Raw genomic sequence first — 230,686 nt, 5'->3', positions numbered from 1 at the left:
GCTGGTGGACCGTTTTGGCGCGCAGCGCATGACTGTGTTCGGGCTCTCCACCATGGCGCTCGGCGCTGGGGCGTTGTCGATCATGCCGGCGGGTTTCGGTATTCCCGGCTATATCGCGCCTATCGCGGTGATCACCGCCAGTTATGCGTTGTTTCTGGCGGCCAACAACACCTTGATCATGACGGGCGTCAGCGCGGATCAGCGGGGTGTGATCGCCGGGTTGCTCAGCCTGTCGCGCAATCTGGGGTTGATCACCGGCGCCTCGGCGATGGGCGCGGTGTTTGCCGGCAATGGCATGCGGGTCACGTTTTTGGTTGCCGCCGGGCTGATCGTCCTGGCGTTGGCCATCGCGTTACGTGCCCAAAAACGCCAGCCCGCCGCCGTCCCTTGTAGGAGCTGGCTTGCCAGCGAAAGCGGTGGATCAGTCGATATAAATGTTGACTGACATGCCGCTTTCGCTGGCAAGCCAGCTCCTACAGGGGACTATGCGGTGAGTCAGTCTTCGTCATCCTTATGCTCAATCGGCCGCAGTTTGAACCGGCAGACATTGCCGCCCCGGACCATGCATTCCGTATGGTCGACCTCACCACCGCCCAAGGCGCCAATCAAGGCCAGGTCCAGCTCGCACACCACTGGATGAGCGGCGGCGAGGCGGTGGAACACGCAATTGTGCGCGACGATTTCCTTGTCGCCCGAGCTGCGAAAGATCACTTCGGCTTCGTACCCGGCCTGATTCATGTGCTGCACGATTTTGGCTTCGTCCACCACTTGTTGCTCACGGTCCAGCGCCAGTTTGCGACCCATGCTGCGCATCAGCGACGCGAGCGCCTCGGGGCCGATGATGTCGGCCACTTCGTCGATCAGGACGCTAGCCAGCAGTTGATACTGACGGGGGAACAGTTCCTTCGCATGTTCGGTGAGCCGATACAGCTGCTCCGGACGCCGACCTGTCGGGCGCGTGTCCCCGCGCAGGACCAGACCGGAACCCTCCAGCGCCGCCAAGTGCTGGCGAATCGCGGTGCGGGTGACGGCCAATTGCTCCGCCAGCTCGTCAATGCTCATGCCGTTCGCATGGTGCAGCAGCGCATTGAGCAAGTCCTGTTGGGTGCGGCCCAGTCCTTCAAGCATGACGTGTCCTCGCTCGGTTTCAGAATTTGTCCGGGAACTGTTTGACCAGTGCCGCCGTCAGTGCGTCGGCCAACGCCTGTATATGAACGCGCATCATGTGCCAGGTGCTGGCTTCGCCAGCATAGTCATGCGCGGCGATTTGATCGATCTGACTGACATGGTGTCCGCCGTGGGCCGACAGCATGGTGACCAATGTGCTTTCAGGCAAGTTGGGGTTGGCTTTGGCCAGGAAAGCCGCGATGGCCTTGGCATTGCTGGTCAATTCGGCAACGGCGGCCTGCTTGCCTTTCGCATCTTTGGCGACGGTGGCGTCGCTGTAGTGTTTCACCGCGGCCCAGTGACCGGCCAGCAGTTTAAGCAGCTGATCGGCGGCAGGCTGGCCGTAAAGCGGGGCGATGCTGTTGGCGATTTTGGTGGCGTTGTCGACGACCTGCTCAGCGGCGATTTTGGCTTGTGCCTTGTCGCCCGCCTGGTTGGCAATCACGTAGTCTCTGATCCAGAAAATATGTTCGACCCACAGGTCGCGCAGCGCGAGGCGAGTGGTGAGGGCCGCGCTGTCGGCGGCGGGTGGTGTGGCGGGGGGAGTCTGGCTCCAGACGGGTTGAGCGCACAGAGCCAACAGCAATAAAGCCAAGGTTTTGATATTCATCACGGCACCCTCTGTTCGTGGGATTGTTCGACAATATCAATTAAAGCATCAAAATATGTTTTTATTGAGCAGAAGTAAAACTTGCGGATCAACGGTCACGCCATCGATGTACCAGCGCAGCAGATGTGAAATCACCTCAACACAAAGTCCACCGGCGCCAGCACTGGAGGTAGCTGCGTTTCTCCCATCGCGGTCAAGATCTCCCGCTCGATGGTGCGCACGATCGCATCGAGCGGCAGATCGTTTTCGTCACGACCAAAAGGGTCCTCCAGATCATCGCCAATCGCATCCAGGCCAAAAAAGGTGTAGCTGACAATCGCGGTGAAGATCGGTGTCATCCAGCCCAGGGGTTCGGCCATGGCGAAGGGCAGCAAGAAGCAGAAAAGGTAACTGGTGCGGTGCAACAACAACGTGTAGGCAAACGGCAGCGGTGTGTGTTTGATCCGTTCGCAGGCGGCCTGTGCCTGGGTCAGGTGGGCCAGATGATTGGCCATGATCGTGTAACGCCATTCGTTGATCACTCCCGACTCGCTGAGCGCCGAACACTGCTGCCCGACCTGCAACAAAATGCTCCCGCTGAAGTCAGGCGCGTTGTCATTGGGGATCGGGTCGAGCCAGCGGCCACTCGCCGCCCGTTCGTTTTCCTGGCGCAGCTTGGCTTTGAGCGCATGGGCGAATCCGCACAAGTCACTCAAGATGGCGTTTCGCGTGTCGGTGTCCTTGATGATCGCGGTTTCGCGAATCATCGAACGAATCGCAACCATCACGTCGCCCCAGGCTTTGCGGCCTTCGTACCAGCGGTCGTAGCAGGCGTTGTTACGAAAACTCATGAAGATCGACAGCGACAACCCCAGCAGCGTGAACGGCGTTGCGCTGACTTTGGAAAAGTAGCTGGGGTGCATCGTTTCGATGAGCACGATAACCGAAGCCAGCAGCATGACCATCAGGCTGCGCAAGGCAATCCGTTTGGCAATCGAGCCCTTGATCGCGCTGAGGATATTGATGAAGTTCGGTTTGGGTCTGACGATCATGGAGTTCTGCCTTCAGGTATTTCGCGTCGCGCGCAGGCTAAGAGCATGTGGGCGTTGAGTCCAATCACTCTCTGTTACCGCATGATCGATGCCGTCTATGAAGGAGCTCATGATCATAATCCGTCGCCCAGTAACTTGAGGTATTCGGGGTTGTCGGAAAGGGAGTTATGACCCGCGTCCGGTATCACCTTCAGCGTGGCCACGCCGGGGGCGAAATGGGTGTAGAGCTGCTGCGTACTCGAACGCGGTATGACATCGTCATGCCCGGCGGCGATCAACAACGTCGGCACCGTGATGTGTGCCGCGTATCGCCACGATTCGTACCGATCCTGTAACAGCCACTTCACTGGAAACAACGGGAAGCGCTGTTTGGCCAGGCTTTCCAGGCTGTTGTAAGGCGTGATCAGAATCAGCCGCGAGGTGGGGCGTTGGCTGGCCAGGCGCACGGCAACGCCCGAACCCAGGCTGCGACCGACCACTGCAATATTCGGATGGCTGTTGTAGACCGTGTCAAACAAGGTCAGGGCATCGCGCGCAATCGCCTCTTCGGACGGCGAGCCGGTACTGCCGCCGTACCCTCGGTAGTGCATTAAGTACAGCGCATGCTCGGGAAACGCCTGGGAAAAATCGGCCAGGTTGCGAGAGACATCCTCAGCATTACCACCAAAGTAGATAAGCGCGTTCGGGCCGTCATGTGGCCTGACTGAAACCTGCACCTGCGCGTCCTCGACAGTCAGCGTCAGCAGCGAAGCGGGTGTTGCGATGGCACTGGGTTGCGGGAAGTAGATCAAGGCGCGCTGAAACACGAACAACGCCGCACACAGCGCCAGGTACAACGCGGCAATGATGACGATGGAAAACGCCAGGGTTCTGAACATTCGACTAACTTTAGTGGGCGACATTGACCGCTCTGGAGTTGAGGACCGCTAACACGTAATCAGTGCCAGAGTTTAGTTCAACGGTAGCGAGGCACGCCGGGTTGGGCCACGCAGGCAAATACGATGAGCCACACTGACGGATACACGCGTCGACAACTACTCATGCTGGCTGCCGGTGCTTCGGCGGTTTTCACCTTCGATCGGGCGTTGGCAACCTCTGCGCCGTCGACGGAAACAGGAGGCAAGACCATGCTGACCCGCGCCATTCCCTCCAGCAACGAGCCATTGCCCATCGTCGGGTTGGGCACGTATCGCGGTTTTGATGTCGAGCCTTCCAGCCCCGCCTACAAACAATTGCCGGAGGTGCTCAGCGCCTTGTTCAAGAAGGGCGGGACGGTCATCGACTGCTCGCCCATGTATGGCCGCGCCGAACAGACCACCGGTGAATTGCTGTCGATCCATGAGCCGCGCTCGCCAGCCTTTCTCGCCACCAAGGTGTGGACCCGTGGCCGCGAGGAAGGCATCGCGCAGATGGAGCAGTCCTTCAGCCTGCTGCAAACCGACCGCATCGACCTGATGCAGATCCACAACCTGCTGGACTGGCAAACCCATTTGCCGACGTTGCGCCATTGGAAGGAACAAGGACGCATTCGCTATATCGGCATCACCCATTACACGGCGTCGGCCTACGAGGAAGTGGAAGCGCTGCTCAAGGCCGAACCCGTGGATTTTTTGCAGATCAACTATGCCCTCGATGATCGTGGCGTCGAGAAACGCATCCTGCCGCTGTGCCGCGAACGCGGTGTGGCGGTGATCTGCAATCGGCCCTTCGGTGGCGGTGGTTTGCTCGAACGATTGAAGGGCAAGCCACTGCCCGGGTGGGCCGCGCAAGTGGGGGTCAACAGCTGGGCGCAACTGGCGTTGAAGTTCCTGCTGTCCCATTCGGCGGTGACCTGCGTGATCCCCGGCACCGGCAATCCGCGTTACATGGCGGACAATGCCGGAGCCGGTTTCGGGCCGATGCTCACGGGGGCGCAGCGCGAGCAGTTGATCGATATCGTGGGTTAGGCTGGCGGGTAAAACCGTTGCGGGATGTCCTGTGCAAACGGATAGAGTGAAAAGTAAGGCTGTGCTTCGTCGATCACCCGCTGTACCGACGGCCTGTTCATCAGCCTGTCGAAATAGGCGTTCAAGTGGCCATGCTCTTCAGGAATTCGCTCAAGGGTACTGGCATAGAAAAGTGCCGGGGCCGCTGCGCAATCGGCCAGGCTGAAATCCGCGCTGGCCAGCCAGGTGCCGTTCGCCAGTTGGCGGTCGAGCATGCCGTAGACGGTCTGTAGCGTGGAGCGTTGCTGGGTCAGATTGCCGTTCGCACCGATGATGCGATCCAGGACAATTTGTTGCAGTGGGGTCTGAAGATAGTTGTCGCAGATCCGGTCCCACAGACGGACCTCCAACGCAGTGTCCCAATCGCCCGGAATCAACCGTTTTTGCCCGGCAAAATAGCGATCCAGGTATTCAATGATGATCGTGGACTCCGCCACGTCGAACTGACCGGTGTGATCGCGAATGACCGGGAATTTGCCGATCGGCCACAGCGCCTGCAACTCTGCTTTCTGCGCAGCGTCGCCCAGATCAATGATCCGTTTTTCGAAGTCGGTAGCGTGTTCATAGAGCGCGATCAGCACTTTGTGGCAGTACGACGACAGCGGATGGTAATAAAGCGTCAATGACATTTTTCAGCTCCTGCGGGGAAGTGGCCTCCATCAGCATAGTCACCGTCCGCGAGGGTTAGATGGCGGTGCTAGACTTTTCAGGTTAGACCGATCAGCCCTCACCGGTGGTGTGAGGACGAGAAAGCTGGAGGTATGTCATGACTGCTCAATCGCTGGACAGGGAGCACATCAGCGTTGTCATTCGCAATTACGTAGAAGGGATGGTGTTCGCCGACGAAGTGCTGCTGCGGCACGCGTTTCATCCCGCTTGTCGCATCATTGGTCACTACCATGGCGAGCTGGAATGGTTATCGCTGGATGATTTTATCAGCGCGATCAAGGAAGAAGGGCCGGCGCCCAAAGAGGTCAAGCCGTTCTGGGAAACGATCAGCGTCGATATCACCGGGGATGCCGCCGCCGCCAAAGTGATGGATGACTATGCTGGCATGAGCTTCACGGATTATTTGTCGTTACTGAAAATCAACGAGCGCTGGATGATTGTTAACAAGCTCTATTACTTACACGAATAAAACCGCTGCCTGGGAGCCAAGCTCCCAGGCACCGTCAAGCAATCAGCGACGGTCCAGCCACACGGTCTGCGCATTGCAGAACTCGCGGACCCCGAAGTGTGACAGCTCGCGGCCGAAGCCGCTTTTCTTCACGCCACCGAAGGTCACGCGCGGGTCGGAAGCGCTGTAGCCATTGATGAACACACCGCCGGTTTCCAGTTCGCCGGCCATCTGTTGGGCGAGCGCGACATTGCCCGTAAAAATGGTTGCAGCCAGGCCGAACTCACTGTCATTGGCCAGCTCCAGCGCATGTGCGGCGTCCCGCGCCGTGATGATCGACGCGACGGGGCCAAACAATTCCTGTTTGAACGACGTCATCTGATCGGTGACATCGGCAAACACGGTCGGCTCATAGTAGTTACCGGGGCCTTCAGCCTTCTTGCCGCCCATCAACAACATTGCGCCTTCTTCCAGGGTGTCACGCACTTGTTGATCCAGTTCGTCACGCAGGTCAAAACGGGCCATCGGGCCGATGTACGTGTTGGCGGCCAGTGGATCACCGACCACCAGTTTGCCCGTGGCTTCGACGAACTTGCGCGTGAATGCTTCGACAATACCTTGCTCGACGATCAAGCGCTTGGCCGCCGCGCAGACTTGCCCGGTGTTCTGGTAGCGGCCGATGACGGCGGCTTTGACCGCTTCATCGAGGTCGGCATCGTTGAGCACGATAAAGGGGTCGGAACCGCCCAGTTCCAGCACGCATTTCTTCAGCGCCGCACCGGCCTGAGCGCCGATGGCCATGCCGGCGCGCACGCTACCGGTGAGGGTCACTGCCGCGATACGAGGGTCGGCAATCGCCGTGGAAACGCCTTCCGGCGTGACGTTCAGCACTTCAAAAACACCTTGAGGGAAATCGGCGTTCTTGAAGGCTTCCAGCAGCAGATAAGCACTACCCATCACGTTGGGTGCATGTTTGAGCACGTAGGTATTGCCAGCGATCAACGCTGGAACAGCACCACGCAGCACTTGCCAGATCGGGAAGTTCCACGGCATCACCGCCAGAATCGGCCCGAGCGGGCGGTATTCAATGCGCGCCTTGCCGCCTTCAACCAGCGTCGGTTCGGCGTTTAACATGGCTGGGCCGTGTTCGGCGTACCACTCGCAGAGCTGCGCACACTTTTCGATTTCGCCGCGGGCCTGGGTGATCGGCTTGCCCATTTCCAGGGTGATCATGGTGGCCATTTTGTCGGCACTGTCGCGCAGTGCCCGAGCCAGGGCGGTCAGCAATTGCGAGCGTTGCTCGACGGCTGTTTTACGCCAGACGCGAAATCCGCCAGCGGCCCGCGACAGGGCGGCTTGCAGAGCCGATTCGGACTCGAAAGGGTAATGGCCGATCTGCTCGCCGGTGGCCGGGTTGATCGAAATCGCATGGGTAAGGCTGGAAACGCTGGTCATGGCACCGTCCTGCTGGGTGGGAATATGCTCAGGTTACGGTGGTGTTAATTTTCTGGAAACTGAATAATACTGAGCATAACGTTCACGTTTGGAGAATGACTTGGATCTGGTTCAGCTGGAAATTTTCAAGGCGGTTGCCGAACACGGCAGCATCAGCGTCGCCGCGCAGCACATCCACCGGGTGCCCTCCAACCTGACGACGCGGATCAAGCAGCTGGAACTGGATCTGGGCGTGGACCTGTTTATCCGCGAGAAAAGCCGCCTGCGTTTGTCGCCGGCCGGCTGGAGTTTTCTCGACTATGCCCGGCGTATTCTCGACCTGGTTCAGGAAGCCCGCGCCACCGTGGCAGGGGAAGAGCCGCAAGGCTCGTTTCCTTTGGGTTCACTGGAGAGTACGGCGGCGGTGCGTATTCCCGAGCTGCTGGCCGCCTACAACCAGAAACACGCCAAGGTTGAACTGGACCTGTCCACCGGCCCTTCGGGGACCATGATCGACGGCGTGTTGTCTGGCCGCCTGGCCGCCGCGTTTGTAGACGGACCGGTGCTGCACCCGGCACTGGAAGGTGTGCCGGCGTTTGAGGAAGAGATGGTGCTGATCGCACCGCTCAACCACTCGCCGATCCATCGCGCGCAGGATGTGAACGGCGAAAACATCTACGCCTTCCGCTCCAATTGCTCGTACCGGCACCACTTCGAGAGCTGGTTTACCAAGGACGCCGCGGTGCCTGGCAAGATCTTCGAAATGGAGTCCTATCACGGCATGCTGGCCTGCGTCAGCGCCGGTGCCGGCCTGGCGTTGATGCCGCGCAGCATGCTGGAGAGCATGCCGGGGTGCACCACGGTGAGTATCTGGCCGTTATCGGAGTCTTTCCGTTATTTGCGCACCTGGCTGGTGTGGCGCCGAGGCACGGTGTCCCAGAGCCTGACCATGTTTGTGCGCTTGCTGGAAGAGCGAGGCGTGGTGCAACCACAACCCTGAGCTCACCCCATAACCCTGTAGGAGCTGGCTTGCCAGCGAAAGCGGTGGGTCAGTCACATCGATGCTGGATGTGCCGCCGTCTTCGCTGGCAAGCCAGCTCCTACAGGGGACCGTGTTGGTCATGGGGTCGCCATCCCCTCAGCCTGGCCGGCAAACCATTGCATGATCAGCGCGCACGCCGGATGAGACGCGGCCGAGGGTTGCAGGTTCAGCGAATAGCGACCTTGGGTCTTCAAGGGATGACCAAACGGGACGATGAGCACACCACGCTCGATCGATTCCTCAGCCAGGGTCATGTCCGTCATCGCCACCCCCAGACCGCGCGCGGCGGCATCCAGCGCCAACTCATCGAGGTTGAAGGGGATGTGGCGGTAGTCCTCCAGCGACTGGCCACCATTGGCTGCCAGCCAGTCGATCCACGCTTGCTTGTCCGCCGAACGATGCAGCAGCGCGAAGCCGCTCAGGTCCTCCACCGAGACCAGTGGCCGGGTCGGACTGCCGAGACCGGGGGCGCACACCGGAATCAGCGCTTCCTCGAACAAGGTCAGGCACGCAGGATCACTGGACGGCTCAGGCAGATAGAGGATGTACGCGTCACTGTCGCTGGCCGGCTCGACAATCTCGGTGGCCACGGTCTCGATCGACAGGGAAATGTCCGGATGATGACGATAGAAGTCGCTCAGCTTCGGCAGCAACCAGCGAACCGCCAGCGACACATGCATGCGTATGCGGAAGGGGCGTTTTTGCGGGGACAACCGATCTTCGAGGGTTTTCAATTGCTCAAGGATAGTGCGCGCACTGCCCAGCACCAACTCACCCTCCGGTGTCAGGCGAAGGCTGCGACTGCTGCGCACAAACAGCGGCACGCCAAAGTGGCTTTCCAATTGCTGGATTTGCCGGCTGACGGCACTTTGGGTCAGGCACAGCGTATGCGCCGCTTGCGTGAAGCTGCCGGCTTCAGCGACTTCCACCAGCGCCTGCAAGGCCTGGAGATTAGGAACGTGGCGAATTTTATCCATGCGTTTTCAGAATGGCTCAATGATTTTATAACGTTGGTTGTATCACCGAAGACCTAATAGATTCTAGCCCTGACGGCCACCATCAATCATCGTCTATGCGATTTCTGCATGCGAAGGCCGGAACGACAGTCAAGGCAGGTGATGCATGAAAAATGAATGTGGCTGGATCGCGCAAACCGAAAGTGTACCGGCGCGTGATCGTCTGAGCGGTTCGCAAAAAGCCGATTGGCTGGTGATCGGTGCCGGCATCACCGGCCTGAGTGCCGCCCATGCCCTCGCACAATTGCACCCTCAGGCGCGCATCGTGGTGGTCGACCGCCAGCGTGCGGCGCAAGGCGCCTCCGCGCGCAATTCCGGCTTTGTAGTGGCCCACGAACACCCAGGCAACGATGAATTGATCGGCAGCGCCGGGTTCGTCGAGTTTGAAGTGGACACCACGATTTCACGCACCGCCAGCGCGGAAGTCCGCACGATGATTGCGCGTCACGGCATTGAGTGCGATTTCAAGGACTCCGGCTATTTCTTCGCCGTCAGCGATCCCGGCAAATTGACCCACGTCGAGGCCAAGCTGCAAACGCTGCGGGCACTCGGGGCTTCTGCGCAGTTTCTGGAAGGTGAACAACTGGCTCAAAAACTCGGCACCCGGCATTACCGCGCGGCCATCTGGTGCGGCAATGGCAACGCGCTGCTGCAACCGGCGAAGTACGTGAAAGGCTTGCTCGATGCGCTGCCCCAGACGGTCACGGTTTACGAAAACACCGACATCACCGGCCTCGAACGTCTGGGTAAAGGAGGTCTGCGGGCCAACGGTGTCGAGGGCAGCATCGAGGCGAAACGGGTGTTGGTCTGCCTGAACGCCTTTGTGCCTCGTGCAGGCATCCAGGACAGCGGCACGTTTGCCATGGAACTCAGCGCCAGTCTCACGCGGCCGTTGAGTGACGCCGAGTTTCGCGAGATGGGCAATGTCGAACCTTGGGGCGTGCTGTCCACCCGTCCCTTGGGCGCCACAGTACGGCTGACCCCGGATCGTCGGGTGATGATCCGCAACACGGCGGAATACCGTTCGCGGGATTTGTCTGCCAGTGAGCTGTCGATCCGCCGCCAACACCATGTGCTCGGCTTGCAACGACGTTTCCCCTGGCTGGGCGAGCAAGACATCCAATACACCTGGACCGGACACCTGAGCGCCTCGCGCTCCGGGCAACCGTATTTTTCACAGGTGCAAGAGGGCGTATTTGCCGTCGCCGGTTGCAATGGTTCCGGCGTGGCGCGCGGCACCCTGTGGGGGCGGTTGCTCGCCGAACTGGCGTCGGGCGTTGACTCGCCGATGCTCGATTCGGTGATGCGCAGGGCCCAACCCGGCTGGCTGCCGCCGCGCCCCTTGCTCGACATCGGTGCCATGCTGCGGATGCGCGTAGAGGCCATCCGGGCAAAGTCAGAAATCTAGAAAACCGGTTACCACAAAAGAACAAAAAGGTGATTGAACATGCGCGTTAACACTATGCCCCTGATGGTTCTGCTCACGACGTTTTCGGCAGCCACGTATGCCGACGAGCAGGTCAATATTTCCAACTGGAACGGCTATATCGCCGACGACACCCTGGTCAACTTCACCAAGGAAACCGGGATCAAGGCCACTTACGATATTCACGACAGCAACGAAGTGCTGGAGTCCAAGTTGATGACCGGTAACACCGGTTATGACGTGGTCAGCCCGTCGAACCATTTCCTGTCCCGACTGATCAAGGCCGGGGCGATTCAGAAGCTCGACAAAAGCCAACTGCCCAACTGGAAAAACCTGGACCCGGCGTTGATGAAAAAACTCGAGGTCAATGACCCCGGCAACCAATATGGCTATCCGTACATGTGGGGCACTGCCGGTATTGGCTACAACGTCGAGAAAATCAAAGCGATCTTCGGAAATACCGATGTCACCCGCTCGTGGAGCCTGTTTTTTGATGAAAACAACATTAAGAAGTTGAGTGAATGCGGGGTGGCGATTATCGATAACCCGACACAGATCCTGCCGATCACCCTCAATTACCTCGGTCTGCCGCCTCACAGTCACGACCCGGCTGATTACAAGAAAGCCGAGCAGGCGCTACTCAAGATCAGGCCTTACGTGCAGTATTTTCATGCCTCCAAGTACATCAGCGACCTGGCGAACGGCAATGTCTGCGCGGTGATCGGTTTCAACGGCGATGTGGTGCAGGCCGCTGCCAGCGCCAAGGAAGCCAACAACGGTATCAACATCGCCTATTCGATTCCTGACGAAGGCTCGACGCTGTGGTTCGACATGGTGGTCCTGCCCAAGAGCGCACCCCACGAGAAGAATGGCTACACCTACATGAACTACCTGCTGAAGCCGCAAGTGATTGCCAACATCAGCAACAGCATTCATTACGCCAACCCCAACAGTGCCGCGGATGAGTACGTGGTGCCCGCCGTGAAACAGGACCTGGCGATCTACCCGCCAAACAGTGTGCTGGATAAGTTGTTCACCGTAGAGGAACTGCCGGCGGCCATCGCACGGTTGAGTACCCGGTTGTGGACCAAGTTGAAGACCAATACCTGATGAACGTTGGGTCCCGTTGCCGGGACCCAAGGCTTTACTTCAGAGCGCGCGTTTCGGCAGTTTCCAATTCGGCCGGACGAAATGGCAGGTGTAGCCATTGGGCACTTTTTCGAGGTAGTCCTGATGCTCCGGCTCTGCCTGCCAGAACGGGCCGGCGGGAACGATTTCCGTCACCACCTTGCCAGGCCAAAGACCGGACGCATCGACGTCCGCCGCAGTGTCCTCGGCTACGTCGCGCTGTTCTTCGTTGAGATAGAAGATCGCCGAGCGGTAGCTGGCGCCAATGTCGTTGCCCTGACGATTGGCGGTCGAAGGGTCGTGAATCTGGAAGAAGAACTCCAGGATCTGGCGATAGCTGATCACCGCCGGATTGAAGATGATCTCGATGGCTTCCGCGTGGGTGCCATGGTTGCGGTAAGTGGCGTTGGGCACATCACCGCCCGAGTAACCGACCTGGGTAGACAGCACGCCGGGGATTTGTCTGATCAAATCCTGCATGCCCCAGAAGCAGCCACCGGCCAGGATCGCGGTTTCGGTTTGCGTGGTCATAGCTTTCACTCCTCAGTATTCATTGATTTGATCAGGTTGTTTCGCAGCTTCACGATTGCTTTCTGCATCTGCGTGAACTCGTCCGCCGTCAGGCCAGTTGCGCCGGCGAGGCCCGTTTCTGGGCGACCTTCGCGCAAGGCTTTGCCTTCTTTGGTCAGGTTGATGCGCACCTGACGCTCGTCCTCGGGATCGCGCTGGCGTTGCAGGTAGCCCATTGCTTCGAGCTTTTTCAGGATCGGCGTGAGCGTATTCGACTCAAGAAACAGCTTTTCGCCCAGGCTGCCGACGGTCTGATTATCTTCCTCCCACAACGCTACGATGGTGATGTATTGCGTGTAGGTCAGGCCGAGCTTTTCGAGGATCGGCTTGTACGCCTTGCCGAAGGCGAGGTTGGTGGAATAGACCGCAAAACACAGGAAGTCAGAGAGCTTGTGGCTCGCGGGTGCCGCTGGGTCGGTGGGTTTCATCTGTCACCTCATTCGTCAAAGACTGCTGTCGCGCAGGGCTGAAATATACCTCGTGTGCGATGGTGTCGTAAGAGCGATAAATCCAGAGTTGATCAGCGGCAGGTGGCGGGCTCGTCGAACAGCTCGAACCCGCCGCGCCGGACATCACGCTGTGAGCACGTTCAAGTCCACGTCGATGTTGCCTCGCGTTGCTTTCGAGTACGGGCAGATTTGGTCAGCGGTGTGGGCCAGCGTTCTCGCGATGTCGTCCGCCAGGCCTGGCACGCGCAGCGTCAATCGTGCCTGGAGGAAGTAATCCTGACCGGTCTGACCGACATCGACTTCGATGTCGACGGACAAATCCGCCGGCAGCACCACGTTCATGTCATTGGCCACCAGCCCGACGGCGGCGGTGTAGCAGGCCGACCAGGCACCGGCGAACAGTTGCTCGGCAGTCGGGTGCGGCTGGGTCGCGGCGAACACATGCGCAGGCGTGGCGTTGCCGGGCGACGAGAGCGCGATATCAAGGCTGCCGTTATGGCCGGTGCTGCTGGCGGTGGTGTGGGTTTTGCCGGTGGCCAGGACTTTTTCAATCTTGCTCATGATGATTCCTTAAGAATTCGGTAATTTGTGTTTCGCATGCGCTTACATCGCATGCGATATATATGGGGTTTTTAGAAGCCAATGACTGGCTCGGTTACACGGTTCTTCAAGCCGTGAGGACGTTAATGGCCACGTCGATATTGCCGCGTGTCGCTTTCGAGTACGGGCAGATCTGGTCAGCGTCGTGTGCCAGTTTTGTCGCGACTTCGTGCGACAGGCCAGGTGCGCGCAGCGTCAATCGAGCCTGAAGGAAGTAGGCCTCACCGGTCTGGCCCAGATCGACTTCGATGTCCACGGCCACATCAGAGGGCAGTTCGACGTTCATTTGCTTGGCGGCGAGGCCGACGGCGGCGATGTAGCAGGCCGACCAGGCACCGGCGAACAATTGCTCGGCTTTAGGGTGTGGCTGGGTGGCTTCGAATACATGCGCAGGAGCCGCGCTGCCAGGTGAAGAAAGCTGAATGTCGACGGTGCCATTATGGCCGCGCGAAGTGACGCCAGCGGCGCTCATTTTGGTGTGGGTCTTGCCGGAGGCCAGGACTTTTTCGATCTTGCTCATGGGATGAATCCTCAACGTTGCAGTAGGTTTGATTTTCGTATCGCATACGTTTGTATCGCATGCGATTGAATAATATTCCCGCAGACCCCCATCGGTGTCAAGGGGGAGCAGGGCGCCTTCGCGACGAGTGGTCAGAAACGAAAAAGCCCGCTTTACGCGGGCTTCGGATTTCGAGTAGGTGGCCAGTGCTGGTTTCTGGCTTACAAGGTTTATCAGGACTCTGACAGAACAGTGTTATGTACTTCTGCTTCACACGGCGTAAGGGCTGGATCTCAGCGCGGAGATCTTTCTAACCGTGTACCCTTCGGGACGTGCCCCACGTCTCCTTGCTATCCGCTTGCGCATCAGTCTGCGTCTTCACCTACACCTTGATAATAGCAAAGCGAGCGCGGTGTAAACCGTGCTTTTTAGACCGATTTGATCCTGGCAAAAAAGCCGCAGGACGGAAAAACGCTATCGGTACAGCCTGCCCCAAAAGACAGGCTGTCACACGGGTGCGGATCAAATCAGATTGATCACGACATCGATGTTGCCGCGGGTCGCTTTGGAGTAAGGGCAGGTTTGGTGGGCGGCGTCCACGACGGCCCGGGCGATCACCGAATCCAGGCCCGGAAGGCTGATATTGAGGCGTGCCTGGAGGAAAAAAGCGTTGTCCGTCTTGCCCAGGTCGATTTCGGTATCCACGGCAACGTCGCTCGGCAGAGTCACCTTCAACGCAACCGCCGCTTTGCCCATTGCGCCGATAAAACAGGCCGACCAACCCGCCGCCAGCAGCTGTTCCGGATTGGTGCCGTTGCCAGACGAACCGGGTGGGGACAGCTTGATGTCCAGACGTCCATCCGAACTTTTCGACTGACCGTCACGGCCGCCAGTGGTGTGGGTTTTCCCGGTGTACAGCACAGTATCGATTTGATTGATCATGGCAGGTTCCTGCTAAGGGTAGGAGGCTTCATCATTCAAGTCGCTGGGTTCTGGGAAGCCCTTGCGACGAAGCCCACTTTTGCACCCTCATGTCGTGCGTGTGTGTCTTGAACCGGCCGTTGTGTAACGCTGTGTAAGATCCGCGCCGAACATACAGTTCGATACAAATCTGCGCGTCGTCAGCGCATCTGATAGCGAGCGGGAGAAGTGATTGATGACGTGGAACGAAATCAATCAAGCAAACAAACGATTACCGGGAAAGCGAGTTCTTTTTCATTAAGATCAAGAACGTCTTTCCCGGTAATCCGTGAAGCGTTTTTTTATGAGTGAGTCAGGTTTGACGTCACGTCATTAGTAGAACCGATCAATCACCCGAACTTCGTTCTGGTTCTGCAGCGATGCCCACGCCTGTTTCAGCGTTTGCAGAACATTACCGATGAAGTCCTTGTCGGCCGCAGCTTTCTTGCCGACATAGCCCTGGCCGCGACGGTACATCTTCAGTCGGGCGAGCAGGTTCTGGTTGTTCTGGTCGAACTCCGCTTCATGAGCGTGAGGCGACAGGCAGTCGATATGAACCTGGCCCGATTTGCTGATCCACAGAATGTGGCTGTCGAGGCTGTCTTTTTGCGCCGCGAACATACGAGCCAGTTCATCGATAGTAGGTTGATTGTTCAGATTCATAATATGCCCCTTGACCATTTGGTAATTTTTTTAAGTTGAGTCGCTAATACAAGTAGCCCATCGGTTAGTTGATCCCTGGCACCGAAACCAGGACGTCAGCGGTCGGCCGTCGAATTCAACGGGGTCCCGCGTCTGTTGCATGTAGTCGTGTTGAATAACTGCTACGCGTTAGCGTCACAACGAAGAGAAGCAGCGAATACCTGGAGGCCACTGCCGACTTTTGAGGGTCGGCCACAAGCTTCATGAGGATTGATCGCCAGCGCTTCTCGTCCTTGTACTGGACGTTCGGGCCAGGTCAGCTTCTTCAATCTGCCTTGTGGGCAGCGTGTATCCGGGAAAAACAGCTCGGCGGTCAGACGAGCTTGCTCAAACATGTTGCGGTACTCCCGATCGGGGAGATGTCTGCATCATGCAAGGGCAAATCGGAGGCGTCAACCGTTATGTAGTGATTTTTTTAAGTCACTACATATTGTCTGACAAAACGGATTGGAATGAAAAACTCAAGCCTGGACGCGTCCGTCAGGGCGACGGCGGCGGGCAGTGGAAGCGGTAGAAGGTGCAGGGATAACCGTCTACTGGCCGCTGATGCAGGGTGAATAGGCCGCCTGCGAGATCAGGTATCACTTTGGCCCAGAACCGTCGTGCGGGCGGGTTCGCATCGATGTGGAAAATCTGCCATTGACCGGGGAATTGGCTCAAGAGGGTGGAAACGACAAACTTCGCGACACCTTGGCCACGGAAGCGCCGAGTGACAAAAAAGTAGCCGATGTTGAACTCGGCACCCTCAATGTGGGTGTCATCATCCACGCTCACGAAACCGGCAAGCTCACCGTCCACCCTGATCAGAAACGGCCGGGTCGCAGGGTTACGCCAGTACTCCGGTTTGGGCTGGATACTGAAAAAACCATGTTCACCCAATTTCAGTGGCAGCCATTCGCTGAAGTCGTACACGTAGAACTGCATCAGGTTTTCGAGGGTGTCGAGGTCGTCGCGCTGTGCGGCGTGCAGTTCTATCGAAGGCATTTAGGGGCGCTCCAGATTGCGCAGGGCCATCCGTGGCCCTGTCAGGATCACTCAGTGCGGCGCGAAGTCGTACTTCCCGCCTTTCTTCAATGCGGCGATGTAAGCCGGGCGCGCCTGGAAGCGATCGATCCAGGCCGCTACATGAGGGTAGTTGCCCAGCTTGCCCTGGACTCTGGCGATCTCGCCAATGAAGCTCATCTGGATATCGGCGGCGCTGAAGTCATCACCGAGCAGAAAATCGGACTGGCTCAGTGCGGTGTCGAGGTAGCCAAGGTAATTGGCCACTTCCGAGTTGATGCGCGGATGCAGCGGTCCACCGGCTTCACCCAGAAGTCCGACATACAGATTCAACATCAGCGGCAACATGGCCGAGCCTTCGGCGAAGTGCAGCCACTGGATGTATTCGTCGTAGGCGGGTGTGGACGGATCGGGTTGCAGACGACCCTGGCCATGTCGGCGAATCAAGTAGTCGATGATCGCTGCGGACTCGATCAGCGTCTGCGTACCGTCTTCGATGACCGGCGATTTTCCCAACGCATTGATCGCTTTCAGTTCCGGCGGCGCGAGATTGGTTTTCGGATCGCGTTGATACCGTTTCAGCTCGTAAGGAATAGATAGCTCTTCCAACAGCCAGAGAATGCGCTGGGAGCGGGAGTTGTTCAGGTGATGCACGATAATCATAAATAAGATTCCTGTAGCAGCTTTCGAGTGAAACGAGGCTGCGATATCTGTTCAAAAACAGGCGGTCGCCGGACTTGAAGAACACTAGACCATCACGGTCCGTTCGAAGTGCCCTCAAGCCTTGCTTGCCGGCTTCGCTGTGCGTTTGCTGCCCGTCGAAGGTTTGCGTGTCGCCGCTTTGCGTTTTTTCTTCCACGGTGCTGCGCCACGTCCGGCGGGACTGGCCGGCCCGCTGATGGTCAGGTTCAGACCGGCGCAACGGGCGACTTGCTTGCTCATCCACGCCGCCTGTTTGGTGACGAATTCTTCCAGGCTCATTTCGCCGCTCTGGACCATGTCCAGCGCCTGTTCCCAGATCGCGGTGGTGCCGGGGTCGGCAATCGCGCGCGGCACCGCATCGATCAGGCTGAAGGCCGCCGGGGTGGCGGCCAGGGCTTTGCCGTTCTTGATCAGATAACCACGGTCGAGCAGGCCCTGGATGATCGAGGCGCGTGTCGCCTCGGTGCCAATACCGGTGGTGTCCTTGAGCTTCTGCTTGAGCAGCGGATCTTCCACCAGTTTGGCCACGTTCTTCATGGCCTTGATCAGGTCGCCTTCGGTGAACGGTTTGGGTGGCTGCGTCCACAGGTCCTTGAGCTTCACGTCGGCCACTGCGCAATCGAGCCCTTCGGCCAATGCCGGCAGAGTTTGTGGCGCCGGCGCCTCGCGGCCCTTGGGGGGGGCCAGGGCTTCCGGCAGGGCACGTTTCCAGCCGGGCTCGACGATTTGTTTGCCGACGGCGCGCAAGGCTTCACCGGCGCAGTTGAAATCGGCCTGGGTGCGGTCGTATTCGTGATTGGGCAGGAATTGCGCCAGATAACGGGCGCGGATCAGCGTGTAGACCGCCCGCTGTTTGCCCACCAGCCGATCCAGATTCTTCGCCGCTGCCGTCGGGATGATGCCGTGGTGAGCGGTGACCTTGGCATCGTTCCAGGCCCGTGAGCGCCGTTGCGGTTCCAGGTAATCGTTCAGCGCGTTCAGGGACGGATCGGCCTGGCGCAGTGCGGCGAGAATCCCCGGGGCTTCGCTGTGCTGACTCAATGGCAGAAAACCGCAATCGCTGCGCGGGTAGGTGATGACCTTATGGGTTTCGTAGAGCGCCTGGGCGATATCAAGGGTTTCCTGGGCGCCGAGCCCGAGCTTCTTCGAGCAGACTTCCTGCAAGGTGCCCAGATCGAACGGCAAAGGCGCCACTTCACGCATTCGCTCGGTGCGCAGCTTGATCACGCGTGCACTCGCAGCGTTACCAATTGCTCGGGCAGCGTCTTGCGCGAAGGATTGATTCAGGCAGCGATCCTGATCGTCGCAAGCATCGGATGCCGCGCGCCACTGTGCGGTGAACGCCGTGCTGTCGTGCAGCAGTTGCACATCGATGGCCCAATAGGCCACGGGGACGAAATCGGCAATGCTGCGATCACGATCCACCACCAGCCGCAACGTTGGTGTCTGCACCCGGCCCACCGGCAACACGCCCTGATAACCGGACTGACGCCCCAATAACGTAAACAACCGGCTCATGTTCATCCCGATCAGCCAGTCAGCCCGGGAGCGGCCCAATGCCGAATGATAAAGGCTGAAGGTTTCGGCCCCCGGCTTGAGCGCGGCCAGTGCCTTGCGGATCGACGCGTCGTCCAGCGCTGACAGCCACAACCGGTGGATCGGCCCGCGATAGCGGCAGTGCTCGACCAGTTCGCGGGCGATCATCTCGCCCTCACGGTCCGCGTCGGTGGCGATTACCAGCTCATCGGCCTCGCCGAGCAAGCGTTTGACGGCTTTGTACTGGCTGGCCGTGCGCGGCTTGACGGTCATCTTCCATTTCTCGGGAATGATCGGCAGGTCTGCCAGTACCCAGCGTTTGTAGCGCGCGTCGTAGGCGTCCGGCGGTGCTGTTTCCAGCAAATGGCCGATGCACCAGGTCACCGTGACGTCTGTTCCCAGCCAGCAGCCATCGCCCCGACGCTTGGCGCCGAGCACGGCCGCAATGTCTTTGGCCTGGGAAGGTTTTTCACAGAGGTACAGCCGCATAACCACCATCGTTCTTCAAGTGTGCAAGAGGCGCACAGAATGGCCGGAGATGAGCAATCGATCAATCTTTATCTGTATGGATGTACAGCAAAGCTGTTGCGTTTGGTTGCTATCGTCGAAACGGCCCGTTCGGCTGCGAGGCCGTAGCGATGACGAATTTTGGGTTATACCTGACAGATGTGGTCTCGGGTTTTGGGGCCGCTGCGCGACCCATCGCGGGCAAGCCGGATCGCCGCACCGCACGCTCCCACAGGTTTATCACCGTCATGAGGAACGTATTCCATGAAAAGCTCCGCTCCTAGTCCTGTCATTACCATCGCCGAGCAGCCGGGCTGCCTGCTGGTGAAGTTTCATGGCATTCAGGTGGCCGCGTCCGCGCGCGCACTGGTGCTGTTGGAGGCCAATTACCCGCCGGTGTACTACGTGCCGCGAGAGGACATCGACGAAAAGTATTACGCCCGCACCGACCACACCAGCTATTGCCCCTACAAGGGCGATGCCAGCTATTTCAGTTTGCAAGTCCCGGGGCATGAAGCTGCCAATGCAGTTTGGAGTTATGAAGACCCCAAGGTGTCCGTTGAGCAGATACGCGAATATGTGGCGTTCTACCCGGATCAGGTGAAGTTCGAGTTACTCGACGCCGAGGTCTGAGGGACGTTTTACTGAAGATAAAAAAGCCAAGTGTGGCGAGGGAGTCCCTCGCCACAAAGGCCCGTCAGTTTTTATCGAGATCCACGTTCTTGGTCTCACGCAAACAGATCATCCCCACCACCAGGCTCACCGCGGTAATCACCACCGGGTACCAGAGCCCGTAAAAGATGTCGCCGGTGTAGACCACCAAGGCAAACGACACGGTCGGCAGGAACCCGCCAAACCAGCCATTGCCGATGTGATAGGGCAGTGACATCGAGGTGTAGCGGATGCGCGTCGGGAACAGCTCGACCATCAACGCTGCCAGCGGGCCGTAGCACATGGCCGAGATGATGATCAGGATCACGATCAGCGCGACGATCATCGGTTTGTTGATTTGCTGCATGTCAGCCTTTGACGGATAGCCGGCGAGGGTCACCGCGCCACGCAGGGCAGCTTCATCGAAGCCTTCCAGCGTCACGTCACCGACACTGACCTGCACGCCACTGCCAGCAGGTGCGGCGGCGCTGGCGTAAGGCAGGCCTTGCTTGACCAGAAAGGTTTTGACCTTGTCGCACGGGCTATCAAATTTCGCCTTGCCCACCGGGTCGAACTGGAACGTGCAAGTCGCCGGGTCGGCCAATACGGTGATCGGCGCCTGACGGCTGGCCTGGTCAATGGCCGGGTTGGCGTAATGCGCCAGGGATTTGAAGATCGGGAAATACAGAGCAGTGGCCAGCAGCAGGCCAATCATCAGCACCGGCTTGCGCCCGACCTTGTCCGACAGCCAGCCAAAGAAGATGAAGAACGGTGCGCCGATGATCACGCTGACGATCAGCAGGCCGTTGGCCAAGGCCGGGTCCATCTTCAGGAACTGGGTGAGGAAAAACAGCACGTAAAACTGCGCGGCGTAAAAGGTCACCGCTTGCCCGGCGTTGATGCTGAACAGGGCAATCAGTACAACTTTGAGGTTTTCCCACTTACCGAAGGACTCGCGCAGCGGCGACTTGCAGAGTTTGCCTTCGGCTTTCATTTTCACGAAGGCCGGCGATTCGTGCAGGCTCAGGCGAATCCAGGTCGAGATGCCCAGCAGAACGATCGAAAACAGGAACGGAATGCGCCAGCCCCAGACTTCGAACTGGTCACCGGTGAAGTAACGGCAGCCGAGCACCACCAACAGCGACAGCAACAAGCCGAGGGTCGCCGTGGACTGAATCCAGCTGGTGTGGAAACCGCGTTTGCCCATCGGTGCGTGCTCCGCGACATACGTCGCAGCGCCGCCGTATTCACCGCCCAGGGCCAGGCCCTGAAGCATGCGCAGCACCACCAGGATGATCGGCGCGGCGATGCCGATGCTCGCGTAGGTCGGCAGCAAGCCGACGCAGAAGGTCGCCAGACCCATGAGTACGATGGTTGCGAGGAACGTGTATTTACGTCCGATCATGTCCCCCAGTCGGCCGAAGACCAGGGCACCGAAGGGCCTCACCACGAAGCCCGCCGCGAAGGCCATCAGCGCAAAAATGAACGCCGTGGTGTCGTTGACCCCGGCGAAAAACTGTTTGCTGATCACCGCCGCGAGAGCGCCATAGAGGAAAAAGTCGTACCACTCGAAGACCGTTCCGAGCGACGAGGCGAAGATGACTTTGCGGGTGTCGTGGCTGATCGTCTCGACCGGCACGGTTTCCAGAGACTGAACATGTTCTGACATATCGGTATCCCTTACAGTGATTGTTTTTGTTGTTCCACTGGTGTTGCGTGTTCCTTGTAGAAGTAGTCCTCAATGCCCGCGAGCCAACTGCAATCCTGTAGGAACGGGCTTACCCGCGAAGGCGTCGTGTCAATCAACATCAATGTTGCAGATCCACCGCTTTCGCGAGCAAGCTCGCTCCTACAGGGGGCGCGGTGGTTTCGAGTATTAGCTGCGCCGCTTTTTCGGCGATCATCAGCGTCGGCGAACAGGTGTTGCCCGAGGTGATACGCGGCATGATCGAGGCGTCGGCAATGCGCAAGCCAGGAATGCCGTGGACCCGCAACTCGGCATCCACCACCGCGTCCGCGTCGTTGCCCATTCGGCAGGTGCCGACCGGATGGAAAATGGTGGTGCCGATCCGCGCGGTGGCTTCGTGCAATTCCTCTTCGGTCTGCAAGCGCGCACCGGGCAAGTACTCGACCGGATTGAAGGCGCGCAGCGCTGGTGCGGCGACGATGCGGCGGGTCAGGCGAATGGCATCGGCCGCGACGCGCAAATCCTCCGGGTGGCTCAGATAGTTAGGCTGTATCAGTGGCGCGTCCTGCGGGTTGGCGGAACAAATGTCCACCCGGCCACGGCTTTGCGGCCGTAGATCGCAGACCGACGCGGTAAAGGCAGGGAAGGGGTGCAGCGGCTCGCCGAAGCGCTCCAGCGACAACGGTTGCACGTGGTATTCGAGATTGGCCGAGGTCTGTTCCGGCCCCGAGCGGGCGAAGGCCCCCAGTTGACTCGGCGCCATGGACAGCGGGCCGCTGCGGTCATAAAGGTAGCGCAGGCCCATGCCCATTTTGCCCCACACGCTACCGGCGATCTGGTTCAGCGTCCGCGCGTTTTCCAGTTTGTAGATCAGCCGCAGTTGCAGGTGATCCTGCAGATTGCCGCCCACCCCCGGCAGTTCATGCACCACGCCGATTCCGATTTTTTGCAGCAGCGGGCGAGGGCCGATTCCGGAGCGCTGGAGGATGCCCGGTGAGCCGACAGAGCCGGCACACAATACGATTTCCTTGCGCGCCTTGAAGGTTTTCGCCTGACCTTGCCAGTGTGTAATGACTGCCGATACGCGGCCGTTGTCCAGCAGCACGCGGTCGACTTCGACGTCGGTCAGCACCGTGAGATTGGCGCGGTGGTGGACCGGTTTGAGAAACGCCTTGGCTGCGTTCCAGCGGATCCCAGCCTTCTGATTGACTTGGAAGTAGCCGCAGCCTTCGTTATCGCCCTGGTTGAAATCATCGATGCTGGCGATGCCGCTTTGCTCGGCGGCGCTGCGGAAGGCATCGAGAATCGGCCACGACAGCCGCTGACGCTCGACCCGCCATTCGCCGCTGGCACCGTGAAATTCGGAGTCGCCGGCAAAATGGTTTTCACTCTTTTTGAACAGCGGCAACACGTCGTTCCAGCTCCAGCCCGAATTGCCGTCCGCGGCCCAGCTGTCGTAGTCGCCCGCCTGGCCACGCATATAGATCATGCCGTTGATCGAGGAGCAGCCACCGAGCACTTTGCCGCGCGGGTAACTCAGGGTACGACCTTGCAAACCGGGTTGCGCCTGGGTCTTGAAGCACCAGTCGGTGCGCGGGTTGCCGATGCAGAACAGGTAACCCACGGGGATGTGAATCCACGCGTAATTATCGCGGCCGCCGGCTTCGAGTAGCAGCACCCGGTGTTGCGGGTTGGCCGACAGTCGATTGGCCAGCAAACAGCCGGCCGGGCCGGCGCCGACCACGATGTAGTCGAATTCATCAAGGGAAGTCTGCATCCCTGACCTCGTATTGTTGTTCTTGTTGTCAGTCATCCTAGTTGTTAGCTTTCGGCAAAAGAATGTTAGTTTTTGCGCAGCCGCTGTGCGTTTTTAAACAGCCTTGCCTCAAGGACGGATCATGTTCGACTGGAATGACCTGCGGTTTTTTCTCGAGTTGCAGCGCAGCGGGCGTTTGCTCACCGCTGCCCGCCGTTTGAACACCACCCACGCCACGGTCGCCCGGCACATCGAGGCCATCGAAAAAAGCCTGGGCACGGCGCTGTTCGTTCAGCATGCCCAGGGTTATGAAATGACCCCGGCCGGCGAAGCCCTGCTCAAACACGCCGAAGCGATGGAAAACGTAGCGCTGCTGGCCCAGGAAGAAATCACCCAGTCCAGCGCGCCACTGGGCAAGATTCGCGTCGGGGTGACGGAAGGGCTGGGCATCATGTTCCTCGCCAGCCGCATGAACGGTTTGTTCGAACGCTATCCGGGGCTGGAAGTGGAACTGGTGGCGGTGCCGCGCTTCGTCAGCATCCTCAACCGCGAAGCCGAAATCAGCATCCACCTCGAACGCCCGGCCGCCGACATGCTGGTCACCCGCAAACTCACCGACTACCGCCTGGGGCTCTACGCCAGCCAGGCGTATCTTGACCGTTCCCCACCGTTGCACACTCGCGAAGACCTCGGTCGCCACGCCTGGATCGGCTATGTCGACGACTTGCTGTTCAGCCAGGAATTGATGTTCCTCAACAGCTACTGCCGCAACCCGCGAGTGGTGTTCCACAGCACCAGCGTCATCGCTCAACAACAGGCCGCGCGTTCCGGGTTGGGCATCGCCGTGTTGCCGTGCTACATGGCCAGCGCCGATGCGGATTTGGTGCCGTTGCTGCCGGATGAAAGCATCCAGCGCAGTTACTGGATCAGCACACGGCGCGAGCTGCACAAATCGGTGCGACTGCGGGTGGTCTGGGATTATGTGGTGGGGTTGTGTGAAGCGGAGCAGGGGTTGTTGCTGGGATAGCGTTTGGCGTCCAATCTATTGGAGACGACAAGGAGCGTTATCCGACACTCCGTCGCGCTTAAGGGAGCTTGCAGCATGAGCGAAGAGACAAAAGTAAAAGGGCCAGCGTCGTACTTCCCTTCAATTGAAAAAAAGTACGGTCAGCCCATCAGCCACTGGCTGAATCTGCTTGGAACAGTGAGCGGCAAGAAGCACATGGAAATGGTGGCCTGGCTGAAGGCTGAACACGGTCTGGGGCATGGCCATGCCAATGCTTTAGTTGCGTATTATTTGGCAGCCAACAAGAAGTGACTGAACAGGGCGGGCAGAGCATGTTCATGCCCTCCCAATACCCCCAGATAAAACACCAAACCCTGTAGGAGCAGGCTCGCTCCCACATGGATTACGTTTGACCGACGCAGTGAGTAATTTCCCTCTGTTTACCGACGCTTAAACAACAAAAATCCTGCCTGTTTAAACGAAGCCCCCTGTTACCACTCAAAGGCTACAACGCCTTGCGCCATCGCCTACGGGTAAGACAGAATCCGCCGGCTTGTGCGTCCAGGTGCCCGCCAGTAACTTGATTCCTGTCACTGCTCAACAGTGATCGGGTCTGCAAGCCCGCCGGAATACCAGTCGCATAGCCCTGCCAAAGGACGCTCGTTTATGTCCGCGAAATGGCGGCTTTGTGCGGGAGACTTCGGTCTGCCGGGTTCCTGGTTTCCCGGTCTTGCAGACCCGCACATAGCTGCCACCCATCATCTGCAAGTGATGCGGGTAGCTCCTAATGAACAATCAGGAGTTTCGCCATGATCAAACCAACACCAAACCCATCGGAAACCGATCCGGCATCGCCCTACGAATCCCTCGATTCCAAAAAATTCCACGAAGCGGCCGAACGTGCCCTCGACCACTACCTCAACCCGGCTGCCCAAATCATGGCCAGTACCCACGAACCTGAACCTATGTTCCTTGCCAATCCTAAGTACAACACCGAATCCCTGCTGGCCAACGCCAGCGAATCACTGGGCTCGGCCACCACCATGTTCAGCAATTTTGCGGCGTTACTGGAAAACTCACACCGCAAGACCCTACTGGGGATTACGCAAGTGGTGATGTTGGGGGAATTGGCGGTGAATCAGGCGTTGGATCACGTTGAGCTGAAGGAATAAACATGACCCTCTGTGGCGGGGGGAGGGTAGCTCCTCGCCACAGAGGGATATGTAGTAAGTCTGCATGGGCGTGCATGATTTCTAAGCTTTCGGGAAAAATCGTGTCTGTTCTGGCTGATATCGGCCAATAGCGGTCTTCGCAGATAAACGACATCGGACACATCTGCGTTCCCAAAGCGCCGGCAAGCTGCAACCCTTGCGCGCGGACAGTCTCCTTGCTAATCCAGAAAAAAGGGGGCCCATTCCCGCTGTTGGCTTCACTTCATTTTTTATTTTTGACCAAGTGCATGTTCGCGTCGCCCGACCAGGCTGCTGCATTTACACACAGTCCGAGTGGGAGGCAGCCGGTCACCAATGCATCGCCTGTATACAATTGAAACCAACAATATTCATGAGTGAGGACAAGCATACTTTTTAGCGGATGAGATCCAATGAAGCTTCGAGCACCTCACGCGGCAATGGCACGTCGCTAGTCAAGACCTGTTTGCCCTGAGCATATCGGAACAAAAACACCAGAAGAATACCCTCTAACCTAACTTCCTCGATGTATGGAAGCGGCTATTAGGGTGGAGCATAGTCTCTATGGACCATTTAAAAAAAAGCGCATCCTTGCTAAAAGCAGCGTATTCAATATTATGTATTTTTTGGATGCAATTAATGCGCACGACTCGTGTATTCGATGATTCGGCCCAAGGACTGAGGGGCGGCGCAGAACGGCCGCGAGGTGTCAGGCGCTGGCTCATGGGCGCTACGCTCTTTTGCTCGCCATGTATCAGATGATCGCCAACGTGGCCAATGTGCCAGTTTCAGGAATGATAGCGAGCTAATATGCCCTCCAAAAAATCATCTTTAAGAATGGGCGGGCCTGGAGAAATTAGTACAAGCCCATTCCGTAGGTTCCCGGAAGTAGTTGACGCAATAGGGGGTTCCTCGAGAGGCGTTTTCAAAGACGCTGGTATCAGCCTTGAGCAATTTGCAAATGAAGACAACCATCTCGCCTACATGGACGTTGCTCGTCTGTTCAACACGGCATTCGAACACACTCAGTGCCCCCATATTGGCCTGTTGATCGGTGAGCGCTTTTCGCTGGATAATTTGGGGCCGGTAGGTCAGCTTATGCGTCTCGCGACTACACCAGGCGACGCATTGAACGACCTGGTCGGGCATGCCTGTCTCTATGATCGTGGCGCGACCCCACTCCTTCTTCCCTTGGCGGGCCAACACAGCTTGTTGGGATATGTCATTTATCGCCACGACCTGCCCAATCAATCATTACTGGTTGACACTGCCGTCATGGTTGGCCTCCAAATGCTGCGGATCTTATTAGGCGCTAACTGGACGCCAGTTCGCGTGCAGTTTTCATATCGCAAGCCATCAGACATCACCCCGTACGTCAGAAGATTTCGCTGTAACATTCAGTTCAATGCAAGCATCTCCGGACTTGTAATAAACAATCAGCAACTCCGACAAATTCAATCTACGGCGAATCCACGCTTACACCATCTGCTTAAACTGGCTATTTCGACCGCCACGTCACATTTGACGATTTCAGAAAAAATAAAGAGCCAGACATACGCTCTATTATTGAAAGGCCAGGCAAACTCCAAGCACATCGCCAGTCAATTCTCATTGAATGAAAGAACGCTGCGACGCCGACTGGATGCGGAAGGTTCTCACCTGAGAGAACTCATCGCCGATTCCAGAAGCAACTTCGCGCGGCAGCTCTTGAAAGATACGGATTTGCCGATATCCATAATCTCTCAGACCCTTCAATACCAGGATCCAAACGCCTTCTCCCGTGCGTTCAAAACGTGGACAAATACGTCACCACAACATTGGAGAGATGAACTGGGGTAGCCTCCATTGAGGGTTGATTCAACAATTTCCATACACCCATATACCGCGCGTCGGTGTCCGAAAATGCAAGATGCCTTTCTGATGATTGCCGTAAAGTGAACGCAACAACAGGCTGGCTGCAAAGCTGATCTTCGGTTTTTTGTGCTGTTCATGAGGCTGGCGATTAGTTGCACCTGCGGTCGGAGTTCCGCGCAGATACTCAAGAAAGCCGCACGAGTAAAAGACGGCGCCCCGGCCTTGGGGCGATCTAAGCGATATCGATTGAGTGATCTGAAGAGAGGGATTTCATGCCATTAAATAAAAGTGTGTTGTCGATTACTGTTCTTGGTGTGCTGACACTCTTTACCAGTGGCCACAGTGTTGCAGGTGGCCTGATGTTGTACGAAATCGCCACCGACAACGTCGGACTGGCCAATGCCGGTGCAGCGGCCCGGGCACAAGGCCCTTCGACCATCGCCAGCAACCCCGCAGGCTTGAGTTACCTCAGCGGAACACAGATCTCCGCTGGCGCTCAGGTTCTTTTTGGTGACTTATCGTTTGATCGGGACAGTGAAACCAATGTGCCGGGCACTGGCAGCGGTAACGCGCTCAATCCCATACCGGGCGGCAGTTTCTTCATCAGCCATCAACTGGATGATCGGTGGTCCGTCGGCTTCGGCTCCTATGGCGATTTCGGCCTCGCTGAAAACTACGACAACGACTGGTCCGGCCGTTATTTCGTGCAGAACGCGAGCATTGCGGGACTGTCACTGGTACCCAGTGTCGCCTATCGCTTCAACGATCAATGGTCCGTCGGCGTCGGACTGAAAGCCATGTACGGGACGCTGAAGAGCGAAGCCGCCATCGATCAGGCTCCGCTCGGACTGACACAACGGGGTGACGGCCAATACAAATACCGGGACAGCACATGGGGTTACGGGGCCAACGCAGGCGTGATTTATGCCCCAAAGCCAGGCACTCGGATTGGTCTGGCTTACACCAGTCAGGTTGACCTCGACTTCGAGGATCGCCTGGATGTGAAGAGCAGTGCTCCGTTGGTGAACCGCCTCAACAGCCTCAATACCAAGATCGACCTGAAAGTACCGCAAACGGCGACCCTCAGCCTGTACCAGCAACTGGATACGCAATGGGCTTTTCTGGCCTCGGTCAATTGGCAGGATTGGTCGAAATTCGGCGACATCGGCATTGACGTAGACACTTCCAGAACCGGTTCCCGGGCCGCTTCAATCGATGCGCATTACAAAGACACGTATCAATTGGCGCTTGGCGCTCAATACCAAATGAACCAGGACTGGATCTGGGATTTCGGTATTGCCTATGACACGTCCGCTGTGTCCGATGGTGATCGTACGCCCACCGTACCCATGGGCGCCGCTTGGCGCTTCGCCACAGGCTTTACTTATTCGCTGAATAAAGAGACAGACGTGAATTTCAGTTGGGTCACGGTGTGGATGGGGGACATGCCAGTCGATCAGCAAAAATCTCTGTCTGGCAATCGTGTATCAGGCGAATTCGACAACGCCTGGATTCAAGCCCTGACCGCCAACATGACTTGGCGCTATTGAAAAAATCGGCGAGGGTTTCAGGTCTTCAGATTACTTAACCGTGGACATGAATACTCACGACGCCAGCTTGCAGAAAACTAACGAGGTGGAAATGAACAGGAAGTCTCACAGTAGCTGGACAATGGCTGCGGCAGTCGTCGTAGTGGGTTCAACGCTTTTCGCGGGGTGTGCGGGCAAGAACGATCCGATCGCGCAGGCAGACAAGGCGGATGCGGCCAAGGGCGTTTCCGCGCCGAGTCTGGAGCAAACCAAGGCGATCGCCGAGGAAGGCTTTATCTACGGCTTGCCGCTGGTCATGAACTACGCCGTGATGAACGAATTCGCGGTGGACTCCAAGTCCAGCCAGTTCAAGGCCCCCTTCAACCAGCTGCACAACGATCATAAGGTCGCGACACCGGCTGACACGGCCATCATTACACCCAACAGCGACACGCCGTACTCCTTTCTCTGGGCCGACCTGCGTGCAGAGCCGCTCGTAATCACCGTGCCGGCCGTCTCCAAAAAGCGCTACTACTCGGTGCAGCTGATCGACGGCAACACCTATAATTACGGCTACATCGGGAGCCGGGCAACTGCCAGCGCACCCGGGAGCTATATGATTGCAGGCCCCGACTGGAAGGGGGCGACACCCCCTGGCATCGAGAAAGTGTTCAGCTCCACGACCCCTTTCGCACTGACGTTGATCCGGACCCAGTTGTTCAATCCGGCCGACATGCCAAATGTCGAGAAGCTGCAGGCGGGTTACAAGGCCCAGCCGCTGTCCGCCTTCCTCCATCAACCCGCGCTGCCCGCCGCGCCGAAGATTGATTTCGTGCCGGCTACCACGGAGGGCATCAAAGCCAACTTCTTCGAGTACCTGTCGGCGGCGCTGCAGTATGTGCCGCCATCAGCGGAGGACAAGGAGATCCGTGCCAGACTGGCGAGCATCGGCGTAGGCCCCGGTCGGAACTTCGAATTCAAAGACCTCTCGCTTGAGCACAAGGCCGTGGTCCTGCTCGGGATGAAGGCCGGTGACGAGAAGGTCGACAAGTTCCTCTCGAGCGGAATGAAGAATATCAACGGCTGGAGCGTCGGCGCGTTCTTCGGCGACCAGGCGTTCTACAAAGGCGACTGGCTGATGCGTGCTGGCGCCGCGAAGGCTGGTCTGTACGGCAATGACGCTGCCGAGGCGATGTACCCCATTACGCGTACCGATGGCAACGGCCAGACGTTGAATACCGGCAAGCACAACTACACGCTCACCTTCCCCGCCGGCAAACTGCCGCCAGTCAATGCCTTCTGGTCGGTAACCATGTACGACGGCAAGAGCCAACTGCTAATCAAGAATCCGATCAACCGCTACCTGATCAATTCGCCGATGCTGTCGGCCATGAAGAAGAACGCGGATGGCTCACTGACGCTGTACATCCAGAAGGATTCGCCGGGCAAGACCAAGGAGTCCAACTGGTTGCCGGCGCCTGACGACTCGGCCTATCTGGTGATGCGCCTCTATTGGCCGAAGGCCACGCCGCCTTCAATTCTTCCCGCTGGCGCGGGCAGCTGGCAGCCGCCGGCAGTGGTGGCATCGAAGTAACGCGACGCTTGCGACTGCTTGCAGTTGGCAAGCAGTCGTTCGATTGCTCAGGCTGAGATCCAGTGGCCCTATTGCCGAAAGGGCTGAGGCCACAAGGTCTGACCTTGAATAAAGTACATTCAGGAACACATCCCTCAAGGAGTACCGTTATATGAGCCTCTCGCACAAATGGATAACGGGTGCCGCACTGAGCAGCTTGTTATTGACCGGCTGCGTATCGAAAGTCACTGAAACCGAGCAATACTCGGGCTACCTGTCCAACTACAACAATTTGCAGCAAGTCGAAACGCCGAGCGGCGGCACAGCCATGCGTTGGGTCAGTCCGTCGTGGAACCCGAATGCCTATGACACCGTGGTATTCAACAAACTGGAGCTCTATCCCGCGCCCAAGCCCGATGAGCGGGTCAGCCAGCAAACGCTGACGGATATCCAGAGCTACATGACCAGTAAGGCCAAAAGCACTTTGGGTCAGAAATACCGCGAGGTGACTAACACCAGTGCTGCGCCGGCGGGCTCCAAACCCCTGCTGATGCGTGCGGCGATCACCGGGGTGAATGCCGAAAACCAAGGGATGAAATGGTATGAAGTGGTGCCGGTCGCCGCCGTGATCGGGGCAACACAGGCCGCCACCGGCCACCGCGATCAGGACAGCACTTTGTTCATTGAGGCCGAGATAATCGATGCGAGAACCAACCAGACCGTAGCCAAAGTCGTGCGCAAAGTGTTCGGCACTACCCTGGAAAATGAAAGCCAGAAGATCACCGCTCAGGACTTCAAGGTAGCGATCGACAGGTTGAACGCCGATCTGTGGGCATTCATTCGCAGTTGAGCCTTGATTGAACTACCAACAGACCTTGGCTCAATACACTTCCAGCAGAGGATGCTGACATGTCTCCCTCTTCATCGCTTCGATTCTCAAGATTGAAGCGGCCGTTGCTCGTCGCGGCTCTCGTTGCCAGTGCGCTTGCGTTAAGTGCCTGCGCATCGGATGACGCCCAGACAACCGCTTACGTTGGGGTCGAGCATCCCGCGTCGACCTTGCCCAGCAAAGTCCAGGTGTTACGCTCAGAACCGACAAGACCCTATATGCGGTTGGGCGAAATACTGATTGATGCCACGGTCGACCCGGCACCGGCGATCACCCAAGTCGAACAAAAACTGCGTGAAGAGGGCGCCAAACTTGGCGCAAACGCCGTCGTTGTCGTCTACGACCGCATTCAACCCGTCGCCGCCTATATCACAGGCCCTCTGTGGAGCCGGGACATCGAAACGATTCAGGGGCGCAGCTGAAAGGCTTTGCCATCAAATACCAATAACGAGGTGCACCGCAATGAAAGCAATTCTGACCTGGCTGTCAGTCACGTTGATGACTGTGCTGATAAGTGCCTGTTCCGCCGTCGGGTCAACCGATGGCGGCGCCGGTGAAATCGAGATTCGCTCAGGGAAGATCGAGCAGATATCGCTGACGCAGATGCAGACCAACCACGACAGTGGCGTCGGCGCCGTACTCGGTGGCCTTGGCGGTCTGGCGGTTGGCAGCTTGATCGGGGGTGGCACCGGGCGTGACGTCGCCATGGTTGCTGGCGCACTCGCCGGTGCGGCTGGAGGTAACTACGCCGAGAAGAAAAAGTATGACCAACCGGTCGAGGCACAACAGATCATCGTGCGGGTCAGCAGTGGCGTGCTGGTGTCGGTGACCCAACCGATCAATCCGTCCCTGGCTAAAGGCTCGAAGGTGTATATCCAGGGCTCAGGCAATGATGCCCGCGTTGTGCCGCAAGGCAGTTAAGGCTGACTGTTCAGATTCGTAAACACTGTACCTGCTTCCTGTACGAATTTTGTGGAAGCGAGCTTGCTCGCTTCTACAAAACCTCCCACCGGCTAAAAAACCTTGAGTCGGCAAAAAAAGCAAAACTGCCATGTGCTCCCCTCGTTCTTTCATCAGATGAACATGGCAAAACTCCCCATGCATCGTGATTTGGCATACTTTGACTTCAGCACCTCCAGCGCAGACGCCCGCTTGGCTAGCGGGACACCGCTGCTAAGCTTATCCACAATTGCTGATGCAAAAAATCAGCAAGCCGCCCTGGATGGCCTTGCTGTTGTCTTTTCGGAAGTTGGCGATGGTCTTGAGGTCAGGCATCAAACGCCCGGTCAACCACATCAGTTCGGCGTTGCGCTGAGCTTGACGCTCCAAACATCGACTTGACTGGATGCGGTTGAGATAGCCGTAGAAGTAGATCTTCAGCAGGATCGCGGGGTGGTAAGCAGGTCGATCAGAACCGGCTGGAATGACGCCTTAAAAACCCAGCTTGCCCAGGTCGACTTCATCAGCGAAGGCGTCGACTACGCGCACCGGATTGGTATCGCTGATGTAGTCGTCGAGGCTCTCGGGAAGTAAGGTGTTTAGGACTCGATGTTCGCTTTGGATGAAGCGCTTCATGGGCAATCCTTGCAATGAAATCCTCAGAAATCATAGCAACGTCTCGCAGACTTGCCTTGCGCCACTGCGCCCGGAACGCATTCGGCATAAGACAGATATCTGTGCGCCACTCGCCATAATTTTCAAAGCTATGAAGGTGATGAATGGTGATAGTAAAACCAATGCCCCTAATGCACAGACCAAACCAAACCCGTAGGTACTTTTTCCACTGAGGCGCTCGGGCTTGATGTCGAACTGCGCTTCGACACGGTCAATCATCGTCTTGATGCTCTCGACCTCGGCCGTTCGATGAGCCAGTGTGGGTTCCACATCTACGATGACACTCGGCACGCCACGCTGCCAACGCGCATCCGCTTTGATGGTGTTGGCGTCCACGGCGTAGCCTTCGCCCTTGACCAGGCCCGCATCCATGCAGCGACGCAGCACCTCATTGAACAACCAGCGAAACAGTTCGCTGTCCCGAAAGTGGCCGTGTCGGTTCTTGGAAGCCGTCGAGTGATTCGGTACTTAATCTTCGAGACTCAACTGGCAGAACCAGCGATACGCCAAGTTCAAATGGGCCTCTTCGCACAACCGCCGTTCGGAGCAAATACCGTAGTAATAACCCACGATCAGCATGCGGATCATCAGCTCAGGATCAATCGATGGACGCCCAATCGGACGATAGAAGTCGATGAGGTAATGGCGCAGATCGCTCAGATCGAGACACGGATCAATGCTGTGCAGAAGGTGATTGGCGGGGATGTGATCTTCAAGGTTGAACGAGTAAAGCAGCCGTTCCTGGCCACTCGACAACTGTTCCATCTTGCTGCGTGCTTCCCTGCTGGCCAATACAGAAATTTTGCCGGGAGCTACGTTTCAACACAATCAGCCTATTGTAGCCCGTGATACCTGGCAGTAATCGGTCAATAGCAAAGAAGAGTTTTGACCCTCATACGTTCGACGCCAAATCTTTTCGCGGTTCATCGAGAGAGTTCAGGTGCTTGGCAGCCGCATCAATTTAACAGGGAATTGGTGTCCGTTTTTGTAGGGTTCAATCCACACTGCCGCTGCTATGCTTGAACTCTTTCGAAAGGAGTTGGAAAACGAATACTCGATGGAGGGGATGACACGGATCGTAAAGAGACATCATGTCGCGAGCATCCGCGACATTGTTTATCGCCTAATTAGTAGCTAGCCAACACTCAGACAATTCAAAAAATGGAGTTTCAGGTTCATGATAACCACACTACCGAGAACATTTGGCTGTGCGATGGTATTGCTCTCGTCCTTTGGATTTACGCTCGCCCAAGCAGCGGACATCACTCCCGCCGAAACGAAAGCCATCGCCGAGGAAGGCTACATCTACGGCCTGCCCATCGTGATGAACTACGCAACCATGTACGACTATGCCGTGGACAAGAACTCCGGCCAGTACAAGGCGCCGTTCAACCACATCCACAGCATGCACAATGTCTTTACCTACAAAGACACAGCCATCGTCTCGCCGAACAGCGACACACCGTATTCCTTGATGTTCATGGATGTGCGCCGCGAGCCTATCGTGATTTCGGTACCGGCGGTGGAGAAGCAACGGTACTACTCGGTGCAGCTCATCGATAACAACACCTACAACTTCGGTTACATCGGCAGCCGCACCACCGGCAACGAAGCCGGCGATTACTTGGTGGTCGGTCCCGACTGGAAAGGCGTGACCCCGCCGGGAATCAAGAAGGTGTTTCATTCCCGCACGCAACTCCCCTTCGTGATCTTTCGCACCCAGCTCTTAAACTCGGCGGACATGCCGAATGTCGAAAAGATCCAGTCCAGCTACGCAGCACAGCCGCTATCGGCTTTTCTCAAGCAACCCGCGCCGCCTGCCGCGCCGGTGATCGACTTCCCGAAGATCGACAAGGATCTGGTGAAGACCGATTTCTTCAAATATCTGGGCGTTGTGATGCAGCTTGCCCCGGCCACACCGGAGGAAGCATCGATCCGCGCGAAGCTGGCCCGTTTGGGCATTGGCGCCGGCAAGGATTTTAACTTCCAGGCGCTCTCTACCGAACAAAAGGCCGCCATTGTTGAGGGCATGCAGGCTGGGCATGCGAAGGTCGAAGATGCAGTCAATCATCTCGGTACGCAGGTCAATGGCTGGAACATCGTGAGCTCCGGCGGTGACGCCGCCTTCTACAATGGCGATTGGCTAAAGCGTGCCGCCATCGCACAAGCGGGCATCTACGCCAACGACGCTGAAGAGGCGACGTACCCGATGGCCAAGGCACTGATCGATGGTAAGCCGCTCGACGGCAGCAAGCACAACTACACCATCACCTTTCCCGCCGGACAGCTCCCGCCAGTGAATGCCTTCTGGTCGGTGACCATGTACGACGGCAAGTCGCAACTGTTGATCAAGAATCCGATCAATCGCTACCTCATCAACTCGCCGATGCTGCCCAATATGAAGAAGAATCCAGACGGCTCGCTCACGCTGTACATCCAGAAGGATTCACCCGGCACGGACAAGGAAAGCAACTGGTTGCCCGCACCGAATGATCTGATCTACTTGGTGATGCGCCTCTATTGGCCGAAGACGGTAGCGCCTTCCATCTTGCCTGCTGGCAAAGGAACGTGGAGCCCACCCCAACTCGTCAAGGCTACGTGACCCACTGATAACCGGTTACAGCGGACGGCGCTGGTGCGCTGCCACTGTACCTGGGCATTAGAGTATCGCGGCTGATCGATAACTTACCCAGTAACAGCTTTTGTTCTGGGTAATAACTAACCTAGTCGTTTTACTGCCCCTCTACTGGACGAAGGCGACATAGCCTTCGATTCTTCACGCGGGAGCGGCAGTTGGCAGCCACCGGTGCTGGCGGTATTGAAGTGGCGCGATCTCGCGACTACTTGCTGTTGGCACGCATTCGTACGATTGCTCAGGTAATCGTCACCGCAACGGTAAAACTTTACGACTCCTCGTGCCTAGTCTCTACAAGACTTGGTTACGGGGGACGTTGAACTTGTGAAGTACGTAACCTCAGTATGAAGCAGGTATGCCCACAACAGATCGGGCGCCTTTATCTTTTTGGGTCAGTTAATCACGGCCCACTGAGATCGAGGTGTTCCAGTAACTTCTGCTTGTCGTTAGCAGGCTTCCGTTGATCATTGAGGAGCCAGCGGCGATCCGCATCCAAGGAATTCGACATGAACAAGCACATTGAACGACTTTTGCTATCACCTTTGGTTTTCGGTATTTCCGTTTCCAGTCAGGCCGATGATCAGGCGGAGTTGGCTAAACAGTCATTGAATCCAGTCGCGGCACTGTATAGCTTACCCATCCAATACAACTGGAATCAGAAAATGGGGCCCTCTGGTAATGGAATCCAAAGCGTCACTAATATCCAGCCGGTTTTACCCTTCACACTCAATGAAGATTGGAATCTGATCTCTCGCACGATTCTCCCGATCATTGATCAACACGGATTGGCACCGAGGGGTATCGCCGATAAAAGCGGAGTAGGCGACACCTCGCAAAGCTTCTTTTTCTCGCCCAAAAAGCCGACCGAGGACGGCTGGATCTGGGGCGCAGGCCCCGCGTTGTTGTTGCCGACCGGTAGTGATGAGCTATTGAGTAGTGAACAATGGGGGATTGGACCTACAGCGGTGGCGTTGAAGCAGGCCAATGGTTGGACGAACGGTATTCTGGCGAACCACATCTGGTCGCTGGACAACAACCCGGCCAATGACAAGGAGAAGGTCAATCAGACGTATCTGCAACCATTTCTGGTCTATACCACAGCGTCGTACACAAGTTTTGGCATTAATACAGAATCCACTTACGACTGGGAAGCCAGGGAGTGGAATGTGCCGATCAACCTGTTCGTGACGCAATTGTTCAAAGTTGGCAAGCAGCCCATGAGCCTTCAGGTGGGGCCGCGATACTGGGCGGACAGTCCTGAAGATGGTGCACACGGTTGGGGCTTTCGGGTGGCGTACACGCTACTCTTTCCTAAGTGAAACTATCCGTAAGATTTACTTTTAGCGATCGAATGGTTGATCGCCTGCGATTCGGTGAAAATCGAGAAATTGCTCCCCTTGATGAGGATAGATATGAATCAAGATCATCAGGATTCCTGTCTTTGAGGGCACATCAGTGTTAACTGAAATCGCTGCCTACGAGATGCGCAGTCCGGGCAGGTGAGGAAAGACACGACCAAGTGTTGTCCAGCTTCCGCGAGTAACGGCGCGTTTGAGCATGGCTTCGAGTTGCGGACATCCTGCCCCGAAGCCAACCGTACACAGCTTCGGGAAGGGGCTGGTCAGCCAGACCTGGGCTCGGGATCTATAGTGACGTTGACGACACTGGAGGTATTTAGGGCTGCCCAGCGTCCGCAATGGGTCGTTTTCAGCCCTTCGCGACAGGCAGCAATTGGCCGGCAGGAGTCATCCAATCATGACCGCTCGGTGGGGAAATCGACTTCTAATCAGAGGAAGTAAGCCCCCAAAATACCCGCAGCAACAAACCAAACTAATACAACGATAACTGCAGCAAATCTGTTCACTGGCCGCTTCATATGACTTTTCTCCCACTCACTCGCTTTGAGCTGACAGTGCTCGAGCACCTGTGCAGGCATCAGCCGAATAGCGAGCAGAATTCCAAGCGGCAAAATAATCACGTCGTCCAGGTATCCAAGCAGAGGAATGAAATCAGGAATCAGGTCGATTGGACTCAGAGCATACGCCACGACAAAAACCGAAATCCATTTGGGTAACCAGGGTGTTTGCGGATGCTGATAGCAAAACCAGAGAACCATGGTTTGCCGTTTTAGTTTTCTGGCCCAGCCACGTAAACGATCAAGTATGCGTTTCATGTCGTAATTGTCATTACCTGAAGGAACGTGCCTGCGAGCGTAGCGCCTTGGGTGATTGACTGCTATGGGTCGTTTGCTGCCCTACGCGACATTCAGCAGTCGGCCAAAAGCAGGCGCTCGGGAGCGCCTGCTCGTGATGGCAGTAGCAAATTCAATATGGATGTTGGCTTATACACCGCCTTCGCAAGCAAGCTCGCTCCTACAAGGACTCCGTTTAACTGGAGCAGCGAGAGATTTGACTCAATCGTTGGGCGGCAGCTCGTCTCTATTGCGCGGTAAAGAAACGCGTGTCTGGCTATCAGGAATAGTCAACGTCGCACGCAACCCGCCTTCCGGTCGGTTGTCCAGCGTGATGCGTCCGCCCAGCCGAGTCGCGATGGTGTTGACGATGGTCAGCCCGAGTCCCGCGCCCTGAACATTTCCGCGACTGTAAAAACGTTCGAACAACCGATCGCGATCTGCTTCGTCGATGCCTGGGCCCTGATCCTCGACGCTCAGCCAATAGACCCCGTCCGCCTGACCTAACTGCACGGTGATAACGCCCTGTTCGGGTGAAAAATTTGCCGCGTTACTGATCAGATTGTTCAGCGCAATGTCGATGGCCGCAGCATCGGCGACCACTTTATAGGGGCGGTCCTGGACGTCGAAGGCCAACTCAAGGTTTTTACTCAGTATCCAGGGCGTGAGCTGTGCCAGGCTGTCGCGCACGATTTCGGCCAGATCGATGCTGTGCAACACCGGCGCCATGGCTTTGGGCTCCAGGCGGGCCATGGTCAGCAATTGATTGACCAGTCGGCTGGTGCGGTCGACGCCCGCGATCAGAAACTCCAGAGAGTCACGGCGCTCTTCTTCGGTGCCGGCCTCCAGCAGGTTTTGTGCATGCACGCGCAGCACCGCCAAGGGCGTGCGCATTTCGTGGGCGGCATCAGCGATGAAGCGGCGTTCGCGGCCCAGCACTTCTTGAATCTGCGCCAGCATGCGATTGAGCGCCGCTTGCATCGGCTCCAGTTCACTGGGCAGCGGGGTCAGTTGCAACGGCTCCAGCGAGCCGCTGTGCCGCGCCCGCAAGGTCGCCGCCATGTTTTCCAGTGGTTTGAGGCCCCAGCCGATAGCGATCCAGATCATCGCCGCCAAAATCAAGCTGCCCAGTACATTGGGCCATAAGGTATGGCGCACGATCCGATCCACCAGATCCGAACGCACGTCGTCCCGTTCGCCCACCCAGATTCTCAGATCATTTTGTTTGTCTTCGAGCATGAACGCGCGCCAGTGGCGGTTGGTCAAGTCGACCACATCACTGAAACCGGGTGTCGCTGGTGGCGTGCTGAAGGAGGGCGCGCTGACCGTGTGTACCAGCACTTCACCGCGGCGATTCCAGACCTGAAAAGCCAGTTTGGTTTCATAAGGATGGCCGTCGCCCTTGGGCGCTGCTTCACCCAAGGCTTTATTGAATGCCTGGTACAGGTCGGCGTGATCCTTACTGCCCATGGGCATGCGCATCACACCTTGCAACAGCCGGGCGTTTCGAACCAGTTGGGCATCATAGACTTCGGCGATTTCGTGATTGCTGTCGTGCAGATTGAACAGGCTGATCACTGCCACGCCTACCAACATCAGGCCAATGATCAGCGTGAGGCTGCGACGCCGGATCGACGTCATCGACGCTCCTCCACCAGATAACCGACACCGCGAATGGTACGGATCAGGTCGGTGGAGAATTTTTTGCGCAAATGGTGGATGTGCACTTCCAGGGTGTTGCTTTCGGCTTCCTCGTTCCAGCCATAGAGCAACTGCATCAGGTGATCGCGGGTCATGACCCGGCCCGGCGGCGAGAGCAATTCGTGGAGCAACTGATACTCCTTGGGCGTCAGTGCTACCGGCTCGCCTTGATAGCTGACTTGCTGGGTACCGGGGTTCAGGCTGATCCCGGCGTGTTCGATCAGCATTTGAGCGCGCCCGACGCTTCGCCGCAGCAAGGCTCGCAGGCGAGCCTTGAGTTCGGCCAGGTCAAAGGGCTTGATCAGGTAATCGTCCGCCCCGGCATCCAGCCCGGCAATGCGGTCTTCGGTCGCGTCCCGCGCGGTGAGGATCAGCACGGGCAGGTTGGAACCGCTGTTGCGCAAGCGACGCAGCACTTCAAGCCCGTCCATGCGCGGCAGGCCGAGGTCGAGCACTGCCAGGTCAAACGTTTCGCTCAGCAGCGAGTGCAAGGCGCTGGCGCCATCCTGTACCCAATCGACGGTGTAACCTTCGCGGCCTAAGGCTTGATGGATGCCCTCGCCAAGGGCAACGTCGTCCTCGATCAGTAATAAGCGCACACGAGCTCCTGTCAGTCGAGTTTCTTGTTCACGTCCACCAGCAACGCTTCGACCTCTTTGCGTCGCCCTGCGTCGGCGGTTTTGGGGCTGCTTGCAGGGCTTTTTGCAGCGCGCTTCTGGCTTCGCTGTAACGCTTTTGACGGTAGAGGTGATCGCCCCAGAAGTACAGACTATCGATGCCGTCCGGGTTGAGTTGCAAGGCCTGCTTGAGTAGCTGTTCGGCCTTGTCCGAGTCACCAAAACCGATGGGCCAGCCCGGTACGCGGTCATAGAGCGCGCCCAGACTGAATTTTTTCATGGTTTTAAATGCTCGTTGTCGGGTTTTTCGCTCAGGCGACGGATCAGCGGCAATTGCTTGCGCAAGCCTCGGTCCACCAGATTGGGCAGCAGGCTGTTCAGACGAACGAAAAAACGCTCCGGCCAGCCCAGGTACACGTCGCGGTGATCACCCGCTATCGCATGAATCACCGCGGCCGCGACCGTTTGCGGATCATCGACGTTTGCCTTCAGCGCATCGTTCAAGGCCTGTGCCGCCGGGCTGTTCATGCGGGTGCGGGTGGCGCGCGGGGCGACATAGAGCACGCTGACACGGGTGTCCGCCAGTTCCCGACGCAGGGCCTCGGAAAACCCGCGCAAGGCAAACTTGGTGGCGCAATAGCTGGCGTAACCGGGGTAGCCGATGGAACCGTAGGTTGAGCCGACGTTCACCACCATCGCGCTCTCGGCTTGTTTGAGCAGCGGCAGCAGTCGTTTGGTCAAGCAGATCGGCGCGCTGATGTTCACCGCCAGCATGGCGTCGATGTCACTGTCCTCCAGCTGTTCGAGCATGGCGAATTGGTTGACCCCGGCGGCATTGATTAGCAGGTTGATTCCACCCATGATTTCGGCAGCGCTCAGCACCCGACGCCTGTCGGCGAGATCGGTCACGTCCGCGCCGATCCAGCAAAGGTGTTGCGGATAGCGCATCAACAACGACGCCAACGGTTCCTTTTGCCGAGACACCGCCAGCACCCGGGCACCACTGGCGCACAGGGCGGTTGCGATCGCCAGGCCGATACCACCGCTGGCACCGGTGAGTACCACACGAGCTTCAGACAGGCGCATGCAAGTTCTCCCCGTCGCGCGGCAAGCCACGGAACATGTCGGTGTAGAGCGTGTACACCACTTTGGAGGCGTGAATCACGGCGGCCTGGTCGGCGTGGTCGTCGAGTGCATTCATCAGCCGCCGATAGGTTTGCATGTGTTCGATGTCCAGAGAGCCATGGGAGCTGAGGTAGCTGAAGGCGCTTTCCGGCAAGTCCAGCCGCTCGCGAATGCTGCCGGCCGCGTGGGTGGCCAGGGCGATGCTGGTGCCTTCCAGCACGTTGACCATCCCGAACAGACCAACCGGGTTGTCACGGGCAATCAGGTCGTAGAGAAAGCTGACCATCAATTCGATCGGCATGCACGGACGACCGTTGCGCACCGTGTCCCTGTCGCCACCGCAGGCTTCGATGTCATTGAGTACCCATTGTTCGTGGCCATATTCATCCTCGATGTACTCGCAGACGGCTTTGCGCAGCCATTCCAGGCGCATCGGCAGACGCGCACCGCAGGCCATCATCAAGGGCACGGTGTGGCGCACGTGGTAATAGGCTTGCGCCAGGAAAGCCCGGTAGCTTTCCAGGCTGACCTTGCCCTCAAGGGCATCGAGAATGATCGGCAGATTGAACAACACATGGCGTTCTTGTTGCGTGGCTTCTTGCAGCTGGTCGAAAAAGCTCATGATGCGGATTCCTCGGGAAATGCAGATTCAGACAGTTGCGCCCGGTAACGCTCGACGATGGCGTCACGGCGCAGTCGGCCATTGGCGGTGAGCAGGCCATTGGCGGGGGTGAAGGGGTGATCCAGTCGAGTCCAGTGATGGACCTGGGCGTAATCGGGCAAGGCCTCGTTGGTTTCGGCGACGGCGGCGGCCAGTTCTTCGTCGGTGCATGCCGGGCGATGGGGCCAGAGCAGTGCATGGTTGTGTGGCATGGCTTCGCCGTAGACGAAGGCCTGGGCGATGTGGCGGCGCTGGGTCAATTCGGCCTCGACCCATTCCGGGTTTACGTTGCGCCCGAAACTGGTGACGAATTGATGCTTCTTGCGCCCTTTGAGGTAGAGAAAACCGTCGGGGTCGAACTCGCCGAGATCGCCGCTCGGCCACCATCCATTGGTGGACGGCGCCTCGCCCAGATAACCAAGCAAGGTCGAGCCCTTGATCAGCACTTCGCTGTCCTCTGCCAGGCAAACCTCTACGTGGGGCAGGGGCTGGCCCACACTGCCGGGACGGTGCGCTCCGGGCCGATTGAGGCACACCACCGAGGCGCACTCCGACAGTCCATAGCCTTCGTAAACCGGCAGGCCGATACGTCGCGCGCGGTCCAGCAATTCATCGGAAACCCGCGCGCCACCCACTGCGGCAAAACGCAACGTGCCGGGGTTGAAGGCGTTCTGCTCGGCGGCGCTGACCAGCATCAGTAACAGCTGCGGCACCAGGATCAGGCTCGCGGGGGCACGGGTGGCCAGGCAGCCGAGCAGCCGTGGCACATCAACGCCGCTGGCACCCTGAATACCCAGGGTTCTCTGGCTGGGCACGCTCAAGGTTGCACCGGCATACAAGGCGGCATAGCAACCGAGGTTTTCCAGCAGGATCGCCAAAGGCAACAGCGCCAGGTGATGCTGCGGGTTAGTGGGTTTGCTGGCCTGATCCAGTTCGCGTGCGACAGTTAAAATGCTCTCAGCGCTCAGACACACGCCTTTGGGCGTACCCGTGGTGCCGGAGGTGAAGGTCAGTTTGGCGGTCCCTTCGGGCATGCGATGCGGGTCATCGAAGGTGCGGCACCAGAACTCACCGGTTTTTTCGTACCCGGCCAATTGCAGTTCTGCGTCCAGTTGCGGATCGGCAATCACCCGTTCGGCGTGGCTCTGTTCCAGGCAATGGATGCGTTGAGCCGGGCTGAAAAATGGAGGCAAGGTCAGGCAGGTCAGGCCTTCAAACAGCGCAGCCAGGTCCCAGAGCATCGCTTCCACGCCATTATCCAGCGCCAGAGCAAGCACCTTGATGTGTTCATTGCGCAGACGCTGCTGGCAAGTCAGCACTTCGGCGTACAGCGTGGCGTAGTCCACTTTCAGTTGATCGCCCCACAAAGCAGTGGCGCCGGGCATGCGTTCAGCATGGTCGCGCAAGATCTGTTTGAAACGTTCGGTTTCAGGCGACATGGCTCGATTCCTCGTTGGACGTTGGCAACCCCAGGCGATCGAATATCCCGCTGTTGTGCAAATGGATGAAGCCGGCGCGGATGTTGCCCACGTGCACCCAGGGTTTGCTTTCGTAATAGCTGCCCCAGTGGTGGCGTTCATCACCCAGCCGCTCGGGATCGGCAGCGCAGAGCGTCACGGGTTTCAAACCCAGGCGATGAAAGCTGTTGACCAGGCCGACGTTGCCGGTAAATGCCACCCATTCCAGGCCGCCCATGGCCAACAGGTAAGTGATAGCGATGATGCTCATTCGCGCGCTGCCGGTGTCGCTGGCGGCCAGGTTGCCGACTTCGACGATGCCTGCGCGGCCCACGGGGCAACCGGCAGCAGCGCTGATCAACGGGTCGATTGAATCGTCCAGGTAACGCTCCAGAAACAATTGGCCGAGACTCGCCATGCGAATGCCAGCCACCGCACAGAGCTCGCCCGACGCGTTACTCATGCCGAACAGCTCGGGCATGAAATGACGGATGTCGGCACCGTGGGTCTTGCGGAAACGTTGCTGGATAAAGTCCTCAAACAGGCGACGGCGGGGCTCGTCCGGCAGGGCTCTGTCCAAACTCATCTGTTCGGTTTCGGTTTGGCCGAAACGCAGGGGAAGCGCAATGTTCCAGTCAAAATCGGGCATTGGAAGACGCCTCCACGGGTCAGTTCGGGAGGAGTATCAAAGGCATTGCTTAAGAGAGTCTGAAGGTAGCAAAAATGGGGGAGGGGAGTTGTCTTCAGAGGGGCTTGAGACTTGGCGGGGAGGGTTAGCCAATCTGTTGCATCGACCGGTTGAATCCACAGCCAAAAGCAGTCAAAGGAAGGAGCAATATCAAATGAGTAGCTATGCTTGGTCTGTTGCCAGTCTCTGGTAGCAACATCATGAATGGAGGTGTTTGAGATGCAACTCTCCACGTTGAAAATCGATAAGCCGGATGAAACGAACTTCATTTTGGGTCAGACGCACTTCATCAAGTCCGTCGAGGACATCCACGAAGCGTTGGTAAATGCCGTGCCAGGGATCCAGTTTGGCGTGGCCTTTTGTGAAGCCTCTGGCAAATGCCTGGTGCGATGGTCTGGCACTGATACCTCTATGATTGAACTTGCACAGAAAAATGCGAAAGCCATCGCCGCAGGCCATAGCTTCATCATTTTCCTGGGCGACGGTTTCTATCCGCTGAACGTGTTAAACACCATCAAAATGGTTCCAGAGGTATGCCGTATTTTTTGTGCAACAGCCAATCCAACTGAAGTGATTCTCGCTGAGACGGAACAAGGGCGAGCAATCCTGGGCGTAGTGGATGGCTTCTGTGCCAATGACATTGAAGGCGACGAAGACATCCTGTGGCGCAAGAACTTCTTGCGGCAGATCGGCTACAAGCTGTGAATTGCAGAGAGTCATTTAATAGCGAATCCATTCACTGATCCGCAGATCCCGTAACGGCGAAAATGTTGCAGGGCACTTGATACAGAACATGCTCCGTCGTACTGCCCACCCATTTGCCCAGACCCTTGCGATGCGCATTTCCCATGACGATCACATCGGCGCGGTGATGCGCTGCAAAGTCGGCCAGCGCTTTGCCAGGCGGCCCCTCAACGAAGTGTTGTCGCTCAGTGGGCACGCCGTAGTGGGCGGCCAATGCGATAAATGACTTTTTCAATGACTTGCGCACATCGCTGCTGAAGCCCGGCATCGTCACTGCACCAGCGCCTGCGTCGGAAATATGTGTCTGCGAAAGATCGTAGGCATGCAGCAGATGCAGCTCCGCGTTGCATTGCATCGACAATCCGTTCGCTGCCTGGATGATGCGGTCGTTTATGCCAGTGATCTGAGTCTCGGGATGTGACGGATCGACTGCCGCCACTACCACCCGTGGAAGTGGACACCTGACTTCGCTGACCAAATGCACAGACACCGGGCATTCGCGCAACAGGTGCCAATCCAGAGGCGTAATAAAAACGCGTTTGAGCGCTGACTCGTGTTGCACGTCCTTGATCAACAGATCCGGCTGCATTTCTGCCACGTGCCGAAGTATTTCTTGCAACGCGGTTCGCGTAACAAGCACTTCGGTACTCACCATGACCCCGCGCCCGCGGATTAGATCGGCTTCATCCTTCAGCCACCTTTCGTTCTCTTGCTGACAGGCCTCACGAAAACGCGCACCGGCGCTCATCAACCCCATAAGGTTGGAGTCTTCGATAAACACCGTGATGTGCAGCGCTGCACCAGTGGCTTCGGCAATGGCAGCAGCTCGCTCCAACGCCGGGGTGTGACGCATGGCTGGACCGGCTATCAGTAAGAGTCGTTGATATTGGCTCATGTAACACCTCCAAACGTTCCGGGATATCTAGCTCCCCCAACGCTCTCGCCTGTCACACCACGACGATTTGCTATCGCCTCAACTATCTGGATCAACACTATCAATATACGCCTGGATTCCATCAATTCCCCACTTGGCCGGATCGACTATTTTCAACAGAATCGGACGAATGGGACCGTCGGGTATGGCTTTGCGATGCCGAGGTGAGGATAGGGGGTCGAACCCCTTCTCGTGTCTCTCAGGACCGCTCCAGACCAGCAAAAGAAAAAGGGGGCGGATTAATTTTTTTGAATAATAAATCCGTCCCTTTTTTTGCTCTTTTTTTGCCTTACGACCATTGGTCGCATTCACTGAACACAGGTAGCAAAAGATCAGAAATCCGCTATTACGTTAGTAGCTGTCACTTCATTCATTGCAAATCGTCACAGGAACGTCCCACGATGCGAAATCAACTTAAGCATTCGAGACTTCGTTTTTGTTTTTTATTTAGTGTTATCTCAATGGGGTTGACCGCTTGCGCCAGCGATGAAAGCATTATTACACCTACTAAAGAAGTTACTCGACCACCTATCGATGACAGCGAGACTTCGTCTGTGCGTGTAACGACTAGTTGGATACGACATTCGCTTAGCCAAACTGACTGCCTGAAGCACGCCAGAACAGCTCTTACAAAAGCGAGATACTTTGTTGAAGCAGGAGAAAGAACAGTTTATGGGTTGCGTGAAGGTATGACTTTTTCAATTCGCTGCGACTACGAAGGCGTTGCTTTTTTAGCAGTGGCTTATCGCCAAAGACCAAGTACTCAAATCCAGGATCGGATCTTGAATGAAATCACCAGGCTATTTTAAGGACTACAGGCTAGAGGTATAGGGGCACGTCCACAGCGAGATCAATGTCGGTCCTCTTTTATGAGGCAAAGACTTGGACTTAGCCCTCCCGGACGGTACTCAGGAATACATCCTCGAGGAACAAGCGGAATTGCTCGGATAGTAGGAGTTTATTATTTTTTCGAACGTTGAATACATAAACGCACTAATGATCTGTTTTGTTGTTTTTTGTCACCCTGTTTGGGGTGTGCATTTCTGATATTTTCATAGCAATTAAAAACAACAATACAATGCGCCTAAAGTTCCTTGCGTCATTTCCAGATCGGTTGAATCCACCGTCGATGCCCCCTTTACAACAGACAGAAATCGGCCAGAAACAATGGGATGGACTCCTCCTCACCGAGGCGTCTTGAGTGCCAGACTGAAGGTGCGAGCCGCAGCAATCGGCTGTGGATTCAACCGGTCGAACGCTTACGTTTCTCGATGGCTATTGCAAAGGCTGGATTGCAGCGCTCCGGGTACTGGCGAACGCACTCGTGCCAAGCCAGCGCCACAAGTTTTCTGCATCCTGCACTGCGCCGTCCACGCGCAGCTCTCGCGACTGAAGAACCTCCCTGGGTGTGCGGTCGCCAGACCACACCTCGGTCAACGCGCGCACGCTAGAGTCCACGATGAGTGTGAGTTCGCGTCCGGGGTCGTCGCGGCACAGATCTGCCACACCCTGTTCGACCACCAGCCACCACTCTTGCTCGCCGGACCGAGCGTCGTGGAACCTGAAGTGGATGACCACCGGCCGGGACGGGAACATCTCGACGCGTACAAACCGGCGCACGTCCCACATCAGCAGGCCCGCGTCGAGTTCGTTATCGCGAAGACGACTGCCTATCCAGCGTGCGCCCCAATGCCCTAACGCCATGATGATGGGGCGCAAATCCTCGCCTGCCTCGGTCAGGCTGTATTCCCAGACTTTGCCTGCGGCTGTGCGATGTACAACACCGATCTCTTCCAGGTGGCGCAGCCGCTGTGCCAGCAAGCTGGTGGACATCCGGGGTACGCCGCGGTGCAGTTCATTGAAGCGCTTACTGCCGCACAGCAGCTCGCGCACCACTAAAGGCGTCCAGCGCTCGCACAGTGCTTCAGCACCGCGCGCGACCGTGCAGAACTGACCGTAGCTTTCATCCATCGCCTGTACTCCGCAACTACAACGCTTCAGATTCTGAACTAGCCCCGTGACTTCGCCACGCGCACGCTGAAGCCCTCGATAGCCCACCGCCACAGGAGAACGTCATGATCAAGATAGCCATCATTCAGCGCCCGCCAGTGCTGCTCGATCGTAGCGCGACGATCGCCCGAGCCGTGCAATCGGTCGCTGAGGCTGCGGCGGCGGGAGCCTCGTTGATTGTTTTACCCGAATCGTACATTCCAGGTTACCCGTCGTGGATCTGGCGGCTGGCGGCGGGAAAAGACGGGGCTGTTATGGGCCAATTGCACGCGCAGCTGCTGGCCAACGCCGTTGATATCGCGAACGGTGACCTGAGCCAATTGTGCGAGGCCGCCAGTGCTCACGCCGTGACGATCGTATGCGGTATCAATGAATGCGAGCGGCGTAGTGGAGGCGGCACGCTCTACAACAGCGTAGTCGTTATCGGTACGAACGGTGAAGTGCTCAACCGACACCGCAAGCTGATGCCAACGAATCCCGAGCGCATGGTGCATGGCTTCGGTGATGCGTCCGGGTTGCGCACGGTCGATACACCCGTCGGCCGCGTGGGTACGCTCATCTGCTGGGAAAACTACATGCCATTGGCGCGCTATTCACTGTATGCCCAGGGGGTGGAAATCTACGTCGCCCCCACGTACGACACTGGCGAGGGCTGGATCAGCACGATGCGTCACATTGCACTCGAAGGCCGATGCTGGGTGCTCGGCAGTGGCACCTCGCTGCGCGGCAGCGACATTCCCGATGACTTCCCGTCTCGTGCGCAACTGTTTCCCGATCCTGACGAATGGATCAACGATGGCGACTCGGTGGTGGTCAATCCTCAAGGCCGGATCGTGGCCGGTCCATTACACCGAGAGGCAGGCATTCTGTATGCGGACATCGACGTCTCACTCGTGGCGCAAGCGAGGAGGGCGCTTGACGTCACCGGGCACTATGCGCGCCCAGACATTTTCGAACTGCAAGTTCGACGCACGCCGGCGACAGCGGTGCGCTACATTGACGGGTGAATCCACGCAGCGCTCAAGCGATCCATCCCAACGCCGGCGGTATGCGTAACAACTGGTCAAGGAGTCATTCCATGAGCATTGAAAGGTCTTACAAAGGCAGTTGTTTTTGCGGCGCAGTCGAGTTCACCGTCAGCGGTGAGCCGGCCGCAATGGGCTATTGCCATTGCGAGTCGTGTCGGCATTGGTCAGCAGGGCCGGTCAATGCCTTCACGCTGTGGAAACCCGATGCGGTGCAAATAACTCGGGGCGCTGAGAACATTGGCACCTACAACAAGACACCGCAGAGTTATCGCAAATGGTGCAAGCATTGTGGCGGGCACCTCTTCACCGAACATCCAGGGATGGGGCTCATCGACGTGTATGCCGCTGTCATCCCGGACCTCACGTTTTCGCCAGGCGTTCACGTCCACTATCAGGAGACCCTGCTGCGCATCAAAGATGGATTGCCCAAGCTGAAGGATGTCCCCAAGGAATTAGGGGGATCGGGCGTCAGCATGGACGAATAGCGCTAGCACGCTCTCACTGATCGAGGTGGCATGAACGCGAAACAAACACACCACCTCAACCCCGCTGGATCAGTTAGCCATTCGCCGCTCCCGGCCAGCCGGCCTGATGCAAGGCTTTGAGCAGCGTCTCGCAATCCAGGCCCGGCACGGCATGGCCGTTGCCTTCGGCGGTGTCGGCGGCCAGCAAGGCATTGATGATGGCTTCTTCCACCGCTTCGGTGGCGGCCAGGAACAACTCGCTGATGTGGTCGTTGTTGACCATGCTCAGGTTGTCGGTAGTCGGCGCGCGCTTACTCTCATAAGCGGCCGGCGGCACCTGATTACCGGTGGAGAAGGCGATGAAGATGTCACCGCTGTGGTCTTCATTACCACCACCGGTGCGGGCGAGGCCGAGGCTGGCACGTTGCGCCAGGCGCGTACATTGATGCGGCAGCAACGGCGCATCGGTGGCCAGGCAAACGACGATCGAGCCCATACCCGGGTGCGGCAGCGAAGCCTTGAGGAACGGCGAGTCGGCCTGTTCCATGTAGCGTCCGACCGGGTAGCCGTCGACGCGCAGTTCGTTACGAATGCCGTGGTTGGCCTGGACGATGGCGCCAACGGTCCAGCCGCCCTGAGCACTGCTCAGACGCCGTGATGCGGTGCCGATGCCGCCCTTGAATTCATGACAGATCATGCCACTACCGCCCCCGACGGAGCCTTCCGTTACCGGCCCGCTCTTGGCCGAACGCAGGGCCTCGGCCACATGCTCAATCTTCACATGGAAGCCGTTGATGTCGTTGAGCAAGCCGTCGAAGGTCTCCAGCACCACCGGCATGTTCCAGTAAAGTCGCCCGTCATCCGGCTGTTGTTCACGGTCCAGCACAACCAGCGCATCGCGCACCACACCCAGGCTGTGGGTGTTGGTGAAGGCGATGGGACTGGTCAACAGACCCGCCTCGCGAATCCACTCCAAACCTGTGGCGTCGCCGTTGCCGTTCAACACATGGACGCCAGCAAAGCACGGTTGCTGGCTGGTGGAGCCGGCACGCGGTTCGATAACAGTGACACCGGTCAAGATGTCGCGGCCGTTGGCGGTGCGTCCTCGAACATTGCTGTGGCCGACCCGTACGCCGGGCACATCGGTGATGGCATTGAGGGGGCCGGGTTGCAGTTGGCCGAACTGAATGTTCAGGTCACGGGCACGTGGTTTCATCGTCATTTTCTTGATTTCTCTTTTGTTTGATTTGTTTCATGACGGGGCTTGGCCAGTCATCAGCAGAGCCGCGTCTGCCTATCAAGCGCCGGTCTTGACCGTGTTCCACGCGCGGGTGCGCACGCGCTCCATCTTCAGCGGGAGTGGTTCAAGCGGAAATAGCGTGTCCAAGACTTGTTTGGACGGATACACACCAGGGTTGTCGCGGATTTTCTGCTCGACGAGCGCGGTGGCATCCTTGTTGGCGTTCGGATAGCTCAGGTAGTTGGATGATTCAGCGATGACTTCGGGGCGCAGCATGTAGTTGATGAAGGCTAACCCTTGCTCCGGGTTCGGCGCATCGTTGAGCTGCACCAGACTCTCCACCCACACCGGGGCACCTTCGCGAGGAATGCTGTAGACAAGGTTGCGATGGTTGCCGGCCAGCTCAGAGGCCTTTTGCGCATCGGCGACACCACCCGCCCAGCCCAGCACGACGCAGATGTTGCCATTGGCTAGATCAGAGATGAACTTGGAAGAATCGAAGTAGACGATATGGGGGCGCAGTTTCAGCAGCAGTTCCTGGGCTTTTTTGTAATCCTCCGGGTTCTGGCTGTTGTAAGGCAGTCCCAGGTAGTGCAACGCGATGGGAATGACCTCGCTAGGAGCGTCGAGCATGGCCACACCGCATTGACTCAGCTTGGCCAGATTTTCTTCCTTGAAAATCAGGTCCCAGGAATTAACTGGCGCATCTGGGCCGAGTATCGATTTAACCTTGTCCGCGTCATAGCCGATGCCAGTGGTACCCCACAGATAAGGGGCCGCATAGCTGTTTCCGGGATCGTTGCTCTGCAACTTGGCGAGGATTTCGGGGTCGAGGTGGGACCAGTTGGGCAACTTTGAACGATCCAGTTTTTTCAGCACACCCGCTTTGATCAGGTTCGGTAGCAGGTCGCCACTGGCAACCACTACGTCATAGCCGCTGCGGCCAGCCATCAGTTTGCTTTGCATGACGTCGCTGTTGTCGAACACATCGTACACAGCGCTGATGCCCGCTTCTTTCTGGAAGTCTTTCATCGTGTTCGGGGCAATGTAGTCATACCAGTTGTAGACGTGCACGCTGGATTTGGCAGGCTCGTCGGCCTTGGCGCAGGCCAGGCCGAAACTGAAAAGCGTGACCAGGACGAATGGCATGTAGCGAGTCGATTTCATTGGGATGCTCCAGAGCATTAGCGCCGGGTCCAAAGACACGAGCACTGCTCCTGCTAGTGTGTGAATTGTTGTTGTGGCAGGGTCAAAATCGAATCAAGTCGGAACAATCGCTGTGGTTCAGGGAATCAATAGTTCACGGCGACCATCACCGTGCTCAATTTGCTCACCGTTCAGGAGCAGGCGGCGGTCACGGAGGTAGTCGTAGTCGAGGCGGGCAGTGCGCAGCAGGTCAAGATTCAGCTCTACCACCTGACGGCACTCTTCGCGGCCCGCTTCGAATAGCGTGCGTCCGAAGGGATCGATCGCTGCACTTCCACCGGCAAAAACCAGGCCTTCATCGCCGTCGCCGACTCGATTCACCATCACCGCGAATGCCTGGTTTTCCTGAGCGCGAGCCATGATCGCGGTACGGTGGACAGGGCCGTAGGGATCCATGTTGCCGTTAGTGACCAGGATTAGCTCGGCGCCGAGTTGGCCGAGGGCTCGCGCACTTTCCGGCAACTCAATGTCGTAGCAAATCAGGATGCCGACACGGACTCCCTTCCAGAGCGCAGTGGCATAGCGGTCCCCCGGCTGGAACAGGCCGCGTTCCGACGGCCAAAGGTGAGTCTTGCGATAGTGCAAGGCGATCCCTTGTGGCGTTATCAGCAGGGAGGTGTTGTAGAAGATGCCGCAGTCGTTCTCAGCCATGCCAACCACCACCGCAACGTTCCGTTCGCGTACGGCGCGCTGCACGGCCTGCACACTCGGCCCGTTCAGGGGCTCGGCGACTTCCGCGAGCTGTTGCGCGCTGGCGAATCCCATCAATTGGGTCTCTGGAAATATCAGCAGATCGGTATCCACTGCGCAGGTAGCGATGGCCTGCAAGGTACGCTCTAGGTTATAAGCGGTATCGCCATCGCGACCGGTAAGTTGTACGAGTTCAATCTTCATCGGTGATCCTTTCACGTGTTGTGGGCTCGCAATCGCCAAACTAAACAGCACCCGCCAGGGCTGGATGAAGTATGGAGAGCCGTAAAACGGAAAGTAATCACATCGATGGGGTAACCCCGTATGGGTAGAGTCGTGAGCATTACATTGCAGGATATCGCCTGGCACCAGGCGATTGGCAGGCTGATAGAGGGACTTGACCGGCCTGGTTTCTGGCTGGCCCTGGTGCGCCTGCTGGATAGATACATACCGGTGGACAGTTGGGTCGTTCTGGTTTTCAGCAATGGCCGGCCGCAGGTGCTCGCAGAATGCCCAGGCAAAGAGGGTGGGCCAGACCCGCTCTTTCAGGATTACCTCAAAGGCCTGTATCTGCTCGATCCCTTTTACCTGGCCAACCGGGAAGCACCGCAGAACGGTTTGTTTTGGCTAGCCGACGTGGCGCCGGAGTGCTTCGAGCAGACCGACTACTACCAACGCTACTTCCGCCTCAATATCGTTGCCGACGAAGTCCATATCAACGTCCAGCTCGACGCAGAACGCACCCTCAGCCTGTCACTGGGAAGTGAGGCCCGTTTCAATCCAGAGCAGATCGCCTTGCTCACACTCATTCAGCCGTGGGTCGCCGCCCTGATGCGTCAGCGCATGGCATTCGAGCGGGAGGTGCTGGAGCAGAACGCGTTGCCGACGCCAAGCTGGCAGAGCTGGCTGGACACTACTGACAAGCAGCTGGATACGCCGCTCTCCGCCCGCGAACTGGAAGTCGGCCGGCTAATGCTCAGCGGCTGCTCGAATAAGGAGATCGCGCGCAAGCTGGCGATTTCCGCCGAGACTGTGAAGGTCCACCGCAAGCACATGTACAGCAAACTGGGGATTAAATCTCAGTCCGAGCTGTTCTCACTGTTTCTGAACGCGCAGAGCTGAAGTCGTCGTTTCATGATGGCGTCAGCTCCCAAGACGAATCGGCTTCGTCGCAGCCTGACAGCGATGGTCATCAATCCACGGCTAATCTTCATCACCTACTAGAAACATCGGAGGCATCATGAACTTCATTCTCTGGGTCATTCTTGGCACCAACGGCTCACAGCCCGCTACAGCGATCGATCATGCCGAGTACAAAAATATGGAGGCATGTCAGCACGCAGCCAATCAGATCAAGGAATCACTCGGAGGGGTCCAGTTCCAGATTCACACCCTCTGCACGCCCACGGAAAAGACAAAATAAAGCGCGATTATCAGGCGTCCTTGGCATTTGCGATCCACTTGCAACATGGGTCTGGAATAGCGGGGCGGATGTACTTAATGGTCAATTAGTGCCTGCTGCGAGCCGGTTCGCTCGCTCCCACACGGATTTCGTTTGACTGACTCAGCCAGAGATTTGCCTCTACTTTGCTGGCGCTTAAACAACAATAATCTTGCCTGTTTAAACGAAGCCTCCTGTTACCACCTAAAGGCTACAACGCCTTGCGTCATCGCCTACGGGTAAGACAGAATCCGCCGGCTTGTGCGTCCAGGGCACGGGTTCTATCGTGGCTGGGTCACTGAAAAACAGTGATCGGGTTTGGTAGCCCGGTTTATGCCTAGATGCATGGCGTCACCTTGCAAAGTCGTTTTTTAAGACTTTGCTTTTATGGTGGTCATGCGTGGGGCCCACTTGTGGGCGCCGGGTTCTAGTGCGACCGGTCTACCAACCTGCGTATGGCCGCCTCCTTTCGTTTGGTAGCGAGGGTGATGGCTCCTTTAAATATTCGTGCTAGAGGTTCCATCCATGATCAAACCAACACCCAATCCACCGGACACCGATCCGGCATCCCCCTACGAATCCCTCGATTCCAAAAAATTCCATGACGCGGCCGAACGCGCCCTCGACCACTACCTCAACCCGGCTGCCCAAATCATGGCCAGTACCAACGAACCCGAACCCATGTTCCTCGCCAATCCTAAGTACAACACCGAATCCCTGCTGGCCAACGCCAGCGAATCTCTGGGGTCGGCTACCACCATGCTCAGCAATTTTGCGGCGCTACTGGATAACTCACATCGCAAGACCCTGCTGGGGATTACGCAAGTGGTCATGTTGGGGGAATTGGCGGTGAATCAGGCGTTGGACCACGTTGAACTGAAGGAGTAAGCACGACCCTCTGTGGTGCAGGGCTAGCTCCTCGCCACAGAGGGAGATGTAGTACGCCGCCCCAAGAAGCTCGCCTGACCAGCCTTCCGATGTAACAAATTAACTCACGGATATTTACCTGCAGAGTGGATCCTTATAAGATGAAATTCGCATTTGCTCCTCTCCATCAGGCTTTGAGTTAGCTATGGCTATTCAGTGTATGAAAAAGCGACTTAACAGATCAGGTTTTATAATCATGCGAAATCATACGCGAATATATAAGCGACAACTGGATGCAAGTTCAATTATTTCTACATCTAAATATAATACCTTGAGTACCTAAATGATGAGCAGTGCTAACTTGTCGGCTGATAGCTCTAATGCCTTTAGCATAGTTATAGTAAATTACAAGACACCAGAAATCACCAAGATATGTTTAGACTTATTGCACCAGCATCTGGGTAGCAGTGTCCCAGTATGGGTGGTTGATAATTATTCTGCTGATGAAAGCACTGAGTATTTGAGATCGCTTGACTGGATTAATTTAATCGAACGTTCTATTTCTGAGCCGGAGGCAGGCCATATCGCGCATGGCAAAGCACTTGACCTGGTTTTGGAACGAGTTGAAACTGATTATTTGTTTCTCATGCATACTGATACATTTGTTTTCGATAAAAACGTTTTCCCGATGATGCTGAATAAATGCATTAAAAATCAAAAAACCGTAGCCGTCGGTTGTGTAGAGCAATTAAATCGTGGAGCCACGAGAACTTTTTGGCGCTTTAGTTCGCGACTGTTCAAACACCATTTCAGGCGCCTGAAAATCTCTGTGGGATTACGCTCCAGAGAACCAAAGCCATACAGGGAAGTGTACTTGAAGAGTTTCTGTACATTGTGGAACAGCAAACTTATCAAGCAGCACGGCCTGCATTTTTCGATGGACGATCGTGTTCCTGGTTATACCCTCCAAGACCGCATGACCGAGCTTGGCTATGCCGTTGAAATGTTATCGCCGCGTAAAATTTTCAGCTATCTGGATCATATTCAGTCGGGTACTGTCGCAGCGGCTGGGGGCTACGAAACGACGCACAGACGAACAAAAATGTACAATAATATCCTTAAGCGATTGAACAAGGACAACAGCAAAGCATAAGTTAAGCAGGCGTGCACGAGCAGTGCGTTTGGCTCTATTTTCAGTCATCCCACAGGTTTTTTGTATTAAGTTATTGGAGCGGTAATGGCACCCATCACTCAAACACTCCCTATCACCCTCTCCTCGGGGCTTGATTTCGACCAGGACGCCGCCAGCGCCTTTGGTCATTCATTGGCCAGCCACTATATTCAGGCTACGCCATTTCCGCACATCGTTATCGATAACTTCTTGCACGAAGACCTGATTGCAAGTATATGCTCGCACTTTCCAGTCGAGCCAACCAACAATGAAATGATCTACGAGCGCGGCTATAAAGGTCAACTAAAGCGTCAAATCAGTCCCAATGAATGCCCCCCTTTTCTCAAGACTGTTTTTAACGCTTTTAACTCGGCGCCCATGTTGCAGTTTCTTGAAAAGCTCACAGGCATCGAAGGTTTGATACCCGACCCCTACTTTAGCGGTGGCGGGCTGCATGAAACGAAGAGTGGTGGTTTCCTTGGGGTGCATTCGGACTTCAGGCTCAACAAAAAGCTTAATGTTGAGCGTAGGCTGAATGTCATCATTTATCTGAATGAAAACTGGCAAGAGGAATACGGCGGTAACCTAGAACTTTGGGATATCGGTATGAAGACCTGCCTTAAAAAAGTTCTGCCCATTTACAATCGCTGCGTCATCTTCAATACAGACAAAGACAGCAATCATGGGCACCCAGAGCCTTTAACGACTCCAGAGCACATCACGCGCAGGTCTATAGCGCTTTATTACTACACCGCAGGAACCATGGCGATCGATCCCGCACAAAGAAACAAGACCCACTACAAGCCAAGGCCCAAAGATCGTTTAAGCCTCAAGTACTACATAAGTAAACTAATCAGGAAGAAAAACTAAGCTGCGAAACGCCCGCTGAACGATTTAGCCAATCTGCTGCATCGGCCGGTTGAATCCACCGTCGATTTCGGTCTGTCGTGGCGGCCGGAAACGATGGTCATCAATCCAGGGCTAGACTCCATCGCCAACTAGAAGCGTCGCAGGCATGATGAATTTATTCTCTGGGGCATTCTTGGCACTAACGGCAAATCTCACTCCGCGCTCGGGGCTCAAGTTGCTGGTAGCGCTGTGTGCGATGAGCCTGCTTGGCTGTTCACCTGGCGACGAGGTAGGGCAATGCAAAGCTGCGCCGCAAGTGCCCGACCGGCAGGTCGTCATCATCGGTATCGACGGCCTGCGTGCCGACGCCGTTAGCCCGGCACTGACCCCCTTTCTGTTCCAGTTGGCTGAATCTCAGGGGTTGGCTTGGGGGAGAGTCGATGTCAGCAACGGCCGCACGCAACAGACTTATTCCGCACCTGGCTGGATCAGTGTGCTGACCTCTAGCTGGGCAAGCGCACATGGCATTGTTGATAACAGCAGCAAAGGTCCAATCAAAGTTCAAACCGTGTTTGAGCGCCTTCAGAGCCGCAAGGCCGATAGTCGCAGCGTTCTCATTACCTCCTGGCGGCCGCTGTACGACTTGGTCGAGGGGCGTTTGCGGGCTTTGCCCGAGATACGCCATGCGGCGTTTTTGCGTGACGACGATGCAGCGATCGAACATGAAGTGCTGACCACCTGGCGAGCATGCCAACCCGATCTGGCTTTCATTCATCTCGATGCTGTAGACCAAGCGGGCCATAACAGTTCTTTTGACCCGTCTGATCCGGGCTACGCTGCCGCCGTGCGAGTAACAGATTCCCGCATTCAGCGCCTGTGGGTGAATGCATTCGCGTCACCATCCGCCCAGGGTGAAATGCCTCAGCGTTTGGTCGTATTTGCCAGTGATCACGGTGGCACCGGCAATGGCCACGGCCGCTATTCAGAAGCCGAGCGCTGGGCGCCGCTACTGGTAATATCGCCGTCTGGACATCCCGCAGTGAACATCAGAAACCTGGTTGATATTGGTCAGGCTTCGCTGGACTTCATTCAGTGAGGGTTGACCAACGTCGGTTTCGACCGAGATCAACTCAGTCAATAGCCAAGCAGGCCCGCATCGTTAATTAGCGCGCTTCGTTTGTAGCCGCTGCCGGTTAGGCGAGGATTTCAAATGAGGTGCTGGCCAGGCGTTCGCCGTTCACCAGAATGTGCACGGCATGCAAACCCACATAGTGCTTGCGGGTGGTGAGTTCCTTGATCTGCTGACCACGACTGACCTGTTCAGTCGCCTTGCCAGGCAACGTCAATGCCTTGAGCTTGAACACCTTCGCCGACGTGCTGCCATTGGCTTTGACGTAATCAATCGCATAGTCGATCACCAGCCGCTGACTATCCGCCACCGTGGATTTCACAACAAACGACAGCGTGATTTTCTCCCCCAGACGAGTCACCGCCGGTTCGACCTTCACCCCAACAATCTCGACCTCGGCCTTGCCGCTGGCTCCAATAATCGCCAACGCTCGCTGATTGCCCTGCTTGATCAAACTGCGCAACGCATGCTTGGCAATCCACGCGGTGTGCTTGTTATCCAGCGACCATCCTTCGATCAGGTCCAGCACCCAGTCGGGATGATCCTTATGATGTCGTTGAGGTGATTGGCCACGGACTTGCGAACGTAAAGGCTTTCATCCGCCTTGAGGTTGTCGAGAATCGCCGCTGCCAGGGTCGGATCGGCCTGTACCTGCTCCAGTCGAAACGACCACGGCAAACGCGGCCGACAGCCTTCGCTGGCCAGACGCCGGACGTGTTCATTTTCATCCCGCGACCACTGCTGCATCAGCGCCAATGAGCGCTCCAAATCGCTACGCAGAAAATACCGGACCGCAAACTCCGCAGAACCAAACGCGGTGAAGTACTTGAGCGCGTCCATCGACTGCTCGAAATCATGGGCGCCATACAGCGCCACGTAATGCGGCAGCGAGATGCTGACGAAGCCGCTGTTAAGTCGAGGGGCGAGGGCGCGCAACACCTCAATGGATTCGTCATAGCCCAGCGGCAGAACCGCGTGCAAAGATTCGCTGACCCGGGCCATGCGCTGCATGATCGACAATTCGGCGAGGCCGTCGTTGGCCCTCTTCAGAAAGGCTTTGGCGTTGAACTCGGGGTAGACCGCCGTCATTTCGGTCGCGATGTGCTTGAAGCGCTCGGCGTTGAAGATTTCCTTCAGCGCCGGGGTGGGCTGTTCGGCGGCGGTCATGGGTGAGTCCAATTGAGTGGGCGGTTCAGGTTATCGGGGTACAGATGAATGCCTCAAGTGTTTCCGCTTGGGCGGTGAATTCGGCAATTCGCGGGAAGCGCTCAGCGTCGACCTGATCCGGCACTACCAAATTGGTGAAGCTCCATGCGACCGCCAGCGTAATCCCGTCCTGCGCAATCAAGGCGCCGTTGGCTAATGGATGCTTTTCCAATTCGCGTTCAAGTGATGAATAGGCGGCCGCCAATTGACCTTCGACGCGTTCTACCCACGGCTGGAATTGAATCTCGGCCGGGCGCAGGCTGCGTTCGTAATAAAGTTGCACTGACTTCTCGCACGCCGCCAGCGCCAGCCCGGTCACGCGCAAGGCGCGCAGCCGTTGCTTAAGGTCGCCGGGCATCAGGCTTTTGTCGGGACCGGCGAGGGCTTCCAGATAATCGATGATCAGCGTTGAATCGATCAGCACTTCGCCATCATCCAACACCAGCGTCGGCGCCTTGACCACCGGGTTGATCTGCTGGAACTGCTCGAAGTGCCTAAACACCGACACCGATTGGTGCTCCAGGTCGATGCCCAAGTGTTTGGCGCAAATGGCCACACGCCGTACATAAGGCGAATCCAGCATGCCGATCAGCTTCATTAATACATTCCTTCAGAGGACCATTGCGGGACGGACAACCTTAGTTCAGATTGCGCGACCTGCAACAAGCGGGGGCTTGTGTGGCCGTTTGTCTTCTATATACCGCCGTTCGATTGAATTTCTTGCTATAAACGCACTCCGATAACGGCGGCAACGGTTGCCATAGAGCACTTTGCACATCTTTTCGGACAAATTCGCTGACTTTTCAGTTGCTGGGGCCTCAAGTCGGCCTTAGACTGCCGCCCCTCGTAAATTGAGTGCCGGGTGGCGCTTGGAATAAATGGCGCCTTTCCGACGGCCGACCGAGGTCCGCCGGAACGCTCCCTAATTCGCCTTAATGCACGTTTTTTTATAGAGATATCAATGACAAAGGACAAGTTGCTGGCCATGCCGGCGGATGACTACATGAATGCTGAACAGCATGCTTTTTTCTCCGAGCTGCTGCAGAACATGAAAGTCGAAACCCATGAGCGCATCGAACAAAACCGCATCGCCATCGAGAGCCTGGACACCCCGGCCGATCCGGCAGACGCGGCTTCTGTTGAAGAAGAGCGCACCTGGCTGGTGAATGCGATCGATCGCGACCAGCGCATGCTGCCTCAGTTGGAACAGGCTCTGGAACGCATCAAAGAAGACAGCTTCGGCTGGTGCGACGACAGCGGCGAGGCCATTGGCCTGAAACGCCTGCTGATCAGCCCGACCACCAAGTACTGCATCGAAGCTCAAGAGCGTCACGAACAGATCGACAAGCACCAGCGTCAGGCCTGATTTCGTAGCGCCCCGCATCGCGGGCGAGCCTCACTCCAAAAGGAGCAAGGCTGGCCCGCGATGCTTTTTTTCGTCTGTAAAAACCCTCGCGCACCTCTGTTGATTAGCTGCAATACCCACGACTAATGGACCATAGATAATGGCCTTGTAGTGGCGTTCAATGCGCAGACAATAATCAGAAAGGCGTGGGGTGACGAAAATGACGAGAGACGGATCTCTGGCGGCGGCAGCGCCTGCGCCAGTGCAATTGCCGAAAAACCGTTGGCTGACGCCGACCCTGCAAAGTGTCGCATTGATGCTTTTGTTGTGCGGCATGGCGCTGGGTGGCTGGTCGCTTTACCTTGGCTTGCCCTTGGCTGTGTTAATTGTCTGGCTGCCGCGTCTGCGCTCCCGCGCTACGCCGGAAGACACCTGCGCGGACATCTCCAGCACCATCACCGCGTTGACCCGCGACCTTTCCTACACCACCAGCCATAACGCGCTATCCGCAGCGGGCGTGGCCTTTTCGGTCAAGCAACTGGCAGACAAACTGCAATCGCAACTCAGCGCGGCAGCGCAAATTGTCCGCAATGCCGAAGTGATGATTGCGACCGAACAAGCCACCTCCAAACTCAGCCGCGAAGCCCTCGGTGCCGCCAGTGAGGCTCATCAAAGCGGCGTTGCAGGGCGCAAGGAGCTGATGGAGTCCATCGCCCGAATGCATCAACTCAGTCAGCGCGCCAGCAACAGTCGCGAGTTGATCGAGGCCCTGAGCCTGCGCAGTGACGATATCCAGCGGGTGACGCTGGTGATCCAGTCCATCGCCAGCCAGACCAACTTGCTGGCGTTGAACGCCGCTATCGAAGCCGCGCGGGCCGGTGAACACGGTCGCGGCTTCGCGGTGGTGGCCGATGAAGTGCGGGGCCTGGCGGCGCGAACTGCGGCGGCGACCGGTGAGGTCGGCGAGATGGTTGCCGATATCCAACAACGCACCGCTCAGGTCGTCGAGCAGATCCGTCAACTCTCCAGCGACCTCGACAGCGGTGTCGAGCAAGTCGAGCACACCGGTCAGCACCTGGAAAACATCGCGCGACTGGCCGCAGGTGTCGAACGCCAGGTCGGGGATATCGCCCGCGGCGCGGATACCAATCGCGAACAACTCGACAGCCTGTTCCATGCCATTGAACAGATGCGCAGCGATCTTGCAGTCAGTGATCAACAGACCCAGCGTCTGGCCCAGGCCGCTGTGCAAATGGAAGGTCAGGCCGAATCCATCAGTGAACGCCTGGCCGAAGTCGGACTGGATGACTATCACCAACGGATTTATGACTTGGCCCGCGAGGGCGCGAGCCAGATTGCCGCGCGTTTCGAAGCGGATATCGACCAGGGCCGTGTCAGCCTTGATGACCTGTTTGACCGAAATTACCAGACGATCCCCAATACCAGCCCGTCCAGGTTTCAGACCCGCTTCGACCGCTACACCGATCAAGTCCTGCCGGCGATTCAGGAGCCGTTGTTACCGCGTCATGAAGGCCTGGTGTTTGCCATCGCCTGCACACAGCAGGGCTATGTGCCAACCCATAACAAGGCCTTTAGCCTGCCGCTAACCGGCGACACGCAGGTCGATACACTGCAAAACCGAACCAAACGTAAATTTGCTGACCGCACGGGTATCCGTTGTGGCAGCCATCAACAACCCGTGTTGTTGCAGACATACACCCGCGACACGGGTGAACTGATGCACGACCTCTCGGTGCCGATCATCCTCAAGGGACGGCATTGGGGTGGTTTGCGGTTGGGTTACAAGCCACAGAGTCCTCGCTAGAGACGGGCCATTGTTACGATTCTAGCAACGAAGCTGTGCAGGCTCGTTGCTGTTTCCTCGCGGATTAACTCATTAACATGTCGATATGGTTAGGTTGCTAATGAAATTCGAGAGGCCAGCATGCAAAGCAAAGTTAATGTCGCGGTGATGATTGGCAGTGGCGTACCCGCCAGTTTGCGCGCGATGGGGCAGAGCGTCTGTTGGGTTGTACTGCTCAACGGCGAGCGCCGGGGGACGGCGTTTGCCAGTCGCAATGAGGCCGAAGCGTGCAGGACTGCCTGGTTGGCGCAATTGAACGCCGATTCACCAGGCAGCCTGCATTGAGTGTGTGGGTTAGTGAACCTGGTGCAAGCGCAGGTTCAGGTCGTCGACCACTCGTGCCCAATCGGCGTCTTCACGTAACTGTTCTTTCAGGAAACCGGCCTGCTGCGGGCTCCAGAACTCCGCATCGATCAGTTTTTTGTTGTCGGCCAAGGGGGAATGGCTGGCAATAAAATCATCGATGGCTTTCTGGCTGGAGTCCAGGCCCAGTTGGTCGAACAAGCCTTTCAAGTCGTGTGTGGGTGAATCCATGTTCATCTCCTGGTGGTTCGCGTCGAGTGCGAGATCTGAAGGGCGACTTCATTGCATCTGAGGAGGTCGCGCTTCAGGAGTTCGATGGATGTTCCAAAGCAGGAGTGAGCATAGACGGCAATTTCGATGATCAGGCTTTCAGTGCGCCTGCATCGACTGCGGCTTTCAGGGCTTTGGCCGATTCCTGAGCGGCAATGGCGGCAACATCCGCCGTTTTGAACCAGCGATCTTTCTCGACCTGGTGATACGTCTCTGTGGTCAATTTCGGTTTGGCGCGCATGACAATCACTGCCTGGAATTCGCCGTCGATCTCTCTGGCTTCGCCCCGGATAATAAATTCGCCAATATCAAATTCCGTCACGTAGCAGCCTTCCCTTGGAAATATTTTGTTGTTTTGAGCGCCGTCCGACGTGGGAACGGGTTTCATGGGGCGGGCAGTATGGCAGTAGTTGCCCGCCGACGGCTGAGATAAGTCGGCGGTGTGACGAAACGTCTGTTGGATTGAGTTCAGCGGCGCCTCATTCGCGTGACTCAAGTGAGCGGGCAAGTGCACAGGCTTCGTTGTGGTCGCCGCGGAAACCTCTGACGCGGCCTGTGGCGGCTTCCTTGATATGGAAGAACGCGTTACCGGCCAAAACCACCTGAAACCTTGGCCAGGCGGGGTCTTCGGGGTGCAGTCGAGGTTGGTCGAACACCCCCTTAGGCCATGACGAGGCGTTGTGGGTATAAGGCGCCTGGGCGGTTGCAAAATGAGTCATAGTGCACATATGAAGTCCTTTTCATTGTTTTGCCGACGTATGTACGTCGTTTTGGCTAGTCTCTGTCAGCATCGCTGCTCTAGAATTGCCATCACCGGTTGGCGAATGGAGTACATCTAAAGCAATTTTTTGCGGGCGATATGTCAGAAAAGTGCTTTTCTTCAAGCGTTTTTTCCTTAAAGTTAGTCATCCTGTTTCCTCTGGCAGTAAGAAGGGTATTTTCCTTCAACCTCTGACGACGTTGAGGGAAGACGGCGCGAGTGATATTCCAGTACGCTCACGGACCTCGCGATGCACGAGCCCTCTGCCTGGATCAGGATTTCAACCCGGATTTTTTGCAAGACCATCGGTATGGCCGCTTTTTTCTGCTGTGCGCTTTTCCTGCGTGCGGTATCAATTTCAGATGTGGGGATGTTTCCTTGGCAGTAAGTAATCTCGATATGCATGCTTTGTTCGTGCTGGGTGATTTGCGCGCAAAGTTGGTTAAACAGTTTCAATCTCGTTTCGTCTACATCACCGAACAGAGCGCCGAAGGCATTTACATTGCCGAGATCGACACCGAAGAAGCGCTGGTGGTGGACGACAAGCCGGGGCTCAAACTCAAGGTCGGCGATCATTTCAGCGCCTCTGTTCTGCCGAGTCGCGAAGGTGGCAAGCTGGACATCAAGTTCCGCGAAATCAAACTGACCGTATATGGGTTGGGCGATTACGCGTTTGTCACCACCGCCGATGGTCAGGCGATTGTGTTCAAGGAAGGCCATAGCGTGGTGACGGTGTTCGCCGCCCACCAACAGTTGCAGGAAGGCCTGACCAAAACCCTGAAAGCCGTTACCGCCAAGGCCGCCAAGTGGCGCAAGGGCGAACTGGTGACCTTCAAGGCCAGCGAGTAATGACCCTGACCCGCGCCGATTTCCACGAACAGAACCAGGCCAGTGCACACACTGAAGCGCGGCGGCTGTTCGAGCAGAAGGCTGTTCTGCAGGGAGCCTGGCTGAATTGGGTGGCATCACAGATCTATACGCTACGCCCGGCGGCGTACGCCAGCATGGTCAGAAGAGAGCTGTCACGCTTGCAGGACGCTGGCGAAAATTAATTCCCACCCCTCGAAATCAGGATCCTCTACTACAGTCAATTGACTGAATATTTTGAGGCTTGCGGTCCTTTATCAGGCCATCCTGCTATTGCTGTGAACAGCACGAGGTGCAAAAGCATGAAAGGAATTCGACGGTTGCTGGCGGCGTCACTGGCCTGTTTCGGGTTGTTGACCTCAGCCGTTCCGGTATACGCGGCCCAGGCCCCGATCCACTTTGCCGACCTGAATTGGGAAAGCGGCAGTCTGATCACGGATATCCTGCGGATCATTGTCGAGAAGGGTTACGGGCTGCCAACCGATACTTTGCCGGGAACCACGATTACCCTGGAAACCGCATTGGCCAACAATGACATTCAGGTCATTGGTGAGGAATGGGCCGGACGCAGCCCGGTCTGGGTCAAGGCTGAGGCCGAAGGCAAGGTCGCGAGCCTGGGCGATACGGTCAAGGGCGCGACCGAAGGCTGGTGGGTCCCGGAATATGTGATCAAGGGCGACCCGGCCAAAGGCATCAAGCCACTGGCGCCGGGGCTGCGCAGTGTCAGCGACCTGCCCAAATACAAAGACGTGTTCAAGGACCCGGAAACCCCGGGCAAGGGGCGCTTCCTCAACAGCCCGATCGGCTGGACGTCGGAAGTGGTTAACAAGCAAAAACTCACCGCCTATGGCCTGAACGACAGCTATGTGAATTTTCGCAGCGGTTCCGGAGCCGCGCTGGACGCAGAAATAACGTCGTCGATTCATCGGGGTAAGCCGGTTCTGTTCTATTACTGGTCACCGACGCCCTTACTCGGGCGCTTCAAGCTGATTCAGCTGGAAGAGCCACCCTTCGACGCCGAAGCCTGGAAAACCCTGACCGACTCCGACAATCCTGATCCCAAGCCGACGCGTTCTCTGCCCTCGAAGCTGTCCATCGGTGTGTCCACGCCGTTCCAAAAACAGTACCCGCAAATTACCGAGTTTTTCAGCAAGGTCGATTTGCCGATCGGTCCACTGAACAAGGCCCTCGCCGAGATGAGCGAAAAGCACACCCCGCCACGCCAGGCGGCGGAAGCGTTCATGAAGACGCATCCGGAAATCTGGCAGGCGTGGGTGCCAAAGGAGGTGGCTGATAAGGTTTCCGCCGAATTGAAGTAACCCGGTGGCTCACATGATTGTTTTTTTCCGAGTATCGCTGTCACCGCCCGGAGCACATTCGCTCCCACTGGATGGATGCCCGAAGATGAATCTGATGGTCGCACAATGGATGGCTTCAATTTTTCTGATGATCAGCCTGGTCCACGTGTATTGGGCATCGGGCGGCAAGTGGGGCAGCGAGGCGGCGGTGCCGCGAGTGCCTGGGGAGGGCGGCGCGCAATCAAGGCCGGCGTTCAAGCCGTCGGGTTGGGTGACGTTGCTGGTGGCGGTGGGGTTGCTGATGATCGCCATGCTGGTGTGTTTTCGAGTCGGGCTGTGTCTGCCTGTGGTGCATGATCGGTGGCTGCAATGGGTGATCAGTACCATTGCGATTCTGATGTTCGCCCGGGCGATTGGCGATTCGAACCTGGTGGGGTTCTTCAAAGAGGTCAAGGATTCGACGTTTGCCCGGCTCGATACTTGGGTGTATTCGCCGTTGTGTGTGGTGTTGGGGGCCGGGTTGCTGGCAGTTGCCTGGATTTGAGCTGGTGCTGAAATAGCTTTCGTCGGAACGCCGCCCGGAGCCGGCTCGCTCCCACAGTAAATCTTCAGCGGACACAAAATTTGTGGATCATCCAGATCCTGTGGGAGCGAGCCTGCTCGCGAAGAGGCCAGTCCAGTCAACAAAGATTTCCGGACTTAACTCCCGCTCTCACTCCGCCGACTGCTCACCTCAGCCGGCACATCATCCCCGGCCATTCGCTTGCGAAACAGCGCCGCCCGAGCCAGCAGCAAGGTGGTCACCGGCACGGTGATCGCCAGCAGAATCGGAATCAGCCAGGCATGTAGCACCAGCCCCGACTTGAGCGCCGAAAAGTAAATGATCGACGCCAGCGCCACGCACCACGCGCCCAGCGTCGAGGCCAGTGCCGGCGGGTGCATGCGCTGGAAGTAATCCTTCATCCGCACCAGGCCAATGGCGCCGATCAGCGCAAACAGACTGCTGAGCAGTAGCAGAATCGCTACTGGAATCTCAACCCACAGCGACAGTTCGCCATTCATTCGATCACCTCGCCACGCAGCAGGAATTTCGCCAGGGCAAACGAGCCGACGAAACCGAACAGGGCGATTAACAGCGCCGCCTCGAAATAGGTGTCACTGGCATAGCGAATGCCCAGCGTCAGCATCATCAGCATCGCGATGATGTACAGGTAATCCAGCGCCAGTACCCGATCCTGGGCCGATGGCCCTTTGAACAGACGGATCAGGGTCAGGATCATCGCCACGGAAAACAGAAACAGGCTCAGCAGGATTGCGTTCGACAGCAATGCGCTCATTCGAAGATCTCCATCAAGGGGCGCTCATAGGTCGCCTTGAAGTGCTGGATGAACAGCGCTTCGTCATCCAGATCGAACACATGCAGCAACAGGATGCTGCGGTCCAGCGCCAGCTCCGACCAGACGGTGCCAGGGACCACGGTGCAGATTGCCGACAGCGCGGCGAGGCCGTTGGCATCGCGCAGGTCCAGCGGCACTTTGATGAAACGTGAGCGCGGCGGCCGGCGACTGGCATTGAGCACGCCCCAGGCCACGGCGAGGTTGGACACCACCACGTCTCGGCCGACCACCAAGAGCAAACGCAGGATTACCCCTGGGCGACGAATACGAATCGGCAGCGGTCGCAACCTGCGCATCATCAACGGTGCGCAGAAACCCAACAGGGCGCCAAGCAACAGGTTGCCCGGGCTCATTGACTGGTTCAGCACCAGCCACAATAGAAAGAGCGCCAGCGACAACCAGGGAGAAGGAAACAGGCGTTTCATGGTTGCACCTCCGCCATCGCCGCTTTGGCTTCCGGGCTTGGCACCGGGCGAGTGCCAAGCACGGCCATCACGTATTGCTGCGGATTGTTCAACGCGTCTGCGGCGGCCTGGGTGTAGCGCAGCAGCGGTTCGGCCTTGAACGTCAGCGCTATGCTCAGCCCAAGCAGCACAAAGATCGGCACGCACTCAAAGCGACGCAGCAACGGCGATGGACGTTCTTGCGGGGTCCAGAAACGCTGGATACCCAGGCGCGAGAACGCGATCAGCGAGGCGAGCCCCGACAGAATCAGCAGTGCCAGCAATCCCCACGCCGCGTTCGACACCGGTTCGCCTACACCATTGCCCAAGCCTAGCGGGTTGAGGAGGGCGCTGAGCAGGCTGAGTTTGCCGATAAATCCGGAGAGCGGTGGCATGCCGATAATCAACAATGCGCAGGCAATGAAGCTCAAGCCGAGGAAGGCCATGGTCCAGGGAATCACTTGGCCGACCACGGCTTTCTGATCGTCATCGAGATTGGTGCCTTTGGGCGGCTGCACGGATGGCGTCGGACGCGCAATCAAGTCGGCGTCATCGAACAGCGGCATTTCATTGACCGAACGGGAACGCTCGATCAACTCGGCAAGCAGGAACAGCGCGCTTAACGCCAGGGTCGAGCTGACCAGATAGAACAACGCCGCCGCGATCAGGTTCGGTTGAGCGAAGCCGATGGCTGACAACAGAATCCCGGCCGACACCAGAATGCTCAGGCTGGCCATGCGCTCCAGGCGTTGGGCCGCCAGAATCGCCACTGCCGCGCAGACGATCGTCGCCATGCCGCCGTAGATCAGCCAGTCGCCGCCAAAGTATGCGGACGCCCCGGCCTGGCCAGAGAACAGCAGCGTCCACAAACGCAGCAAGGTGTAGACGCCCACTTTGGTCATGATCGCGAACATGGCCGCCACCGGTGCGCTGGCCGAGGAGTAGGCCGGCACCAGCCAGAAGTTCAGTGGCCACATCCCGGCCTTGGCCAGAAACGCCACCGCGAGAATCCCCGCGCCGGCATGCAGCAAGCCGCGATCAGCTTCGGGCACCAGCGGGATTTTCAGCGCCAGGTCGGCCATGTTCAGGGTGCCGGTGACCCCGTAAATCAGTGCCGCGCCAATCAGGAACAGCGACGACGCCAACAGGTTGATCGAGATGTAATGCAGCCCCGCCGACACGCGCGGCCGGCCGGAACCGTGCAGCATCAAACCGTAGGACGCCGCCAGCAGCACTTCGAAAAACACGAACAGGTTGAACAGGTCGGCGGTCAGGAACGCACCGTACAGCCCCATCAATTGAATCTGGAACAGCGCGTGGAAACTGGAACCGGCACCGTCCCAGCGGGCCATGGCAAACAGCAAGGCGCTGACGCCAATGATCCCGGTCAACACCAGCATCAAGGCCGACAGGCGATCGACCACCAGCACCAGGCCGAACGGCACTTGCCAGTTGCCCGGCAGGTACACGCCGATGGAGCCAGGGACGCCGGTGGTTTGTGTCCATTGCAGCAACAACACGGAAATCCCCAGACCGAGCAGGCTGGAGAACAGGTTGATTTTGGCCTTCAGCGGACGGTGTTTCTCGCCGAGCATCAACATGATGGCGGCGGTCAGCAGCGGTAGCAGAATCGGTGCGGCGATCAGGTGCGTCATCGCATTCATTCTTTAGGCTCCCGGCCATCGACATGGTCGGTCCCGGTCAAGCCCCGGGAAGCGAGCAGCACCACCAGAAACAGTGCGGTCATGGCGAAGCTGATCACGATGGCTGTCAGCACCAGGGCCTGCGGCAGTGGATCGGTGTAATGCAACAAGTCCTGCGGCACACCGTCCTTGATGATCGGCTCCCGGCCGATGAACAGGCTGCCCATGCTGAAAATAAACAGATTGACGCCATAGGACAGCAGGCACAGGCCCATCACCACCTGAAAGGTCCGTGGCCGCAGGATCAGCCAGACGCCTGACGCAGCAAGAACGCCGATGGCGATTGCGATGACTTCTTCCATCAGACGGCTCCTTGCGTGGCGACGGGTTTTGGCTGGGCTGCGGTTTTGTGGCCGCGAACCGATTGGTGGGCGAGGGCGGTGAGGATCAACAGCGTCGAACCGACCACCACGGCATACACGCCGATGTCGAAAAACAGTGCGCTGGCGATGTGAATGTCACCCAGCACCGGCAGTGTGAAATGCCAGGTGTGGGTGGTCAGGAACGGATAACCGACCGCCATGGCCCCAAGCCCCGTGACCGTGGCAAATAGCAATCCGGTGCCCATCCAGCGCAGCGGTCGCAGGCTCATTTGCGCCTCGACCCACTGCGTGCCGGCGACCATGTATTGCAGGATGAACGCCACCGACATCACCAGCCCGGCGACAAACCCGCCGCCCGGTTGATTGTGCCCGCGCATGAACAAGTACAACGACACCACCAGTGCAATCGGCAACAACAGGCGCACCAGCACCGCCGGGACCATCATGAAACCCAGTGCGGTGTCGCTGGCGTGGCGCGGGTTGACCAGATCGGTGACCACGTCCGGTGCCAGCAGGCGTTGCTGGGCAGGCAGTTGCAGGCTTTCTTTGGGAGGGCGGAAGCGTCGCAGCAGGGCGAACACGGTCAGGGCCACGGCCACCAACACGGTAATTTCACCGAGGGTATCGAAGCCGCGGAAGTCCACCAGCATCACGTTGACCACGTTGCTGCCGCCGCCTTCGGGCAGGGCACGGCTGAGGTAGAACGAGGAAATGTCGTTGGGCGTCTGGCGTGTCAGCATCGCGTAGGCCAGCAAGGCCATGCCGCCACCGACCACGGTCGACAGCAGCAAGTCGCGGATACGCCGGATGCGCGCCTTGCGCAGGCTGCTTGGCAGTGGCGACACCTCTTCAATCCGTCGTGGCAGCCAGCGCAGGCCCAGCAGGATCAGCACCGTGGTCACCACTTCGACCGCCAGTTGCGTCAACGCCAGGTCAGGCGCGGAAAACCAGACGAAGGTTACGCACGTCATCAGGCCGCAGACGCTGACCATGGTCAGGGCCGCGAGCCGGTGATACTTGGCCTGCCATGCCGCGCCGAGGGCGCAGACAATCGCCAGCAACCACAGGGTCACGAACACGATCGAGCCCGGGATTTTAGGCCGGTCTCCCCAGCTCAGGCTGCTGTGGAGCATCGGGATCAACCCGGCCAACACGGCGACGAGGACCACCAGGAACAATTGGGTTTGCAGGCGATTGGTGCTGATCCGTCGCACCAGACGACGGGCCAGGCGCATCATGATCACCAGGCTGCGCTCGAACAGGCGCTTGCCGCTGAGCCGGCCAATAACCGGTGGATACTTGAAGCGCCCGCGCTTGAGCTGATTGCGCAACAGCAGATAGAGCACGATGCCGCCGGACATCGCGATCAGGCTCATGATCATCGGCGCGTTCAAGCCGTGCCAGATCGCCAGGCTGTATTCCGGCAGAGTTCCGCCCACCACCGGCAGGGCCGCGGCAGCCAATATGGAACCGACCACTTGCGCCGGGAATATCCCGACGACCAGGCAGGTGAACACCAGCAACTCCACCGGCGCACGCATCCAGCGGGGTGGTTCGTGCGGGGTGTGTGGCAGGTCGGTGGCGGTCGGGCCGAAGAACACGTCGACGGTGAAGCGCAACGAATAGGCGACGCTGAAGGTCCCGGCGATGGTTGCGACAATCGGCAGGCTCCACTCGACCCAGGCCGTGGCATTGATGAACACGGTTTCGGCAAAGAACATTTCTTTCGATAGAAAACCGTTGAGTAGCGGCACGCCGGCCATCGAGGCGCTGGCGACCATGGCCAGGGTAGCGGTGAACGGAATCAGCTTGATCAGGCCGCTGAGCTTGCGAATGTCACGGGTGCCGCTTTCGTGGTCGATGATCCCGGCGGCCATGAACAGCGAAGCCTTGAAGGTGGCGTGGTTGAGAATGTGGAACACCGCGGCCACGGCGGCCAGCGGACTGTTCAAGCCCAGCAGCAGGGTGATCAGGCCCAGATGGCTGATGGTCGAGTAGGCCAGCAAACCTTTGAGGTCGTTCTGGAACATCGCGCAGTAAGCACCCAGCAACAGGGTGCAGGCGCCGGCCCCGCTGACGATGTAGAACCATTCTTCGCTGCCGGACAGCGAAGGCCAAAGCCGTGCCAGCAGAAACACCCCGGCCTTGACCATGGTCGCCGAGTGCAGATAGGCCGAGACGGGTGTCGGCGCCGCCATCGCGTGGGGCAACCAGAAGTGGAAAGGGAATTGCGCGCTTTTGCTCAAGGCGCCGATCAGGATCAGGGGTAACAGCAGTGGGTAGAGGGCGTGTGCGCGAATCAGATCGCCAGCGGCCAGGACCTTGTCCAGGTCGTAGCTGCCGACCACATGGCCGAGGAGCATGACCCCCGCCAACAGGCACAAGCCGCCCGCGCCGGTGACCATCAGCGCCATGTAGGCACCGCGTCGTGCGTCGCTGCGGTGGTGCCAGTAACCAATCAGCAGGAACGAGAAGAGGCTTGTCAGTTCCCAAAAAAACACAATCTGGATCAGGTTGCCGGAAATCACCAGCCCGAGCATCGCGCCCATGAACGCCAGGAAAAACGCAAAAAACCGCGGCACCGGATCGTCCGGCGACATGTAGTAGCGTGCGTACAGCGAGACCAGTGTGCCGATGCCCAGCACCAGCATCGAGAACAGCCAGGCGAACCCGTCCAGGCGCAAGACGAAGTTCAGACCGAGGCTTGGCAGCCAGAAGAATTCTTCGCGGATCACGCCGCCATGGGCGATTTGCGGATACAGAAGCGCGACCTGGACCGTGCCGATCAGTGCGATCAGGCCAGCCAGCAGGGGGGCAGTATTACGCGCGTTGTGCGGCAGAACGGCTGCCAGACAGCTGCCGATAAAAGGCAGAAGCAGTAGAACTATCAGGGACATAGGCTTCTAATCTGCGGAAGTTTGTGAAGCATCATACGTGCCACTCCCCAGATCGCCAAACGCCACGCTGTCGCTGAATCCTTCACGGTAGACGCAAAAGCCTTGGCCCGCAGGGTTTCAGAGATCAGTGTTCAGCAGGTCTGGCCCCTTCGCGAGCAAGCCCGCTCCCACAAGGGAAACGCATTCCAACTGTAGGAGCGGGCTTGCTCGCGAAGGCGATCTACCATGCACCGCAGATATTACGGCCTAACCCTGTATCTCCTGCTCCAACTCCTCTTCAGGCGCGGCACCCTTACCCTTGGTCTTCAACTCACTCACAATCACCGCCGCCACGATCAACCCCGCGCCAACCAGTGCAATCGCCGGCAGCCGCTCCCCGGCTATCCGCCCGACAATCCCGGCCCACACCGGTTCTCCCGCATAAATCAACGTCGCCCGTGTCGGTGAAACACTCTTCTGCGCCCAGTTCATGGCCACCTGAATCGCCGCACTCGCCGCGCCCAGGCCCAAAGCACTGCACAACAGCAGCCAAGAGAAGTCCGGGATGCGCTCCTGAGTCGGCACCACCATCAAAAACGCCAGCACTGACGTGGTAGCCAATTGCACCACCGTTACCCGACGCACATCGACCTGGCCGGCATAGGTGCTGATCAGAATGATCTCCGCGGCAATCGCAATGGCGCTGATCAGCGTGGCAATTTCACCGGGACTGAAATTGAACGAAGCACCGGAAGGCCCCGACAGCAACATCAACCCGGTAAACGCCAGCATGATCCCGATGCTCGGCATCAACCCCGGACGTCGTCCCAGCACCAGCCATTGCAGTAACGGCACGAAAGGTACGTACAGCGCGGTGATAAACGCTGACTGGCTGCTGGGAATGCTCTGCAAGCCGACCGTCTGCAAACCATAACCGAGCATGATCGCCACACCGATAAAGGCCCCGGCCTTGAGTTCGAACAGGGTCAGTTCCCGCAGGTGGCGCCAGGAGAACAGCGCGACGAGGCTCGCGGCAGCGGCGAAGCGCAGGCCGACGAAAAACATCGGGCCGCTGACGGTCATCGCATGCTGCACCAACAAAAAGGTGCCGCCCCAGACCATGGTGATCAGCACTAGCACGCACTCGGCTTTGCTGAACCGTGAGAAACGGGGGGAAGAGTTCGCCGACGTCATGACCTTGCACGCTACCTGAGGGGGACGCACAATGCGCCGAATGTTGCGCAGTATACTGCCCAACCCTACCAAGTGAGCAATATAGTGCACAAAGATTCCACGCAACGGGCTTCGGTCCTCCAGCACGTTAGCCAAAACGTTCGGCGTTTGCGCCACGCCGCCGACATGAGCCAGACCGCGTTGGCCGAAAAGTCCGGAGTCAGCCGCCGGATGCTGGTGGCCATCGAGGCCGGCGAGAAGAACGTCAGCCTGACCACTCTCGACCGCGTGGCCGAAGCGCTGGAGGTGGCCTTCAGCGATCTGATCCAGGCCCCGGACGCCCGCGACCCGAGCCGCATCAACGAAGTGGCCTGGGCCGGAGTAATCCCCGGCAGCAAAGCCGTTTTACTGTCCAAGGCCACCGCGACTCGCGAAGTGGAACAATGGGAATGGTGCCTGCAACCGGGGGAAATTTACCCGTCGCAACCGGATGCTGAAGGCTGGAGCGAGCAGATCTACGTGTTCGAAGGCTGCCTGACCGTGATGCTGGGCGACACGCCGCAGCATATCGCTGCCGGTGAGTTCTTCATGTTCGCCAGCAACCAGCCCCATGCCTATCGCAACGATGGTCCCGTGGCGGCGCGGTTTGTGCGCAACGTGGTGATCTGACTGTTTACCGATCAACAGTGGATAGACACTTTGCCCTTCTAAAGCTTCAAGTCTTTCTTGGAAGATTCACCAAGCTATTGAAATAACAGGAAATCATATTCAGGCACGACTCCTGCAAAAGCCTCCGCTGCATTTACCAGAATCCCGGAGTCGGCCCATGACAACCTCAGCCCAACCCCCTAATATCTCCCGCGAAATTCGCCTCAACGCCTTCGACATGAACTGTGTCGGCCATCAGTCGCCGGGCTTGTGGGCGCACCCGCGCGATCGTTCGTGGCAATACAAGGACCTCGAATACTGGACCGATCTGGCGAAAATCCTTGAGCGTGGCAAGTTCGATGGCTTGTTCATTGCTGATGTGCTGGGCATCTACGACGTCTACAACGGCAACGGTGAGGCGGCGATCCGTCAGGCCGCGCAAGTACCGGTCAACGATCCGCTGCAACTGATCCCGCCGATGGCACTGGTGACCGAGCATTTGGGGTTTGGCCTGACCGCCTCGCTATCGTTTGAACATCCGTATCCGTTCGCCCGACGCCTGTCGACGCTGGATCACCTGACCAAGGGCCGTGCCGGCTGGAACATCGTCACTTCGTACCTGGAGAGTGGCGCAAAAAACATCGGCCAGAAAAACCAGACCGAACACGACACCCGTTATGACTTCGCTGAGGAATACCTGGAGGTTTGCTACAAACTCTGGGAAGGCAGTTGGGAAGAGGGCGCGATTCTGCGTGATCGCGAGCGGCGGATCTTCAGTGACCCGAGCAAAATTCACGAGATCCGCCACGTTGGCCAACACTTCCAGGTGCCGGGCATTCACCTGTGCGAACCTTCGCTGCAACGCACGCCGGTGCTTTATCAGGCCGGCGCATCGAGTCGGGGCAAGCAGTTTGCGGCCGAACATGCCGAATGCGTATTCGTCGCCGCGCCGTCGAAAGTGCTGCTGAAGAAAACCGTGGCCGACATTCGCCGACGTGCCGCCGAGGCCGGGCGCGATCCGAAGAAAATCCTGATCTTCAACCTGCAAACGGTAATCCTCGGTGAAACCGACGCGAAGGCCAAAGCCAAGTTCGAGGAATACAAAACCTGGGTCAGTTACGAAGGGGCCATGGCGTTGATTTCCGGCTGGACGGGCATCGACTTCAGTCAGTTCAAACCTGATGAACCGCTCAAGCACGTGCACACCAATGCCATTCAATCAGCGGTGGAAGCGTTTTCCACGGCGGACCCGAACAAGGTCTGGACGCCCAACGAACTGGCGGACTGGGTAGGGATTGGTGGCTTTGGGCCGTTGTTTGTCGGCGGTCCCGAGACGGTCGCCGATCTTCTGCAAGAATGGGTGGAGGAGACCGACGTGGACGGTTTCAACCTGGCATATGCGTTGACCCACGAAACCTTCATCGATGCCGTGGAATTGCTGGTGCCGGAGTTGCAGAAGCGCGGGGTGTACAAGACCGACTATGCGCCGGGAACCTTGCGCGAGAAGTTGTTTGGGGAAGGCGCGCGGTTGCCGGATATTCATCCGGGAGCGGGTTATCGGGATCTGGCGGCATTGCGGCAGCAGGAGAAGAAAGTGGTGTCTACCTAGACGCCTTCGCTACATTTGATCGCCTGTCTCACAGAAAACGAGGTCATCTGTAGGAGCAGGCTTGCCAGCGAAGGCGGTGGATCAGTCGATATACATGTTGACTGACATGCCGCTTTCGCTGGCAAGCCAGCTCCTACAGGGGGGAGGTTTGTGTGCTGGAGAGCAACACATTAAGGTGGCACGCACAGCGTTCCATTCCGGTAAACATCGACCAATGAGCAGGGCATGAACGAAATCCAAAGCGCGCAGACGATCGACGCCACCCGCCACGCAGACATTCTGATCATCGGCGGCGGCCTCAGTGGCGCGATGCTGGCGGCGCAATTGCTGCGTTTGCCTGGCCGTCGTTCAGTACTGGTGATTGAACCCCGTGCGGAGCTCGGTCGAGGCGAAGCCTACAGCGCAGTCGAGTTGGGCCATACGCTGAACGGCAACGCGGCGCGGATGAGCGTCGATCCGGACAACGCCGATGACCTGACGCAATGGTTGACTGGACACATCGCCACCGGTGGCTGGCCGGAATCGGCCGAACAACCTGTGCCGATCAGCGAATTGTTCCCGCCACGGGGTCTGTTCGGCGTGTACGTGCAGCAACGCCTGGCCGAAGCGCAAGCCGTCGGGGCACTGAATGGCTCCACGGTCGAGCATGTGCAGGCGGAAGTGATCGATCTGCAAACGGACGACGATTCGGTTCGTCTGACATTGAGTGACGGGCAACGCTTGCAGGGCGCTTATGCAGTGCTGGCGACCGGGATGTTTCCCGCGGCGCGCACGCCACTGATAGAGTCCAGCGGTTTGAACGCCGCAGCGCTGGATCCGTGGGATGTCGCCGCCATGCGCCAGCTTGATCCACAGTCGACGGTGCTGATCATTGGTTCCGGCCTGACCATGGTCGATGCCGTGGTGTCGCTGGAACAGGCCGGGCATCGCGGGCCGATCGAAGTGTTTTCCCGTCACGGATTGCTACCGCATGTGCGTCGGCAACCACCGGCCTGGGTAGATTTCCTGGCTGACGATCACAGCATTCGCACGCCACGCCAGTTGGTGCGCGAACTGCGACGACATTGTTGGGAGGCCATCGCCCAAGGCATCGACTGGCAAGCACCGCTCGATACCGTGCGTGCGCACATTGGCCGGTTGTGGAATCAGGCGACGGACCGGCAGCGTCGGCAGTTTGTGCGACATCTCCGGCCGTGGTGGGAAAGTCATCACCACCGCTCGCCACCCTTGAGTGCCGCCCTGGTGGAGCGGTTACACCGGGAAGGGCGCTTGCGGATTCAAGCGGCGTCGTTCAAAGGCCTTGAACCCGGGTCGCAGGACGGAGTCAGCATCCGCATTCGTCGTCGTGGCGAGGCCTGCACGTGTGTGGTGCGTGGCGCGGCGTTGATCAACTCCAGCGGCATCGAGTATGACTGGCGCCGGGTCGCCCGACCGCTGCCACAGCAACTGTTGGCGCGCGGATTGATCCGGCCGGGACCGTTGGCGCTGGGGATTGCAGCGGCTGTCGACGGTGCCGTACTGGACGCCGAAGGGCTGGTCGCCCGGCGCCTGTTCGCCATGGGGCCACCGTTGCGCGGCATGTGGTGGGAAAGCACGGCAGTCACCGACGTAGCCCTACAGGCTAAAGCTCTGGCGGCGCGACTCGTCGGGGATTGCGTTTAACAAAGAAAACCCAGGGTAGATCGGATCTACCCGGGGTTTCTTGTTCAAGCGGCGCAAAGCCATTAATCAATACCGCTGATACTTCGAGCCGAATTCAGGGCGGTTTTCAGCGACGTACAACGTGCTCGGCTGACTGTCTTTGTGATCGCTATCGACAGTGTTCTCATTGAGTGTGGCCGGTTGGCTGACTTTAACGGCGGCGACAATCTGGGAGGTGGCCTGCGGCGCAGCGATAGCGGATGTAGCGCCAAGAACCGACAGGGCGAAACCAAGACCGATGAGGCTTTTCATGATGTTGCTCCAGAGCGTGGGAAGAAGATGTCGCCACTCTAGTGCTGGAGCGTGGTGATGGAAAAACACCCTTGGGCATAGTCGTTATCGAGATCGTTGATCCGATGTCAGCGAGGTGTTCGCTCGACAAGGCGGCGCTGGCGGTTTTCCTATTCAGGCCTTGCCGCGCCTTTACCGGCTAATCCACAACCAGGTACATCAGAATTGATTGCACAAACGTAACCTTGCAGTCCGCTCAACTTCACCGCGCAACGATCGGCGTCTCCGGTAATGGTTGCAAGAGCCGCTGCATCCTCTGGGTATAGTTCGGCTCGCTGGGCTCTATCATCCAGGCTGGGGGGGCTGGCGGTTGCAGGCAAGTGGCTGGAGGAGCAACGCTGAACGCGGACTGACAACCGCTGATGAGAAGCGGCAAGATCAGCACTAAGACGAGCGGAATTTTGCTGTGCATCTTGTAACTCCTGATAGTGCCTTTGATCGAGCAATGTAATCTCGTTGGCCTGTTCCTTATGCCGGTCCATCTGCGCCTGTAATTGTCGTGCAGCGACTCGGCTAATTTCGGCCATGGTGTCAGCGTGAACCCGCTGTATGGTTTCAATCTCGGCGCCATATCGCCACCCCTGAATCATCCACGCGGAACCTGCCGCGATCACGGCTGCGATAATCAGCGGGATAAACCTCAGAATAAGAGCAATCACATATGTACCTCTTGGGTGCTTTTATAACCGCGCAGCAAAGAGTCGATAAAATGCACTGATCAATACATTCATCATGCTTGCTCGTTATCAAGCATCTAACCTACCGTCCGCGCTAACATAGCGAACGATTAATTTCTCAATGGTGTGTTCATGCTGTCCATATCCTGCGCCCGGCAGACTTGCCCAAATATTTGAACATTTGGTAATGGCTTCAGTTATTTTTCCAGCTTTGATGTCTTTAAGTGCTCCTTGCTCGCGAATTTGCTGGATGGCGACTCGGTCCTGATTTTCGGGAGTAAAACCACCCGCAAGTTTAAGCGAGTCTTTGTAGGAATCCCAATACCACGATAGTAATTGGTAGCGACCTGCTGCCGTGGACTTAATGCCCAACTTCGGTAAAGCGACTAGTCTTCGAGGGTGATCGACGTAACTAGTAAATAGCGCGCCGCCGACGATCACATCGTAACCATGATTGCTGGTGCACTGTTTTCCATTGTCCGTACCTTCTGACCATGCAAGCATGTCCAAAAAAGCAAGAATATTTAGTCCGCCAGCGTCTTTCTCATTGAGGTGAGCCATTTTTTTTCCAACTGGTATTTTCTATGTTGATTTTAATGTAATGGGCTTCTATGTCTGATATTAACTGGTCTAAGGTGTGTGACGCTTTTAGTAAGTCAGGTGAGGGTATTCCAGTGGTGTGCTTTAGTACGTACTTAAGCTCCACGAGAGTGTCCAGGCCAATCTGCATTCTCTGAAGTCTTTCCTCGCGTACTTCTTCATAGCGAGTTTTAGTGATTTTTGCTTCGGCATGAAAGATTAGCGCGATACTCGATGCGATGATTGCGCAGGCCACTACGAAATAACCAAAAATAAAAACTCTTCTGTCACTTTGTCTCTTGATCATGATTAACTCTCGCCTTGCGAATGTAGAGCTTCTTTAGATTGGAGCGTGCAATAGTAATGTCGGCGCGCCTGCAATAATACTGCGCGAACGACAGTTGTAGTTTAAGTAAGGAATACTTTGCAGGAGAGTCGCTTGATCTGAAAATCTACTTGTTCAAGGTTTAATGTCGGGCTGGTATTAACATTAGCGCCGATGTTGGCGAGTGACAATTTCAAGTCCGAATTCGGACTGTGCGCGCAGTTTGAAGAGTGGTGTCGTGGGGGTGGCCAGCGCTACTATCTTGCTCTTTTCGTGCTGCATCACCATGCCAAAGACTAGATGACTAGCTATTGGCATGATTTTTTTGTGGGTGAAAATTTTAAGGGTTGTTAGTCCAGTATTTGCTATTAAATACTCATTAATTAGCGTGTCGGTGGCATATTTTGAATCTTGTCATGGCGCTATCCCCAAAGTACCAATAAGGCTCACCAGGAAAAACAGCGATAACCGGGACAGCAGCGTGCGCGGCCAATGCAGGGAGCACGTCATTGAGGTGCGCCGAGCAATTCCACCGGGTAAGAGAACACATAGCCTTCGCTACGCACGGTCTTGATGTAGGTCGGCTCGCGTGAATCATCCAGCAGGCGCTGGCGCAATCGGCTTACCAGCAAATCGATGGAACGGTCGAACAGGTCGGAATCGCGGCCCTGGGTCAGGTTGAGCAACTGGTCACGGCTGAGCACCCGTTGCGGGTGATCGAGGAACACGCGCAGCAAGCGGTATTCCGCGCCACTGAGGGCAACCATGGTGCCGTCTTCATCCAGCAAGTGGCGCGCGGTGGTATCGAGGCGCCAGCGTCCGAAGCCGAGCAGTCGGCCCGTTTCGGTGATCAGCAGGTTCGGCGGCAGCATCCGCGTGCGGCGCAACACGGCGTTGATCCGCGCCAGCAACTCGCGGGCGGCGAAGGGTTTGGTCAGGTAATCGTCGGCACCCATTTCCAGGCCGAGGATGCGATCGGTTTCATCGTTGCGTGCGGTGAGCATCAGGATTGGTGTGGCTTTGTGTTTGCCTGCGCGTAATTCACGGCACAGCACCAGGCCGTCATCACCGGGCATCATGAGGTCCAGCACGATCAGGTCCACCTGATTGGTTTCCAGAAAATGGCGCATCTGCCGGCCGTCGGCAACCACGGTTGTGCGCAAGCCGTTTTTCTTCAGGTAATTGCCCACCAGCTCGCGGATCTCGCGATCGTCATCGACGATCAGGATGTGGTTCACATGCTCCATTGCTCAACCCTCTTGATTGGTGCGCATTACCGAGCGTTGCGGGATTTGTATCGCACTGTATCAGGCGTTCTGTTTGACACCTTACGCCTTAATAACTCTGTTTTGACGACACATGGCAGATACCAGCGGGCGATTAAATGGCTTCCATCGAGGCAATGCGACTTGCCTCACATCCACCGCTAAAACCACAGACAAACGACTTGTAGGGAAATCACCATGAAGATGAATGTGTTGAGCCGTAAAACCGCATCACGCCGACGCTTTATGGCGCCGACGATGCTCGCTTTCGCGCTGATGCAGTTCGGTGCCCTTGGCGCTGCCAATGCGCAAGCCGCCACTCCGACCGCAGAGCCGGCGGTGGCCAGTGCGGATTCGTATACCCCGTTCGGTCCGCTGAAGCACGTCAAGGCCGGCTTGCTAAATGTGGCTTACGCGGAGGTGGGGCCCACCGATGGCCCCGTGGTGATTCTCCTGCATGGTTGGCCCTACGACATTCACAGTTATAGCGAAGTGGCGCCGCTGCTGGCGGCCAAGGGGTACCGGGTGCTGATCCCGTATGCTCGGGGTTACGGCGACACGCATTTCCTGTCTGACAAGACCCTGCGCAACGGCCAACCCGCCGCGTTGGCCAGTGACGTCATCGACTTCATGGATGCGCTGAAGATCAAACAGGCTGTGCTCGGTGGCTACGACTGGGGCGCACGTTCGGCGGACATCGTCTCGGCGCTGTGGCCGGAACGGGTCAAGGCGCTGGTGTCGGTAAGCGGCTACTTGATCGGCAATCAGGCCGCGGGCAAAAACCCGTTGCCGCCCAAGGCGGAGTTGCAATGGTGGTATCAGTTCTATTTCGCGACCGATCGCGGCCAGGCCGGCTACGAAAAAAACCGCCACGATTTCGCCAAGTTGATCTGGCAACTGGCGTCCCCGAAATGGGCCTTTGACGACGCGACCTATGATCGCAGTGCGGCCGCTCTGGACAACCCGGACCATGTCGCTATCACGATTTTCAACTACCGCTGGCGGTTGGGCATGGTTCAGGGCGAACCCCAATACGAAGCGCTGGAACAGCGGCTGGCCAAGGCACCTTCGATTACGGTGCCGACCATTACGATGGAAGGCGACGCCAACGGCGCACCGCACCCGGCGGCCGAGGACTACGCCAAGCGCTTTACCGGCAAGTATGAGTACCGACTGATCAATGGCGGCATCGGCCATAACCTGCCACAGGAAGACCCGCAGGCGTTTGCCAAAGCCGTGATCGACGCTGATCACCTGTAACCACACTAACCCCTGTGGGAGCGAGCTTGCTCGCGATGGCGGTGTGTCATTCAACATCAATGTTGGCTGACAGGGCCTCATCGCGAGCAAGCTCGCTCCCACAGGTTTTCAGGGTGTTAGTCGGGTCGTGGGTTATGCCACGACCTGATAACACGGCACATAAGCCGCGCCACCCGGCAGTTTCATCCGGTGTTGGGCGACGAAGGCTTTGAGCAGTTGATCCAGCGGATGCATGATCGCGGCATCACCACGGATCTGGTAAGGCCCGTGCTGTTCGATCAAGCGGATGCCCTTGTCCTTGACGTTGCCGGCGACAATGCCGGAGAACGCGCGCCGCAGGTTGGCCGCCAGTTCGTGAGCGGGGAGGGCCTGGCTCAGTTTCAGGTTGGCCATGTTTTCGTGAGTCGGATCGAACGGGCGCTGGAAGCCTTCGTCGATCTTCAGCAGCCAGTTGAAGTGGAACGCGTCATTGCGCTCGCGGCGGAACTGTTTGACCGCTTTAAGCCCCTGAGTCATCTGCCGTGCGACTTCAGCCGGATCGTCGATGATGATCTCGTAATGTTTCTTCGCCGCATCGCCCAGCGTCGCGCCGACGAACGCGTCCAGTTGTTCCAGATACGGTGCGGCATGCTTGGGCCCGGTGAGGACGACCGGGAAGGGCAGGCCTTGGTTGTCCGGGTGCATCAGGATGCCGAGCAGGTACAGGAACTCTTCGGCCGTGCCCGCGCCGCCCGGGAAAATGATGATGCCGTGGCCGACACGGACGAACGCTTCCAGGCGCTTTTCGATGTCCGGCAAGATCACCAGCTCGTTGACGATCGGGTTCGGCGCTTCGGCGGCGATGATGCCCGGTTCAGTCAATCCAAGGTAGCGACCGCCGTGGATACGCTGTTTGGCGTGGGCGATGGTCGCGCCTTTCATTGGGCCTTTCATCACGCCGGGGCCGCAACCGGTGCAGATATCGAGGCTGCGCAGGCCCAGTTCGTGGCCGACTTTCTTGGTGTATTTGTATTCTTCGGTGTTGATCGAGTGGCCGCCCCAGCAGACCACGATCTTCGGCTCGACGCCGGGGCGCAGGGTGCGGGCGTTGCGCAGCAAGTGGAACACGTAGTCGCTGATGCCTTGGGAGGTACTCAGGTCGATGCGCTGGCTGTCGAGTTCGTTTTCGGTGTAGACGATGTCACGCAAGGCGCTGAACAGCATCTCACGCGTGCTGGCGATCATTTCGCCGTCGACGAAGGCGTCGGCCGGTGCGTTCAGCAGTTCCAGGCGTACGCCGCGATCTTGCTGGTGGATGCGGATTTCAAAATCTTTGTAGGCTTCAAGGATGGTTTTGGCGTTGTCGACATGGGCGCCGGTGTTGAGGATGGCCAGGGCGCATTGGCGGAAGATGTCGTAGGTGCTGCCGGAGCCGGCTTCGCTCAGTTGTTGGACTTCGCGTTGAGAAAGGGTTTCCAGGCTGCCTTTTGGGCTGACCGAGGCGTTGATTACTTGTCGTTGGGTCATTCAATGATCCTTAAAACGATGTCACTCACCGAGCCGCGCGAATGGCATCCGAATAGAGTGTATCCATGGATGAAGATGGCACGATCTGCGCTGTACCGCCATGTCCCCCGTTTGACGATGAAAAGATGAAAAGGAGCCCCAGCATAGCTAAATCCCTCGCAGAGGCGATAATGCCTGGCCTTCTTTTTTGCTCATGCCCCAAGGAACCCTGCCGCGATGTTCGAAATCCAGCCGAAGAATGCCCAAGCCTATCGACAACAGACGCGCCGCAGTACGGTGATTATTGCCCTGATTTTCCTGGTGCTGGCGATGGCGCTGTCCACGGCGGCGGTGGCGTTGTTCGGTGAGCCCGGCGGCGACAACCTGCGGTTTAACGTCGGCGGTGTGTTTGTCGCGGTGTTGCTGATGGTGGCGCTGATGCGCGGCAAGTTCTGGAACCAGCCATGGATGGCGCCCGCGGTGTACGGCTGGCAGCTCAAGCGCAGCCTGATGAGCATCACCAACATCATGCATCAGGTCACCGCAGCGGTTGAGACGGGTGATCCGGTGGCCATGAAGCTGCTGCGTTTTTACCACCTGGGCTTGAACCAGATGCACGAACTGGACGGCAACTCCAGCGACCACAGTCAGTTGATCCGCGAGATGGATCAGCACAAGGCGCGGATGGATGCGCTGGGCATCGACACCGATCAGACCCGTCTGGATCCGGCCTGGCTTGAGGCGGTGAAACAGTCGTCGAAGTAAGACTTTAGGGCGGATTCCCCACACAATCCCGTCATGAAGCTAGCAAATCGCCTATCTTGTTGCTGGTACGGCATTCAAGGGGCGAACAGGAAAAGTTGCCCTGTCATAACGAATCAGGGAACGTTATGGGGGCATTCGTCCATTAAAGATCCAACTGAAAGCGCCCGTACCACCGCGTCGTGGAAGACCGGCCAGCGTGCGTCGAGGCTCAAGGTCCGCTACGCGGTGGTTCTGCTCGTGGCGGTGTGCCTGTCGATGACGGCAATCGTGATTTGGCAAGCCTGGAATTCGCGCCAGTACCATCTGCATGACAAAGAAGTGGCGATGTCCAACCTGGCGCAGACCCTGGCGTCGCAAACGCAAGCGTCGATAAAACAGGCCGATACGCTGCTGTTTGCCCTCGTGGACCGCGTTGAAAACGAGGGTGTCGGTGCGCAGCAACTGCCCAGATTGCAACGTTTGCTCAGCGCTGAACGCAGCGAACTGAAGCAACTGCATGGTTTGTTCATCTTTGACGAAGCGGGGCGCTGGATCGCCAACTCCAATGGCGCCGAGGTGCCTGACGCGAACAATTCCGACCGTGAGTATTTCATTTTTCATCGTGACCATCCCGACCGCGGCCCGCATATCGGTCAGTCGATAAAAAGTCGTTCAAGTGGTGAATGGATCATGACCGTGTCACGCCGGATCAATCATCCGGATGGTCGATTTGCCGGTGTGGCGCTGGCAACGATCTATCTCAGTCATTTCCTTGAGCTTTACGACAGTATCGATATGGGCCGCAACGGGGTGATCAGCCTGTTTGCCGATGATGCCAGCATTGTTGTGCGGCGGCCGTTCAATGAGGCTGACATTGGCATCAGCGTGGCCAAGGCGCCGCTGTTTACTCAACTGTTGCCCAAAGGCGATTCCGGCACGGCCACCGTCAAGTCATATGTGGACGGTGTGGAACGGGTGGTGGGGTTTCGGCGGGTCAGCGGGTATCCGCTGATCATCTTTGCCGCGCTGGACAAGGAGGAAGTCCTGGCCGGCTGGCGCAAAGAGACGGCATTGAGCGCAGGTATCGTGGTTTCGCTGCTGCTGTTTCTGGGCGGGCTTGGTTACCGCCTCATTCACGTCATGAAGCAGCAACAACACGTCCAGAGTGTGTTGCTCGATGGCCCGGAAAAACTCATCGAGGTCAATCGTAGCCTTGAATTGCTGGCCCTTGAGGATGCGTTGACCGGTCTGTCCAACCGGCGTCAGTTCGACGTGTTTATCCTCGCGGAAATGGGCCGCGCACGGCGCACGCTGACTGAGCTTGCCATGTTGATGATCGATGTCGATCACTTCAAGAGCTTTAACGATCGTTATGGTCATGTGGCCGGCGATGAGTGTTTGCGCCGGATCAGCGCGATCATCAAGGACAACATCAAGCGCCCCGGCGACCTTGCCGCGCGTTATGGCGGCGAAGAGTTCTCGGTGGTGCTGCCTGGCACCGACTATGCGGGCGCTTTTCTGGTGGCCGAAAACATCCGTCACGCGGTACTGCGGGCGGACATTGCGCACTGCGAAAGTCCGGAGGGCAGGGTAACGGTCAGTATCGGTGTTTGCGCCTACAACCCGGCCTCGCAGGACCAACCCGATGATTTGGTCAGTGCGGCGGACAAGGCGCTGTATGTGGCCAAGAGCAGCGGGCGCAACATGAGTGTCACGGCCAACTGAGTTCAGACAAACCGGTCGCTACCCTGAACCAGTTGGGTGCAGAGGTACGATTGCTTGAGTTTTTCCAGCCACCAGCCCAATGCACGACCGTCATGATCGCCGCGCCAGCCGGCATACAGAATGTTCGGTTCGCGCGGGTCGGCCATCTGTTTTTCGACCAGGGTGCCGTTTTTCAATAACGAGCCCACCCGGTGCCGGGGCAGCCAGCCGACGCCCAGCCCATCGCATTGCGCCAGGACTTTTGCGCGCATGGTCGGTACCGCGAGCACCGGTTGGCCGCTAGAGACGCCGTAGGTGCTGCCCTCCGTGACCCTTGAAGAATCGGCCACGACAATCGCCCGGTGCTGCGCCACCATCGCCCGTGAAATCGGCTCTTTAGCGTTGGCCAGCGGGTGTTTGGGCGACACCGCGAACACCCACTCCATTTCCCCCAATTGCATCCAGCGCAGGGTCGGGATCGCCGGCGGCTCGTTGGTGGCGCCGATGATCAAGTCCGCGCGCCCTTCACGCAAAGCTTCCCAAACACCCTTAAGCACCTCCTGTGTGATGCGCAGCGGTACGCCGGATTCCAGTGCGTCGAATTCGTGGATCACTGGAATCAAGGCTTCGAATTCAAGCAATTCGTCGGTGACAATCCATAACCGGCTTTCCCAGCCGTTGGCCACTTGCTGCACTCGCTGGGTCAGCCGGGACACGTCCTGCATCAACCGCGCCGCTTCGTTCACCAGCAACTCGCCAGCCGGGGTGAGCTGTAAGCGGTAACGACGGCGATCGAAGAGCAACGCGTCGAAGCGCTCCTCCAGTTGCCGCGCAGCGTAGGACACGGTCGACGGCGCCTTGCCCAAGTGAGCGGCGGCCCGCGACAGGCTGCCGGTCTCGCGGATGGCCTGGAGCAGACTCAGGTCTTCAATCGACAACATGGACTCAATCCTCGGCGCTTGTTTCAGGCGGCCCGGCGCAATTTCCACAGCCTGATCAGCCGAAGATAGACCAGTACGTTGATAGCCAGCACTACGCTGCCCAGCGTCAACTGAATCGCAGGCGTCAGGCCAGCCGGGTAAATGACCGGCCACACGTAGTGTTCGATAAAGCCGCCCCCGTAGCCGTTTTGCCCGGCCGCCTGGCGCATGAGATTTTCCCACTGGGTCAGCGGGCAGGTCAGGTGCAAGACTTCAACCGTCACGCCCCACGCGGCGGCGGGCAGGTGCGCCCAGATCAGCGACCGCCATTTGAGCACCATCAGCCCGCCGAACAGCACGAACAGAATGAACAACAGATGAAACAGCACCAGCCCGTCGGCGGCGATCCGGTAAAACATGTCGCCTCCCTGACCTGTCATGCGAATCACTCCATGGTACTCGGGCGTCGGCGGCGGCTCTATGGGTTCCAGGAGTTCAACGAAAATCAGCGAACTCGGCGCGCATCCGGCCGTTGTGTTTGGCCCGATAGAGCAACTTGTCGACTTGCTCGATGAACTCCAGTGCGGTCGCTTGCAGCGGGGCGACGGTGGTGCCGACACCCATGCTCACGCTCAATAGCGGCGAAGCCGGCGAACACTCATGGAGAATGTGTTGCTGGCGAATCAGGTGCAGGCATTTGCGCGCCACCAGCCTAGCGGATTCGGCATCGGTTTCCGGGAGCAGCCAGACGAATTCTTCGCCGCCGATCCGGGCGATGAAATCACGCGGTCGATTGGCCGCCAGCGACAACGTCTGGGCCACCTGACGCAGGCATTCGTCACCTTTGGTGTGTCCATAGTGATCGTTGAATTGCTTGAAATAGTCGATGTCCATGATCAGCAACGAAAGCGGCAAGCCCGTGTGCTGAGCATGGCCCCATTCGCGCTCCATCACGGTGTCGAACATGCGCCGGTTGGCAATACCGGTGAGGCCGTCCTGGAAGGAATACTCTTCGAGTTGCTTCTGCAGCCGGCTCAAATGCTCTTCGGTTTTCTTGCGCTCGCTGATGTCGAACATGAAGCCCACCAGCGCTTCCACTTCACCGTCCTTGCGCACCACGTGCACCACGTCGCGAATCCACACGTAGTCGCCGGCTTGAGTCAGCGCCCGATAATCCGCCTCATGATCGACCCCGGCGCGCGATTGCGAGACGCAGAACTCCACCACGTAATCCCGATCGTCCGGGTGCATGCGCTCGACCCAGTCGTCGACCGTCGCCCAACTGTCTTGCTTCCAGCCCAGCAGCGCTTCGATCTGCGGGCCTATGTAGCTGAATGTCATGGTGTTCCAGTCGATCCGCCAGGGAATTGCATTGGTTGACTCAAGCAGGGTTTTATAGACATCGCTATCGGGTTCGACTGAGCTCATGCAGGGCCTGGCCTCAAGGGAAAATGCAGCGCCATCATGTTGCTACTATCGAGGCGAATCAAGCGCCCAGCCGATGAATGGAACACCTTCGCGGCCCACGCTCTCGGCGCAAGTGCGCAAGATTGTTCAAGCCTTCCGGCTCGACTGCTGGCAAAGTCTCAGGTCTTTCACTGGTCGTAGGGCGTCATGTCGAATTTACTCATGCCGCGCAGTGCCTTTCTGCGTGGCGCCGCGGCGATCATGCCGCTGTCCCTGGCCACCGCGCCATGGGGCTTGCTGGCCGGATCCATGGCCATTGAGGCCAACCTCACGCCGCTGCAAGGGCAGGGGCTGTCGAGCATCGTGTTTGCCGGCGCCGCGCAGTTGGTCGCCATCGGCATGCTCAAGGGCGGTGCCGGGATCTTTTCGATTTTGCTGACTACCGTATTGCTGACGTCACAGCATTTGCTTTATGGCATGAGCATGCGGTCGGTGATTTCGCCGTTGCCGGGGCGTTGGCGGGTGGGGCTGGGCTTTTTGCTCACCGACGAGCTGTTTGCCCTGACCAGTCAGCACGACAAACAGCAATTCAATCGCTGGTACGCGCTGGGGGTCGGGCTGACGTTTTACATCGCCTGGAACCTGTTCACGCTGGCAGGCATCGTGCTGGGCAGCAGCATTCCGGGGTTGGAGCATTTGGGGCTGGACTTCTCCATTGCCGCCACCTTCATTGCCTTGATCACGCCGGTGGTGCGCAGCGTGCCCACCGTGGTGTGTGTCGCGGTGTCGCTGTTCTGCTCGGTGTTGTTCAGTTACTGGCAATGGGGCTCGGCGCTGGTGCTGTCCGGATTGGCGGGCATGACTGCGGGCTTTATCTGCAACAAACTCTACAGGGGGCGCGCAGCATGATGGTGTGGGCGGTGATTATCGGAATGGGCGTACTGGTGTTTCTCAATCGCTACGTGTTTCTCGAACCCCGGTTGCCGGTGCGCCTGAGCAGCAATGCCCGGCAATTCCTCGGTTTCGCCGTGCCGGGCATGTTGACCGCGATCTGCGGGCCGATTGTGTTCATGCCCGACAAACAGCTGAACTTGCAGTGGGACAACCCCTACCTGATCAGTTCGCTGGTGGCGGTGGGGCTGGTGCTTTACACCCGCAACACCTTGCTCAGCATGCTGTTGAGCATGGGGTTTTTCTTCTTGCTGCGCTGGTGGCTCTGAATCGAACGCTCGAATTTGTTCTACGCTTAATAAGTCCCTTCACAGGAAGAGAGGTGCGCATGGCCAATGATCCCAAACGTCCGGACCCGGATGAAGAGATGGATGAACCCACGGAAGAAGACATCGAGCGTGAGAACCCTCCGCCCCAGACCTGGAAGCATGACGACAGTCGAGAGTTGTCGGAGCGTGATATAGAAATGCCATTAAAGCCCTGAGAGGGTAACGCATACAGAGAGCCCCGCTATCAAGCGGGGCTTTTCTTTGGGCGATTGTTAAGCTGTAACGCGATCCGTAGCCACAATATCTGCGTCAAATAAACTTATTTATCAATGCGCTGCTCTGGTTTCTGACATTTCCGACGGCTTTGTCGACCCTGTACCACTCGAATATTTCGCTGGTTTCACCCTGTAAAAGCACTATCTGTTCGGCGCGTTCTTTTGGGGTGGCCGGATCGAGCCATTCACGCGCCAGTTCCGCTGACAACACCACCGGCCTGCGGTCATGAATGTCGAGCATGCCGCCTGCACTGTCCGCCGTGATGATGACAAAACCGTCGTCGTCGCGCGGCTCGTTGCCAGCACCGGGAAACTGGCCAATGGACGCGCAGTAACTCGGTGCGCCGTCCTGTCGGCGAATCAGCCATGGCACACTCGTCGAATCGCCTGCATCGACCCATTCGAACCAGTTGTCGATCGGCACAATCGCGCGGTGTGGCCAGATCGCCCGGAAGAACGGACCATGAGCGACTTTCTCCACCCGCGCGTTGATCGGTGCCGCGCGATCTTTCGCCCAGTGCGGACGCCAGCCCCAGCGCACCGGATCGGCGTGCAACCCGTCAGGCTCAAGGTGCAACAGGGCGAGTTGGGTGGTGGGTGCCGCGTTGTAGCGAGCCAGGGGTTCATCCCCGACGTGATTGATCATCGCATCGGGAATGCTCAGCACGGCGACAAAATCGTGAATGCCACGGTACTGCGACAGTCGTCCACACATCGGCTGACCCTGCGGTAGAAAGCTGTGACGGGAATGTTCAGCTTAGCTTTCGGATCACGAGTGAGTGTCTTGGCGCAGTAAGCGAGGAGGGTGGGCGGCGGAACCAAACACTGTGTACCCTGATCCAACCTCGGCCCGCGCAACTGGCGGGCCGGCGAAGGATGAACGGGCGAAGGATTTTTGCCATTTGATGAGTTGACCGTCACGGTCTGATCCAAGGCAAAACATGAAACAGTTGTACAAAGTGTTCTGCGCACTCGCCATCGCCGTCGGGCTGGCAGGCTGCATCGCTGCACCCATCGAACTGACCCCGCAGACGGAACAACGTCTACAGGCGCAGGCACCGATTCGTTTTCTGCTGACCTACGACGACGGTCCCAGCGCTTCGAGTTTCTGGAACCCCACCGCGACCGTGCTCGACAGTCTGAAGGACAATCCTCTACAGCCGAATATCAAAGCGGTGTTTTTCGTGCAGACCGGCGCGCCAAGGGCCGGCGACAGTGATATCGGGCGCGAGCTCATGCATCGCGAACATGCAGAAGGACAGGTGCTGGGATTTCACACGGCTACCCACTGGCACACCAATCATCGCTCGCTGAGCCCGCAAGAACTGGAACAGGCGCTGAGCAAAGGCAGTGCAGACATCGCGGCCATCACCGGTGCGCCGCCGACCCTGGTTCGTCCGCCATTCTGGAACTACGACAAACGCGTCTTCGCCGCTTATCAGCAGCACGGCATGCATGTGTTGCTGACCGATTTGAGCGCCAATGACGGCAAAATCTGGGGCTTCAACGCCAGCCCCCGGCGTCGGTCTCATATGCTGCGCTCGATGTCTGAAGTGCGTGAGCGCATCGCGCTGGGCGAGTTGCCGACCGTGGATGGGGTGATTCCGGTGGTGGTGACCTTCCACGACCTCAACCGCTACACCGCCCGACACACCCGGGAATACCTGCAAATCCTGATCGACAGTGCCAAGGCCACCGGCGTGCCGCTGGCGCAAAAACCGTTTTACGACGATCACGACGCCGTGCTGCGCGCGGCGATGGCGCGCACCGTCAAGGACAGTTCACAGCCAGTGGCACTGCCGGGGTTCTGGAACTGGATCTGGGACAAGAATTCCCATTAAAACTTCGCCTGCGGTTGCAGCTCTTCGATCACCTTCAAACAATGATTCAACCCCGGTGAGACATCGCCCACGCGCCGACTGAGAATGATCGGCGAGGTGGCGTTGTCTTCCAGCAACGGGGTGAAGCCAATGTCGTCGCGGTGCAGCAGCTGCACCGAGGCCGGCACCAGCGTGACGCCGATCCCGGCCCCTACCAGACCGATTGCCGTTTGCAGTTCATTGGTCCATTGCGCCACGTGAATGCTCACGCCATAGGACTCGAACAGCGCAATCACATGGTCGGCATAGCTGGGGCGCGGGTTGCCCGGGTACAGTACAAAGGGTTCTTTGGACAGTTGGCGAAGGCTGACCGGTCCGGCCAGCAGGGGATGGCCGGCGGGCAGGGCGGCGACCAGCCGGTCTTCGGTGAGCACCGTTTGAATGATCGCCGGGTCGTCGATGCGAATTCGCCCGAAGCCGATATCAATACGCCCGGCTTTGAGTGCTTGCACTTGTTGCAGCGTGGTCATCTCCGAAAGCCCCAACTCAAGCTCCAGAGGCTCGCCGCTGCGCAGACGGCGGATCAGTTCCGGCAGCACACCGTACAGGGTCGAAGGCGCGAAGCCGATGCCCAGCCAGGTCTTTTCCCCCAGGCCGATCCGCCGCGTGTTGTCGCAGACCTTGTTCAGTTGTTCAAGCAGGGCGGTGGAGTGCTCATGGAAAAACCGCCCGGCCTCCGTCAGCTTCAGCGGCCGGCCACGCTCCAGCAAAAGCACCCCGAGTTCATCTTCCAGTTGCTGAATCTGCCGGCTCAGGGGCGGTTGAGCGATGTGCAGCAGTTCGGCGGCGCGAGTGAAATTCAGGGTTTGAGCCAACACCTGAAAATACCGCAGGTGACGCAGTTCCATGGGGCCTCCGGGTGTTTGTCGGTTGCATACCTTAAAGGTATCAAGTCAGACCAATTCTATATTGGCTTCCCGAAAAAAGCCGTACGAGAATTGGTTCCAGAACTTTAAGAACCTGACGGGTATCGACATGCGTGCAACAGCCATTGAATCGATCGAGACGATCATCGTCGATCTGCCGACCATCCGCCCGCACAAGCTGGCGATGCACACCATGCAGAATCAGACCCTGGTGATCATCCGTGTGCGCTGCGCCGACGGCATTGAAGGGATCGGTGAATCCACCACCATCGGTGGCCTGGCCTATGGCAACGAAAGCCCGGACAGCATCAAGACCAACATTGACACACACTTTGCGCCCCTGCTGATCGGCCAGGACAGCGGCAATGTGAATGCCGCCATGTTGCGTCTGGAACGCAGCATTCGCGGCAATACCTTTGCCAAATCCGGGATCGAAACCGCGTTGCTCGACGCCCAGGGCAAGCGCCTCGGCCTGCCGGTCAGCGAGTTGCTGGGCGGGCGTGTCCGTGATGCCTTGCCGGTGGCCTGGACCCTCGCCAGCGGCGACACCGAAAAGGACATCGCCGAAGCGGAAAAAATGCTCGACCTGCGCCGCCATCGCATCTTCAAACTGAAAATCGGTGCCGGTGAAGTCAACCGCGACCTGGCCCACGTCATTGCGATCAAAAAAGCCCTGGGTGATCGCGCCAGCGTGCGGGTCGATGTCAATCAGGCCTGGGACGAAGCGGTCGCGTTGCGCGCTTGCCGGATCCTCGGCACCAACGGCATCGACCTGATCGAACAGCCGATCTCGCGCAACAACCGCGCCGGCATGGCGCGTCTGAATGCGATGAGCCCGGCGCCGATCATGGCCGACGAGTCCATCGAATGCGTGGAAGATGCCTTCAATCTGGCGCGCGAAGGGGCTGCGTCGGTGTTTGCCTTGAAGATCGCCAAGAACGGCGGCCCCCGCGCCGTGTTGCGCACTGCCGCGATTGCCGAAGCAGCCGGTATCGGTCTGTATGGCGGCACCATGCTGGAAGGCGGCCTCGGCACCATGGCCTCGGCGCATGCCTTTATCACCCTGAATAAACTGGCCTGGGACACCGAACTGTTCGGCCCCTTGCTGCTGACCGAAGACATTCTCAGCGAGCCGCTGGTTTATCGCGATTTCGAGTTGCATGTCCCGCAAACACCGGGCCTGGGCTTGAGTCTGGATGAAGAACGCCTGGCGTTTTTCCGTCGCGACAAAACATCCACTTCCGTTCATCAAGCCTGAGGAGAGATCATGCTATTCCACGTAAAAATGACCGTGAATCTACCGGTCGACATGAACCCCGAAGCTGCGGCCAAACTCAAGGCTGATGAAAAAGCCCTGGCTCAACGCCTGCAAGAGCAAGGCAAGTGGCGCCACCTGTGGCGCATCGCCGGGCACTATGCCAACTACAGCGTATTCGATGTCGACAGCGTTCAAGAACTGCACGACCTGCTGATGCAATTGCCGCTGTTTCCGTACATGGCGATCGAGATCGACGCGATGTGCCGACACCCGTCTTCCATCCGCGAGGATGACCGCTGAGCCCAGTCTGCTCAGTTCGCTACGCTAATAATTACAAGATGAGGAACCCAACAAAATGAATGTCAAGATCTCCCACACTGCCGAAGTCCAGAAGTTTCTCGAAGAGGCCAGCGGCCTGCACAACGATGCCGGCAATCCGCGGGCCAAGGCCTTGATTTACCGCATCCTGCGTGATTCGGTAAACATCATCGAAGACCTCGCCGTGACCCCGGAAGAGTTCTGGAAGGCCGTTAACTACCTTAACGTACTGGGCGCGCGTCAGGAGGCTGGGCTGATAGTCGCCGGGCTTGGTCTGGAGCATTACCTCGACCTGCTGATGGACGCTGAAGACGAGCAGGCCGGCAAATCCGGCGGCACGCCACGCACCATCGAAGGCCCGTTGTACGTGGCGGGTGCGCCGCTGTCCGAAGGTGAAGCGCGACTCGATGATGGCCTCGATCCAGGTGTGACGCTGTTCATGCAAGGGCGCGTGTTCAACACTGCCGGCGAACCGTTGGCAGGTGCCGTGGTAGACGTCTGGCACGCCAACACTGGTGGCACTTACTCGTACTTCGATACTGCGCAATCGGAATTCAACCTGCGCCGCCGGATCGTGACCGATGCTGAAGGTCGCTATCGTTTCCGCAGCATCGTGCCGTCGGGTTATGGCTGCCCACCGGACGGTCCGACCCAGCAACTGCTCGATCAACTGGGCCGTCACGGCCAGCGTCCGGCGCACGTTCACTTCTTTATCTCGGCGCCGGATCATCGCCACCTGACGACCCAGATCAACCTCGATGGCGATCAATACCTGCACGACGATTTCGCCTACGCCACCCGTGATGAGTTGATCGCCAAAATCACTTTCAGCGACGATCAACAACGCGCAGCGGCGTATGGTGTCAGCGGCCGGTTTGCCGAAATCGAGTTCGATTTCACCTTGCAGTCCACGGCGCAACCTGAAGAACAGCAACGCCACGAACGGGTTCGTGCGCTGGAGGACTGATCGCACAATCCTGTGGGAGCGAGCCTGCTCGCGAAGAGGGAATCAGTTTCAACATCAACGTTGACTGACACTCCGCTTTCGCGAGCAGGCTCGCTCCCACATGGGCTTCGGTCAACTGTCCGGAAATGTCTCAGGCGCCTGACGTGCTGTTCTAGAATGGACCGACGCAACTCATAACAACAATGAGAGTGACCCGATGATGCACGCGCAACTGTTGAGTCAGCGCAGCAGAGTGTTCGACCATGCCGACCCTTATGCGGTATCGGGTTACGTCAATCAGCATGTCGGCAACCATTGCATCCTGATGCCCAAGGTCGGTCGCCCCTTGGCCAGCCTCGATCACCGCAAGTTCGCCAGCCTGGACCTGTGCCGCATCAGTTACGGCGCCAGCGTGCGGGTGACATCGGGCGCGCTCGACAGCATTTATCACCTGCAGGTGCTGCTGCGGGGCAACTGCCTTTCACGCGGAATGGGCGAGGAGCATTACTTTGCACCGGGTGAGTTGCTGCTGATCAATCCAGACGAGCCGGTCGATCTGACCTATTCCGACGATTGCGAAAAATTCATCCTCAAAGTCCCCACCCGGCTGTTTGAATCGGTGTGCGATGAACAGCGCTGGCGTTATCCGGGACAGGGCGTGCGGTTCCTGGAGAACCGTTATCAACTTGATGAGCTGGAAGGTTTTGTCAGCCTGTTGGCGATGATTTGCCAGGAAGCCGAGGCCACCGAGCAGATCCCCCGCGTGCAGGAACACTACGCGCAGATCATCGTCAGCAAGATGCTCAGCCTGATGAAAACCAACGTTATCCGCAGTAGCCTGGGTTCGCCTACGTTCGAGGTGATTGCCGATTACATCGCACGCCACCTCAAGCAAGACATCGACGGTGAAGAACTGGCGCGCCAGGCGCGGATGAGTCTGCGTTCGTTGTATGGGTTGTTCGAGCGCAACGCGGGAATGTCACCGCAAAACTACATCCGTCAGAAGAAGCTTGAACGCATCAATCTGTGCCTGAGCGACCCGACCTGCAACGTGCGCAACGTCACCGAAGTGGCCATGGATTATGGCTTCCTGCACCTTGGCCGGTTCTCCGACAGCTACCGCAAACAGTTCGGCGAACTGCCCTCCGACACCCTCAAACGCCGACATTAAAAGCAATCAGTACCCTGTGGCGAGGGGGCTTGCCCCCGTTGGGTCGCGAAGCGGCCCCGGCATTCTGGCAAACACAGCGTCGTCGCAGGAAATACGACTGCTGCGCAGCCGAACGGGGGCAAGCCCCCTCGCCACAGCTCGTTATCGCATTACCGGTTGCAGTAAACGGATACACGTCTGCACCCAACGGATAGTCCGCCTCATCCCCCCGTCCTAGCATGGCCCTGCCTGATAAAAACAATGGAGGCGGCGGCCATGTCCCTGCGACCCGAATACCTTCACTCCCTGCTTGAAGATGACAAAGAAACCGGCATCTATCGCTGCAAGCGCGAGATGTTCACCGATCCACGGTTGTTCGATCTGGAAATGAAACACCTCTTCGAAGGCAACTGGCTGTACCTGGCCCACGAAAGCCAGATCCCCAACGTCAACGATTTCTACACCACCACCATGGGGCGCCAGTCGATCTTCATCGCGCGCAACAAGGAGGGTGTGCTCAACGCCTTTATCAATGCCTGCAGCCATCGCGGCGCGACGCTGTGCCGGCACAAGACCGGCAACAAAAGCTCCTACACCTGCCCGTTCCACGGCTGGACCTTCAACAACTCCGGCAAGTTGCTCAAGGTCAAGGATCCGGCAGCAGCCGGCTACCCGGCGAGCTTCAACTGCGAAGGCTCTCACGACCTGACCAAAGTCGCGCGGTTCGAGTCCTATCGCGGTTTCCTGTTTGGCAGCCTGAACGCCGACGTGGTGCCGCTGGTTGAGCATCTCGGCGAGTCCGCCAAGATCATCGACATGATCGTCGACCAGTCCGCCGATGGCCTGGAAGTGCTGCGCGGGTCTTCGAGCTACATCTACGAAGGCAACTGGAAACTCACCGCCGAAAACGGCGCCGATGGTTACCACGTAAGCTCCGTGCACTGGAATTACGCGGCTACGCAAAACCAGCGCAAACAGCGTGATGCCGGCGACAGCAATCCGACCATGAGCGCCGGCACCTGGGCCAAGCAGGGCGGCGGTTTCTACTCCTTTGACAAGGGCCACATGCTGCTCTGGACGCGCTGGTCCAACCCCGAAGATCGTCCGTTGTATGAACGTCGCGACGAATTGGCCCAAGACTTTGGGCAGGCCCGCGCCGACTGGATGATCGAGAACTCGCGCAACCTGTGCCTGTACCCGAACGTGTACCTGATGGATCAGTTCAGCTCGCAGATCCGCATCGCCCGGCCGATCTCGGTCAACCGCACGGAAATCACCATTTACTGCATCGCCCCCAAAGGCGAAAGCGACCACGCCCGTTCCAGCCGGATTCGCCAGTACGAAGATTTTTTCAACGTCAGCGGCATGGCCACCCCGGACGATCTGGAAGAGTTTCGCTCGTGCCAGACCAGCTATCAGGGCAGCGTCACCACCTGGAATGACATGTCCCGCGGGGCCGAGCACTGGGTCGAGGGCGCCGATGAGGCGGCTAAAGAAATCGACCTGCATCCGCTGCTCAGCGGTGTGCGCACCGAGGACGAAGGCCTGTTTGTGCTGCAACACAAGTATTGGCAGCAAGCCATGCTCAAGGCGTTGGCCGCTGAACAGCCCGAATTGATTGCCGTGGAGGCCGTGCAATGACCATCACCTATGAAGCCGTGCGCGACTTTCTTTACCGCGAAGCACGCTATCTCGACGACAAGCAATGGGACGAGTGGCTGGAACTGTACGCCGTCGATGCCTCGTTCTGGATGCCGTCCTGGGACGACAACGACGAGTTGACCGAAGACCCGCAGCGGGAAATCTCGCTGATCTGGTACGGCAACCGCACGGGCCTGGAAGACCGCGTCTTCCGCATCAAGACCGAGCGTTCCAGCGCGAGCATTCCGGATACCCGAACCTCGCACAACATCAGCAACATCGAGTTGCTCGAACAGGCGGATGGCCTGTGCAAGGTGCGCTTCAACTGGCACACCCTGAGCTTTCGCTACAAGACCGTCGACAGCTATTTCGGCAGCAGTTTCTACACCCTCGATGTGCGTGGCGAGAACCCGCTGATCAAGGCCAAGAAAGTGATCCTGAAGAACGATTACGTTCGCCAGGTCATCGATGTCTACCACTTGTGAGGCTGCCGTCATGACGCATTCCATTGCATTCAATTTTGAAGACGGCGTCACCCGGTTCATCGACGCCAATGTCGGCGAAACCGTGGCCGATGCTGCGTATCGCCAGGGCATCAACATCCCGCTGGATTGCCGCGACGGCGCGTGCGGCACTTGTAAATGCTTTGCCGAGGCCGGTCGTTATGATTTGGGCGAGGAGTACATCGAAGACGCGCTCAGCGCCGAAGAAGCCGAGCAGGGGTATGTCCTGACTTGTCAGATGCGCGCCCAGAGCGATTGCGTGGTGCGAGTGCCAGCGTCCTCCGACGTTTGCCGCACACGCCAGGCCAGTTACGACGCGACAATCAGTGCTGTGCGGCAGCTGTCCGACAGTACCATCGCGCTGTCGATCAAGGGCGAAGCGCTGAACACACTGGCGTTCCTGCCGGGGCAATACGTCAACCTCGGGGTTCCCGGTAGCGAGCAGACCCGCGCCTATTCGTTCAGCTCGTTGCAGCGCGACGGCGAGGTCAGCTTCCTGATCCGCAACGTGCCTGGCGGCCTGATGAGCAGTTTCCTGACCGGCATGGCCAAGGCGGGCGACCGCATGAACCTTGCCGGACCGTTGGGCAGCTTCTATCTGCGCGACATTCGCCGTCCATTGTTGCTGCTGGCCGGCGGCACGGGGCTGGCGCCGTTCACGGCAATGCTGGAAAAAATCGCCGAACAGGGCAGCGAACATCCGCTGCATTTGATCTACGGCGTGACCAACGATTTTGATTTGGTGGAACTAGATCGGCTTGAAGCCTTCGCCGCACGCATCCCGAATTTCAGCTTCAGTGCCTGCGTGGCCAGCCCCGACAGTCAGCATCCGCTCAAGGGTTACGTGACTCAGCACATCGAACCCCGGCATTTGAACGAGGGCGACGTCGACGTCTACCTGTGCGGCCCGCCGCCGATGGTCGAGGCGGTCAGTCAGTTCATTCGCGAGCAAGGCGTGGCGCCTGCGAACTTTTACTACGAGAAATTTGCCGCCAGCGCGGCCTGAGTCGGGAGCGAGCCTGCTCGCGAAGAGAGCGGAACATTCAACGGTGATGTCGCCTGTTAGACCGCTTTCGCGAGCAGGCTCACTCCCACAGGTCAGTGTTTTTTACGAGGTGTACATGAACAGATTTCACGAAAAAGTCGCGCTGATTACCGGGGCGGCGCAAGGCATCGGGCGGCGGGTGGCTGAACGCATGGCCGCTGAAGGAGCGCAGTTGATCTTGGTCGACCGCTCCGAGCATGTGTTTGAGTTGCAGCAACAATTGGGGCAGAGCAACCAGGTGCTGGCCCTGACCGCTGATCTTGAGCAGTACAGCGAATGCAGCCGGGTAATGCGCGCCGCTGTCGAGCGTTTCGGGCGTCTCGACGTGTTGGTCAACAATGTCGGCGGCACGATCTGGACCAAGCCATTTGAGCATTATGAAGCGCAACAGATCGAAGCCGAGGTCCGCCGTTCGCTGTTCCCGACGTTGTGGTGCTGTCATGCGGCGCTGCCGATCATGCTGGAGCAGGGGAGTGGCGCCATCGTTAACGTCTCGTCCATCGCCACGCGCAGTATCAATCGCGTGCCCTATGGCGCGGCGAAGGGTGGGGTGAATGCCCTGACGGCCTGCCTGGCCTTCGAAACCGCCGGCCGCGGGGTACGGGTCAATGCGACCGCACCCGGCGGCACCGAAGCGCCGCCTCGGGTCATTGCACGCAACGATGCCGAGCAAAGCGCGGAAGAAAAGGTCTGGTATCAGCAGATCGTCGAGCAAACGCTCGACAGCAGTTTGATGAAGCGCTATGGCACGCTGGATGAGCAGGCGGGCGCTATTCTGTTTCTGGCCAGCGACGAAGCGTCGTACATCACTGGCATGATCATGCCGGTCGGCGGTGGTGATCAGGGCTGACGCTCACTGAAAACAACCCATTAGTGGTTTGAGCCGAGACAGTTTAAAGGCGACGCAGAAACGCTTTGACTATCTGGCGCGTGGCGTCGCTCGTGCTCAGGTTGTCGACTGTCTCCAGTGGATGCCAGATGCAGTCGACGATTTCATTCAATGGTCGGGCCAGATAAAGGTTCGGCGCCCACGCTTCGTAGACGTGGTGGCGGGTGCCGCCCGATTCCAGTTCCATGAGGTACAGCAGGCTGTCGGCGCCAAGGCCCGTTTCTTCCTGAAGTTCACGTAGCGCTGCGCCCTCCGTGGTTTCGCCTGGCTCGACTTTGCCGCCGGGCAAGCTCCAGCGACACCTGGGTTTACGCACCAGGAGAACATGTCGGTCCAGTTCGCAAATGACCGTTGCACGTACTTTCATTTGTTACCTGACTAACGAATGCCATGAAAAAAACATCACATTGCAATATTTGGGCCGTGGCCTCTGCTTCACGGGTTAGAGCAATGCGCTCAGCGAAAAGTGCAATTGAATGCTGGAATACTGGCGCGACGTCTGGTCGGCACTTGAGCAAAGCTGGGGTGTAAGGTAATCGGGTCAATCGTCGACTTCACTGCCAAAAAGGAGGTGACTATGAGCGTTCCGATGTTGAACAAAATGCACATGAACGGTTATGACGTACTCAGCGTAAACAATGGCCCCTGGCGGGTGTGCACCCAAGGTGATCGGTTGGGGGATTTCAGCAGCAGAGAGGAAGCACTGGCCTATGCCGCATCGCTTCCCGCCTATCGAACGAGGACGGCCCGCCCGTCAGGCCAGAAATCAACATGACAGCACATTTGAAGCCCCGGGATGCCGGGGCTTCTTCTTTGGATACCTGCAATAAGCGTGTGTACGGCTAGTGGGTCCAGCACGTCAGAATGGTCAGTAGCCTCCACCGGAGTGGGAAGGTTCCCTGGACTCCTGTTGCGCTTGACTCCACTGTGCGCAGGTCATGAAGCTTTTGTGATCGACTTTACCGTTGCCATCGAAGCTGATGTTGTACGGCTGATGCTGCTGGCCTGCCTGCGTCAACGTGTAGTCAAAACAAGTGCCAGGTTCCACCGTGCGGTCCGTTATTGAGACAGGCTTCCCGCCAATCTGCTGCACCTGGTCCTTGCTCATCCCTGTCTCGACCCTGGCGACCAGCGGCTGGGCACCGTAAATGTGTTCCTCGGTGCTGCAGCCTCCCGCCGCCAGCACGACCACCAGCGTGAACAGAGATTTGTTCATCGCAGTGCTCCTGTTAGTGAACTTTCGTTCGACTGATCACCTTGGCTTTCACTTCTTCGGCATAGCCCGCCAGTCGTCCTTCATCGCCCTGAAACAACTCGCACAACCTGAGAGCGGCTTGTGCATCCACATCATTGCCCGCCTGGCGTAACTGCTCCGCAAGGCGCAGCAACTCTACTGCCGACCATCTCAAATCCGACGCAACGCTTTGCAGGTCGCGGCGAAGTTCGTTTTCATCTTCGTTAAGCCACATGACGACCTCCTGCAATTTCTCGCAAGGAAATAGTAGTTCTATTTGGTATGACACAACGTTTGTTCGTCTGATCCCTGAGCGATAGAAGGTGCTTCCATTGGTCGGAAAGATGAGTGTGAGTGACACCGCCCGATATCGTACGAAGGTCAATGAATGTCGTCAGGGCGAGGCCACCCCAAATGAGCAATACCGATGATTTCAGATTGCATGCCCATGAGTTGATCGCTGATCTGGATGCCGCGACTTCAGAGATGATGAAGCTGATTTCAGCTCATCAACTGAGTGGCGCAGAGTGGGAACGGGTCACGCAATGGCAGCATGAAGCGTATGAACGGTGGATGGCCTATCTGAACAAAAGAACCTATCCAGACCCTCCTGAAAACAATGCTCCATTCTGAGTTGTGTTCAATAGATGGATGTCCGGACGGCGACGCGGTACATTTCGCGTTTTTACGGGATAAGGGTGCGTCATGCGGATGTTAATTGGGGGCGTAATGCTGGCCATGTTGGCAGGTTGTTCGTTGCCGGCGTCTGTGGTGCCGGGTGAGCCTAACGTCAGCAAATACAGCAACAAACCGCCGAAAGAACTGGCCGCATGCATTTTGCCAGAGTGGCAGAAAGAAGTTCCGAAGACGACTCAGGCCGGCATTTCCAATGGTTATCGAATCAACGCACCGAGCATCTTTACGGCGGACGAAATTCTGGACATCGTCAAATACAAGGACGGCAGCCGGGTTTCGCTGTATCAGGGGCCACCGTGGGCCAAGTCCGACGCGATGCGCAAGGCAGTCAAGGCGTGTTTGTAGTGATTTGAAAGTAACGAGTGTGAGTCATCCGATTCTCCAAGTGGTTGCGCTACGACATAAATGGCGTAGTGCCAGTTCCCTTGGATATCGAACTTCTGCATGCATGAGCAAAAGGTAGATTTTTAATAAGACATGCGCACGCGGGTTACTGATGTGTGTCGTGATCAGCGTTGCGCCGATCAGCGCCTGAAGGGTTGCCAAGGTTTATCAGCCGTCTTTCTACCAAAACGTTGTCGAGTGCCTGGCGCGCATCGGGGTCCAGTTGGTGTTCTCTCTCTTTGAGTTCCAGCAGGATCGGGCTCGACCAGGCGCGATAAATTTTTTCGGCGTTGCGAACGGACATCATCATCTCTCCTTGATCAGTCGCCTACGCATAAGCGGGGGACATTTGATTGCGTAGAGACCCTAGTTTAAAAATCAGGTTTTCGCCAATGCATTGCACTGCAATGGTGCGTTCAGTTCGGAAGTGAGCGGGATGTCGGGCAACTATGAACTCAAGTTGCCCTAGGGGGAACGCAGCTCGACCGGCGGCAGGTGGAAGTCAGTTGGTGACCAGCAGTTCCGGGCCGAGGTAGTTGTTGATTTGTTCGATATCGTCGTCGCCCAGACTGCCCACCGAAGAGGCCAGACGCAGGTGCGACATCAAATAGCGCAACTTGGCCTCGAACAGATCGTGGCGCGCAACGAAGAGCAGCTCTTCGGCATTGAGGACGTCCACGTTGGTGCTGGTGCCGCCCTCTTTGAAGCCCTTGCGTGTCGAAATCAGTGAGCGTTCGTTGGACTCTACGGCTCTCTCCAGCGCGTGAATACGTTTGGCGCCACTCTGTATGCCGCGAAACTCACGGGTGGTTCCGGAGATGACTTCCAGTCGTGTGGCGTCGAGTTCGTCCAGGGCCTTATCGCTATTGGCACTGGCCTGGCGTGTCAGCGCGCTGACGCCGCCTCCGCTGAACAGCGGGAAATTGACTTCCAGCCCGATTGAGCCGTAGCGGTTGCGTTGATTCAGTTCGGAGAGTGATTGGCTCTGGCCTGCGGTGTAGCCGGCAATGAAATCCAGTGTTGGCCAGTGGCCGGCCTTGGCGCGCTTCACTTCTTCTTCGGCGAGGTCGCTGCTATAACGGCGCGCGTGGATCAGCGGGCTATCGGTTTGGGCTTTGACCAACCAGTCCTGCAGGTTGCTCGGCAGCAGCGGCGGTGTATCGAAGCTCGGACGTAAGGTCGTCAGCGATTCGGGGGTTTCACCGATATATTCCTCAAGTTTGCTGCGCGCGTTGACCAGGTTGTCCTGCGCTTCGATCAGTTCGGCATCGGCGAGGTCGCGGCGAGCGACCGACTCGTCGATGTCGGTGATGGTGCCGGCCCCCAGCTCCATGCGCCGTTTCGCCGAGGCGAGTTGCTCGTCGAAGGCGCGCAGCTTGGATTTGGCCAGGACGATGGTTTCGCTGGCCAGGAGCACATCAAAATAGCTTTCCGCCAGACGCACCGCGGCGTCCTGCGTCTTGGCATCGAACACCGCGACGCTGTAGTCGGCACGCTGCTGCCCCTGGCGGTACTCGGCCATCTTCTGTTTGTTGAACAGCGGCTGGCGCAGGCGCACGTTAGCGCCCTTGGAGGTGTAGTCCAGATCATTGTCAACGCCGTTCTGGCGTTGGGAGCCATTGACCTTGTTGTCGTAGGCCGAGGCATTGATCTGCGGTAGCAGGCCGGCCGTGCCGATGGCGCGGTTTTCCGAACCGGCCTCTTTTTCATGCACGGCGGCGCGGTAGATAGGGCCCTGGAACTGCAACAGGTCCCAGGCTTGCTTGAGGTCCATGGCGCTGGCCGGTAAAGCCAGCCCTAGCAGGCAGAGGAACAGGCAATGACGTCCCATTGATTTCATTGTTCCTTGAATGAGCTGTCCACACGGTCGAGCATTGGTTTAAGAAGATAGCTCATCATGTTGCGTTCGCCAGTCTTGATGGTGACGGTAGCGGGCATGCCGGGGCGAATGTGATTGGTTCCCAGCAGGCCCATGCCATCGGGCGTGACTTCCACCTGGGCCAGATAGAACGGCTCCTTGCTTGCCTCGTCGAGCAGGCGGTCAGCGGAGATGGTCTTCACGCGGCCGGGGATGTTGGGCGTCCGGGCATGGTTGAAGGCCGGGAAGGCGATGTCCACGGCCAGGCCGGGGACCATCTTGTCGATGGCCTGCACGGGGATCATCGCGTCGACCTGCAGCGGTTCGTTGAGCGGAACGATGTCCATGATCTTGAATCCGGGTTGAATGATCCCGCCGACGGTGGCAATGCTCAGGGCCTGGACCATGCCATCGATCGGCGATCGAATCACGGTGTGGGTCACTTCATAGTCCAGCGCGCGCAAGCGGTCGGCCAGGGTGGTGTTTTCCTTGGCGGTGTCGGTCAGTTGCGATTCGACTTCCTTCAGGTAATCGTGCTGGCGCTGCAGGATGCGCAGTTTGATTTCGGTGGTCTGGCTGCGCACACGAGCGATGTTGTTGAGGTTCTCGGCCTGACCGGCGGCGAGGTCGGCATTGCTGCGTTCCAGCTCAAGCAGGCGGTTGCGCGGCACATAGCCTTCGGCCGCCAGCACGCGGGTGCCTTGTAGTTCCTGGTTGAGGAAGTTGATCTGCGAGCCGCGGGCGCTATAGACCTGCTGCAGGCCCTTGAGCTGCACCGCCGACGCCGCCAGGTTTTCTTCCAGGATGCTGATTTCGCCAGCGAGACCCGCGCGCCGGGTGTCCAGCAGGCGCTGTTGCAGATCCATGGCGGCCATCAGGCGCTGGTCACCCCTGAAGCGCTTGAGCAACTCGGGATCGAAGTTCACCACAGCGCGGTTGTCACGTTCCGCTTCCAGGCGGTTTTCCACCGTCTTGCTGACGATGTACTGGGCGCTGACCGCACCTTGTTCGGCAAGGGCACGCAAGGAGTCGAGGCGCACCACTTCCTGACCTTTTGCCACGACATCGCCTTCTTGAACGAGAATCGCCTCCACGGTCCCCCCGCTGAGATGCTGCACGGCTTTGCTTTTGCTGGTGACTTTGACCGTGGCTGTGGCTACCACGCCGGCATCCAGCGGCGCCAGCCAGGACCACAGGAGGAAACCGCCGAAGCCGGCGATCACCAGCCAAATGCCCCAGCGCGCGGGTCTATGGATGTTCAGATCCACCACGTTCTTGGGATCGATATGAATCATCTCGGTGTGTTGGCTCATTTGCATGATCGATCACTCCCGTGATTTGACGGAGGCCAGCGGAGTTGACACGCCTGCAGGCATTACAGCGGCCTTGCGCAGCGCTGCGAATACTTCGTCGCGCGTGCCGAGCATCTGCACGGCGCCGTCACGCAGCATCAGCACCTGATCGACGGCGCAGAGCACGTTGGGACGATGGGAAATCAGAATGACGGTGGCGCCACGCTCCTTGAGTTTGGCCAGCGCATCGACCAGGGCCTTTTCGCCGACGTCGTCGAGGTTGGCGTTCGGCTCATCCAGCACGATCAGATTGGGTTCGCCATACAGCGCGCGGGCCAAGGCGATGCGTTGCTTCTGACCACCGGAAAGCGGGCTGCCATCGGTGCTCAGGCGAGTGTCATAACCCTGAGGAAAACGCAGGATCATCTCGTGCACTCCAGTGGTCTTGGCGGCGCGGATGACCGCTTCGCTGTCCACTTCGCCAAAGCGCGCAATGTTGTCGGCGATGCTGCCCTCAAACAGCTCCACGTCCTGTGGCAGGTAGCCGAGCCAGGGGCCAAGTTCGCCCTTGTTCCAATTGAATATGTCCGCGCCGTCCAGGCGCACCTTGCCGGCCTGCGCCGGCCAGACGCCAACCAGCAGGCGGGCGAGGGTGGATTTGCCCGAGGCGGATGGACCGATAACGCCAAGGCTTTCGCCGGGTACAAGGCTGAAGCTCACTCCGCGCAGAATGGTGTTGTTGGTTCCGGGGGAACCGGCATACACATTCTCCACCGCCAGCATGCCCAGCGGCCGCTGCAGCGACATGCTCGGTGGCCGGCGCGGATAATCGCTCAGCATTTCGTTGAGCCGGCCCCAGGCCGAACGGCAGCCGAGCAGTTGTTTCCACGACGCGATGACTTGTTCCACCGGGCCCAGCGCGCGGCCGGTGAGGATCGAGCAGGCAATCATCATCCCTGGGGTGATCTTGCCTTCGATCGCCAGCAGCGCGCCGGCGCCGAGGATCAGCGACTGCAAAGTGATACGCACGAAGCGTCCGGTGCTGCTGATCATGGCGGCGCGGTCGGAGGCCAGGGTCTGCATTTCCAGAATGCGCAAATGGCTTTGGTACCAGCGCTTGCCGATCGACGGCAGCATGCCCATGGCCTCGATGACCTCGGCGTTGCGCAGGTTGTTGTTGGCGTAGCTGGAGGAGGAGAGTGCGGCCTGATTGGCTTCGGCCAACGGCTTCTGCGTCGCCTTCTCGGTCAGATAAGCCAGGCCCACCAGAATCAGCGAGCCGATCAGCGTGAGCAGTCCGAGCAGCGGGTGGATCAGATAGGCGACTAACAGGTAGATCGGTGTCCACGGCGCATCGAAGAACGCGAACAGGCTATTGCCGGTGAGGAATTGACGAACCTGCGCGAGGTCTTGCAGGGCCTGGGCCGGATTACCTCCGGCGCGGCTCAGGTTGCGCTCGAATGCGGCGGTGAAGATGCGCCGGTTGAGGTCCATGTCGAGGTTGTTGCCGACCCGGATCAGCATGCGAGTGCGGACCATTTCCAGCGTGGACATCAACATAAACAGGCCTATCACCAAAACGGTCAACATCGTCAATGTTGTGACGTTACGACTGACCAAGGCCCGATCATAGACCTGCAGCATGTACACGGCTGGCGTCAACATCATGACGTTGATGACGCCGCTGAAGGCTGCCAGCGCGTAAAAACTGTGGCGCAGGCGAAAGAGCGCGTCGGCCAGTTCGGAACGGGTGCTCGACTGCTTGGGCATATGGATCTCCCCTTCGAAATGCCGGTTCCTTCCAGCTCAACAGCTAACGGTAGATGTGGTTTTGTAGGCCGCTGGTCGACTCGCAGGCGGGTCGCTCTATTGGCGATTCTTGCGAAATCGCTGCGGTGCTCCCTTATGCAAGAGCGTAGGTGGCGGTGAAACAGTTAGAAATAACATTTCGCTCTATACCTGCACTCAACTGCCTATATATCTTTTAAAAAACAGCTAGTTGCGAGGCATGACACCAGTCGTCTGTTTTATCGACGTAATATTGACAAAGATTTGCTATGGAACTTTAGTCTTATGTTATCGGGGGGGGCGCCCGCCTGAAGCTTGCCATCGCTTTGGCAACGCAAGGCGCGGTGATTCTCCTGAGAGGAGCAGAATCATGTCGTTCATTTCGTGCTTTTGCAGAGGGAAAGGGCTGTCCAGGACGTTCGCCTTCACTTCCAGATTCCATGGCCCACCCACGGCTCGAATCCGCTCTGCCTGATCGCCCGGCGAGCAATTCATTTCGCGAATTCCAGGCGCATATCCCGGGTCCCGGGTAACGCCAGAGCTCTCGCAAAAAAAACACAACTAACAAACTGCGCAAGCCAGCACTTGACTGGGCGCGGGAGGATTTTCTCGTCCCGCGCCTTCACCCAGACAGATCGAGGGCAATCCAAAATGGCCAATTTCAACAAGTCGGACCTGGAGTTCATTCTCCAGCAGATTTTCATCGCGGAAGCAGACTCGGCCGGTCAGTCGCTTGTCGACCTCATACCGAGCCCGGAATTTGCTTTTGGTCTGCGCACGGTCGACGGGACGTTTAACAACCTGAGACTGGGTCAGAGCGAGTTCGGCGCAGCCGACAACATTTTCCCGCGCATGACCACTCCAGTCTTCCGCCCGGCTGAGGCGGGCACCTCTTATACCCAGACCAGCGGCCTGGTGATCGACTCGCAGCCGCGCACCATCAGCAACCTGATCGTCAACGATACCGCCACCAACCCGGCGGCGGTCGCGGCCACGTTCGATCCCGGTCTGGATGGCATCCTCGGCACGGTTGACGATGTCTTGAAGGCCGGTGCGCAGGTCGTTACTGGAACCCGTACCGACGGCACGACGTTCCAGACCTTTTTCATTCCTAACGTGGCGCCGGACGCGGGCCTGTCCGCGCCGTTCAACTCGTGGATGACCTTCTTCGGTCAGTTCTTCGACCACGGCCTCGACTTGGTGACCAAGGGCGGTAGCGGCACGGTGTTCATCCCGCTGCAGCCGGACGATCCGTTGTTTGTTCCGGGTAGCCCGACCAACTTCATGGTGTTGACGCGGGCCACCAACCTGCCCGGGCCCGATGGCATCCTTGGCACCGCCGACGACATCCACGAGGCTTCAAACACCACCACGCCGTTCGTCGACCAGAACCAGACCTACAGCTCGCATCCCTCGCACCAGGTGTTCCTGCGCGCCTATGAATTGGATGCCGCCGGCAAGCCGGTGGCGACCGGCGAACTGATCACCAATCGTGACCTGGGCGCCGATGGCCTGTTCGGCACTGCCGACGACGTCGCAATCGGCGGGATGGCCACCTGGAAAGTGGTGAAGGCGCAGGCGCGCGACATGCTTGGCATCGAGCTCGACGATCTCGACGCCCTCGACCTGCCGCTGTTGGCGACCGACGCGTACGGTAACTTCATTCGGGGGGCGAACGGCTTTGCGCAGATCGTGACCGCGACCGGCTTGGTCGAGGGCAATCCGCTGGCGCCGATCGACGCATCGCTGGCGATCCGCACCGGTCACCAGTTCCTCATCGACATCGCGCACAATGCCAGCCCGGTGGACAGCCAGACCGGTGCGCCACTGACGGCCGATGCCGACCTCGTTGCCGGCGGCCCGGTGGCCGCCGGCTTCTACGACAACGAGCTGCTCGACGCGCACTACATCGCCGGCGACGGCCGGGTCAACGAGAACATCGGCCTGACCACCGTCCACTCCATCTTCCACTCCGAGCACAACCGGCTGGTCCAGCAGACCAAGGACACGGTCCTCGCCTCAGCGGCCGCCGGCGACCTGACGTTCCTGAACCAGTGGCTGCTGACGCCCGTCACGTCTGTTCCTGCTGATCTGTCGACCTTGAACTGGAACGGTGAGCGCCTGTTCCAAGCGGCGAAATTCGGCACCGAGATGCAGTATCAGCACCTGGTGTTCGAAGAGTTCGCGCGCACCATTCAACCGCAGGTCGATGCCTTCCTTGACTTCGATGACACAGTCAATCCGTCGATCGTCGCCGAGTTCGCACACACGGTCTTTCGCTTCGGCCACTCGATGCTGACCGAGACCATTGACCGGCTGGACCCCAACTTCGTCTCCAGCGAGATCGGCCTGATTCAGGCCTTCCTCAACCCGCTGGCGTTTGCGACCAGCGGCCCGACCCCGGAGCAGGCGGCCGGCGCCATCGTCCGCGGCTTGACGCGCCAGGTCGGCAACGAGATCGATGAGTTCGTCACCGAAGCGGTGCGCAACAACTTGCTGGGCCTGCCGCTCGACCTGCCCGCCCTCAACATCGCGCGCGGCCGCGATACCGGCATCCCGTCCTTGAACGCGGCGCGCCGTGAATTCTACGCCGGCACCGGCGACAGCCAGCTGAAGCCCTACACCAGCTGGGTCGATTTGGTGCAACACCTGAAGCACCCGGAATCGCTGATCAACTTCATCGCCGCCTACGGCACGCACGCCTCCATTACCAGCGCCACCACGCTCGACGCGAAACGCGCAGCGGCCACGCTCCTGGTGTTGGGCGGCGTCGGTGAGCCGGTGGATCGCCTGGACTTCCTCAACAGCACCGGCGTCTATGCCAACCTGGCAAATGGGGCAACCATTACCGGCGTTGATGCCATCGACTTCTGGATCGGCGGCCTGGCCGAGGAAAAAATGCCGTTCGGCGGCATGCTCGGCTCGACCTTCAACTTCGTCTTCGAGGACCAGCTCGAGAAGCTGCAAAACGGCGACCGGCTCTACTACCTGCACCGCACCCAGGGACTCAACTTCCTGAGCGAGCTCGAGAACAACTCGTTCGCCAAGATGGTGATGCTCAACACCGACGCGACCCATCTCCCGGGCCTCATCTTCTCGACCCCGACCTTTACTCTCGAGGTCGACGCCACCAGGCAGTTCAACCGGAGCGTGATTGCCGGTCTGGACGGCATTGTGGGCACCGCCGACGACCTGCCTGGCAACACCGATCCCACTGGCGGCACCATGATCAACGGCGTCGAAATCACGCCGCTGGTCATCCGTGACAACCCCAACACGGTCGGGCCCGATACCAACTACCTGCAGTACACCGGCGAAGACCATGTCGTGCTCGGCGGCACCGCCGGCAATGACATTCTCGTCGCTGGCGACGGCGACGACACGCTCTGGGGCGACGCCGGTAATGATCGCCTCGAAGGCGGCTACGGCAATGACGAGATCGAGGGTGGCGATGGCGATGACATCATTACCGACATGGGCGGCGACGACGTAATCCACGGTGAGGCCGGCAACGACGTCATCCACGGCGGCAACGGCACCAATATCATCCTCGGCGGTGACGGCAACGATTTCATCGTCACCGGCGAGGACTTTTCGGAGGTCTTCGCTGGCGCTGGCAATGACTTCATGCTCGGCAGCCGGCTGAACGCACAAATGATGGGCGGCGATGGCGACGACTGGATCGAGGTCGGGACCCAGGACGGCGCCCCCGGCGACAATTTCACCGGTAACCTGCCACCGGCTTTGCTGGCAAAGTTGACCGACGGCAACGACGTCTTCAGCGGTGACGGCGGCTTCGATGAAATGATCGGTGAAGGCGGCGATGACATCTTCATCGGCAGTGAGGGCCCGGACAAGATGTTGGGCATGTCCGGTTTCGACTGGGCCACCTACAAGGATGATCATTACGGCGTGACTGTGGACATGAGCCGCATCGCCTTCGAGCAATCGGCCCTGTCGCCTTCAGTTGCAGGCGTGCATACCAAGTTCCCCCAGGTGGAAGGTCTGTCGGGGTCGGCGTTCAGCGACATGCTGACCGGCGATGATGCCGACGCGCTCGCGATCGCCGCTGCCGGTGTCCAAGGCAGCGTGCTCACCAATATTGACCTCGTCAACGGTCTGCGGGCGTTTCTTGGCGCGGCTGCAGCCGGCCCGGACGGTATCCTGGGCACGGCAGACGATCAGTTCGGCGCGGGTAACATCCTCCTCGGCGGTGGTGCCAGCGACATCATCGAAGGCCGCGGCGGTGACGACCTGATCGACGGCGACATGTGGCTGAATGTGCGCATCAGCGTGCGCCAGAACCTTGACGGAACTGGGCCGGAGATTGCCACCTTCGACAGCATGGAGCCCATGATCCCGTTCATGCTCGATGGTACCTTCAACCCCGGTCAGTTGGTCATCGTCCGCGAGATCCTGACGGAGGCCCCCGCCTTCGACACGGCCTTGTTCACTGGCAACCGGCTCGACTATACCGTCACCACTGTGGGCGGCGTGACCACCGTTGCCGACAGCGTCGTCGGGCGCGACGGCACCGACCGCCTGACCAATGTCGAGCGGCTGCAGTTCAACGATCAGTCGCTCACCCTGCCAGGCGGGGTCGGGCTCAACAACGACCCGCTGGGCTTGCTGACCATACTCGATGCTGCCAGCAACACCCCGGACGCTACGCCGACCACGGGTCAGTTGCTGAGGGTGTCGGCTGCCGACGTGACCGATGCCGACAACGCCGGCGGTGCCATCACCGGACCGATCGCCTTCTACTGGCAGTTCGAAGCAGTCCCGGGTACGGGCGTCTTTCAGGACATCACCCGTATTGCGGACGGGGGCGCAGCATTGGCGCACATAACCGGGCCGACATTCAGGGTGACCCCGGATCTCGCCGGGCTGGAATTGCGCGTCAGGGCCGTCTATAAGGATGAAAATGGCGTGCTCGAGACTGCGTTCTCTGCTCCAACCGCAGCAGTTGTAGCCGGCGTTGCTCCGCCAGCGGCAGCCCCGCTGCCGGTCGAGACTCCGGTCGCCAGCACCGGTGTGCACTATATCCGGGCCGATCTGCAGTTCATTCTCGATCAGATTCTGATCTCGGAAAGGAATGCGGCCGGTGAGGATCTCCTCAGCATGCTGCCGAATGCACGGGTGCCTTTGGGCCTGCGCACGGTCGACGGGTCGTTCAACAACCTGGTGGCGGGTCAGAACGAGTTCGGTGCAGCCGACACGGTCTTCCCGCGACTGGTCCCGGCGCAGTTCGATACGGCGGAGGCGGGCACCTCTTACGCCCAGACCAGCGGCCTGGTGACCGACTCGCAGCCTCGCACCATCAGTAATCTGATCGCCGACAACACCGCCAACAACCCGGCAGCGATCGCGGCCACGTTCGATCCCGGTCCGGATGGCATCCTCGGCACGGTTGACGATGTCTTGAAGGACGGTGCGCAGGTCGTTACTGGAACCCGTACCGACGGCACGACGTTCCAGACCTTTTTCATGCCTAACGAGGCGCCGGACGCAGGTCTGTCCGCACCGTTCAATACCTGGATGACCTTTTTCGGTCAGTTCTTCGACCACGGCCTCGACCTGGTGACCAAGGGCGGCAGCGGCACGGTGTTCATCCCGCTGCAGCCGGACGATCCGCTGTTCGTTCCGGGCAGCCCGACCAACTTCATGGTGTTGACGCGCGCCACCAACCTGCCCGGGCCCGATGGCATCCTCGGCACCGCCGACGACATCCACGAGGCTGCAAACACCACCACGCCGTTCGTCGACCAGAACCAGACCTATACCTCGCATCCCTCGCACCAGGTGTTCCTGCGCGCCTACGAGTTCAATGCCGCCGGCGATCCGGTGGCGACCGGCAAGCTGATCACCAATCGTGACCTGGGCGCCGATGGCCGGTTCGGCACTGCCGACGACGTCGAAATCGGTGGGATGGCCACCTGGAAAGTGGTAAAGGCGCAGGCGCGCGACATGCTTGGCATTAATCTTACCGATGCCGACTTCGACAACGTGCCGCTGCTCGCCACTGATGCCTACGGCAATTTCATCAAGGGCCCGAACGGCTTCCCGATGGTCATGATGAGGGGCGCGGATGGTATTGCTGATACCGCCGATGATGTTCTCGTCGAGGGTAATCCTGCTGCGCCGATCAGCCTGGTCAATGCCGTGCGCACCGGCCACCAGTTCCTCATCGATGTCGCCCATAACGCCGTTCCGGTGGACAGCCAGACCGGCGCGCCACTGACGGCCGATGCCGACCTCGTTGCCGGCGGACCGGTGGCCGCAGGCACCTACGACAACGAACTGCTTGACGCGCACTACATCGCCGGCGACGGCCGGGTCAACGAGAACATCGGCCTGACCACCGTCCACGCGATTTTCCACTCGGAGCACAACCGTCTGGTCCAGCACACCAAGGATGTGGCCATCGCCTCCAACGATGTCAACTTCCTGAACCAGTGGCTGATGCCCGATGCCCAATTGTTGGTGTTGCCAACAACCGCGGCTGAGATCGCTGCCCTGCACTGGAACGGAGAGCGCCTGTTCCAGGCGGCGAAATTTGGTACCGAGATGCAGTACCAGCACCTGGTGTTCGAAGAGTTCGCGCGTACCATTCAGCCGAACATCGATCCCTTCCTTGGCGAACACCAAAATTATCAAACCGAGATCAACCCGGCGATCGTCGCCGAGTTCGCGCACGCGGTCTACCGCCTCGGCCACTCGATGCTGACCGAGACCATCGACCGGCTGGACCCCAACTTCGTCTCGAGCGATGTCGGCCTGATTCAGGCCTTCCTCAATCCGCTGGCGTTTGCGGCCAGCGGCCCGACGCCGGAGCAGGCGGCCGGTGCCATCGTCCGCGGCGTGACGCGCCAGGTCGGCAACGAGATCGATGAGTTCGTCACCGAAGCGGTGCGCAACAACTTGCTGGGCCTGCCGCTCGACCTGCCCGCCCTCAACATCGCGCGCGGTCGTGATACCGGGCTTCCGACCCTGAACGAGGCGCGTCGTGAGTTCTACGCCGGCACCGGCGACAGCAACCTGAAGCCCTACATCAGCTGGTCCGATTTGGTGCAACACCTGAAGCACCCGGAATCGCTGATCAACTTCATCGCCGCCTATGGCACGCACGCCTCCATTACCAGCGCCACCACGCTCGACGGGAAGCGCGCGGCGGCCTCTCTCCTGGTGTTGGGCGGCGCCGGCGAGCCGGCGGACCGGCTGGACTTCCTCAATAGCACCGGCGCCTGGGCGAGTGGCCCGACCGGCGTCACCATTACCGGTCTGGACAACATCGACCTCTGGATCGGCGGCCTCGCCGAGGAAAAAATGCCGTTTGGCGGCATGCTCGGCTCGACCTTCAACTTCGTGTTCGAGAACCAGATGGAGAAGCTGCAGAACGCCGACCGCTTCTACTACCTGGAACGCAACGCGGGGCTTAACTTCGTCACCGAGTTGGAGAACAACTCGTTCGCGAGACTGGTGATGGCCAACACCGATGCGACCCACCTCCCAGCCGTCATGTTCTTGACTCCGGCCTTTACCCTCGAGGTCGACCCGACCAGGCAGTTCAACGAGAGCGTGATTGCCGGGCCGGATGGCATACTGGTCGACGATCCATTGACGCTAGTCAATGAGGCCGCCGACAACCTGCCGGGCAATGCCGACCCTGTCGGCGGCATCCTCCTCACGCCGCTGGTGATTCGGGACAACCCCGCGACGGTCGGCGCCGATACCAACTACCTGCACTACACCGGCGAAGACCATGTGGTGCTCGGTGGCTCGGCCGCCAATGACATTCTCGTCTCTGGCGACGGCGACGACACGCTCTATGGCGACGGTGGCAATGATCGCCTCGAGGGTGGCAACGGCAACGACTTCATGGTTGGGGGCGACGGCGACGACATCATCACGGACCTGGGTGGCGACGACACCATTCATGGCGGCGACGGCAACGACGTCATCCACAGTGGCAACGGCGTGAATCTGAACCTCGGCGGCTTCGGCAAGGACTTCATCGTCACCGGTGAGGACTCCTCGGAGGTCTTCGGTGGCGCGGGCGACGACTTCATCATGGGCAGTGTCGCCGACGAACAACTGATGGGCAACGAAGGCGACGACTGGATCGAGAAGGGAACCGCCGATGGTGCTCCCGGCGATAATTTCGACCCGAACGGGCTCGATCTGATACGCGGTAACGACATCTACATCGGCACCGGCGGGCCCGACAGATTCATGGCCGAAGGTGGCGACGACATCATGTTCGGCAACGGCGGCGCGGGGGACCGCTACCTGGGTGGCTCCGGTTACGACTGGGCCGGCTTCAAGGACGACCCGTTCGGCGTGTCCGTCGACCTGAGCCTCGCCGAGATCGCTATTGCGCCGCCACTGCCGGAGTTGGCCGCAACCGTGGCTCGGTTCCAACTGGTGGAAGGTCTGACGGGATCGCACTTCAGCGACATCCTGCGTGGCGATGATGCCGATGCCACCGTGATCGCGGCTGCCGGTGCTCAGGGCAGCGTGCTCACCAACTTCGACCTGGTCAGCGGCCTGCGCCCGTTCGTCGGCACCGCAGCAGCCGGCCCGGACGGCATTATAGTCACGGCAGACGATCAGTTCGGCGCCGGCAACATCATCCTCGGCGGCGGCGGCAGCGACATCATCCAAGGCCGTGGTGGCGATGACCTGATCGACGGTGACAAGTGGCTCAATGTACGTATCAGCGTGCGGCAGAACATTGATGGCACAGGTCCGGAGATCGCAACATTCGACAGCATGGTCCCGTTGGTGCCGCTCATGCTCAACGGCACTTACAACCCCGGCCAACTCGTCGCCGTCCGTGAGATCCTGACGGATGCGCCTGACCCCCTTAACCCTGGCCATTCCTTCGACACGGCCCTGTACACCGGCCTTCTGGCCGACTACACCGTCATCGAGAACGTCGACGGCACGATCTCCGTGGCCGACAGCGTCGTGGGTCGGGACGGTACTGACAGGCTCAGCAATATCGAGCGGCTGCAGTTCGCCGATCAGTCGCGGGTCCTGGTGGCGGGCTTGAACGCCGAGCCGGTGGGCTTGCTGAGGATCAGCGATGGCACGCCGGCCGTTGGACAAGTGTTAACGGTGTTGGCCGACACCGTCAGCGATGCGGACAATGTCGCTAGCGGAGGTGCGATCACCAGTCCCATCGCCTTCGTATGGCAGGTCGAAACAAACCCGGGCACAGGTATCTTCGACGACATCGGTATTGCGCTCGGAGGCGGACTAGGAACCGCGACCGGTCCGACCTTCACGGTGACCGCGGCTGAGGAGGGACTGCTGCTGCGCGTCAGGGCCGTCTATCAGGACGCCCACGGCGTGCTGGAAAGCGTGTTCTCGGCGCCGACCGCGCCAACTGCGCCGCTCGGCGGCAGCCCCGTCAACGTCCTGCCGGTTGGCACGGTGCTGATCAGCGATACGACCCCGACGGAAGGCTCGGCCTTGACCGCCACGGATGCGTTCACCGACGCCGACGGGACCGCGACCTCGGTGATTACCCGTCAGTGGCAGGCGGGGAGCGGTGTGATCTTTGCCGACATCGCCGGTGCGACGGGCACGACCTTCACGCCCGGCCAGGCGCAGGTCGGTCAACAACTGCGTGTCATCGCGAGTTACACCGATGACCTCGGTACACTTGAGCGAGTCATCTCTGCAGCAACGACAGTGGTCGGTGATCTGTTTGTCGGTACCGCCGGTGTCGACATATTCACCGGCACGGCAGGCGACGACGTGGCCAGCGGAGGTGATGGCAACGACATCCTGAACGGCTTGGGCGGCAACGACATCCTCAATGGTGACGCGGGCAATGACATTCTCATCGGGGGGGCGGGTGCCGACACGATGGCCGGCGGTGTTGGCGACGATATCTACGAAGTCACCGACCTTGGGGACGTGGTGACCGAGCTCGCGGGTGCCGGCAACGACGCGGTCTGGACCTCGCTCGGGAGCTACACCCTGAGTGCCAACGTCGAGAATCTGTTTTTCGGCGGCAGCGGCAACTTTGTGGGCATCGGCAACGAGCTCGACAACACGCTCGTGGGCGGTGCGGGTAACGACGTCCTCCTCGGTGGCGCAGGTGCCGACGCGATGGCCGGCGGTGTCGGCAACGATGTCTATGAAGTCACCGACCTTGGGGACGTGGTGAACGAGCTCGCCGGTGCCGACACTGACACGGTCTGGACCTCGCTCGCGAGCTACACCCTGGGTGCCAATGTCGAAAATCTGTTTTTCGGCGGCAGCGGCAACTTTGCGGGTATCGGCAACGAGCTCGACAATACGATCGTGGGCGGTGCGGGTAACGACTTCCTGGCCGGCGGCGCAGGTAACGACGTCATCCTCGGTGGCGCAGGTGTCGACACGATGGTCGGTGGCGTCGGCAACGATGTCTATGAAGTCAGCGAACTCGAGGACGTGGTGACCGAACTCGCCGGTGCAGACACGGATACGGTCTGGACCTCGGTCGCGAGCTACACCTTGGGTGCCAACGTCGAAAATCTGTTTTTCGGCGGCAGCGGCAACTTTGCGGGCACCGGCAACGAGCTCGACAACGCGATCGTGGGCGGTGCGGGTAACGACGTCCTCATCGGCGGCGCAGGTAACGACCTCATCATCGGTCGCGCAGGTGCCGACACGATGGTCGGTGGCGTCGGCAACGATACCTATGAAGTCACCGACCTTGGGGACGTGGTGAACGAGCTCGCCGGCGCAGACACGGATACGGTCTGGACCTCGCTCGCGAGCTACACCCTGGACGCAAACGTCGAGAATGTGTTCTTTGGCGGTACCGGCAACTTCACGGTGGTCGGTAATGCGTCAGACAACGTATTCGCGGGTGGCATTGGCAATGACACCTTCGTGTTCAGCGCAGGTTTCGGAAACGATTTGATTATCGGTTTCGAAACCAATCCCATCGGCGGCGGTCAGGATCGGCTCAATATTGCCGCATTCAACATCACGGCGGCGGACTTTGCCGGTAGCGTCAACGTCGCCGATGCCGGTGCGGATACCGTGGTCACCATCGGAAATGACACCATCCGCCTGGTAGGTGTGGCCGATGCAACAACCGTTACTGCCACGGACTTCATTCTGGCCACTTGAGGTCCTGGTCAGTACTGTCGCAGAGAGCGTGGACAGCGGAGGGGAGGGCAATGGATGCCCTCCCTTTCTCCTTCCACTCAATTGCCTCATGAATGCATTCTGTGTGGGAATTCAGGGAGGGCTGAATCGACCAGGATTTTGCAGCGATAGCGATGATCATGGCGTTGCGAGCTGCTCTCGCATAATCGGAGACGTTCTTCTATTTTTCCGGCGTGAAATAGCTCTTTTCAATAGCTTTGCGGGTCGAGGCAATGATTTCCTTGCGAGTTCGTTCTTTCTCGACTGCTCGGGACAGGACTAGCGCTCCCACACATTGAGCGATGACGGCCCATGCCGCATTAGGGCTACCGAGACGATCGGCCCAGGCTTTCTGTATTTGCTTCAGGCCTTTTTCGACGGCCACCCGTACCTCCGGTTCGGCGCGCGCAATCTCTCCACCCAAGGCTGGAAGGACACAACCTTCTTCTGGATGAAGGACATGAAAGGTACTTAGGTAGTTGCGTAAACATTGCTCCAGCTGGTCGCCTGATGCGTTTTGTCCACCAGCCAGCATTTCGCTGCTGTTTCTAATCTCATCCTCAATCACTGCCTGAAACAGCGCCTGTTTTGAGGGATTGTCACGGAAAACCCTGAGCAAACTCTGGAGTCTTGGCTCGTCGCTTATCACGATGAGGGTAAGCGCGGCCTGGGTCGAATCGAGAAGAATGACTATTTGTTTGATCCGGGCTTCTGCAACGTGGCCTCGGGCTGGGAGAAAGGCATCGTCGAAAAGAACGTCCAGGACAGCCGGCGACACATCTGGCTCGATGCTCAAGATTGCATGCTCCACACCTTTGAAGAACTGAATGTCTGGCTCGGACAACATTATCGTGCGCTCTGGAGCGAGCTGCCGCACCCGCAGTACAGCGGATTGACAGTGGCGGACGTGCTGGAACTGGAACGGGTGGAAATGATGCCAATACCGCGCGCTACGACCGGCTCCGTACCACCGATGAGGAGACGCGTAATGCGTGATCTTATGGCGGAACTCAAGGAGCTGCGTCTGCATGGCATCGCCAGCGCCTGGGAAGAACTTGCGTCCCAAGGCGAAGCCGCGACGGCGTCGTCGAAATGGCTGCTCGAACACCTGCTTCAACAGGAACATGCAGATCGCGCCGTACGCTCGGTGAATCATCAGATGAACATGGCCAAACTCCCCATGCATCGTGATTTGGCAGGCTTCGACTTCAGCCAGCGCAGACACCCGCTTGGTCAGGGATCTGTCCAGACTGGAGTTCACCGATACCGCGCAGAATGTCGTGTTCATCGGCGGGCCTGGAACCGGCAAGACCCACCTGGCCACCGCCTTGGCCGTGTCCGGGATCACGACGCATAACAAACGCGTGCGCTTCTACTCCACGGTGGATCTGGTCAATTTGCTGGAGCGCGAAAAACACGAGGGTAAGGCAGGCCGAATCGCTCAAGGGCTGCTTCGCACAGACCTGGTGATACTCGATGAACTGAGGTATTTGCCTTTTAGTCAGAGCGGTGGTGCCCTGTTATTTCACCTGCTGTCCAAGCTATACGAGCACACCAGCGTGCTCATCACCACCAACCTCAGCTTCTCGGAATGGTCGAGTGTTCGGCGACGCCAAAATGACCACGGCGTTGCTGGATCGGCTGACACACCACTGCCACATCGTCGAAACGGGCAACGAGTCCTACCGGCTGCAACACAGCAGCTTGGTCGCCCAGACAAAAATCAAATCACGTGAGCGAAAGCGCAAGGACGACGACGGTACAGAGGACGATGAACCGTTTTGATCGACACCGGGAATACCCTGCCGCATGCCTGCATGCGGTGGGATTCACCGGCGGTTGCCTGTGCGGCAACGTGCGAATTGTCGCGTCGGGGGCAGCCATTCCGGGTCGGCGTTTGCCATTGTCTCTACTGCCGCAAACACCATGGGGCGCTGTTTCACGCATCCGTGATATTCCTTCAGGATGCGGTAACGATCGACGGCGAAACACGTGACTACGCCGGGCGATATTTCTGTCCGCGCTGTGGCTCATCCGTGTTCGCGCGCACCGCGGACGAAATCGAAGTGAACCTCGGGTCCCTGGATGTCCCTGACCAACTGGTGCCCACCTATGAAAGCTGGACCGTGTGTCGCGAGTCCTGGTTGCCGCCGTTTCCCCTTACACGACGATACGAGCGTGATCGAGACTCCACGGGGCGTTTTGAGGCGTAGGGGGCGCGAGCGATGTCGAATGTCTCGATCTGATCGACGGAAATTTGACTGTTTTTTATAGGGTGGTACGCCCGCCAGCCATTGTTTCGCATAACCGGCCGGCAGGTGGATGTCAGTTGGTGACCAGCAGTTCCGGGCCGAGGTAGTTGTTGATTTGCTCGATATCGTCGTCGCCCAGACTGCCCACCGAGGAGGCCAGACGCAGGTGCGACATCAAATAGCGCAACTTGGCCTCGAACAGATCGTGGCGCGCAACGAAGAGCAGCTCTTCGGCATTGAGGACGTCCACGTTGGTGCTGGTGCCGCCCTCTTTGAAGCCCTTGCGTGTCGAAATCAGTGAGCGTTCGTTGGACTCTACGGCTCTCTCCAGCGCGTGAATACGTTTGGCGCCACTCTGTATGCCGCGAAACTCACGGGTGGTTCCGGAGATGACTTCCAGGCGTGTGGCGTCGAGTTCGTCCAGGGCCTTATCGCTATTGGCACTGGCCTGGCGTGTCAGCGCGCTGACGCCGCCTCCGCTGAACAGCGGGAAATTGACTTCCAGCCCGATTGAGCCGTAGCGGTTGCGTTGATTCAATTCGGAGAGTGATTGGCTCTGGCCCGCGGTGTAGCCGGCAATGAAATCCAGTGTTGGCCAGTGGCCGGCCTTGGCGCGCTTCACTTCTTCTTCGGCGAGGTCGCTGCTATAACGGCGCGCGTGGATCAGCGGGCTATCGGTTTGGGCTTTGACCAACCAGTCCTGCAGGTTGCTCGGCAGCAGCGGCGGTGTATCGAAGCTCGGACGTAAGGTCGTCAGCGATTCGGGGGTTTCACCGATATATTCCTCAAGTTTGCTGCGCGCGTTGACCAGGTTGTCCTGCGCTTCGATCAGTTCGGCATCGGCGAGGTCGCGGCGAGCGACCGACTCGTCGATGTCGGTGATGGTGCCGGCCCCCAGCTCCATGCGCCGTTTCGCCGAGGCGAGTTGCTCGTCGAAGGCGCGCAGCTTGGATTTGGCCAGGACGATGGTTTCGCTGGCCAGGAGCACATCAAAATAGCTTTCCGCCAGACGCACCGCGGCGTCCTGCGTCTTGGCATCGAACACCGCGACGCTGTAGTCGGCACGCTGCTGACCCTGGCGGTACTCGGCCATCTTCTGTTTGTTGAACAGCGGCTGGCGCAGGCGCACGTTAGCGCCCTTGGAGGTGTAGTCCAGATCATTGTCAACGCCGTTCTGGCGTTGGGAGCCATTGACCTTGTTGTCGTAGGCCGAGGCATTGATCTGCGGTAGCAGGCCGGCCGTGCCGATGGCGCGGTTTTCCGAACCGGCCTCTTTTTCATGCACGGCGGCGCGGTAGATAGGGCCCTGGAACTGCAACAGGTCCCAGGCTTGCTTGAGGTCCATGGCGCTGGCCGGTAAAGCCAGCCCTAGCAGGCAGAGGAACAGGCAATGACGTCCCATTGATTTCATTGTTCCTTGAATGAGCTGTCCACACGGTCGAGCATTGGTTTAAGAAGATAGCTCATCATGTTGCGTTCGCCAGTCTTGATGGTGACGGTAGCGGGCATGCCGGGGCGAATGTGATTGGTTCCCAGCAGGCCCATGCCATCGGGCGTGACTTCCACCTGGGCCAGATAGAACGGCTCCTTGCTTGCCTCGTCGAGCAGGCGGTCAGCGGAGATGGTCTTCACGCGGCCGGGGATGTTGGGCGTCCGGGCATGGTTGAAGGCCGGGAAGGCGATGTCCACGGCCAGGCCGGGGACCATCTTGTCGATGGCCTGCACGGGGATCATCGCGTCGACCTGCAGCGGTTCGTTGAGCGGAACGATGTCCATGATCTTGAAGCCGGGTTGAATGATCCCGCCGACGGTGGCAATGCTCAGGGCCTGGACCATGCCATCGATCGGCGATCGAATCACGGTGTGGGTCACTTCATAGTCCAGCGCGCGCAAGCGGTCGGCCAGGGTGGTGTTTTCCTTGGCGGTGTCGGTCAGTTGCGATTCGACTTCCTTCAGGTAATCGTGCTGGCGCTGCAGGATGCGCAGTTTGATTTCGGTGGTCTGGCTGCGCACACGAGCGATGTTGTTGAGGTTCTCGGCCTGACCGGCGGCGAGGTCGGCATTGCTGCGTTCCAGCTCAAGCAGGCGGTTGCGCGGCACATAGCCTTCGGCCGCCAGCACGCGGGTGCCTTGTAGTTCCTGGTTGAGGAAGTTGATCTGCGAGCCGCGGGCGCTATAGACCTGCTGCAGGCCCTTGAGCTGCACCGCCGACGCCGCCAGGTTTTCTTCCAGGATGCTGATTTCGCCAGCGAGACCCGCGCGCCGGGTGTCCAGCAGGCGCTGTTGCAGATCCATGGCGGCCATCAGGCGCTGGTCACCCCTGAAGCGCTTGAGCAACTCGGGATCGAAGTTCACCACAGCGCGGTTGTCACGTTCCGCTTCCAGGCGGTTTTCCACCGTCTTGCTGACGATGTACTGGGCGCTGACCGCACCTTGTTCGGCAAGGGCACGCAAGGAGTCGAGGCGCACCACTTCCTGACCTTTTGCCACGACATCGCCTTCTTGAACGAGAATCGCCTCCACGGTCCCCCCGCTGAGATGCTGCACGGCTTTGCTTTTGCTGGTGACTTTGACCGTGGCTGTGGCTACCACGCCGGCATCCAGCGGCGCCAGCCAGGACCACAGGAGGAAACCGCCGAAGCCGGCGATCACCAGCCAAATGCCCCAGCGCGCGGGTCTATGGATGTTCAGATCCACCACGTTCTTGGGATCGATATGAATCATCTCGGTGTGTTGGCTCATTTGCATGATCGATCACTCCCGTGATTTGACGGAGGCCAGCGGAGTTGACACGCCTGCAGGCATTACAGCGGCCTTGCGCAGCGCTGCGAATACTTCGTCGCGCGTGCCGAGCATCTGCACGGCGCCGTCACGCAGCATCAGCACCTGATCGACGGCGCAGAGCACGTTGGGACGATGGGAAATCAGAATGACGGTGGCGCCACGCTCCTTGAGTTTGGCCAGCGCATCGACCAGGGCCTTTTCGCCGACGTCGTCGAGGTTGGCGTTCGGCTCATCCAGCACGATCAGATTGGGTTCGCCATACAGCGCGCGGGCCAAGGCGATGCGTTGCTTCTGACCACCGGAAAGCGGGCTGCCATCGGTGCTCAGGCGAGTGTCATAACCCTGAGGAAAACGCAGGATCATCTCGTGCACTCCAGTGGTCTTGGCGGCGCGGATGACCGCTTCGCTGTCCACTTCGCCAAAGCGCGCAATGTTGTCGGCGATGCTGCCCTCAAACAGCTCCACGTCCTGTGGCAGGTAGCCGAGCCAGGGGCCAAGTTCGCCCTTGTTCCAATTGAATATGTCCGCGCCGTCCAGGCGCACCTTGCCGGCCTGCGCCGGCCAGACGCCAACCAGCAGGCGGGCGAGGGTGGATTTGCCCGAGGCGGATGGACCGATAACGCCAAGGCTTTCGCCGGGTACAAGGCTGAAGCTCACTCCGCGCAGAATGGTGTTGTTGGTTCCGGGGGAACCGGCATACACATTCTCCACCGCCAGCATGCCCAGCGGCCGCTGCAGCGACATGCTCGGTGGCCGGCGCGGATAATCGCTCAGCATTTCGTTGAGCCGGCCCCAGGCCGAACGGCAGCCGAGCAGTTGTTTCCACGACGCGATGACTTGTTCCACCGGGCCCAGCGCGCGGCCGGTGAGGATCGAGCAGGCAATCATCATCCCTGGGGTGATCTTGCCTTCGATCGCCAGCAGCGCGCCGGCGCCGAGGATCAGCGACTGCAAAGTGATACGCACGAAGCGTCCGGTGCTGCTGATCATGGCGGCGCGGTCGGAGGCCAGGGTCTGCATTTCCAGAATGCGCAAATGGCTTTGGTACCAGCGCTTGCCGATCGACGGCAGCATGCCCATGGCCTCAATGACCTCGGCGTTACGCAGGTTGTTGTTGGCGTAGCTGGAGGAGGAGAGTGCGGCCTGATTGGCTTCGGCCAACGGCTTCTGCGTCGCCTTCTCGGTCAGATAAGCCAGGCCCACCAGAATCAGCGAGCCGATCAGCGTGAGCAGTCCGAGCAGCGGGTGGATCAGATAGGCGACTAACAGGTAGATCGGTGTCCACGGCGCATCGAAGAACGCGAACAGGCTATTGCCGGTGAGGAATTGACGAACCTGCGCGAGGTCTTGCAGGGCCTGGGCCGGATTACCTCCGGCGCGGCTCAGGTTGCGCTCGAATGCGGCGGTGAAGATGCGCCGGTTGAGGTCCATGTCGAGGTTGTTGCCGACCCGGATCAGCATGCGAGTGCGGACCATTTCCAGCGTGGACATCAACATAAACAGGCCTATCACCAAAACGGTCAACATCGTCAATGTTGTGACGTTGCGACTGACCAAGGCCCGATCATAGACCTGCAGCATGTAAACGGCTGGCGTCAACATCATGACGTTGATGACGCCGCTGAAGGCTGCCAGCGCGTAAAAACTGTGGCGCAGGCGAAAGAGCGCGTCGGCCAGTTCGGAACGGGTGCTCGACTGCTTGGGCATATGGATCTCCCCTTCGAAATGCCGGTTCCCACCAGCTCAACAGCTAACGGTAGATGTGGTTTTGTAGGCCGCTGGTCGACTCGCAGGCGGGTCGCTCTATTGGCGATTCTTGCGAAATCTCTGCGGTGCTCCCGCAAGCAAAAGCGTAGGTCGTAGCACAACACTCTGAAATAACATTTTGCTCTATAGCTGCTGTGAAAATCCCATAAGTCACGCAAAAACAGTCAGTTATATGTCATATAGCCGGCTGTCTGTTTTTGCGGCGTAAAATTGACATTCTTTTGCGATGGAACTTTAGTCTTAGTTATACGGGGGGGGCGCCTGCCTGGAGCTTGCCATTACTTTGGCAACGCAAGCCGCGGTGATTTCCCTGAAGGAGCAAAACATGTCGATCATTTCGTTCTATTGCAGAGTGACGGGGCCGTTCAGGAAGTTCGCCATAACTTCCAGTTTCCATGGCCCACCCACGGCTCGGATTTGCTCTGCCTGATCTTCCGGCGAGCACTACATTCCGCGAATTTCAGGTGCATATCCCGGGGAACGGCTTTGCCTTTTCCGCGCCTGCTCTCGCCCAAAAACAAAACCAAAAAACTGCGCAAGCCAGCACCTGACTGGGCGTGGGTGGATGTTTATCGTCCCGTGCCTTTCTCCATAAAGATCGAGGGCAATCAAAATGGCTGATTTCAACAAAGCGGATCTGGAGTTCATTCTCAAACAAATCTTCATTGCAGAGGCGAATGCTGACGGCGCCAGCCTGAGTGATTTGCTACCCAATAGTCAGGTGCCATTCGGCCTGCGTACGGTGGATGGCAGCTTCAACAACCTGGTCGCCGGCCAAAGCGAGTTTGGCGCCGCGGACAATTCCTTCTTGCGACTGCTTGATCCCCAGTATCTAAACGCGGCTTACGCAGGGACTGGCACGGTGACCGACCCGCAGCCACGGATTATCAGTAACCTGATCGTCGACCAGACCGCCAATAACCCGGCAGCGGTAGCGGCGAGCGGCGGTGCGGCCCCGGTGATCAGCCCCGGTCTGGATGGCGTGTTCGGCACGGCCGACGACAAGGAAGTGTTCTTCATCCCCAACGTGTCGGCAGACGTCGGTTTGACCGCCGGTTTCAACTCGTGGATGACCTTCTTTGGTCAGTTCTTCGACCACGGTCTCGACCTGGTCACCAAGAGCAGTAGCGACTTCGTGTTTATTCCGCTGCAGCCGGACGATCCATTGTTCGTACCGGGCGGCTCGACCAACTTCATGGTGCTGCCACGTGCAGTGCGTACTGCCGGCGCGGACGGAGTGCTCGGAACTGCCGATGATGGCCAGGCCAACACCACCTCGCCGTTCGTAGATCAGAGCCAAACCTACAGCTCGCACCCCTCGCATCAGGTGTTCCTGCGTGAGTACGTTATCAACGCGGCAGGTGACCCTATTGCAACGGGGCGCTTGATTACCAACCGCGATCTGGGCGGCGATGGCAAGTTCGGCACTGCCGATGATGGCGACGGCACAGATGGCGGCATGGCGACCTGGGCAGTGGTCAAGGCCCAGGCCCGCGACATTCTCGGTATCAACCTGACCGACGCCGATGTGCACAGCGTGCCGCTGCTGGCAACCGATGCCTATGGCAACTTCATCCGGGGACCGGGCGGCATGCCGCAGGTGGTGATGAAAGGGCTTGACGGTATTGGCGGCACGACGGATGACTTCCTGCTCGAAGGCAACCGGGATGCTCCGATCAGCCTGGCCAACGCCGTAAGCGCCGGGCATGGTTTCCTCGACGACATCGCCCACAATGCCGCACCGGTCGTCGTCGGCGGGGTTCTGCAGGCCGATGCTGACACCGACATCGGCAATGCGCAGCCTGTTGGTGCAGGCGGCAACAACCTGACCTATGACAACGAACTGCTCGATGCTCACTACATCGCCGGCGATGGCCGGGCGAATGAGAACATCGGCCTGACCACCGTGCACCATGTGTTCCACTCCGAGCACAACCGCCTGGTCGAGCAATCCAAGCAAACCATCCTGACCTCCGGCGATCTGGCCTTCCTCAATGAGTGGCTGATAGACGACGTGACCGCAATACCCACTACACCCGCCGGAATCGCGGCGTTGGTGTGGGACGGCGAACGCCTGTTCCAGGCCGCCAAGTTCGGCACCGAGATGCAGTACCAGCACCTGGTGTTCGAGGAGTTTGCGCGGACCGTTCAGCCGCAGATCGACGAATTCCTTGCACCCAACGGGTATGACACCTCGATCAACCCGGCCATCCTCGCCGAGTTTGCCCACGTGGTGTACCGCTTCGGTCACTCGATGTTGACCGAGACCGTCGATCGCTTCGACCCCTTGTTCAATCCGCTCCTGACTGACCCGAACAACCCGGACTCGCAACTCGGCCTGATCGCAGCCTTCCTCAACCCGCTGGCGTTTGCCGGTAGCGGGGCGACTGCGGACGAAGCGGCAGGGGCGATCATTCGCGGTGTGACCCGTCAGCTCGGCAACGAGATTGACGAGTTCGTCACCGAAGCGTTGCGCAACAATCTGCTCGGTCTGCCGCTCGATTTGCCGGCCCTGAACCTGGCGCGTGGTCGCGACACTGGCATCCCCACGTTGAATGAGGCGCGCCGTGAGTTCTACGCTTCAACCGGCGACAGCCAACTCAAGCCGTACATCAGTTGGGCTGACTTGGCGGAAAACCTCAAGCACCCTGAGTCGTTGATCAACTTCATCGCAGCCTTCGGTACCCACGCGGCATTGACTGCGGCAGATGTGGATACGCTGGTCGAGATGCGTGCGGTCGCCTTTGCACTGGTGTTTGGCGGCAGCGCGGTGATCAATGCCGGTACTGCCAGCGAGCGTACCTTTACCGCCACTGAAGCGGATAGCCTGGCATTCCTTAACAGTACGGGTACCTACGCCATGGTCAATGGCGTCACCACCACCGGTGTGGACGACATCGACTTCTGGGTCGGTGGCCTCGCCGAGGAGAAAATGCCGTTCGGCGGCATGCTCGGCTCCACGTTCAACTTTGTGTTTGAAACCCAGCTGGAGGCGTTGCAGAACGGTGACCGCTTCTACTACCTGTCGCGTACTGCGGGCCTGAACTTCGGCACCGAGTTGGAAAACAACTCCTTTGCCAAGTTGATGATGCTCAACACCGATGTCACCCACCTGTCGAACACCGTGTTCCTGACCCCGACGTTCACCCTCGAAGTGAATCAGGCCAATCAGTTCACGGGCCTTGGCGCGGACCTCAAAGCCGATCCAACGGGCGGCATCATGATCAACGGTGTGGAAGTCGTGTCGCTGGTGATCCGCGACAACCCTGACACCCCAGGTCTGGACAGTAATTATCTGCAATACACCGGTGAAGACCATGTCGTGCTGGGCGGCACCGCTGGCGACGACATCATTATCTCCGGTGACGGCGATGACACCGTTTACGGCGACGAAGGCAATGACCGCCTCGAAGGCGGTGCCGGGAACGATGCGGTTCTTGGCGGCGCGGGCGATGACATCATCACCGACTCGTTCGGCGACAACCGTCTGGAAGGTAATGCCGGTAACGATGTGATCGTGGCCGGTAGCATGCTTGCTTTAGGTAACCTGATCCTGGGTGGCGATGGCCAGGACTTCATTGTCACCACTGAAGACATCACCACGACCTTCGGCGGTCGCGGTGACGATTTCATCCTCGGTGCCAAGACCAACCTGCCACCTACCGGCAACGAAGGTGATGACTGGATCGAGAAAGGCACCCAGGACGGTGCGCCTGGCGATAACTTCTCGCCGTTGCTCAATGACGATGTGATCGGCAACGACGTCTTTGTCGGTGGTGGTGGCTTCGACGAAATGATCGGCGAGGGTGGCGATGACATCTTTGTCGGCAGCGATGCCCAGGACAAGATGGACGGTATGTCCGGTTTCGACTGGATAACCTACAAAAATGACAAGTACGGCGTGACCGCTGACCTGTCCCTGGCCGCACTGGCGCAGCCACACGGCAACGCGCCAAACCAGAACGCCGGGATATTCAATCCGGTCGGTGCTTCGCCGGCCTCGATTCTCGACCGTTTTGCCGAGGTCGAAGGCTTATCCGGTTCGAACTTCGCCGATGTGCTCAAAGGCGATAATGTTGATGCGGATACGATCATCAATCACGGTGGTGCCACGGGCAGTGCGCTGACCAATGTGGCGTTGATCCGCGGACTGGCGCAGTTTCTGTCCGATGCCGGTTTGCCAACCACCGGCTTTGCCACTGGCAACATCATCCTCGGTGGCAACGGCAGTGACCTGATCGAAGGTCGCGGTGGCGATGATCTGATCGACGGCGACAAGTGGATCAACGTCAGAATTGCGGTTTATGCCGCCGGCGACGTCGACCATACCGGGCCTGAGATCGCCTCCTTCGACAGCATGGTCGATATGATCCCGTTCATGCTGGACCGCACCTATAACCCGGGGCAGCTCAAGGCCGTGCGCGAAATTCTGCCCGGCACCTCAACGGGCGGGGCGGCCTTCGACACCGCCATTTACTCCGGGGTTCAAAACGAGTATGTGGTGACTCATGACACCCGTGGCACGGCCACTTTGGCGGACGATGTCTGGACGGTGGCAGATACCGTAGCGGGTCGCGACGGCACCGATACTCTGCTGCATATCGAACGCTTGCAGTTTGCCGATACCCAGCAAGTGCTGGTGACGGGGCTCAATGCACAACCGGTTAACAGTCCGACCATCGCCGATGGAAATGGCGGGGCAATCACGGTGGGCGACACGCTGAGAGTCAGCGTGGCCGCGGTGCGCGATAACGACAACATCGCAGCGGGTAACCCGCAGGGTACCCTCAACAACTCCTCGGTGTCCTACTACTGGCAGTTCGAGGCAAATCCTGGCAGCGGCGTATTCGAGGACATCATCCTCTTGCCGGCCGGCGACCTGGCGTTCCAGAGTGCCGACGGCACTGCGTTCAAGGTCTCTCCGGACCTTGCCGGGTTGTCACTGCGGGTCAAGGCGATCTACCAGGATGGTCATGGCACGACTGAAATAGTGTTCTCGCAACCGACTGCCGTGGTAGCTCCCGGCGCGCCGGTTGTGCCGACGGCGCCGACACCTGTGGTCGATGCCACGGCGGGTGGCGAAGGCCTGCACATGGTCCGCTCCGACCTCAACTTCATTCTCGATCAGATCAAGATTGCCGAGGCTGAAGCGGACGGTCAGGACATTCTCTCGCTGATCCCGAATATCCGCGCGCCGCTGGGTCTGCGTGCGGTCGATGGGTCGAACAACAACCTGCTAAACCTCAATGGCAACAACAACACCCAGTTTGGTGCTGCCGATAACGTCTTTCCGCGCTTGACCGATCCGGTCTTCAATCCAGCGGAAGGTGTTCCTGCCGGCTTCTTCGGCCCCGGCTCGCCAGCCATCCCGGGTTCGTCGTATGCGCAGAACAGCGGCAATGTGTTCGACTCGCAGCCGCGCACTATCAGTAATCTGATCGTCGACCAGACGGCGAACAACCCGGCGGCCTATGCCACGGCTTACGACCCAGGTATCGACGGTGTGCTCAACTTCGGTGCGGCGGGTAACGACGACGTGCTCAAGGATGGCGTACGGATAGTCGCCAGCCCCGGCCTGGATGGTCAGTTCGGTACTACCGACGATCACGATGTGTACCTGTTCGAGAACACCGCGGCGGATGCAGGCTTGTCCGCGCCGTTTAACGCCTGGATGACCTTCTTCGGGCAGTTCTTCGATCACGGTCTGGACCTGGTCACCAAAGGCGGTTCGGGCACCATCTTCATCCCGCTGCAACCGGATGATCCGCTGTATGTGGAAGGCGGTAGCGCCAACTTCATGGTGCTGACCCGCGCGACCAACCTGCCAGGGGCGGATGGCGTTCTCGGCACGGCCGACGACATCCATGAGCAAACCAACACCACCACGCCGTTCGTGGACCAAAACCAGACCTACAGCTCGCACCCGTCGCACCAGGTGTTCCTGCGCGGTTATGTAATGACCGACGACGGCCCCATAGCGACCGGTAGGCTGATCACTAACGTTGACCTGGGGGTGGATGGTAAGTATGGCGGCGGAGATGACATCGAAATCGGTGGCATGGCGACCTGGAAAGTGGTCAAGGCGCAAGCCAACGACATCCTGGGTATCCACCTGACCGATGCCGACGTCGATAATGCACCGCTGTTGGCGACCGACGCCTATGGCAATTTCATCAAGGGGCCGAACGGCTTCCCGATGGTCGTGATGAAAGGGGGTGACGGTATTGGCGGCACGGCGGATGACGTCCTGGTCGAAGGCAATCCGAATGCCCCGATCAGCCTGATCAATGCTGTGCGCACCGGTCACCAGTTCCTCGTCGACATTAACAACAATGCAGCGCCGGTAATCGTCGGCGGGGTTCTGCTGGCGGATGCTGACTTTGATGTCGGCAATGCGCAGCCAGCTGGCCCTGGCGGCACCAACCTGACCTATGACAACGAACTGCTCGACGCTCACTACATCGCTGGCGACGGCCGGGTCAACGAGAACATCGGCCTGACCGCGGTGCATGCGATCTTCCACTCCGAGCACAATCGGCTGGTCGCCCAGACCAAGGACACCGTGCTCGATTCGGGTGACGTGGCCTTCCTCAACGAGTGGCTGCTCACTCCGGTGAGCGCGTTGCCAGCCAACCAGGCTGAGATCGATGCGCTGGTGTGGAATGGTGAGCGCTTGTTCCAGGCTGCCAAGTTCGGCACCGAGATGCAGTATCAGCACTTGGTGTTCGAGGAGTTTGCGCGGACCATCCAGCCAAGGGTCGACCTGTTCTTCGCACCGACCCAGGTCTATGACGTCGACCTCGATGCCTCGATCGTCGCCGAGTTCGCCCACACCGTGTACCGGTTTGGCCACTCGATGCTGACCGAGACCGTCGATCGCTTCAACGTCGATTTCAGCGTGGTGGGCGATCCGAACAGCGCTGATCCTAATCAACAACTGGGCTTGATCGCGGCGTTCCTCAACCCGTTGGCGTACGCTGCCAGTGGGTTGACACCAGAGGATGCGACCAGTGCGATCATCCGTGGGCTGACTCGCCAGGCCGGTAACGAAATCGACGAGTTCGTCACCGAGGCGCTGCGCAATAACCTGCTCGGCCTGCCGCTCGACCTGCCGGCGCTCAACATCGCCCGTGGCCGCGACGTCGGGATTCCTTCGCTCAATGCGATTCGCCGCGACATCTACAACCAAACCGGTGATACCCAACTCAAGCCGTACACCAGCTGGGTCGACCTGGTGCAGCACCTGAAACATCCGGAGTCGTTGATCAACTTCATCGCGGCCTATGGCACGCATGACACGATCACGGCGGCGACCACACTGGAAGGCAAACGCGCCGCGGCGATGTTGCTGGTATTCGGCGATGGTGGTGTTAATGAGCCAGCCGATCGGCTGGACTTCCTCAACAGCTCCGGTACCTGGGCCAACGTAACGCTGGCCGGCAAGGATGGGGTGGCGGGTACTGCCGACGATCTGAAGGGTGTGACGATCACGGGCGTCGATGCCATCGACCTCTGGATCGGCGGCCTGGCCGAGGAGAAAACGCCGTTCGGCGGCATGCTCGGCACGACCTTCAACTTCGTGTTCGAGAACCAGCTGGAAAAACTGCAGGACGGCGACCGCTTCTACTACCTGGAGCGTACCTCTGGCCTGTCGATGAATGCGGAACTTGAAAGCAACTCGTTCGCCAAGCTGATCATGGCCAACACCTCGGCCACCCACTTGCCGGGCCTGGTGTTCTCGGACCCAGGGTTCTATCTGGAAGTGGACCAGAGCAAGCAGTTCAACGAAGGCCTGGGCAATGTCGATCCGCTTAGCAATCTCAGCGCGCAGGTGGTGTTCCGCGATAATCCGCTGACGGCGGGGCCGGATACCAACTACATCAAATACACCGGTGTAGAGCACATCGTGCTGGGCGGCACCGACGGTGCAGACATCCTCATCTCCAGTGAAGGCGACGACACGGTCTGGGGTGATGGCGGCAATGATTTCATCGAAGGCGGTAACGGCAACGACCAACTGCGCGGTGGCGCCGGCGACGACATCATCACCGACCTTGGTGGCGACGATAACATCCAGGGTGGCGACGGCAACGACGTGCTGCACGGCGGTAATGGCGTCAACCTGATCATTGGCGGGTTCGGCAACGACTTCATCGTCACCGGTGAGGACGCTTCCGAGGCTATTGGTGGCCAGGGCAACGACTTCATCCTGGGCAGCAAAGCCAACGAGCAGGACATGGGTAACGAAGGCGACGACTGGATCGAGAAGGGCACTTCGGACGGTGCACCTGGCGACAACTTCGATCCGCTCGGCAACGATCCGGTGATCGGCCACGACGTGTTCGTCGGCGGTAACGAGAACGATAAGTTCAACGGCGAAGGCGGCGACGACATCATGGTCGGCAGTCTCGGCTTCGGTGACCGCTATATCGGCGGCTCCGGCTATGACTGGGCGACCTTCAAGGGTCTCGCTCAAGGCGTGAGCATCGATTTCACTGACCGCTTTTTCGATGTACCGCCGGTGCCTGGTTCCGGTGCCTCGGCGCTGGTGCGTTTCGACATCATGGAAGGTCTGTCGGGTTCGTCGCACGGTGACTTCCTGCGCGGCGATAACGAAGATTCCACCTCGCTACCCACCGCGGGTGCAACCGGCAGTGTGCTGACCAACATCGGCCTGATCAATGGCTTGGCGGGTCTGCTGCCAGCCGGAGCGACGTTCTTCGACGGCGGCAACATCATCCTCGGTGGTAGCGGCAGCGACCTCATCGAAGGTCGCGGTGGTGACGACATCATCGATGGTGACAAGTGGCTGAACGTACGCATCAGCGTACGGGCGAATGCTGATGGTACTGGCGCGGAAATCGCCACGTTCGACAGCATGGAACCGTTGGTGCCGTTTATGTTGAGCGGCACTTACAACCCGGGCCAGTTGGTCATCGTGCGGGAGATTCTGACCGGCACTGACAACTTCGACACCGCGGTGTACTCCGGTCTTGCGTCGGAGTACAGCGTCTCTGTCGAAGGCAACGCCGTCATCGTGACCGATCTGGTGGCGGGGCGTGATGGCGTCGATCGGTTGACGGGTGTCGAACGTCTGCAATTCTCTGACGTTTCGCAGACGTCCGGAGTTGGCACCGCCTCAAACATCGACCCAACGGGTCGTCTGGCGATCCTTGATGCGGACACCGGTGCGCGTGAGAATGCGCCGGTCGCCGGCCAGTTGCTGCGCGTCAGCGATCAGTCGCTACGCGACGCGGACAACGTAAGCCTGCTCAATCCGACCGGCGCGGTTACCGGTGGGGTGGCTTACTACTGGCAGGTCGAAAACATTGCTGGCTCGGGCGTCTATGAAGACATCACCTTTGTCGCCGCTGGCGAGGCATCGCGGGCGATGGGCACCACCTATCAGGTGGCGGACGATGTAGCGGGTCTGAGTATCCGCGTCCGGGCGGTGTATCAGGATGCCAAGGGTACGCTGGAAATCGTCGATTCGTCGGCGAACAACGCACCGACCGCAGGGCCGACCGTCACCGGGCTTTTGGTGCAGAACCAGGTGTTGACCGCTGACACGTCGACCATCATCGACATTGATGGTCTGAGCAATCCGCAGTTCACCTTCCAGTGGCAGGCGACCAACGGGGTTAGCTTTGTCGACATCGTCGGAGCCACCGGTAACACGTTCACGCTTGGTCAGGATCAGGTTGGCGATCAGGTGCGCGTGGTGGTCAATTACGTGGATGACTTCGGTGTAGCCGAAAGCGTTACGTCCGACCCTTCGGACCCGGTTGCCAACGCCAACGATGCACCGACAGGCGCGTTGCTGATCAGCGATACGACACCGAATCAAGGTCAGGTGCTGACCGCGCTGACTGCCGGGATTGCCGATGTGGATGGGCTGGGCGCATTCAGCTTCCAATGGCAGCAAGGTAGCGGTGCTACCTTCACCGACATCAACGGCGCGACCGCTGCGACCTTCACTCCTGGTGCACCGCAGCTCAATCTGCAACTGCGGGTGATCGTGCGGTACACCGATGGCTTCGGCACGCCGGAGTCGGTGACCTCTGCGGCGACGGCGGCGGTATTGATAGTGGGTGCGGTGCAGACGGGAGACGCCTTGGCGAACATCCTTATCGGTACCGCGGGTAGCGATGTGCTTCTCGGCCTGGGCGGGAACGATACGCTCAGTGGCCTGGGCGGTGTCGACCAGTTGATTGGCGGCACTGGCGACGATTCTCTCAACGGCGGGGACGGCAACGACTTCCTGGATGGTGAGGACGGCAACGACATCCTCATCGGAGGGCTCGGCGCGGATGTCATGAACGGCGGCGCCGGGAATGACGTCTTTGAGGTGACAGATGCCGGCGATGTGGTGATCGAGGGTGCCGGGGGAGGGGTTGACACCATCTGGACTTCCCTGGGCAGTTACACCTTGGGCGAAAACGTCGAGAACTTGTTCTTTGGCGGTACCGGCAACTCCATTGCGATCGGCAATCAGCTGGATAACGTGATTGCGGGGGGAGCCGGAAATGACGTCATCATGGGTGGTGCGGGTGCTGACGTGCTAATCGGCGGCGCCGGGAATGACGTCTTCGAGGTGACAGATGCCGGCGATACAGTGATCGAGGGCATCGGAGGGGGTGTTGACAGTGTCTGGACTTCCCTGAGCAGTTACACCTTGGGCGCAAACGTCGAGAACTTGTTCTTTGGCGGTACCGGCAACTTCACGGGGGTCGGCAATCAGCTGGATAACGTGATCGGAGGGGGCGCCGGGAATGACATCATCATTGGTGGTGCGGGTGCTGACGTGCTAATCGGCGGCGCCGGGAATGACATCTTCGAGGTGACAGATGCCGGCGATACAGTGATCGAGGGTGCCGGGGGAGGGGTTGACACCGTCTGGACTTCCCTAAGCAATTACACCTTGGGCGCAAACGTCGAGAACTTGTTCTTTGGCGGTACCGGCAACTCCATTGCGGTCGGCAATCAGCTGGATAACGTGATCGGAGGAGGGGCCGGGAATGACATCATCCTTGGTGGTGCGGGTGCTGACACGCTAATCGGCGGCGCCGGGAATGACGTCTTCGAGGTGACAGATGCCGGCGATACAGTGATCGAGGGTGCCGGGGGAGGGGTTGATACCGTCTGGACATCCCTGAACAGTTACACCTTGGGCGCAAACGTCGAGAATGTGTTCTTTGGCGGTACCGGCAACTTCACGGTGGCCGGCAATTCGTCAGACAACGTATTCGCGGGTGGCATTGGCAATGACACCTTCGTGTTCAGCGCAGGTTTCGGAAACGATCAGATTATCGGTTTCGAAACCAATCCCATCGGCGGCGGTCAGGATCGGCTCAATGTTGCCGCATTCAACATCACGGCGGCGGACTTTGCCGGTAGCGTCAACGTCGCCGATGTCGGTGCGGATACCTTGGTCACCATCGGAAATGACACCATCCGCTTGGTAGGTGTGGCCGACGCAACAACCGTTACTGCCACGGACTTCATTCTGGCTACTTGAGGTCCTGGTCAATACTGCCGCAGGGAGCGCGGACAACGGAGGGGAGGGCATTGGATGCCCTCCCTTTTTTTGCGTGGCCGTTCGTTCGGGGGTCAATGCATGAGGTACGAGCGTTGTTATCGGGGGAAACGCTGTTTGGGGCAAGTCTGCTTGAAGTGGGTCGCTTGATGTCAGGGGCGCTGGCAACGAAGTTTTCGCAGCCCTTGGATATAGAAGGGTGTTGTTGTGTGCGCTAAAGAGTATTCATGCTGGGCATTTATCGTCGTATACGACGTTTCGCGTGACTGAACGGTTAACCACCGACTTCTTGAGCGATATAGCGGCGCAAGAAATCGGTGGTCATTTCACACTCGTCCCGCGCCCTATTCGCCAGCGTGACTCGACGCTCTGGAAGCTGCCATTTCCGCCATGATACCGTCCAGGTTGTAGGTTTCAGGTGCTTGTAATGGTGGGAACTCTTTATACGTTGCCAGTTCTTTCATCCACAGCAACTGACCGAGGGGCAACATATTCCAGTCGTAGATATAAGCCGTGGCGGGTGCAGCAAGTGCGCCGGCGTAACCCGCGATGGATTTAGGATCGTCCAACCCACCAGCAATCTCGAAGGGATCGCGCTTGATATTGTCAACCATGGTCCAAGAGTAGCTTACAGCTCCTTTCATAGCTCCCGTAGGATCGGTTGGCACCATCGTGTAGTACATCTTCCAGTTTTTGTAACGCACTGCCGAAGGCTTCGCGCCGGTGTAGTAGAAGAAGATCTCGCGCGCGGACTTGTCACTCTTACCTGTCAAATAGTCGACTTGATTGACGCCATCGAGTGTGGTTTTGACGATGCCAGGGTACTTGCCACCTTCTATCTGTGTCTTCAGGTCATTCCCCTTTGGGCCACCGGCTATATCGACCAGGGTTGGCACCCAGTCCAGCGATGCAAACAACTGATTCCTGACGGTGCCTGGCTTGATATGTCCTGGCCAACGTACAACCATCGGTGCACGCATACCGCCTTCCCAGGTGGTCAGCTTGCCACCTTTGAAGGGTGTAACGCCGCCGTCAGGATAGGTAATGACTTCAGCACCGTTGTCGGTGGTAAACACAATAATGGTGTTTTCCAGTTGCCCCATGTCTTCAAGCTTCTTGATGACATACCCGATGTTGTCATCCATTTGCTTCATCCCGGCCTCATTGACCCCCCAATCCTTACCGCCTGGGGTGCCGACCATGTTCAGGTACTTCTCAGACAACACGGTAGTAATGTGCATGCGTGCGGGGTTGTACCAAACGAAGAACGGCTTGTTCGTCTTTTTAGGGTCGTTGCGGTCGAGGAAATCTATGACGTGCGCAGAGATTTCCTCATCGACGGTTTTTGACCGCTCAAGGGTTAACGGGCCTTCATCTTTACACTTCTGATTCTGTTGTGTGCCATCGGAGGACGCGCAGGCAAGCACCGGTCGTGGCGGTGTCAGGCAGTTTGCTGTCCTGGGGTCGACAGACCCTGGAACCTCGGGAACTCCGGGCAGAGGTTCGTTTTTGCAGGGTGGCGCAATGGCTTGTTCAGTAGGCGACTTGTTGATATCGGGAAAACTCACCCCTTGCATTGCATCCAGGTGATAGAGGTAGCCCCAAAACTCTTGAAAACCATGGGCGGTTGGCAGTGCTGCCGGGTGGTCTCCCAAGTGGTTCTTGCCGAACTCACCCGTGGTATAGCCCAAATCGTAGAGGAATTTGGCCAGCGCTGGCGTGCCGGGCCGCAGATAGGAGGGACTGCCTGGTAGTTGTGGCGGGATCATGCCTGTGCGCAGAGGATGCATGCCGGTGAAAAATGCGTTGCGTCCAGCCGTGCAACTTTGCTCGGCGAGATAGTCCATATAGATCGATCCTTCGTTAGCAATACGATCTATATTTGGTGTTTCACCGACCATCAAGCCTCGGTGGTAGGCGCTTGGCTGCATCCAGCCAATATCGTCTCCCATGATGAAAATTATATTCGGTTTGGATGTATCGGCGACGGCAGCACCGCCGAGCAGAGGTGCGATAGCAAGTGTTAAGGATAATAAGGTTGTTTTCATGGTTACTCTCCAAGTTGTACAGCAACCCCCAATGGCGGATGAGTCTAGTCCACGACTCCAAAACCGTAGTTCAGGGTGTGATTGTCGCGACTCGATGAGCGAAACCTGTAGAAGTAGGGTGTTTACTGAACGCTTAAGTGCCTGGCTCAGGTCCATCGCGTCTTTCAGCTCTTGAGCTGCCTTCTTGTAAACAGCAACCCAAACCATGTCATTCGCGTAATAGTCCCGCGGAGTCTCTTTGTTTTTACGAACGCCTTGGCAGGGATTTTGTTTGGTCGTCAGCCCCCATTCCCGAGCGATATTGAAAACATGGGAGAGGGTGGCGATCTCTAGGTTAGCCCGCACCTTGGCCGTCCGTGCATCCCGGTACCCAGCAATCGTGGCTGGGGTGATCGAGTCAATAGGTGCACTGTCGAACATCGGCCGCAGTTGCTTGATCTCCGCGAGGTTATCCTTCTGGGTGCGCGCTGCTTTCTTGGAGACGATGTCGCGGATGTATCGGTCGAAGTTGCCCTTCATGGTACGCAGATCTAGCGACATTTCCTTGGCTTCCAGTTCGGCCCATTTGATTCTGGCCAGATCAAGGTCCTTGCCTAGTGGGATCGCCTTACCGGTCACGTCCAGGTAGTAATAGGCAATCCAGTCCTTTCCGCTTTTCCGTGGCCGCGACCATTGATACATCCGGGGCGGCAAGTTACGTGTTTCGGCCTTGCAGGGTCGCATATCAGTTCACTCGAGAGAAGTCTGGCGTCCATACTGGCGCCTTGGGTGTAGGGGTTGGATCGAGAGAAGCAGGTATCACGAAGCCCAGCTTCATTCGGGCATAGTGCCGACCAACTCGTGGGCCATTGCGGTTTACCTCGAACACCCACTGGCGATTTACTAGCCATTGTTTTTGGGATGCTGGGGCCTTATAGCCGGTGAGTTCCTCCAGCTCTGCGGGCGAAAGGATTTCGGATTCCATATGATGCTCCGTGCCGCGCTTGGCGGCAGAAGGTGGTTAATCCCAGTCGTGACTGAGATTTGGATTGATTGGTGGGGTGCATTGAAGCGTGGCGAGATTCAGCAGGGTGAAGTGGCCGTCCATCCATCCGGCTGTGTCGACGTAGTGGACGTTCCCGAGTACGGCAGGCTGACGCAGCGGGGTGTGGCCGACCACCAAGGCGCGCAGACCCTCAACGCCTGAGATGTCTGCATCTTGGATTCGGCTGCGCGACCACATGCAGGTGTTCTGCACCAACCGCAGGCGCTTGTTGCTTTCAGGCGACTCCAGTTCGGCGCGCAACTGGTCCCAAGATGGGAACGGGCAGTCCGCATGCACGATGCCGATCAGGCCCTGAGCCGTCCCGACCTCGATGGCGATTGGCAGATCAGCAAACCTTGCTGCGAATTCGCGCTGCTCGTCCCATGCCAGCCCGGCAAACCACGAGCCGCCGTTGTAGACCCAGTTGTCCACGTCGCAGGTATCGAAGCGGACCACGTAGTCGTCATGGTTGCCGCGCACTGGGTGGAACCATGGCTTATCCAGCCAATCGAGGACGCTCCGGCACTCCGGCCCACGGTCGACCAGATCGCCGACACTGAAAAGGCGATCCGCCGATGGATCGAAGCCGGCAGCATCCAGCGCGGCCTGCAATCGGGTGAAGTGCCCGTGAATGTCGCCGACCGCGAAATCCCGGCCAGCCGTGTTTGCGGCGAAGCACTTCACGCGCGACACCTCAATAGTTTCGAGCATGCGAACTCCTCGCCCGCCTTTCACCGGCAGGCTGGTAGTTAAGTATTGATGATCAGATGAGGGGTGACATGCAAGCTGAGTGGGTGAACTAAGGTTTAGCGGTTCGCCTCGCCAGTTGCTGTACACAGCTCCCCTCCTGAAGTAACTGGTGAGGTGAACCCTTACTTGCGGCGCAGGAAGTCAGTGCAGCGGACGATCACGGTCTGGGCGTCCCGGGCGAGCGCCGGCATGGTGCTGAATGGAAGGTGGCTGCAATTGCGGTGGGCATGGGTGCAAGTGGCGCACATGCCACCTTTGGGAACAAATTCTTCAGGCATGCGGATTCCTAGCCGCTATAGCGGCTGACTTTGAAGGAGGGAGTTACTGCGGGGGATTGTTAGCGAGCTGGCCGCTAGCGTGATCAGCGAGAATTATCGACTTACTAGGGCTGAGGAGAGACCTCTGAAAGGAGGTCTCGGCTAATGCGTCAATTACAGCCGTATTGGTTGCAAGTGTGGTTGTAGGGGTTTCCATTGGAGTCCGTTCCGTTGTGAAAGGTCGTATTTCCGATGGTTTGGCTGGTTCCATTCCATGAATTACCGTCCGCCGACGTACCATTCTGAAAAACTGTATTGCCTATTTTTTGGCTGGTCTGATTCCAGGTGGTGCCTGATGTACTAGTTCCCTGAACGTTGGTGGTGTTTCCAAAGCGCTGAACGTTATACGTGTTGCCGCTGTTATCCGTGCATGTCTGAAAGCCCGGAGAGCCAAAACAGCCAGCGAAAGCCAAGTGTGGAGCTAGTACCAGAAGTGCTCCGATCAGCATTTTTTTCATTTTCGTCGTCCGTTTGGTTAATCGACCAATGCTAAACCGAGGTATGGCATTTTGCTATTGGTGTTGGATGGACGGATCACCTCTTTTTTATTAGGCGCGCTGGCACTTCAAGGAGATTTATTCTGTGGGCATGGGGCGTCCTATGCCGGGGCATGCCCGGGCGGTGGAGGGGTGGGAATCGTCTATAGTTAGAGGTTCAGCCAATGGAGGTAGATATGGAATGCCTAATTTGCGATGAGCCTGCTTCAGACGTCGATGTTGGTGATCATTACCAGGAAAGAGCATGCACGAAGTGCGGACGCTATCGAATTACCCATACAGCGCTTGTTTGGATGGAAACCCATGGCTGGCGATTCGACGTGAAGCTGACTCGGGCCTGGCTCGCACATCAACAGGGTTCGGGGCTGATCCCAACTATTGATTCTCAGCAGGCTAGCGTTCTGATCCAGGTTTAAGCTGCCGCCATGCTTCTATCATCTTCCGTTCTCTCCGGCTGGCGTGATTCGTTGAAGTGGGCTATTGGTTGATGATCCGGAATCAGTCCGGATCAAAGAGGGTAAAGCGATGGCTATCGATAGGGAGCCAGGGTTCTTTCACTCACATGCCAGCGGAAAGCAGGCGCTCGTACGCTTCAAGTGGGGCGACGATAACGATCCCGTGCCTGTCGGCGTGCGGGTAGTGGCACAACTAGATCCGCGAGGCGAAAGCCTGATCGCTGAGTCTGACGGTCCTTTCCAGAGCATCGACGACGCAAAACTGCGCGGTATTGAGCTGGCCAATAACTGGTATGACCGAGGGAATGCCTAAACTCCTGCGCATGGCGTGATTCGTTGGAGTGGGCGGGGTTATTCGTCGTTACAGATGCGCAGGGCTTCGCGGTTGTAGGCGAGTTCAAGTTTGCGCGATACGTTTTCGCTGATTGTGATTTTGTGTCGCGACATGTTGGCGAAGAGGGCGGATTCTTCAGCCGGCGCGGCTGCTAGATTGATCAGACACGTCGACACCGTCTCCTGCCATTCCTCAAGTTCGTGGCGCTCGCCCAGAACATTGAGGGCGTCATCCAATGCCTTCGACACAATCAGCGATCGCTTCTCGGCGTCGATCCGGTCGAGCAAGGCTTTCTCCTTGGCGCGCTTGTCCTTCTGAATATCCGCGTTGCTCTTGGCCATGGCCTGCCTCTTCAATTCCGTGGGCCGGTATATCCAGCCATGTCTGTCGTCGGCGCTGGCGCACCTGTTTGCTGAGGCGCTTCATGATTTGAACTTGAAGCCGTTTTCGCTGGCGATTAGGCGGGCGCGCTTGTGATCAATGCCGAGCGCTTCAGCCGCTTTGTTCAGTGATGAGTCGCTCTCGGCCAGGGTCTCCAGCGCCGGTGCGATTTTGTCCCGTCCTGCATGCAGCTTGTTGCTGTGGGCACTGCCGAAGCCGAGGGCTTTCTCACCGGTAACACCTGGTTCGATTTCCTGCACCGATTTACCGGTGCCGAAGTAATGCTCCAGCTGCTGGTTCAGGTTCTCGATGATCGAGTCTCGCGGGTGAGGCTTTGGTACGCCGATCATTTCCGCTCACCTGACAGAGAAATCTTGATGCCATCGGCGCGCGCCTCCAGTGCCTGGGCCAGGTTGACCGCGTCCTTCCACGTCCAGCGGAACCCCTTCACCTTGCCGGAGGAGCGCTCGACAATGTGATAGGCGTTTGTGCCCTTGTTGGTTGAGGCGTTTCGGTTGTTGTGGCGCTGCCTGAGGTGGGGAACAGCCGCGGGATGGACTGGATGAGGAATAAAAAAGCCCCGCAACGGCGGGGCTTTTTCTTGGCACGTGTCACGCCACTTTCAAGCGTTCGATATGCGGTTGCTCACGATGCTCCGCTTACGGTTCGCAAACGGGAGGTTGCATTTGCTTGTACTTGGAGGGGATCGGCAGAACGCCGGAGACAAAAAAAACCCGCACTGCCTGGGGCGGCAGGTGCGGGGAAAAATAAGGAGTTCCATCAACGACAATCTGAATTTGCACGCAATAGGTAAACAGCCTACTGCGCCTTGTAGGAGCCGCCATGAAATAGCCCCTCGCAAACCTTCTTGCCGAGGGGGATTAGAGGCTGGATCGACGAAATTGGAAAGTTAATAAATATCAAAAATATGTATTGCTGGTCGACAGAGCGGCGGAGAGGGCGCCCGAGCCAGTCATATTGCGGTGTAAGTCTTGCTGGCAACGATTGGCAAGTGGATACCTATTTTTGCAGACATAAAAGCAGCCTCGTCTTCGGACATAACCGCTTTGAAACCTTGGCCGACAAGATCATTCGTATAGATTTTGTTGTATTTAAACCAATACACGATATTGAGAATTCCGAGCGTCAGAGGACCAAGGAAGAACAGAATCATGAAATTCTTCCAGTCACCTCGAAGTAAAGCAGGGAAAAATCCAAAAAAGAAGGTTGTCCAAGAGAACCCGACTGGAACCTCTTTAAACTGACCGGTGTGTTCGTTCTTCATTTTGATTGTTGACATGTTGATATCCTTAATTTCATGCGCATGAAAGCCAGCCACATGCCGGCGCGTCTTTATGCTTCAGCGCGGAAAATAAGGGGAATCAAAAACTATCAAAAGTGAATTTCGATCCAGTCGATTTGGGCCAATTTATCGGGGAGTGACGGAGTAATGCGGGGAATGCTCGAGGCTGGACCCTTAGATTCAAAGGCCAATCCCCCGTCTATCCCCGTGTGGACGTCATAATTAAATGTCGCGTCGTTCGTGATGAAGCTGAAAACCGATGATTGATTAGGCGCCTGGTAAGCCTAGGTAGGCGGCGATTGCCTTTGCGATACCAGAAGCGACGGCCTCAATTCCGACACCGGATGCTCCCGCAATTGCTTTTGGGATTAAGTACCCGACCCACCTACTAGCTACGGTTGATTTTTCTTTTTCGTCAGATGCCGTGTTCGCTTGATCGAGCTCAGTTCGCATTCCTTCGAAATCAGCCGATTTAAGACCAAGCGCACCTAGGTTCTGCGCTAACGAGTCCCAGTTTCCAAGCTGGAGGGAGGCGGTCTGATTGAAGTTTTCGCCTGAGTTAGAAAGATTTCCCACGCTACCGGCGATATTGGTATTGAAAATCTGCGTCATTTTTTCGCTACTCAGAGGGGGTTGGCTGCCAACTGGCGTGTTGCCGGCATTTGGTGCTTCTAGCTCCAAATCGATTACATAGCCCAGGATTCGCGTTTTAACCGCATCCAATAGCCGAACCACTGCCCCAATCGGGATTTCTTGCCACGCACTTATGCATTGCATGCCGTTCGCAACCTTGGATCCATATTTGAGCGCAAGATGTAGAGGCCATTGCTCTATGACCCTACCTGTCGTGTCTCCATCTAGCAAGGCTGCGTAGGCACTAATGCTGCTGCACATATATGCATTCGCATAACGCTTTTGTAGATGCTCAGGAAGGACTGATGCCGGTATTTGCAGGTGGTTTACTCTCCTGAATCCGTCATCGAATGTTCCAAAGGAGTCGACACGAACTATCCGATAGTCCGGTAGTGAGTCGATGTCGGGATAACCATTGAGCTCACAATCTACCCATTCCTTGAGCTGCTGATGAGAAATACGGGCGGCAAGCACTTGCACATACGTAGCAGTGTGGGAACATCCGTTGTTTGCGAGATTGCCGCTGCTTGAATATCGTGAATGAGCGACATTGCTTGAGCCTATATTGACCGTGGTGGCTAGAGAGGTGAGCGTAGCATCTGGAAAAATGATATGTGATGGGTATTCGATTGGCAGGGCGCCTAGGCGGGAAGGATAGCTTGTACCAATTTTTGTACCACTGACCGTGTATAGCAGGTTAAAACCGGGTATTCCAAAGTAAGGAAGTGCCCGGTTTCATTGGGTCTGAGTACTCTGCCTTACCCCAATAGAATCGCGATGTAATTCTGTTCCAGTGCAGAAATGCAAAGCCCCGAAGGTTCGCGGCTCCGGGCTTCTATTTTCGCCTACATCCCTTAATGTCTGGCGAACGTGGCGGCGAGACTACCAGCGATGCTTTGACGGTTCTGCGAAAGGGGGGATTGTGTTCGGTCGGCAGAACGCCGGAGAGGATGTTGCTGAAATGTCGCTGAGGTCTGTATGAGCTGATTAGTTGACGCGAAAAGTTGAGAGGCTACAGTTAAAGGGGGCTCCCGACTCGACTACGGGCTTTTCCGTGTTGTCGGGGTCTTCTGCCCGCTTAGCGTGGGCGCCGTGAGCCCCAGTTTGGTGTCGTACCTAGACAGTCGGAAGCCTTATAACTTTGGCTGCGAAGGAGATTGTCATGGCCGACTCTCGCTTAGGCCTGTTCACCATTCTTGCTCGGATACGCCCCGAGATCTGGGAAATCATCGGCGGTGGCCCTTTCGGCCCCCGCTATGGCGACCGCTTTGGTCCTACTCCAGAACCATGGCGGGAGGGTCCATTTCCAGAACCGTGGCGCTCGGAGGTCAGATGGGCTTTGAGCGCTCAGCTTTCTGCGGTTGACCTTGCGCGTAGACTCACTGATGCAGCTTCTCTGGTCCACGCACAGGGTGGTGACGCAGCGGGATTTTTGCGGGCCTTGACCGAGGAAGATTGGTGCCCTTCCGGCCGGCCGCTCGTTGTGAAGTTTCCATCAGGCTGGCGCCGAGTGAAAGAGCCACCCCCCCCCACGTCCAGATGAGTTTGCACAGCTAGCCATAGTGGCAGCTGCGGGCATGTCATTCGTTGCGATAAGTGAAAGCATTGAGGACAAAGTGCTGAGCCAGGCTGTTGGAGCAGCCGGGGTCAGTGTTCTGGACATGGTTGCTGCGACCAGCACAAAGCTGAGAAGCGACGGGTAATCCGCCAGAGGACTGCATCGACATGACCGCCCGCAATGTGCAGTCGTGTTGGTGCAGACCTGATTAGTGAAGGGATTGTGTTCGGTTGGCAGAACGCCGGATTGCGGGGCCTTTCTCGTCGAAAGCCTATAGGGACTTTTGCGGGGAAACGTGAATCACGGTTAAGCACGGTACGGCATCGATTGCAGTGGGCGCCGTTCCAAAGGACTGTTCTGTATAGCTTTTTAGCACCCCTGCAAGCATGGGGTGCTAGTGCGCTACGTCGGGTTTACGAGTGATACTCCCTTGCCTGCCCCAATTATCCGGAAATCATGAAATGGCCAAAGACACACCATCAATGGCAAAAAACAAAATGCGCAGATGTTTCGCGGCGATTCTTGATCCACATCCATCGGGCGCTGAAGTTGAAGAGCTCTGGAATTACTTCCAGTCCTCTTGCGCCTACTGTGGCATTTCTCTGGCCCGTACTTCGCGTACCGGGCACCTGGACCATATCGTATCGTCCGCCATGGGTGGTTCGAACGGAATCCACAACCATCTTCTTTCCTGCAACAAGTGCAATGGCGATGAAAAAAGGGACGAGGATTGGCAAAGCTTTTTGGCGAGGAAGGTGATGGATAGCGACCTGGCATCTGAACGGCATGCTCATATTTCTGTCTGGATCGGACGCGCCTGCGATGAGCCTTTTGATCCCTCGGCTAAGGCTCAAGCTGAAATTATCATCAGTCAGGCATTGGAAAGCTTTGACGAGTCGGTAAAAAAGCTTCGAGCGCTGCGCCCCTGATCGGGACATCGGAAGTCCCCCGCCCTGCGTCAGTCACCCGCTGGAAATGAGAGTAGGGGCGGGCGGCAGAACGCTTGAAAGGCTGAAAACGGGCTGAGTTCTGGAACACTTCCAAAATAGTTATGGAACACATGCCGAGCGTTGAGATTTTCACCAAACCCCAGAAACGACAAAGCCCTGAATAATCAGGGCTTTGTCGTATAAAGATGGCGGAGGCGATGGGATTCGAACTCATGGACCTGTTACAGTCGACGGTTTTCAAGACCGTTGCCTTAAACCACTCGGCCACACCTCCGTTTGTGTTGCGGGCGCCATAATACCTGAATGAAACACACTGTCAAACTCTCTGCATAGCTTGTTACAGAGCGTCTGTTATGATCTTTGCGACTGAACGTTTCAAACCAACAGGAGTGTCGCCATGCGCGAACAGGATTACGCAGTTAATAACAGCGTGCAGGCTGAGCAGCTAGAGGTTAGCCGCGTCCTGCGCAACACTTACGGCTTACTCGCTCTCACCCTCGCATTCAGCGGCGTGATGGCGTTTGTCGCTCAGCAGATGCGCGTCGGTTACCCGAACGTGTTCGTGGTGCTGATCGGCTTCTACGGCCTTTTCTTCCTCACCAACAAACTCCGTGATTCTGCCTGGGGCCTGGTTTCTGCTTTTGCCCTGACCGGTTTCATGGGTTTCCTGCTCGGCCCGATCCTCAACCGTTATCTGGGAATGCAGGGCGGCGCTGAAGTGGTCAGTTCGGCATTCGCGATGACGGCGCTGGTGTTCGGTGGTCTGTCGGCTTATGTGCTGATTACCCGCAAGGACATGAGTTTCCTGGGCGGATTCATCACGGCAGGCTTCTTCGTGCTGCTGGGTGCGACGCTGGCGAGCTTCTTCTTCCAGATCAGCGGCCTGCAACTGGCGATCAGCGCAGGTTTCGTGCTGTTCTCCTCGGTCTGCATTCTGTACCAGACAAGCGCCATCATTCATGGCGGCGAGCGCAACTACATCATGGCGACCATCAGCCTGTATGTATCGATCTACAACCTGTTCATCAGCTTGTTGCAGCTGTTCGGCATCATGAGCCGCGATGATTAATCGAAGGCTTTAAGTAAAAAACCCGCTCAGGCGGGTTTTTTATTGCCTGACATTCAGGTCATTCAGGTCATTCAGGTCATTCAGGTCATTCAGTCTATGACTATGCTGCCATCGGCCTGCTGGCGGTAAATGGTGTAGGGCAACAACAAGGTGTCGAGCGCGCCGGACATGACCACGTCGATCAGCACAACGGCTGGAGCATCGGTGTAGTCTTGTGCATCGAGGCCTTTTTTCAGCGGCGCATTCAAACTGCAAAAATCATAGCTCACACCGCTGTAGATTCGCGGAACTGCACCGCAATAACTCTTCTGTTCCTTGAGGCTTTCCGCCGCCACTTCGTCACCGCGCACTACTGTTTGAATCGTGCCGCAGCCCGCCAGCATCAGCGCCGCCAGTAGCATTGCCTGAGTTTTCATTGACCGCCAATCCTTCGCCGGAAAACCTCAATCTACGCTATTACCGAACAAACAGCACTCATGCCATCGGTGGCAACCGGCGTTTGACCGGGGTCTTCTTGACGATCGCCGTGTTGGTTTCGGCATGGGTATTCAGACGGTCGAGGAGGGTGTCCAGTTGTTCCATGGAGCGCACGTGCAGGCGCGCGATGAAGCAGTCGTCGCCCGTGACTTTGTCGCACTCGGTGAATTCGGGGATGGCCTGAATCTGTCGCTCCACTTCCTGCAACTGGCCCGGCAGCGGGCGAATCCGCACGATGGCCTGGAGTTGGTAGCCGAAGCATTTCGGGTCGATCTCCACGGTGTAGCCCTTGAGTACGCCGCGTTCTTCGAGGCGGCGCAAACGCTCGGCGACACTGGGCGAGGACAAGCCGCTGAGGTGCGCCAGCGCCTTGAGCGAGCGCCTGGAGTCTTCCATCAAGGCGCTAATCAGCACTTGATCGATGTCGTCGGTCATGGCGAACCCCCTGTAAGGCGATTAAGTGAAACCGCCTTGATAAAAAAGGCATAAATCGAGTTTAGCCTGCTTTTTGCGCTGGAGAAGCTCCCGAGTAGATTGGCATACTTTGCGCTCAAACACAGGAGTCTGAAGATGGACAAGTCAATACGTCGCGGTTCATTTGAGATGACCGCCGCCATGCTGATCTCCGGGACCATTGGCTGGTTCGTGCTGGTGTCCGGGCAACCGGTGCTGGACGTGGTGTTCTGGCGCTGCCTGTTCGGGGCGGGCACCTTGCTGCTGATTTGTGCGGCCTTCGGCTTTTTGCGTCCTGACATTCTGACCCGTACCACGTTCCTGCTGGCAGTGTTCAGTGGCGTGGCAATTGTCGGCAACTGGGTGCTGTTGTTTGCGTCGTATTCGCGCGCCTCGATTGCCATTGGTACGGCGGTGTACAACGTTCAGCCGTTCATGTTGGTCGGCCTGGCCGCGTTGTTCCTCAACGAAAAAATCACCTTGCAGAAACTGTTCTGGCTGGGTATTTCGTTTCTCGGGATGCTGGCGATTGTCAGTGCCCATGGCGGGCAGGGCGAGAGCGGTAATGATTACCTGATGGGGATCGGCCTGGCGCTGGGCGCGGCCTTCCTTTACGCGATTGCCGCGCTGATCATCAAGCGCCTGACCGGTACGCCGCCGCATCTGATCGCATTGATTCAGGTCTGCACCGGGGTGCTGATGCTTGCGCCGTTCGCGCACTTTTCCGCCCTGCCGCAAGCGCCGAGTGCCTGGGCCAGTCTGGTGACACTGGGCATCGTCCACACCGGTGTGATGTATGTGCTGTTGTACGGCGCGATTCAAAAGCTGCCAACCGCATTGACCGGGGCGTTGTCGTTTATCTACCCGATTGCGGCTATTTTTGTCGACTGGTTTGCCTTCGGCCATCGCCTGGAACCGCTGCAATGGCTCGGCGTGGCGGCGATTCTGCTGGCTGCCGCGGGGATGCAACAGGGCTGGGGCTTCAAATCTCGGAAACTGGCGGCACAGTAAGTGTCAGATGTTCCAGCACGGGGCGGTCTTGGCCAGTCGTTGGCGCATCTCGCCGATGTTGGCGGCGAACTGACGGGTCAATAACCGATAGCCGTCTAGCGGGCTGTAGACCGGCGTCTCAAGACTTGAGGCTGGCGGCAGGTCGACAGGCCGGCTCAGCCGTTGCGACGCACCGGTTTTCAGCGCCCGCGCCATACCGATCAGTTGCACGCGGATCTGCCGATGCTCCGCGGTCATCGCCGACTGCAACTGCACCATGGCGTTGGGGTCGCTGGCATCCGGGCGGGTGTTGCCGAGGATTTCCAGGGTGCTGACGCACATCCGCAAGTTGCGCTGAATGGCATCCAGTTCAGTCATGGATATCTTCACTTCCTTGGAAACCGACGGCATCAGCGAGCGCAATTGCACCATCACTGTGTTCAGGCGCCCCATGAGCTTGAGGTGTTCATCGTCGCTGACCGGCTCACCATTGATGATGCGCCCATAGATCGTCGCGCAATCGCGCAAGGCATCGGCCAGGTTGTAGCGCCAGGAAAACACCGCGTACAGCGGCAGCGCGAATGAAAACGCCAGCGCCAGCGCGATGCCGATCAGGATGTCCACCCCGCGCCACAGGCCAGCAGTGACCGCGTTGTCGCCATGCCCCGCGACGATAAATACGGTGATGGCGGCCAGCAACGCCGTATAGCCGCCCTTGCCAATGGCGTGATAAGAGAAAAACCCGCACACCACCGACATGGCGAAATAAGTCAGCCACGGCATCCCGAGCCAGGCCTGTTGCGCGACCAGGACCAGACCGACTCCAGCCCCGATCAAGGTGCCAATGGCTCGCTCGGCGGCTTTTTTGCCGATATTGCCGTGATGCTGTAAACCACCGATCACCACCAGCATCGTCACCGACGCCCATTCGCCATGGGGCAAATGGATGCCGGTGGTCAGCAGGATTGTCGCCAGCAATCCGAGCGAGACCCGCACCGCGTGGATCAGTTTGGCGTTGCGATAGCGCCGATACGGGTCCAGCAGCGGACGCAGCAATCGGCGCAGCAGCGGTGGCAATCGTTGGCTGAAGGTGCTCAGTCGCTATATCCTCAGAAAATATAATCAGTGGTCAGGAAGCTTGAACTGCGTCCGCTGATGATCTCGCTGATGAGGTCTTTATTGGTTTCCTGGAACTTGGTGGCAACCAACGTCCGGATCGAAAACACCCGCAACGCATCATGCACCGACAACGTGCCCTCGGCCGAGTTCTTGCGGCCGTTGAACGGGAAGGTGTCCGGGCCGCGCTGGCATTGTGCGTTGAGGTTGATACGCCCGACCTGGTTGGCGAACGTGTCCACCAGTCGGCCGACCGCGACCGGGTTGGTGCCGAAAATACTCAGCTGCTGGCCGAAGTCCGATTCCAGGACGTAATCGATCACCGTGTCAAGATGGCGGTACGGCACAATCGGGATGACCGGGCCGAACTGTTCTTCCTGATAGACGCGCATTTGCGGGGTCACCGGGTACAGCACCGCCGGGTAGAAGAACGAGGCGCGGGCCTGACCGCCGTTGGGATTGACCACCTTGGCCCCCTTGCTTTCGGCGTCCGCCACCAGCGAATGCAGGTAATCGACCTTGCCTGACTCCGGCAACGGTGTCAGTGCCACGCCGCTTTCCCACGGCATGCCGGGTTTGAGGCTGGCGAGTTTGGCGTTGAATTTGTCGATGAAGGCTTCGACCACGTCTTCATGGACGAAGAGGATTTTCAGCGCGGTGCAGCGCTGGCCGTTGAACGACAACGAGCCGGTCACCGCTTCACTTACCGCGTTGTCCAGATCGACCTCCGGCAAGACGATGCCGGGGTTTTTCGCATCAAGGCCCAACGCCGCACGCAAACGGTGCGGTTTGGGGTGAAGTTTTTTCAGGTCGCTGGCGGCTTTGTTGGTGCCGATAAACGCGAAGATGTCGATTTTGCCACTGGCCATCAGCGCGCTGACCGTCTCGCGGCCGCTGCCGTAGATGACGTTGATCACCCCGGCCGGGAAGCTGTCGCGGAACGCTTCCAGCAGCGGACGAATCAACAGCACGCCGAGTTTGGCCGGTTTGAACACCACGGTGTTGCCCATGATCAGCGCCGGAATCAACGTGGTGAAGGTTTCGTTCAGCGGGTAGTTGTAGGGGCCCATGCACAGGGCTACGCCGAGCGGGACGCGACGGATCTGGCCGAGGGTGTCCTGTTCCAGTTCGAAACGGCTGGAGCGGCGGTCGAGTTCCTTCAACGCATTGATGGTGTCGACGATGTAGTCGCAGGTGCGGTCGAACTCTTTTTCCGAGTCCTTGAGGTTTTTGCCGATCTCCCACATCAGCAGCTTGACCACCGCCTCACGCTGCTCGCGCATGCGACCCAAAAAGGCTTCGACGTGCTGGATGCGTTCGGCGACCCGCATGGTCGGCCACAAGCCCTGGCCACGGTCATAAGCTCGGACAGCGGCGTCCAGGGCGGTCAGCGCGGTGTCGGCATCCAGCAAGGGGGTGCTGCCGAGGATCACTTGCTCGTCGCCATTAGCGCCGGTCAGATAAACCGGGCTTCGGACCTGGGCGAGAGGCCCGGACCAGGTTTTCAGTTCGCCATCGACCAGGTACTCACGCTGCTCGGTCTGGCCGTCGAGGCGGTACTTTTCCGGGATGTCGGCGTGGCTCGGGAACAGGTTGTCGAGAATATTGGTTGTGGTCATGTCGCTACCCCCTCTGGATTAGGTGATGTCTTGGTGAAACGTTTTAGCAGACCTCAGCCTCGCTTGTCATGACTCATCTTGGTAATTTGCGGCACAGCGTGATGGCGCGTGGATATCCCGGCACCTCAGAAGCCCCCTTGTTGGCCCCCAATGCCCTCAATCCGCCCACGCGGGGTGCCTTAGTGTTGAGCTCTCCTTGATCACAACAAAAAAAGAGCATCCGGCTGACGGGGCACCCAATGAGAGGACCACCATGCGGGAACGCCGATTCACTGAAAAGCCTAGCCTTAGTTTTGCTCTGGTGGGGGTGGGGCGTCTTCACGGCGTGTGGCGAGGAACCGAAAAGCCCGGCCACGTCCAGCGAAGCGGCTACCGTCCGACCCGATCCCCTGTAGCAGCTGACGAGCAGCGCGAGGCTGCGTTCGTCTGCGCAGCAGTCGTAATTGCTCTGTGCAAGGTGTGCCTGGTACACCGCGCTGCCTGATTTCACGACTGCTGCGCAGCCGAACGCAGCCTCGCGCTGCTCGTCAGCTGCTACAGGGCGGTGCACACAATTCACGGCTGCTGTGTCCGAACGCAGCCTCGCAGGCTCGGCAGCTGCTACAGGACGCTGCACACAAACCCTCGTGCTCCGGTTAAACTCCGTGCTCATTTTCAAGGAGTTCATATGAGCTATTACCAGCCGGGCATTCTCGCCACCCCCGTTCCGCCTCAAGCCCGCCATATGTTCTTCGCCCTCGAATCCGCCGAAGCATTGCCGGTTGCGCTCAACAACTTGATGCAACTGGTGGACGGGAAGTCGGCTGTCGTCGGTTTCGGGGCATCGCTGGTCAAGGCATTGCACGCGCAGATCGATGGCCTGCGAGCCTTTCCGGCGTTGACCGGCGTTGGTGTCGATAACCCGTCGACGCAACACGCACTGTGGTGCTGGTTGCACGGCGTCGACCGGGGTGAATTGCTCAATCGCAGCCAGGCCATCGAATCCGCTCTGGCGCCGGCCCTGCGCCTGGTGCAGATGAACGAAACCTTCCGCCACATGACCGGCCACGACCTGACCGGTTACGAAGACGGCACCGAAAACCCGCACGACGAAGCCGCTGTCGCCGCTGCGCTGTTGAGCGAAGGCACGGACGGTCTGGTCGGTGGCAGCTTTGCCGCGATCCAGCAGTGGCAGCATGACCTCAAAGGCTTCCACGCGATGCCGTCCCATGAGAAGGACAACATCATGGGCCGTCGTTTGAGCGACAACGAAGAGCTCGACGATGCTCCGGTCTCGGCTCACGTCAAACGCACCGCCCAGGAAAGCTTCGCGCCCGAGGCATTCATCGTCCGTCGTTCGATGCCATGGATCGAAGGTGATCGCGCGGGCCTGATGTTCCTGGCGTTCGGCTTTTCCCTCGACGCCTTTGAAGCGCAACTGCGGCGCATGAGCGGTCTGGAAGATGGCATCACAGACGGCTTGTACCGCATCAGCCGGCCGATCACCGGCGGCTACTACTGGTGCCCACCGCTCAAGGACGGACAGCTGGACCTGCGCGCCTTGCGCATTGGCTAACGAACAGGAGATGAACATGGACGTGGTGCGTTGGGGCATGATCGGTTGTGGCAGTGTCGCCGAGCGCAAGAGCGGGCCGGCCTTTTACAAGGCGCCCGGCTCGGCGTTGGTGGCGGTGATGGGGCGGCGTATGGACGCGGTGACGGATTACGCCACACGCCATGGCATCGCCCGGGTGTACACCGACGCACAAGCGCTGATCAATGATCCCGAGGTGGACGCGGTGTACATCGCCACGCCGCCCGAGAGTCATCACGCCTACAGCCTGTTGGTGGCCGCCGCCGGCAAACATTGCTGTGTGGAAAAACCGATGTCGCTGAATGCCGGGCAAAGCCGCGAGATGCAAAAGGTCTTTGCTGACGCCGGATTGCACCTGTTCGTTTCCTACTACCGACGCTCGCTGCCGCGCTTCCAGCAAGTGCGCCAGTGGCTGGAAGCGGGGCGGATCGGCGAGGTCCGGCACCTGACGTGGACGCTGACCAAAGCCCCGTCGCCAGTCGATCTGGGCGGCATGCACAACTGGCGCACAGACCCGGGCATTGCCGGTGGCGGTTACTTCGCTGACCTCGCCAGCCACGGGTTTGACCTGTTCCAGTACCTGCTCGGCGACATCACCGACGTCGCCGGTTTCACCGCGCGACAGGCCGGGCTGTATACCGCCGAAGATGCCGTCAGCGCCAGTTGGCGGTTTGCTTCGGGCGCAACGGGTATGGGCTGCTGGAACTTCGTGGCGGATCGTCGCGAGGACCGGGTCGAGGTAATCGGCAGCCAGGGCCGAATCAGTTTTTCGGTGTTCGATGAGCACCCGGTGCAGCTTCACGCGGATGAACATATCAGCCTGCACATCGATCATCACGAACACATCCAGTGGCATCACGTGCTGGGCATCAACGCGCATATTCGTGGGCAAACGCAGCATCCGGCGGTGGCGGCGCAAGCGTTGAAAACCGACTGGGTGATGGACCAGATCCTCAAACGCCACTAACCCCCCGATTGTCACAGGTGCCTATCTGTGGCGAGGGGGCTTGCCCCCGTTCGACTGCGCAGCAGTCGCAAATCCATGCCACTCAGTGATTCTGGAGGATTGCGCGAGGGGGGACGCTGCGCGACCCAACGGGGGCAAGCCCCCTCGCCACAGGAATCTAACCTTATGCTCAAACAGTATTTCTCAATCCTCATCGGGCCTCTCTAAGATCACGTCATAACTCGTTATAACAAGTGATCTGCCATGACCGATAACGTTCTATCCCTCAGTAGCGTCCCGTTACACACCCAACTGCGTGACGTGCTGCGCGCCCGCATCCTCGACGGTGAATACCCGCAAGACAGCCAGATGCCTTCCGAAAGCGAACTCGGCGCGCTGTTCAACGTCAGCCGGATCACCGTGCGCCAGGCTCTGGGTGATCTGCAAAAAGAAGGGCTGATCTTCAAGATTCACGGCAAAGGCACCTTCGTCGCCAAACCGAAAACCTTCCAGAACGTCAGCACCCTGCAAGGCCTGGCCGAGTCCATGACCGGTCGCGGCTATGAGGTGATCAACCGCCTGCGCAGCTTCAAATTCATCGCCGCCGACAAACTTGTCGCCGAGCGCTTGCAGGTCGCTGAAGGTGAAATCGTGGCACAGATCAAACGGTTGCGGCTGATCAACCGCGAGCCGATCTCGCTGGAAATTACCTACCTGCCCAAAACCCTCGGCGAACGGCTGGAGAAGTCTGATCTGGTCACCCGCGACATTTTCCTGATCCTCGAAAACGACTGCGGGCTGGTCCTCGGCCATGCCGATCTGGCCATCGACGCGGTCTTGGCCGACAGCGACCTGACCCACGCGCTGAACGTCGAATCGGGCTCGCCGATCATGCGCATTGAGCGGCTCACCCACGATGCCAGCGGCCAACCCGTGGACTTCGAACACCTTTACTACCGTGGCGATGCCTTCCAGTACCGCTTGCGGATCGACCGGCAAAAAGGGACGCAGGCATGACGCACAGCTCAATAACCAGAAGCACTTTGGAGCAGGAATACGACATCGTCGTGATCGGTGGCGGCACTGCGGGGCCGATGGCGGCGATCAAGGCCAAGGAACGCAACCGTGATCTGCGCGTGTTGTTGATCGACAAGGCCAACGTCAAGCGCAGCGGCGCGATCAGTATGGGCATGGACGGGCTGAACAACGCGATCATTCCCGGCCACTCGACGCCGGAGCAGTACACCAAGGAAATCACTATCGCCAACGACGGCATCGTCAATCAGGCAGCGGTGTACGCCTACGCGACTCACAGCTTTGAAACCATAGAGCAACTGGACCGATGGGGCGTGAAATTCGAGAAGGACGAGACCGGCGACTACGCGGTGAAAAAGGTCCACCACATGGGCGCTTACGTGCTGCCGATGCCGGAAGGGCATGACATCAAAAAGGTTTTGTATCGCCAGTTGAAACGGGCACGGGTCAGTATCACCAATCGCCTGGTCTGCACCCGATTACTGACCGATGAAGAGGGCGCGGTCAACGGTGTGATGGGCTTCGATTGCCGCACCGCGGACTTCCATGTGATCAAGGCCAAAGCGGTGATTCTGTGCTGCGGGGCCGCCGGGCGCCTGGGGTTGCCATCCTCGGGATACTTGATGGGCACCTACGAAAACCCGACCAATGCCGGCGACGGTTACGCCATGGCCTATCACGCCGGTGCCGAACTGGCGAACCTGGAATGCTTCCAGATCAACCCGCTGATCAAGGACTACAACGGCCCGGCCTGCGCCTACGTCACCGGTCCCTTGGGAGGCTACACCGCCAACAACAAGGGCGAACGCTTCATCGAGTGTGACTACTGGAGCGGCCAGATGATGTGGGAGTTCCACCAGGAACTCGAAAGCGGCAACGGCCCGGTGTTTCTCAAACTCGATCACCTGGCCGAGGAAACCATCCAGAACATCGAAGAGATCCTGCACAGCAACGAACGCCCGAGTCGCGGCCAGTTTCACGCCAATCGCGGGATTGACTACCGCACGCAGATGGTCGAGATGCACATCTCTGAGATCGGTTTTTGCAGTGGGCATTCGGCGTCGGGTGTGTGGGTCAACGAGCGAGCGGAAACTTCGGTCAAGGGTTTGTACTCGGCAGGTGACATGGCAGCAGTGCCTCACAACTACATGCTCGGCGCGTTCACCTATGGCTGGTTTGCCGGCACCAACGCGGCGGACTTTGTCGCCGGACGCGAGTTTTCAGCTGTTGATGCCAAACAGATCGAAACGGAAAAACAAAGGGTCTACGCGCCACTGGACCGCGAACACGGCCTGCCACCGGCTCAGGTCGAGTACAAGCTGCGGCGTTTTGTGAACGACTATCTGCAGCCGCCGAAAGTAACGAAGAAGATGCAAATCGGCCTGCAACGCTTCAGCGATATCCAGCACGACCTCGATCAGATCAAGGCCCACAACGCCCACGAACTGATGCGCGCCATGGAAGTCGGCATGATCCGCGACTGCGCCGAAATGGCCGCCCGCGCCTCACTGTTTCGCGCCGAAAGCCGCTGGGGGCTTTACCACTATCGGGTCGATCACCCGCAACGCAACGACAGCGACTGGTTCTGCCATTGCCACTTGAAGAAGGGTGACGACGGCCAGATGACCAGTTTCAAGAAAGCCGTCGAGCCTTACATTATTCCGCTGGACGCCGATGAAATGCAGGCTTACGACCGGCTGCGGGTCGGCGCCTTTGCGGCCTGAGCATCACCAAAAGAGAGACCGCCAAATGGCCTATCAACCCCAGGAAATCTTCTTTCGCTCCAATGCGCCGGTCACGGTCGACGAGGATCTTTGCATCGCCCACAAAGGCTGCACCGTGTGTGTCGACGTCTGCCCGATGGACCTGCTGGCGATCAACCCGGCCACCCAAAAAGCCTACATGGCGTTCGACGAATGCTGGTATTGCATGCCTTGTGAAAAGGACTGCCCGACCGGGGCGGTGAAGGTCGAAATACCCTACCTGTTGCGCTGACTGACAGGACGCCATCGTCGGAATGCCGCCCAGACCAAGCCCGGCTCCCACAGGTTTCTTTGGTGTCTGCAAAATTTTGGATTCAGCACAAATCACTGTGGGAGCCGGGCTTGCCCGCGATGAGGCCGCCACAGACAACAAAAAGCCATCCGGCAACCACCGGACGCTTGCTTCAAACCACCCCTCGTTTCCCACCACGCCCTGATCGTGGCGGAGACGAACATCCAACAAATGATTCGAGGGGATACACTTATGTCTTTGCCAACATTGCTGCGTGCAGCATTAGCCGGTCTGGTACTGGCCTCATTCACCCTGTCGGCCTCCGCCGAAACCATCCGCATTGCCATCGGCACCCAGGACACCACCATCAATTGCGCCGCCGGCGGATTGCTGATTCGTGAACTGGGCCTGCTCGATAAATACCTGCCTCACGACGGCCAATACAAAGACGCCAAATACGAGGTCGAGTGGAAAAACTTCACCAGTGGCGCACCGCTGACCAACGAAATGGTCGCCGGCAAACTCGACTTCGGCGCCATGGCCGATTTCCCCGGATCGTTCAACGGCGTGGCGTTTGAAACCGCCGGTAAACACAGTCTGTTCATCAGTGTGCTCTCGGGCAGCATCAAGGGCAGCGGCAACGGCATCGTGGTGCCGAGTGCTTCGGGTGTGCAGTCGTTGGCAGAGTTGAAGGGCAAAACCATTTCCGTGCCGTTCGCCTCGACGGCCCATGGCATGTTGCTGCGTGCCGTGGCGGCCCAGGGTTGGGACCCGCTCAAAGACGTCAACATCATCGCCCAACCGCCAGAAGTCGCAGGCTCTGCGTTACAGGCCGGGAAGATCGACGCTCACGCCGATTTCGTGCCGTTTGCCGAACTGTTCCCGAGCCGTGGTTTCGCTCGCAAGATTTACGACGGCGCCCAGGCCGGCGCACCGACGTTCCACGGCGCGTTGGTGGATCAGGCGTACGCGAAGAAGTACCCGGAAATCGTCGTCGCTTATCTGCGGGCGAGCCTCGAGGCCAATCAGTTGCTGGCGGAGGAGCCGGAGAAATACAGCGAACTGATCGCCAAAGTCACCGGCGTCGATGCCGAGGTCAACTACCTGTTCCATGGCCCGCTCGGCGTGCAAACCCGCGACCTGAGCTGGAAGCCGGAATACCGTCAGGCGGTGGGCACCGCGATCGATACGCTCAAGCTGTTGAAGAAGGCTGATCGCGGTCTCGATCTCAATACCTTTATCGACGATCAGTACATCCGTGCTGCGTTCAAGGCCTCGAACCTGGATTACACCGCGCAACTGGCCAACTACGGGCAGACGCCTCTGAAGGCAGTGGATGCAGCGAGCGGTAAAGCGATCACTGACTTCAGTCATGTCGCGGAAATCTGGGTGCGCGGAGAGCCGAAGGTTCGGCAGTACGCCTCGGCGCAAGCGGCGTTCACCGCATTGGCTGGTTTGAAGTCGGAAGGCAAAAACATCCGCGCGGTGTATGCCCAGGCCAGCGACAGCGGGATCAAGTTGCTGGCGGATCAAGCGTGGTTTGCCAGTGATGCGAAAGGGCAGCTCAGTGCCTTCCTGCTCAAAGGCCAGGCCCAACAATTCGCCACGGCCCAGGGCGGAAAGGTCTTCGACTTCACCGAAGCCACCACCCAAGCCGTTGCCGTCCGCTAACCCCAGAACACCGCATTCCACCCTGTAGGAGCGGGCTTGCCCGCGAATGCGGACTGTCATTCAAGATTGATGTCGACTGACCCACCGCTTTCGCGAGCAGGCTCGCTCCCACAGGGTTTTGAGTTGAGAGGAAGAATTGTGTACCTATCCTATGCACGCTGGCTCCCCCGAGCCGCCTCACTGCTGCTCTGCCTAATATTCTGGCAACTCGCCGCCAATGGTCACTGGAACCTCGGCCTGGTCACCTTCGCCAACGTCCCGACCCCACTGGCCGTCATCCAGGCCGCGTTGGGCCTCGGCGATTCCGGCAAGCTCGCCCAGCACCTGAGCAGCAGTCTCAGCCGGGTCTTCGCCGGCTACCTCGCCGCGCTGTTCATCGGCATCGCTCTGGGCGTGGCCATCGGCCGCTCGAAATGGGCCGAAGACTTGCTGCTGCCGCCATTGGAAGTCCTGCGCCCAATCCCCGCCGTCGCCTGGATTCCGCTGGCCATTCTCATGTTCCCATCTTCAGAGCTGTCGATGGTCTTCATCACCTTCACCGGCGCGCTGTTCCCTATTCTGCTCAACACCGTGCACGGCGTCGAAGGCGTCGACCCACGCCTGATCGCCTCGGCCAAAAGCCTTGGGGCAGGGCGTCGGGCGATTCTGTTGGAGGTGATTTTGCCGGGCGCCGCGCCGAGCATCATCACCGGCCTGGCCATCGGCATGGGCACTTCATGGTTCTGCCTGGTGACGGCGGAAATGATCTCCGGCCAATACGGCATCGGCTATTACACCTGGGAGTCCTACACCATCCAAAACTACGCCGACATCGTCGTTGGCATGTTGCTGATCGGTGTACTCGGGATGGGCAGCAGCCTGCTGATCAAACGTCTCGGCGGGCTGTTCACGCCGTGGCACCGACCACGAGGAAAAGCCTGATGAGCGTGATGCAAACCCCGGAAGGGCGGATTGATATTCGCCAGTTGTCCATCGTCCTCGGTGATGGGTCGCAGGCCTTCGAAGCCGTGCAAGGTCTGGATTGCCAGATTGAAGCGGGGCAGTTCGTGTGCATTCTCGGGCCGTCCGGTTGCGGTAAATCGACCTTGCTCGGCGCGCTGGCCGGGCACCTGCAACCGCGATCCGGCAGCCTCAACGTCGATGGCGCGCAGGTCTCGGGCCCATCGCCGCAACGCGGCATGGTGTTCCAGCACCACACGCTGTTTCCGTGGCGAACCGTGCGCGACAACGTCGCTTTTGGTCTGAAGATGCGCGGCATCGGCAAGGCTGAGCGCCACAAAGCCGCCGATGAAATCCTTGCACTAGTGGGGCTTGAAGGGTTCGCCGAGCGCTGGCCGGATCAGCTTTCCGGCGGCATGCAACAGCGGGTGGAAATCGCCCGGGTGCTGATCAACCGCCCGCGTCTATTGCTGATGGACGAACCCTTCGGTGCCCTCGACGCGCTGACCCGATTGAACATGCAGGAACTGCTGCTGGACATCTGGGGGCGGATTCGCACCACCGTGGTGTTCGTTACCCATGACATCGACGAAGCATTATTTCTCGCTGATCGCCTGCTGGTCATGAGTTCGCGTCCCGGCCGGATCATCGAAGACCTGCGCCTCGACTTCCCAAGGCCACGCACCACCGAACTGGTGACGAGCCATGAATTTTTCCGCTTGAAGCGCCATTGCCTCCAATTACTGCGTCACGAAGACGGTCGGCAGTTACCGCGCCTGAACCCTCTCGGACTTCCCCCTGAAAACAAACTGCCGCGATTTGCCCTATGACCTCACTATTCGATGTAACCGATAACGACGACATTCTCGCCCTGCAACCGCGCCTGACCGATGACGATCCGGGAATACGTCGCATTGCTCTGATCGAATTGGCCGACCTCGAAGAACCGGACGGCTTGTTATGGCTGGTCAACCGACTGGCGCAAGATCCGACCGAAGAAGTCCGCGCCGAAGCCGCGCGCTTGCTTGAAGCCTGGGAGGACGAACCTGTGGTCGAAGCGCTGTGCCAGGCGCTGACCGATCCCTCGTTGGCCGTGCAATCGGCCGCGGCGCAAAGCCTCAGTTTGCTCAAAAGCGAAGGCGCGGGGCGGGTGATTCTGCCGTGGACCGGGCATACCGAGGCCAGTGTGCGCATTGCCGCGTTCAGGGCGCTGCGTGAGTTGCGTTTCCCCGCTGCCGCCGCTGCCGCTTTAGCCGCGTTGAAGGATGCAGACGCCAGCGTTCGCCGCGAGGCGGTTGGCGTGCTCGGCTGGCTCAAACAGCTCGATGCGTTGCCGGCTTTGGCCAGATTGGCCAGCGCCGATCCCGACACCGAAGTCCGCCGCGCCGCCACCGGCGCCCTCGGTCTGGCCTGCGATGCTCAAGTGCTGCCAGCGCTGCGCCAGGCCTTGCAAGACGAAGCCTGGCAAGTGCGCGAAGAGGCCGCGACCACGTTGGGCAAAGTCGGCCACATTGACGCGGGTCCCGCATTGATCGAAGCCTTGAGCGACGATTACTGGCAAGTCCGCCTGCGCGCCACTCGCAGCCTCGGTCGATTGCGTTACGCCCCGGCCCTTGAAGCCTTGATCGAAACCCTCGGCCACCGCATCAGCAACCTGCGCAAGGAAGCCGCGCTGGCCCTCGGCGAATTGAACGACATGGGGGCCATCGCCCCCTTGCAGGCCGCGCAAGACGACGGCGACCCGGAAGTGCGCAAAGCCGTGCGCATCGCCTTGAGTCAACTGCTATGAACCCGGTGGCTGTGGGTAATTCCCAAGGTAAACAGCAGCTGCGCTTGAACTGGCCGGATGGGCGTGAGCAATTGCTGGGTCATGCGGAACTGAGGCGTCAATGCCCGTGCTCGCAATGTCGGGCGTTTCGGTTGCAAGGGCTGACAGTGAAGGTCGATGAGCGCATTCGAGTGATTGAACTCAACCAACAGGGCTACGGCCTGCAACTGATTTTCAGCGACGGCCACGAACGCGGCATCTACCCGTGGCCATATCTGGCACAACTCACTCCCGAACCCACCTCATAACCCCTGTGGGAGCGAGCCTGCTCGCGATAGCGGTGGGTCAGTCGACATAGATGCTGAATGTCAGTCCGCCTTCGCGGGCAAGTCGGATCGCCGCATCGCCGCTCCTACAGGGGATCTGTGTGGGTCAGAAGGATTTGCTGACACTCGCCACCACGGTCGCACTGCACACGTCGTCAAACCCCCAGTTGCTGGTGCATTGGCTTTTCGACAGGTCGGTGTCGATGTAGGCCAGGCCCAGCAGCACCCCGGTCAGTTCGTGGGTCAGTTTGACTTCCCACTCGCGGTACGAGTCCTCGGCATGGCCCGAGCTCGAGTACAGGTACGGATCCTTGAAGTCCATGTTGCCGTAGCGCAGTTTCAGGCCGGTGTCGTATGGCAATTGGGTTTCGTAACCGACATAGCTGTACAGCGAGTTCTGCTTGCTCTCGATGCCCGGCGCATCGTCGGAGTAATAGGCGCCGAGTTTCACCCCGTAGACACTGAGAATGCCGTAGACCTCGCTCTGATTGAACTGACTTTCTTTCGGGTACGTGTATCGCAGATAGCCAATGTCCAGGTTGACGTCCTCGGTGGCTTCCCAAAGCCAACCGGCGTAGTAGTCGATTTCCTGACGGGTTTTCAGGCCTCCGCCGAAGTCGACGTTCGAACTCCAGGCTCCCACGTACAAACCCGTGCTGTGGGCCAGCGTCACGCCGGCCTGCACGGCGGGATCATTCTGTGTTTGCGAAATGCCACGGGAGCGGTAATCGCTCGCCAGGGTCAGGTCCACCAGTACGGAAAAGTCGTCATTCAAGACGATGGCCTGGCTGCTCAACGGCAGCAGACTCAAGGAACCGAGGGCGAACAGGGTGAAAGCTTTCATGAGTACAGTCCCGATATTGTGATTGTTATGGGCAGTTTTTGCGGCAAAGCTGCGCCGAACCCCGGCGACGAGCGCGGGGGGGCGGGCAGCGGATCGAGCGGATTTTTATTAGAGGGTCGGTGCGTAGACTTCGCGCCCGGCGAACCAGGTTTGCAGCACTTGTGTGTCGCTCAGGGCCTTGTTGTCGACGGTGAATACGTCACGGTCCAGCACGATGAAGTCGGCTTGCTTACCTGGGCTCAGCGAACCGATTTGCTTCTCCAGACCGATGGTGCGCGCGGCATTCAGGGTGTAGGCGTAGAACATCGTTTCGCGATCCACGGCTTCTTTGATGTTCAGCACTCCCAGCGGGCCGACGCGGGTGATGGCCTGGGCCATGGCGTTCCATGGGTTGGGCGAAGACACCGGCCAGTCACTTGCCCCCGAGATGGTCGCGCCCTGTTTGAGCAGCGAATGCGCGGGGTATTGATAGCGGAAGGCGAGGGCACTGACGTAAGGCTTGATCATGTCCGTGGTGTAGTCGTCGGCCGAAGCCCACAGCAGTTGCATCGAGGCGATGACGTCCAGTGGTTTGAACCGCGCAAATTCTTTCGGGTTGACGATTTGCAGGTGGGTGATCGAGTGCGTCACGCCGCTCTGACGATCCTTGCGCGCCTGGGCGATGCCGTTCAGCGACTCACGCACCGCGCGGTCGCCGATGGCATGGATGTGTACCAGCCAACCGCGCTGGTCGATGGCGCTGACCAGTTCGCCGAAATGCTTTGGATCGATCAGCAATTCGCCCTGTTTGTGCGAGTTGTTGTAAGGGTCGATCATTGCCGCGCTCTGGGCCGGGAATTCGATCACGCCGTCGGCGAAGATCTTGACGCCAGGCAGGGTCAGGTTCGGGATGCCCTGAAATTGCTGGCGGACCTTGTCCAGCATGTCGAGATCGGCCGGTACGCTTTTTGAGTTGGCCACCAGCAAAGCCGCCACGTGCACACTCATGCCACCGGTTTCAGCCAGCGCCTTATAGGCCGGGAGCACGCCAACGGTTTTTTCCGTGGGCTTGACCGCGAACAGCGGTTCGCCGGGCGCGGCATTGGCGGCCGGGTCCATCCACGCCGTGATGCCGACGCTATTGTTGTAGCGCACGGCCGATTGGGCGGCCTTGAGCATATCGGCGGTGCTCGGCACGGGCATTTTCGAGGACACCCGGTCCCAACCGGCATCCACCAGGAAGCCGTTGGGGGTGCCATCGGCACGTTTGCCAATGGTGTCCACTTCGGCGGCGGGTAATGACTTGAGCAACGCGGCATCAATCCCGGCGCGCTTGAGCATGAAGTCGTTGGCCCAGGCTGTGTGATGGTCGCTGCCGGTGAAGACCACGGGCACGTCGGCCCATTCGCCGTTGTTGAATTTTTTGCCCAAGTCTTCGGCCTTGGCCCAGTAAACCGAACTCATGCCGGCCACGGTCAGTACGTCGCCGTGTTTGGCCTTGCCGTCGTCACGCCAGCCGCGCAGGCGTTTTTCCAGTTCGTCGAGGTCGACCACCTCGTCTTCCATGTTGGCCACGACCATTTCCAGACCGCCGAAAATCGCGTGGGAGTGGGTGTCGATCAGGCCGGGCATCAGGGTTTTACCACCCAGATCCACCACTTTTGTTTGCGGCGTGATCAAGGCTTTGATCTGTGCATCGCTGCCGACTTGCAGCACTTTGCCATCCTGTACTGCCAGCGCCTGCACCTTCGGTTGTGCACGGTCGGCGGTGAAAATCTTGCCATTGATCAGCACCAGATCGGTGGCTGCCATGGCTTCCATCGAGGCAAAACTAACAGCGGCCATCAAGAGATTCGGGATGAATCTTTTCATTGAATGTTTCCTTGTTATTGCGTCTGATGGCCAGATTAGTGGCTGCTTGTGCGCAGCAGAACGCCTTCCTCACGAAAAACGTTTTTGCCGGAATGGAAAAAGTATGGACAAGTTGGGTGCATTGAAAATGTTCGTGGTCACGGCGCAACTGGGCAGTTTCAGCCGCGCCGCCGAGCAACTGGGCAAGACCCCGTCGGCCCTGACCAAAGCGGTCAACCACCTGGAGGCCGAACTCGGCGCTCGCTTGTTCGAGCGCAGTACCCGGCGGATTCTGCTGACCGAATCCGGGCGTCTCTATCTGGAAACCGCACGCCAGGTGTTGCAGCGGCTGGAGGAGGCCGGCGAGGAAATCGAGCAGTTGCAGCATGGCCTGCGCGGCAACCTGAAAATCACCGCGCCGTTGGCCTACGGGCAGGCGTTTCTCGATCAGGTGTGTGGCGGTTTTCTGGAGCAGTACCCGCAGATCAATTTGCAGATGGACCTGTGCGATGAGTTCGTCAATCTGCTGGAAAGCGGCTACGACCTGGCCCTGCGCGAAGGCCATGACGACTTGCCAGGGTTGATCGCCCGCGTCGTCGGCAGCAATCGTCTGGCGTTGTGCGGCAGCCCGGCCTATCTGGCGCGCAAAGCATTGCCGGTCACCCCGCACACCCTCGATGACCACGAATGGCTGTTGTATCGCCATCCGTTGCTCAGCCGCGAATTCTGGTGGGTCGAGCGCGACGGGCAACGCCTGAGCCTGCCCCAGCCGCAAAATCCGCGGTTGCGCAGCGACAATTACGACCTGCTGCTGGCCAACGCACTGGCCGGGCGCGGCTTGTTGCACACACCGCTGTGGAGCGCCGCGCCGTACATCGCCGATGGCCGGCTGGTGCAGGTGATGGCTGACTACGACATCGACCCGGACAGCTTCGGCCCGCATATTCTGGCGGTGTACCCGAGCCATCGGCGGGCGACCGCGAAAGTGCTGGCGTTTATCGATTACATCGCAGGGTTTCTGGCGTCTCGTGGTTTGAGTGATGACGGCGGCAGATGACGCTGGTGTTTCGATCGTTTACACGCATGCGTCACTCTCCTCACACACCGACTCCCTGTAGGAGCTGTCGAGTGAAACGAGGCTGCGAATCTTTTGACTTTTGCTTTTTAAATTCAAGATCAAAAGATTCGCAGCCTCGTTTCACTCGACAGCTCCTACATAGCTCCTACATAGCTTCTACACGGCTCATGCGCAGATCCTACAAACCCTTGTCAGGAAAATGCCAAAAGAGTACAAATGTACCCCATGACGACTCTAACTCCCCGCCGTACCGCCATCCTGACCTTTATCCGCGACCGAATCGCGGAGCACGGCCAGTCCCCGAGCCTTGCTGAAATCAGCGAGGCGTTCGGTTTCGCCTCCCGCAGCGTGGCGCGCAAGCATGTGCTGGCGCTGACCGAAGCCGGTTTCATCGAGGTCAACCCCCATCAGGCTCGAGGCATTCGTTTGCTCGGGCAGCCGGCGCGGCCCGAGTTGTTGGACGTTCCGGTGCTCGGCCGGGTGGCAGCGGGTGCGCCAATCGGCGCCGATGCCGAAGTGCACAGCCGGTTGCTGCTGGATCCGTCGATCTTCTCGCGGGTGCCGGATTACATGCTGCGGGTTCAGGGCGATTCGATGATCGAGGACGGCATTCTCGACGGCGATCTGGTGGGCGTGCGGCGCAACCCGGAAGCGCTCAATGGCCAGATCGTGGTGGCGCGACTGGACGGCGAAGTCACCATCAAACGTTTCGAGCGGACCGGCGACACGGTTCGCCTGTTGCCGCGCAACCCGGCGTATCAGCCGATCATCGTTCAACCCGGTCAGGACCTCGCCATCGAAGGCGTGTTCTGCGGCCTGGTGAGGCAAGGGTGATGGGCGCCGTCGTTGCGCTGGATACGCTGTTCAATGGCGGCCAGGTCTGGAAGGGCCGGCCTGCGCCCCCGGCCGTCAGCCCGCAACCCACCGGGCATGCCGCGCTGGATGCGGCGTTGCCCACCGGTGGCTGGCCGGAAGCGGCGCTGACCGAAATCCTCCTGGCCGGGCAGGGCGTTGGTGAGCTGCAACTGGTGTGGCCGGCGCTGGCGCGGTTGTCGGCGGCGGGTGAGCGCATCGTGCTGGTGGCGCCGCCCTACGTGCCGTACCCGCAAGCGTGGCAGAACGCCGGGGTCGATCTGCGCCAGTTGTCGATCATTCAGGCCAGCGAGCGCGATGCCTTATGGGCCGCGGAACAATGCCTGCGTTCGGGCAGTTGCGGTGCTGTGCTGTGCTGGCCGCACAAGGCCGATGACCGGGCGTTACGCCGCTTGCAGGTGGCGGCGGAAACCGGCTCGACCCTGGCGTTCGCCTACCGCTCGATCCATGAAGCGATCAACCCTTCACCCGCCGCGCTGCGCATCGCCATCGATGCCAAACCTGCACAATTGCGCGTGCTCAAGTGTCGGGGCGGGCTAGCGCGTTCGGCGCCGATTGCCTTCTCCGTGGGGCATTGAGGTTGCCATGCGCTGGGTTTGTATTCTCTTCCCGCAATTGGCGCTGGACGCGGTACTGCGTCAGCGCCCCGATCCCGATGAGCCGCTGGCGCTGCTGACCGGCCCGGCACAACGCCGGGTGTTGCAAGCAGTCAACGCGTCGGCGCGGGCGCTGGGCTTGCGTCCGGGGCAGTCGATGACCGCCGCTCAGGCCTTGAGCAAAGGCTTTGCCACGGCCGAATACGACGCCGCCGAGATCGAGCACTGGCAGCAGTTTCTGGCGGCGTGGGCCTATCGTTTCAGCTCTCAGGTCAGCGTGCATTACCCGCGTGCCGTGGTGTTTGAAATCGAATCCAGCCTGGGCTTGTTCGGGTCGTGGCCAACGTTCGAGGCACGGTTGCGCGCCGAGCTCGGCGAGCTGGGTTTTCGCCATCGGATAGTCGCTGCGCCCAACCCGGTGGCCGCACGGGTGCTGGCCAACGTGTATGACGGGCTGGTGGTGCCGGACAACGAAGCCTTGCAGCACCATCTCGGGCAATTGCCCGTCGACCGCATCGCGTTGGAACCCGTGGTGGCCACGGCGTTATCGCGCATGGGCTTGCGCACCTTGAGTCAGGTGCAGGCGCTGCCACGACAGAGCCTGGCCCGGCGTTTCGAAGCCCAGGTGCTCAAGCATCTGGACGCGTTGACGGGCGAGCGGCGACTGGCCCTGGCGTTCTACCTGCCGCCGGATCGTTTCGACGTACGCATCGAACTCAACTTTGACGTGCAGTCGCATCAGGCGCTGCTGTTTCCGCTGCGCCGGTTGACCGGTGATCTGTCAGCCTTTCTCTGTGGTCGGGACAGCGGCGTGCAGCGTTTTGACCTGCACCTGGAACACGCCGGCCTGCCGGACTCGGTGATCAAGGTCGGCCTGCTCAGCGCCGAACGCGATCCGGCGATGCTCTTCGAACTGGCCCGGGGGCGACTGGAACAGGTTCAGGTCGAAGCCCCGGTGCGCGGTTTCCGCCTGTGTGCCGAAGACTTGCCGAGCTTTGTCCCGCAGTATCAGGAACTGTTCGATGACCGCCCGCAGCAATCCTTGCCGTGGGAGCAACTGCGCGAACGCTTGCGCGCACGGCTCGGCGATGAGGCGGTGCATGGCTTGCGCTTCCAGGCCGATCACCGGCCGGAATGCGCGTGGCAGGCACGGGTCGACAGTCAACTGTGCGCGGGGTTGCCGGGTGTGCAACGTCCGGGCTGGTTGCTGACGGAACCGCAGGCGATCCACGAAGGCTCGACGCGCATCCTCATGGGCCCGGAGCGCATTGAATCCGGCTGGTGGGACGGCGCCGACGTGCGCCGCGATTACTACCTGATCGAAACCCGTTCCGGCCAGCAGGGCTGGGCTTATCGGGCGGTGGGTGAGGGCGGTCCGCTGTGGCTGCAAGGCTGGTTCGCATGAGCATTGACTACGCCGAGTTGCACTGCCTGTCGAACTTCAGTTTCCAGCGTGGCGCCTCCAGTGCCCTCGAACTCTTTCAACGGGCAAAAAAGCACGGCTATCAAGCGCTGGCGATCACCGATGAGTGCACGCTGGCCGGCATCGTCCGCGCCTGGCAAGCGGCGAAGTCGGTGGAGTTGCCGCTGATCATCGGCAGCGAAATCCGCATCGAGAACGGCCCGAAACTGGTGCTGCTGGTGGAGAGCCTTGAGGGTTACCAGACCCTGTGCCGGCTGATTACCCAGGCACGACGCCGCACACAGAAAGGCCAGTATCAGGTCCTGCGCGAAGATTTCAGCGAGCCGATGCCGGGGCTGTTGGCGTTGTGGGTGCCGGACACTGTCGATGACTTTGAACAGGGCCTGTGGCTGCAACAGACCTTCGCCGAACGCCTGTGGCTGAGCGTCCAGCTGCATTGCGGCCAGGACGATACCCGACGCCTGGAGGCGTTGCTGAGCCTGGCGCGGGAGTTGCGGATTGCCGCCGTGGCCAGTGGCGATGTGCACATGCACACCCGTGGCCGACGGGCCTTGCAGGACACCATGACCGCGATCCGTCATCACCTGTCGGTGGCCGAGGCCGGGCTGCGGCTTCATCCCAATGGTGAGCGACATGTGCGCAGCCTGGAGGTGTTGCAATCGATCTACCCACAGGCCTTGCTCGATGAAACGTTGACCATTGCCCGGCGCTGCACCTTCGACCTTGGCCAGTTGCGTTATCAGTATCCACGGGAGTTGGTGCCGCAAGGCCACAGCGCCGATTCCTGGCTGCGCGAATTGACCGAACGCGGCATTCGCGAGCGCTGGCCCCAAGGGGCGAGCGAGAAGGTGCGTGGGCTGATCAACAAGGAACTGGGGCTGATCGCCGAGCTGGGTTACGAAAGCTATTTCCTGACCGTGCAGGACATCGTCGCCTTCGCCGGCCGCGAGAAAATCCTCTGTCAGGGTCGAGGCTCGGCGGCCAACTCGGCGGTGTGTTTTGCCTTGGGCATCACCGAGATCGACCCGGACCGGATGAACATGTTGTTCGAGCGTTTCCTTTCCAAGGAGCGCAACGAACCGCCGGATATCGACGTGGACTTCGAGCACGAACGTCGTGAAGAAGTCTTGCAGTACATCTTTCAGCGCTATGGCCGCACGCGCGCAGCGTTGACGGCGGTGGTCAGCACCTACCACGCGGCCGGCGCGGTGCGTGACGTGGCCAAGGCATTGGGTTTGCCGCCGGACCAGATCAACGCCTTGGCCGATTGCTGCGGCCACTGGAGCGATGCAACGCCGCCCGTGGAACGCCTGCTGGAAGGCGGGTTCGACCCCGAAAGCCCGGTGCTGCGCCGGGTCTTGAGCTTGACGCAGCAGCTGATCGGTTTCCCCCGGCACTTGTCCCAGCACCCCGGTGGCTTCGTGATTTCCGAGCAGCCTCTGGACAGCCTGGTGCCGGTGGAAAACGCTGCCATGGCCGAGCGCACGATCATTCAGTGGGACAAAGACGATCTGGACGCGGTCGGGTTGCTCAAAGTAGATATTCTGGCGCTGGGGATGCTCAGCGCGATCCGTCGTTGTTTCGATCTGCTGCGTCGCCACCGAGATCTTGACCTGAGCCTGGCGACGATCCCGTCCGAAGATCCGGCCACTTACGACATGATTGGCCGTGCCGATACCATCGGCGTGTTCCAGATCGAGTCCCGGGCACAAATGTCGATGCTGCCCCGGCTCAAGCCCCGCAAGTTCTATGACCTGGTGATCGAGGTGGCCATCGTTCGCCCCGGTCCTATCCAGGGCGGCATGGTTCATCCGTATCTGCGCCGCCGAAACAAGGAAGAGCTCGAAAGTTATCCCTCCGAAGAGTTGCGGGAGGTGCTCAAACGCACCCTCGGCGTGCCGCTGTTCCAGGAACAGGTGATGCAGATCGCCATCGTCGCCGCCGACTACAGCCCCGGCGAGGCCGATCAGTTGCGGCGTTCGATGGCGGCCTGGAAACGCCACGGCGGGCTGGAACCGCACAAGGATCGGCTGGCTGCAGGGATGAAGAAAAACGGCTACACGGCCGAGTTCGCCGCGCAGATCTTCGAACAGATCAAAGGCTTTGGCAGCTACGGTTTTCCCGAGTCCCACGCTGCCAGTTTCGCCTTGCTGACCTACGCCAGTTGCTGGTTGAAATGCCACGAACCGGCGGCTTTTGCCTGCGCGCTGATCAACAGCTGGCCGATGGGTTTCTACAGCCCGGACCAGATTCTCCAGGACGCGCGCCGGCATCATTTGCAGATTCGCCCGGTGGATGTGCGTGCCAGTGACTGGGATTGCAGCCTGGAGCCGATGACCGGCGCGCAACCGGCGATTCGCATGGGGTTGCGGATGATCAAGGGCTTTCGCGAGGACGATGCCCGGCGCATCGAAGCGGCGCGCTCGCGTGGGGTGTTTGTCGACATCGCCGACCTCGGCGAACGCGCGCGACTCGACGCCCGCGCCCAAGAGCAACTGGCCGATGCCGGTGCACTGCGGGGGTTGACCGGTGACCGGCATCGGGCGCGCTGGGAGGTGGCGGGGGTGCAAAAGCAACTCGGTTTGTTCGTCGGCCTGCCAAGTCAGGAAGAGGACGTCGTGTCATTGCCCAAACCCACCGTCGGCGAAGACCTGCAAGCCGATTACGCCAGTGTCGGCACCACCCTCGGTCCGCATCCGCTGGCGTTACTGCGCGGTGAACTGAAAGCCCGGCGCTGCCGCAGTTCGAAAGAACTGATGGCGGTCGAACACGGGCGCCCGGTCAGCGTCGCAGGCCTGGTGACGGGGCGGCAACGTCCGGGCACCGCCAGTGGCGTAACCTTCGTGACCCTGGAAGACGAGTTCGGCAACGTCAACGTGGTGGTCTGGCGCGACTTGGCCGAAAGGCAACGCCAGGTGCTGGTCGGTTCGCAATTGCTCAAGGTCGATGGCCGCTGGGAAATGGAAGGCGAGGTTCGCCACCTGATTGCCGGACGCTTGAGCGACCTGAGTTCATTGCTGGACGGTATCAGCGTACGCAGCCGGGATTTCCGCTGACCTGTGGCGAGGGAACGATCAAAAATCTGCCGGTTGAGAATCAGCTAACCTCTATGAAACCATTGACGTCGGCAGTGCTCGAAACAAACGGGCCCGCGCCGTCTTCACACAGTCGCGATCCCTTGAGTCAGTTCAATTACAGGGACTAAGAGCCAGTCAATGCAGTTTCTAGAGGAAAGCCACGGGTGTGCCGGCTGGGCCGGGGAAATGGCCGGGCGTATTCGCGCGTTCGACTGGTGCCAGACCGAACTTGGCAGCCTCGACACCTGGCCCGCGAGCCTGTGCAGCGCGGTGCAATTGATGCTCGCCTCGCCACTGCCGATGGTAATGCTGTGGGGCCGCGCCGGGTACATGATCTATAACGATGCCTACTCCAAATTCGCCGGCGGCCGTCATCCTTACTTGTTGGGTTCCCCGGTGGAACTGGGCTGGCCGGAAGTCGCCGAGTTCAATCGGAACGTGGTTGATACCTGCCTGGCGGGCGGCACCTTGTCCTACCGTAATAAAGAGCTGGTTCTGCTGCGCGACGGCATCCCCGAAAACGTCTGGCTGGACCTCTATTACAGCCCGGTGACTGATGATGACGGCAAGCCGGCCGGGGTCATGGCGATGGTGGTCGAGACCACGGAGCATGTTATTTCCGAACATCGCCGTCAGGCCGCGGAAGACGCCTATCGCGCCGACAACGAACGGGTTCGCCTGGCACTCAATGCCGGGGCCTTGCTCGGCTCGTTCGTCTGGGACATCAAGGCCAACAGACTCTCCGGCGACGAGCGTTTCGCCCGTACTTTCTCCTTTCCCGCTGATCAGGATCTGACCAACCTGCCCCCGGATGTCGCCGAAGCCCGGATCCATCCCGACGACCTCAGTTGGGTGCAGGAACAGGTCAATCAATCGGTAGAAACCGGCGATGCCTTTAATGCGGAGTATCGGGTGCTGCGCCCGGATGGCAGTTATTTGTGGGTGCAGGCGAGTGGCTGTTGCGAGTTTAACGAACAGGGTGAACCGTTCCGCTTTCCCGGCGTATTGATCGACATCCATGAACGCAAGACCGCCGAAGAATCCTTGCTCAGGTTCACGCGCAACCTGGAGCAGCGCGTCGCCGATGAAGTCGAAGCGCGGCTGGCTGCCGAAGAACAACTGCGCCAATCACAGAAACTCGAAGCCATCGGCGGCCTCACCGGTGGCGTGGCCCACGACTTCAATAACCTGTTGCAGGTGATCGCCGGCAACCTGCACTTGCTGGCGCGGCACGAACCGGACAACGCCAACGTGCAGCGTCGGGTCAGTGCATCCATTGCCGCCGTCGAACGTGGCGCCAAATTGTCTTCACAATTGCTCGCCTTCGCCCGCCGCCAGCCACTGTCGCCAGCCGTCTGCAATCCAAAGCAGGTCTTCGAAGGTCTGGCAGAAATTTTGCAGCGAGCGCTGGGTGAAACCCTCCAGATCAAGGTGAATGCCCCGGATGAACCCTGGCACATCTTTGTTGACCGCAATCAACTGGAAAACGCCATTCTCAACCTGGCGATCAATGCCCGAGATGCCATGAAAGGTGAGGGGACCATCGGTCTGAGTGCCGAGCACATCACCCTCGACCAGAAGTTTTGTGCCGGCAAGGGCATCGTCGCCGGCGACTACGTCTGCGTTGCGGTGGCGGACAGCGGTGTTGGCATGCCGCCCCAGGTGCTTGCGCAGGCCTTCGAACCGTTTTTCACCACCAAGGCCGACGGCCAAGGCACAGGGCTGGGGTTGAGCATGGTGTTCGGTTTCGTCAAACAGAGCGGCGGGCACATCGAGATCTCCAGCACCGAGGGACACGGTACTCGGGTGCAGTTGTACTTTCCGCGTAGCCTGCGACCGGCGCCCAGTGAAACAACACCGCAAGATGCGCAGCAGCGCGGTGGTCATGAAACCATTCTGGTGGTCGAAGACAACGAAGCGGTTCGCACCTCGGCAGTGGAATTGCTGCGTGAAGAAGGCTATCAGGTGTTGACGGCGGCCAACGGCGATCAGGCGATGCAGAGGTTGCTGGAAGGCATGGCAGTGGATCTGATTTTCACTGACGTGGTCATGCCCGGCCTGATCAAAAGCTCTGACCTGGCGGCCTGGGCCAAGGTGCAAACTCCCCCGGTGGCCGTGTTGTTCACCTCGGGCCATACCCGTGACATTATCTCGCGCAATCACCAACTCAGCCCCGACACGCATTTGCTGAGCAAACCCTACGACCCCGAAGCACTCACCCGAATGGTTCGCACAGTCCTCAATGGCTAATCCCCCTGTGGAAGATCAACAGAGACCAACTGTGGGAGATTCTATGTTGCAGGGCAACCCTGCAACTTCAGACCGGCTGGTATTCGCTCTGATTTTCCATCGGGGTGAATCCGTCCATTGGTTATTCTCCACGCAGGTTTTTGAAAGTGATCCAGTGATTGTTAATCTGTGGCGGCCTGGGTTTGGGCAAAGGCTTTATCGCATTTGCGACAGGACGACGAACGGGCACCGCTGGTCTGACAGGTGGTCGACAGAACGCTCAATCCAAGGCCATTCTGATAGTTGGTGAACGCAATCCATCGCGTTTGCTTCCGATCATCAAAACGGAGGTGTTCCATGCCGGTGCCCCATGACCTGTTTCAGGACTTGAAGGTTTCAAAGGAAGAGATCCAGCAAAAACGCACCAAGGATCCGTTACTGGATTCACTGATCAACAAATACTCCCAGGCGGACGCTGAAGTGGTGAAGGCCGAGACCGCATCATCCGATGCGCCCAGTGATGATGTGTTGAAGAAGCTCAAGGAGAAGCGCTTGCAGGTCAAGGACAAGATCGTCCAACAATTGCAGGCATCGTCCTGACGCGTCGTTTCGAGCCACCGACGACCGGTGTCGCATAATTTGGAACGAGGTGAAAACCGGCACCTCGTAAGTGAAGAGTCATCATTGATGACTCCCAGAGAGGTGCCTTATGTCTGGTCCCAGATTTCCGAGTGAAGAGCAGGGCGGGTATGACCCGATACCGACTCATCCTGAGCGGTTGAGCCCGAACCAGATCACGACCCATCCGGATCTAGAGGATGATGACCCCGAGCGGGGGCATAAGGAAACGGCTGACGACGCAGATTCCGAATAATCCACACATCCCCCCTGTAGGAGCCGGGCTTGCCCGCGATGGCGGCGGTACTGGCATCATTGATGTATCAGATGCACCGCCATCGTCGGAACGCCGCCCGGAGCAAGCCCGGCCCCTACAGGGGTGTGTATTATTTCTGGAGGGCGGTGGCGAGCGGCAACCGCGCCATGTTTTTAGCTTTCAACGAACCGAAATACAGCCAGTCCCCATACTCACGCACCGTGGTGATCGGTGAATAATTACCTGTGCTGGCGTCCTGCAAATTGGCAATCACTTTGCCGTCCAGATCCAGCCCCAAGGCAAAGGCCCGCTTCTCCACCGGTTTAGGCAGTACCGTCATCGCCCGGGCAATCATCTTGCGCACGAAAGGGTGCGGCGCCGTGCGGTCGAGCAGCCCGCTACGCGGCGCGTAGAGCGCCACCCAGAAGCGGTCGCGGCCGTTGAACGAAAGGTTGTCCGGCAGCCCCGGCAAGTTGTCGATAAACAGGTCATGCGTGCCGGCTTTCGGCCCGGTCAGCCAATAGCGGCTGATCCGGTAAGCGCCGGTTTCGTTTACCAGTACAAAGCTGTCGTCCGGCCCCAGCGTGACGCCGTTGGCGAACTCCAGCTTGTCCAGCAACACGGTGGTTTTTCCGGTCTGGAAGTCATAACGCAATAAACGGCCATCGCCGCCATGTTCGATGATCGCTTCGCCATCCTTGCCGTAGCCCCACCGGCTGGAGGCGTCACTGAAATAGGCGAAATGCCCGGACGAGTCGATGGCCACGTCATCGGTAAAACCAAAAGACACGTCGCCAGCCGTGGTGGCCAAGGGGATCAATTGGCCTTGGGCATCCAGTGAAAGCAGCCCTTTAACGGCGTCTGCGATCACCAGCAAACCGTTGGGGTGACGCGCCAGGCCCAAGGGCCTGCCGCCGGTATCGGCCAGCACTTTGGTTTCTTTGCCGTCGATGCTCGTGCGAATCAACCTGCCGTCATGCAGGCCGGTGATTAGCGTGTCGCTATCCAGCAGCAGCGCTTCCGGCCCCTCAATGTCAGCCGGTCCGACACGCTCCACGCCTTTGAGGCGCTGATTATCGGCGTAGACGCCGCTGGTGAGGGAGGGCGCCAGTGGCGGATTCCAGGCGACCGGTTGCACCTTGGTCGGGAACAGCAACAGGAAGGCGCAAAGGGCAATCAAGAGCAGTGCCAGCAGATGCCGGAACTTGATGATTTTTCTCACACGTTGGCTCCGGCGGGTGTCAGTTGTTTTTGCGCCATTTCCTGCAAGGCCAGCATCGATTCGGCGGATTCACGTTCGATGCGCCGTTTGAGCAACAGCTGATTGGCAATGCGCATCCCGACACCGGCGAACTGATATTCCAGGGTGCGGATAAATTGCGTGCCATTACCCGCGGCCGCGCATTCGTAAGTCACCACCAGCGACAACCCGTGATCACCCCTCGCCTGGGCACTCCAACGGCGTCCCGGCAGGTATTCGTTGACCTCCCAACTCAGGTGTCCGTCGCGACCGCCGGCCCTGATGTCTTCCTCAAACCGTGAGCCTGCGTGCAACGGGCCGGCCTGACCGTCAACCTTGAGGGAAGACGGATGCCACTCCGGCCAACGGGTGACGGTGCTGGCGTAGGCGAGCACGTCAATCGGGTTTCCTGCGATAGCGATCTGGTGCTGCATGCGGGTCATGGGCGTTCTCGTCAAGGGCAGGGGGCATTATCCGGCTCCCAGTAGAGGGTGCCGAACAGGTAATCCATCAGCGGAAACACGATGTTGAAATTGCGCTCCTGCATCAGCTCGCTGCGGTGATGCAGTTCATGCAGGCGGCGCATCTGACGAATCCACGGCAATCGCGTGACCGGATTGCCAGGTGGCAGGTGCTCGCAGGCATGAAACACTTCATAGGTCAGGTAACCCAGGACCAGACAGCCGCCCACCAAGCCGGCGACGTTGGCATCAAACCGGTCAAGCAGCCACCAGAGGGGCAGGGCAATGAAGCCGGTGTACACCACGATCAACCAGGCTGGAAACAAAATCACTCGCCAGTCCCGGGCGCTGTCGTAGGTCATGTGGCCGGGTGCGAAAAAGCTGTGATGGTCGCCGGCATGACGGGCGTAGAACATCCGCGCGAAGCTCTTTTTGTGATGACCCAGATGTCGATGCACCCCGTACACGCCGAAGTTGAAGAACAACAACGTGACCGGCACCGCCAGCCATTCCAGCGGCTTGACCTGATGCACGGTGCTCCAGAGTCCGCCGATGGCCAGCACCCCGAAAACCAGCACAAAAGCGCCGTGCAGCCACGGGTTGTAGAGGGGATGAATGTCGGCGCGATAGCGGCTGCGGAATGCCTGGATGGTCTGCCTCACTGCGCTCACCTCTGGTTATTGTTATAGCCAGCAGATTAGCTGATTTGCCCGCAAAGGCTTGCGCAACTAGAGGACACAAACGCCATGATCCGGTGTGTTCAGCTCAGCGGATTCCAGCGCTGTGACCAGTCCTCATCAGACTGGATCACTTCACGCAATAAATCGAACGCCCGTTGCAGGGTGACCGAGTCGCGATCGCGCGAATACACCAGGTAGGTCGGGTAATTGAATTCCGGGGCCTTGGGTACGGGTTCCAGTACACCGCTTTCCACATAACTCTGGACCACACGTGTGCGGAAGTAGCCGCTGCCGCCGTTTTCCAGGATGTACTGCAAACCGAGCGGGCCGAGGTTGAAGCTCAAAGCGGCTTTGGCTTTTTCCGGCAGAGCCGCATCGTGCTGGCGACGGAATTCCGAGCCCCAGTCGATGTATACGTATGGGTCGGGTTTGCTGGCCAACCGCACCAGCACCAGTTTTTCTTCCAGCACCTGCTCGACTTGCAGGCGCGGCCAGTACTCCGGTTGATAGACCAGCGCTGCATCCAGCACGCCCAGCTCCAGTTGCCGCAAGAGATTTTCGCCGTCGCGGATTTCCATGCGCAGGGCGTGGCTGGGAATCTTCTCGCGCAGTTCTCCGGCCCAACGGAGCATCAACGGATTGCACAGGCTGACCTCGCCGCCGATGTGCAGCACATCACGGTAACCCTCAGGCAGCGGCAAATCCCGGCGTGCCGCTTCCCAGGTCTCGACCAGTTGATTGGCGTACACCACAAAGGCCTCGCCATTGGGCGTCAGACGCGCGCCGGCGCGGTTGCGCACGAACAGCGTGCTGCCCAGATGGCTTTCAAGCTTCTGCACACGCGCGGTGATCGCGGTCTGGGTGACGTGAAGCTTCTCCGCCGCCGCGGCGAGACTGCCGTGGCGGACAATTTCAAGAAAGGTGCGAGCGAGGTCGATGTCCATGGGCAAGCCGGTGCGGGAAGTGTGGGCATTGTAAACGGATCCTGTCGGAACCGGCTGCTACAGGGTGTGTTCAGATAGGAAGCGTGCCAAAGCACTACACTGCAAACGTTCTCTAGCCCAACGGCCCCACCCATGACGGCAAAGCACGCAGCAAACATCCTCGATACCACTGAAGGCCAGCGTCTGACTGGCGCTGATGCCGAGGCATGGCGCGAATGGGGGCCTTACTTGAGCGAACGCCAATGGGGCACGGTGCGCGAAGACTACAGCGCCGACGGCGATGCATGGCGCTATTTTCCTCACGAACACGCCCGCAGCCGGGCCTATCGGTGGGGCGAGGACGGGCTTGCCGGGTTTTGCGACAAGGCTCAGCACTGGTGTCTGGGGCTGGGCTTATGGAATGAGCGTGACCCGATTCTCAAAGAGCGTCTATTTGGCTTGAACAACGCTGAAGGCAATCACGGCGAGGACGTCAAAGAGCTGTATTTCTACGTCGATGGCATGCCCAGTCATGCCTACATGCGCATGCTCTACAAGTACCCGCAGGCCGAATTTCCCTACGCGGACCTGGTGGCCGAAAATGCCCGCCGTGGCTTGGCCGATACCGAGTATGAAATCCTCGACACCGGTGTGTTTGAAGACAACCGTTATTTCGACGTGACGGTGGAATACGCCAAACAGGCGGTAGATGACGTCTTCATGCGCGTCACCGTGCACAACCGATCCGATCAGCCAGCACGGCTGCACGTGTTGCCGCAGCTCTGGGCACGTAACACCTGGAGTTGGGCGGCCGACGGGCTGCGACCGAGCCTCACTCTTAGCGGTGATGAGGTCCTGGCCCGGCACCCGCAACTCGCCGATCGGCAGGCCAGCGCCTGGGGCGAGGAAGACTGCCAATGGCTGTTCTGCAACAACGAGAGCAACTTCCCCAAACTGAATGGCGTGGCGGCGAGTGGTCCATTCAAGGACGGCATCAATGATTTTCTGGTCGCTGGCAACAACGATGCGATCCGCCATGACACTGGAACCCGGGTAGCAGCGCATTTCACCCTGACGTTCGAGGCGGGCCAAAGCCGATGCGTCTACCTGCGTTTCGCCCCGACCGGCGCCGCTCGGGTCAATGCCACAACACTGTTCGAGCGGCGTCGCGCTGAATCCGATGATTTTTACGCGGCCCTGCAAGCCGGCATCGGCGATCCGGATGCGCGCAATGTTCAGCGTCAGGCGCTGGCCGGGCTGCTCTGGTCGAAACAGCTGTATTACTTCGACGTCAATCAGTGGCTCGACGGCGATCCGGCGCAACCTTCGCCACCTCTCGGGCGGTCGCATATACGCAATACCCATTGGCGACACCTGGCGAATTTCGACATCGTCTCCATGCCAGACACGTGGGAGTATCCGTGGTACGCCTCGTGGGATCTGGGTTTTCAGGCTGTGGCTTTCGCACTGATCGATCCTGGATTCGCCAAGCATCAATTATTGCTGCTGGTCAAAGACCGCTTCATGCACCCCAACGGCCAGTTACCAGCCTACGAATGGCGTTTCGACGACGCTAACCCGCCGGTTCATGCCTGGGCTTGTTGGCGGGTGTATCAGCAGGACAAGGCGCTGACCGGCACAGGGGACATGGATTTCCTCGAGCGAATCTTCCACAAACTGCTGCTGAACTTTTCCTGGTGGGTCAATCGCAAGGATGCCGAAGGCCGCAACCTGTTCCAGGGCGGTTTTCTGGGGCTGGATAATATTGCGTTGTTCGATCGTTCGGCGTTATTGCCGCCCGGATATCAACTCGACCAGGCCGACGGTACGGCGTGGGTCGCCGCTTATGCGCTGGACTTGATGCGCATCGCGCTGGAGTTGGCCAAGCGCAACAGTGTGTACGTCGATATAGCGGTGAAGTTCTTCGAACATTTTCTCTACATCGCCGGGGCAATCAATCGGGTCGACTCCGACGCCGAAGGGCTGTGGGACGAGCAGGACCAGTTTTTCTATGACGTATTGCACCGACCTGGTGGTGTGAACGAACCGCTGCGTTTGCGCTCGATTGTCGGCCTGATGCCTCTGTTTGCCGTGCAGGTGCTGGAGCAACACGAGCATGAAGGATTACCCGGATTGCGTGAGCGTTTGCTCGGTTTTATGCGTCACCGCCCGGATCTCGCCAGCCTGGTTTCACGCTGGACCGAACCTGGCGAAGGCAACCGGATGCTACTGGCATTGTTGCGTGGCGAGCGCACCAAGGACCTGCTCAAGCGCATGCTCGATGAAAGCGAGTTTCTCTCCGGGTTCGGTATTCGCTCATTGTCCAAGGCCTTCGCCGAACAGCCTTTCGGCCTGCAAATCAATGGTGAACGGCTCTGTGCCCATTACGAGCCGGCAGAATCCGAATCACGCCTGTACGGTGGCAATTCCAACTGGCGCGGGCCGGTGTGGATGCCGATCAACTACATGCTGATCGAATCCCTGCGCGAGTTTCATCGTTATTACGATCAGAACTTTTCGGTGGAATACCCTACGGGGTCGGGGTTTCTGGCGTCACTGGAAGAGGTCGCCGACCGCTTGAGTCAACGATTGACCAGGCTTGTCCTTCGCGATGAAACGGGCAATCGGCCGTCAATGGCGGCGTATCCGCAGTTGCAGGCGGATCCCGCCAGTCGCGATCTGGTGTTGTTCCATGAGTATTTTCACGGGGAAACCGGACGCGGACTGGGGGCCAGCCATCAGACGGGATGGAGTGCGCTGATCGCGTTGTTGTTGCAGCCATGATCTTCTGCCCGGCACAGAAACCCTGTAGGAGCGAGCTTGCTCGCGAAGGCGTCCTATCATTCAACATTGATGTCGGCTGATACGATGCCTTCGCGAGCAAGCTTGCTCCTACAGGGCCGTGGCGGTGTTTGCTAGTCATTGTTCAAAACGCAAAACACGAACAGCCAAACGCGCCCCAAAATCCCTGAAAGTCACTGACTGGCGCTGACGACATCCGAGCCCGCTCATGGCTGTGCGCATGCACCGCGCAAGCGCCTGCGCATTGATGCACCTGCGCTGTCATCGGCGTCAGATGTTTCCAGTGCCCTGGCACCTTGGTGACCGGCGACCACTCAGGCACCACAGGAATCGGTGGCGGCCCGAGTTTTTCGAACTCGCTGGTGGCATGAACAATTTTGCCGTCGACAATGGTCAGCACCGACTCGATCCATTTGATCGCCTCATCGTCGATGTGGAAGTAGTCCGCCGACAGCGCAATCAAGTCCGCTAATTGCCCGACTTTGATCTGGCCTTTCTTGCCTTGCTCAGAGGAAAACCAGGCGCTGCCGTGGGTGAAGAGTTCCAGCGCCGTATCGCGACTCAGGCCTTGCGGGTACAGCTCCAGTCCGCCGACGGTGCGGCCGCTGACCAGCCAATACATCGAGGTCCAGGGGTTGTAGCTGGAAACGCGCGTGGCGTCGGTGCCGGCGCCGACCGGAAGGCCCTCGGCCAACATGCGCGCAATCGGTGGCGTATGTTCAGCCGCCTTGGCGCCATACCGGTCGACGAAGTATTCACCCTGGAACGCCATACGGTCCTGAATCGCAATGCCGCCGCCCAAGGCTTTTACCCGTTCGATGTTCTGCGGTGTAATCGTTTCGGCGTGGTCGAAAAACCATGGCAGACCATTAAACGGAATGTCGCGATTAACCTTCTCGAACACGTCGAGCATGCGGCTGATGGATTCGTTGTATGTCGCGTGCAAACGGAACGGCCAACGCTGTTCCACCAGATGCCGGACCACCGGTTCCAGTTCCTGCTCCATGGTTTGCGGCAGGTCCGGGCGCGGTTCGAGGAAGTCTTCGAAGTCCGCCGCCGAGAACACCAGCATTTCCCCGGCACCGTTGTGCCGCAGGAAATCGTCGCCCTGGCCGTAGCGAGAAGTACTGGTCCAGTTTTTGAAGTCGGTCAATTCTTCCTTGGGTTTTTGGGTGAACAGGTTGTACGCGATGCGCACCGTGAGTTGTTGGTCTTTGGCCAGTTGCTGGATGACTTGATAGTCGTCGGGATAGTTCTGATAACCGCCGCCGGCATCGATTGCGCTGGTAATGCCAAGGCGATTGAGTTCGCGCATGAACTGGCGGGTTGAGTTGACTTGGTACTCCAGCGGTAATTTGGGCCCCTTGGCCAAGGTCGAGTAGAGAATCATCGCGTTCGGCCGGGCGATCAGCATGCCGGTGGGATCGCCATTGGCATCGCGCTGGATTTCGCCGCCGGGTGGGTTCGGCGTGTCGCGGGTGTAACCGACCACCCTCAGGGCGGCGCGGTTGAGCAGGGCGCGGTCGTAGAGGTGCAGGACGAACACCGGGGTGTCCGGCGCTGCTTTATTCAGTTCATCGAGGGTCGGCATGCGTTTCTCGGCAAACTGGAACTCGTTCCAGCCCCCGACCACCCGGACCCATTGCGGTGTGGGGGTGCGATCGGCCTGGTCCTTGAGCATGCGCAAGGCATCGACCAGCGACGGCACGCCTTCCCAGCGCAGTTCAAGGTTGTAATTGAGGCCGCCCCGGATCAAATGCAGGTGCGAGTCATTGAGGCCGGGAATCACCGTGCGACCGTGCAGGTCGACGATTTGCGTACCGGGGCCTTGCAGGGCCATGGCCTGGGCATCGCTGCCGACCACCACAAAGCGCCCGTCCTTGATCGCGACAGCGCTGGCCTGGGGTTTTTTTCGATCAACGGTGTGCAAGCGTCCGTTGTACAGGATGAGGTCGGCCGGGGTATCGGGCATGGTTTACTCCCTGCGAATAGCGGGCTGATCCAGGCACCGACAGCACCTGCCGAAAGGCCTTGCAGTACACGTCGGCGGTTAAACCGTCAGGGTCGTCAGGTGGGCTCATGGCCGTGCTCCGCGTAAAATCCGTCGGGGCAAACAGCCGATCTCTGACGCATGCGGCCAGAAGGAATATAGACGCTGAATCCGCAGGTAGCCGTTTTCCCAGGTCGGAAAACGACGAATCCCGCCACAAGGGGCGGGATTCGTTGAAAGCCTGACAGGTTCCCGAAGGTCGGGAACCGTAGTCTTAGCTCGGGAACAGCTCTGACAGTTTCATCGCCAGCATCATGTCGCCTTCAGCACGCAATTTGCCGCCCATGAACGCTTGCATGCCGTCGGTCGAACCGTCAACGATGCCTTCCAGGGTTTCGCCGTCCATCACCAGAGTAACCTGGGCGTCAGGGTTTTCGCCTTCTTGCAGTTCGCAGGTGCTGTCTTTGATGATCAGCGAGAAGTTCTTGGTGTCGTCGATGCGGAAACCGAATACCAGGTCCAGACCGGCAGCAGCGGCTGGGTTGAACTTGGCTTTCATTGCTTGTACGGCATCAGCTACGGAGGTCATGGTTCGATCCTTTCTTGGGTAATTAGAGCTGGGTGATTACAGCCAGGGTCACAATAATCCGGACTCAGCGAAACGTGATGAGATCCGGGGCCTTCAGCAGTTGCAAGTGTGCATGACTGTTGAAGGAAGCCAGTGCCACCTCGCGACCACGGAACTTCAGGTGGTTGAGCGAGGTGTTGACAATTTGCCAGTTCAGCTCAAATGCCTGCCTGGCAGGCATTTGTGTAATGAGGTGGAGCAGGGCCGTGATGGTGCCGCCGGAGGTAAACACGGCGATTTTCTGGGTGTTGTCGGCGCTTTCCAGGATTCGCTGCAGGCCGCCTTGCACGCGTTCGACAAAGCCCAGCCAGCTTTCCAGGCCCGGTGTGTCATAGGTACCAGCGAGCCAGCGTTCGATGATCAGGGCAAAAATGCGCTGGAATTCAGCGCGGTTTTGCGTGGCGTTACGCAGAATGTCCAGAGCCTCGGGTTCATCGTCCAGCATGGCCGGCAGCAGCGCGCGGATCACCGCGTCGGCGTCGAACTCATTGAAGGCGCGGTCAATTTCAAGGGGCGGCACCGGCAGGCCCACGGCGGCATACTGTTCCAGCGCGCTATTGGCGGTATGTTGCTGACGGCGCAGGTCACCCGAGAGGCAGCGATCGAAGCTGATACCCAGCTCGGCCAGGTGCTGGCCAAGGATTTCTGCCTGGCGAATACCGGTCGGCGACAGGACGTCATAGTCGTCTGCACCAAAGGAGGCCTGGCCATGTCGAATCAAATAGATACTGCCCACGTCCGCGTCGTCCCGGTACGTTGAAGGTTTGGCGAGGTTATGAGGATGGCAGTGAGCTGTCAATGAAAAAACATACGCTTGTTTGAAATGGCCGCTTCAGGCCTGCTACCAGAGCTTTCACGGCTGGTCGCCGGGCTGGCGCATGGGTATGCTGAACACATCCCGCGCGTGTTTAAGCCGCGCATCGTTATGAAGGAGTCACTGTGGAGTTTTTGTCCGAGTACGCCAGCTTTCTGGCCAAGACTGTGACACTGGTGATCGCCATTCTGGTGGTCCTGGCCAGTTTTGCGGCGTTGCGCAGCAAAGGTCGACGCAAGTCGGTCGGCCAGTTGCAAGTCAACAAACTAAATGATTTCTACAAAGGGCTGCGCGAACGCCTGGAGCAAACCTTGCTCGACAAGGACCAGCTCAAGGCCTTGCGCAAGTCCCAGGCTAAATCCGAGAAAAAGCAAAAGAAAACCCACGAGACCAAACAACGCGTGTTCGTACTGGATTTCGACGGCGACATCAAAGCCTCGGCCACCGAGAACCTGCGCCACGAAATTACTGCGCTGCTGACGCTTGCCACGCCCAAGGATGAAGTGGTGCTGCGTCTGGAAAGCGGTGGCGGCATGGTTCACAGCTACGGCCTGGCGTCCTCGCAACTGGCGCGCATCCGTAATGCTGGCGTGCCATTGACCATCTGCATCGACAAGGTTGCGGCCAGCGGCGGTTACATGATGGCGTGCATCGGCGAGAAGATCATCAGCGCGCCGTTCGCGATCCTCGGCTCGATCGGTGTGGTGGCGCAACTGCCCAACGTCAACCGCTTGCTGAAAAAACACGACATCGATTTCGAAGTGCTCACGGCCGGTGAATATAAACGCACCCTGACCGTGTTTGGTGAAAACACCGAAAAGGGTCGCGAGAAGTTCCAGGAAGACCTGGACATCACTCATCAGCTGTTCAAGAACTTCGTCTCGCGTTATCGCCCGCAATTGGCCATCGATGAAGTGGCCACCGGTGAAATCTGGCTCGGTGTCGCCGCCCTCGACAAACAACTGGTCGACGAACTTAAAACCAGCGATGAGTACCTCGCCGAACGGGCAAAAAATGCCGAACTCTTTCACCTGCACTATTCCGAGCGCAAAAGCCTGCAAGAGCGTATCGGCATGGCGGCCAGCGGTTCGGTCGATCGCGTTTTGCTGACCTGGTGGAGCCGGTTGACCCAGCAACGCTTCTGGTAACCGCCAGCGCATCATCGTTTTGAAAAAAAATCGGGGCTCATGTCCCGGTTTCTTTTTTTTGGGGAGGATTGGACGCTTCAGCCCCGTTCACATTCCTTCCTCAACTAGCGAAATTTCCTAAGCTGGCTGTCGAACCGTTCCTGCATCCGATTGAATGGCGGGGGGGTAGGGTGATGTTCCAAATGCTCGCAATGGAATGCACATGACCGACCTCAATCAAGACAACGTCGCCGGCCCGCTACGTATGCCCGACGAGCTCAACTCCGCCGTGAACATCGCCCTGCCGCAAACCCCTGGTCAATTTGGCGCCCGCTTGATCAAGGAGAAGTGGGGGGCGGATATCGATCCACAGACGGCCTTGCTGGTCACACTCGATTACGACTACAAGGGCCATCCTGCACAGAATGGCATTCACCAAGGGCAAGTGGCGAGTTCGCAATCGCTGCTGCAATCGCTGCTTTCCAACTATCAAACCGTGGGTGACGGACGTTTCGCGGAAAACGCGTTTGGCCTGTACACCCCGCCGGACCTCGGGCCTTCCATTCGAATCGTGCAGCATGTCGATGAGTTCGCTGACCACGGCAGCGGCAATCACCAGACCTATGAAGGCATTTATCGCCAAACGACCCCGCAAACCTACGGGCCATCGACACAGATCACCTTAAATCCCGCGGACTTCAAGAAATGGGTCTGGGGACTGGATTTACAGGGTTTGTACAAGGCGTATCTCGATCAGGCCTGGCCGTCTGACGAGACGCTCGTTGCGCCGCCACCCTATGCGTTGAGGACGTCGGTTAAAGCGGCATTTGTCATGACCGCCTGGTTGCAGCGACATGAACAACGCCTGAGTGAAAAGGGCCTGGAGCTTGCGATGCAGGCAGCAGGATTGCCGGTGGATCAGGCATGGGAAACGTTGACGATCGAATCGCTGCAAGCACCCAGCCGTATCCCACCCACGGTCACGGCGAGCCGATTAAAGCTGTATTGCTACACCGCGACCGACATCTGGACCTTTCGTGTCGCCGCCAGCCCCAAGGTGTTGATGTACGTCCCGGGCAATTCTTCACCGCTGCACCACTTTGTCGACGTTTCGCAGTTGCACCAATGGGTGGTGAAACAAAGCAATGCCAGCGCCACGAAGCAGGCGCTGGCCGCTCACTTTGTCGAAGACGATCGACAGGACGGCACGTTCCACGCAGGCGTGTTGACGGCGTTGGACGGTATGGCGATTTACCCCCAAAAGCACTGGCTGACGAACAATGCCGGCTTCTTCAACAATGATGGTTATTGGGATCCCGCCGAGTACGTCGGTTTCGACGATCAAGCCCCTGCGACCGACCCGTTTGCGCAGTTGGTACTGACCATGAAGCAGGCGGCTTGGGAGAGCGTCAAAACCATCCGGGACGACGCGCAAGTCAATCGCGACAATTTGAGCGCGGTTGTTGAACCGCTCGTGCAATGGATAAACCAGTTTGGGCCGCTGGCCTTGTTTGTGCCGGGGGGTGAGGGCGTATTGGCGCTGGCCGGGCTCATCGACGCCGGTTATGGGCTGGACCAGGCCGTAAACGGTGAAACGTCGAGCCAGCGCAAAGCGGGCGTAACGCGCACAGTGTTTGGCTTGCTCAATGCGCTGCCGCTGGCAGGCGCTGGGGCGGATGTCAGCGCTGAAAGGGCTGAGGCCGAGGCACCTTGGCCAAGTGACCACGTCGCTATCGAAACGCCGGCAGAGGAAAGTGTGGCAGCGCCTTCCAGGCTATCGCGACTGGAGCTGATCCGCGGCATCGGCCCCTCGGTAGCGTCATTTAGCGATGAAGTCCTGGCGCAGATTGGCAAAGTCAGCGCAGTAGACGACGACATGCTGCGCTTGATGAACACCGGCCGGTCACCGACGCCGTTGCTGGCTGACACGATCAGCCGCTTCAAGCTCGATCAGGAACTGGGTCCGACCGGCCAAACCGGGTTATTCAATAGCCGTTACGCAGCGCTGCAGCAATCGGAGCATGAATGGGTCCAGCTGTTTCAGCGCCAGTACCCGGGGCTTCCCAAAAATGTCATCGAACAAATGCTCGACCGTTGCGGCGTAGACATCCGTGCGACGCCCGATGCTGGCGAGGTCAAACTGGTGTTCAAACGTCTGGACAGCAAGGCCCGTCAATACCAGCAGCATGTGCGCCTGAATCGTGCCTACGAAGGCCTTTACCTTGGGTCGGTCGCCAATGCCGAAACGGACGCGTTGGCGTTGCACTCGCTCCAGAATGTACCCGGATGGCCCAAAAATCTTCGGATAAACATTCTTGACCATTCGCCTTCCGGGCGGGTTCTGGACAGCTTCGGTCCACTCGATGCTGCTAACACTCGAAGCCTCATCAGGGCAGAAGACAGCTATCAGCCCCCAACCTTGCCATCGGACTTCTATGAGGCTGTCCTCGCCATCCTGTCCAAGGACGAACGCTCGGCGTTACACCTGACGTCTGATGATCCCGCCAATGAATTGCGACTCAAGGTCGGCGCAGTGGCATTGCCTCGTTCGCAAACCCTGCTCGGATTGCAAAGGATGGACAGCGGACTAACGTTTGAGCCTCAGGGGCTGCGCGGCGGTGGTTATCCGTCGACACCGCAAGGCGCAGCCTTGACCCACGAGATGATGAGGTTGCAGCTCAAGGATATTTATCCCGACTTCACTGCTGCGCAGGCCGATGATGTCCTGCAACGGGTGGGCAATACTGCGCAAGCTTATATCGAAGGGTTAAAACAGCAATTACAGCAGCTCAACACGGATTTGAGCGGTTGGATAGATCAGGTTCCTCATGATGTCGATGACATGGACCTTCCTTTTCTGGTTGTTGGCGATGCGGCGGCGGAGGATTTGACGCCCGCACAAATCGCGGCCTACAACGTCCAGCTGCTGATGGATGAGCTACAGGATGAACGAGCCCTGAGGACGGAGCTCGCCGAAGAACTGGTCTCCATATGGCAAAAGCGTGGCATTTCCCCATCTACCACGCTGGATATGAATTACGAAAACTATCACCGAATGCCAACGTTGAATGTGCGGTTCGACGACGTGACCGAGTTGTTGATGAAAGGCTTCCATCTGACCGAGCAGGACAGCTTGAACGGGTTTATCGAGCGTTTTCCAAACCTTGAAATACTGGATCTGGACAGCGTGGACTTGCGTCACTACTTCGTGGCCGGCGATGCTGGTCGCTCTTTGCCGTCCGCAATCGAGCAATTGACGCACCTTCGCTCGCTGCACCTGCGTGGAACACGGCTGGTTTTCAGTGAAAGTGCCGCGTCACAGCTGCGTGACCTGACCCAACTGCAATTGCTGGACTTGAGTGACAACCCGCTGGGTGTACCCCCTCTGGTGTTGGGTATGAACGATCTACGCCAGCTCAACCTGAGAAATACTCAAATCACCCGATGCCCGATCGGTATCAAGGATGAGTCCTATCTGACGTCCCTGGATTTACGGGATAACCAGATTACCCGGGTTCCACCCGCAGTGATAAATCAGGCGGTCGCAGACGATCGCGTGCTGCTGTGGGGGAATCCGCTGGCGGACGAAGACACGCTGCGCCGGATGATCAGTCATCGAGAGGCAACAGGAATCAATTTATGGCTGGGTACGCCCGGTGCCGACTATGGTTCGCCGAATGCATGGCTTCGAGACTGCGACGTAATGTTGCAACAGTCCCGGCAAGCCCTTTGGCAACGACTGGCAGGTAAACCTTCCGGCACACGGTTTTTAGCCGTCATAGACAGGCTGAGTCTGACAGCCGACTTTCAGGTCAGTTACTTGTCGCTACAAGCAAGGGTTTGGCAATTGCTGGACGAGGCGGGTACTTCGGACGAAATGTGGAATCGACTCAGTCGCAGTAGCGGGCGATTTGATCATCCGATGGCGGCTTTCAGGGCGCTGGAGGAGCGGGCCAATCTTTGACTCATTACAGGAAGGAACCTTGAACCCCGAAAGGGGTTCAAGGCTTGACCATCAGCGGCGACGGAACAGCGGCAGCGGTTCGTCGGTAGCGGCCTGATAAGTCACTGAGAAGTCCTTGAGACCCTCCAAGGCTTCGTACGGGTCTTTGTCGGCGCGTATTGCAAACGCATCGAAACCGCAGCGATGCAGATAGAACAACTGGTCGCGCAGAATATCGCCAATTGCCCGCAGTTCACCTTTGAAACCGTAACGGTCACGCAGCAGGCGTGCGTTGGAGTAGTTGCGGCCGTCGGTGAAGGCCGGGAAGTTCAGGGCGATGACCTTGAACTGATCAACGTCATCGCCGATTTCTTCAGCTTCTTCATCGGCATCCAGCCACACACCCAGGCCGCCATCGCGAGCCTTGAGCATACGGCTGTGTTCGCGCCACAGCTGCAACGGGACGATCAGGTCATCGCAGTTGCTGATCTCGTCGATGTTGAAGTCCTTGGGCAACAAGTGCCAGGTTTCGTCGACCACTTCGTTGTTCTTAATGATTCGCTGCATAGACGCGCTCCTTGAAGAGGTCGATACCGATACGCTGATAGGTGTCGATGAAGCGTTCGTCTTCGGTACGTTGTTCGATGTACACGTCGATCAGCTTTTCGATCACGTCAGGCATGGCTTCCTGGGCAAAGGACGGGCCAAGGATTTTACCCAGGCTGGCGTCACGGCTGGCGCTGCCACCGAGGGACACCTGGTAGAACTCTTCGCCCTTCTTGTCCACCCCGAGGATGCCGATGTGGCCGACGTGGTGGTGACCACAGGCGTTCATGCAGCCGGAGATGTTCAGGTCCAGTTCGCCGATGTCGAACAGGTAGTCCAGGTCATCGAAACGACGCTGGATCGATTCGGCAATCGGGATCGACTTGGCGTTGGCCAGCGAGCAGAAGTCACCGCCCGGGCAGCAGATGATGTCGGTCAGCAAGCCAATGTTCGGCGTGGCGAAACCTTGTTCGCGCAACTCGCCCCACATCGCGAACAGTCGGGATTGTTCCACGTCGGCCAGAATGATGTTCTGTTCGTGGGATGTGCGCAGTTGACCGTAGCTGTAACGATCGGCCAGGTCGGCCACGGCGTCGAGCTGCTTGTCGGTGATGTCGCCCGGTGCCACACCGGTTGGCTTCAGGGACAGGGTTACGGCCACATAGCCCGGCTTCTTGTGCGCCAGGGTATTGCGCGTGCGCCAGCGGGCGAAACCCGGGTGCTGCTGGTCGAGCTCGGCCAGTTCGGCGGTCTGGTTGTCCAGCGCCTTGTAGTCCGGGTCGACGAAGTGCTTGGCAACACGCTGCAGTTCGGCCTCGGTCAGCGTGGTCTGGCCACCACGAAGGTGTTCCATTTCCGCGTCGACCTTTTGCGCGAAGACTTCAGGCGTCAGCGCCTTGACCAGAATCTTGATTCGCGCCTTGTACTTGTTGTCGCGACGGCCATAGCGGTTGTAGACCCGCAGGATGGCGTCTAGGTAGCTCAACAGGTCTTGCCACGGCAGGAATTCATTGATGAACGCGCCCACCACCGGCGTACGGCCCAGGCCACCACCGACCAGCACACGGAAGCCCAGCTCACCGGCAGCGTTATGCACCGGCTCAAGGCCAATGTCATGAACTTCGATGGCGGCACGGTCAGACGTCGAACCGTTGACAGCGATCTTGAATTTACGCGGCAGGTAGGCGAATTCCGGGTGGAACGTGGTCCACTGACGGACGATCTCGCACCATGGGCGCGGATCGATCAATTCATCGGCGGCGACACCGGCGAACTGGTCGGTGGTGACGTTGCGCAGGCAGTTGCCGCTGGTCTGGATCGCGTGCATCTGCACGGTCGCCAGTTCAGCGAGAATGTCCGGAATGTCTTCCACGGCCGGCCAGTTGAACTGCACGTTCTGCCGGGTGCTGATATGGGCATAGCCCTTGTCATAGTCGCGGGCAATTTTGGCCATCATTCGCACTTGGCGCGAAGTCAGTTGGCCGTAAGGCACCGCCACTCGCAACATCGGCGCGAAACGCTGGATATAAAGCCCGTTTTGCAGGCGCAGGGGGCGGAATTCTTCTTCGCTCAGCTCCCCTGCCAGATAGCGTCGGGTCTGATCACGGAACTGCTTGACGCGGTCCTCGATGATCCGCTGATCGTATTCGTCGTATACGTACATATAAGTCCTGTTCTCAGGCTTGGGTCGCTCGGATACAGCTGCGTTTTTGTGCTTGCCGCAGTCCAAGAGCCTCTGCAATTCTGCGCGCACGGCCGCGCTCTCCCTACGGAGCCGGGGCAAGATACCAGTTTGCGGTTATGCGCAAAAGTGATGTTTGAGTATATGTAAAGAACCAAAGTGACTAACAAGAAACGTTATGACTAAACCCTCATTTGTGGTGCGGGCAATCGTCGTCTTTACTGTGGTCGAGTCTTTGTGCAATCACCGATAAAACCGACAAGAGGCGATGCAATGAGCAACCCTACCAAAGCTACAAAGCCTGACAGTACGGTCGATGCTTGGGCGATCTTGTTTCTGATCATCCTGGTCGTGGGCACGGCGGTATTCTGGGTCAGCCATCAATAACCGACCCCGTCCGGGTCCCGTTCCGACGATTGTCGGACAAAAACCGGAATAAACGCCGTTTTACGGAACCTCACTGGCTATAATACGCGGCGGAGTTTCTGGGGGCTCGGACGTTAATGTTGAAGTTTTTCTACACCTTCCTGTTGATGCTTTGCGCGGTTTACGGACCGGCTGCGCGTGCGGAATCGGTGCTGTTCCTGAGCCCCGGCTCCACCCAGGAAGCCTTCTGGCTCAGCTACTCGCAATTCATGCAGGCAGCTGCCAGAGATTTGGGCATCGACCTGCGGATTCTTTATTCTCAGCGCATGCCAGAACTCACGGTGGCGCAAGCCCGTCTGGCGCTGCAAGGGCCTGATCGCCCGGACTATCTGGTTTTCGTCAACGAACAGTACGTCGCCCCGCAAATCGTGCGTCTGGCCCAAGGCAGCGGTGTAAAGCTGTTCATGGTCAATGCCGCGTTGACGCCAAACCAGCAATCCCTGTTAGGTGAGCGCGCGGACCAACTGGACAGTTTGGTGCCTAACGACGAGGAGGGCGGTTACCTGATGCTCAAAGAGCTGATCCGCCAGCATCCACCGGCTTCGCGAGATCAGCCCATTGAGTTGCTGGCGTTCTCCGGTCTGAAAATCACGCCTACGGCGCAACTGCGCGAACAAGGGATGATGCGCGCCTTGGCCGAGCACCCTGAAGTGCGTTTGCGCCAATTGGTTTATAGCGGTTGGACCCGTGGCCGCGCCTATGAGCAGGCGAAAATGTTGTTCCGGCGCTATCCGAAAGTCTCGCTGATATGGTCAGCCAACGACGAAATGGCCTTCGGCGCGATGCAGGCATTTGCAGAGACCGGTGGGCAACCTGGCAAAGACGCGTTTTTCAGCGCAGTCAACGCTTCTCCCTCTGCGTTACAAGCGATAATCGACGGCCGCCTGAGTGTGCTGCTGGGCGGTCACTTCACGTTGGGGGGCTGGGCGCTGGTGCAATTGCATGACCAGGAGCGGGGCGTCGATCTCGATCAGTATGGCGGCCGCCAACGGCTGATCCCGCTGCTGCAACTGATCGACAAGGCGCAAGCCAAACAGCTGCTGGCTTTGGGGGCGTCGCCGGATTATGGCGTGAACTTCCGTCGACTTTCGGCCAAGGGGCGACCAACGTCTTATCGTTACCCGTTCAACCTGCAAACGTTGATGCGCTAAACCCCGGCAAGATGCACCACCAGTTGCACGATGCCGTACAGGATCAACGCGAACACTGCGGTGAATAAAATCCCCAGAATCACGAAATGACTCGGTTTGCCGTGAGTGAAGTCCCGGGCCCGATTCTTCCCGCTCTGCACCCCGAACGCGGCGGCCATGACGCTGTGCAGCATCTGCCAGAAGGTGGGCGGTTTGTTGTCGACTGGATCGTCCATAAATCCCTCGTCACGTGTGTGTGAGCCATAAGCATAGACCTACGGCTGACACAAACAACTGTGGGAGCGAACCATGTGGTGAGGGGGCTTGCCCCCGTTGGGTCGCGAAGCGGCCCCAGAATCATTACGACTGCTTCGCAGCCGAACGGGGGCAAGCCCCCTCACCACATGGTTCGCTCCCACAAGGGGATTACTGTTGGCCACAGTATTGTGGCCAGGTAGCTGACTTAGTTGTCGTAACCCAGGTTTGGCGCCAGCCAGCGCTCGGTCACGCTCAACTCCTGACCTTTACGCGACGTGTAGCTTTGCACCTGGTCCTTGTCGATCTTGCCCACGGCAAAGTACTGCGCTTGCGGGTGAGCGAAGTACCAGCCACTGACCGCCGCCGCCGGGAACATCGCGTAGTGTTCGGTCAGGAACACGCCGCTACGACCAGCCTTCAGCTCTTCAGCTTCCGGATCCAGCAGTTTGAACAGCGTGGACTTCTCGGTGTGATCCGGGCACGCCGGGTAGCCCGGGGCAGGGCGGATGCCGGTGTATTGCTCTTTGATCAACGCCTCGTTGTCGAGCGTCTCGTCCTTGGCGTAACCCCAGTAGTCTTTACGGACCTGCTGGTGCAGCCATTCGGCGCAAGCCTCGGCCAAGCGGTCGGCCAACGCCTTGACCATGATCGAGTTGTAATCGTCGCCAGCGTCCTGGTAAGCCTTGGCCACTTCTTCGGCACCAATGCCGGCGGTGGTGATGAAGCCGCCCACGTAGTCGGTGACTTCGCTGTCCTTCGGGGCGACGAAGTCGGCCAGGGAGAAGTTCGGCTTGCCATCGGTCTTGATAATCTGCTGGCGCAGGTGATGCAACTTGGCAATCGCCTTGCCATCATCGCCATAGACTTCAATGTCATCGTCACGCACCTGGTTGGCCGGCCAGAAGCCGAACACCGCACGGGCGCTGATGAGTTTTTCGTCGATCAGCTTGGCGAGCATTTCCTGGGCATCGGCGTACAGCGAGGTAGCGGCTTCACCGACCACTTCGTCTTCGAGAATGCGCGGGAATTTGCCGGCCAGGTCCCAGGAGATAAAGAACGGCGTCCAGTCGATGTATTCGGCCAGAACCTTGAGATCGATGTTGTCCAGCACTTTGGAGCCGGTAAACGTCGGTTTGACCGGTTCGTAGGTGCCCCAGTCGAACTGCGGCTTCTTGGCGATGGCCGCCGGGTAACTCAGGCGTTCGGTGCGTGCGCTGCGGTTGGCGGTGCGTTCGCGAACGTCGATGTATTCCAGGCGGGTTTTCTCGACGAACGCCGGTTTCAGTTCCTTGGACAGCAACTGCGTCGCCACGCCGACGGCGCGGGAGGCGTCGGTGACGTAGATCACCGCGTCGTTGCTGTACTTAGGCTCGATTTTTACTGCGGTGTGGGCCTTGGAGGTGGTCGCGCCACCGATCATCAACGGCAGGTAAAAGTCCTGACGCTGCATTTCGCGGGCGACGTGGACCATTTCATCCAGCGAAGGCGTGATCAGGCCGGACAGGCCGATGATGTCGCACTTCTGCTCTTTGGCCACTTGCAGGATTTTTTCTGCCGGGACCATCACACCGAGGTCGACGATGTCGTAACCATTACAACCGAGCACCACGCCGACAATGTTCTTGCCGATGTCGTGCACGTCGCCTTTTACCGTCGCCATCAGGATCTTGCCCTTGGCTTGCGGTTTGTCGCCTTTTTCCAGTTCGATGAACGGGATCAAGTGCGCCACAGCCTGCTTCATTACACGGGCGGATTTGACCACTTGCGGCAGGAACATTTTGCCAGCGCCGAACAGGTCGCCGACGATGTTCATGCCGGACATCAGCGGGCCTTCGATCACTTCAATCGGGCGGGCGAAGGACTGGCGCGATTCTTCGGTGTCTTCAACGATGTGCGTGGTGATGCCCTTGACCAGCGCATGCTCCAGGCGCTTGTTGACGGGCCAGCCGCGCCATTCTTCGGTCTCGGCTTCCTTGACGCTGCCGTCGCCCTTGTACTTGTCGGCGATGGCGAGGAGGGCGTCGGTGCCTTCCGGGGTGCGGTTGAGGATCACGTCTTCGACGGCGTCGCGCAGCTCTTGCGGGATCTGATCGTAGATCTCCAGCTGGCCGGCGTTGACGATGCCCATGGTCAGGCCGTTGCGGATCGCATACAGCAGGAACACTGAGTGAATCGCCTCGCGCACCGGGTTGTTGCCACGGAACGAGAACGACACGTTGGACACGCCGCCCGAGGTCAGCGCGTACGGCAGCTCGTCGCGGATGTAGGCGCAGGCGTTGATGAAGTCCACGGCGTAGTTGTTGTGTTCTTCAATGCCGGTGGCCACGGCGAAGATGTTCGGGTCGAAGATGATGTCTTCCGGCGGGAAGCCGACTTCGTTGACCAGAATGTCGTAGGAGCGTTTGCAGATTTCTTTCTTGCGCGCTTCGGTGTCGGCCTGGCCGGCCTCGTCGAACGCCATCACGACAACAGCGGCGCCGTAGCGCTTGCACAGTTTGGCGTGATGAATGAACTGCTCGACGCCTTCTTTCATGCTGATCGAGTTGACGATGCCCTTGCCCTGGATGCACTTGAGGCCGGCCTCGATCACTTCCCACTTCGAGGAGTCGATCATGATCGGCACGCGGGAGATGTCCGGCTCACCGGCAATCAGATTGAGGAAGGTCACCATGGCCTTCTTCGAATCGAGCATCCCTTCGTCCATGTTGATGTCGATCACCTGGGCACCGGCTTCGACCTGCTGCAGGGCGACTTCCAGGGCTTCGGTGTAATTGTCTTCACGGATCAAACGAGCGAACTTGGCGGAACCGGTGATGTTGGTCCGTTCGCCGACGTTGACGAACAACGAGTTGCGATCGATGGTGAACGGTTCCAGGCCCGAGAGGCGGCAGGCTTTGGGGATTTCCGGAATTTCACGCGGTGCGTAACCGGCCACGGCTTTGGCGATGGCTTCGATGTGGCCCGGCGTGGTGCCGCAGCAGCCACCGACAATGTTCAGGAAACCGCTTTGGGCGAACTCTTCGATGACCTTGGCGGTGTCCACCGGCAGCTCGTCGTACTCGCCGAACTCGTTCGGCAGACCGGCGTTAGGGTGCGCGGAAACATGGGTGCCGGCCTTGTTCGACAGCTCTTCCAGGTACGGGCGCAACTCGCTGGCACCCAGAGCGCAGTTCAAACCGACCGAGATCGGTTTTGCGTGGGCCACGGAGTTCCAGAACGCTTCGGTGGTCTGGCCGGAGAGGGTGCGGCCGGAGGCGTCGGTGATGGTGCCGGAAATCATGATCGGCAACTCGATGCCCAGCTCTTCGAACACACCTTGCACGGCGAAGATTGCCGCTTTGGCGTTCAGGGTGTCGAAGATGGTTTCGATCAGGATCAGGTCGGCGCCGCCTTCGATCAGGCCCTTGGTGGATTCGGTGTAGTTCTCCACCAATTCATCAAAGGTCACGTTGCGGTAGCCGGGATTGTTCACGTCTGGCGACAGCGAGCAGGTGCGGCTGGTCGGGCCCAGTACGCCAGCGACGAAGCGCGGCTTGTCCGGGGTTTCCAGGGTCTTGGCGTCGGCGACCTTGCGGGCCAGGCGTGCGCCTTCTACGTTTAACTCATACGCCAGGCCTTGCATGCCGTAGTCGGCCAGGGAAATCTGGGTGGCGTTGAAGGTGTTGGTTTCGAGAATGTCGGCGCCGGCATCCAGGTAGGCTTTCTCGATGCCACCAATCACATCCGGTCGCGTCAGCACCAACAGGTCATTGTTGCCTTTGACATCGCTTGGCCAGTCAGCAAAGCGTTTGCCACGGTAATCCTGTTCTTCGAGCTTGTAGCTCTGGATCATCGTGCCCATGCCGCCATCGAGAATCAGGATGCGCTCTTTGAGGGCGTGCTTGAGAGCTTGAAGGCGAACACTGCGATCGGACATTTGGACTACTCGGAAAGACCATGACGAAGGGGCGGGATCATAGCAAACCTGTGCGCTTTTAGAGCATGCCCCGGTTTTGCATGAATATCGTTCATGTTGGTACGGGCGTCCACCCGGTAGAATCGCGGCGATTTTTCATGATTGGGACCAGGGATATGCCGTATCGCGTCATCATCAGCATGTTTATGCTGCTTCTAAGCTGGGACGCCGCTGCGCAAGGTCCGGCCATTTCCACTGCCATTTCCTATAGTCGTGACATACAACCGATCTTTACCGAAAAGTGCGTTGCCTGCCATGCGTGCAACGACGCCGCCTGTCAGCTCAACCTCGGCAGTGGCGAAGGGGCAGCGCGTGGCGCGACGAAAGTCCCGGTCTATGACGGCGATCGCGTTACCGCCGCCGCACCGACCCGGCTGTTTTACGATGCCTTCGGCAAGCACGCCTGGCAGCAAAAGGGATTTTTTCCCGTGCTCGACGCCCAAGACAGTCAGGCGGCGTTGATGGCGCGGATGCTTGAACTGGGCCACAAAACCCCGCTGCAACCCAACGCTAAAATTCCGCAAGACATCGTGCTGGGGCTGAACCGGGAAAACATATGCGCCATGCCGGCGCAATTCGATGGTTACGCCCGTTCGCATCCCAAAGAGGGCATGCCGCTTGCCGTCACCGGCCTGACCGATCAGCAATACCAGACGCTGCAACGCTGGCTGGCGTCGGGTGCGCCGATTGATGAGCAGGGGCTGGTGCCGAGCGCGAAAGAAGCGTTGCAGGTTGTGCAGTGGGAAAACCTGCTCAACGCGCCTGGCTCCCGGCAGAGCCTGGTGGCGCGCTGGCTATTCGAGCACTGGTTTCTTGCGCATATTTACTTCAAGGACGGCGAGCCAGGGCACTTCTTCCAGTGGGTGCGTTCCCGTACGCCAACCGGTCAGCCGATTGACCTGATCACCACACGCCGCCCGAATGACGACCCCGGCACTCAGGTGTATTACCGCCTGTGGCCGGTACAGGGGGTGATTGTGCAGAAGACCCACATCACCTATCCGCTGAGTGCGGCGAAGATGGCTCGGGTCAATAGCCTGTTCTATAGCGGCAACTGGCAGGTCGATGCTTTGCCCGGTTACGGGCCGGAGCGGCGGGCCAATCCGTTTGCGACGTTTGAAGCGATCCCGGCGCAGGCGCGCTATCAGTTCATGCTCGACAACGCCGAATACTTCGTGCGCACCTTCATTCGCGGCCCGGTGTGTCGTGGCCAGATTGCCACCGATGTGATCCGAGATAACTTCTGGGCGCTGTTCCAGGCCCCTGAACACGACCTCTATGTTATCGACCCCAACTATCGCGGCCAGGCCACGCCGTTGCTGGCCATGCCTGGCCAAAACGATGACGTCGGCAGCGTTTTGAGCCTGTGGCATGACTACCGCGACAAACGTAACGAGTACGAAGCGCTACGCCGGGACAGCTACGCCGATGCATTGGCGCCCAGCTGGTCGACCTTGTGGGCGGGGAATGACAACGCGCTGTTGAGCATCTTCCGGCATTTCGACAGTGCTTCGGTAAACAAGGGGCTGATCGGTGATGTGCCGCAAACGATGTGGCTGTTCGACTTTCCGCTGCTGGAACGCACCTACTATCAACTGGCGGTGAACTTCGACGTGTTCGGCAATGTTTCCCATCAGGCTCAGACCCGTCTGTACTTCGACCTGATCCGTAACGGCGCCGAGCAGAACTTTCTACGCCTGATGCCGGCCGATTCGCGGGACGGCTACCTCGACGATTGGTACCAGAACAGCGGCAGGTTCAAGATGTGGCTGGACTACGAGGCCATCGATGATGACAAGCCGACAGCGCTGAAACTCGACGAGAAAGACCCCAAGCGCGACTTCGCCATGCAGTTGCTGGCCCGTTATGGCGACCTCAATGCCAAACCGGATCCGATCAACCGATGCGAAGGCGCGTATTGCTCGCGTCCGAATATCGACCCGGCCTTGCAGGGCGCCGAACAGGCCCTGAGTCGCCTGACTTCGCGCCCGGCCGCCGGATTGAAGGTCATCGACAAGTTGCCGGAAGCGACGATGTTGCGCATCGAAACCGCGAGCGGCAAACGCGCGGTCTACAGCCTGCTGCGCAATCGCGCCCACAGCAACGTGGCATTCCTGCTCGGTGAGTCGTTGCGCTATCAGCCGGGGCTCGACACGCTGACGATTTTTCCGGGCGTACTCAGCAGTTATCCGAACTTCATGTTCAACATTCCGGCCGACCAGGTGCCGGCCTTCGTCGATGCGATGGAAAGCGCCAAGGATACCGACAGCTTCGAGAAAATCGTCGAACGTTGGGGCATTCGCCGCAGTCATCCGCAGTTCTGGTTCTATTTCCACGACCTCAACCGGTACGTCCACGAGACGGACCCGGTGGAAGAGGGCGTGCTGGACATGAATCGCTACGAAAACCTTTGATTCACCGCGATCCCCTGTAGGAGCTGGCTTGCCAGCGAAGAGGCCGTCAAATTCAGCATATATGTTGATTGATCCGACGCCTTCGTCGGAACGCCGCTCGGGGCAAGCCCGCTCCTACAGGGGGAAATCACCGTTTCTTTCCCGACAAAAATACTAGGACTTTGTGCGGCGCGTTGATTGGCGTAAACTGCGCCCAAGCCTGCGAGGAGTTTCCATGACCGCTATAACCATTACCGACGCCGCCCACGATTATCTGGCTGACCTGCTCTCCAAGCAGAACACCCCGGGTATCGGCATCCGCGTCTTTATCACCCAGCCTGGCACCCAGTACGCCGAAACCTGCATTGCCTACTGCAAGCCGGGCGAAGAAAAACCTGAAGACACGGCGTTGGGGCTGAAAAGCTTCACGGCCTACATCGACTCGTTCAGCGAAGCGTTTCTGGACGATGCGGTGGTCGACTACGCCACCGACCGCATGGGCGGCCAGCTGACCATCAAGGCGCCAAACGCCAAAGTGCCGATGGTCAACGCCGACAGCCCGGTCAACGAGCGCATCAATTACTACCTGCAAACCGAGATCAACCCGGGGCTGGCGAGCCACGGCGGTCAGGTTAGCCTTATCGATGTGGTCGAAGACGGCATTGCCGTTCTGAAATTCGGTGGTGGTTGCCAAGGCTGCGGCCAGGCAGACGTGACCCTGAAGGAAGGCATCGAGCGCACCTTGCTTGAGCGAATTCCTGAATTGAAGGGTGTGCGCGATGTGACTGACCACACGCAGAAAGAAAACGCCTACTACTAAGTAAGGTGTTCGCTGCGGAATGAAAAAACGGCACCCGTGAGTGCCGTTTTTTATGGGTAACCAATTTCTTGTGGCGAGGGGGCTTGCCCCCGTTGGGCCGCGAAGCGGCCCCAGCATCTTCTCAGGAACACCCTGCTTGCAGGTTTTGCGACGGCTTCGCCGCCGAACGGGGGCAAGCCCCCTCGCCACAGGATATGCGTGAACTCAGGGTCTGTAGAGATGCGCATGTCCCGCGCGATACAGCGAAGACTCGCTAAAGTGGTCACTCCCCAACACCCGTCCCACCAGAATCAATGCCGTACGTCGAAACCCCTTGGCTTCAACCTTCCCGGCAATGTCCTCAAGCGTCCCCACCACCCAATCCTGATCCGGCCACGTCGCCCGGTGAATCACCGCAATGGGACAGTCCGCGCCGTAATGCGGCAGCAGTTCTACAAGGATTTTCTCCAGGTGATTCACGCCCAAATGAATGGCCATGGTCGCCCCGTGTTGCGCCAGACTGCCCAGTTCTTCCCCGGCCGGCATGGCAGTCTTGTCGGCGTACCGAGTCAGGATCACGCTCTGCGAAATGTCCGGAAGGGTCAGTTCCGCCCCTAAAAGCGCCGCACACGCCGCCGTCGCCGTGACACCCGGAACGATTTCAAAAGGAATATCAAGCTCGCGCAGGTAGCGAATCTGCTCGCCAATCGCGCCATACAGGCTCGGATCGCCGGAATGCACCCGCGCCACGTCCTGGCCGTTGGCGTGGGCAGTTTTGATCAGTTCGATGATCTGTTCCAAGTGTAATTCGGCGCTGTTGATCACCTGTTCGGCGCGATGGCCTTCCAGCACAGCCGCAGGCACCAGGGAGCCGGCGTAGATGATCACCGGGCAGCTGCGAATCAGCCGTTGGCCTTTGACCGTGATCAGTTCCGGGTCGCCGGGCCCTGCGCCAATGAAGTAGACGGTCATCGTCGATTCCTGTGAAAAAAGAGGCTGGGCAAGGCTTCAGATGAAGATTGCTCATGATCGAATGCGCGATTATCGGGGATTTTAAGCAGCGCAGGCCAATGCCAGGGTCGCCTGAGCGTATTTTTGTCGGGATATCAGCAGCTTCGCCGGCGCCTGGGCCAACTGTTCGGCCAGTGCCAGGGCAGCACTTTCCGCTACGCCATAACAGCCGGTGCGCTCGAAGGCGATGTCTGAATGGTGGGTGAGTTTGGGGTGATAACCGGCCAATTGTTCACTGCTGAAAAACGTCAACGGCAGCGCAAGTTGTGCGGCCAGCTCGATCAGGCCCAATTCGTCGCGCTTCAGGTCAATGCTGGCCAGGGCCTTTATCTCGTGAAGTCCGATTTGATGAGCCTGTAATGCCTGATCAAGCAATGCCCGCAGCGTGCTGGCGGGGCAGCCGCGCTGGCAGCCCAGGCCGACCACTAGCGTCGGCACAGTGCTGGCCTCTGTCATGCGTGGTATTGGCCATCGCTTTTGCGGCGGAACAACCAGGCACTGACCAGGCCCAAGGCCAGCCAGAACGCCACGTTGGTCAGCTGCGAAGCGATTTTGAACTGCGCTTCCAGCGCTTCCGGCGCGAGCATCGAATGCACTTCCGGCTGAGGTGCGCCGATGATATGCGGAGTGGCCAGAATCGCCACGCCCAGCACTTTCATCAGCCAGTGCCGGCTGAACACGATCAATGCGATCCCGACAGCGGTGGAGGCGGCGGTGCCGATCCACCACATTTGCCGTTGAGCCAGATCTGCTGCCGCAGTGCCCGGCAGTTCCGGTGGCAGGCCAAGGGTCGGCGCCAGTACGAAGGTCGCATAACCGGCCAGACCCCAGAGCAGGCCCTGAGACGTTTTGGTCGGTGCGCGCAAGGTGTACAGGCCGGCAAGCATCAGGGCAAAACCGACGGCCACCACCAGGTTGCCGCCGGTAGTCGACAGCACGCGCTGCCAGCCATCTTCCGGCTCCCAGGCCTCGGCGTCGTGGGTATGGCCGGCCATGGCGCCATCGGCGTGTTCATGGGGTTGAACCAGCGCCGGCTCGGTTTTTTCGTAGGATTCCGCCTGAAGAATCAACGGTGCGACCCAGAAGCTTTGCAGCAGCGTCAGCAACAGGGCGGCCAGCAACCCAGTGAAACCTGCGGTTTGCGCAATACGCTTAATCATTTGGGCAGGTCTCAATGGCACGGGAAAGCTGAGCTGTGACGGGTATCGTGCGCGGCGTTGTGCACCGCTTCGATGTGCGAGAAACCGGCGAAATACACAAGGCATGCGCCGAGGATCGACGCACATACGGCGGCGGTCAGGCGTTGAGTCAGGGTTGTGGTGGTGCTGGCGGTGCTCTTGTCCGTGTTGCTGCCGGTACTGCTGATAATCGACATGGCGCATCCCTCTGGTCTGTCAGCGGGTGAATAGAGCGCATGGAAAACCCCTGCGAGTCGGGCACGCAGACGTTCAAACAGCGCCCGCCCACCGCGGGTTTGTTGTTCAGTGACCATAGGGGTCACTTTGTGTTGCGGGCCGGTCTCCGGGCTCACGAGGGGCGCAGGCTTTCGCCTTGACCTGCAAGCATCACCTTCCCATGCCGAACTGCTGGCACAGTGGATTTGATGCTTCGCTCGCTTACCGTTGCGGGGGCAGCACCGGACTGACATGGCTTTGAGTAAAGCACATGATTCACCGGTTTCCCGTTTCACCCTGTGAAGGGCACCCGTAACAAAGTGCGTAGGAAAGCATGGGCGGGGGATACGCGTCAATTGGCAAGGGTTCGCAACTCTGTGGCGAGGGGGCTTGCCCCCGTTCGGCGGCGCAGCCGTCGCAAAACCAGTGAGCAGGTTTTGCCTGGAGAAAACAGGGGGTCGCTTCGCAACCCAACGGGGGCAAGCCCCCTCGCCACAGTGATCGCAAACAACTGATGAACATTGACCCACCCCTGCGCGATGCGTAGCCTTGCGCTTTCGAGGTTCTTCGGCGTTTAGCCGAAGCTAAGAAGGGAACGCGGTCAATGCCGCGGCTGCCCCCGCAACTGTGAACGGTTCAGTTTCTGCCATGCCACTGCATGCGCCAGCCATGGCGCGAGCGGGAAGGCGCAGCAACCGCCAGTCAAACGACTGGCCAGCCGTCAGCCAGGAGACCTGCCTCGACACAGATTCTCACTTTCAACCGGGCGGGGTGATCCGGTGGCGAACTCTTCAGGCATGCGCGTGCGCGTTGCCGGTTGTCGTCCCGTTTGCCCGCCACCTTGCCAAAGGGCATCCGATGAAAACACTGGCCAAACTCCCCGTCACTATCGTTACCGGCTTCCTCGGTTCGGGCAAAACCACCTTGCTGCGGCACATGCTCGACAACGCTCAGGGCCGTCGCATTGCGGTGATCGTCAACGAGTTTGGCGAGTTGGGCATCGACGGCGAAATCCTCAAGCAGTGCTCCATCGGCTGCACCGAAGAAGAAGCCAACGGCCGCGTTTATGAATTGGCCAACGGCTGCCTGTGCTGCACCGTTCAGGAAGAATTCTTCCCGGTGATGCGCGAACTGGTGGCCCGTCGCGGTGACCTCGACCATATCCTCATCGAAACCTCGGGCCTGGCCCTGCCCAAGCCGCTGGTTCAAGCCTTCCAATGGCCGGAAATCCGCAGCGCTTGCACCGTCGACGCAGTCATCACCGTGGTCGACAGCCCGGCCGTCGCCGCCGGTACCTTTGCCGCATTCCCGGATCAGGTCGACGCCCAGCGCAAACTCGATCCGAACCTGGACCACGAATCGCCGCTGCACGAACTGTTCGCCGACCAACTGGCCAGCGCCGACCTGGTGATTCTCAACAAGGCCGACTTGATCAGCCCTGAAGACCTGGCCCGCGTGCGCCTCGAAGTTGCCGAAGAACTGCCGCCAGCGGTAAAAATCATCGAAGCCAGCAGCGGCCGTCTGCCACTGGATGTTTTGATCGGCCTCGGTGCCGGCTCCGAAGAACACATCGACAGCCGTCACAGCCATCACGATCATCACCACGACGGTGATGACCATGACGACCACGATCACGATGCTTTCGACTCGATCTCCCTCGAACTGCCGCAAGCCGACGAAAGCCTGCTGCTGGATGCGCTGACCCAACTGGTGGTCCAGCATGGCATCCTGCGCGTCAAAGGCTTCGCCGCGATCCCGAACAAGCCGATGCGCTTGCTGATTCAGGGCGTGGGCACGCGATTCGACAAGCATTTCGACCGTCAGTGGGGCGCCGATGAAGCGCGCACCACTCGCCTGGTGTTGATCGGCCAGGATCTGGACGCCGCTCAACTCGAAGCGCAATTGCGCGCCGCGCTCAGCGTTTAAGCCATGCACCTGCTCAGGACCCAGCCCGGCGGTTTCGTGTCGGATGACAACATTGCCGACCTTGGACAAACCCCCGCCGAGCTGGTGATTCTGTGCAGTGGCGATTCCAGCCTGGCGCTGCTCGCGGAAGCCGCGCAGCAACTGCCCGACGACTATCCCAGCGTGCGCCTCGCCAACCCGATGCAAGTGCAGAATCACGCCTCGGTCGATCTGTATGTCGATGAAGTGTTGCGTCACGCCAAGGTGATTCTGATCTCACTGCACGGCGGCATCGCCTATTGGCGGTATGGCGTCGAGCGGTTGGTGCAATTGTCCGAACGGGGCGTGCAGCTGATTCTGGTGCCGGGCGATGATCGTCCGGACCCGGAACTCAGCGACCTCAGCACCGTGGAGGCCTGCGATCGTGACCGGCTCTGGCAGTTTTTGCGTCAGGGCGGCATGGGCAATGCTCTGGATTTTTTCCGTTGTCTGGCCACTCGCTGGTTGGGCCGCGATTACGCCTGGGCCGAGCCGCAAGTTCTGCCGCGCACGGCGATTTATCACCCGCACAAAAGCCCCGCATCACTGAGCGATTGGCAAGCCGACTGGCAGGCCGATCAACCGGTGGCAGCGGTGCTGTTTTACCGCTCGCATTTGCAGGCGGCCAATACCGGTTTTATCGATGTTTTCTGCCAGCGTTTGCAGGCGGCGGGGTTGAACCCTTTGCCGATTGCCGTGGCCAGTTTGAAAGAGCCCGGCTGCCTGACGGTGGTCGAGGATTGGCTGGATGAAGTCGAGGCAGGGGTGATTTTGAACACCACCGGTTTCGCCCAATCCAGCCCCGAAGCGCCGCACCTGCGCCCGTTTCGCCGCGACATCCCGGTGATTCAAGCTATCTGCGCCCAGGACAACGAGCCCGGTTGGCGCGCCAGCGAGCAGGGTCTCGGCCCGCGTGATCTGGCGATGCACATCGCGCTGCCGGAACTGGACGGCCGCATCATCAGCCGTCCGATCAGTTTCAAGGACCTGGCGTGGCGTAGCGAGCGCAGTCAGTCCGATGTGGTGTGTTATCGACCTCAGCCGGAACGCATGGATTTTGTCGCCGAACTGGCGCGGCGCTGGATCGATCTGGCGCGGGTACCGAACAGCGAAAAACGCATCGCCCTGATCCTTGCCAACTACCCGACCCGTGATGGACGCATCGGCAATGGCGTCGGTCTCGACACCCCGGCCGCCGCATTGAATATCCTGCGTGCGCTGCATAAAGAAGGTTATCCGTTGGCGGCCGAATTGCCGGACAGCGGCACCGCACTGATCCAGCAATTGCTCGGCGGTGTCAGCAACGACCTCGAAACCTTAGACCAGCGTCCGTGTCATCAAAGCCTCGTACTGGACGCTTACAAGCGCATGTTCGACGCCTTGCCCGAGGCGAACCGCCAAGCGGTGCTGGAACGCTGGGGCACGCCCGAAAACGATCCGATGTACCGTGGCGGGCGCATGATGATCGCCGGCCTGCGCTTCGGTCTGACCTTCGTCGGCATTCAGCCGGCGCGTGGTTATCAGGTGGACCCGAGCGCGGTGTATCACGACCCGGACCTGGTCCCGCCTCACGGCTATCTGGCGTTTTATTTCTGGCTGCGCAACACCTACGGTGCCCACGGCGTGATTCACGTCGGCAAGCACGGCAACCTCGAATGGCTGCCGGGCAAAGGCGTCGGGCTGTCGGAAAACTGCTGGCCGGATGCACTGCTCGGGCCGCTGCCGAACATTTATCCGTTTATCGTCAACGATCCGGGCGAGGGCGCACAGGCCAAGCGCCGCACCCAGGCAGTGATTATCGACCACCTGATGCCGCCGCTGACGCGTGCTGAAACCTATGGGCCACTGCGCAACCTTGAGCTGCTGGCCGATGAGTATTACGAAGCGCAACTGCTCGATCCGCGTCGCGCCCGCGAGTTACAGCGCGACATTCTGCAACTGGTGCGCGAAACCCACATCGACCGCGAACTGCAACTGGATGAAAAACTCGACAGCGATGCCGATGCGGCGATCTGGTTGCCGCGTCTGGACACGTACTTGTGCGATTTGAAGGAATCGCAGATTCGCGATGGCCTGCACATATTCGGCGAATCACCGACCGGGCGGTTGCGCATCGACACCTTGCTGGCCTTGCTGCGGATACCGCGCGGTGATGGCCGTGGTGCGCAATCCAGTTTGCTGCGGGCGTTGGCCAAGGCCTTCGAGCTTGGATTCGATCCGCTGGATTGCGCGCTGGCCGAGCCTTGGAGCGGGCCGCGTCCAATTGAACTGCAACAGATGAACGATGAACTCTGGCGTACAGCCGGTGATACCCGTGAACGCCTGGAACTGTTCGCCGCTCAACTGATCTCGCAAACTTTGAGTACCAAGCCCGAACCCTGTAGGAGCGAGCCCTTGTGGCGAGGGGGCTTGCCCTCGTTGGGTCGCGAAGCGGCCCCAAAAAATGGGACTGCTGTGCAGTCCAACGGGGGCAAGCCCCCTCACCACAAGGGCTCGCTCCCACAGGAGGCAAGTTGGTCCGAAGTGCACGCCATCATCGACAGCCTGCGTGAAGTCGTCGCCCCACGCCTTGACGCCTGCGGCCCGGCCGAAATGCGCGGCTTGCTCGACGCCTTGAACGGTCGCTTCGTCCCCGCCGGTCCGAGTGGCGCACCAAGTCGCGGTCGTCTGGACGTGCTGCCGACCGGTCGCAACTTCTACTCGGTAGACGTGCGCAACCTGCCAACCACCACCGCATGGCGCATCGGCTTCCAGTCGGCGAACCTGATTCTCGAACGGCATCTGCAAGACCACGGCGATCACCTGCGCCAGCTCGGCCTGTCCGTCTGGGGCACCGCGACCATGCGCACCGGCGGCGACGACATCGCCCAAGCCATGGCGCTGATGGGCGTTCGTCCGGTGTGGGCCACGGGCAGTCAGCGGGTCGACGATTTTGAAATTCTGCCGCTGAGCTTGCTCGATCGTCCGCGCGTGGACGTGACCTTGCGCGTCTCCGGGTTCTTCCGTGATGCCTTTGCCAACCTGATTCGTCTGTTCGATGCGGCGGTGCAAGCGGTGGCCGCGCTGGATGAGCCCGATGACCTCAACCCGCTGGCCGCCAAAGTGCGTGCCGAGCGTGAAGCGTTGATGCAATCGGGCCTGGATGCAGACGCCGCGAACCGTCAGGCCGGCTGGCGGATTTTCGGCGCCAAACCCGGTGCCTATGGCGCCGGTGTGCAGGGCGCTATCGACGGTCGGCTGTGGCAAAGCCGTGAAGACCTGGCCGAGGTTTACCTGAACTGGGGCGGCTACGCTTATGGCGGTTCCGACGAAGGCACCACCGCCCGCGATCAATTTGCCCAGCGCCTGAGCCAGGTGCAAGCGGTGCTGCAAAACCAGGACAACCGCGAGCACGATTTGCTCGATTCCAACGACTATTACCAATTCCAGGGCGGTATGCTCGCCGCCGTGGAAAGCCTCAGTGGTGAAGCTGCGGCCAGTTACCACGGTGATCACAGTCAACCGGATTTGCCGAAGATTCGCACTTTGAAAGAAGAACTGAACCGAGTGATCCGCTCCCGGGCGGCGAATCCGAAGTGGATCGACGGGGTGAAACGTCACGGCTACAAAGGCGCGTTTGAACTGGCGGCGACGGTCGACAACCTGTTTGCGTTCGACGCCACCACGCAATTGATTGACGATCACCAGTACGCGTTGCTGGCCGACGCCTATTTGCTGGACCCGGCGACTCGGGATTTTGTTCGCGAGCACAATCCGCACGCCTTGCGAGACATGACCGAACGGATGCTGGAAGCGCAGCAGCGGGGGATGTGGAAGGAACCGGGCGAGTACCGCAAGGCCCTGGAAAACTTGCTGCTGGATATAGAAGAAGACAGCTAATGCACTTACCCCTGTGGGAGCGAGCCTGCTCGCGAATGCGGTAGATCATTCGACATCGATGTTGGCTGACACATCGCCTTCGCGAGCAGGCTCGCTCCCACAGGTTCAAGGTTTGCCTGCCACCGACCATGACCGAGATTTAACAATGACCGACACCCCGCATTTCCCCTTATCCGCCGTGGTCGGCGCCGACGACTTGAAACTCGCCCTGTACCTGACCGCCATCGACCCGAAAATCGGCGGCGTGCTGATCGAAGGTCCGCGCGGCATGGCCAAATCCACTTTGGCCCGGGGGCTCGCGGACCTGTTGGCCAGCGGTCAATTCGTCACCTTGCCATTGGGCGCCACCGAAGAGCGTCTGGTCGGCACCCTCGACCTCGACGCCGCCCTGAGTGAGGGGCGTGCACAGTTTTCCCCCGGTGTATTGGCGAAGGCAGACGGCGGCGTGCTCTACGTCGATGAAGTCAATCTGCTGCCCGATCACCTCGTGGACCTGTTACTCGACGTCGCCGCCAGCGGCACCAACCTGATCGAGCGTGACGGCATTTCCCATCGGCATTCGGCGAAGTTTGTGCTGATCGGCACCATGAACCCGGAAGAGGGCGAACTGCGTCCGCAACTGCTCGACCGCTTTGGCCTGAACGTCGCGCTCAGTGGGCACACCGCACCCACTGAACGCGGCCAGATCATCCGTCGACGACTGGATTTCGACAGCGATCCGCAACGCTTCTGCGCGCAGTGGGAACATCAACAGCAGTCGCTGCGCGAACGGTGCGAGAGGGCCCGTAGCGTTCTGGCCAGCATCCCTCTCGACGATGAGGCACTGGCACACATTACCGAGCGCTGCTTTGCCGCCGGCGTCGATGGCTTGCGCGCTGACCTGGTCTGGTTACGCGCTGCGCGCGCCCATGCCGCATGGCGCGGTGCAAACATGATCACCGAGGTCGATATCGACGCCGTCGCCGAGTTCGCCTTGCGCCATCGTCGTCGTGAGCAATCACCGCCGGCACCGCAACACCGTCAGCCGCCGTCTGCGCAAAACTCCAACCCGAGCGAAGGCCAGGGCCAATGGGGTGAAATGCCCGCCCAGGCGCTGCCGGTCGGCGCACGCCGCGAAGTGCCGAGCTGGCCAAAAAAGCCCTAGGCATTCGCCCTCGATCTGATGCGGGGGCGAATGCCAGACCCCGCGCAGGACGGCTGGACAATGGCAAGCAAGGCAAACGCCACGCCGCGCGCAGCGGCTCGATCAACTGGCCCGGCACCTTGCTCAACGGCCGGCCTCGTCAGCGCAGCGATGTGCTGTTCCACCTGCGCACGCGCTCTGCCCACGAACTGTGGCTGGTGATCGTCGATGCGTCCGCCTCGACCCGACGTCACCAGGCGTTGAGCGACGCCAAAGGCCTGCTGGCGCAAGTGTTCGACGATGCCTACCGCCAGCGCGCGCGGTTGGCGTTGTTGACAGCCAGCGGTCTTGCGCCCAAGTGGCAAGTGCAAGGCTTGAAAGCGTCGTCGGGTATGCGCGACTGGCTCGATGGTCTGGGGGCGGGCGGCGGTACGCCGTTATTGGCGGCGCTGAGTGAGGCGGGGCGCTGGCTGGCGATGCGGCAAAAGCGTTTTCCGGCGGAACAGCAGCGGGTGTTGCTGGTGACGGACGGGCGGTTGAAAGAGTGGTCAAGTTTGCCGGTGCTGGACTGTCCGGGGCTGCTGATTGATATCGAGCGTGGGCCGATTCGGTTGGGGCGAGCGAAGCAGATGGCGGCGGAGTTACAAGCGGATTATTGGCACATTGATGAGCTGATTCTGGGCTGAGATTCTGGTTGGCTGTTCCGGCCCTTTCGCTGGCAAGCCAGCTCCTACAGTGGTTTTCAGCGTTCACCAGACCTGTAGGAGCTGGCTTGCCAGCGAATGGGACCAACTCGGTCTCAGATTATTTGCCCATCGCCTGACGGTACTGCCGTGTACGCCGACCAATGTATAGCCGGTCAAGAATCAGCGCCCACACCGCCGAGACCTGCGGCCGTGGTTTGCGCCCGCGGCTCAATCTATGAAGCTGAAACTTCACCACCGCCATGCTCGCCAGCGCGGCCAGCGGTTTGCGTTTCCACAGAATCGGCGGCAACTGCGGATGGCTGTTGCGGCCTTCGCGCCAGTGTTTGACCAACTGCGGCTCAACCGCCAGTGCTGTGCCGATACCGGCCATGGCGATACCGCTGTCGAGCACCTGTTCGACGACGGCCAGGCGCCGAATGCCGCCCGTCACCATCACCGGCATGCGCGCCACGCTGGCCAGTTCACCGGCCATTTCCAGGAAGTAAGCTTCACGGGCCAATGTTCGACCATCGCGGGCTTCACCTTGCATGGCCGGGGCTTCGTAGCTGCCACCGGAGAGTTCCAACAGGTCGATGTGTTGCTCGTTGAGCCACACAATCACCTGGCGGGCATCATTGGCGTCAAAACCGCCGCGCTGGAAGTCGGCGGAGTTGAGTTTCACCGCCACGCAAAACTGCGGTGAGACGGCTTGGCGAACGGCGCTGACCACGTCCAGCAGCAAACGCGCGCGATTCTCCAGCGATCCACCCCAACGGTCGGTGCGGCGATTGGTCAATGGCGAGAGGAACTGGCTGATCAAGTAACCGTGCGCCGCATGAATCTGCACGCCGGTGAAGCCAGCTTGTTCGGCGAGGGCCGCGCTGGTGGCGAAGCGCGCGATGACCTCGGCGATATCGTCTTCGGACATCGGTTTGGGCTCGGCAAACATCTTCGAAAACGCCCCCATGTCCAGCGCGACGGCGGATGGCGCCAAGGCTTGTTGGCCGAGGTTGGCCATGGTCTGGCGGCCGGGATGATTGAGCTGCATCCAGAACTGCGCGCCACCGGATCGGCCGATGGTTGCCCACTGACGAAAGCGTTGCAGATCGCGTTCGTCTTCCAGCACCACGCCACCGGGACCGGTCATCGCGCGGCGGTCGATCATGACATTGCCGGTCAGCAACAGACCGGCTTCGCCCTCGGCCCAGGCCTGATACAGCCGAAACAACGCGTCGGACGGTGCTTGCCCTGTGTCGGCGAGGTTTTCTTCCATCGCGGCTTTGGCGATACGATTACCTACGGTCTGGCCGTTGGGCAGATTCAACGCTTGGAAGGGCGACATGCTTGACTCCTCATCAGTGAAGAGCAGAGGCTAAGCTTAAAGTTAACTTTAATGTCAAGCAGGCAAATGAGGCCGTGATGAAAATTGGTGAATTGGCGCAGTTAAGCGGGCTGAACGCTTCGCGCATTCGTTTTTATGAGGCTCAGGGCTTGATTCGTCAGGTAGAGCGCTCGGCCAACGGCTACCGGCGGTATCCCGCGCAAGTGCTGCAAACGCTGATGATCATTCAGTGCGCCCAACAGGCCGGGTTCAGCCTTGAAGAGCTAAAGCAGTTGTTACCGGACACGGTGACGGGCGAGTTCAAGCGCGATGAACTGGTGGCGGGGCTTGTGCGCAAGGTCGAGCAGATCGAAGAAATGCAACTTCACCTGGCCCAGAGCAAGGCGAAGTTGCTAGTGGTGATCGAAGGCATCCAGGCGCGGCCCGAAGGGATAGCCTGTGAGGCGAATGCCGAGCGGGTGATGGCGTCGCTCAAACATCAGTTTTGATCGATGCACGAATCACCGTAAGCTAGGTAGCGCAAGACATGGGTAGTGCCCATCGTGTCGACGTAGGTCATCTCCCGTGGGCCGATTCCGCAATAGTCGCCGTTGGTGATGTTGACGACCTTGGCAATGTTCAGCGGTTTCGAATAGCTGTAATCCTCGACGTTCGAGGGGCTGGAGTTGTCGACAGCGGCGGCAGCGGTGCCGCTCAGGCCAATCAGAAACAGCGCGGACAGAAGGCTTTTCATGATGGGGCTCTCGTAGTGACTACTGAATGATTTCAGTGGCAGTACGACGAGTCCCGTTCGGGTTTATTCCAGGCTGAGGGTAATGTTTTTTGAAACGGGATGCGGTACATCGAGCAGGTCAACAGCCGTTGTACGCTGTTCATGAAACGTGAACCGATCCTTCCCTGCATGCTTTGACTCATACAACGCCTTATCGGCCTTGATCAGCGCCTGATTCAACGTATCGCCGTCCGCCACATGCGCCAGGCCGATGCTGATGGTCACCGGATGCCCGGTCGGGTGTTCGCGCACCACCCGGCACAGTTCACCTGCCAGGTACTCGACGTCTTCGCGACGTACCCCGGCCAGGTAAATCGCAAACTCCTCACCACCCAGTCGTGCGTATTCAAAATCGACCATCACCGTTTTGATGTCCTATGCAATGCGCTTGAGCACTTCATCGCCGATGTCGTGACCGTAGACGTCGTTGACCTTCTTGAAGTTGTCGATGTCGATCAACAACGGGTATGAAGGCGACGGTTCAACAGGTCGCGGGCTCTGGGGGCGGTGCGTAGGGTTCTGAGCGTTTGTCGTAACCAATGAACAGTGTGGGTGGGTTGTCGGTGCGGGAGTTTGGTTTTTGTCTTGCCAATGTGGGCGGCGAAGTCGGCTTCCAGGGTTTGCCGGGTGCCGATGCCCTTGAGCTTTTTCAGCAGTTTACAGTCCTTGTAAAACAGCACGGTCGGTGTGCCGGTCACATTTGGATGGCGGGGAGACTCGCCGGTGTTGAGCACGTAAATACTCGCCCGGTCCCGATACTGTTCGGCAACTTGACGGAAAATCGGTTCGGCGATTTCGCAGGCAGGGCAATGGGTATTGCCGAAATACAGGATCACCGGGCGCCAGGTGTTCAAGGCCTTACTGTAGGCCGGGGCTAGTGTTGGACGGGGGCGGGTCGAGCTCATTGAAATCTCCTTTTCACAACGACCATCGAGGTTTTCCGACGTTAAAGGAGGGGGGCAGGGTAGGTCTACTGTCAGAAATTACAGGTGGCTTTTTCCTGAGCTTTGAACGATGCGGCTTACCGCATCGCACGTTCAGTTTTCAATCTGCCCCAACATTCCCCCAAAACCTGTGGCACACTTTCTGCCGCCGGTTTCCGTTATTACCTACACGCGTCCGCTATAGCGGAATATGCATCAATCAGGAGAAACACTCATGAGCATTATCCGTTACGGCACCGGCAGCACCGCCGGTGGTGGCCAACCCCGTCCTTTCGCTCGCGCCGTTGAAGCCGATGGCTGGCTGCATGTGTCCGGGCAGGTGCCGGCGCTGAATGGCGAAATCATTGTCGGTGGCATCGTCGAGCAGACTCACCAGACTATGAAAAACCTGATCGCGATTCTCGAAGAGGCCGGTTATGGGCTGGAAGACGTGGTGCGCACCGGCGTATGGCTGGAAGACCCACGGGATTTCTGGAGTTTCAATAAGGTGTTTTCCGAGTACTTCAGCCCGGAACATGCACCGGCGCGCGCGTGTGTGCAGGCGAACATGATGGTTGATTGCAAGGTCGAGATTGACTGCATCGCGTACAAGAAAAAGGCCTGAACCGAGTCGCGCCCATCGCGGGCAAGCCACGCTCCTACAAGAGCGCTGCAAAATCTGTAGGAGCATGGCTTGCCAGCGATGGCGGCCTAACCCGGCCACTTTGAGTGGGAACCTGAAGACATGACCGAAGACACCATCAAGCGTCGGGCGCGCGGTCTGGACCGGGCGTTCGATATCCTTGATTTTCTCAAGGAAGTCGGCAAACCGCTGCGCCCGAATGAAATTGCCAGCGGCATCGGCAGTCCCAAATCCACGGTCTACGAACTGGTCGCGTCTCTGCTGGAACGACGCATTCTCGAACCCGCGGGCAAGGATGGTCACGTCTATCTGGGCCGTCAGTTGTACTTCCTCGGTCAGGCGCATTTGCGTCATTTCGACCTGACCCGCGAGGCCGATCACGCCTTGCAGCAGATCGTCAGCCAGACTCATGAAACCGCGCAAATGTGCCTGCTCAACGGGCGCAAATACACTGTGGCGCTGATGAAGGAGGGCGAGCGGCATTTCCGCATTTCCTCGGACATCGGCGAAAACGCGCCGATTCCCTGGACCGCGTCCGGACGCTTGTTGCTGGCGCACTTGAGTGACGAGGAAATCATCGACCTGATCGACCACGACGATTTCATCCTGCCCAACGGCGAACGCCTGCCGCTGGAGCAGTTCCTGGGTGAAATCCGTCAGGCCGCTATCGATGGGTTTTTCTCGTTCGATAGCGTCGCCGACACCTTTACCCATTGCTTCGCCGCCCCGGTCAAAGACCCCAGCGGCGTGGCCATTGCGACCCTGTGCATCGTTGCCCCACGGGCCGATGCAAAGACTCATTACAGCGACTATCGTCGGGTGCTGATTGACAGCGCCAACAACCTGGCGCGGCGTATCAACGAATAACAGCGGCTGTCTGCGGCCGCGAACGTGAGGAGTTCGACCATGTCTACTGCCCAAAACACTGCCGCCGTGGAAAAGGGCTTTGCCCATATCGGCGCCAACCTGGTCCGCGATGTCAGCCTGCCGGTGCTGGTGCTGCACCGCGAGGCGCTCGAACACAACATTCGCTGGATGCAGGCCTTTGCCTGCAACAGCGGTGCCGAGCTCGCGCCCCACGGCAAAACCAGCATGACTCCGGCCCTGTTTCGCCGCCAACTGGACGCCGGCGCCTGGGGCATCACCCTGGCCAGTGCCACGCAAACCCGTGCGGGATATGCCCATGGCGTGCGTCGGGTGCTGATGGCCAACCAATTGGTCGGCACGCCGAACATGGCGCTTATTGCCGTTCTGCTGGCAGACCCGACTTTCGATTTTCATTGCATGGTCGACCACCCGGACAATGTCGCTGACCTTGGCGCCTATTTCGCCTCGCGCGGTGTGCGCTTGAACGTGATGATCGAGTACGGCGTAGTGGGCGGTCGATGCGGTTGCCGGACTGAAGCAGAAGTCATCGCACTGGCCAAAGCCATCAACGCGCAACCGGCGCTGGCCCTGACTGGCATCGAAGGCTATGAAGGCGTGATCCATGGTGATCATGCGGTCAGCGGCATTCGTGATTTCGCTGCGTCTTTGGTGCGCCTGGTGGTGCAGCTGCAGGACAGCGGCGCGTTTGCGATTGCCAAGCCGATCATCACTGCATCAGGGTCGGCCTGGTATGACTTGATTGCCGAAGAGTTCGAAGCACAGAACGCTGGCGGGCGTTTCCTGAGTGTGCTGCGTCCTGGCAGCTACGTGGCGCACGACCATGGCATTTACAAGGAAGCGCAATGCTGCGTGCTCGACCGCCGCAGCGACCTCAACGAAGGCCTGCGACCGGCAATGGAAGTCTGGGCGCACGTGCAGTCGATGCCGGAGCCGGGTTTTGCAGTGATTGCCCTGGGCAAGCGCGACGTGGCCTACGACGCCGGTTTGCCGGTGCCGCTGCTGCGTTACAAGGCCGGCGTGGTGCCGGCGAAGGGCGATGACGTCAGCGCCTGCAAGGTGACGGCGGTAATGGATCAGCACGCGTTCATGACTGTGGCGCCGGGGGTTGAATTGCGAGTGGGCGACATCATTTCGTTCGGCACCTCGCACCCGTGCCTGACGTTCGACAAGTGGCGTACGGGGTGTCTGGTGGATGAACAGCTGAACGTCATCGAAACCATGGAAACCTGTTTCTAAGGCACCAGACCGAGGCGTGGCCATCGCGAGCAGGCTCGCTCCCACATTGGATTTTCAGTGTTCACAAAATCCCTGTGGGAGCGAGCCTGCTCGCGATGGCGTCCTGCCGGACAACAAAGAAACACCAGAGACCCCACACCATGCACACCATCAGCACCCTCGGCCCCAACACCCCGCGTATCGCCCTGATCGGCGAATGCATGATCGAGCTGCAACAACGCGCTGACGGAAGCCTGCAACAAAGCTTCGGCGGCGACACCCTGAACACCGCCGTCTACCTGTCCCGTGAGCTGGGCACGAGCGGCGCTGTCGATTACGTCACCGCCCTGGGCGACGACAGTTTCAGCGACGCCATGTGTCAGAACTGGGCTGGCGAAAACATCGGCCTCGGCATGGTTCAGCGCTTACCCGGACGTTTGCCCGGTTTGTATTGCATCCAGACCGACGCGGCCGGCGAGCGTCGTTTCCTCTACTGGCGCAACGAAGCGGCTGTACGCGATTGCTTCACCACGCCGGCCGCCGCGCCGTTTCTGGCGGCGCTGCCGGATTACGATGTGCTGTATTTCAGCGGCATCACTCTGGCGGTACTCGGTGTGCAAGGTCGGGAAAAGTTGTTGGAAACCCTGATTGAAGCCCGCCAGCGAGATGCGCGGATCGTCTTCGACAACAATTACCGGCCGCGTTTGTGGGCGACAGTTGAAGAGGCCCGCACGGCGTATCGCAGTGTGTTGCCCTTTGTGGACCTGGCGTTGCTGACCTTGGAGGACGAGCAGGCGCTGTTCCATTTTTCCGATTACGAAGCTGTGTTTGCCGCGTACGAGCAGATCGGTACGCCGGAGGTGGTGCTCAAGCGCGGTTCAGAAGCGTGCCTGATTCGCTGTGGCGGCGAGTCGTTTGAAGTACCGGCGCAGAAGGTTGAGCGCGTGGTGGATACTACGGCGGCGGGGGATTCGTTCAGCGCGGCGTACCTGGCCAGTCGGCTCAAGGGCGGGAGCGCGGTTGAAGCGGCTGAGGCGGGGCATCGGTTGGCGAGTCGGGTGATTCAGGTGCCGGGGGCGCTGATCCCGAGGTAAGCGGTGAATGGCCGTCGGCTGCGCCATCGGTTCGCGAGCAGGCTCGCTCCCACAGTGGATCTTCAGTGGACACAAAATGTGTAACCACAACCGGTCAATTGTGGGAGCGAGCCTGCTCGCGAAGGGGCCTCAAGGCAAATGCATCAATCCCGGTAAAACACCTGCACCAGGTGATACCCGAATTTGCTCTTGATCGGGCCATGCACCACACGCAGCGGTTTCTTGAAAATCACTGCATCAATGACGCCGACCATCTGCCCCGGCCGCACTTCGCCCAAGTCACCACCGCGCTTGCCAGACGGACAGGTCGAGTATTTTTTGGCCAGCACATCGAAGGCTTCGCCCTTGGCGATGCGTTGTTTGAGCTGCTCGGCTTCTTCCGAGGTTTTCACCAGAATATGGCGGGCTTGAGCTTTCATTGGGCATACCTTGCAACGGTGGTGGCTATGTTGGTGCCCGCGGGGGGCGGGCGATTATGCCTCAACTCACTCGGGTTGGCCGATCATCGTGCGAATCTTGTTGGCCAGCAGGTCGATGGAAAAGGGCTTGGCCACCATGTCCATGCCTTCTTCGAGGAAGCCCTGGCGTTCGGTGGCCTTTTCCGCGTAACCGGTCATGAACAGCACTTTGAGGTCCGGGCGATGCTGGCGGGCGATCTCGGCGAGTTGCCGTCCGTTCATGCCCGGTAGCCCGACATCGGTCACCAGCAGGTCGACGCGCAGGTCGGATTCCAGCAAGGGCAGGGCCGTCTTCGCATCTTCGGCTTCGTGTGCGTGGTAACCCAGCTCATTGAGCAAGTTGAGCACCAGCATGCGCACCGCCGGATCGTCTTCCACCAACACCACGGTTTCGCCAGCAATCGCCGCCGGTGCTTCGCCCGTCACGGGTATCAATACGTCGTCCGGTTCCATGGCGTGCAGGCGCGGCAAGTACAAGCGCACGCTGGTGCCCTTGCCCGGCAAACTGAACAGGCTGACATGCCCGCCCGATTGCTGGGCGAAGCCGTAAATCATCGACAACCCCAGGCCGGTACCCTGGCCGATGGGTTTGGTGGTGAAGAACGGATCGAACGCCTTGGCCAATATGGACGGCGTCATGCCGGTGCCGTTATCACTGACGGCAATCATTACGTATTCCCCGGCCTTGACCGGTTCCAGCGTGATGATGTCACCGCCGTCGAGGTAAACATTGGCGGTTTCAATCAGCAGTTCGCCGCCATCGGGCATTGCGTCTCGGGCGTTGATCACCAGGTTGAGCAGGGCGTTTTCCAGTTGGCTGACGTCGGTGCTGATCGGCCAGACTTCATCGGCCAGTTGCAACTTGAGTTCAATGTGTTCGCCCTTGGTCCGGCTGAGCAGGTCCTCCAGCGAGCGCACCAGCTCATTGGTGTTCAGCGGCTTGCGATCCAGAGATTGGCGGCGGGAGAACGCCAGCAGGCGATGGGTCAGCGCGGCGGCGCGGTTGGCCGAGGACACGGCGGCTTCGGTAAAACGGCCAATCTCGTCGGTGCGCCCCTCGGCGATGTAGCGTTGCATCAAGTCGAGGCTGCCGATGATCCCGGTTAGCATGTTGTTGAAGTCATGGGCGATGCCGCCAGTGAGCTGGCCGACCGCTTCCATTTTCTGTGCATGGCGCAAGGCGTCTTCGGCGCGCTCACGTTCGAACATCTCGTTTTGCAAACGCTGGTTGGCTTCAGCGAGCTGTTGAGTACGGGCAACAACGCGCTCTTCCAGGGTTTCGTTGAGATTGCGCAAGGCTTCTTCGGTCTTTTTGCGCTCGGTTTCGTCGATCACAAAAATGTAGAACCCATTCACCGCGCCATCCGCACCGTGTCGCGGCAGGTAGTTCATCAGTGCCTGGCGAAGGCTGCCATCACGGTGCGGTGTGCTGATGCTGAAACAGCAGGGTTTGCCCTTCAGCGCGTCGGCGATGTATTCGGCGCGCAAGGCATAGGCCTCATCACCCAGCACTTCACGAATGGTTTTGCCGTAAAGCTCCTGCGGCGTCAGCCCATACCAGTCCAGGTACGCGGAGTTGTTCAGGCGGAAACGCTCTTCACTGTCGACGTAGCTGATCAGGACCGGCATCGCGTTGATGATCAGTTGCAACTCGGTCTGGCTCTGGCGCAACGCCTGTTCGGTGTGTTTGCGCTCGGTCAGGTCCAGCGCCGCGCCGAGAAAACGCATCGGCCGGCCGTGGTGATCCTTGTAGCAACGCCCCCGGGCAAACACCCAGCGCAACTGGCCGTCGGGTTGCAGCAGGCGATATTCCTCTGCGTACTCGGTGCCATGGGTGATGCAGTGCTTGATGCTGCGCGCAATCATCGCCCGGTCTTGCGGATGCACGCCTTGGAGGTAGGCGCTGATCGGCAACTGCCCGGCCATCCCCGGATCGACGCCGTGCAGTTGGGCGAAATGGGCGTCGGCGAGGAAACGGTCTTCGCCGATGTCCCAGTCCCAGGTGCCAACCGCGTCGGTAGCGGCCAAGGCCAGTTGCAGGCGCTGTTCGGTGTCGCGCTGGGCCTTGAGGCTGGCAGCCGAGCGCTGTTCCAGTTCAAGGGCGATGCGGCGGCGTTCGTTGGTTTCGATGGCGGTGACCAGAATCCCGGCCACCTCGGCGTTTTCATCGCGGATCGGGCTGTAGGTCAAATCCAGCCAGAAGTCGGAATCCTCACCGTCACGTTGCAAGGTAAAGCGTTGTTCGCTGTAGGTGCGCACCTGGCCCTGCAGGACGGCGCGGTAAATCGGGTCGGTAAAGTCCTGGAGTTCTGGCCAGATCTGGTGCGTCGGCTGTCCGAACGCGTGTGGGTGTTTGCTGCCGGCGAGGAGGGCGAAGCCATCGTTGTAGATCTGTGTGAGTTGCGGTCCCCATAGCAACAGCATCGGCATCGGTGAGTGAATCACGATGTCGACGGCAGTGCGCAGGCTCTGTGGCCAGGTGGCAGCAGCGCCCAGCGGGGTGCGTGTCCAGTCCAGTCTGGCAATCAAGGCCTGGGCATCGCTGCCGGTGGGGGATGCGTTCATCAAGTTGTCCTGCGTTTAGTCGGTGAGGCGGCGTCTACTATTCTCGTAGGGCGGTAGACGCTGGATGACCCGTTTTGGGTCATTATTTTTTCATTGAATGCTTCGCGGGTGCTTTTTGCCATGGAAATCGATGCACTGTAAACACGTCTGGCCAGCCGCAATGGCTCTGATCTATACCTGTCCACGGGGGCGCCGCCCAGCGCACGGTTCGATGGCGAACTGAAACCGCCGAGTGATCAGCCGTTCAAACCCGAAGACGTCGTACGCAACTGCTGCATGACCTGGGCAATATGCGGACTCGATCAATAATTTTAAGTTGCGCTTGAAACTGTGCGGCAATAGAGCATTAGTAGTTGATTCGTCAAAAGGTAGTTGGGGGTTGGTGGGTTGGGCGTTATGTAAGTATGGCGATGGCTTAGTTAGATTATTGGACATTTTGTCTCATAGATTCTTACTGGTTAGTTCTGCGCGGAGAAGTGATGATTTGTCGGCGCTGAAATTGTCAGCAAGTTAGATTTATGGGGTTATCTTGTGAAGTCGAAATTAAAGTATAAAGCCTATCCATTGTCGGACGTGATTGCTACGGAGCAGTATCAGCTATTAAAGGCAGATGCCGCGGAGCGGGATTTGGTGTTGCGCTTGTTAAAGGATGTCTTTGAGGATCAAGCGGACGAAGGGCCTTACGACTTGCAAGGGTATGAGCTTAAGTTGGAGGCGGGATCTTCGCTTTATAAAATTCACACGCCAGGTCGAGTGTCATGGAATGAATTAGCCGACCGTACGATTGTGATGGCCGAACTCCGCCATCACCGTGTCGAGAACATGGTTTCAACGCGTATTAACGCCTCTGGCAGGCTGGAAATATTCAGAAAAGATACCGCGAAATGGGAAACGGTCGACCTGAATATCGTCCATGAATCCCGTAACTATCAGGATCTCTTGGTGATTGGGGATATTGCCAATGTGGCCGGCGGTTACGTATATACGGAGGATCTCGTCGACGTGGATCAGTGGCTAGCGTTTCATGGTCTGAATGTTCCGACTAATGCGACTGAAAACAAAAATTTGATGGCGTTTTTAGAGTTTGATCCTGGCGTAGACGAACTGGGGAACTACTGGGGGCAGCTTGTTGCGGATGATCCGTCGTTAGCCGTATTGCCCACTGAGCATTTTACAAGTGTGCGTCAGATCACGGCCAAGGTTATAGCGCCGGACAAAAAGCTGCTGGACAAACTGTACCGTGAAACGGGTCGCGTTTTTACAACGTACGATAATGCCGCTGAACGGATCGTTCAAATGGTCAACCATCCGGTTGCTCAGGCTTGCGCCAGAAAATATGTATCTGAGTTGGATTGGTTTGGCGCGCAATTTGGGCAGGACGTGTCGGCAGAGGACCTTGCGCAACTGTTGATAACCGCCATTTTGCTGGACCTGAATCCGCTCATTGGTAACGCTCAAAGTCGAAAGAGTATCGACGGGTTCGATTTGTATGCACCGGACAATGTCGAGCGATCATCGGCGGTCGTGCGCGATGATCTGCAAGCCTTTCTTTACACCAAGGGCTGGGTGGATCCTCCCGTGGCCCCGTTGGCGTCGCACTTGCTGCTGGCGGAAATCGCCCCGGAATTTCTGGTCAAGGGCGTTCCGTCATCGCTGATGATGGGCTCGATTGGCTGGGTGTCCTTTTGCCACGGAGTAGCGCTGGCGGAAGCGGTCAGTAAAGGGGCTTCTCGTGTGATGACATATGCGCAAATCATGGCGTATGCCGATCTGGAGCCTGTCAGTGACCCGTTGACCCGCCTGTGGGATCTGGCAATGATTGATCCAATCGTTGACTGGGCGCTGATAAATGGCGTGGTGACGACGAATGAACTCACTCAAGCGGAAAAGGACACCACGGAGCGGGCGCTTTCAGCTTTCCAAGAGTACGCGGATAACTTCACGCACCTCGCTCGCGCCTATTCCAGTCCCATGCCGAGCCGAGAAGATATCGCAAGGGCGGCGTTGCAGTGGGCCGCGCCAACGTGTGATTTTCTTGACGATAAAGTTCTCTATCAGCGTCCCGGCCTATATGCATCACCTACCGCCATGTCCATGGTCGACTTGCATATGTCGGGAGACCTGGTGGGTGGCCAGTGGGATCTGCGCGCTGTATTTCCCGACGAGCACATTTCCAGCACGCCCGATTTGTTGGCCGGTGTTACCAATTACAAAAGGCCTTCCCAGTACGATCCCTCCGTCGTCAGCGTTTATCGCCGCTATCCGAAGTTGTTGAGTCTGGCACCCAACAACAATGAATTTCATCGTCAATTGCGGGATTATTTCGAGAATTTTAATAGTGCGCTGGTCACCAATGTGAAGTTGGCCCTTGCACACATGCTGCCTTACGATCTGGAAGCCTTTCTAAAAGGTAAAATCACCTTTTTTACCTTCCGTCCTCCTGTGGTAGAGACTTCGTCCTTCTTTTCCTTGAGCCCGGTACCTATTAGAGACGAGTACGAAACCCAACGGGGCAAAGATGCTGTTACAGGGCGCTTTGGTATTGTGATCTGCGCTTCCCACGGCAACACGGTAACGTGTTATGAACTGTTTGCTTTGAGCGGCGAACTTCGGAAAAACAACGCACTCGGGACGCTGATAGCCACCACAGGAAAGTTGCAGGCGGCCGCCAGAATGGATTTTAATGGCAACTTGGACGCTCAAGTGTTACCGACACCCCTCGATTCGTTTCCTGTCACTCTTAAAGAATACACTGACGGTGTGTTTGAGACCTATTCAGCAGGCGGCAGGGCGATTATTGAAAAGTTGGGTGAACTTCCCGCGCCAACCATTGTGACGATGCGGCAACAGAGCATTTATAAAAATTTTGGCAATCCGCAACTTGCTCGAATTGCCGAGTTTATCGTGAATAAACATCCTCTGCGGACGTTTGACGAAACTGAAGCAATGGCCATCGTGCCGACGGCACTTGAAAGTGAGCGTAAAAATGGCGAAGAAACTGCGACGTATATTGTGAATCTGGTGGTTCCCTTTAAAAAGTGCATCGAGGATATATCTTCCGGAGAACACAATAAGGTGGTCGACGGAGTTTATGGTTGCGTTATGGATGCCATCGCATTGGGTGGGGCGTTTCTGGGGGCTGGTGTCAAAGCGCTGAGTATCTCGGCGAAAGCGATCTCTTTGTCGTCCAAAGCCGCTCGCCTGACCAGGCTCGCTTTTGTGTCGTCCGTTTCTCTTTTTAACCCCGTGGATGATGTGCCATCGGTGTTGTTCGGAGGCGTGAAACTCGTCCACAAGGGAGCGCTACGCTTCAACACGCAGGCTCGAGAGCTGCTTGGGCTGGCGAAATCCCAGTTGGGCAAACTCCATGGCCGTCATAAAACCTACGACTTGGTTCGGGCCACCGATACCGCCTATACCGGCCAGGGTACCTGGCGGCCCCGTGATGCAATCGGTGACACGCTTACCGTAGTGGCAGCGCGGAACAACTTTCAATGGTATGCCCTCAATCGATTGGGTAAACCCTGGGGCCCGAAGCTGAGTCATTTCACCTTTGTGGCGCCCGTCCGGTTGCCGCGCTCCCACAAGACATTGCCCCTCAGCTATACCCTGCAGTTCATTGAGCAGAGCTTGCCGCGGGCATGTACAAAAATCGACAACGCGATCAATGTCTTGACCCTTCGTGACTTTGCGGCGGAGCGCGATTTAGTCATCAAATTCCTGATGGGAAGCAATTCGAGCGATGCATTGAATCGCTTGTTAAACAGTCTGAGAACGGTCAGGGCTGACTTTGGGGGCGTTTCCATCAGTAACTTTTTCCTCGACCCCCTCAGGGACACTGACAACATTGCAGCTTTTGACTCGATTGCTTACCAACAATGGAAAGATGCAATCGGGCAATCCGACACGAAGTTCATCGAAATCTATACCCCCAATCTCAACAGGCATTTTATTAGTCTGGGATTCAACCATAACGTTGTGGCAGACGACCTGATTCATGAGTTGTTCCACGGGGCTGCGCAGATCGGTGATGTCGGCTATGCCCGCGACGCAGGCAGTGACGCAGGCGATGGCCAGTTGCTGGACGTGGCTGTGCTACTGAATCTTGCGTCCGGACGTCTCCCGGTCACAGATGAGGGAAGTGCCTGTCATGCGAGTTCCAAAGCCTTTGAAAATGCTGACTCATTGGCTGTGGCCACTTCGCTGCTGAGCCAGCTATACATGGACAAGGGTCGATATGATCGCAACATGGCCATCCTGCAGGGCGCGCTTGAAGCAAACCCTGATAGCGCGATTGGAGGGCCGGTTCTAATCACTCTGAACAACACTATTGTGACGGCTCCGGCGCCTGCCTATGCAAGACGCCCACTGGGTGCGTACGTTGATTGACGCACCCGCATGATCGTTTAAGTTCCGAGTTCCGGCCGATCCCGAAATTGCTCAAGCGCTTCGGGATTGGCCAAGGCATCGGTGTTTTTCACCTGCTCACCATGCACCACATTCCTCACCGCCAACTCCACAACCTTGCCGCTGATGGTCCGTGGTATGTCGGTCACCGCGACAATTTTCGCCGGCACATGCCTGGGTGTGGTGTTGGCGCGTATGACCTGGCGGATCTGTTGCTGCAAGGCTTCATCGAGTTCGACACCGTCCTGCAACCGCACAAACAGCACCACCCGCACATCATCCTGCCACTGCTGACCAATGGCCACGCTGTCCAGCACTTGCGGGACTTTTTCCACCTGACGGTAGATTTCCGCCGTGCCGATACGCACGCCGCCAGGGTTGAGCACTGCATCCGAGCGGCCATGGATCATCATCGCGCCGTGCGGCAGTTGTTCCGCGTAATCGCCTTGGGCCCAGACACCGGGGAACTGGCTGAAATACGAAGCGTGCAGCTTTTCCTGCTGCGGGTCATTCCAGAAGCCGATGGGCATCGCCGGAAAATGCCGGGTACACACCAATTCACCTTTCTCGCCGATCACCGGCTGACCATCCTCGTTCCAGACTTCGACCGCCATGCCCAGGCTCTTGCCTTGTATTTCGCCACGGCGCACCGGTTGGAAAGGGTTGCCGTTCACAAAGCACGAAACGACGTCCGTGCCACCGGACATCGAGGCCAGACACACGTCGGGTTTCAGGTCGCGGTACACATAGTCATAACTCTGGGGCGACAGCGCAGAACCGGTGCAGAGCAGGGTTTTCAGACTGCTCAGGTCATGGCTTTCCCTTGGCTTCACGCCGTTGCTTTCCAGCGTGGACAGAAATTTGGGGCTGGTGCCGAAGACGCTGATGCGCTCATCGTCGATCAGGTCGATCAAGCGTTCTGGGCCGGGATGAAAAGGCGAGCCGTCATACAGGACCACGGCGCTGCCCACGGCGAGGGCCGAGACCAGCCAGTTCCACATCATCCAGCCGCAGGTGGTGTAGTAGAACAAGCGGTCGCCAGCGCCAAGATCGCAATGCAGGCCATGTTCCTTGACGTGCTGCAGTAAAACGCCGCCAGTGCTGTGGATGATGCATTTCGGTACGCCGGTGGTGCCGCTGGAGTAGAGGATGTACAGCGGATGCGCGAAGGGCACGGGGACGAAATCCGGCTCGCCGCCAACGTCGTAGAAATCCTCCCACAGCGTCACATTGGCGCGGGTGTGGAAGTCGACGATGTGAGCCTGTGGCCTTGCATAAGGCACCACGATCAACTGCTGCAAGGACGGTAGGCGTTCAAGGATTTCGTTGATTTTGCCGGTCTGGTCGATGTCCTTGCCGGCGTAGCGGTAACCGGCGCAGGTGATCAGTACTTTCGGTTCGATCTGGCCGAAGCGGTCGATCACACCTTGAGTGCCAAAATCCGGAGACGAGCAGGACCAGATCGCCCCCAGACTGGTGGTGCCGAGCATGGCCACCAGTGTTTGCCAGGTATTGGGCATGCACGCCGCTACACGATCGCCGAGGCCGACCCCTGCGGCGATCAAGCTGTGCTGGAACCCGGCCACATGCTCCGCCAACTCAGCCCAGGTCAGGTGTTCGCGCTGGCCGTTCTCGCCAATGGCGATCACCGCGATGGCATCGTCGCGACGGCGCAGCAGGTGTTCGGCAAAGTTCAGGGTGGCGCCGGGGAACCACTGGGCGCTGGGCATTTGCGCGCCCTCGACCAGTATCGCGTCGGGTTGATCGTGGAAGCGGATGTCGAAGAAATCGACGATGGCTTGCCAGAAATCTTCGCGCTGATCGATGGACCATTGGTGCAGGGCCGGATAGTCATCGACGTGGACATGATGTCGCTGACTGATGGAGCGCCGAAAGGCCTCCATGCGCGACTTGCCGATGCGTTCGGCGCTGGGTTGCCAGAGGATATCGGACATGGTTTGGCCTCTTGTTCTAGCTTCAGATCCAATCGCGGGCAAGCCACGCTCCCACAGGAGAACGCGATCTAATGTGGGAGCGTGGCTTGCCCGCGAAGAACGATAACGCGGTCTGTTGACTGATTACTGCGCCAACCACCCACCATCAATATTCCACGCCGCGCCTCGCACCTGGCTACCGGCCTCGCTGCACAAAAACAGCACCAGTTCACCCAGCTGCGGCGGGGTGACGAACTCCAGCGACGGCTGTTTCTCAGCGAGCAAATCATGCTGGGCCTGCTGCGGATCGATCCCGGTCGCGGCGCGGTCATCGATCTGCTTCTGCACCAGCGGCGTCAACACCCAGCCCGGACAGATGGCATTGCAGGTCACGTGCGTGGTTGCAGTCTCCAGGCCCACCACTTTGGTCAAACCGATCACACCATGCTTGGCCGCCACGTACGCAGCCTTGCCCACCGAACCCACTTGACCATGCACCGAGGCGATGTTGATGATCCGCCCCCAGTTCTTGGCCCGCATGCGCGGCAGGCACAGGCGGGTACTGTGAAACACCGACGACAGGTTGATCGCGATAATCGAGTCCCAGCGCTCCACGGGAAAGTCTTCCACCGACGCCACGTGCTGGATGCCGGCGTTGTTGACCAGAATGTCGATGCCACCGAACTCACGCTCGGCGTAGTCGATCATCTCGGCGATCTGCGCCGGGTCGCTGACGTCGGCCGGGTGATGACCGACCTTGCCGCCGAACTGCTGGACCTCGGCAATTACCTTGGAGGCATCACCGAAACCATTGAGCACCACGTTGGCGCCGGCCTTGGCCAGGCTGAGCGCAATGCCCAGGCCGATGCCGCTGGTGGAGCCGGTGACCAGTGCGGTCTTGCCTGTAAGAGTCGTCATGAATACCTCACACAATGCCAGTGGCGTAGAAAGTGCCGATGACTACGAAGACCGCCAGGGTCTTGATCAGCGTAATACAGAAAATGTCTTTATAGGCTTCGCGGTGCGTCAGGCCAGTGACCGCGAGCAAGGTAATCACCGCGCCGTTGTGCGGCAGGGTGTCCATGCCGCCACTGGCCATCGCGGCCACGCGGTGCAGCACTTCCAGCGGAATGTTGGCCGCATGGGCCGCCGCAATGAAGTCGTTGGCCATGGCCGCCAGGGCGATGCTCATCCCGCCCGAGGCAGAACCGGTGATGCCTGCCAGTACCGTCACGGTAATGGCTTCGTTGACCAGTGGGTTCGGAATGCTCTTGAGCCAGTCGGCCAGCACCAGGAAGCCTGGCAACGAGGCGATCACCGCGCCAAAGCCGTATTCCGACGCCGTGTTCATCGCCGCCAGCAACGAACCGCTGACTGCACTTCGACTGCCTTCAGCCAACTTGCCGCGAATCGCCTGGAAGCCGAATACCAGCACCATGATGATGCCCACCAGCAACGCTGCCTGAACCGCCCAGATCGCCGTCAGCTTGGCGATGTCGGTGGTCACCGGCGCGGCCATGCCCGGCAGCGCGAGGGTGTGTGTTTTGCCATACCACTGCGGAATCCACTGGGTAAACAACAGGTTCGTGATGCCCACGGCCAACAGCGGCGACAGGGCGATCCATGGGTTAGGCAGTTTGATATCAAGCGCCGTTTCTGGCTCGTTGCGCAATTCGGAGCCATAACCTTCGCCAGAGCGCTGAGCCTTGTTGCGCTGGCGCTGAAGAAACAGCATGCCGGCGCAGAACACAAAGATCGCGCCGATCAAACCCAGCCACGGTGCCGCCCAAGCGGTGGTGTTGAAGAAGGTGCTGGGGATGATGTTCTGGATTTGCGGGGTGCCGGGCAGGGCGTCCATGGTGAACGAGAAGGCGCCGAGGGCGATGGTCGCCGGGATCAGACGCTTGGGGATGTTGCTTTGGCGGAACATTTCAGCGGCAAACGGATAGACCGCGAACACCACCACAAACAGCGACACGCCGCCGTAAGTGAGCAGGGCGCAGACGAGCACGATGACCAGCATCGCCTGGCGTGTGCCGAGCAGGCGAATGGCGGCGGCAACGATTGAACGGGAAAAGCCGGACAACTCGATCAGTTTGCCGAACACGGCACCGAGCAGGAACACGGGGAAATACAGTTTGATGAACCCGACCATTTTCTCCATGAACACCCCGGTGAAGGCTGGAGCGACGGCGGAAGGGTCGGTGAGCAGGACGGCGCCGAGGGCGGCGATCGGGGCGAAGAGGATAACGCTGTAGCCGCGGTAAGCAGCCAGCATCAGCAGCGTGAGGGCTGCCAAGGCAAT

The 230,686-nt window shown here is 58.8% G+C and carries 195 protein-coding genes, 1 tRNA gene, 13 pseudogenes and 2 riboswitches (2 of these 211 only partly in view); of the genes and pseudogenes, 101 read left to right on the top strand and 108 right to left on the bottom strand.

The features are described 5' to 3' along the window. On the top strand, positions 1-445 hold the end of the coding sequence (locus tag ACWGZX_RS01395; protein WP_452626976.1) for an MFS transporter. It extends 941 nt beyond the left edge of the window; 445 of the gene's 1,386 nt are visible here — the last part of the coding sequence; its start codon lies off the left edge, out of view; the stop codon is at positions 443-445. A 50-nt stretch (positions 446-495) separates the two neighbouring features. On the opposite strand, the gene ACWGZX_RS01390 is transcribed toward ACWGZX_RS01395, so the two are convergent. The 4 genes from ACWGZX_RS01390 to ACWGZX_RS01375 all read right to left on the bottom strand — a co-directional run bounded on the left by ACWGZX_RS01390 (position 496) and on the right by ACWGZX_RS01375 (position 3,710). Further along, the gene (locus tag ACWGZX_RS01390) at positions 496-1,128 is read right to left on the bottom strand and encodes a helix-turn-helix transcriptional regulator (RefSeq protein WP_452626975.1); all 633 of its coding nucleotides are present in this window, start codon (positions 1,126-1,128) and stop codon (positions 496-498) included. A gap of 19 nt (positions 1,129-1,147) precedes the next feature. Then, positions 1,148-1,777 carry a hypothetical protein gene (locus ACWGZX_RS01385; RefSeq protein ID WP_223511252.1) on the bottom strand — a complete coding sequence of 210 codons (630 nt, stop codon included), beginning with the start codon at positions 1,775-1,777 and terminating at the stop codon, positions 1,148-1,150. Between the two features lie 131 nt (positions 1,778-1,908). After that, on the bottom strand, positions 1,909-2,808 hold the full coding sequence (locus ACWGZX_RS01380) for a bestrophin family protein (RefSeq protein WP_452626974.1): 900 nt from the start codon (positions 2,806-2,808) through the stop codon (positions 1,909-1,911). A 113-nt stretch (positions 2,809-2,921) separates the two neighbouring features. Next, a complete protein-coding gene (locus tag ACWGZX_RS01375; RefSeq protein ID WP_452626973.1) occupies positions 2,922-3,710 on the bottom strand; it encodes an alpha/beta hydrolase in 789 nt (262 codons plus the stop codon). Between the two features lie 99 nt (positions 3,711-3,809). Here ACWGZX_RS01375 and ACWGZX_RS01370 point away from each other — a divergent pair, with 99 nt between their 5' ends. Beyond that, entirely contained in the window at positions 3,810-4,754 is a 945-nt protein-coding gene (locus ACWGZX_RS01370) for an aldo/keto reductase (RefSeq protein WP_452626972.1), read from the top strand. Here the strand turns inward: ACWGZX_RS01370 and ACWGZX_RS01365 are convergent. Further along, on the bottom strand, positions 4,751-5,422 hold the full coding sequence (locus ACWGZX_RS01365) for a glutathione S-transferase family protein (protein ID WP_452626971.1): 672 nt from the start codon (positions 5,420-5,422) through the stop codon (positions 4,751-4,753). The two genes, ACWGZX_RS01370 and ACWGZX_RS01365, sit on opposite strands and share 4 nt — an antisense overlap. Before the next feature lie 137 nt (positions 5,423-5,559). On the opposite strand from ACWGZX_RS01365, the gene ACWGZX_RS01360 reads away from it, so the two are divergent. Then, a complete protein-coding gene (locus ACWGZX_RS01360) occupies positions 5,560-5,931 on the top strand; it encodes a nuclear transport factor 2 family protein (protein ID WP_452626970.1) in 372 nt (123 codons plus the stop codon). A gap of 42 nt (positions 5,932-5,973) precedes the next feature. Here ACWGZX_RS01360 and ACWGZX_RS01355 read toward each other — a convergent pair whose 3' ends face one another. Further along, on the bottom strand, positions 5,974-7,365 hold the full coding sequence (locus ACWGZX_RS01355) for an aldehyde dehydrogenase family protein (RefSeq protein WP_452626969.1): 1,392 nt from the start codon (positions 7,363-7,365) through the stop codon (positions 5,974-5,976). Between the two features lie 100 nt (positions 7,366-7,465). Here ACWGZX_RS01355 and ptrR point away from each other — a divergent pair, with 100 nt between their 5' ends. After that, positions 7,466-8,344, top strand: coding sequence for a putrescine utilization regulator PtrR (gene ptrR / locus ACWGZX_RS01350; protein ID WP_452626968.1), 879 nt, complete (start codon positions 7,466-7,468; stop codon positions 8,342-8,344). A 119-nt stretch (positions 8,345-8,463) separates the two neighbouring features. On the opposite strand, the gene ACWGZX_RS01345 is transcribed toward ptrR, so the two are convergent. Next, positions 8,464-9,363: a LysR family transcriptional regulator gene (locus ACWGZX_RS01345; RefSeq protein WP_452626967.1), complete on the bottom strand. Its 900-nt coding sequence runs from the start codon at positions 9,361-9,363 to the stop codon at positions 8,464-8,466. 145 nt (positions 9,364-9,508) lie between these two features. On the opposite strand from ACWGZX_RS01345, the gene ACWGZX_RS01340 reads away from it, so the two are divergent. Beyond that, positions 9,509-10,810: an NAD(P)/FAD-dependent oxidoreductase gene (locus ACWGZX_RS01340; protein ID WP_452626966.1), complete on the top strand. Its 1,302-nt coding sequence runs from the start codon at positions 9,509-9,511 to the stop codon at positions 10,808-10,810. A 39-nt stretch (positions 10,811-10,849) separates the two neighbouring features. Beyond that, the gene (locus tag ACWGZX_RS01335) at positions 10,850-11,938 is read left to right on the top strand and encodes a polyamine ABC transporter substrate-binding protein (RefSeq protein WP_452626965.1); all 1,089 of its coding nucleotides are present in this window, start codon (positions 10,850-10,852) and stop codon (positions 11,936-11,938) included. 39 nt (positions 11,939-11,977) lie between these two features. Here ACWGZX_RS01335 and msrA read toward each other — a convergent pair whose 3' ends face one another. The 9 genes from msrA to ACWGZX_RS01290 all read right to left on the bottom strand — a co-directional run bounded on the left by msrA (position 11,978) and on the right by ACWGZX_RS01290 (position 19,465). Then, positions 11,978-12,487 (bottom strand): peptide-methionine (S)-S-oxide reductase MsrA, encoded by a 510-nt coding sequence (msrA, locus tag ACWGZX_RS01330; protein WP_452626964.1) that lies wholly within the window; start codon positions 12,485-12,487, stop codon positions 11,978-11,980. A 5-nt stretch (positions 12,488-12,492) separates the two neighbouring features. Beyond that, a complete protein-coding gene (locus ACWGZX_RS01325) occupies positions 12,493-12,954 on the bottom strand; it encodes a MarR family winged helix-turn-helix transcriptional regulator (RefSeq protein ID WP_223511237.1) in 462 nt (153 codons plus the stop codon). Between the two features lie 144 nt (positions 12,955-13,098). Next, positions 13,099-13,536, bottom strand: a complete 438-nt coding sequence (locus tag ACWGZX_RS01320; RefSeq protein ID WP_452626963.1) for an Ohr family peroxiredoxin — start codon at positions 13,534-13,536, stop codon at positions 13,099-13,101. Between the two features lie 106 nt (positions 13,537-13,642). Beyond that, positions 13,643-14,095, bottom strand: coding sequence for an Ohr family peroxiredoxin (locus tag ACWGZX_RS01315; protein WP_452626962.1), 453 nt, complete (start codon positions 14,093-14,095; stop codon positions 13,643-13,645). A 501-nt stretch (positions 14,096-14,596) separates the two neighbouring features. After that, the gene (locus tag ACWGZX_RS01310; RefSeq protein ID WP_452626961.1) at positions 14,597-15,016 is read right to left on the bottom strand and encodes an organic hydroperoxide resistance protein; all 420 of its coding nucleotides are present in this window, start codon (positions 15,014-15,016) and stop codon (positions 14,597-14,599) included. Between the two features lie 351 nt (positions 15,017-15,367). After that, positions 15,368-15,697, bottom strand: a complete 330-nt coding sequence (locus tag ACWGZX_RS01305; RefSeq protein WP_007946256.1) for a hypothetical protein — start codon at positions 15,695-15,697, stop codon at positions 15,368-15,370. 519 nt (positions 15,698-16,216) lie between these two features. Beyond that, entirely contained in the window at positions 16,217-16,720 is a 504-nt protein-coding gene (locus ACWGZX_RS01300; protein WP_452626960.1) for a GNAT family N-acetyltransferase, read from the bottom strand. Positions 16,721-16,771: 51 nt separating this feature from the next. Continuing rightward, positions 16,772-17,401: a glutathione S-transferase family protein gene (locus ACWGZX_RS01295; protein ID WP_452626959.1), complete on the bottom strand. Its 630-nt coding sequence runs from the start codon at positions 17,399-17,401 to the stop codon at positions 16,772-16,774. Between the two features lie 114 nt (positions 17,402-17,515). Further along, the gene (locus ACWGZX_RS01290) at positions 17,516-19,465 is read right to left on the bottom strand and encodes a DNA topoisomerase III (RefSeq protein WP_452626958.1); all 1,950 of its coding nucleotides are present in this window, start codon (positions 19,463-19,465) and stop codon (positions 17,516-17,518) included. A 282-nt stretch (positions 19,466-19,747) separates the two neighbouring features. Here ACWGZX_RS01290 and ACWGZX_RS01285 point away from each other — a divergent pair, with 282 nt between their 5' ends. After that, on the top strand, positions 19,748-20,116 hold the full coding sequence (locus ACWGZX_RS01285; protein ID WP_452626957.1) for a DUF427 domain-containing protein: 369 nt from the start codon (positions 19,748-19,750) through the stop codon (positions 20,114-20,116). A 64-nt stretch (positions 20,117-20,180) separates the two neighbouring features. Here the strand turns inward: ACWGZX_RS01285 and ACWGZX_RS01280 are convergent, their stop codons facing one another. After that, positions 20,181-21,803 (bottom strand): MFS transporter, encoded by a 1,623-nt coding sequence (locus tag ACWGZX_RS01280; protein WP_452626956.1) that lies wholly within the window; start codon positions 21,801-21,803, stop codon positions 20,181-20,183. A gap of 139 nt (positions 21,804-21,942) precedes the next feature. Beyond that, positions 21,943-23,598 carry a GMC family oxidoreductase gene (locus ACWGZX_RS01275; RefSeq protein WP_452626955.1) on the bottom strand — a complete coding sequence of 552 codons (1,656 nt, stop codon included), beginning with the start codon at positions 23,596-23,598 and terminating at the stop codon, positions 21,943-21,945. 121 nt (positions 23,599-23,719) lie between these two features. Between ACWGZX_RS01275 and ACWGZX_RS01270 the strand changes: the two genes are divergently transcribed. The 10 genes and pseudogenes from ACWGZX_RS01270 to ACWGZX_RS01225 all read left to right on the top strand — a co-directional run. Continuing rightward, positions 23,720-24,604, top strand: coding sequence for a LysR family transcriptional regulator (locus tag ACWGZX_RS01270; protein WP_452626954.1), 885 nt, complete (start codon positions 23,720-23,722; stop codon positions 24,602-24,604). A 75-nt stretch (positions 24,605-24,679) separates the two neighbouring features. Next, complete coding sequence (locus ACWGZX_RS01265) at positions 24,680-24,895, top strand: DUF4287 domain-containing protein (RefSeq protein ID WP_452626953.1); 216 nt, start codon at positions 24,680-24,682, stop codon at positions 24,893-24,895. 497 nt (positions 24,896-25,392) lie between these two features. Continuing rightward, entirely contained in the window at positions 25,393-25,755 is a 363-nt protein-coding gene (locus ACWGZX_RS01260) for a DUF6124 family protein (protein WP_452626952.1), read from the top strand. 828 nt (positions 25,756-26,583) lie between these two features. Beyond that, on the top strand, positions 26,584-27,612 hold the full coding sequence (locus ACWGZX_RS01255; RefSeq protein ID WP_452626951.1) for an AraC family transcriptional regulator: 1,029 nt from the start codon (positions 26,584-26,586) through the stop codon (positions 27,610-27,612). Between the two features lie 374 nt (positions 27,613-27,986). After that, positions 27,987-29,177 carry an OmpP1/FadL family transporter gene (locus tag ACWGZX_RS01250; RefSeq protein ID WP_452628945.1) on the top strand — a complete coding sequence of 397 codons (1,191 nt, stop codon included), beginning with the start codon at positions 27,987-27,989 and terminating at the stop codon, positions 29,175-29,177. 91 nt (positions 29,178-29,268) lie between these two features. Further along, positions 29,269-30,750: a DUF1254 domain-containing protein gene (locus ACWGZX_RS01245; protein WP_452628944.1), complete on the top strand. Its 1,482-nt coding sequence runs from the start codon at positions 29,269-29,271 to the stop codon at positions 30,748-30,750. A gap of 151 nt (positions 30,751-30,901) precedes the next feature. Continuing rightward, positions 30,902-31,579, top strand: coding sequence for a DUF3313 domain-containing protein (locus tag ACWGZX_RS01240; RefSeq protein WP_223511218.1), 678 nt, complete (start codon positions 30,902-30,904; stop codon positions 31,577-31,579). Between the two features lie 59 nt (positions 31,580-31,638). Then, positions 31,639-32,066: pseudogene (locus ACWGZX_RS01235) on the top strand (hypothetical protein). A 14-nt stretch (positions 32,067-32,080) separates the two neighbouring features. After that, positions 32,081-32,539, top strand: a complete 459-nt coding sequence (locus tag ACWGZX_RS01230; protein WP_452626950.1) for a glycine zipper 2TM domain-containing protein — start codon at positions 32,081-32,083, stop codon at positions 32,537-32,539. 156 nt (positions 32,540-32,695) lie between these two features. Further along, positions 32,696-32,764: pseudogene (locus tag ACWGZX_RS01225) on the top strand (hypothetical protein); the annotation flags it as partial. 69 nt (positions 32,765-32,833) lie between these two features. Here the strand turns inward: ACWGZX_RS01225 and ACWGZX_RS01220 are convergent. Both ACWGZX_RS01220 and ACWGZX_RS01215 read right to left on the bottom strand, forming a co-directional pair. Next, positions 32,834-33,193 (bottom strand): annotated as a pseudogene (locus ACWGZX_RS01220) (transposase); the annotation flags it as partial. 189 nt (positions 33,194-33,382) lie between these two features. Then, positions 33,383-33,997: pseudogene (locus tag ACWGZX_RS01215) on the bottom strand (transposase); the annotation flags it as partial. Between the two features lie 448 nt (positions 33,998-34,445). Between ACWGZX_RS01215 and ACWGZX_RS01210 the strand changes: the two are divergent. Together ACWGZX_RS01210 and ACWGZX_RS01205 are read left to right on the top strand one after the other, a co-directional pair. Beyond that, positions 34,446-35,834, top strand: coding sequence for a DUF1254 domain-containing protein (locus ACWGZX_RS01210; protein WP_452628943.1), 1,389 nt, complete (start codon positions 34,446-34,448; stop codon positions 35,832-35,834). Positions 35,835-36,373: 539 nt separating this feature from the next. After that, a complete protein-coding gene (locus ACWGZX_RS01205) occupies positions 36,374-37,186 on the top strand; it encodes a transporter (RefSeq protein ID WP_452626949.1) in 813 nt (270 codons plus the stop codon). A gap of 467 nt (positions 37,187-37,653) precedes the next feature. Here ACWGZX_RS01205 and ACWGZX_RS01200 read toward each other — a convergent pair whose 3' ends face one another. From ACWGZX_RS01200 to ACWGZX_RS01165, 8 genes and pseudogenes are all read right to left on the bottom strand, one after another. Next, on the bottom strand, positions 37,654-38,040 hold the full coding sequence (locus ACWGZX_RS01200; protein WP_223511210.1) for a YkvA family protein: 387 nt from the start codon (positions 38,038-38,040) through the stop codon (positions 37,654-37,656). Positions 38,041-38,280: 240 nt separating this feature from the next. Continuing rightward, positions 38,281-39,699, bottom strand: coding sequence for an ATP-binding protein (locus ACWGZX_RS01195; protein ID WP_452626948.1), 1,419 nt, complete (start codon positions 39,697-39,699; stop codon positions 38,281-38,283). Continuing rightward, positions 39,696-40,358 carry a response regulator gene (locus ACWGZX_RS01190; RefSeq protein ID WP_452626947.1) on the bottom strand — a complete coding sequence of 221 codons (663 nt, stop codon included), beginning with the start codon at positions 40,356-40,358 and terminating at the stop codon, positions 39,696-39,698. The genes ACWGZX_RS01195 and ACWGZX_RS01190 overlap by 4 nt, the downstream gene beginning before the upstream one ends. A gap of 11 nt (positions 40,359-40,369) precedes the next feature. After that, a pseudogene (locus ACWGZX_RS01185) lies at positions 40,370-40,722 on the bottom strand (tetratricopeptide repeat protein); the annotation flags it as partial. Further along, complete coding sequence (locus tag ACWGZX_RS01180; protein ID WP_452626946.1) at positions 40,653-41,462, bottom strand: SDR family oxidoreductase; 810 nt, start codon at positions 41,460-41,462, stop codon at positions 40,653-40,655. The gene ACWGZX_RS01180 and the pseudogene ACWGZX_RS01185, both read right to left, overlap by 70 nt. Beyond that, positions 41,449-42,123, bottom strand: coding sequence for a TenA family transcriptional regulator (locus ACWGZX_RS01175; RefSeq protein ID WP_452626945.1), 675 nt, complete (start codon positions 42,121-42,123; stop codon positions 41,449-41,451). Before ACWGZX_RS01175 ends, ACWGZX_RS01180 begins: the two co-directional genes overlap by 14 nt. Beyond that, positions 42,120-43,601: an AMP-binding protein gene (locus ACWGZX_RS01170; RefSeq protein WP_452626944.1), complete on the bottom strand. Its 1,482-nt coding sequence runs from the start codon at positions 43,599-43,601 to the stop codon at positions 42,120-42,122. The genes ACWGZX_RS01175 and ACWGZX_RS01170 overlap by 4 nt, the downstream gene beginning before the upstream one ends. Then, positions 43,591-44,268, bottom strand: coding sequence for a thermostable hemolysin (locus tag ACWGZX_RS01165; RefSeq protein WP_452626943.1), 678 nt, complete (start codon positions 44,266-44,268; stop codon positions 43,591-43,593). Before ACWGZX_RS01165 ends, ACWGZX_RS01170 begins: the two co-directional genes overlap by 11 nt. 258 nt (positions 44,269-44,526) lie before the next feature. On the opposite strand from ACWGZX_RS01165, the gene ACWGZX_RS01160 reads away from it, so the two are divergent. Further along, positions 44,527-45,012: an adenosine-specific kinase gene (locus ACWGZX_RS01160; RefSeq protein WP_452626942.1), complete on the top strand. Its 486-nt coding sequence runs from the start codon at positions 44,527-44,529 to the stop codon at positions 45,010-45,012. A gap of 31 nt (positions 45,013-45,043) precedes the next feature. Here the strand turns inward: ACWGZX_RS01160 and ACWGZX_RS01155 are convergent, their stop codons facing one another. After that, positions 45,044-45,946 carry a universal stress protein gene (locus tag ACWGZX_RS01155; RefSeq protein WP_452626941.1) on the bottom strand — a complete coding sequence of 301 codons (903 nt, stop codon included), beginning with the start codon at positions 45,944-45,946 and terminating at the stop codon, positions 45,044-45,046. 440 nt (positions 45,947-46,386) lie between these two features. Between ACWGZX_RS01155 and ACWGZX_RS01150 the strand changes: the two genes are divergently transcribed. Further along, positions 46,387-46,794, top strand: a complete 408-nt coding sequence (locus ACWGZX_RS01150) for a hypothetical protein (protein WP_452626940.1) — start codon at positions 46,387-46,389, stop codon at positions 46,792-46,794. A gap of 466 nt (positions 46,795-47,260) precedes the next feature. On the opposite strand, the gene ACWGZX_RS01145 is transcribed toward ACWGZX_RS01150, so the two are convergent. After that, complete coding sequence (locus ACWGZX_RS01145; protein WP_452626939.1) at positions 47,261-47,956, bottom strand: winged helix-turn-helix transcriptional regulator; 696 nt, start codon at positions 47,954-47,956, stop codon at positions 47,261-47,263. Positions 47,957-48,060: 104 nt separating this feature from the next. On the opposite strand from ACWGZX_RS01145, the gene ACWGZX_RS01140 reads away from it, so the two are divergent. Beyond that, positions 48,061-49,002: a carbon-nitrogen hydrolase family protein gene (locus ACWGZX_RS01140; protein WP_452626938.1), complete on the top strand. Its 942-nt coding sequence runs from the start codon at positions 48,061-48,063 to the stop codon at positions 49,000-49,002. A gap of 71 nt (positions 49,003-49,073) precedes the next feature. Beyond that, positions 49,074-49,508, top strand: coding sequence for a GFA family protein (locus ACWGZX_RS01135; protein WP_223511201.1), 435 nt, complete (start codon positions 49,074-49,076; stop codon positions 49,506-49,508). A gap of 73 nt (positions 49,509-49,581) precedes the next feature. On the opposite strand, the gene ACWGZX_RS01130 is transcribed toward ACWGZX_RS01135, so the two are convergent. The 3 genes from ACWGZX_RS01130 to ACWGZX_RS01120 all read right to left on the bottom strand — a co-directional run bounded on the left by ACWGZX_RS01130 (position 49,582) and on the right by ACWGZX_RS01120 (position 52,827). After that, positions 49,582-50,703 (bottom strand): DmpA family aminopeptidase, encoded by a 1,122-nt coding sequence (locus ACWGZX_RS01130; protein ID WP_452626937.1) that lies wholly within the window; start codon positions 50,701-50,703, stop codon positions 49,582-49,584. Between the two features lie 81 nt (positions 50,704-50,784). Then, positions 50,785-51,894, bottom strand: a complete 1,110-nt coding sequence (locus tag ACWGZX_RS01125) for a polyamine ABC transporter substrate-binding protein (protein WP_452626936.1) — start codon at positions 51,892-51,894, stop codon at positions 50,785-50,787. A 117-nt stretch (positions 51,895-52,011) separates the two neighbouring features. Further along, positions 52,012-52,827, bottom strand: coding sequence for a carbon-nitrogen hydrolase family protein (locus tag ACWGZX_RS01120; RefSeq protein WP_452626935.1), 816 nt, complete (start codon positions 52,825-52,827; stop codon positions 52,012-52,014). A gap of 15 nt (positions 52,828-52,842) precedes the next feature. Here ACWGZX_RS01120 and ACWGZX_RS01115 point away from each other — a divergent pair, with 15 nt between their 5' ends. The 7 genes from ACWGZX_RS01115 to ACWGZX_RS01085 all read left to right on the top strand — a co-directional run bounded on the left by ACWGZX_RS01115 (position 52,843) and on the right by ACWGZX_RS01085 (position 58,047). After that, positions 52,843-52,941, top strand: coding sequence for a protease modulator HflK N-terminal domain-containing protein (locus tag ACWGZX_RS01115; protein ID WP_452626934.1), 99 nt, complete (start codon positions 52,843-52,845; stop codon positions 52,939-52,941). 18 nt (positions 52,942-52,959) lie between these two features. Continuing rightward, positions 52,960-53,745, top strand: a complete 786-nt coding sequence (locus tag ACWGZX_RS01110) for a response regulator transcription factor (RefSeq protein WP_452626933.1) — start codon at positions 52,960-52,962, stop codon at positions 53,743-53,745. 118 nt (positions 53,746-53,863) lie between these two features. Next, positions 53,864-54,046: a hypothetical protein gene (locus tag ACWGZX_RS01105; RefSeq protein WP_452626932.1), complete on the top strand. Its 183-nt coding sequence runs from the start codon at positions 53,864-53,866 to the stop codon at positions 54,044-54,046. Positions 54,047-54,589: 543 nt separating this feature from the next. Then, positions 54,590-54,952: a DUF6124 family protein gene (locus tag ACWGZX_RS01100; RefSeq protein WP_452626931.1), complete on the top strand. Its 363-nt coding sequence runs from the start codon at positions 54,590-54,592 to the stop codon at positions 54,950-54,952. Between the two features lie 325 nt (positions 54,953-55,277). Next, positions 55,278-56,084 carry a glycosyltransferase family 2 protein gene (locus ACWGZX_RS01095; protein ID WP_452628942.1) on the top strand — a complete coding sequence of 269 codons (807 nt, stop codon included), beginning with the start codon at positions 55,278-55,280 and terminating at the stop codon, positions 56,082-56,084. An 84-nt stretch (positions 56,085-56,168) separates the two neighbouring features. Then, positions 56,169-56,972: a 2OG-Fe(II) oxygenase gene (locus ACWGZX_RS01090; RefSeq protein WP_223511193.1), complete on the top strand. Its 804-nt coding sequence runs from the start codon at positions 56,169-56,171 to the stop codon at positions 56,970-56,972. A gap of 145 nt (positions 56,973-57,117) precedes the next feature. Next, a complete protein-coding gene (locus tag ACWGZX_RS01085) occupies positions 57,118-58,047 on the top strand; it encodes an alkaline phosphatase family protein (RefSeq protein WP_452626930.1) in 930 nt (309 codons plus the stop codon). A gap of 97 nt (positions 58,048-58,144) precedes the next feature. Here the strand turns inward: ACWGZX_RS01085 and ACWGZX_RS01080 are convergent. Both ACWGZX_RS01080 and ACWGZX_RS01075 read right to left on the bottom strand, forming a co-directional pair. Next, a pseudogene (locus tag ACWGZX_RS01080) lies at positions 58,145-59,247 on the bottom strand (DNA alkylation repair protein). A 25-nt stretch (positions 59,248-59,272) separates the two neighbouring features. Next, complete coding sequence (locus ACWGZX_RS01075) at positions 59,273-59,884, bottom strand: glutathione S-transferase (RefSeq protein ID WP_452626929.1); 612 nt, start codon at positions 59,882-59,884, stop codon at positions 59,273-59,275. A gap of 363 nt (positions 59,885-60,247) precedes the next feature. On the opposite strand from ACWGZX_RS01075, the gene ACWGZX_RS01070 reads away from it, so the two are divergent. The 3 genes from ACWGZX_RS01070 to ACWGZX_RS01060 all read left to right on the top strand — a co-directional run bounded on the left by ACWGZX_RS01070 (position 60,248) and on the right by ACWGZX_RS01060 (position 62,780). Further along, entirely contained in the window at positions 60,248-60,652 is a 405-nt protein-coding gene (locus tag ACWGZX_RS01070) for a TraR/DksA family transcriptional regulator (protein ID WP_007907888.1), read from the top strand. Between the two features lie 199 nt (positions 60,653-60,851). Then, on the top strand, positions 60,852-62,456 hold the full coding sequence (locus ACWGZX_RS01065; protein ID WP_452626928.1) for a methyl-accepting chemotaxis protein: 1,605 nt from the start codon (positions 60,852-60,854) through the stop codon (positions 62,454-62,456). Positions 62,457-62,576: 120 nt separating this feature from the next. Further along, positions 62,577-62,780, top strand: coding sequence for a hypothetical protein (locus tag ACWGZX_RS01060; RefSeq protein ID WP_452626927.1), 204 nt, complete (start codon positions 62,577-62,579; stop codon positions 62,778-62,780). A 9-nt stretch (positions 62,781-62,789) separates the two neighbouring features. Here ACWGZX_RS01060 and ACWGZX_RS01055 read toward each other — a convergent pair whose 3' ends face one another. The 4 genes from ACWGZX_RS01055 to ACWGZX_RS01040 form a co-directional block, all read right to left on the bottom strand. Further along, complete coding sequence (locus tag ACWGZX_RS01055; RefSeq protein WP_452626926.1) at positions 62,790-63,029, bottom strand: DUF2789 domain-containing protein; 240 nt, start codon at positions 63,027-63,029, stop codon at positions 62,790-62,792. 130 nt (positions 63,030-63,159) lie between these two features. Beyond that, positions 63,160-63,390 (bottom strand): hypothetical protein, encoded by a 231-nt coding sequence (locus ACWGZX_RS01050; RefSeq protein WP_223511271.1) that lies wholly within the window; start codon positions 63,388-63,390, stop codon positions 63,160-63,162. 157 nt (positions 63,391-63,547) lie between these two features. Next, a complete protein-coding gene (locus tag ACWGZX_RS01045; protein WP_452626925.1) occupies positions 63,548-63,796 on the bottom strand; it encodes a hypothetical protein in 249 nt (82 codons plus the stop codon). Between the two features lie 173 nt (positions 63,797-63,969). After that, positions 63,970-64,233, bottom strand: coding sequence for a hypothetical protein (locus ACWGZX_RS01040; RefSeq protein WP_452629100.1), 264 nt, complete (start codon positions 64,231-64,233; stop codon positions 63,970-63,972). Here ACWGZX_RS01040 and ACWGZX_RS01035 point away from each other — a divergent pair. The 4 genes from ACWGZX_RS01035 to ACWGZX_RS01020 all read left to right on the top strand — a co-directional run bounded on the left by ACWGZX_RS01035 (position 64,207) and on the right by ACWGZX_RS01020 (position 66,537). Next, entirely contained in the window at positions 64,207-64,677 is a 471-nt protein-coding gene (locus ACWGZX_RS01035; protein WP_452626924.1) for a hypothetical protein, read from the top strand. The genes ACWGZX_RS01040 and ACWGZX_RS01035 overlap by 27 nt on opposite strands. Continuing rightward, positions 64,677-64,880, top strand: coding sequence for a hypothetical protein (locus ACWGZX_RS01030; RefSeq protein WP_452626923.1), 204 nt, complete (start codon positions 64,677-64,679; stop codon positions 64,878-64,880). Before ACWGZX_RS01035 ends, ACWGZX_RS01030 begins: the two co-directional genes overlap by 1 nt. A 117-nt stretch (positions 64,881-64,997) precedes the next feature. Continuing rightward, positions 64,998-66,014: an ABC transporter substrate-binding protein gene (locus ACWGZX_RS01025; protein ID WP_452626922.1), complete on the top strand. Its 1,017-nt coding sequence runs from the start codon at positions 64,998-65,000 to the stop codon at positions 66,012-66,014. Positions 66,015-66,099: 85 nt separating this feature from the next. Beyond that, positions 66,100-66,537, top strand: coding sequence for a DUF3995 domain-containing protein (locus ACWGZX_RS01020; protein ID WP_452626921.1), 438 nt, complete (start codon positions 66,100-66,102; stop codon positions 66,535-66,537). A gap of 155 nt (positions 66,538-66,692) precedes the next feature. Here ACWGZX_RS01020 and ACWGZX_RS01015 read toward each other — a convergent pair whose 3' ends face one another. The 7 genes from ACWGZX_RS01015 to ACWGZX_RS00985 all read right to left on the bottom strand — a co-directional run bounded on the left by ACWGZX_RS01015 (position 66,693) and on the right by ACWGZX_RS00985 (position 74,019). Then, positions 66,693-67,055 (bottom strand): Na+/H+ antiporter subunit G, encoded by a 363-nt coding sequence (locus tag ACWGZX_RS01015; protein ID WP_452626920.1) that lies wholly within the window; start codon positions 67,053-67,055, stop codon positions 66,693-66,695. Then, positions 67,052-67,330, bottom strand: a complete 279-nt coding sequence (locus ACWGZX_RS01010) for a K+/H+ antiporter subunit F (protein ID WP_007944718.1) — start codon at positions 67,328-67,330, stop codon at positions 67,052-67,054. The genes ACWGZX_RS01015 and ACWGZX_RS01010 overlap by 4 nt, the downstream gene beginning before the upstream one ends. Beyond that, the gene (locus tag ACWGZX_RS01005) at positions 67,327-67,815 is read right to left on the bottom strand and encodes a Na+/H+ antiporter subunit E (protein ID WP_452626919.1); all 489 of its coding nucleotides are present in this window, start codon (positions 67,813-67,815) and stop codon (positions 67,327-67,329) included. Before ACWGZX_RS01005 ends, ACWGZX_RS01010 begins: the two co-directional genes overlap by 4 nt. Continuing rightward, entirely contained in the window at positions 67,812-69,497 is a 1,686-nt protein-coding gene (locus tag ACWGZX_RS01000; protein WP_452626918.1) for a monovalent cation/H+ antiporter subunit D, read from the bottom strand. Before ACWGZX_RS01000 ends, ACWGZX_RS01005 begins: the two co-directional genes overlap by 4 nt. After that, complete coding sequence (locus tag ACWGZX_RS00995; RefSeq protein WP_007944721.1) at positions 69,494-69,838, bottom strand: Na+/H+ antiporter subunit C; 345 nt, start codon at positions 69,836-69,838, stop codon at positions 69,494-69,496. The genes ACWGZX_RS01000 and ACWGZX_RS00995 overlap by 4 nt, the downstream gene beginning before the upstream one ends. Continuing rightward, positions 69,838-72,756 (bottom strand): monovalent cation/H+ antiporter subunit A, encoded by a 2,919-nt coding sequence (locus tag ACWGZX_RS00990; RefSeq protein ID WP_452626917.1) that lies wholly within the window; start codon positions 72,754-72,756, stop codon positions 69,838-69,840. The genes ACWGZX_RS00995 and ACWGZX_RS00990 overlap by 1 nt, the downstream gene beginning before the upstream one ends. A gap of 246 nt (positions 72,757-73,002) precedes the next feature. After that, positions 73,003-74,019: a DMT family transporter gene (locus tag ACWGZX_RS00985; RefSeq protein ID WP_452626916.1), complete on the bottom strand. Its 1,017-nt coding sequence runs from the start codon at positions 74,017-74,019 to the stop codon at positions 73,003-73,005. Between ACWGZX_RS00985 and ACWGZX_RS00980 the strand changes: the two genes are divergently transcribed. The 3 genes from ACWGZX_RS00980 to ACWGZX_RS00970 all read left to right on the top strand — a co-directional run bounded on the left by ACWGZX_RS00980 (position 74,014) and on the right by ACWGZX_RS00970 (position 77,827). Beyond that, on the top strand, positions 74,014-74,577 hold the full coding sequence (locus tag ACWGZX_RS00980; RefSeq protein WP_452626915.1) for a helix-turn-helix domain-containing protein: 564 nt from the start codon (positions 74,014-74,016) through the stop codon (positions 74,575-74,577). The two genes, ACWGZX_RS00985 and ACWGZX_RS00980, sit on opposite strands and share 6 nt — an antisense overlap. 184 nt (positions 74,578-74,761) lie before the next feature. After that, positions 74,762-76,165, top strand: a complete 1,404-nt coding sequence (locus tag ACWGZX_RS00975) for an LLM class flavin-dependent oxidoreductase (protein WP_452628941.1) — start codon at positions 74,762-74,764, stop codon at positions 76,163-76,165. 225 nt (positions 76,166-76,390) lie between these two features. Beyond that, positions 76,391-77,827 (top strand): FAD/NAD(P)-binding protein, encoded by a 1,437-nt coding sequence (locus ACWGZX_RS00970; protein WP_452626914.1) that lies wholly within the window; start codon positions 76,391-76,393, stop codon positions 77,825-77,827. A 66-nt stretch (positions 77,828-77,893) separates the two neighbouring features. Here ACWGZX_RS00970 and ACWGZX_RS00965 read toward each other — a convergent pair whose 3' ends face one another. The 5 genes from ACWGZX_RS00965 to ACWGZX_RS00945 all read right to left on the bottom strand — a co-directional run bounded on the left by ACWGZX_RS00965 (position 77,894) and on the right by ACWGZX_RS00945 (position 80,985). Next, positions 77,894-78,118: a hypothetical protein gene (locus tag ACWGZX_RS00965; RefSeq protein WP_452626913.1), complete on the bottom strand. Its 225-nt coding sequence runs from the start codon at positions 78,116-78,118 to the stop codon at positions 77,894-77,896. A 149-nt stretch (positions 78,119-78,267) separates the two neighbouring features. Beyond that, the gene (locus ACWGZX_RS00960; protein WP_452626912.1) at positions 78,268-78,816 is read right to left on the bottom strand and encodes a lysis system i-spanin subunit Rz; all 549 of its coding nucleotides are present in this window, start codon (positions 78,814-78,816) and stop codon (positions 78,268-78,270) included. An 87-nt stretch (positions 78,817-78,903) separates the two neighbouring features. Beyond that, positions 78,904-79,395 (bottom strand): glycoside hydrolase family 24 protein, encoded by a 492-nt coding sequence (locus ACWGZX_RS00955; protein WP_452626911.1) that lies wholly within the window; start codon positions 79,393-79,395, stop codon positions 78,904-78,906. Further along, positions 79,379-79,720, bottom strand: a complete 342-nt coding sequence (locus ACWGZX_RS00950) for a hypothetical protein (RefSeq protein ID WP_452626910.1) — start codon at positions 79,718-79,720, stop codon at positions 79,379-79,381. The genes ACWGZX_RS00955 and ACWGZX_RS00950 overlap by 17 nt, the downstream gene beginning before the upstream one ends. A 524-nt stretch (positions 79,721-80,244) precedes the next feature. Then, complete coding sequence (locus ACWGZX_RS00945; protein WP_223511171.1) at positions 80,245-80,985, bottom strand: response regulator; 741 nt, start codon at positions 80,983-80,985, stop codon at positions 80,245-80,247. A gap of 216 nt (positions 80,986-81,201) precedes the next feature. Between ACWGZX_RS00945 and ACWGZX_RS00940 the strand changes: the two genes are divergently transcribed. Next, positions 81,202-82,263: an alpha/beta fold hydrolase gene (locus ACWGZX_RS00940; protein ID WP_452626909.1), complete on the top strand. Its 1,062-nt coding sequence runs from the start codon at positions 81,202-81,204 to the stop codon at positions 82,261-82,263. A gap of 132 nt (positions 82,264-82,395) precedes the next feature. Here ACWGZX_RS00940 and ppnN read toward each other — a convergent pair whose 3' ends face one another. Next, on the bottom strand, positions 82,396-83,769 hold the full coding sequence (gene ppnN / locus ACWGZX_RS00935; RefSeq protein WP_452626908.1) for a nucleotide 5'-monophosphate nucleosidase PpnN: 1,374 nt from the start codon (positions 83,767-83,769) through the stop codon (positions 82,396-82,398). A gap of 216 nt (positions 83,770-83,985) precedes the next feature. Between ppnN and ACWGZX_RS00930 the strand changes: the two genes are divergently transcribed. Together ACWGZX_RS00930 and ACWGZX_RS00925 are read left to right on the top strand one after the other, a co-directional pair. Then, the gene (locus ACWGZX_RS00930; RefSeq protein WP_452626907.1) at positions 83,986-84,513 is read left to right on the top strand and encodes a DUF3087 domain-containing protein; all 528 of its coding nucleotides are present in this window, start codon (positions 83,986-83,988) and stop codon (positions 84,511-84,513) included. Between the two features lie 225 nt (positions 84,514-84,738). Further along, positions 84,739-86,217, top strand: a complete 1,479-nt coding sequence (locus tag ACWGZX_RS00925; protein ID WP_452626906.1) for a sensor domain-containing diguanylate cyclase — start codon at positions 84,739-84,741, stop codon at positions 86,215-86,217. A gap of 2 nt (positions 86,218-86,219) precedes the next feature. Here the strand turns inward: ACWGZX_RS00925 and ACWGZX_RS00920 are convergent, their stop codons facing one another. From ACWGZX_RS00920 to ACWGZX_RS00910, 3 genes are all read right to left on the bottom strand, one after another. After that, positions 86,220-87,137 carry a LysR family transcriptional regulator gene (locus ACWGZX_RS00920; RefSeq protein WP_452626905.1) on the bottom strand — a complete coding sequence of 306 codons (918 nt, stop codon included), beginning with the start codon at positions 87,135-87,137 and terminating at the stop codon, positions 86,220-86,222. Positions 87,138-87,160: 23 nt separating this feature from the next. Further along, positions 87,161-87,535: a DUF2784 domain-containing protein gene (locus ACWGZX_RS00915; protein WP_452628940.1), complete on the bottom strand. Its 375-nt coding sequence runs from the start codon at positions 87,533-87,535 to the stop codon at positions 87,161-87,163. Between the two features lie 76 nt (positions 87,536-87,611). Next, a complete protein-coding gene (locus ACWGZX_RS00910; RefSeq protein WP_452626904.1) occupies positions 87,612-88,544 on the bottom strand; it encodes a GGDEF domain-containing protein in 933 nt (310 codons plus the stop codon). A 186-nt stretch (positions 88,545-88,730) separates the two neighbouring features. Here ACWGZX_RS00910 and ACWGZX_RS00905 point away from each other — a divergent pair, with 186 nt between their 5' ends. The 3 genes from ACWGZX_RS00905 to ACWGZX_RS00895 are packed head-to-tail and all read left to right on the top strand — an operon-like array spanning position 88,731 to position 89,958. Beyond that, a complete protein-coding gene (locus ACWGZX_RS00905; protein ID WP_223511164.1) occupies positions 88,731-89,432 on the top strand; it encodes an AzlC family ABC transporter permease in 702 nt (233 codons plus the stop codon). Further along, positions 89,432-89,743: an AzlD domain-containing protein gene (locus ACWGZX_RS00900; protein WP_162830874.1), complete on the top strand. Its 312-nt coding sequence runs from the start codon at positions 89,432-89,434 to the stop codon at positions 89,741-89,743. Before ACWGZX_RS00905 ends, ACWGZX_RS00900 begins: the two co-directional genes overlap by 1 nt. A 59-nt stretch (positions 89,744-89,802) precedes the next feature. After that, positions 89,803-89,958 (top strand): hypothetical protein, encoded by a 156-nt coding sequence (locus tag ACWGZX_RS00895; protein WP_223511163.1) that lies wholly within the window; start codon positions 89,803-89,805, stop codon positions 89,956-89,958. A gap of 94 nt (positions 89,959-90,052) precedes the next feature. Here the strand turns inward: ACWGZX_RS00895 and ACWGZX_RS00890 are convergent, their stop codons facing one another. Beyond that, positions 90,053-90,733: an SOS response-associated peptidase gene (locus ACWGZX_RS00890; RefSeq protein WP_452626903.1), complete on the bottom strand. Its 681-nt coding sequence runs from the start codon at positions 90,731-90,733 to the stop codon at positions 90,053-90,055. A gap of 226 nt (positions 90,734-90,959) precedes the next feature. On the opposite strand from ACWGZX_RS00890, the gene ACWGZX_RS00885 reads away from it, so the two are divergent. Beyond that, positions 90,960-91,859, top strand: a complete 900-nt coding sequence (locus ACWGZX_RS00885; protein WP_452626902.1) for a polysaccharide deacetylase family protein — start codon at positions 90,960-90,962, stop codon at positions 91,857-91,859. Here the strand turns inward: ACWGZX_RS00885 and ACWGZX_RS00880 are convergent. Further along, positions 91,856-92,746 carry a LysR family transcriptional regulator gene (locus ACWGZX_RS00880; RefSeq protein WP_452626901.1) on the bottom strand — a complete coding sequence of 297 codons (891 nt, stop codon included), beginning with the start codon at positions 92,744-92,746 and terminating at the stop codon, positions 91,856-91,858. The genes ACWGZX_RS00885 and ACWGZX_RS00880 overlap by 4 nt on opposite strands. 127 nt (positions 92,747-92,873) lie before the next feature. Here ACWGZX_RS00880 and ACWGZX_RS00875 point away from each other — a divergent pair, with 127 nt between their 5' ends. From ACWGZX_RS00875 to ACWGZX_RS00840, 8 genes are all read left to right on the top strand, one after another. Next, positions 92,874-94,022, top strand: coding sequence for a muconate cycloisomerase family protein (locus tag ACWGZX_RS00875; RefSeq protein WP_452626900.1), 1,149 nt, complete (start codon positions 92,874-92,876; stop codon positions 94,020-94,022). A 9-nt stretch (positions 94,023-94,031) separates the two neighbouring features. After that, positions 94,032-94,322: a muconolactone Delta-isomerase gene (gene catC, locus ACWGZX_RS00870; RefSeq protein WP_077430274.1), complete on the top strand. Its 291-nt coding sequence runs from the start codon at positions 94,032-94,034 to the stop codon at positions 94,320-94,322. 55 nt (positions 94,323-94,377) lie between these two features. After that, complete coding sequence (catA, locus tag ACWGZX_RS00865; RefSeq protein WP_452626899.1) at positions 94,378-95,307, top strand: catechol 1,2-dioxygenase; 930 nt, start codon at positions 94,378-94,380, stop codon at positions 95,305-95,307. Positions 95,308-95,503: 196 nt separating this feature from the next. Continuing rightward, entirely contained in the window at positions 95,504-96,457 is a 954-nt protein-coding gene (locus ACWGZX_RS00860) for an AraC family transcriptional regulator (RefSeq protein WP_452626898.1), read from the top strand. A gap of 255 nt (positions 96,458-96,712) precedes the next feature. Then, positions 96,713-98,077 carry a benzoate 1,2-dioxygenase large subunit gene (benA, locus tag ACWGZX_RS00855; RefSeq protein WP_452626897.1) on the top strand — a complete coding sequence of 455 codons (1,365 nt, stop codon included), beginning with the start codon at positions 96,713-96,715 and terminating at the stop codon, positions 98,075-98,077. After that, positions 98,074-98,562, top strand: a complete 489-nt coding sequence (gene benB, locus ACWGZX_RS00850; RefSeq protein WP_452626896.1) for a benzoate 1,2-dioxygenase small subunit — start codon at positions 98,074-98,076, stop codon at positions 98,560-98,562. Before benA ends, benB begins: the two co-directional genes overlap by 4 nt. Positions 98,563-98,572: 10 nt before the next feature. Further along, positions 98,573-99,586, top strand: coding sequence for a benzoate 1,2-dioxygenase electron transfer component BenC (gene benC, locus ACWGZX_RS00845; protein WP_223511148.1), 1,014 nt, complete (start codon positions 98,573-98,575; stop codon positions 99,584-99,586). A gap of 115 nt (positions 99,587-99,701) precedes the next feature. Continuing rightward, positions 99,702-100,475, top strand: a complete 774-nt coding sequence (locus ACWGZX_RS00840; protein ID WP_452626895.1) for a 1,6-dihydroxycyclohexa-2,4-diene-1-carboxylate dehydrogenase — start codon at positions 99,702-99,704, stop codon at positions 100,473-100,475. Between the two features lie 43 nt (positions 100,476-100,518). Here ACWGZX_RS00840 and ACWGZX_RS00835 read toward each other — a convergent pair whose 3' ends face one another. Further along, positions 100,519-100,881, bottom strand: coding sequence for an NUDIX hydrolase (locus ACWGZX_RS00835; protein WP_452626894.1), 363 nt, complete (start codon positions 100,879-100,881; stop codon positions 100,519-100,521). Positions 100,882-101,091: 210 nt separating this feature from the next. Between ACWGZX_RS00835 and ACWGZX_RS00830 the strand changes: the two genes are divergently transcribed. After that, positions 101,092-101,289 carry an SPOR domain-containing protein gene (locus ACWGZX_RS00830; RefSeq protein ID WP_223511145.1) on the top strand — a complete coding sequence of 66 codons (198 nt, stop codon included), beginning with the start codon at positions 101,092-101,094 and terminating at the stop codon, positions 101,287-101,289. Between the two features lie 93 nt (positions 101,290-101,382). Here ACWGZX_RS00830 and osmE read toward each other — a convergent pair whose 3' ends face one another. Together osmE and ACWGZX_RS00820 are read right to left on the bottom strand one after the other, a co-directional pair. Then, positions 101,383-101,730 carry an osmotically-inducible lipoprotein OsmE gene (gene osmE, locus ACWGZX_RS00825; RefSeq protein WP_452626893.1) on the bottom strand — a complete coding sequence of 116 codons (348 nt, stop codon included), beginning with the start codon at positions 101,728-101,730 and terminating at the stop codon, positions 101,383-101,385. Between the two features lie 13 nt (positions 101,731-101,743). After that, positions 101,744-101,983: a hypothetical protein gene (locus ACWGZX_RS00820; RefSeq protein ID WP_223511143.1), complete on the bottom strand. Its 240-nt coding sequence runs from the start codon at positions 101,981-101,983 to the stop codon at positions 101,744-101,746. A gap of 179 nt (positions 101,984-102,162) precedes the next feature. Here ACWGZX_RS00820 and ACWGZX_RS00815 point away from each other — a divergent pair, with 179 nt between their 5' ends. Together ACWGZX_RS00815 and ACWGZX_RS00810 are read left to right on the top strand one after the other, a co-directional pair. Further along, positions 102,163-102,381: a hypothetical protein gene (locus tag ACWGZX_RS00815; RefSeq protein WP_452626892.1), complete on the top strand. Its 219-nt coding sequence runs from the start codon at positions 102,163-102,165 to the stop codon at positions 102,379-102,381. A gap of 72 nt (positions 102,382-102,453) precedes the next feature. Continuing rightward, positions 102,454-102,789 carry a hypothetical protein gene (locus ACWGZX_RS00810; protein WP_223511141.1) on the top strand — a complete coding sequence of 112 codons (336 nt, stop codon included), beginning with the start codon at positions 102,454-102,456 and terminating at the stop codon, positions 102,787-102,789. 145 nt (positions 102,790-102,934) lie between these two features. Here the strand turns inward: ACWGZX_RS00810 and ACWGZX_RS00805 are convergent, their stop codons facing one another. The 4 genes from ACWGZX_RS00805 to ACWGZX_RS00790 form a co-directional block, all read right to left on the bottom strand. Then, on the bottom strand, positions 102,935-103,135 hold the full coding sequence (locus ACWGZX_RS00805) for a hypothetical protein (RefSeq protein ID WP_452626891.1): 201 nt from the start codon (positions 103,133-103,135) through the stop codon (positions 102,935-102,937). Positions 103,136-103,330: 195 nt separating this feature from the next. Then, complete coding sequence (locus ACWGZX_RS00800; protein ID WP_452626888.1) at positions 103,331-104,659, bottom strand: TolC family outer membrane protein; 1,329 nt, start codon at positions 104,657-104,659, stop codon at positions 103,331-103,333. Between the two features lie 5 nt (positions 104,660-104,664). Then, entirely contained in the window at positions 104,665-106,005 is a 1,341-nt protein-coding gene (locus ACWGZX_RS00795) for an HlyD family type I secretion periplasmic adaptor subunit (protein WP_223511136.1), read from the bottom strand. Positions 106,006-106,011: 6 nt separating this feature from the next. Then, positions 106,012-107,748 (bottom strand): type I secretion system permease/ATPase, encoded by a 1,737-nt coding sequence (locus ACWGZX_RS00790; protein WP_452626887.1) that lies wholly within the window; start codon positions 107,746-107,748, stop codon positions 106,012-106,014. Positions 107,749-108,417: 669 nt separating this feature from the next. On the opposite strand from ACWGZX_RS00790, the gene ACWGZX_RS00785 reads away from it, so the two are divergent. Beyond that, positions 108,418-118,899 carry a peroxidase family protein gene (locus ACWGZX_RS00785; RefSeq protein ID WP_452626890.1) on the top strand — a complete coding sequence of 3,494 codons (10,482 nt, stop codon included), beginning with the start codon at positions 108,418-108,420 and terminating at the stop codon, positions 118,897-118,899. 199 nt (positions 118,900-119,098) lie between these two features. Here the strand turns inward: ACWGZX_RS00785 and ACWGZX_RS00780 are convergent, their stop codons facing one another. Further along, positions 119,099-119,713 carry a hypothetical protein gene (locus ACWGZX_RS00780; RefSeq protein WP_452626889.1) on the bottom strand — a complete coding sequence of 205 codons (615 nt, stop codon included), beginning with the start codon at positions 119,711-119,713 and terminating at the stop codon, positions 119,099-119,101. Here ACWGZX_RS00780 and ACWGZX_RS00775 point away from each other — a divergent pair. From ACWGZX_RS00775 to ACWGZX_RS00765, 3 pseudogenes are all read left to right on the top strand, one after another. Continuing rightward, positions 119,609-119,884 (top strand): annotated as a pseudogene (locus ACWGZX_RS00775) (IS21 family transposase); the annotation flags it as partial. The gene ACWGZX_RS00780 and the pseudogene ACWGZX_RS00775 overlap by 105 nt on opposite strands. Before the next feature lie 21 nt (positions 119,885-119,905). Then, positions 119,906-120,702: pseudogene (istB, locus tag ACWGZX_RS00770) on the top strand (IS21-like element helper ATPase IstB). After that, positions 120,689-121,130 (top strand): annotated as a pseudogene (locus tag ACWGZX_RS00765) (GFA family protein). The pseudogenes istB and ACWGZX_RS00765 overlap by 14 nt, the downstream one beginning before the upstream one ends. 112 nt (positions 121,131-121,242) lie before the next feature. On the opposite strand, the gene ACWGZX_RS00760 reads toward ACWGZX_RS00765, so the two are convergent. The 3 genes from ACWGZX_RS00760 to ACWGZX_RS00750 are packed head-to-tail and all read right to left on the bottom strand — an operon-like array spanning position 121,243 to position 125,660. Beyond that, a complete protein-coding gene (locus ACWGZX_RS00760; RefSeq protein ID WP_452626888.1) occupies positions 121,243-122,571 on the bottom strand; it encodes a TolC family outer membrane protein in 1,329 nt (442 codons plus the stop codon). A gap of 5 nt (positions 122,572-122,576) precedes the next feature. After that, positions 122,577-123,917 carry an HlyD family type I secretion periplasmic adaptor subunit gene (locus tag ACWGZX_RS00755; RefSeq protein WP_223511136.1) on the bottom strand — a complete coding sequence of 447 codons (1,341 nt, stop codon included), beginning with the start codon at positions 123,915-123,917 and terminating at the stop codon, positions 122,577-122,579. 6 nt (positions 123,918-123,923) lie between these two features. Beyond that, the gene (locus tag ACWGZX_RS00750) at positions 123,924-125,660 is read right to left on the bottom strand and encodes a type I secretion system permease/ATPase (protein ID WP_452626887.1); all 1,737 of its coding nucleotides are present in this window, start codon (positions 125,658-125,660) and stop codon (positions 123,924-123,926) included. 673 nt (positions 125,661-126,333) lie between these two features. Here ACWGZX_RS00750 and ACWGZX_RS00745 point away from each other — a divergent pair. Continuing rightward, positions 126,334-137,238 carry a peroxidase family protein gene (locus tag ACWGZX_RS00745; RefSeq protein WP_452626886.1) on the top strand — a complete coding sequence of 3,635 codons (10,905 nt, stop codon included), beginning with the start codon at positions 126,334-126,336 and terminating at the stop codon, positions 137,236-137,238. Positions 137,239-137,600: 362 nt separating this feature from the next. Here ACWGZX_RS00745 and ACWGZX_RS00740 read toward each other — a convergent pair whose 3' ends face one another. The 6 genes and pseudogenes from ACWGZX_RS00740 to ACWGZX_RS00715 form a co-directional block, all read right to left on the bottom strand. Next, complete coding sequence (locus ACWGZX_RS00740) at positions 137,601-139,187, bottom strand: arylsulfatase (RefSeq protein ID WP_452628939.1); 1,587 nt, start codon at positions 139,185-139,187, stop codon at positions 137,601-137,603. Between the two features lie 260 nt (positions 139,188-139,447). Then, a pseudogene (locus ACWGZX_RS00735) lies at positions 139,448-140,027 on the bottom strand (integrase); the annotation flags it as partial. 1 nt (position 140,028) lies between these two features. Next, the gene (locus ACWGZX_RS00730) at positions 140,029-140,268 is read right to left on the bottom strand and encodes a DUF4224 domain-containing protein (RefSeq protein WP_452626885.1); all 240 of its coding nucleotides are present in this window, start codon (positions 140,266-140,268) and stop codon (positions 140,029-140,031) included. Positions 140,269-140,304: 36 nt separating this feature from the next. After that, complete coding sequence (locus tag ACWGZX_RS00725; RefSeq protein ID WP_452626884.1) at positions 140,305-141,039, bottom strand: metallophosphoesterase; 735 nt, start codon at positions 141,037-141,039, stop codon at positions 140,305-140,307. A gap of 161 nt (positions 141,040-141,200) precedes the next feature. Continuing rightward, entirely contained in the window at positions 141,201-141,356 is a 156-nt protein-coding gene (locus ACWGZX_RS00720) for a hypothetical protein (RefSeq protein ID WP_452626883.1), read from the bottom strand. 149 nt (positions 141,357-141,505) lie between these two features. Next, complete coding sequence (locus ACWGZX_RS00715) at positions 141,506-141,853, bottom strand: hypothetical protein (RefSeq protein ID WP_452626882.1); 348 nt, start codon at positions 141,851-141,853, stop codon at positions 141,506-141,508. A gap of 564 nt (positions 141,854-142,417) precedes the next feature. Between ACWGZX_RS00715 and ACWGZX_RS00710 the strand changes: the two genes are divergently transcribed. Then, positions 142,418-142,660, top strand: a complete 243-nt coding sequence (locus tag ACWGZX_RS00710) for a hypothetical protein (protein WP_452626881.1) — start codon at positions 142,418-142,420, stop codon at positions 142,658-142,660. 38 nt (positions 142,661-142,698) lie between these two features. Here ACWGZX_RS00710 and ACWGZX_RS00705 read toward each other — a convergent pair whose 3' ends face one another. The 4 genes from ACWGZX_RS00705 to ACWGZX_RS00690 form a co-directional block, all read right to left on the bottom strand. Next, complete coding sequence (locus tag ACWGZX_RS00705) at positions 142,699-143,022, bottom strand: hypothetical protein (RefSeq protein WP_452626880.1); 324 nt, start codon at positions 143,020-143,022, stop codon at positions 142,699-142,701. 81 nt (positions 143,023-143,103) lie between these two features. After that, the gene (locus ACWGZX_RS00700; RefSeq protein WP_452626879.1) at positions 143,104-143,412 is read right to left on the bottom strand and encodes a hypothetical protein; all 309 of its coding nucleotides are present in this window, start codon (positions 143,410-143,412) and stop codon (positions 143,104-143,106) included. A gap of 623 nt (positions 143,413-144,035) precedes the next feature. Continuing rightward, complete coding sequence (locus ACWGZX_RS00695; protein ID WP_452626878.1) at positions 144,036-144,362, bottom strand: hypothetical protein; 327 nt, start codon at positions 144,360-144,362, stop codon at positions 144,036-144,038. 270 nt (positions 144,363-144,632) lie between these two features. Beyond that, a complete protein-coding gene (locus ACWGZX_RS00690) occupies positions 144,633-145,472 on the bottom strand; it encodes an AbiTii domain-containing protein (RefSeq protein ID WP_452626877.1) in 840 nt (279 codons plus the stop codon). Positions 145,473-147,017: 1,545 nt separating this feature from the next. On the opposite strand from ACWGZX_RS00690, the gene ACWGZX_RS00685 reads away from it, so the two are divergent. After that, on the top strand, positions 147,018-147,485 hold the full coding sequence (locus ACWGZX_RS00685) for an HNH endonuclease (protein WP_452626876.1): 468 nt from the start codon (positions 147,018-147,020) through the stop codon (positions 147,483-147,485). Positions 147,486-147,692: 207 nt separating this feature from the next. Here ACWGZX_RS00685 and ACWGZX_RS00680 read toward each other — a convergent pair. Next, a tRNA-Ser gene (locus ACWGZX_RS00680) sits at positions 147,693-147,780 on the bottom strand. Positions 147,781-147,903: 123 nt separating this feature from the next. Between ACWGZX_RS00680 and ACWGZX_RS00675 the strand changes: the two genes are divergently transcribed. Beyond that, positions 147,904-148,575 (top strand): Bax inhibitor-1/YccA family protein, encoded by a 672-nt coding sequence (locus ACWGZX_RS00675; RefSeq protein WP_223513046.1) that lies wholly within the window; start codon positions 147,904-147,906, stop codon positions 148,573-148,575. Positions 148,576-148,664: 89 nt separating this feature from the next. On the opposite strand, the gene ACWGZX_RS00670 is transcribed toward ACWGZX_RS00675, so the two are convergent. Then, a complete protein-coding gene (locus ACWGZX_RS00670; protein WP_452626875.1) occupies positions 148,665-148,991 on the bottom strand; it encodes a YceK/YidQ family lipoprotein in 327 nt (108 codons plus the stop codon). Positions 148,992-149,049: 58 nt separating this feature from the next. After that, the gene (locus tag ACWGZX_RS00665; RefSeq protein WP_059182827.1) at positions 149,050-149,487 is read right to left on the bottom strand and encodes an Lrp/AsnC family transcriptional regulator; all 438 of its coding nucleotides are present in this window, start codon (positions 149,485-149,487) and stop codon (positions 149,050-149,052) included. 135 nt (positions 149,488-149,622) lie between these two features. On the opposite strand from ACWGZX_RS00665, the gene ACWGZX_RS00660 reads away from it, so the two are divergent. Then, positions 149,623-150,516: a DMT family transporter gene (locus ACWGZX_RS00660; RefSeq protein ID WP_452626874.1), complete on the top strand. Its 894-nt coding sequence runs from the start codon at positions 149,623-149,625 to the stop codon at positions 150,514-150,516. 3 nt (positions 150,517-150,519) lie between these two features. Here the strand turns inward: ACWGZX_RS00660 and ACWGZX_RS00655 are convergent, their stop codons facing one another. Then, positions 150,520-151,563 (bottom strand): FUSC family protein, encoded by a 1,044-nt coding sequence (locus ACWGZX_RS00655; protein ID WP_452628938.1) that lies wholly within the window; start codon positions 151,561-151,563, stop codon positions 150,520-150,522. Positions 151,564-151,604: 41 nt separating this feature from the next. Continuing rightward, on the bottom strand, positions 151,605-153,230 hold the full coding sequence (locus ACWGZX_RS00650) for an NADP-dependent glyceraldehyde-3-phosphate dehydrogenase (protein ID WP_452626873.1): 1,626 nt from the start codon (positions 153,228-153,230) through the stop codon (positions 151,605-151,607). Positions 153,231-153,897: 667 nt separating this feature from the next. Between ACWGZX_RS00650 and ACWGZX_RS00645 the strand changes: the two genes are divergently transcribed. The 10 genes from ACWGZX_RS00645 (at position 153,898) to ACWGZX_RS00600 (ending at position 163,465) form a co-directional block, all read left to right on the top strand. Then, positions 153,898-154,785 carry a Dyp-type peroxidase gene (locus ACWGZX_RS00645; protein WP_452626872.1) on the top strand — a complete coding sequence of 296 codons (888 nt, stop codon included), beginning with the start codon at positions 153,898-153,900 and terminating at the stop codon, positions 154,783-154,785. 16 nt (positions 154,786-154,801) lie between these two features. Continuing rightward, positions 154,802-155,770: a Gfo/Idh/MocA family protein gene (locus tag ACWGZX_RS00640; protein ID WP_452626871.1), complete on the top strand. Its 969-nt coding sequence runs from the start codon at positions 154,802-154,804 to the stop codon at positions 155,768-155,770. A 243-nt stretch (positions 155,771-156,013) separates the two neighbouring features. Continuing rightward, positions 156,014-156,766, top strand: a complete 753-nt coding sequence (locus ACWGZX_RS00635; protein ID WP_452626870.1) for a GntR family transcriptional regulator — start codon at positions 156,014-156,016, stop codon at positions 156,764-156,766. Beyond that, on the top strand, positions 156,763-158,508 hold the full coding sequence (locus ACWGZX_RS00630) for a fumarate reductase/succinate dehydrogenase flavoprotein subunit (RefSeq protein WP_452626869.1): 1,746 nt from the start codon (positions 156,763-156,765) through the stop codon (positions 158,506-158,508). Before ACWGZX_RS00635 ends, ACWGZX_RS00630 begins: the two co-directional genes overlap by 4 nt. A gap of 25 nt (positions 158,509-158,533) precedes the next feature. Further along, entirely contained in the window at positions 158,534-158,779 is a 246-nt protein-coding gene (locus ACWGZX_RS00625; RefSeq protein WP_007946457.1) for a 4Fe-4S dicluster domain-containing protein, read from the top strand. A gap of 252 nt (positions 158,780-159,031) precedes the next feature. Beyond that, positions 159,032-160,450: an ABC transporter substrate-binding protein gene (locus tag ACWGZX_RS00620; protein WP_452626868.1), complete on the top strand. Its 1,419-nt coding sequence runs from the start codon at positions 159,032-159,034 to the stop codon at positions 160,448-160,450. 138 nt (positions 160,451-160,588) lie between these two features. Then, positions 160,589-161,371: an ABC transporter permease gene (locus ACWGZX_RS00615; RefSeq protein WP_452626867.1), complete on the top strand. Its 783-nt coding sequence runs from the start codon at positions 160,589-160,591 to the stop codon at positions 161,369-161,371. After that, positions 161,371-162,219, top strand: a complete 849-nt coding sequence (locus ACWGZX_RS00610) for an ABC transporter ATP-binding protein (protein WP_452626866.1) — start codon at positions 161,371-161,373, stop codon at positions 162,217-162,219. The genes ACWGZX_RS00615 and ACWGZX_RS00610 overlap by 1 nt, the downstream gene beginning before the upstream one ends. After that, positions 162,216-163,178 carry a HEAT repeat domain-containing protein gene (locus tag ACWGZX_RS00605; RefSeq protein ID WP_452626865.1) on the top strand — a complete coding sequence of 321 codons (963 nt, stop codon included), beginning with the start codon at positions 162,216-162,218 and terminating at the stop codon, positions 163,176-163,178. The genes ACWGZX_RS00610 and ACWGZX_RS00605 overlap by 4 nt, the downstream gene beginning before the upstream one ends. Beyond that, positions 163,175-163,465 (top strand): DUF971 domain-containing protein, encoded by a 291-nt coding sequence (locus ACWGZX_RS00600; RefSeq protein ID WP_452626864.1) that lies wholly within the window; start codon positions 163,175-163,177, stop codon positions 163,463-163,465. The genes ACWGZX_RS00605 and ACWGZX_RS00600 overlap by 4 nt, the downstream gene beginning before the upstream one ends. A gap of 124 nt (positions 163,466-163,589) precedes the next feature. Here the strand turns inward: ACWGZX_RS00600 and ACWGZX_RS00595 are convergent, their stop codons facing one another. Together ACWGZX_RS00595 and ACWGZX_RS00590 are read right to left on the bottom strand one after the other, a co-directional pair. Beyond that, positions 163,590-164,327: a TorF family putative porin gene (locus ACWGZX_RS00595; RefSeq protein ID WP_452626863.1), complete on the bottom strand. Its 738-nt coding sequence runs from the start codon at positions 164,325-164,327 to the stop codon at positions 163,590-163,592. A gap of 108 nt (positions 164,328-164,435) precedes the next feature. After that, positions 164,436-166,178, bottom strand: a complete 1,743-nt coding sequence (locus tag ACWGZX_RS00590) for an amidohydrolase (RefSeq protein WP_452626862.1) — start codon at positions 166,176-166,178, stop codon at positions 164,436-164,438. A gap of 103 nt (positions 166,179-166,281) precedes the next feature. On the opposite strand from ACWGZX_RS00590, the gene ACWGZX_RS00585 reads away from it, so the two are divergent. The 7 genes from ACWGZX_RS00585 to ACWGZX_RS00555 all read left to right on the top strand — a co-directional run bounded on the left by ACWGZX_RS00585 (position 166,282) and on the right by ACWGZX_RS00555 (position 176,033). Continuing rightward, entirely contained in the window at positions 166,282-167,214 is a 933-nt protein-coding gene (locus ACWGZX_RS00585; protein ID WP_452626861.1) for a LysR substrate-binding domain-containing protein, read from the top strand. Positions 167,215-167,451: 237 nt separating this feature from the next. Continuing rightward, positions 167,452-168,069 carry a transcriptional repressor LexA gene (gene lexA, locus ACWGZX_RS00580; protein ID WP_452626860.1) on the top strand — a complete coding sequence of 206 codons (618 nt, stop codon included), beginning with the start codon at positions 167,452-167,454 and terminating at the stop codon, positions 168,067-168,069. Continuing rightward, positions 168,069-168,686: a translesion DNA synthesis-associated protein ImuA gene (gene imuA / locus ACWGZX_RS00575; protein ID WP_452626859.1), complete on the top strand. Its 618-nt coding sequence runs from the start codon at positions 168,069-168,071 to the stop codon at positions 168,684-168,686. The genes lexA and imuA overlap by 1 nt, the downstream gene beginning before the upstream one ends. A 7-nt stretch (positions 168,687-168,693) precedes the next feature. Next, complete coding sequence (locus ACWGZX_RS00570) at positions 168,694-170,109, top strand: Y-family DNA polymerase (RefSeq protein WP_452626858.1); 1,416 nt, start codon at positions 168,694-168,696, stop codon at positions 170,107-170,109. Further along, a complete protein-coding gene (locus tag ACWGZX_RS00565) occupies positions 170,085-173,183 on the top strand; it encodes an error-prone DNA polymerase (protein ID WP_452626857.1) in 3,099 nt (1,032 codons plus the stop codon). Before ACWGZX_RS00570 ends, ACWGZX_RS00565 begins: the two co-directional genes overlap by 25 nt. A gap of 159 nt (positions 173,184-173,342) precedes the next feature. After that, on the top strand, positions 173,343-175,454 hold the full coding sequence (locus tag ACWGZX_RS00560; RefSeq protein ID WP_452626856.1) for an ATP-binding protein: 2,112 nt from the start codon (positions 173,343-173,345) through the stop codon (positions 175,452-175,454). Between the two features lie 336 nt (positions 175,455-175,790). After that, positions 175,791-176,033, top strand: coding sequence for a YdcH family protein (locus tag ACWGZX_RS00555; protein ID WP_150781221.1), 243 nt, complete (start codon positions 175,791-175,793; stop codon positions 176,031-176,033). 404 nt (positions 176,034-176,437) lie between these two features. Here the strand turns inward: ACWGZX_RS00555 and ACWGZX_RS00550 are convergent, their stop codons facing one another. The 3 genes and pseudogenes from ACWGZX_RS00550 to ACWGZX_RS00540 form a co-directional block, all read right to left on the bottom strand. Then, the gene (locus ACWGZX_RS00550) at positions 176,438-177,517 is read right to left on the bottom strand and encodes an SMP-30/gluconolactonase/LRE family protein (protein WP_452628937.1); all 1,080 of its coding nucleotides are present in this window, start codon (positions 177,515-177,517) and stop codon (positions 176,438-176,440) included. A gap of 8 nt (positions 177,518-177,525) precedes the next feature. After that, positions 177,526-178,670 (bottom strand): annotated as a pseudogene (locus tag ACWGZX_RS00545) (sterol desaturase/SRPBCC family protein). A 98-nt stretch (positions 178,671-178,768) separates the two neighbouring features. After that, a complete protein-coding gene (locus ACWGZX_RS00540; protein WP_452626855.1) occupies positions 178,769-179,632 on the bottom strand; it encodes a LysR family transcriptional regulator in 864 nt (287 codons plus the stop codon). A gap of 132 nt (positions 179,633-179,764) precedes the next feature. Here ACWGZX_RS00540 and ACWGZX_RS00535 point away from each other — a divergent pair, with 132 nt between their 5' ends. Then, positions 179,765-182,395: an MGH1-like glycoside hydrolase domain-containing protein gene (locus ACWGZX_RS00535; protein ID WP_452626854.1), complete on the top strand. Its 2,631-nt coding sequence runs from the start codon at positions 179,765-179,767 to the stop codon at positions 182,393-182,395. 142 nt (positions 182,396-182,537) lie between these two features. On the opposite strand, the gene ACWGZX_RS00530 is transcribed toward ACWGZX_RS00535, so the two are convergent. The 3 genes from ACWGZX_RS00530 to ACWGZX_RS00520 all read right to left on the bottom strand — a co-directional run bounded on the left by ACWGZX_RS00530 (position 182,538) and on the right by ACWGZX_RS00520 (position 185,767). Continuing rightward, complete coding sequence (locus ACWGZX_RS00530; protein WP_452626853.1) at positions 182,538-184,385, bottom strand: amidohydrolase; 1,848 nt, start codon at positions 184,383-184,385, stop codon at positions 182,538-182,540. A gap of 292 nt (positions 184,386-184,677) precedes the next feature. Beyond that, positions 184,678-184,992, bottom strand: coding sequence for an SCP2 sterol-binding domain-containing protein (locus ACWGZX_RS00525; RefSeq protein WP_452626852.1), 315 nt, complete (start codon positions 184,990-184,992; stop codon positions 184,678-184,680). Positions 184,993-185,056: 64 nt separating this feature from the next. Further along, complete coding sequence (locus ACWGZX_RS00520) at positions 185,057-185,767, bottom strand: histidine phosphatase family protein (RefSeq protein ID WP_452626851.1); 711 nt, start codon at positions 185,765-185,767, stop codon at positions 185,057-185,059. A 203-nt stretch (positions 185,768-185,970) separates the two neighbouring features. On the opposite strand from ACWGZX_RS00520, the gene sohB reads away from it, so the two are divergent. Then, positions 185,971-186,993 carry a protease SohB gene (gene sohB, locus ACWGZX_RS00515; protein WP_452626850.1) on the top strand — a complete coding sequence of 341 codons (1,023 nt, stop codon included), beginning with the start codon at positions 185,971-185,973 and terminating at the stop codon, positions 186,991-186,993. A gap of 202 nt (positions 186,994-187,195) precedes the next feature. Beyond that, positions 187,196-190,936, top strand: coding sequence for a dermonecrotic toxin domain-containing protein (locus ACWGZX_RS00510; protein ID WP_452626849.1), 3,741 nt, complete (start codon positions 187,196-187,198; stop codon positions 190,934-190,936). A gap of 51 nt (positions 190,937-190,987) precedes the next feature. Here the strand turns inward: ACWGZX_RS00510 and ACWGZX_RS00505 are convergent, their stop codons facing one another. Further along, positions 190,988-191,482 (bottom strand): DUF934 domain-containing protein, encoded by a 495-nt coding sequence (locus ACWGZX_RS00505; protein ID WP_452626848.1) that lies wholly within the window; start codon positions 191,480-191,482, stop codon positions 190,988-190,990. Further along, a complete protein-coding gene (locus ACWGZX_RS00500; protein WP_452626847.1) occupies positions 191,466-193,124 on the bottom strand; it encodes a nitrite/sulfite reductase in 1,659 nt (552 codons plus the stop codon). The genes ACWGZX_RS00505 and ACWGZX_RS00500 overlap by 17 nt, the downstream gene beginning before the upstream one ends. A 521-nt stretch (positions 193,125-193,645) precedes the next feature. On the opposite strand from ACWGZX_RS00500, the gene ACWGZX_RS00495 reads away from it, so the two are divergent. Next, on the top strand, positions 193,646-194,719 hold the full coding sequence (locus ACWGZX_RS00495) for an ABC transporter substrate-binding protein (protein ID WP_223513148.1): 1,074 nt from the start codon (positions 193,646-193,648) through the stop codon (positions 194,717-194,719). Here the strand turns inward: ACWGZX_RS00495 and ACWGZX_RS00490 are convergent. Together ACWGZX_RS00490 and metH are read right to left on the bottom strand one after the other, a co-directional pair. Next, complete coding sequence (locus ACWGZX_RS00490) at positions 194,716-194,934, bottom strand: DUF2970 domain-containing protein (RefSeq protein WP_452626846.1); 219 nt, start codon at positions 194,932-194,934, stop codon at positions 194,716-194,718. The two genes, ACWGZX_RS00495 and ACWGZX_RS00490, sit on opposite strands and share 4 nt — an antisense overlap. Before the next feature lie 227 nt (positions 194,935-195,161). Further along, entirely contained in the window at positions 195,162-198,872 is a 3,711-nt protein-coding gene (gene metH, locus ACWGZX_RS00485) for a methionine synthase (RefSeq protein WP_452626845.1), read from the bottom strand. 155 nt (positions 198,873-199,027) lie between these two features. Here metH and ACWGZX_RS00480 point away from each other — a divergent pair, with 155 nt between their 5' ends. Then, positions 199,028-201,325 (top strand): fatty acid cis/trans isomerase, encoded by a 2,298-nt coding sequence (locus ACWGZX_RS00480; protein WP_452628936.1) that lies wholly within the window; start codon positions 199,028-199,030, stop codon positions 201,323-201,325. A gap of 214 nt (positions 201,326-201,539) precedes the next feature. Next, positions 201,540-202,124 carry a Fe-S biogenesis protein NfuA gene (nfuA, locus tag ACWGZX_RS00475; RefSeq protein WP_007946504.1) on the top strand — a complete coding sequence of 195 codons (585 nt, stop codon included), beginning with the start codon at positions 201,540-201,542 and terminating at the stop codon, positions 202,122-202,124. A gap of 204 nt (positions 202,125-202,328) precedes the next feature. On the opposite strand, the gene cobM is transcribed toward nfuA, so the two are convergent. The 4 genes from cobM to ACWGZX_RS00455 form a co-directional block, all read right to left on the bottom strand. Beyond that, positions 202,329-203,075: a precorrin-4 C(11)-methyltransferase gene (gene cobM, locus ACWGZX_RS00470; protein ID WP_452626844.1), complete on the bottom strand. Its 747-nt coding sequence runs from the start codon at positions 203,073-203,075 to the stop codon at positions 202,329-202,331. Positions 203,076-203,156: 81 nt separating this feature from the next. Continuing rightward, the gene (locus ACWGZX_RS00465; protein WP_452626843.1) at positions 203,157-203,570 is read right to left on the bottom strand and encodes a cobalamin biosynthesis protein; all 414 of its coding nucleotides are present in this window, start codon (positions 203,568-203,570) and stop codon (positions 203,157-203,159) included. Then, positions 203,567-204,274: a CbtA family protein gene (locus tag ACWGZX_RS00460; RefSeq protein ID WP_452626842.1), complete on the bottom strand. Its 708-nt coding sequence runs from the start codon at positions 204,272-204,274 to the stop codon at positions 203,567-203,569. The genes ACWGZX_RS00465 and ACWGZX_RS00460 overlap by 4 nt, the downstream gene beginning before the upstream one ends. An 11-nt stretch (positions 204,275-204,285) precedes the next feature. Then, a complete protein-coding gene (locus ACWGZX_RS00455) occupies positions 204,286-204,489 on the bottom strand; it encodes a CbtB domain-containing protein (protein WP_017339165.1) in 204 nt (67 codons plus the stop codon). A 120-nt stretch (positions 204,490-204,609) separates the two neighbouring features. Next, positions 204,610-204,837: riboswitch (cobalamin riboswitch) on the bottom strand. Positions 204,838-205,051: 214 nt separating this feature from the next. Continuing rightward, a riboswitch (cobalamin riboswitch) is annotated at positions 205,052-205,264 on the top strand. Positions 205,265-205,366: 102 nt separating this feature from the next. On the opposite strand from ACWGZX_RS00455, the gene cobW reads away from it, so the two are divergent. The 4 genes from cobW to ACWGZX_RS00435 all read left to right on the top strand — a co-directional run bounded on the left by cobW (position 205,367) and on the right by ACWGZX_RS00435 (position 212,140). Then, entirely contained in the window at positions 205,367-206,434 is a 1,068-nt protein-coding gene (cobW, locus tag ACWGZX_RS00450; protein WP_452626841.1) for a cobalamin biosynthesis protein CobW, read from the top strand. A 3-nt stretch (positions 206,435-206,437) separates the two neighbouring features. Further along, entirely contained in the window at positions 206,438-210,331 is a 3,894-nt protein-coding gene (gene cobN / locus ACWGZX_RS00445) for a cobaltochelatase subunit CobN (protein ID WP_452626840.1), read from the top strand. A gap of 145 nt (positions 210,332-210,476) precedes the next feature. Continuing rightward, positions 210,477-211,475, top strand: coding sequence for an ATP-binding protein (locus tag ACWGZX_RS00440; RefSeq protein WP_452626839.1), 999 nt, complete (start codon positions 210,477-210,479; stop codon positions 211,473-211,475). A gap of 53 nt (positions 211,476-211,528) precedes the next feature. Continuing rightward, a complete protein-coding gene (locus tag ACWGZX_RS00435) occupies positions 211,529-212,140 on the top strand; it encodes a vWA domain-containing protein (protein WP_452629097.1) in 612 nt (203 codons plus the stop codon). 118 nt (positions 212,141-212,258) lie between these two features. Here the strand turns inward: ACWGZX_RS00435 and ACWGZX_RS00430 are convergent, their stop codons facing one another. After that, on the bottom strand, positions 212,259-213,482 hold the full coding sequence (locus ACWGZX_RS00430) for an NADH:flavin oxidoreductase/NADH oxidase family protein (protein ID WP_452626838.1): 1,224 nt from the start codon (positions 213,480-213,482) through the stop codon (positions 212,259-212,261). A gap of 77 nt (positions 213,483-213,559) precedes the next feature. Here ACWGZX_RS00430 and ACWGZX_RS00425 point away from each other — a divergent pair, with 77 nt between their 5' ends. After that, positions 213,560-213,970: a MerR family transcriptional regulator gene (locus ACWGZX_RS00425; protein ID WP_223513170.1), complete on the top strand. Its 411-nt coding sequence runs from the start codon at positions 213,560-213,562 to the stop codon at positions 213,968-213,970. Here ACWGZX_RS00425 and ACWGZX_RS00420 read toward each other — a convergent pair. The 3 genes and pseudogenes from ACWGZX_RS00420 to ACWGZX_RS00410 form a co-directional block, all read right to left on the bottom strand. Beyond that, complete coding sequence (locus ACWGZX_RS00420) at positions 213,961-214,215, bottom strand: DUF2790 domain-containing protein (RefSeq protein WP_452626837.1); 255 nt, start codon at positions 214,213-214,215, stop codon at positions 213,961-213,963. The genes ACWGZX_RS00425 and ACWGZX_RS00420 overlap by 10 nt on opposite strands. A gap of 63 nt (positions 214,216-214,278) precedes the next feature. After that, a pseudogene (locus tag ACWGZX_RS00415) lies at positions 214,279-214,722 on the bottom strand (GGDEF domain-containing protein); the annotation flags it as partial. After that, positions 214,710-215,159 carry a thioredoxin family protein gene (locus tag ACWGZX_RS00410; RefSeq protein ID WP_452626836.1) on the bottom strand — a complete coding sequence of 150 codons (450 nt, stop codon included), beginning with the start codon at positions 215,157-215,159 and terminating at the stop codon, positions 214,710-214,712. The gene ACWGZX_RS00410 and the pseudogene ACWGZX_RS00415, both read right to left, overlap by 13 nt. Positions 215,160-215,412: 253 nt before the next feature. Between ACWGZX_RS00410 and ACWGZX_RS00405 the strand changes: the two genes are divergently transcribed. From ACWGZX_RS00405 to ACWGZX_RS00390, 4 genes are all read left to right on the top strand, one after another. Then, entirely contained in the window at positions 215,413-215,802 is a 390-nt protein-coding gene (locus ACWGZX_RS00405) for a RidA family protein (protein ID WP_223513178.1), read from the top strand. A 120-nt stretch (positions 215,803-215,922) separates the two neighbouring features. Further along, positions 215,923-216,687: an IclR family transcriptional regulator gene (locus ACWGZX_RS00400; protein ID WP_452626835.1), complete on the top strand. Its 765-nt coding sequence runs from the start codon at positions 215,923-215,925 to the stop codon at positions 216,685-216,687. A 39-nt stretch (positions 216,688-216,726) separates the two neighbouring features. Beyond that, the gene (locus ACWGZX_RS00395) at positions 216,727-217,944 is read left to right on the top strand and encodes an amino acid deaminase (protein ID WP_452626834.1); all 1,218 of its coding nucleotides are present in this window, start codon (positions 216,727-216,729) and stop codon (positions 217,942-217,944) included. Positions 217,945-218,084: 140 nt separating this feature from the next. Next, positions 218,085-219,017 (top strand): sugar kinase, encoded by a 933-nt coding sequence (locus tag ACWGZX_RS00390; RefSeq protein ID WP_452626833.1) that lies wholly within the window; start codon positions 218,085-218,087, stop codon positions 219,015-219,017. Positions 219,018-219,160: 143 nt separating this feature from the next. On the opposite strand, the gene ACWGZX_RS00385 is transcribed toward ACWGZX_RS00390, so the two are convergent. After that, positions 219,161-219,436 (bottom strand): peptidylprolyl isomerase, encoded by a 276-nt coding sequence (locus tag ACWGZX_RS00385; RefSeq protein ID WP_007898282.1) that lies wholly within the window; start codon positions 219,434-219,436, stop codon positions 219,161-219,163. A 66-nt stretch (positions 219,437-219,502) separates the two neighbouring features. After that, complete coding sequence (locus tag ACWGZX_RS00380) at positions 219,503-222,040, bottom strand: PAS domain-containing protein (protein ID WP_452626832.1); 2,538 nt, start codon at positions 222,038-222,040, stop codon at positions 219,503-219,505. Positions 222,041-222,187: 147 nt separating this feature from the next. On the opposite strand from ACWGZX_RS00380, the pseudogene ACWGZX_RS00375 reads away from it, so the two are divergent. Both ACWGZX_RS00375 and ACWGZX_RS00370 read left to right on the top strand, forming a co-directional pair. Then, positions 222,188-222,301: pseudogene (locus tag ACWGZX_RS00375) on the top strand (type IV pili twitching motility protein PilT); the annotation flags it as partial. A 270-nt stretch (positions 222,302-222,571) separates the two neighbouring features. Further along, complete coding sequence (locus ACWGZX_RS00370) at positions 222,572-226,429, top strand: hypothetical protein (protein ID WP_452626831.1); 3,858 nt, start codon at positions 222,572-222,574, stop codon at positions 226,427-226,429. A 17-nt stretch (positions 226,430-226,446) separates the two neighbouring features. Here ACWGZX_RS00370 and ACWGZX_RS00365 read toward each other — a convergent pair whose 3' ends face one another. The 3 genes from ACWGZX_RS00365 to ACWGZX_RS00355 all read right to left on the bottom strand — a co-directional run. Next, complete coding sequence (locus ACWGZX_RS00365; RefSeq protein WP_452626830.1) at positions 226,447-228,402, bottom strand: acetoacetate--CoA ligase; 1,956 nt, start codon at positions 228,400-228,402, stop codon at positions 226,447-226,449. Positions 228,403-228,525: 123 nt separating this feature from the next. Then, complete coding sequence (gene hbdH / locus ACWGZX_RS00360) at positions 228,526-229,299, bottom strand: 3-hydroxybutyrate dehydrogenase (protein ID WP_223513193.1); 774 nt, start codon at positions 229,297-229,299, stop codon at positions 228,526-228,528. 7 nt (positions 229,300-229,306) lie between these two features. Further along, positions 229,307-230,686, bottom strand: the 3' portion of a protein-coding gene (locus ACWGZX_RS00355) for a GntP family permease (protein ID WP_452626829.1). It continues 12 nt past the right edge of the window; 1,380 of the gene's 1,392 nt are visible here — the last part of the coding sequence; its start codon lies off the right edge, out of view; it ends in the stop codon at positions 229,307-229,309.

It is taken from the genome of Pseudomonas sp. CLCA07 (assembly GCF_053615335.1).
The sequence above is the reverse complement of the archived record's forward strand: the minus strand, read 5'-3'. Positions and strand labels throughout refer to the sequence as shown.

What these genes read in the sequence shown, in the direction of transcription:
- ACWGZX_RS00440 (WP_452626839.1), top strand. Translation starts at nt 210,477, where the DNA reads ATGACCGACACCCCGCATTTCCCCTTATCCGCCGTGGTCGGCGCCGAC.
- lexA (WP_452626860.1), top strand. Translation starts at nt 167,452, where the DNA reads ATGTACCCCATGACGACTCTAACTCCCCGCCGTACCGCCATCCTGACC.
- benA (WP_452626897.1), top strand. Translation starts at nt 96,713, where the DNA reads ATGTCCCTGCGACCCGAATACCTTCACTCCCTGCTTGAAGATGACAAA.
- ACWGZX_RS01345 (WP_452626967.1), bottom strand. Translation starts at nt 9,363, where the DNA reads ATGGATAAAATTCGCCACGTTCCTAATCTCCAGGCCTTGCAGGCGCTG.
- ACWGZX_RS00745 (WP_452626886.1), top strand. Translation starts at nt 126,334, where the DNA reads ATGGCTGATTTCAACAAAGCGGATCTGGAGTTCATTCTCAAACAAATC.
- ACWGZX_RS01265 (WP_452626953.1), top strand. Translation starts at nt 24,680, where the DNA reads ATGAGCGAAGAGACAAAAGTAAAAGGGCCAGCGTCGTACTTCCCTTCA.
- ACWGZX_RS00640 (WP_452626871.1), top strand. Translation starts at nt 154,802, where the DNA reads ATGGACGTGGTGCGTTGGGGCATGATCGGTTGTGGCAGTGTCGCCGAG.
- ACWGZX_RS00900 (WP_162830874.1), top strand. Translation starts at nt 89,432, where the DNA reads ATGGTGTGGGCGGTGATTATCGGAATGGGCGTACTGGTGTTTCTCAAT.
- ACWGZX_RS00510 (WP_452626849.1), top strand. Translation starts at nt 187,196, where the DNA reads ATGACCGACCTCAATCAAGACAACGTCGCCGGCCCGCTACGTATGCCC.
- ACWGZX_RS01205 (WP_452626949.1), top strand. Translation starts at nt 36,374, where the DNA reads ATGAACAAGCACATTGAACGACTTTTGCTATCACCTTTGGTTTTCGGT.
- ACWGZX_RS00480 (WP_452628936.1), top strand. Translation starts at nt 199,028, where the DNA reads ATGCCGTATCGCGTCATCATCAGCATGTTTATGCTGCTTCTAAGCTGG.
- ACWGZX_RS01150 (WP_452626940.1), top strand. Translation starts at nt 46,387, where the DNA reads ATGCGAAATCAACTTAAGCATTCGAGACTTCGTTTTTGTTTTTTATTT.
- ACWGZX_RS01145 (WP_452626939.1), bottom strand. Translation starts at nt 47,956, where the DNA reads ATGGATGAAAGCTACGGTCAGTTCTGCACGGTCGCGCGCGGTGCTGAA.
- ACWGZX_RS01070 (WP_007907888.1), top strand. Translation starts at nt 60,248, where the DNA reads ATGACAAAGGACAAGTTGCTGGCCATGCCGGCGGATGACTACATGAAT.
- ACWGZX_RS00805 (WP_452626891.1), bottom strand. Translation starts at nt 103,135, where the DNA reads ATGATGTCCGTTCGCAACGCCGAAAAAATTTATCGCGCCTGGTCGAGC.
- ACWGZX_RS00905 (WP_223511164.1), top strand. Translation starts at nt 88,731, where the DNA reads ATGTCGAATTTACTCATGCCGCGCAGTGCCTTTCTGCGTGGCGCCGCG.
- ACWGZX_RS00895 (WP_223511163.1), top strand. Translation starts at nt 89,803, where the DNA reads ATGGCCAATGATCCCAAACGTCCGGACCCGGATGAAGAGATGGATGAA.
- ACWGZX_RS01045 (WP_452626925.1), bottom strand. Translation starts at nt 63,796, where the DNA reads ATGTGCACTATGACTCATTTTGCAACCGCCCAGGCGCCTTATACCCAC.
- ACWGZX_RS00590 (WP_452626862.1), bottom strand. Translation starts at nt 166,178, where the DNA reads ATGAAAAGATTCATCCCGAATCTCTTGATGGCCGCTGTTAGTTTTGCC.
- ACWGZX_RS00495 (WP_223513148.1), top strand. Translation starts at nt 193,646, where the DNA reads ATGTTGAAGTTTTTCTACACCTTCCTGTTGATGCTTTGCGCGGTTTAC.
- ACWGZX_RS00420 (WP_452626837.1), bottom strand. Translation starts at nt 214,215, where the DNA reads ATGAAAAGCCTTCTGTCCGCGCTGTTTCTGATTGGCCTGAGCGGCACC.
- ACWGZX_RS00955 (WP_452626911.1), bottom strand. Translation starts at nt 79,395, where the DNA reads ATGGCTCACCTCAATGAGAAAGACGCTGGCGGACTAAATATTCTTGCT.
- ACWGZX_RS00570 (WP_452626858.1), top strand. Translation starts at nt 168,694, where the DNA reads ATGCGCTGGGTTTGTATTCTCTTCCCGCAATTGGCGCTGGACGCGGTA.
- ACWGZX_RS01335 (WP_452626965.1), top strand. Translation starts at nt 10,850, where the DNA reads ATGCGCGTTAACACTATGCCCCTGATGGTTCTGCTCACGACGTTTTCG.
- benC (WP_223511148.1), top strand. Translation starts at nt 98,573, where the DNA reads ATGACGCATTCCATTGCATTCAATTTTGAAGACGGCGTCACCCGGTTC.
- ACWGZX_RS00490 (WP_452626846.1), bottom strand. Translation starts at nt 194,934, where the DNA reads ATGGACGATCCAGTCGACAACAAACCGCCCACCTTCTGGCAGATGCTG.
- ACWGZX_RS00625 (WP_007946457.1), top strand. Translation starts at nt 158,534, where the DNA reads ATGGCCTATCAACCCCAGGAAATCTTCTTTCGCTCCAATGCGCCGGTC.
- catC (WP_077430274.1), top strand. Translation starts at nt 94,032, where the DNA reads ATGCTATTCCACGTAAAAATGACCGTGAATCTACCGGTCGACATGAAC.
- ACWGZX_RS00380 (WP_452626832.1), bottom strand. Translation starts at nt 222,040, where the DNA reads ATGAACGCATCCCCCACCGGCAGCGATGCCCAGGCCTTGATTGCCAGA.
- msrA (WP_452626964.1), bottom strand. Translation starts at nt 12,487, where the DNA reads ATGACCACGCAAACCGAAACCGCGATCCTGGCCGGTGGCTGCTTCTGG.
- ACWGZX_RS00540 (WP_452626855.1), bottom strand. Translation starts at nt 179,632, where the DNA reads ATGGACATCGACCTCGCTCGCACCTTTCTTGAAATTGTCCGCCACGGC.
- ACWGZX_RS00705 (WP_452626880.1), bottom strand. Translation starts at nt 143,022, where the DNA reads ATGGCCAAGAGCAACGCGGATATTCAGAAGGACAAGCGCGCCAAGGAG.
- ACWGZX_RS00630 (WP_452626869.1), top strand. Translation starts at nt 156,763, where the DNA reads ATGACGCACAGCTCAATAACCAGAAGCACTTTGGAGCAGGAATACGAC.
- ACWGZX_RS01315 (WP_452626962.1), bottom strand. Translation starts at nt 14,095, where the DNA reads ATGAGCAAGATCGAAAAAGTCCTGGCCTCCGGCAAGACCCACACCAAA.
- ACWGZX_RS00650 (WP_452626873.1), bottom strand. Translation starts at nt 153,230, where the DNA reads ATGACCACAACCAATATTCTCGACAACCTGTTCCCGAGCCACGCCGAC.
- ACWGZX_RS00505 (WP_452626848.1), bottom strand. Translation starts at nt 191,482, where the DNA reads ATGCAGCGAATCATTAAGAACAACGAAGTGGTCGACGAAACCTGGCAC.
- ACWGZX_RS00405 (WP_223513178.1), top strand. Translation starts at nt 215,413, where the DNA reads ATGAGCATTATCCGTTACGGCACCGGCAGCACCGCCGGTGGTGGCCAA.
- ACWGZX_RS01385 (WP_223511252.1), bottom strand. Translation starts at nt 1,777, where the DNA reads ATGAATATCAAAACCTTGGCTTTATTGCTGTTGGCTCTGTGCGCTCAA.
- ACWGZX_RS00700 (WP_452626879.1), bottom strand. Translation starts at nt 143,412, where the DNA reads ATGATCGGCGTACCAAAGCCTCACCCGCGAGACTCGATCATCGAGAAC.
- ACWGZX_RS01210 (WP_452628943.1), top strand. Translation starts at nt 34,446, where the DNA reads ATGGTATTGCTCTCGTCCTTTGGATTTACGCTCGCCCAAGCAGCGGAC.
- ACWGZX_RS01355 (WP_452626969.1), bottom strand. Translation starts at nt 7,365, where the DNA reads ATGACCAGCGTTTCCAGCCTTACCCATGCGATTTCGATCAACCCGGCC.
- ACWGZX_RS01010 (WP_007944718.1), bottom strand. Translation starts at nt 67,330, where the DNA reads ATGAGCGCATTGCTGTCGAACGCAATCCTGCTGAGCCTGTTTCTGTTT.
- ACWGZX_RS00725 (WP_452626884.1), bottom strand. Translation starts at nt 141,039, where the DNA reads ATGCTCGAAACTATTGAGGTGTCGCGCGTGAAGTGCTTCGCCGCAAAC.
- ACWGZX_RS01030 (WP_452626923.1), top strand. Translation starts at nt 64,677, where the DNA reads ATGACCCTGACCCGCGCCGATTTCCACGAACAGAACCAGGCCAGTGCA.
- ACWGZX_RS01120 (WP_452626935.1), bottom strand. Translation starts at nt 52,827, where the DNA reads ATGAAGATTGAACTCGTACAACTTACCGGTCGCGATGGCGATACCGCT.
- ACWGZX_RS01360 (WP_452626970.1), top strand. Translation starts at nt 5,560, where the DNA reads ATGACTGCTCAATCGCTGGACAGGGAGCACATCAGCGTTGTCATTCGC.
- ACWGZX_RS00535 (WP_452626854.1), top strand. Translation starts at nt 179,765, where the DNA reads ATGACGGCAAAGCACGCAGCAAACATCCTCGATACCACTGAAGGCCAG.
- ACWGZX_RS00670 (WP_452626875.1), bottom strand. Translation starts at nt 148,991, where the DNA reads ATGAAAACTCAGGCAATGCTACTGGCGGCGCTGATGCTGGCGGGCTGC.
- ACWGZX_RS00585 (WP_452626861.1), top strand. Translation starts at nt 166,282, where the DNA reads ATGGACAAGTTGGGTGCATTGAAAATGTTCGTGGTCACGGCGCAACTG.
- ACWGZX_RS01180 (WP_452626946.1), bottom strand. Translation starts at nt 41,462, where the DNA reads ATGCGCCTGTCTGAAGCTCGTGTGGTACTCACCGGTGCCAGCGGTGGT.
- ACWGZX_RS01280 (WP_452626956.1), bottom strand. Translation starts at nt 21,803, where the DNA reads ATGTCAGAACATGTTCAGTCTCTGGAAACCGTGCCGGTCGAGACGATC.
- ACWGZX_RS01230 (WP_452626950.1), top strand. Translation starts at nt 32,081, where the DNA reads ATGAAAGCAATTCTGACCTGGCTGTCAGTCACGTTGATGACTGTGCTG.
- cobN (WP_452626840.1), top strand. Translation starts at nt 206,438, where the DNA reads ATGCACCTGCTCAGGACCCAGCCCGGCGGTTTCGTGTCGGATGACAAC.
- ACWGZX_RS01090 (WP_223511193.1), top strand. Translation starts at nt 56,169, where the DNA reads ATGGCACCCATCACTCAAACACTCCCTATCACCCTCTCCTCGGGGCTT.
- ACWGZX_RS01375 (WP_452626973.1), bottom strand. Translation starts at nt 3,710, where the DNA reads ATGTCGCCCACTAAAGTTAGTCGAATGTTCAGAACCCTGGCGTTTTCC.
- ACWGZX_RS01250 (WP_452628945.1), top strand. Translation starts at nt 27,987, where the DNA reads ATGTTGTACGAAATCGCCACCGACAACGTCGGACTGGCCAATGCCGGT.
- ACWGZX_RS00785 (WP_452626890.1), top strand. Translation starts at nt 108,418, where the DNA reads ATGGCCAATTTCAACAAGTCGGACCTGGAGTTCATTCTCCAGCAGATT.
- ACWGZX_RS01125 (WP_452626936.1), bottom strand. Translation starts at nt 51,894, where the DNA reads ATGAAATCGACTCGCTACATGCCATTCGTCCTGGTCACGCTTTTCAGT.
- ACWGZX_RS01270 (WP_452626954.1), top strand. Translation starts at nt 23,720, where the DNA reads ATGTTCGACTGGAATGACCTGCGGTTTTTTCTCGAGTTGCAGCGCAGC.
- ACWGZX_RS01320 (WP_452626963.1), bottom strand. Translation starts at nt 13,536, where the DNA reads ATGAGCAAGATTGAAAAAGTCCTGGCCACCGGCAAAACCCACACCACC.
- ACWGZX_RS01020 (WP_452626921.1), top strand. Translation starts at nt 66,100, where the DNA reads ATGAATCTGATGGTCGCACAATGGATGGCTTCAATTTTTCTGATGATC.
- ACWGZX_RS00910 (WP_452626904.1), bottom strand. Translation starts at nt 88,544, where the DNA reads ATGAGCTCAGTCGAACCCGATAGCGATGTCTATAAAACCCTGCTTGAG.
- ACWGZX_RS00665 (WP_059182827.1), bottom strand. Translation starts at nt 149,487, where the DNA reads ATGACCGACGACATCGATCAAGTGCTGATTAGCGCCTTGATGGAAGAC.
- ACWGZX_RS00465 (WP_452626843.1), bottom strand. Translation starts at nt 203,570, where the DNA reads ATGACAGAGGCCAGCACTGTGCCGACGCTAGTGGTCGGCCTGGGCTGC.
- ACWGZX_RS01240 (WP_223511218.1), top strand. Translation starts at nt 30,902, where the DNA reads ATGAGCCTCTCGCACAAATGGATAACGGGTGCCGCACTGAGCAGCTTG.
- ACWGZX_RS00425 (WP_223513170.1), top strand. Translation starts at nt 213,560, where the DNA reads ATGAAAATTGGTGAATTGGCGCAGTTAAGCGGGCTGAACGCTTCGCGC.
- ACWGZX_RS00635 (WP_452626870.1), top strand. Translation starts at nt 156,014, where the DNA reads ATGACCGATAACGTTCTATCCCTCAGTAGCGTCCCGTTACACACCCAA.
- catA (WP_452626899.1), top strand. Translation starts at nt 94,378, where the DNA reads ATGAATGTCAAGATCTCCCACACTGCCGAAGTCCAGAAGTTTCTCGAA.
- ACWGZX_RS01155 (WP_452626941.1), bottom strand. Translation starts at nt 45,946, where the DNA reads ATGAGCCAATATCAACGACTCTTACTGATAGCCGGTCCAGCCATGCGT.
- cobM (WP_452626844.1), bottom strand. Translation starts at nt 203,075, where the DNA reads ATGACCGTCTACTTCATTGGCGCAGGGCCCGGCGACCCGGAACTGATC.
- ACWGZX_RS00605 (WP_452626865.1), top strand. Translation starts at nt 162,216, where the DNA reads ATGACCTCACTATTCGATGTAACCGATAACGACGACATTCTCGCCCTG.
- ACWGZX_RS00965 (WP_452626913.1), bottom strand. Translation starts at nt 78,118, where the DNA reads ATGAAAAGCCTCATCGGTCTTGGTTTCGCCCTGTCGGTTCTTGGCGCT.
- ACWGZX_RS00815 (WP_452626892.1), top strand. Translation starts at nt 102,163, where the DNA reads ATGAGCAATACCGATGATTTCAGATTGCATGCCCATGAGTTGATCGCT.
- ACWGZX_RS00945 (WP_223511171.1), bottom strand. Translation starts at nt 80,985, where the DNA reads ATGGAGCATGTGAACCACATCCTGATCGTCGATGACGATCGCGAGATC.
- ACWGZX_RS00830 (WP_223511145.1), top strand. Translation starts at nt 101,092, where the DNA reads ATGAGCGTTCCGATGTTGAACAAAATGCACATGAACGGTTATGACGTA.
- ACWGZX_RS01365 (WP_452626971.1), bottom strand. Translation starts at nt 5,422, where the DNA reads ATGTCATTGACGCTTTATTACCATCCGCTGTCGTCGTACTGCCACAAA.
- ACWGZX_RS01100 (WP_452626931.1), top strand. Translation starts at nt 54,590, where the DNA reads ATGATCAAACCAACACCCAATCCACCGGACACCGATCCGGCATCCCCC.
- ACWGZX_RS00730 (WP_452626885.1), bottom strand. Translation starts at nt 140,268, where the DNA reads ATGGAATCCGAAATCCTTTCGCCCGCAGAGCTGGAGGAACTCACCGGC.
- ACWGZX_RS00460 (WP_452626842.1), bottom strand. Translation starts at nt 204,274, where the DNA reads ATGATTAAGCGTATTGCGCAAACCGCAGGTTTCACTGGGTTGCTGGCC.
- ACWGZX_RS00500 (WP_452626847.1), bottom strand. Translation starts at nt 193,124, where the DNA reads ATGTACGTATACGACGAATACGATCAGCGGATCATCGAGGACCGCGTC.
- ACWGZX_RS01160 (WP_452626942.1), top strand. Translation starts at nt 44,527, where the DNA reads ATGCAACTCTCCACGTTGAAAATCGATAAGCCGGATGAAACGAACTTC.
- ACWGZX_RS01095 (WP_452628942.1), top strand. Translation starts at nt 55,278, where the DNA reads ATGAGCAGTGCTAACTTGTCGGCTGATAGCTCTAATGCCTTTAGCATA.
- ACWGZX_RS01285 (WP_452626957.1), top strand. Translation starts at nt 19,748, where the DNA reads ATGAAAAGCTCCGCTCCTAGTCCTGTCATTACCATCGCCGAGCAGCCG.
- ACWGZX_RS01305 (WP_007946256.1), bottom strand. Translation starts at nt 15,697, where the DNA reads ATGAATCTGAACAATCAACCTACTATCGATGAACTGGCTCGTATGTTC.
- ACWGZX_RS00675 (WP_223513046.1), top strand. Translation starts at nt 147,904, where the DNA reads ATGCGCGAACAGGATTACGCAGTTAATAACAGCGTGCAGGCTGAGCAG.
- ACWGZX_RS00410 (WP_452626836.1), bottom strand. Translation starts at nt 215,159, where the DNA reads ATGAGCTCGACCCGCCCCCGTCCAACACTAGCCCCGGCCTACAGTAAG.
- ACWGZX_RS01065 (WP_452626928.1), top strand. Translation starts at nt 60,852, where the DNA reads ATGACGAGAGACGGATCTCTGGCGGCGGCAGCGCCTGCGCCAGTGCAA.
- ACWGZX_RS01135 (WP_223511201.1), top strand. Translation starts at nt 49,074, where the DNA reads ATGAGCATTGAAAGGTCTTACAAAGGCAGTTGTTTTTGCGGCGCAGTC.
- ACWGZX_RS01200 (WP_223511210.1), bottom strand. Translation starts at nt 38,040, where the DNA reads ATGAAACGCATACTTGATCGTTTACGTGGCTGGGCCAGAAAACTAAAA.
- ACWGZX_RS00530 (WP_452626853.1), bottom strand. Translation starts at nt 184,385, where the DNA reads ATGCCCGATACCCCGGCCGACCTCATCCTGTACAACGGACGCTTGCAC.
- ACWGZX_RS01275 (WP_452626955.1), bottom strand. Translation starts at nt 23,598, where the DNA reads ATGCAGACTTCCCTTGATGAATTCGACTACATCGTGGTCGGCGCCGGC.
- ACWGZX_RS00750 (WP_452626887.1), bottom strand. Translation starts at nt 125,660, where the DNA reads ATGCCCAAGCAGTCGAGCACCCGTTCCGAACTGGCCGACGCGCTCTTT.
- ACWGZX_RS00395 (WP_452626834.1), top strand. Translation starts at nt 216,727, where the DNA reads ATGTCTACTGCCCAAAACACTGCCGCCGTGGAAAAGGGCTTTGCCCAT.
- ACWGZX_RS00890 (WP_452626903.1), bottom strand. Translation starts at nt 90,733, where the DNA reads ATGTGTGGACGACTGTCGCAGTACCGTGGCATTCACGATTTTGTCGCC.
- ACWGZX_RS01075 (WP_452626929.1), bottom strand. Translation starts at nt 59,884, where the DNA reads ATGAAGCTGATCGGCATGCTGGATTCGCCTTATGTACGGCGTGTGGCC.
- ACWGZX_RS00400 (WP_452626835.1), top strand. Translation starts at nt 215,923, where the DNA reads ATGACCGAAGACACCATCAAGCGTCGGGCGCGCGGTCTGGACCGGGCG.
- ACWGZX_RS01170 (WP_452626944.1), bottom strand. Translation starts at nt 43,601, where the DNA reads ATGTCGCCTGAAACCGAACGTTTCAAACAGATCTTGCGCGACCATGCT.
- cobW (WP_452626841.1), top strand. Translation starts at nt 205,367, where the DNA reads ATGAAAACACTGGCCAAACTCCCCGTCACTATCGTTACCGGCTTCCTC.
- ACWGZX_RS01245 (WP_452628944.1), top strand. Translation starts at nt 29,269, where the DNA reads ATGAACAGGAAGTCTCACAGTAGCTGGACAATGGCTGCGGCAGTCGTC.
- ACWGZX_RS01130 (WP_452626937.1), bottom strand. Translation starts at nt 50,703, where the DNA reads ATGAAACCACGTGCCCGTGACCTGAACATTCAGTTCGGCCAACTGCAA.
- ACWGZX_RS00600 (WP_452626864.1), top strand. Translation starts at nt 163,175, where the DNA reads ATGAACCCGGTGGCTGTGGGTAATTCCCAAGGTAAACAGCAGCTGCGC.
- ACWGZX_RS01390 (WP_452626975.1), bottom strand. Translation starts at nt 1,128, where the DNA reads ATGCTTGAAGGACTGGGCCGCACCCAACAGGACTTGCTCAATGCGCTG.
- ACWGZX_RS00950 (WP_452626910.1), bottom strand. Translation starts at nt 79,720, where the DNA reads ATGATCAAGAGACAAAGTGACAGAAGAGTTTTTATTTTTGGTTATTTC.
- ACWGZX_RS00455 (WP_017339165.1), bottom strand. Translation starts at nt 204,489, where the DNA reads ATGTCGATTATCAGCAGTACCGGCAGCAACACGGACAAGAGCACCGCC.
- ACWGZX_RS01060 (WP_452626927.1), top strand. Translation starts at nt 62,577, where the DNA reads ATGCAAAGCAAAGTTAATGTCGCGGTGATGATTGGCAGTGGCGTACCC.
- ACWGZX_RS01195 (WP_452626948.1), bottom strand. Translation starts at nt 39,699, where the DNA reads ATGACGTCGATCCGGCGTCGCAGCCTCACGCTGATCATTGGCCTGATG.
- ACWGZX_RS00920 (WP_452626905.1), bottom strand. Translation starts at nt 87,137, where the DNA reads ATGTTGTCGATTGAAGACCTGAGTCTGCTCCAGGCCATCCGCGAGACC.
- ppnN (WP_452626908.1), bottom strand. Translation starts at nt 83,769, where the DNA reads ATGACCCAACGACAAGTAATCAACGCCTCGGTCAGCCCAAAAGGCAGC.
- ACWGZX_RS00660 (WP_452626874.1), top strand. Translation starts at nt 149,623, where the DNA reads ATGGACAAGTCAATACGTCGCGGTTCATTTGAGATGACCGCCGCCATG.
- ACWGZX_RS00685 (WP_452626876.1), top strand. Translation starts at nt 147,018, where the DNA reads ATGGCCAAAGACACACCATCAATGGCAAAAAACAAAATGCGCAGATGT.
- ACWGZX_RS00940 (WP_452626909.1), top strand. Translation starts at nt 81,202, where the DNA reads ATGAAGATGAATGTGTTGAGCCGTAAAACCGCATCACGCCGACGCTTT.
- ACWGZX_RS01255 (WP_452626951.1), top strand. Translation starts at nt 26,584, where the DNA reads ATGCCCTCCAAAAAATCATCTTTAAGAATGGGCGGGCCTGGAGAAATT.
- ACWGZX_RS00790 (WP_452626887.1), bottom strand. Translation starts at nt 107,748, where the DNA reads ATGCCCAAGCAGTCGAGCACCCGTTCCGAACTGGCCGACGCGCTCTTT.
- ACWGZX_RS01085 (WP_452626930.1), top strand. Translation starts at nt 57,118, where the DNA reads ATGATGAATTTATTCTCTGGGGCATTCTTGGCACTAACGGCAAATCTC.
- imuA (WP_452626859.1), top strand. Translation starts at nt 168,069, where the DNA reads ATGGGCGCCGTCGTTGCGCTGGATACGCTGTTCAATGGCGGCCAGGTC.
- ACWGZX_RS00525 (WP_452626852.1), bottom strand. Translation starts at nt 184,992, where the DNA reads ATGACCTCCGTAGCTGATGCCGTACAAGCAATGAAAGCCAAGTTCAAC.
- ACWGZX_RS00990 (WP_452626917.1), bottom strand. Translation starts at nt 72,756, where the DNA reads ATGTCCCTGATAGTTCTACTGCTTCTGCCTTTTATCGGCAGCTGTCTG.
- benB (WP_452626896.1), top strand. Translation starts at nt 98,074, where the DNA reads ATGACCATCACCTATGAAGCCGTGCGCGACTTTCTTTACCGCGAAGCA.
- ACWGZX_RS01165 (WP_452626943.1), bottom strand. Translation starts at nt 44,268, where the DNA reads ATGCCCGATTTTGACTGGAACATTGCGCTTCCCCTGCGTTTCGGCCAA.
- ACWGZX_RS00390 (WP_452626833.1), top strand. Translation starts at nt 218,085, where the DNA reads ATGCACACCATCAGCACCCTCGGCCCCAACACCCCGCGTATCGCCCTG.
- ACWGZX_RS00885 (WP_452626902.1), top strand. Translation starts at nt 90,960, where the DNA reads ATGAAACAGTTGTACAAAGTGTTCTGCGCACTCGCCATCGCCGTCGGG.
- ACWGZX_RS00430 (WP_452626838.1), bottom strand. Translation starts at nt 213,482, where the DNA reads ATGTCGCCCTTCCAAGCGTTGAATCTGCCCAACGGCCAGACCGTAGGT.
- ACWGZX_RS01310 (WP_452626961.1), bottom strand. Translation starts at nt 15,016, where the DNA reads ATGATCAATCAAATCGATACTGTGCTGTACACCGGGAAAACCCACACC.
- ACWGZX_RS01025 (WP_452626922.1), top strand. Translation starts at nt 64,998, where the DNA reads ATGAAAGGAATTCGACGGTTGCTGGCGGCGTCACTGGCCTGTTTCGGG.
- ACWGZX_RS00715 (WP_452626882.1), bottom strand. Translation starts at nt 141,853, where the DNA reads ATGAAAAAAATGCTGATCGGAGCACTTCTGGTACTAGCTCCACACTTG.
- ACWGZX_RS00555 (WP_150781221.1), top strand. Translation starts at nt 175,791, where the DNA reads ATGCCGGTGCCCCATGACCTGTTTCAGGACTTGAAGGTTTCAAAGGAA.
- ACWGZX_RS01300 (WP_452626960.1), bottom strand. Translation starts at nt 16,720, where the DNA reads ATGCCTTCGATAGAACTGCACGCCGCACAGCGCGACGACCTCGACACC.
- ACWGZX_RS00385 (WP_007898282.1), bottom strand. Translation starts at nt 219,436, where the DNA reads ATGAAAGCTCAAGCCCGCCATATTCTGGTGAAAACCTCGGAAGAAGCC.
- ACWGZX_RS01005 (WP_452626919.1), bottom strand. Translation starts at nt 67,815, where the DNA reads ATGAAACGCCTGTTTCCTTCTCCCTGGTTGTCGCTGGCGCTCTTTCTA.
- ACWGZX_RS01175 (WP_452626945.1), bottom strand. Translation starts at nt 42,123, where the DNA reads ATGAGCTTTTTCGACCAGCTGCAAGAAGCCACGCAACAAGAACGCCAT.
- ACWGZX_RS00620 (WP_452626868.1), top strand. Translation starts at nt 159,032, where the DNA reads ATGTCTTTGCCAACATTGCTGCGTGCAGCATTAGCCGGTCTGGTACTG.
- ACWGZX_RS00810 (WP_223511141.1), top strand. Translation starts at nt 102,454, where the DNA reads ATGCGGATGTTAATTGGGGGCGTAATGCTGGCCATGTTGGCAGGTTGT.
- ACWGZX_RS01290 (WP_452626958.1), bottom strand. Translation starts at nt 19,465, where the DNA reads ATGCGGCTGTACCTCTGTGAAAAACCTTCCCAGGCCAAAGACATTGCG.
- ACWGZX_RS00795 (WP_223511136.1), bottom strand. Translation starts at nt 106,005, where the DNA reads ATGCAAATGAGCCAACACACCGAGATGATTCATATCGATCCCAAGAAC.
- ACWGZX_RS00820 (WP_223511143.1), bottom strand. Translation starts at nt 101,983, where the DNA reads ATGTGGCTTAACGAAGATGAAAACGAACTTCGCCGCGACCTGCAAAGC.
- nfuA (WP_007946504.1), top strand. Translation starts at nt 201,540, where the DNA reads ATGACCGCTATAACCATTACCGACGCCGCCCACGATTATCTGGCTGAC.
- ACWGZX_RS00800 (WP_452626888.1), bottom strand. Translation starts at nt 104,659, where the DNA reads ATGGGACGTCATTGCCTGTTCCTCTGCCTGCTAGGGCTGGCTTTACCG.
- hbdH (WP_223513193.1), bottom strand. Translation starts at nt 229,299, where the DNA reads ATGACGACTCTTACAGGCAAGACCGCACTGGTCACCGGCTCCACCAGC.
- ACWGZX_RS00875 (WP_452626900.1), top strand. Translation starts at nt 92,874, where the DNA reads ATGCGTGCAACAGCCATTGAATCGATCGAGACGATCATCGTCGATCTG.
- ACWGZX_RS00695 (WP_452626878.1), bottom strand. Translation starts at nt 144,362, where the DNA reads ATGTCAACAATCAAAATGAAGAACGAACACACCGGTCAGTTTAAAGAG.
- ACWGZX_RS00645 (WP_452626872.1), top strand. Translation starts at nt 153,898, where the DNA reads ATGAGCTATTACCAGCCGGGCATTCTCGCCACCCCCGTTCCGCCTCAA.
- ACWGZX_RS00610 (WP_452626866.1), top strand. Translation starts at nt 161,371, where the DNA reads ATGAGCGTGATGCAAACCCCGGAAGGGCGGATTGATATTCGCCAGTTG.
- ACWGZX_RS00760 (WP_452626888.1), bottom strand. Translation starts at nt 122,571, where the DNA reads ATGGGACGTCATTGCCTGTTCCTCTGCCTGCTAGGGCTGGCTTTACCG.
- ACWGZX_RS01015 (WP_452626920.1), bottom strand. Translation starts at nt 67,055, where the DNA reads ATGAATGGCGAACTGTCGCTGTGGGTTGAGATTCCAGTAGCGATTCTG.
- ACWGZX_RS01295 (WP_452626959.1), bottom strand. Translation starts at nt 17,401, where the DNA reads ATGATTATCGTGCATCACCTGAACAACTCCCGCTCCCAGCGCATTCTC.
- ACWGZX_RS01370 (WP_452626972.1), top strand. Translation starts at nt 3,810, where the DNA reads ATGAGCCACACTGACGGATACACGCGTCGACAACTACTCATGCTGGCT.
- ACWGZX_RS00740 (WP_452628939.1), bottom strand. Translation starts at nt 139,187, where the DNA reads ATGCAGCCAAGCGCCTACCACCGAGGCTTGATGGTCGGTGAAACACCA.
- metH (WP_452626845.1), bottom strand. Translation starts at nt 198,872, where the DNA reads ATGTCCGATCGCAGTGTTCGCCTTCAAGCTCTCAAGCACGCCCTCAAA.
- ACWGZX_RS00840 (WP_452626895.1), top strand. Translation starts at nt 99,702, where the DNA reads ATGAACAGATTTCACGAAAAAGTCGCGCTGATTACCGGGGCGGCGCAA.
- ACWGZX_RS00755 (WP_223511136.1), bottom strand. Translation starts at nt 123,917, where the DNA reads ATGCAAATGAGCCAACACACCGAGATGATTCATATCGATCCCAAGAAC.
- ACWGZX_RS00915 (WP_452628940.1), bottom strand. Translation starts at nt 87,535, where the DNA reads ATGTTTTACCGGATCGCCGCCGACGGGCTGGTGCTGTTTCATCTGTTG.
- ACWGZX_RS00595 (WP_452626863.1), bottom strand. Translation starts at nt 164,327, where the DNA reads ATGAAAGCTTTCACCCTGTTCGCCCTCGGTTCCTTGAGTCTGCTGCCG.
- ACWGZX_RS01340 (WP_452626966.1), top strand. Translation starts at nt 9,509, where the DNA reads ATGAAAAATGAATGTGGCTGGATCGCGCAAACCGAAAGTGTACCGGCG.
- ACWGZX_RS01260 (WP_452626952.1), top strand. Translation starts at nt 25,393, where the DNA reads ATGATCAAACCAACACCAAACCCATCGGAAACCGATCCGGCATCGCCC.
- ACWGZX_RS00970 (WP_452626914.1), top strand. Translation starts at nt 76,391, where the DNA reads ATGAACGAAATCCAAAGCGCGCAGACGATCGACGCCACCCGCCACGCA.
- ACWGZX_RS00930 (WP_452626907.1), top strand. Translation starts at nt 83,986, where the DNA reads ATGTTCGAAATCCAGCCGAAGAATGCCCAAGCCTATCGACAACAGACG.
- ACWGZX_RS00365 (WP_452626830.1), bottom strand. Translation starts at nt 228,402, where the DNA reads ATGTCCGATATCCTCTGGCAACCCAGCGCCGAACGCATCGGCAAGTCG.
- ACWGZX_RS01140 (WP_452626938.1), top strand. Translation starts at nt 48,061, where the DNA reads ATGATCAAGATAGCCATCATTCAGCGCCCGCCAGTGCTGCTCGATCGT.
- ACWGZX_RS01325 (WP_223511237.1), bottom strand. Translation starts at nt 12,954, where the DNA reads ATGAAACCCACCGACCCAGCGGCACCCGCGAGCCACAAGCTCTCTGAC.
- ACWGZX_RS00860 (WP_452626898.1), top strand. Translation starts at nt 95,504, where the DNA reads ATGATGCACGCGCAACTGTTGAGTCAGCGCAGCAGAGTGTTCGACCAT.
- ACWGZX_RS01040 (WP_452629100.1), bottom strand. Translation starts at nt 64,233, where the DNA reads ATGCATATCGAGATTACTTACTGCCAAGGAAACATCCCCACATCTGAA.
- ACWGZX_RS00720 (WP_452626883.1), bottom strand. Translation starts at nt 141,356, where the DNA reads ATGCCTGAAGAATTTGTTCCCAAAGGTGGCATGTGCGCCACTTGCACC.
- ACWGZX_RS00560 (WP_452626856.1), top strand. Translation starts at nt 173,343, where the DNA reads ATGCAGTTTCTAGAGGAAAGCCACGGGTGTGCCGGCTGGGCCGGGGAA.
- ACWGZX_RS01105 (WP_452626932.1), top strand. Translation starts at nt 53,864, where the DNA reads ATGAACTTCATTCTCTGGGTCATTCTTGGCACCAACGGCTCACAGCCC.
- ACWGZX_RS01055 (WP_452626926.1), bottom strand. Translation starts at nt 63,029, where the DNA reads ATGGATTCACCCACACACGACTTGAAAGGCTTGTTCGACCAACTGGGC.
- ACWGZX_RS00835 (WP_452626894.1), bottom strand. Translation starts at nt 100,881, where the DNA reads ATGAAAGTACGTGCAACGGTCATTTGCGAACTGGACCGACATGTTCTC.
- ACWGZX_RS01380 (WP_452626974.1), bottom strand. Translation starts at nt 2,808, where the DNA reads ATGATCGTCAGACCCAAACCGAACTTCATCAATATCCTCAGCGCGATC.
- ACWGZX_RS00710 (WP_452626881.1), top strand. Translation starts at nt 142,418, where the DNA reads ATGGCTATCGATAGGGAGCCAGGGTTCTTTCACTCACATGCCAGCGGA.
- ACWGZX_RS00880 (WP_452626901.1), bottom strand. Translation starts at nt 92,746, where the DNA reads ATGGAACTGCGTCACCTGCGGTATTTTCAGGTGTTGGCTCAAACCCTG.
- ACWGZX_RS01000 (WP_452626918.1), bottom strand. Translation starts at nt 69,497, where the DNA reads ATGAATGCGATGACGCACCTGATCGCCGCACCGATTCTGCTACCGCTG.
- ACWGZX_RS00995 (WP_007944721.1), bottom strand. Translation starts at nt 69,838, where the DNA reads ATGGAAGAAGTCATCGCAATCGCCATCGGCGTTCTTGCTGCGTCAGGC.
- osmE (WP_452626893.1), bottom strand. Translation starts at nt 101,730, where the DNA reads ATGAACAAATCTCTGTTCACGCTGGTGGTCGTGCTGGCGGCGGGAGGC.